The organism is Pectobacterium sp. HCp5_1 (genome assembly GCF_032905925.1).
GTDB lineage: Bacteria > Pseudomonadota > Gammaproteobacteria > Enterobacterales > Enterobacteriaceae > Pectobacterium > Pectobacterium brasiliense_A.
This window is the reverse complement of sequence record NZ_JAUMIO010000004.1, coordinates 1-230,686: the sequence shown is the minus strand read 5'-3', so window position 1 is coordinate 230,686 and position 230,686 is coordinate 1. Positions and strand designations below refer to the sequence as shown.

Sequence of the window (230,686 nt, the reverse complement as noted above, 5' to 3'; positions counted from 1 at the left end):
GCTATCTAAAATATCCGAAGCTTGTTGATAAATAGTCTCTTTCTCCTGCTTATCCTTCGCCGTCAGCGCCTTTTTCAACAGCGCATCATATTGTGCATGACTGAATTTACCGTTGTTGTTGCTGTCATTCGTTTCCAGCGTATTCAAGAATGTACTGGCTTCGTTGTAATCCCCAGTCCAGGACTGTCTGACCACCTCAAAGTTACCGGTACGTACGGTATCCAGCATCGTTTTCCATTCCTGATTTTGCAACGTCACTTCCGACCCAAGATTCTTCTTCCACATTGAACTGGCGGCAATTGCCACGCGTAAATGTGACTCGGAGGTGTTGTAAAGCAGATTGAATTTCAGCGGATGCTTGTCATCAAACCCAGCCTCTTTCAACAGTTTCTTTGCCTCGTCATTACGCTGCTGCTGCGTCCAGTTTGCCCACTCAGGATCCTTGCGCTGGAAGCCCCCTATATTTTTGGGAATCAGGCTGTAAGCAGGCGTCTGCCCCATACCTAGCACATTATTTGCGATGATATTTTTATCCAAACTGAGATCCAGTGCGCGACGGACGCGGGGATCGTCAAAAGGGGCTTTTTGCGTATTGAAGCGATAAAAATAAGTTCCGATCTGTGGTGATACCTTCACCTCCTGCGGATACTCTTTTTTCAGCGATGCAAATTGAACGGGCGACAGCAGCCCCGTGATGTCAATTTCGCCGGATTTATAGCGATTCAGCTCCGCCGCCTGCGAGCTGATCGGCAGATACGTCACTTTGTTAATGACGGTATGCGCGTTATCCCAATACTGGCTATTGCGCTTGCCGACGATACGTTCGTTAACCACCCATTCGCTGAGCGTATAGGGGCCGCTGCTGACGAAATTTCCGACCTGCGTCCAGTTATCAGGGTGTTTTTCGAGAACTGCTTTCGGCAGCGGGACCAGAATATGGTACGCCGACATTTCCAGGAAATACGACAGCGGGTGTTCCAGCGTGACTTCCACCGTGTGGCTATCCAAGGCTTTCACACCCAGCGAATCCGGTGCTTTCTTACCCGCCAGAATATCCGCCGCGTTCTTCACATACATACTGGCGACGTAGGTGCCGTAAGGCGACAGCGTTTTAGGGTCGCTAAGGCGTCGCCAGCTATACACCACATCATCTGCGGTAATCGGTGAACCATCGGACCATTTGGCATCAGGCCGCAGGTGGAACGTCCACACCGTGTTGTCTTTATTGTCCCAGCGCTCGGCCAGTCGCGGCTGAATAGTACCGTCATCGCCCACGCGAACCAGATTATCGAAGAAGTCATTAATAATGTGGCCTTCTACATCGCTTTCCACCTTATGCGGATCTAACGACGCAGGCTCTGAACCATTGCCTCGCACCAGCTCTTGTTTATCCGCCAGTTCCACACCAGCAGGAACCTGAGCAGCAAAAGTCGATGTCATCGCGCCTGTTGCACACAGCGTGAGAAACAGCAGCGAGTGTTTAAAACGTTTTTTGATCAACTCATCCATATAACCTCCTGTTATATCCCCGGCATTCTTCAAGCGGCGTTGGCGTCGTATCCGGGGCGTGGCTGGGCAATAGTTTTTACTTATTCCCCATGTAGTTAGCATCACAACAACCTAACCACAATTCGCCAGAGGATTCGAGTCTTTCATGTGGGAAAACGTGCGCTGGTACGTTAGGGTTACTATAGGCTTTCTAGCCGCAAGGAACGCGCGCTACACAGCTGGGATTAACGCTTCATTTTTAGTCGTTAATAGTCCAGGCTATAAACCTACCTGGCTATAACAAATGGAGCAGCAGGCACAGATAATCGCTGATTATTTCGTTTTAAAAACCTACGGCTATCAAGCGTGGAAAATGCTGAGAGCGCGGGGAGATGTCACCCTTGATGGCGATATTTCTGAGACAGAAATACGGCAACAATATCAAAAAGCCATGCAGTTCTTTCCCTGGAATTAACGATGACACTTACTGCAAAATTGTCTACGTTTCTGCTTATCGCGGCGAGCGTTCTTCTTGTTGGTTGCCCCGGTTCAGGCGATCGATTACAGCCGGACGAATTGACATCAGTCAGACAAGCGGAAAACGATCTCTGTTTTTTAGTTAGCGATGCTCAGGATTACCAACCTACTCTTATCGCTATCAGCACAAGAACCGCTCAGCCACAGGAATGGACGCTGTATGAAAATCCCAGCATCGTCGTTACACAAGGCGAACTGTGTATTCCTCCTTCTGTTTACCATTTTTTAGACGACAGGACATACGTCGTCAGGTATATCCTGCAATCGAAAAAACACAGCAATTCACGAAGAAGCATCGTCTCTGCGATAGCATTTACGAACGGCAGCGTTCGAAACGTACCGCTGAGGAAGGATGAAGCCGCTTATTATTGATGCACTCGTTCTTCTAGTTGAGCGAATCCACCGAGAGCAAGCCTCCTACCCTCGGTGATCGGTCATGAAATTACAGCATATTGCGGATAACGTAGTGCAGGATGCCGTCGTTCTGGTAGTAAGTCAGTTCATTACGGGTATCGATACGACAGCGGGTGCTGATGGTCTGCGTGTTACCGCTGGTATCCGTGATGTTGACCTCAACTGTCGCCCCTGGCGTCAGCTGATTTAGCCCCGTAATCGAGATTTGCTCGTCGCCAGTTAATTGCAGCGTCTTACGCGTCACACCGTCAGGAAACTCCAGCGGCAGAATCCCCATCCCGATCAGGTTAGAACGGTGAATACGTTCAAACGATTCAGCAATCACCACGCGGACGCCCAGCAAACGCGGGCCTTTCGCGGCCCAGTCTCGGCTGGAGCCGGAGCCATACTCTTTACCAGCAAACAGCGCCAGCGGGACATTTTCGTCCTTGTAGCGCATCGCCGCATCATAGATCGTCATCTCATTCTGCGACGGGATGTGGCGGGTATAGCCGCCCTCTTTACCGGGCACCATTTCATTACGGATACGAATGTTGGCAAACGTCCCACGCATCATCACTTCGTGGTTACCACGCCGTGAACCGTAAGAGTTGAACTCCGCAGTTTCGACGCCGCGCTCCAGCAAATATTTCCCTGCCGGGCTGTCGCGCTTGATGTTGCCTGCCGGAGAGATATGGTCGGTTGTCACCGAATCGCCCAGCATCGCCAGAATGCGCGCGTTGTGGATATCCTGAACCGGCTCAGGCTCTTTCCCCATATCCAGGAAGAAAGGCGTCTGGCGGATATAGGTCGATTCTTCCGGCCATTGATAGGTAGGGTTGTTGTCGACCTCAATATCTTGCCACTCCTGCGTGCCTTCAAACACGGCAGCATACTGTTTGTGGAACATGCCTGCGCTGACGTTCAATACCGCGTCCGCCACCGCTTTCGTCGACGGCCAGATATCTTTCAGGTAGACGGCTTTCCCGTCACGATCTTCACCCAGCGGTTCTTGCGTCAGATCGACGTTCATATTCCCCGCCAGCGCGTACGCGACCACCAGCGGCGGCGATGCCAGCCAGTTCGTCTTCACCAGCGGATGAATACGGCCTTCAAAGTTACGGTTGCCTGACAGCACTGCGCCGACAGTCAGATCGCCGGCTTTTATCGCCGCTTCGATCGCATCCGGCAGCGGGCCTGAGTTACCAATACAGGTGGTACAGCCGTAGCCCACCAGATTGAATCCCAGCTCGTCGAGGAACGGTGTCAATCCCGCTTTAGCATAGTAATCCGTTACGACCCGCGAGCCCGGTGCCAGCGAGGTCTTGACCCACGGCTTGGTTTTCAGACCGCGCTCTACGGCATTTTTTGCCAGCAGTCCGGCCGTCATCAGCACGCTCGGGTTAGAGGTATTGGTACAGGAGGTGATCGCGGCGATCACGACGGCCCCCTGCTGTAAACGGTGCGTTTCGCCTTCCAGCGTGAATTCTTCATAGTCAGAACGGTTCTTCACCGCGCTGACTTCCAGCTCCCGGCTGGCCTTAAAGGCTTCCGGCACGCCCGCTAAAGGCACGCGATCCTGCGGGCGTTTTGGCCCTGCCAGACTGGTTTCCACCGTCGACAAATCCAGCGCGAGCTGGCTCGTAAATACCGGCTCATCACCCGTATTGCGCCACAGCCCCTGCTGCTTACTGTAGGCTTCCACCAGCGCGATCTGTTCTTCCGCACGGTTGGTCAACCGCATGTAATCCAGCGTGATTTGATCGATAGGGAAAAAGCCGCAGGTCGCACCATATTCCGGTGCCATGTTGGCGATGGTTGCGCGATCCGCCAGCGGCAGCGAATCCAGTCCATCGCCGTAAAATTCCACAAATTTACCGACCACGCCGTGCTTACGCAGCATCTGCGTGACCGTCAGGACCAGATCGGTTGCTGTGATCCCTTCGCGCATCTTGCCGCTTAGCTTGACGCCGACCACGTCAGGGATCAGCATCGACACAGGCTGCCCCAGCATCGCGGCCTCGGCCTCTATCCCGCCGACGCCCCAGCCGAGCACACCTAAACCGTTAATCATCGTGGTATGCGAATCGGTTCCCACCAGCGTATCGGGATAGGCAAACTGTTTGTCGCCCTGCTTTTCGTACCAGATGGCCTTAGCGAGATACTCCAGATTCACCTGATGGCAAATTCCGGTTCCCGGCGGCACGACGCTGAAGTAACTAAAGGCATTTTGCCCCCAGCGCAAAAACTCATAACGCTCACGGTTACGCGCCATTTCCAACTGCGTGTTATCCACGAGTGCCTGACGATCGCCGAAGTGGTCAACCGTCACCGAGTGGTCAATCACCAGATCGACCGGCGACAGCGGGTTAACCTTATTCACATCGCCACCCAGCCGTTTCACCGCCGCTCGCATTGCCGCCAGATCGACCACGGCGGGCACGCCGGTAAAATCCTGCATCAATACACGCGCGGGGCGATAGGCAATTTCCCGATCAACATGGCCCGTCTTCAGCCAGTCTACGACCGCCTGAAGGTCAGCCTGCTCTACCGTGTCGCCGTCCTGATGCCGCAATAAATTCTCCAGCAGCACTTTGAGCGACTTCGGTAATTTATCGATGTTCCCAAGCGTTTTCGCCGCCTTCGGCAGGCTGTAGTAATGGTAAATCTGCTTCTGTACCGTCAGTGTGTCCAGACAAGTGTCGCGAAGGTGTGATGACATGCTTCCTCCCAAATTAACTTGCTATACCCGTCATACTTCAAGTTGCATGTGCGTTGGCTGCGTTCAGTCACCCGAATCACTTACTTGAGTAAGCTCATCGGGATGCCTTCTCTTGCCGCCTGCCTGAAACTCGAATTATTTAGGGGATATTCGTTATTCTGCATCGGGCGATTAATCAATAACCAGCCTGAGCTTGCGGTCTTATTTAAAGATAACACAAACAAAAAATAACGTTTTTGCAACAATGCGATATGAACGCAGCGATAGCCGTTAGCTATTAAAAAGAAGCAAATCAGAATAAACATCAATGGGAACATGAAGAGGATGGAAAACAGTCACGGCCGCGTATGGAGGAGAGCGAAGAGAGAAACGGCCCGAAGGCCGCTTGTCTCAGTGTATTAACCTGACGTTAATTTAGACATTCCCGGCTGCCATCACCGGTGCTTCTTCGTCGGCATGCTCATGATTGGGTTCTTCCAGATCGTGGTTTCGTTCGAGCTTGGCCACAACTGCGGTCGCCATGCCGTTACCAATCACATTGGTCGCCGTGCGGCCCATATCCAGGAACTGATCGATACCAATAATCAGCAAAATGCCCGCTTCGGGTAAGCTGAACATCGGCAAGGTGGCTGCTACTACCACGACCGCGGCGCGTGCCACGCCAGCCATGCCTTTACTGGTGATCATCAGCGTCAGCAGAATCAGGGTCTGCTCCGTAAAGCTTAAGTGGATATTGTAAGCCTGCGCGATGAACAGAATGGCAAAAGCCTGATAAATCATGGAGCCGACAAGGTTAAAGGAATACCCCAACGGGAGTACAAAGCTGGTGATTTTTTTGGGAACGCCGAATTCGCTCAGCGCTTCCATCGTTTTCGGATAGGCCGCTTCGCTGCTGGCAGTGGCAAACGCCAGCATACTGGGTTCGCGCAACAGTTTGATCAAGCCCCAGGTTGCTTTCTTGCCGAGGAACAGTGCACCAGCCCCGAACATAAGCCCCCATAGCAGCGCCAGACCAAGGTAGAACTCACCAATGACTTTGCCAAAATCGAGGAGAAGCCCCAGCCCTTCAGTCGTAATAGACGACGCCAGAGAGGAAAATACAGCCAGAGGCGCTAACCGCATGACATAATCCGTCACCCGGAACATCACTTTCGCCAGTTCCTCGATCATCGATTCCATCGTGACGGCATGCTTATTCTGGCCTTTCACAAAAGCCAGCGCGGAACCGAAGAACATCGAGAACACCAGAATCTGCAATATTTCGTTATTCGCCATCGCTTCGACGATACTGCGTGGAAATATATGGGCAATGAAGCTTTTCAGTGTAAATCCACCGGTATTCACGCCGGTCTCTACCGCTATTGGCGTACTTGGAATAGCGAGATTCATTCCGACGCCAGGCTCAAAGATGTTTGCTAACATCATGCCAATAAAAAGAGAAACCACGGAAGAACAAATAAACCACACCATCGCCTTCAGCCCTATTCGGCCAACGGAAGAAGAGTTCCCCATGCTAGCAAGACCAGAAACCAATGTGGCGAAGACCAATGGCGCAATAATCATTTTTATCAGGCGAAGAAAAACATCGGTCACTAAATTAAAGTAGGATACGACCTCTTTGGCCTCCTGCTCCGTTAATAAAGAATGACAGGCTCCGCCGACAATAATCCCGAGAAGAATAGCCAAGGCTATAAAAAACAATAACCTGTTCTTTTTCATAGTAACCTCATGATAATGAATAGAATCAGACAATACGTATTATTAGCAAACATGAGCCACCTAACGCATAGGCGTAAGCAACCTACGGCTTATCCGATTTTTATCGGCGTATTCTCTGTGTCTTGATGTGGTGATAATAGTTACTCGGGGAGTATGTTCATTTTTCCATCACTGATAGAAAAAATTTCGACAAGATGTAACGTATAATTGGAAACGTCGCTGCTCATTAATATTACACGCGCGCTACGAAAACCATTGGACATAACTACCCCTCCTTTATTACATGCGATAAATAAAGGGGTAGTTTAATCAACGTCACTTTGAAATAGCTCCCCTTCATACCTTTTCCTATTTATTTTTTGAATATCCATTAGACGCTCACCATGGGGAAATAACTTAAATCGACGGTATCATGAAAAATACGAAACTTGTCACTAATGAAATTTTTCTTATCAACAGATTTAGTAATGATTAATTAATCGCTATAAATCATGCGTCGAAAAATGCCGCCCAGACCTCCCCTTTCTCTCATCTGCCTATCGCGATCTTGCCAACCCGGAAGTCGCCCTCACAATCCGTAATACTGCGGTTTCTGTCCCAGACAAAAGTAGTCTCTGTCACACGCTATGTGGCTTTACCGATCGCGGCCGTTAGACCCCATAAGATCGCCCTGGAATAACCTATGAAAATTTGATTTTGCACCGCCAAAATCGCCCAAATTTCACGCAAAAATCATACATAAGGAGTATTTTGCAAGAGGCCTCACACTATCCCGTTACGTTTTGTTGTAAAAAAACAACATGTCGTTATTCAACACTCATCAGCGCATGTGTTGATGGAAAAATAATAATAGGAAGGGTTCCCATGAAACTGTTTTACAAAGCTGAAAGCAGTTCTCTTTTTACACACATTGTGTTGATCGAATCCAAATTGGAATTCAAGCTGGAGAAGGTCAATCTGCGTACGAAAAAGACAGAGCGTGGAACCGACTATACGTTCATCAACCCGAAAGGGATGGTGCCGGCGCTAGAGCTGGATGATGGGTCTATTCTGACTGAAGGTGTCGCTATCGCCGTATACATCGCCGATCTGGTTCCGCACTGTAACCTTATTGCTCCTACCGGGGGTATAGCTCGCTACCATACGGTTGAGTGGCTGAACTACATTTCTTCTGAGCTACACAAAACGTTTACACCACTTTTTCGCCCCGGCACACCGGAAACGTATAAAGAGCTGTTGATGGAATATCTGCAGGTTAAGTTCCGTTATATCAATATGATATTGAGTGAACAAAACTATCTGGTCGCCAACCGTTTCGGTATCGCCGATGCGTATCTGTTTACCGTAATGCGCTGGGCGCAGTCGCTAAAACTGGATATGTTCCGCTACCCTGCGCTGACCGCTTACCTCGACCATATTGCCGAACGCCCTTCCGTCGTTACCGCGCTTAAGGTTGAAAGGTTGAAAGGTTGACATGCAATAACGCCCCAATATTCGGGGCGTTATACGTTTTACGACAGGCGAGTTGCCTGAAAGTGATGACGCGGATTGGCAATCCCATCCTGAGCCGCAACCAGCTGTAGCTCATACTCATTCATCTCTTTCGTCACCAGCATGACTTCATAGACCGCCGCCGTAGTGTGCTCCAGCGCTTTATCCAACGCCACGCCCTTCAGCAAGTTCACCAGCAGTAATCCACTGGTCAAATCGCCCACGCCGACAGGTTGACGTTCAAACTCTACCAGCGGTCGGCTGATGTGCCAGGCATCCGTCGGCGTCACCAACAACATTTCAAAGCTGTCTTCACGCGTGGCTGCACGACTCAGGTGTTTTACCAGAACGATTTTTGGCCCTTTTGCACACAGGGCACGCGCGGTCTCTACAGCTTCGGCCACGTTATGCACGGTACGGCCACCCAGCAGTTCCAGTTCAGGCAGATTCGGCGCGATAATGTCGGCCGCGAGCAGCGACTGCTGGCAGTGGAAATCAGACACACCGGGCGCGACGATACAGCCTTTCTCCGGCGTCCCCATCACCGGATCGCAGAAGTACAGTGCATCAGGATTAGCCTCTTTCACCTGACGAACAATACCCAGAATATGTTCCCCTTGCTCGGCGGAGCCGATATAGCCGCTCAGCACCGCATTACAGGTCTTCAGTTTGTCGATGTTCGCAATTCCCTGCACCACCTCGGTCAGGTGGCTGGCGGGCATCACACACCCCGTCCAGTGACCGTATTGGGTATGATTGGAGAACTGCACCGTATTCAACGGCCAAACGTTTGCGCCCATCCGACGCATCGGAAACTCTGCCGCACTGTTACCGGCATGACCAAAAACGACATGTGACTGGATGGAAAGTATATTTTTCATTAGCTATGACTCAGATCCTTGCCAGCGCCTGTGCGCCTCAACTTACAAGAAGAAAGGGAGCTAACGCTCCCTTATCGGTAATGCTTATGCTTTCCAGCAGATCAGGCAGTAGTGCTTTTTGCCGCGACGCAGCAAAGTGTAGCGATCAAACAGACGGTCGGCATCGCTGAAGGTATATTCAGGGTCAGCCTGTTTTTCGCCGTTAATGGTGACCGCATTCGAAGCGATCATCGTACGGGCCTGACCGCGTGACGGCACGAGCTCAGCGCTGACCAGCGCCTGTTGCAAATCCGCACCGTTTTCCAGTTCGATAATCGGCATACCATCCTGCGCCAGCTGCGCAAAGTCGTCCTGCGTCATATCCTGCAATGCGCCAGAGAACAGGCTTTGTGTAATACGACGAGCCGCTTCCAGACCGGCTTCGCCGTGAACCATACGGGTCACTTCTTCCGCCAGCACGTACTGCGCGCGTGGAGCTTTGCCACTGTTTTTGTCTTCTTCTTCCAACGCATCGATGTCTTCGAGGCTCATGAACGTGAAGAATTTCAGGAAGCGATACACATCGGCATCCGCCGTGTTGATCCAGAACTGGTAGAATTTGTAAGGGCTGGTCTTGCTGGCATCCAGCCAGATCGCGCCGCCTTCCGTTTTACCGAATTTTGTCCCATCTGACTTGGTGATCAGCGGCACAGTCAAACCGTAGACCTGTTTCTGGTTCATGCGGCGCGTCAAATCGATACCTGACGTGATGTTGCCCCACTGGTCAGAACCACCGATTTGCAGCTCGACATCATGCTGCTTGTTCAGCGAGGCAAAGTCGTATCCCTGCAACAGGTTGTAGGAAAACTCGGTGAACGAAATACCGACGTCATCACGATTTAAACGCTGTTTGACGGCTTCTTTGCTAATCATCTGATTAACGGAGAAGTGCTTGCCGATATCACGCAGGAAATCCAGCACGTTCATACTGCCGAACCAATCGTAATTATTAGCCGCGATCGCGCTGTTTTTGCCGCAGTCAAAATCCAGGAATGGGGAAACCTGACGACGGATCTTCTCTACCCACTCACCCACGGTTTCAGCCGTGTTCAGCTTACGTTCTGTGGCTTTAAAGCTTGGGTCACCGATCAGCCCCGTGGCACCGCCAACCAGCGCCACCGGCTTGTGGCCAGACAGCTGGAAGCGTTTCAGGCAGAGCAGCGGCACCAGATGCCCCAAATGCAAGCTGTCGGCGGTGGGATCAAAGCCGCAATACAGTGCAATTGGCCCTTGCGCCAGCCGCTCTGCTAACGCTTCCTCATCCGTCACCTGGGCAATCAAGCCCCGCTCTTGCAATTGTTTAATCAGGTTACTACTCGCCATCGATAACTCCATTTTTATAAAAATAGGCCGTTGCGTTCCCGTTGGGTTTACGCACAACGCCGTGAGAGATGCGCAGCATACCTGTCTGCTGTCGCATGATAATTTCGCTGCTGCATGACTTTACGCAACAGGGTATGAACGCCACATCGCCGCGCAATGCCCAGTCAACGCGAAACTTCATAGGATAAAGTGCTGATGATAGGAGCGCCAGCGTTTAACACGGATATTTCGCGATTAGGGCGCTAAACGATCGATCTGCCAGCCCTCGTCCTGCCGCTGGTAGAAAAATCGGTCATGCAGACGGTGTTCACCGCCCTGCCAAAACTCGACAGAATCGATAACAACGCGGAAGCCACCCCAGAAGCTCGGCAAAGGCACCTCGCCATTCTGGAATTTTTGCTTCAATTCCAAAAATTTGCTTTCCAGCACGCCGCGCGCTGAAATCCGGCTGGACTGCCTGGATACCCACGCACCAATCTGGCTGTCTTTCGGGCGGCTGTGGAAATATTTCAGCACCTCAAGCGCCGGCAGCTTCTCTACACGCCCCAGCACGATGACCTGCCGCTCCAACATATGCCAAGGGAACAGCAGGCTGATACGTGGATTGTTTTCCAGATGATGGGCTTTGCGGCTGCCCATATTGGTATAAAACACCATGCCTTTCTCATCATAGTGTTTCAGCAGAACAATACGCTGGTAAGGCTGCCCGTGCTCATCCACGGTCGCAACGGACATCGCGGTGGGATCGGCCAATTTTGCGTCGCAGGCCTGCTTTAGCCAGCGTTCAAATAAATCCAGCGGGTTCGCGGGAAGATCGCTACGGCGAAGCCCGCCACGCGTGTATTCACGGCGGATGTCAGCAATATCGGCGGGTTGAATAAGAGGAGAACCGTCAGAAGGGGAGCGTTCCTGAGTCATAATATCCTGCTGTCGCAATGTCGGGCCAGAAGCGGGCGAAAATCCCATTTTGCTCCCGTACCCGAAAAATCGCAATCAGCAGCGACATCACCAGCGCACGGCGTCAGCTACATCGGTGCCAATACGCAGTCGTCTACGATAACCCGTTCACCCCGTTGGATAAATGCACGATCGCCTTTGCTCCAGAATGTGTAGGTGTCATTGCTGTATCTGACGCCAGAAGCAGACACCACTTGAGGGAGTGTGAGACGTTCACCGTCCAGCAGGAAACTCACCTGCGGAGTCGCCTCACCGCCCTGCTGTAGCGTCACGGTTAGCGGCATTGTCCCGCATTGATAATGCAGCGTTTCCACCGTCTGTTTATGACCAAAATAACTGCAGCCACTCAGCAGAATCAGCGCTGTCCCTGTCAGCAATCGTTTCATTCTTTTCTCCTGTCATTCTTGTCGATGACGGCAGCTGGCGCTGCCGCTCGTTTAAGTTTAACAAGAGGATAGCGATGAACCTCTCGGCAAAATCTGATTAATCCGCGTTGACCGGATAAATCGCGCCTAACACCGTTTCCTGGCTCGCTCCCGTGACAGACGGCAGATTGCCAGACAGCCCTGATAGCGTGCGTGACGCCAGCCAGGCAAATGCCAGCGCTTCCATATCATCGCCGCTCACACCGCACTCATCCGTCGTGCTGACTTCGATACCCGGCAGCAGCGCCGAAAGACGCGCCATAATGAGCGGATTACGCGCGCCACCGCCACAGACCAGTAGGCGTTCACACCCACCGACCAACAGCACCTGTTCAGCGATGCTCACCGCCGTTAACTCAACCAGCGTCGCCTGAACATCCTGCGGCGCTATCGGCGGCAGGCCAGCCAGCATTCTTTCCAGCCAGCCCAGATTGAAATACTCACGCCCGGTGCTTTTGGGCGCTCGCAACGCAAAATAAGGATCGGTCAGCATCCGGCGCAGCAATAGCGGATTTACCTGACCGCTCATCGCCCACGCGGCGTCTTTATCATACGGCTGCGCGCAGTGCCGCCAGATCCAGGCATCCAACAGCATATTTCCGAGACCGGTGTCGTAGCCACGCACGGGCGCACCCGGCACCAACAGCGACAGGTTGGCGATACCCCCGATGTTGAGCACAATACGTCGTTCGACAGGATGCAACAGCAACGCATGGTGGAACGCTGGCACCAGCGGCGCGCCCTGCCCGCCATAAGCCAAATCGCGGCGGCGAAAATCCCCTACGGTCGTGATGCCAGTCAAGGCGGCAACGCGGTTATTATCGCCGATCTGCAACGTACAAGGCGCATCGCCCGTGGGCTCATGCCAAACCGTCTGCCCGTGGCAGCCAATCGCGGTGATATCCTGCGCGCCCAGCTCCGTCTCTTTAAGCAGCGCCAGCACAGCGTCGGCAAACAAAATGCCCAGACGGGTATCCAGCTGTCCCAGCGCCGACAGCGTCACCGCCTGCCCCTGACACATCCCCAGGATGGCCATTTTGATGTCCTGCGGTATCGGGTGACAGTAGCTGGCCTGCTGCGCAACCGTATGTTCGTCAATCGCGGCTAGCACAACATCCACACCATCAAGGCTGGTGCCGGACATTACGCCAATATATCTGCCTGATCTCATTATATAGCCTTTGCCCCTGTGAAATAAAAAGAGAACACCGATAACAACCGTTACGTTGAGAGTAAAAGTAGCACGTTAACACGCTGAATTATTAAATTTTTTACGTTTTTGCCACACGGGTTAGGTTTTAACCAAATATCGGTTTTGGATAAAATTTGCTACAAAAAATGCCCTTTCTCGTACTATTTATTTCTCTGTTTATACGCAATTTAAGTGCACTATTATATTCTGAAAAAAAGAGTAAAAAGAGTGGCATGCTACACTGAGCCAGACCATAATTTATTGGTATAACACTGCGTCGGCCGAGGCTGAGCCAGCCCGACATATTCGCGATTAAGGAGTTTGTATTATGATGAAGCGTTTGCTTGTGGTTACCCTTGCTGGTATCACGCTGGCTGGTTGTGCTAATACCAGTACGCTTTCAGGTGATGTTTACAGCGCATCCGAAGCTAAACAGGTACAGACCGTGACCTACGGTACCATTGTTTCTATGCGGCCGGTTCAAATTCAGGCGGGAGAAGATTCTAACGTGATCGGTGCGCTCGGCGGTGCTGTTCTGGGGGGGTTCCTGGGTAATACTATCGGTGGCGGCTCCGGTCGTAGCCTGGCGACAGCAGCTGGCGCCGTAGCCGGTGGGGTAGCGGGTCAAAGCGCCACAGGTGCGCTAAACCGCACACAGGGCGTAGAACTGGAAATTCGTCGTGATGATGGCAGTACCATCATGGTGGTACAGAAACAAGGCGATACGAAATTCAGCGCAGGTCAACGCGTTGCTATGGCTAGCAATGGCCGCAGTATTACCGTTTCCCCACGGTAATGCTGTGTGACGATCGCCGCAGATGGCGGCGATCGTCACAACGAATAATCAACTCCCGGAATAAATAACCAATAATCGATACCGGTAATCTTGCCGGGATTTAATTCTCCCTCTGCGTAACCCAAATTTAGCTACGCTTGATTCTCATGTAATGCCAATATATTTTTCTCAAGACGCGAAACCAGCAACGCTAATTCATCAACCTGCTCCGGCGTAATACCAAATAAGACTTCACTACGTGTATGGCTAATTACACCATTGACTGCCTGTATGATTGGCTCTGCTGATTCGGTCAGCATAATACGTTTTGCCCGACGATCGTGCGCACAAACGTGGCGAGTGATTAACCCTTTTTCCTCAAGCTGATCCAGTGTTCGGACTAATGAGGGTTGCTCAATACCTATCGCTTTGGCGAGTTGAATCTGCGACTGCCCTGGGGGTAGATGGTATATGTTATGCAACGTGACCCAATGCGTCTGAGTCAGTTCAAGTGGTTTTAATCGATGATCGACCAGCGCACGCCATACGCGCACCAGACGGGCTAAATCAGATCCTAATGGCAATTCCATCACCTCTCCTTATTGTTAGCACGCTAAGTTATATCCCTGGATTGCAATCAACTCTGATTTATAAGAATAAAAAATGACTTTATTGTTGTAAAAATAGCTCCATATGAAATGGATTCTATCAAATAAAAGTCTTTTAAAAATGATCTCAGGCTTATTTTATTCAATCGAACGCTCCTGCGTTGCTTAAACAAAATTTCACGTAAATAGATCATCTAAGACAAGATAACTTAGAACAACGATGGCTGACGGGACTCTGCTGGTGTATCGGATTTCTCTGAACGCAGTGAACGTTTCATTCTCTGCCGACACAAACGCAGCACATCCTGTTTCTGCGCATCACTCATTTGGCCCCAACTAAAGCGCTCATTACGACTGCGAAAGCAACCGCGACAATATCCGCCTTCATCCGCCTGACAAATACCACGGCATGGATTAGGGACAACAAAGAGTTCAAGTTGCTCTGGCACAACACCTCCTGCTACAACTCTATTTATTGAAGCCCTGTTCTTTACCGCTGGCAAGCCCAAACGGACAGTCACAATGAAAATAATTAGGTAACCATTGTAATAACTGACGATTTTTTTACACGTCAGGCAGCCTAAAATTGCCCCAACGCGCTATTTATCCCTCCTGAGAGTACGTTTTAACACAAACCTCACTGTAGTGTCGCATTTTTAGCATCATCCCAACAACTTGGACTCGGTAGCGCCACAACGCTATACTTCCCTCTTTGTTGCACTTTTTAACGAGGACACTATGCGCTTACTTCACACCATGCTGCGTGTTGGCGATTTACAACGTTCTATCGATTTCTATACTCAAATCTTGGGCATGCGCGTGCTGCGCACCAGCGAGAATACCGAATACAAATACACGTTGGCTTTCGTCGGTTATACCGAAGAGAGCGAAGGCGCAGTTATCGAGCTGACCTACAACTGGGGCGTCGACAGCTATGATTTGGGCAACGCCTATGGTCATATCGCGCTGGGCGTTGACGATGTTGCCGCAACCTGCGAGCGTATCCGCAAAGCGGGTGGCAATGTAACGCGCGAAGCGGGCCCGGTCAAAGGCGGCACAACCGTGATCGCGTTCATCGAAGATCCGGACGGTTATAAAATCGAATTGATCGAAAACGCCCACGCCGGTAACGGCATCGGTCACTAATCTCCGTATTCTACAGGTGCTGCATCAGCACCTGTTCTCCCCCTTCTTCTGCTATCTCCGCCGTTTGAAACAGCAACGGGCATGCTGCATCTCCGGTCAAAATTTGCAATAATGCGCGCTGCGTTTTGCTAACAATTAAGAGAAAAATGGCTGATAAAAGTGATCTGAATGCCCTGAGCGGCCGTTTTCGTGGGTTTTACCCGGTAGTGATTGATGTTGAAACCGCCGGATTTAATGCGAAAACCGATGCCTTGCTGGAAGTTGCGGCGGTAACATTAAAAATGGATCAAGACGGTTGGTTACAGCCAGATGAAACGCTACATTTTCATGTCGAACCTTTTGAGGGCGCGATTCTGGAGCCCGCCGCACTGGCGTTTAACGGCATTGACCCCACCAACCCGCTGCGTGGTGCCGTGAGCGAATATGATGCGCTGCATGAAATTTTCAAAGTCGTGCGTAAAGGCATTAAAGATCAGGGCTGCAACCGCGCGATTATCGTGGCGCATAATGCCACATTCGATCATAGCTTTATGGCCGCAGCAGCCGAGCGCTGTAGCCTGAAACGTAATCCCTTCCACCCTTTTGCTACTTTCGATACCGCAGCACTCAGCGGGCTGGTGTTAGGCCAAACGGTCCTTGCTAAAGCCTGTATTACCGCCGGTATTGCGTTTGATTCCAGCCAGGCGCACTCCGCGCTGTATGACACCAACCAGACGGCATTGCTGTTCTGTGAGTTGGTTAACCGCTGGAAACGTCTGGGCGGATGGCCGATTGCACTGGAAGAAAATTCACTGGAAGACGCGTCAGCCGAAGACTGAAAAGGCTGAGATCAAAAAACGGGTGCCATAAAGGCACCCGTTGGCAGGATTTACGCTCGCAGCGTAACAACATTTGACATCGTCATCACGCCAGACGAAAGCATTACTCTTGATCGGCCTGCTGCGCTTTGTATTTGTCTGCAGTTTCTTTGATCAGCGGCTGCAGTTCACCGCGCTGAAACATTTCAACCACGATATCACAACCGCCAATCAGCTCACCATCAACCCACAGCTGTGGGAATGTCGGCCAGTTCGCGTATTTCGGCAGCTCAGCACGAATGTCTGGGTTCTGCAAAATATCAACATACGCAAAACGTTCGCCACAGGCAGACAACGCCTGAACAGTCTGTGCGGAAAAGCCGCAGCTTGGCAATTTCGGGGAGCCTTTCATGTACAGCAGAATCGGGTTTTCAGCAATTTGGCGCTGAATTTTTTCAATTGTCGGTGTCGTCATCTTCTTGCTTCCTTAATTCTATAGGATGGCTAACGTCCAAAACGCTAGCCATGAGCCGCCGTCAGAGGTGCTACGACAGCGACATTGACTCAGTGATATTGTACCGATGCCACTAGCCACAAAAAAACGCCATTTTTTGTAGGGTTATTTTTTCCTGAAGGTATTCATCATTGATGAAATCAACGCCAGAAAACGCTGATAAATCAATCGAAAAAATAACTATTAACGTTTTTTCACTATTCTGTATGAATAAAGCGACCATGCCCACTTTTTTATGACGCCGTTTTCAGGAATACTGTGCAGATTGAGCGAGTTAAGGATTATGTTCGGTCACTGTTATTATGCGCTTATTTATTACCCTTTTTATATTATTTTTCAGTAATCTATCCCTGAACATCGTTCAGGCTGCGCCGCATACCCCGCATTCTGCGCCAAAGAAAAGCGCCGTGGTAGAAACGAATAAGAAAAGCCGCCAAACAAAGGGTAATGCTAAGTCACCGACGCCGATCAAAAGCAAAAAACCAGAACCTACCGCCGTCAGCAATAAAACCAAATCCCGCACCCCGAGCAAAGTGACAGAAAAAAAGCTGTCACGGACGCAAAGCAGCACGCCCGCGCTCGTGAAAAAAAATCTTAAAAAGCTGAAGCCTGAAGAAGAGAAACAAACCACCGCACAAGCCAGAGTCAAAACCGGACTGAAGAAGAGCGCACTCAAGGGGAAAGCGGATAAAAATCCAGCGCCGACAGAAAAAGGAATGGCGCTAAGTGCAGCACATAAAAAACGCTATCAGCATGCCAAAACGACCGCAATGAATAAGTTGATGAGCCAGATAGGTAAGCCTTATCACTGGGGCGGTTCGTCTCCCTTTACCGGATTCGACTGTAGCGGACTGGTTTATTACGCCTACAAAGATGTCGTTAAGATCCAAATTCCACGCACCGCAAACGAAATGTATCACCTGCGTGACGCCGCTCCGATTAAAAAGAGCGAGCTGGAAAGTGGCGATCTGGTCTTCTTCCGCATCAATAATCGTGGCGCAGCCGATCACGTCGGGGTTTATCTGGGTGAAGGAAAATTTATTCAGTCGCCGCGTACAGGCTCAGATATTCGTATCAGCAAGCTGAGTGAAGATTATTGGCAGGAACACTACGTTGGCGCACGTCGCGTGGTGACACCGCAGACGATTCGTTAAGAGACAGGTTATATCTGGTATACCCTAAATAATTCGAGTTTCAGGAAGGCGGCAAGCGAAGGAATCCCGATGAACTTACTCAAGTAAGTGATTCGGGTGAGTGAACGAAGCCAACGCACATGCAACTTGAAATATGACGGGTATAAAGCGATTCAGACACGTTTTATGTAACATCAACGTGTCTGAATACCTAACCCGCCCAGAGGCACCGTTCGGTTAGTTCAGCACCGCAATAAAACTAAACGCGATGATCACAGCCAACGAGCCAACAGTTGTCAGCAAAGACATCTTCAGATCTGTATCCATGAATTACTCCTTATTAACGAACGAATTTTATCTGAAAGCTTCATCTGAAAAGACACCACCGTTCACAGCCAAACCCGTTTAGGTAGTAAAAGCCACAAATAATAGGGTTATTACGATTCTTTCATAATTGTAGCGAAAAATCTCGGACGAATGCATCACTAATAGTATAAATTAGCCCTTTCACTTTCATGATAAATCGGACACAATCCGCTGTTTATGAAAGCGCTGCGTATCAGTCGAAAAACGTCAACCCAGATCCCTTCGGTATAACATTCGGCATTCTCCTTCTGAAATCCTGTTTTTTAGCTTAGAAGAAGAACATTAAACGTAGGCAAACGATTAACAATATACTTACGTCTGTAACAGGTAAGTTCAGGAGTCATTTTTAGATGGCAACGATTAAAGATGTGGCAAAACGTGCTGGCGTTTCCACCACAACCGTATCGCACGTGATCAATAAAACACGTTTCGTCGCCGAAGAGACTAAGGCAGCCGTCAGGGCGGCAATTAAAGAATTGCACTATTCGCCCAGCGCCGTCGCCCGCAGCCTCAAAGTTAATCACACTAAATCTATCGGTTTGCTGGCCACATCCAGCGAAGCCCCCTATTTCGCCGAAATCATTGAAGCCGTTGAAAACAGCTGCTATGCCAAAGGCTACACGCTGGTGCTGTGTAATTCGCATAACGACATCGGCAAACAGCGCGCCTATCTTTCCATGCTGGCGCAAAAACGCGTCGATGGCCTGCTGGTAATGTGCGCTGAATACCCACCAGAGCTGTTGTCGATGTTGGAAGATTATCGCAGCATTCCGATGGTCGTGATGGACTGGGGACAGATGCACAGCGATTTTACCGATACGATTATCGATAACGCCTTTGAAGGCGGTTATATGGCAGGTCGCTACCTGATTGAACGCGGCCATCGGGATATCGGTGCCATCCCCGGCACTCAAGAACGCAACACCGGCAGCGGGCGCTACCTCGGCTTTTTGAAAGCATTGAAGGAAGCCGACATCACCGTACGCGACGAATGGGTAGTTCGGGGCGATTTCGAACCGGAATCCGGCTACAAAGCCATGCATCAGATCCTCGCACAGAAACAGCGTCCAACGGCCGTATTCTGCGGCGGCGATATTATGGCGATGGGGGCTATCTGTGCGGCTGACGAACTGGGTCTGCGTGTGCCGCAGGATATTTCGGTGATCGGTTATGACAACGTGCGCCACGCGCGTTTCTTTACGCCTGCGCTGACCACCATCCACCAGCCAAAGGAGCGTCTGGGTCAGTCCGCTTTCGCGATGCTGCTGGATCGCATTACCAGTAAGCGGGAAGATGCACACGTCATTGAAGTGCACCCGACGTTGATTGAACGCCGCTCGGTTGCAGACGGCCCTTACCTCGACTATCGCCGCTAGCCGCAGCCATTCTGTACAGACGATTTTCTTATTCCTACTGCTTCTCCTCTCTGCTTCAGCCAATTCTCTTGTATGCTGGTTGAAGCAGTTTTAAATTTAATACCGTGTTTCATTTTCTCTGGTGACAGCCGATACCTCGGCTGCGATAAGTGTTGTCCTGATGTGTTTTACGATACTTTTACATAAAGTTAAGGAGACATGATGGGTTTACCTTATACAGAAGAATGGGATCCTAATACCGCGCCCTGGTTCCACATCGTGCAAGACATGCTGGCCAGCGCGGATATCACCATCAACGGCACTCGCCCTTTTGACATCCGCGTGACCAACCCCAATTTCTTTAAACGCATCCTACGTGAGGGATCGCTGGGGCTGGGAGAAAGCTACATGGATGAATGGTGGGAGTGTGAACGGCTGGATATGTTTTCCCATCGCGTCCTGCGTGCGGGGTTGGATGCCAGGCTGCCCCGCCGTCTGCACGACCTGACGCGCGTCGCCCTCTCCCGCGTCACAAATTTACAATCCCGCCAACGTGCTCAGGTTGTCGGTAAAGCGCATTACGATTTAGGTAACGACCTCTTTACCCTGATGCTGGATCCCTATATGCAATACTCCTGCGCCTATTGGAAACAGGCACAGACGCTGGAACAGGCGCAGGAAGATAAACTCGCCATGATCTGCGAAAAGCTCCAGTTAACATCAGGGATGACGCTGCTGGATATCGGCTGTGGCTGGGGCGGACTGGCCGAATTCGCGGCACGCCACTACGGCGTTTCAGTGTACGGCATCACTATTTCCAGAGAACAACAGGTGCTGGCGCAGCGACGTTGTCAGGATCTGAACGTCACCATTGAACTACAGGATTACCGCGATCTCGATCGGCAATTCGATCGCGTGGTGTCAGTTGGTATGTTTGAACACGTCGGGCCACGCAACTATGACAATTATTTCCGCGTCGTGCGGCGTAATCTAAAACCCGATGGACTGTTTCTGCTACATACCATCGGGGCCAATAAGACCAATCCGCACATTGATCCCTGGATTCATAAATACATCTTCCCCAACGGCTGTATTCCCTCCATACAGCATATTGCGCAGGCAAGTGAGCCTTACATGGTGATGGAAGACTGGCATAATTTCGGTGCTGATTACGATCGTACCTTAATGGCCTGGCACGCTCGCTTTCAGCAGAACTGGCCACGACTTTCCACACGCTACACGGCCCGCTTCCGCCGGATGTTCAGCTACTATCTTAACTTTTGTGCAGGGGCTTTCAGAGCAAGGAAACTTCAGCTCTGGCAGGTCTTGTTCAGCACGGATGGGGTCGACGGTGGATTGCGCGTTGCGCGCTGACAGCATTGTGTGTTGACAGAAAGTCGTGTGCTGACTGAAAAGAGAAACCGGACGGTAGCAACGCCGTCCGGTTTACCAGAATGTGCAACGTAGGAATTACTCTTCCTTGCCGAGCTCGCTCGCCTGCTTGCTAGCTAAAACACGCTCGACCGTATCGACCACGGCCTGTGTCTGCGGGTCGATTTCGATATTAATCCGATTTCCCAGACGCTTCTGCCCCAGCGTGGTGCGGTTCAGCGTTTCTGGAATTAAATGCACGCAGAAACGTCCACGGGTCACTTCTCCTACCGTTAGGCTGATGCCATCAATCCCAACGAAGCCTTTATGCAGCACGTATTTCATCAGCGCTTCATCTGCCAGACGGAACCAAATTTGATGGTTATTCTCTGAAACCTGAATCTTAACCACTTCCGCCGTACACATGATGTGGCCCGACATGACGTGCCCACCGATCTCATCACCGAATTTCGCGGCTCGCTCAATATTCACGACATCACCTTCGTGAATATCGCCCAGATTCGTTAACCGCAGCGTTTCCTTCATGAGATCAAAACTGACACGATCGCCGTCAATGGCGGTTACCGTCAGGCAGCAACCATTGTGCGCCACCGAAGCGCCGGGCACGAGTCCTGGCAACAGGTCGGGCGGGAGTTGGACAACGTGCGTGCGAAAGTTGGATTTTTCTTCAATCGACACCACCGGCGCGGTGCCCTGAACAATACCGGTAAACATGCGGTTTGCCTCTTAAAAACAAAGAAATGACGTTGTGCAGTGTGCCCGATATTCCGCGGAAAACCAAACCGGAATACGGTACGTCAGACGTTATCGAAACCGCAGCGTAACAAAAAGAATATATTCTCTTTCAAGCTGGTTTACTTTTATTAAGTCGTTACAATAACGTTCTCGTTTTATTCTTGACGTTTTTCATATCCAGATTATTCATCCCGCTAGCAAAATTAAGTCATTCAAGGAAGGTATCCGTGCAACAGTATCTGACAGAAGCGCGTAAATTATCGGCGCTTGCTGTTCCTGTCATTATTGCGCAAGTGTCCCAAACGTCGATGGGTGTGGTTGACACCGTCATGGCCGGTGCTTATAGCGCCACCGATATGGCCGCCGTCGCCGTGGGAACCTCTATCTGGCTACCCGCCATTCTTTTTGGCCATGGCCTGCTGTTGGCGCTGACGCCCGTTGTCGCACAGCTCAACGGTTCCGGCCGACGCGATCGCATCTCTTATCAGGTGCGACAGTCCTTCTTCCTCGCCGCCATCATTTCGGTGCTTACAATGCTGGTGCTGTATCAGGGGGAATACGCCATTAACCTGATGAGCGACAGTTCGCCAGAGTTGGCTGCGAAAGCCATCGGCTATCTGCATGCGCTGCTGTGGGGCGTTCCCGGCTATCTGTTCTATCAGGTTTTACGCTGCCAGTGTGAAGGACTATCCAAAACCTACCCCGGCATGATGATTGGATTCATCGGGCTGTTAATCAACATCCCGATCAACTACATCTTTATCCACGGTAAATTTGGCATGCCCGAACTGGGCGGCGTTGGCTGCGGCGTGGCTACCGCCTCGGTTTACTGGATCATGATGCTATTGATGATGCTTTATACCCGACGCGCTTCCTGGCTACGCGATATCCGCCTGCACCGTCCCGCATTCCGCCCAGACATTGCCGTGCTGAAGCGCCTCTTTGGCCTCGGTTTACCTATCGCGCTGGCATTACTTTTTGAAGTGACACTGTTTGCCGTGGTGGCGCTGTTGGTGTTGCCGCTGGGTGTCGTCGACGTGGCGGGTCACCAGATTGCCCTGAACTTCAGCTCGCTGATGTTCGTTCTTCCGCTCTCGGTGGGGGTCGCCACGACCATTCGCGTCGGGCATCGCTTAGGGGAAGGTTCGGTTGAGAACGCCCGCATTGCCGCGCACACCGGTATCATGGCCGGCGTGGCGTTGGCCAGCTGTACGGCCATTTTCACCACACTGCTGCGTGAGCCTATCGCCCTGCTCTACAATCAGGATCCGCTGGTTGTGGCAATGGCTTCTCAGCTCATGCTGTTGGCTGCCGTTTATCAAATTTCCGACGCCGTTCAGGCGATCGGCAGTGGTGTTCTGCGCGGTTATAAAGATACCCGGTCAATTTTCTATATTACGTTCACGGCGTACTGGGTCTTGGGCCTACCGAGCGGCTATCTGCTGGCGTTGACGGATATTATCGTGCCGCGCATGGGGCCTGCGGGCTTCTGGTGTGGTTTCATCATTGGTCTGACGGCTGCGGCAGTGATGATGGTCACGCGAATTCGTTTTCTCCAGCGCCAACCCGCCGCACGGATTTTAGCGCGCGCCGCCCGCTAGATAACGTTTCATCCAGTTTTATACCCTAAATAATTCGAGTTGCGTGACAAAACGTTAGCGTTTTGAACAACGCAAAGCGTTGGCCCTTTAGGGCAAGGCCCATTTATGAGCCTTGTAACGCGGCAATCGAGCGAATCCCCAGGAGCTTACACAAGTAAGTGACTGGGGTGAGTAAGGGCAGCCAACGCACAAGCAGCTTGAAGAATGACGGGTATCGTCGAAAAAAACGACGGAATGGATACAACCCCAGCAATCGCACTGGCAAGAGCACAAAATTGCATTTTTCCTCTTGCCAGTTTTCCCCTCGCTCGCTACTATTCGCCTCGCTGTCAGACAGGCAGTTCGGTATCTCAATGCGTTCATAGCTCAGTTGGTTAGAGCACCACCTTGACATGGTGGGGGTCGTTGGTTCGAGTCCAATTGAACGCACCATTCCTTGTTTTTTCCTTTGATTCCGCCCTTTTTTTATTGTCTCTTATATTCGATTAGTGTTGCTATTATCAGGATAGCTACCCTCTATATCTACTCATTAACACAGCGTATGTATTAACAGGCCAGAAGCCATTTATGCCCCCCAGCCTGCGTTTTCAGAATTGCTGATTACCTAATTAGACTATTTGTGAATGAATACGACAGAGCGCCGCCGTTATTCCGCTTGTGATTCGATCACCACCACGCACTGCCCCGCGCGAACGGATGCGCCGGGCTGACAGCGGATCTCCCGCACCATGCCACGCTGCGGCGACACAATCGGGATTTCCATTTTCATGGACTCGAGAATCATCAGCGTTTCCCCCTCGGCTACCATTTTGCCGATCTCCGTCGTCACCTGCCAGAGATTACCGGAAATCGGGCTTTCTACGCCGACCTGTCCCGGCAGAATCGGTGCTTCACTCGCCTCTTCAATCACCACGTCCACGCTATCCGTCACCGATTGACCGGCAATACACCAGCGCTCGCGCTCTGCCTCAAACGCAGCCCGCTGACGCACGCGGAATGTTTCGATCGCTTCCGCTTCCCGCGACAGAAAATCCTGATAGGCGTTTAGCGCCAGTTCGCTTTGCTCGATCCGTAGCGGGTAGCGCCCTAGCGGGAAATCCCGTCGGATCGATAACAACTCATCGGCAGACACCGGATAAAAGCGAATTTGATCAAAGAAACGCAGCAGCCACGGTTTACCGTCAAATGCGCCAACGCCGCGATAGCGATCCCACATTTGCAACGTGCGTCCGACAAACTGGTAGCCGCCCGGCCCTTCCATGCCGTACACGCACAGGTACGCGCCGCCGATACCCACCGAGTTTTCCGCCGTCCAGGTACGCGCCGGGTTATATTTGGTGGTGACCAAACGGTGGCGCGGATCCAGCGGCGTTGCCACCGGTGCGCCGAGGTAAACATCGCCCAGCCCCATCACCAGATAACTGGCGTCAAAGACCGTTCGGTAAACCTCATCAAGATTATCCAATTCGTTAATACGGCGGATAAATTCAAGGTTGCTTGGGCACCAGGGCGCATCGCTGCGTACCGTGGTCATGTATTTTTGGATCGCCAACTGGCAGGCGGGATCGTCCCAGGACAGCGGCAGATAAACCACCCGTGACGGCACAGTCAGATTCTGCTGGGTGCAAACGTCCTGCCATAGCGTAGAAAGCACATCCAACAGGTGCTGTAACGACAGCATTTCGGGGCGATAGTGCACCTGCAACGAGCGAATCCCCGGCGTCACGTCAATGATGCCATCGAGCGTCTGTTGCTCCAGCGCCAGCATCAGCGCATGGACGCGAAAACGCAGCGCGACATCCAGTTCCGCCGCCCCCACTTCCAGCAGCAAATGAGTATCGCCGGACAGCCGTGCAACCAGCCGTTTATCCTCCTCACCGGTATCCAACACCACCGGAGAAATAAGCGCAGCAGGCGACCACTCGACAGCGCTCGGGGCAAGCTGTTCCACCTCCGCATGGCGTGCCTGAGCCAATGCGCGCGCCGTCGGGAGATCGACAGGAATAAAGCGCACACGGTCGCCCGCATTAAGCTGCCCTAGCGCCCACAGGTCGGCTTCGATTATCGTCACCGGACAGACGAATCCGCCCAGACTCGGGCCATCCGGCCCCAGAATAACCGGCATATCACCCGTGAAATCCACCGCGCCGATGGCATACGGGTTATCGTGAATATTCGAAGGATGCAGTCCGGCCTCTCCGCCGCTGTCGCGCACCCACTCCGGTTTTGGCCCAATCAGACGGACGCCCGTGCGGCTGGAGTTAAAGTGCACTTCCCATTCGGTGGTGAGAAACGTGTCCATATAGGCAGGCGTGAAATAGTCTGGTGCTGCATGTGGGCCATAAATCACGCGCAGTTCACGTACGGTAGACAACGTGGTGCGCAACGCATCCGGCAGGCTGTCTCCAATACGTCGGTCAGCCAGCGGTGCAAGGTGCAAGACGTCACCCGCCCGCAGCGCCCTGCCCGCATGACCGCCAAATTGCCCCAGCGTGAAGGTACTTTTACTGCCGAGATAGTCCGGCACATCAATACCGCCACGCAGGCAAAGATAGCTGCGAACCCCTTGCGCACTCGCCGCACCTAAACGCAGCGTGCCACCCGCCGGTATCGCAAATACGCGATCCATCGGCACAGGTTGACCGTCCAGCTCGATAGCGATAGTCGCACCAGTGACTGCGGCCACAGCGTCCGTATTAAAACGCAATATCGGCCCGTTCATCGTGACTTCCAGCGCCGCCATTCCCGCCGGATTCCCCACCAGACGGTTGCCTAAACGCAGCGCGCGATCGTCCATCGGCCCCGATGGCGGCACGCCGACCGCCCAGTAGCCGAGACGTCCGGGATAATCCTGTACGGTGGTCTGCGTACCGGCGCTTACCACTTCGCAGGTTGTCGCCTGGTAGACCAACGCATCCAGACAGCGCGTCCACGGCTGACCGCTGGCAAACGGATCTGCCGCTAAAATCTGGCGCAGATAGTCACGGTTGTGCTCCACACCGTAGAGTCGCGTGTCCGCCAGCGCCCGATCCAGCCCCGCCATCGCCTGTTCGCGGGTGGACGCACAGGCGATGATCTTAGCCAGCATCGGGTCGAAAAATGGGGGAATCTCGCACCCGGCCGTCACCCAGGTATCGATACGCAGGCTCTGTCCTTCTGCGGCGGGGAACGCAACTTCCGTCAGTAATCCCGGCGACGGCTGGAACTGTTTGCCCGGATCTTCCGCGTACAGACGTGCCTGAATCGCATGCCCCTGCGGCTTCAATCCGGCAGACAGCTCGCGCAGCGGTGGTAAATCCCCCGCAGCCAATTCGATCATCCAGCGCACCAGATCCACGCCCCAGACCTGTTCCGTTACGCCATGTTCCACCTGTAGGCGCGTATTGACTTCAAGAAAGTAAAAACGGTCCGTCGCGCTGTCATAAACGAATTCCACCGTTCCGGCACTGCGATAATTTACCGCCTGTGCCAGACTGATCGCCGCCGCACACAGCGCATCGGCGACCCCGTCCGGCAGGTTGGGCGCGGGTGTTTCTTCAATCACTTTCTGGTTACGACGCTGCACCGAGCAGTCCCGAACACCCAGCGCCAGCACGTCGCCCTGCCCATCGCCAAAAATCTGCACCTCCAGATGTCGGGCGCGTTCGATATATTTTTCGATGAATACGCCCGCATCGCTGAAGTTGTTCTGCCCCAGACGCTTTACTGTTTCAAACGCGTCGGACAGTTCCGTGGCGCTATAGCAGACGCGCATCCCGATCCCACCGCCTCCGGCCGTGCTTTTAAGCATGACCGGATAGCCGATTGCCGCCGCCGCACCGAGGGCCGCATCAATATTTTCCAGCAGCTCGGTGCCTTCCAGCAGCGGTACGTTGTGCTGCTTCGCCAGCGCGCGCGCGGTATGCTTTAAACCAAATACCCGTAACTGCTGCGGCGTCGGCCCGACAAAGGCAATTTGCGCCGCTTCGCAGGCTTCGGCAAACGCCGCATTCTCAGACAGAAAACCATAGCCGGGATGAATGGCCTGCGCGCCGCTGCGCTGCGCCGCAGAGAGAATTTTGTCTACATCCAGATAGGTGTGCGCCGCCGCGCCCTCGCCCAGGCTAATGGCTTCATCGGCATCCTGAATATGCAGGCTACTGATATCGGCATCAGAATAGACCGCGACGCCACGGACGTTCATCTCACGTAGCGAACGCAGAATACGGCACGCAATCGCGCCACGGTTGGCAATCAGAAGTTTGTCGAACATACGCTAGACTCATGCAAGGGCGGGTCGTCCCGCCAAAATGCGATCCGCATGATGGTCGTCCATCGCGGTAACGGTCAGGTGCTGCTGAAACAGATAATGCTGAAACGGGCTATCGCGCCGGAATCATAGGGTTTTATCCGACTGGGCACGATGCGGCGGCAGGTAATAGCGATTCGCCCTTGCCTCCAGCGCGCTCACCAGCCACGCTTTCACCCGCTGCCAGCGCGTGCGTTTTTCACTATCCAGCGGCATCAGTTCCATATCAGCACCTCCGCTGGCGTTGGATTCCAGCCGTTGCACGGGTTATTCAACTGCGGACAGTTGGAAATCAGCACGATGACGTCCGTTTCGGCGCGCAGTTCCACGTATTTACCCGGTGCGGAAATGCCGTCTTCAAAGGTCAGTCCGCCTTCTGCCGTCACCGGCACGTTCATGAAGAAGTTGATGTTCGCGCCGATGTCCTTTTTATTCAGGCGGCCATCGTGCAGACAGGCGCAGAGAAAGTTATCGCGACAGCTATGCATGTAGCGTCGATCAAGCGCATAACGCACGGTATTGCTCTCCTGCGCACAGGCGCCTCCTAGCGTGTCATGGCGGCCGCAGGTATCGGCGACAATCGTCAGCAGCGGGTTACCAAGGTTGGAATACAGCACGCTGCCCGTCGTCAGATAGACGCTATTTTGGCGACGCAGCGTGCGTTGCGGATCGTAGCGCTCGCGCGGATCAGCAACACGATAGAACAGCGTATCCACCGCCTGATTGCCTTCCAGATCCAGCAGCCGCAGCGTCTGCCCCTGCTTGACCTCAAACAGATAGGGTTCTCCGGCAGGGATCACATGGCGGAATACCGCGTCCTCGGCCATTTTATTGCTGGCAATTAACGTCATATCCGGCCTCCTTACAGGCAAAAGCGTTCGGTATTGTGAAACGCGCGTGCATTTTCCTCACGGAACGCACGGCAGTACGCAGCGACATCCTCGCCTTCCGCCCGGCTCCAGGTGAGCGCAATCGGGCGCGGTGCATACGCTGGGTTAGGATCCATCGGGTGTTGCAAGGCGGTCAGCACCACCAGCGTATCCATCGGCGCATACAGCTCGATGTAGTCTCCCGCCTGAGAATGATTGGCGTGAAAGTGAAACTGACCTTGCGCATCCACGGTGACCTTGCTGAACAGGTTGATCGTCATCAGCAGATCTTGCAGATTGAGGTTCCATTTCCCCATTTCGACCAGCAGGTTATCCATACCGTTACGGAAAAATCCGTTGCGTCGTTCCTGATAACGCCCCTGCCCGTATTTCTCCTGCACTTCCTGCGCATTGAGCACGCCACCGAAGCTGTCGTGCCAACCGCACGTATCAGCAATGATTGCTGCCAGCACCCGTCCCATATCAGAATAGAGGCAGTGTCCGACCGTCAGCCTGGCGGTATGTTGCCCTTTCAGGGTATCCGGCAGGTTCAGGCGTTCGCTGGTCTGGTGGGCGTTGAACAGCAGCAGGCCCACATTGCCGCCGCCTTCCACATCTTCGATACGCAGAATCTGTCCACGCTTGAGGATGAAAGAGGTATGTCCTCCGCCCGGCACGATTTCTTCATCAAACGTCGTTCGGCCTGTCGATGTGTTTGTCGATGTCTGTATCGCTGTCATAACCGAAAGTTCCTTAAATAGGGGATGTCGCCACGCTGACTACAGGAGGCACCAGCGTAAGCGCACGCTGGCGTGTGGCAAGACGCTCCTGATTAAGCGGGATGTCATAGGTAATGCGTGCGCCATAGGCTTCCGGCGCATGCGGGTCGATGCGCACTTTGTCGAACACCAGCAAGCGCGTGCCAAGGTGGAAACCTTCCGGCAAATCGTGGGTGACCATAAAGACCGTTAAGCGGGTTTCCTGCCACAGCTCCAGCAGCAGCGTGTGCATATCGCCGCGAATACCCGGATCCAGCGCCCCGAACGGTTCATCGAGCAGCAGGATGCGCGGCTGGACAATAAACGCCTGAGCAATGGCAAGCCGCTGCTGCATGCCGCCGGAAAGCTGGTTAGGGTATTTGTGCATGGCGTGTCCCAGCCCGACGCGCTCCAGCATCCGCGCGGCATCGTCTCGCGCCGCCTGTTTGCGCTGCCCAAACAGCCTGCCAAGCCAAGGGGAACGCGGTATCTCCAGCCCAATCACCACGTTTTCCAGCACGGTTAAATGTGGGAAAACCGAATAGCGTTGAAACACCACGCCGCGGCTGGCATCCGGTTCAGCGGGCAGCCGCTTCCCTTCGAGCCGTACTTCGCCACGGCTAGGCGTTTCCTGCCCCAGCAGCAGACGCAGAAAGGTGGATTTACCGCAGCCGGATGCCCCGACCATCGTGCAGAACTCCCCTTCCTCAACGTTCAGGTTGAGCCGTTCCAGCACAACGTGGTCGCCGTATTCCTGCCAGATGTTATCGATCTCAATAAAACTCATGCTTTGCCTTCCTCTGACCACGGGAACACGCGGCGATGCAGCCAGCGCAGCGCCATATCCATGAGCCATGCCAGCAGCGTGATCCACACGACGTAAGGCAGAATCACATCCATCGCCAGATAGCGGCGTACCAGAAAGATGCGGTAACCGAGCCCTGCCGTTGCCGAAATCGCTTCGGCAGAAATCAGGAATAGCCACGCCGCGCCCAGCAGCAGCCGTAGTGAAATCAGCAGTCGCGACAGCAGCTGTGGCAGGATGACGCGCAGCACCACAACCCAGCTGTTCGCTCCCAATGTCTGGGCTTTAATCAGCATTTCCTGCGGTATGCTACGGGCGCGCTGTTCGAGATCGCGCGCCAGCATCGGCGTAACGCCAATCACGATCAGCATCACTTTCGAGAGTTCATCCAGCCCAAAGACGATGAAGAGAATGGGCAAAATCGCCAGCGGCGGGATCATCGACAGCACGGTCATCAGCGGCGAGAGCGACGCGCGAAACAGCGGAAAAGCCCCAGCCGCAATCCCGAACAGCAGGCTCAACAGGCTGGCGATCCCCAGCCCCAGCGCGAGACGCACCAGACTGGCCTGCGTATCCAGCCAGAAGAGGTAATCACCGCTGCGTTTATCCTCGGTGAATGCCATGCGCTGAATCGCCTCGGCCATTTGCCCAAGACTCGGCAAGAGTTTGTCATTGGGGTTAGCCTCCAGCCGCAGCGCCGACCCGATGAGGTACAGCACCAGCAGCACGACAAACGGCAGCAGGACCAGCAACAGCCGTCCGCCCCGACTGGGGTAGCGATTGATCAAGCGCACGATAGTCTCTCCAGTTTGCGGGTCAGAGTTTATTCTCTGCGGCCAGACGCACGAAGGTGTCGTCAAAGCGCAGTTTCACATTGGCGCTGTCACCCTGTGTTACCTGTCCGGGGAACGTCATACCGATAAAATCCGCGCTCTGTGCGCCAGTGCCGAGCAGCCCTTTATCGAAGGAGAAATCAGCCACTCGCTTCATGGTGTTAGGGAGATCCGGGCTGGTCAGAAACGCCAGATTGTCCTGCGCGGAATAAAACAGGTGGGTGGTTTTTAACTGCGCCTGATAGCCGGCTAAATCGGTACCGGAAGCAGCCGCCATGGACTCCAGCGCCGGTTTGTCGCCCGCTTTCATCAGCGCCATCATTTCAAACCAGGCACCGGCCAGCGCTTTGCCCAACGCTGGGTTGTCTTGTAGCGTTTGCGTGTTCACGACCATCATGTCGATCAATTCGCCGGGAATCTGACCGGACTGGAAGACTTCCGTGGTGTCCGGCTGACTTTTGATGGCAGAGAGCTGGGGGTTCCAGGCGACGGCAGCCTGCACGCTGCGGGTGGAAAAGGCGGCGACAATATCGGCATCCGACGTGTTAACAACGGTGACATCCCGCTCCCGCAATCCGGCCGTCTCCAGACCGCGCACCAGCAGGTAATGGGAGACGGAGAGTTCAGGCAGGTTAACCTTCATCCCGCGCAAGTCGCTCAGCGTTTTCCCTTTGCCTTTGAGCACGATGCCATCGTTGCCTGCGGAGAAACTGCCGAGCAGCAGCGCCGTGGTATCCACACCGCCCGCCGCCGGAATAGTCAGCGCATCCATGTTGGTCATCGTGCAGCCGTCAAACTGTCCGGCGGTATATTGGTTGATCGACTCGACGTAGTCGTTGAGCTGTGTGACCTTAATCTTGATGCCGTACTTGTCGGCCCATTTATCGATGATGCCCTGCGTGCCGATGAACCCCCACGGCATCCATCCGGCATAGATCGTCCAGCACACGTTGAATTGCGTTTTAGGCGCAGCCTGAGAAGGGAAGCTCAGCAGCGCTGAGAGACTGAGGACGCAAACGCCCAGTAAACGAGATAGGTTCATGCCAGACCTCCGGTTGAGTAGGAAAAAAGCGGGAACAGCGCGACACCATGGGTGTTGCTGTCTCCCGGGCTTTTGTCCCGCCGTGTAACCTCAACTGGAGGTCGCCAGCTCTCGGACCAGACATCCATAGGATATGGATCGGAACCCTAGCCAGCTATTCAGGTTGTTCAGCGCCATGCGTGGTGCTGTCCCGAATAGAGAAAAGCAAAAGGCGTGCCAGCACAGAAAGTGCCAGTCCGGCTGTCGTTTATAGGGAAAATTATGCGGGGAAGCACGCCGCTATCGCGCTATCGCGGTGCAGTAGCACAGCGAGTACGCCTCACGGCAGTGCAGCGGGAGTTGGCGGAAGCGGGGCTTAGTGTGCAGAACGGCTGGCCGCTATTTTTTCCAGCAGCGCACTAAACGTGGCTTGTTCTTCAGGGGATAGCGCCTGAAGCATCTGCGCCTCAATCTGCTTTTCCTGATGCAGAAAAACCTGCGTAAACGCGACGCCTTTATCGGACAAACTGAGCCACACGCTGCGGCCGTCATCCGGATTATCGATCTTGCGGACATAATCGCGTTTGACCAGCTCCGCGACCATGCGGGTGATCTGCGCCTTATCCCGACAGACCCTTTTCGCTAGCGACTGGGGGGTAATGCGCCCTTCCATCGCGATGATCTTACATAACCGGACGTGCACCACATCCAGACTAATGTCGTGCGCTTTCATCTGTTCCTGCATCTGCGCCTTATAGCTTTCCAGTAAGGCAAAAAGAGCTTTCATCATGCTTTATTGACTCAGTCAATCAATGATCATATAGTTGATTTTATCAACTATCCATCACGAGTTCAATTTACCGAGGCCACAATGGGAAACGTCTATCAGATTACGGTGGAAGAAAAAGCCGAGCAGCAGCGCACGCTGTCGTTTGAATGCTCAATCCACGATGATTTGTTCAAGATTCTGGAAAAAGTCGATGGCAAGATGGACATGACGCCGGAACAGACTCAGGCCTTTATTGTGGGTTTGAAACTATTTAGTGAAGTGATGATGCAGAATAGAAAGCACCCACTGTTTAAGGAATTCGCCGCCCCGTTCAGAGAATTCATGCTTAATCTCAAGAAGCAGTGATAGAGAAGATCGCGCAGCAAAAATGATGCTCCCCGCGCCGTGAAAACACCGGCGCGGGGAGCGTGACGTCTTACTCTGCCAGATCGAAGCGATCCGCATTCATCACTTTCACCCAGGCAGCAACAAAGTCATTCACAAACTTCTCTTTGCTGTCGTCCTGTGCGTAAACCTCGGCGTAGGCGCGCAGAATGGAATTGGAGCCAAAGACCAGATCCAGGCGCGTCGCTGTCCATTTGACTTCGCCCGTTTTACGGTCGCGGATTTCATACAGGTCTTTACGGTATGGCTTCCACGTGTATTTCATATCGGTCAGGTTGACGAAGAAATCATTCGTCAGCACGCCTTCACGATTCGTCAATACGCCGTGTTTGGTGCCACCGTAGTTGGTCCCCAGTACACGCAGGCCGCCAACCAACACCGTCATCTCTTTCGCCGTCAGCCCCATCAACTGGGTACGATCGAGCATCAGCTCTTCCACGCTCACGGCATAGTCTTTCTTCAACCAGTTACGGTAGCCATCGTGGATAGGTTCAAGGACGTCAAAAGACTCGGCGTCGGTCAGGGCATCGGTGGTGTCGCCACGTCCCGGAGCAAACGGCACAGTCACCTGCACGCCAGCCGCTTTCGCCGCTTTCTCAATCCCCACATTACCCGCCAGCACGATGGTATCAGCCACGCTGGCCCCCGTTGCAGCGGCAATGCTTTCCAGCACGACTAACACACGCGCCAGACGCTCAGGTTCGTTCCCTACCCAGTCTTTCTGCGGGGCGAGACGAATACGCGCGCCGTTGGCACCGCCGCGCATATCGGAACCACGGAATGTACGGGCGCTGTCCCAGGCGGTTGCGACCAGTTCACTGATGGAAAGGCTACTTTCTGCAATGCGTGCTTTGACAACATCGACATCATAGTCAGTACGGCCAGCCGGAACCGGATCCTGCCACAGTAAGTCTTCCTGCGGCACATCTGGACCCACGTAGCGCGCTTTCGGCCCCATATCGCGGTGCGTCAGTTTGAACCATGCTCGGGCAAACACTTCGGAGAAGTACGCCTGATCCTGATAGAAACGCTCGGAAATCTTGCGATATTCCGGGTCAACTTTCAGCGCCATGTCGGCATCGGTCATCATTGGGTTGTAGCGAATAGACGGGTCTTCAACGTCAACCGGTTTGTCTTCTTCTTTAATGCTGACAGGCTCCCACTGCGATGCACCCGCCGGGCTCTTTCTCAGTTCCCATTCGTGATTCAACAGCATGTGGAAGAAGCCGTTATCCCATTTCGTCGGATGCGTTGTCCAGGCGCCTTCCAGCCCGCTGGTGACGGTATAGCGCCCCTTGCCCGATCCCGTCGGGTTATGCCAACCGAGACCTTGTTCCTCAACATCCGCACTTTCTGGTGCCGCACCCAGCAGGCTGGCATCGCCATTACCGTGGGTTTTACCCACCGTGTGTCCACCCGCCGTCAGGGCAACGGTTTCTTCATCATTCATCGCCATACGGGAGAACGTCACGCGCATATCCTGTGCGGTACGCAGCGGATCGGGATTGCCGTCGACACCTTCTGGGTTAACGTAAATCAGCCCCATTTGTACGGCCGCCAGCGGGTTTTCCAGCGAGGTACGATCGTCGCTGCCATAGCGACCGGTGCTCTTCGCCAGCCACTCTTTTTCCGAGCCCCAGTAGGTGTCTTTTTCCGGATGCCAGATGTCTTCACGGCCAAAGGCGAAGCCAAATGTTTTCAGCCCCATGGATTCATACGCGATATTACCCGCCAGAATAATCAGGTCAGCCCAGCTGAGTTTATTACCGTATTTTCTTTTGATGGGCCACAGTAAGCGGCGCGCTTTATCGAGACTAACGTTATCCGGCCAAGAGTTAAGCGGTGCAAAGCGCTGGTTACCGGTTCCGCCGCCGCCGCGACCATCGGTCGTACGGTAGGAGCCCGCCGAGTGCCAGGCCATACGAATCATCAGGCCGCCGTAGTGACCCCAGTCCGCTGGCCACCACTCCTGGCTATCGGTCATCAGTGCATGCAAATCTTTTTTGAGGGCATCGACATCGAGGGTTTTGAGGGCGTCGCGGTAGCTGAAATCGCTGCCTAACGGGTTGGTCTTGGTATCATGCTGATGAAGAATGTCGAGATTGAGGGCATTTGGCCACCAGTCGGTGTTTGATGAGCCAGTAGAAGTGTTTCCGCCGTGCATAACCGGACATTTGCCGGCTGGTTTCGTTTTATTCTCGTCCATCGTTATCTCCCAGTATGTTGCATTGCCTTAATCGCTGCGCAAGAAGGTGGGTCGTTCTCCGATAGCCTTGCCTTATGGCAACAGAGCGCTTCACCGATTCCTTCTTCTTGATGCAAGACAGTGCCAGAGTCTCCCTATAATTTATAATTGTATATGCTAACTTCTGCGATAGCTTAACCTGATGAAAAGCGGTTCAATCGCACATTTTTCCTATCTGCATCAATAATCTCGCCGATAGCACAGCTTGCGATAATGAGTCCGCTTGTCATCGCGGCCTCTTTCAAGAAGCCGCGGATTCTTTTGCTACCTTAAAAACTACAGCGACGGCGAACGGAGTATGAACTGAGTAATCTCAGCACGTTTCCCTAAGCGGATCGGAAAGCCGTTCCACAGACCCGCGCCATTGCTCACGTACAGATGCATGCCATCCACATCATAGCTGCCGGAGACATAGCCTTCATTCGCCATCTGCGTCACCCAATGCATGCCTAGCACCTGACCGCCATGCGTATGGCCGGAGAGCTGTAAATCCGCTCCAGCACGCGCATTCTCTTGCGCTCCCGTTGGCCGATGGCTGAGCAAAATGACAGCGGTTTCCGGCGCTATTCCGTTGAGCGCAGCACCCGTATCTGGCGGCAGCTGTTGAAAATCAGCCGCGGTGCGATCGGTGATCCCTGCCAGCACAAACGCGGCATTATCGCGACCAATCGATACATGTTCATTGAGCAACATGCGCAAACCCAACGCATTCAGCCGCTGCACCCATTGCGTATATTCCACGTAATATTCATGGTTGCCCACAATAGCAAACACGCCGTGTGGCGCGGTCAGGTTACGCAGCGGTTCCATGTCATCATGACGGGCATTCACAGTGCCGTCGGCCAGATCGCCCGTAATTACCGTCAGATCGGGTTTAAGCGCGTTGGTTTTTGCCACTACGGCTTCCATCCAGGGGCGCTGTAACAGGCGACTGGCATGTAAATCCGTGAGCTGCACCAGCCGGAAGCCATCCAGCGCAGGCGGCAGTTGTTTCAACTCGACTTCGACCGTACGTACTTCAGGAACGCGCACCGCTTCCCAAACGCCTATCGCCGCCAGCCCCATCGCCACCACGGCAATGCCACCAGGCAGCGTCATATTGTTCAGCAACATATTCCCAACCGAACGGGATAACAGACGCCCCACGACGCCGAACAGATCGATAGCCAACAGCAAGAATGCGGATATCAGCAGCGCGCCAAACGCCCATCCCAGAAGCATCAGGACAAATGCGGGCACTTCCGGCGACGCCATCGTGCCAAAAAAGGTGCGCGTAATCAGATGATGCTGCGAAGCCAGCAGCACTAACACCGCCAACATGCGCTTTACAGGCATACCGACACGCAAGCGCCAGACCAGACGCCAGATAACATAGAGGGCGATAAGCCCGGTAATGACATGAAACACGGCTATTTTTCTCTCTTTATCGGTGATGTCGGTATAGTAACGCGTAAATTTTACACCATGACTCACGCATTGCAGATCAACGCGGTAGAGGTGTTGTGTTGCCAGAAGGTGCAGATTAACATGGCGCAATTCCATGCTGTACACATCATTGACCAGAATGAAGCCTGCTCGCTGGCAGCAGGTTGTGCATCATTTTGATTAACCAAGGACATATATGTTCGATTACACCGATTTTCCCGAGCAGCGGCAATCCAAAATCAGGCAGATCCTCAGCGAGGAAGGCAAAGTCGTCTGCGCCCAGCTCTCACGTGAATTGAACGTATCCGAGCACACCATACGGCGTGACCTGAAAGAACTGGCGCAATCCGGTGCCTGCAAGCGCGTCTACGGCGGTGCGGTTAGTATGCCGCCAGAGGCCATCGATTTTGCCAGCCGAGCGAGTATTGATGCTGTTCAGAAAGACCGCATCGCTCAGGCCGTTATCCCGCTGATAAAGCCTAATGGCTGCGTCTTCTTTGACACTGGTACCACCAATCTGGCCGTGGCGAAGCAGCTCCCGCAGGGCCTGAAGTTTACTGCCGTGTGCAATTCGCCCATTATCGCAACAGAGCTGATGCAACATCAGGATGTAGAAGTGATTTTTCTTGGCGGAAGGATCCAGAGAGAGGTCGGCGGCGCGATTGGTATCGATACGCTCAGGCAGCTAGAGAAGATGTATTTCGATCAGTGCCTGTTAGGAGGCTGTGCCTTTGACGCCAATGAAGGTCTGACCGTTTTTGAATATGACGATGCAGAGTTCAAAAAGTGCCTGGTCACCCGCAGCAGCGAAGTGATCGTCGCACTGACCGCCAATAAGATCTCCGCTTTGGCTCGTTATAGCGTGGCTGCATGTGATGAAATCACCACGCTGGTGACCGATGATGAAATCTCACCTGCCTGCCAGAGCGCATTAAGCGAAAAAAATCTGGAGCTGATTGTTGCCCGATAATGCGACGGTAGCCCCAGCGGCTGCCGGTTTGCCTCATGCCGTTCACTTTATGAAAGCAGCAGCTTTATCGTTTTCAGTACCCCATCGTCATCATTGCTCTGGGCAATAAAATTCGCCGCCGCTTTGGTTTCCTCAAACGCATTGCGCATCGCAAAGCTGTAAGCCCCGCGGCTCATTAGCTCAATATCATTGAGCCCGTCGCCGAACACCATCGTTTCCTCTGGCGTAATCGCCAATTTCTCCTGAAGGATGTCTACGGTGTGCCCTTTGTGTACGCCGACATCAGCAATGTCGATCCAAGACGCTTCAGAGACCACGATATAGGCATGATCGTGAAACGCATCAAGGTACTTCGCCGTCTCGTGGCAGTGTCCTTCTGGGTCATAAACCGTGATTTTCACAAAATCATCGGTCACGGCAGCAAAGCTGGAGATCAGCGTCACATTGGTGTACGACTTTTTCACCTTTTCCAGTAAGGCAGAATCGATCGTTTCCTTCACCATCGCACCGTGTGGGGTACAACCGATGACTACGTGCCGATCGTCTACGCTTTCCAGCACGCCAATCAGGCTCAAGGCAAGACGGTTTTTTATAAGTGACTGGTAAACGTACTCTCCCTGATACTTGATGCGTGTCGCGCTGTCTCCCAGAATCCAGATGTCTTTCGCATCATCGCCAAAAAGCGCTTCGACCCGCTCACACTGCTTGCCTGTGCAGACAGCAAACCGCACGCCCTTCTCTTTCATTAGCGCATAAACGTCGGCAAACAAGGCTCTGTTGTAATCGCCATCGCTGTGAAGAAACGTGCCGTCCAGATCGGTAATTACCAACTTGATCATTCCACTCCCCTTTCAGATTGTACGTACACAGATAGCCGCGAGTCAGGCCGTAACCAACCTGAACCAAGAGATATCGCTTTTGTGCGGTGTGTTAGATGACTGACGTGATGATTAATCGCCAATGCTCGATTTAGCTCGATAAAGCAATAAACACACTAAAAAGAGCCTATGGCGCGCAATAAAAATCACTTTACGCCAAACTCATTGAGATATTACGCAGAAATTAGCATAGCATTTATTGACAATACGCAACAAGAAGCGAAATCAATCAATAGTGAGCAGTAAGGAAGTGAGAGGAAGTGGCAGAGTCAGGTGACAATGGCTCTGCCACACGCCAGATTTTCCCATAAAGATGAACCTGACGTTCAGACGCAATGTGTTACTTAGAAAGTAGATGCTATGAGGACAGCTTCATCAGAACCAAACCACTGACGATCAACAGCGCAGCGATAATCCTCATCGCATTTGCGGGTTCATTGAGGAAGACCAATCCCACCACAAACGCCCCTACCGCGCCAATTCCCGTCCAGATGGTGTAGGCCGTGCCCAGAGGAAGAGATTTCATCGCCATGGATAACAGCGCAAAGCTGATAATCATGGCGACAATTGTGACAACCGATGCGCCTACTTTCGTGAAGCCATCAGACAGTTTCATGCTGTAAGACCAGACAATTTCAAACAAACCGGCAAGCGCTAATAGAAACCAGGCCATACCCTGCTCTCCTTAAACATCGAATAGGGGTCGTCCCGTGAATCCTTTTCGCGTCAGGGGTCGTCCCCTGTCAGGATGCTATGCCGCGATACGATAGCGTTGTGCTATCAGGGAGTAAAGCCAGTATGTCCTCAACCGTCCCGGGTCTCGCGAGTTTTGCTTCAATGCAGTAAATAGTTAACCTCAGGACGCAAATCCGGCTAAACATTCGACACTTGGAAGAACATGATAAACAAAGCACTTGCCACCAGCCTCGGAGCCGTCCATAATAGCGCCCATTCCAAACGCTGGAATGAAGAAAAGCATTCTAATCAAAACGTTACTGATTAAGATGTTATCTACTGTACGACCGTAGCTCAGTTGGTTAGAGCACCACCTTGACATGGTGGGGGTCGGTGGTTCGAGTCCACTCGGTCGTACCAATTCATGTTCTATAGACGTATATTGATGTCTATAACACGCTGAAAAGAAGAAAAAATTCACCTTCTTCTGTTCCAGTAAAATCTATCGACATCCACTCAAATCCAATGGCTTTAAGTACATATTTAAGTCCATTTGAATGCGGATGACTTCGGTTCCAGATTGTTACTGTTAAGCAATACCACCGAGAACCAAAATCCAGCTCTGACCCTAATCAGGAGCGATGATAATGGTACTTTCTGCTATAGCTGTTCGCCAAGCAAAAGCAATTGGCAAAGCCTATACACTCCCAGATGATAATGGCCTTTCGCTTTCGGTCTCGCCAAGCGGTGGGAAATCTTGGCATTTCCGCTATTACTGGCTAGGTAAACAAAAGCGCCTATCTCTTGGCACCTATCCCAAAGTGTCACTACAAGAAGCTAGAAACCTGCGGGATGAAACGAGAGCTTTGTTAGACGCAGGAATAAACCCTCAGGCCGCTCGTCAACAAAAACGCTATGCTATCCAACTAGCCGTCGAAAATGATTTTGAATCCGTGTTCAAAAAATGGGCTGAATATAGATCCTTAGAACTAAAAGAAGATAAAAAGGGCACCCTTTCCCAAATTCAGCGTACATTTAATAATGATATCTTGCCCCAAATTGGCAAAATGCCAATTTATGATATCCGCCGTATAGATCTATTAAAAATCTTATCTAAGATTGAACAACGCAGAGCATTTACAACAGCAGAAAAAGCACGCAGTTGGCTTGGTCAATTATTTCGTTACGCCGTGGTGAAAATAGATGGTCTTGACGTTAACCCTGCCACCGATCTGAAGGAAGTCGCTCTACCAAAGCCACCAGAGATTCACAATCCATTCTTAAATATGTCAGAATTACCGTCATTTTTATGTAAATTGCGTAAATACTCAGGCCATGAAAATACACAACTTGGTATTCGTTTATTATTTCTCACCGGAGTTCGCACTGGCGAATTACGTCTCGCCATGCCAGAACAGTTCGACCTAGAGCGTGGGCTTTGGCTTATTCCTCCCGAAGAGGTTAAGCAACTACAAAAGAACATGCGAAAAAATAGAAAACGACCACAGGATATCCCGCCTTATATTGTACCGTTATCTGCACAGGCAATTGAAATAGTCAGATATTTGATAGATAAAATTAAGCCTGCTCAACGTTATCTACTGCCACATTACTATAATTTACAAGAACGTATCAGTGAAAACACTCTCAATAATGCTCTGAAGCGTATGGGATATAAAGATAAGCTAACAGGTCATGGTATACGTGGCACAATTTCAACAGCACTAAACGAAATTGGTTACCCCAAAGTTTGGGTAGATGCCCAACTTTCTCACGCCGATCCAAATAAAGTTAGCTCCGCATATAACCATGCTAGTTATGTAGAACCACGTAGACGCATGATGCAAGATTGGGCTGACAGGCTCGATTTATTAGAGCAAGGATTTGTTGAATTAGCAATGAAGCATTTGACTATCTATATCGCTGGCATTCCCACCATGCTGGATACAGATAGGAATTTACCAATATCACCACTGGTAACAACACTTCCAGCAATCACCTCTAATCCTGTAGTTACAACTGATGAAGAAGATAACAATAACCAAATATTTCAAAGACTTTCACCTATTCCATTAAAATATAATGGGGATGATTCATCCGAAATAGTCATCACAGAAATACAAAAAAAACGCATAGACATGCTTAATATATATGAAAAACCGCACAATCTATCAGTATCCCAGTTTGCCAAACTTGCTGGTAAATCTCGAGACCAAATTAATCGGGAGATAAAAGCAAATAAGTTATTAACAATAAATATTGGCAATCGTGGGCAACGAATTCCTGATTGGCAACTCGATCCCATAAAGCAAAAACTGATTCAGTCAGTACTTAAATTATCAGATAGAGCAGACTCATGGACAATTTATCAAGCTTTATCTAATAAAAATAAAAAACTAGATAACCAGTCTCCTGTTGACGTAGTCAATACTAATAATCTAGACGAGATCCTTACGATCATTAATAAAATCACAAGCACCCCTTTCTATTGAATGAATACCTCATAGAATTCATTGAGCTAAACACTTAATTAAAACCCGCAATACCATACGGGTTTTAATTAATCTTAAGGTATTAACCAGAGTGATTTCTCATAAATCTATAGTGCACGGCACTCGCACTATTGAAATTAACACCAGCAGTTCCAGAAAAAAGATCAACATCACACCCGCTATAATTGATTGTATCTTTACTTCTTCCTTCGCGTAGTATTCATCTGAAGTCTCATTAAGTTGCATAAGTGAAATCATCACAAAACAGGGAATGGATTATTAACATCAGATAGCCAAAACAAGTTAGTCCTTCTGTTGTTTCAGAAGCCCAAAGTTACTTGTAAAAAGGAGCAATAAAACATGAGGATCCGTCACTTGCATTATTTTTTGGTTGTTGCAGAAGAACAGAGCTTCGCAAGAGCCGCAGCCAGAGTTCATATAGAACCATCACCACTATCCCGTGCGATTAAAGAACTGGAGCAACAGCTTGGCGTTCAGTTGCTGCACCGTAACAAAGGCCGTATTCGGCTGACCTGGCCTGGGGAGGTATTCCGCGAGGAAGCTCAGCGCATTGTTAACTTTATCGAAAACGCCAAAACACGTGTACATTCTGCAGCAAAAGGTTACAGAGGCAGGCTCCGTATAGGCTTATGCGACAGCCTAGCTCAGCCCCGGTTGACACAATTATTTGCCCGATGCCGGGAAGAAGAACCACGTACAGAGATACGTATCACTGAAATGTCTGTCAACGAAATGCTTCAGGCTCTGGCTCATGACCAAATAGATGCCGGGTTCACTATCGACGATATCAGTCTCTCTGGATACACCAAACAATTGGTCTGGCGTGAACGTCCCGCAGTCGCTATTCCACGTAATCATCCTCTACTTTCTCTAGAGTTTATTTCTGTCGCCGAAGCGTTTCGCTATCCTCTAGTTCTCTGCCATCCAGAACGATGCACAGGGGGATATAACATCATTCGGCGCTGGTTCAATGATGCGTCCTTACCACAACCTAATATTGCTGAGTATATTTCTGGCCATGAGCCGATGCTCATGCTGGTGGCTGCCGGATACGGTATCGGCATAGGTCTTGAGTCACAACTCGCATTGTATAACCATCCGAATGTAATTATACGGGCAACGTCTTACGATATCCCAGACTCATCAACCAATATCATCACGACGGAAAAATATTATTCACCAGAGCTAGAACGCTTTATCAACCGTGCGCTTGAAATTGGCGAATTGCAGTCTGCTCACATGTCCACAGTCCCCACAGAACTACATTCGGATGGGTAAGTTGCATCAGCTAATGCCTTACTTTATTTGTCTGCCGTATGACAGACACAGTTAGTGTCTGTTACCTCCATTACCCCCTCAATTTTCTAATGCATTCCATTCAAACCCAACCAATCAAGCGAATAATAAGCAATCATATAATTCACATTAAACCTGACATTTTCAGTCTGGTGAACGACACAATAGAGCCAATTGAACTGGGTTCTATTTCATACGTAAAAACACCGACAACAGAAACACTGTACCGCCATTTATTCTTCATAAACATTGCCGGACGACAAACCGGATAAGCGCTGGCGAATATATCCAGTAATCCCTGTTTTTCAGTCAGCTAAAAAACCGTAACCAGCACATCCCTATTGTTTGATGAAACGGAATGATGAGGTCTTTTTAATAGTCATCACACCTCATGAACGCTACCAAGCACCAAGGAGTGACAGTAATGAAAGCTGAAGACACGACACAACTACCAGAGCGCCGTATTTTGCGTCGCCCCGAAGTTGAGGCTAAAACCGGATTCAAACGCGCCCATATCTATAACCTAATGAAAGAAGGTCGCTTTCCCAAGCCAATAAGTCTTGGTGTACGGGCCGTTGGCTGGGATTCAGTCGAGATTGATCAGTGGATCACTGACCGCCTAAAAGAACGCATCTGACTGCTCCAGTCATACGATAAGGAGCAACCAATGCAAACAATCTTTGTTAGTTCAACAAAAGATGGTGTCGGTAACCCCACGGCAACCAATACCGGTTTATCGGTCGTACTACCTGAAATCATCCGAATGATGGTCAGTAGATTATGGCATACAGAATTCCATCATATTACCGGAAAAAGCCATGGAGGGTTCAATCATGTCCCATCTCCATGAATTAGCACGGGGCCACAAGCAACTACTACCGCTGATCGAATACGCGCTGCAAGAAGGCTGGGAGGTTGTACGTACCTCTGGTGGACATCTGAAGTTCACCAAACCGGGTATGCCACCCATTTTCACCAGTTCTACGGCCAGCGACTACCGCGCCGGACGCAATGCACGCGCCTTGCTCCGACGCACGCAGAACCAGTTTGCCACTGACCAATCCTCTCCTGACAAGGGAGGCCTCCATGTCTGATATTTCCGTACAAGACCTGACCAACAAGCTACTGAGCGAAGGCTTCGCGAGCAAAGCACCTATTACCGGAGTGTTAAGCGCACCTATTGCGGAAACCGCGATGGTTATCACACTCGACGAATTGTCACCCTATGAACTCGATCCACGACTGACCCGCAACCCGCTCTACGACGATATCAAAGCCTCAATACGCGAGCGCGGACTCGACTCCCCGCCTTCCATCACTCAGCGACCAGGGGCAAAGGGCTATATCATTCGCAACGGGGGCAATACCAGACTGTCGATTCTGCGCGAGCTCTGGGCTGAGACCAGGGACGAACGCTTTTTCCGCATTCCATGCTTGTTCCGCCCATGGCCGGAACGCGGTGAAATCATCGCATTGACAGGGCATCTGGCTGAGAACGAGCTGCACGGTGGCCTGTCATTTATTGAACGTGCTCTGGGCGTCAATAAAGCACGGGAGCTTTATGAAGAAGAGACCGGGAAATCACTGTCACAGTCAGAGCTGGCCCGCCGCCTCAAGGCCGATGGCTACCCAGTACCCCAGCCCCATATCAGTCGCATGCAAGAGGCCATTCAATACTTGCTTCCGGCCATCCCTACCGTGCTTTATGCCGGGCTGGGAAGGCATCAGGTCGAGCAGTTGACCAGCCTGCGGCGTGCTGCTGAACGGGCCTGGTCCGCTCGCAGCACCAACACGCACCACCACATCGACTTCACCACCTTGTTCCAGGATGTGTTGGTGATGTTCGACAGCACACCGGGCAATTTCAGTGTCCAGCGCGTACAGGATGAGTTGATTGGACAAATGGCCGATCTGCTGGAGATGGAATACGACACGCTGGCATTCGAGATCACCGACACCGATCGGCGTTGGCAGTTACTCAGCAACGAAGCACCATCGGCTGAACCTGGGGCATCTACGCTGCAAGAGAAGACGCCATTACCCGTAACGCCGCCCGGAGTTACATCGGAATCCACGTCGCCCAGGAACATCGAACCATCAACGACCAACAAGGCGTCTGCACAACCGGGATCGCCCCCGTCTGAACCTGTTGGCCGCACCTCACAAGACAAATCTGCGGCAGGAAATGATGAGCATGCCGCGCTACTGCAACAGCATGTTGTTTCTCCTGCTGGCACAACCGAACGGCTGCAGTCGATTCAACGGCTGGTCGCCGGCCATACTGGCGAGACCCTGCCGGACTTCGAACGCAATGTCTTGCAATCCATCCCTATCCAGGCCGATAGCCTGTATCCGATCACCGATATCTGGCGCATTGAGGCATCGCTGGATGAACCTTCTCGACTACGCACCCATATTGCGCAGTTTGCCGCAGAAATCGCCCATGAAGTTGGTGCGCAAGATGCTATTGAGCCCTACGAAAATGGCATCGGATTCAGTTGCAAATGCGCCGATGACCGTGTCAACACAGATACGTCAGCATCCATGGTGCTGGCGCTGCTGCACGCCCTGAGCGCCCCCTATCTGCACACCACACATCCGCTTTCAGATACCGCGTCTTCGATCCGGTTTGGGCTACTCGGGCATTTATTACAGGGGATACTGGACGCAAGCAATGACGCAAACGATGCACCACAGCGGCTCAATGACAGCGCACTGGTGAAGCTGTTCCGATTGCTACGGCTGACCCGCAGGCTGATCGACATTGAGAACGGCACACAGGATGACGGCGACGTCATTCCCGGATCATGAGGAGCACAACCATGACCGGTCCACACCCTCTCAATCAGGCTGTCATCGCACAAGCACTGCATGATCTGCGCAATGGTCAATTGCGCAGAGCCAAGTCCATGGGATTTGATGACACTGACCTCGATGCACTGAAACATCCTGCCATGGCAAGTGTGCTGGCCAACGCCAACGTGTCCTGGTGCTCCGTCGTGGTCAACCACGATGTGCTGCGTCGGCTACTGCATCAGGTCGATGGTGTAACCGAAGAAGTCGCCAGAATTGACCGGCTTCTGCGCCTGGGGGCCAGTACCGAACTTATCAGCAAGTTCTTCGGGCTCACCCATCAGGAAATCGCGTTGCGCCGCAGTGTGATCGGATTGCCAAAAAGGAAAGGCCGCCATCCGGTTCTGACCGAAGAGCAGGATACCAATCTGTGGCACCGCTGGTCTGCTGCAGTTAAATCACAGAAAGTGGCACTCAATGACGATATGGATATGCTGGGTATCGCAGCAGATCTCGCCGAAGCTACAAATCTGCCTTTGTCCGTTATCTGGAGTGCCATACGCGGATGGATTGATGAAGGACAGACCTGATGGCAGGAGGCCAGCCACGCACGAACGGCTCCATCCGGCTGAATGAGCTGTTCGACCAGGCTTTCTCCCATCTGCAACCGCAATCTGCGAAGCCGGTTCAATCCGCCTCATCGCCTGCGGCAACGGATGGTTTCCTCTTCAGCGGCAATCACCACGACAGTGTGCCACGGGCACTACTGATGGACGGACGGCTGACCCCGCTTGAACGCAACGGCTGGCAAGTTTTCCGGCTGATGCTTGCAGAGGATGGTATTACCGCGATGCCCACGTACGATCAACTCGCCCCTTGGCTTGCCTCCATGCCGTGCGCGGCCAGAGCGTCTCACGAAACGGTCGCACGTACCCTGACGATGCTGCGCCTGACCCGATGGATCAGCCTGGTCAGGCGCAGACGTGATCCACGCACAGGCCGCATTCTGGGCAACCTCTATGTCCTGCACGATGAACCACTCACTCCCTATGAGGCCATCCAGCTTGACGCCGACTACCTGTCGTTGGTCAGCCAGTCTCTGGTACATGCCAGCAAGTCTGTCCAGCGTGTCAGTGTGTATACGCTACAGGAGATGTCCCAGGATTCGATGCTCAGCGGCCAGGTACTGCCAACCCGATTGCAGGTGCTGACACAGCGTCTGGCCGCACAGGGCTGGCGCATGGATTCACGTTACCCACAGGATATGAACGATCACGATTCCGAAGAAGGGGTAACACCCCCTCTTCGGAATAATGGCGACCTGACTTCGGATTCCAAATCAGGCCTGAGCGCCAGCAAAATCAACCCACTTCGGAATCCGAAGAACATCAGTACAGTACATATAAAAGAAAATAATAAAAAAGTACTTACAGTACCGCGTGCGCAAGAACTTGGGATGCTGCATTTCCCGGAGCGCTTTATGGCACTCAAGGCTGAGCAGCAATCCGGTGCGCTGGCCGCATTGCAGTCGGTTGAGCCCAGTTTGCACCAATCCGTCCTTGACGAATGGGATGCCCGCTGCACGACAACCACCATTCGCAACCCCGCAGGCTATCTGTTTGGCATCATCCAGAAAGCCCTGCGCGGTGATTTCCGAGCCTGGGCTGGGCAGAAGGACAACACACAAACAACGCCCGCCACCAAACCTCGTGAAGCCCCCTCCCCACCGCAACCGCCTGCGGCGAACAGAGATGTCGCACTGGCGCATCTGGCACGGCTGCGCAAATTGCTGGATGCCCCCTGAGTCGGCCTATCCATCACCATCCATGGTTGTCTATACCCTGGGTATAGCTGCACACACAGCCTTCCAGATGAGACGAACACGACTCACACAAAAATAGCCATATATCGTCCACTGACGTCCACCGTCGCCTATACCCCGGGTATAGCTGCACACACAACCTTCCCTCGCAGGCAGTCAGGCGCTTCGCAAAACAGGCTGACCAGCAGTGCGGTTTCATGACTGACGGCCTTCCTGTTACAGCCGAAGCTGGCGACTCGTTTCACTACAGAGAGTCACATCACCATGGCCAACGAAAACAATGCCACCGAATCCTTGCAATTGAACCTGGGGTCATTGCGCAGTGCGATGTCACTGACCCTGCATACCCACCACGCGTCGCGTATCTGGCACGGACGCGCAGCCGCAGAAGGAAAACCCGGCATCGTCGGCCTGAACGGATTTGTCTCCATCATGAACAAGCTCAAGCGCGGTGCCGAGCAGGACGATCCCTACTCCGACTGGTGGATGCTGCGCATTGAAGACAAACTGACCCTCACCAAAAAACAGCTCCAGAACTTGCGCCAACAAGTGGATCAAGCACTGGCTGACGTACCACCCGCGCTGAGTATTGGTGAAAACATGAATGTGCAACCCGTCAAGCTGCCGCTATTCGTCTCCTCGCAACTGGGCTTTATGGCGGTCTATTTACTGGCCGACTACGACGATCTTGCCCGCCGCCTGATCCTGGCCCACCACACCGCACTGATTGACCGCTCAACCCTTGAACGCTGGCTCAACGATGGAGCCCATGCCCTGCGCAGTCTCTTCAGTCTGGCGCAGCAATACCGCTACTCCGGCACCCAGCGTGACGACTTTGCCGCCAACAATGCCGCAGCCCGTGCCGCAGTGGAAAAGTTCGGAGAACTGCCGCAGGACGTACTCGAAGGCACGCGCCGTTCACGCTTCGCACCACCTTTGATCCGGTGTGGACAAACGCATATGGCGTACTCAGGCAGCACGAATCAAACATCCTCACACGAGGACGAGTCTGCGGATGCCCCTGCCAGCGCCAGCGAAAAGCCAACCGAAGGTGCACAAAATAGCGAGGATGACCACGCATGAGCGCATCGACACGTTTCACCATGCTGGAACAGACCGCCTTCCAGCAGTTGGAACATGCAGGCTACCTAAAAGGCCTTTTAAAACCTTTTAAAGGTAAAGGGGCACTCGAAGTCTGGGCCAGCCAATGCGAGGCACTGCGCGACGACCTGATCGTGCTGGCGCAGCGGCAGATTCTGGCGCAGGCACGCAGCCATCCCTTCAACCTGCTACCGACGCAACTGGCCCAGCAAACCACTGGCGCAGGCACCACTTTTCTGCGCTGGCGCAACCTCGACCGCAGCAGCATGGGCGTAGCCCTGTGGCAAGAGGTGATGGTCAACCCGGCCACGCCACTCGGACTCATCAGTGATTTACATGCAATGGAAGTCCAGCGAGCCGTGCTGAACATGCAGATTAGCCTGTTGCACACACTCACACGCCAGGCCAGAGACTGCGCCAGCAAACTGGTTCATGCCGACGAAGTTTATCTGCGCCGGACAGGCCATCAGGCAGATCTGAGCCAGCCACATCCAGGTGAAGACCGCATGAAATATCCGGCATCGGTACAACGCCGTTGACGGTTTCCGCCTGCATTGTCTTTCCAGTGCGGGCCTTTCACATCAAGCAGGAGTCATCAATATGAGTACACATTTCAGCGGCGAGGGAAATATCGGCTCTGCGCCAGAATTCCACGAATATCACAACGGTAACGAAGAACCACGTCGGGTGTTACGCCTATCCGCCCAATATCATATCTGGGCATTCATGATTGTAGGACAACATCCATTCTACCGCTACACGCTGGACCTTAGAGTCTCGTACATAGCCAGCCTTCAACTGCCCCGAATGTTCCCTACCAATTAAATTCCATCATATGGTTATTTCTCCCGTTTTCCTGTCTATGTGCAGGCACACATCAACCCATGCCGAGCTAGAAGTCAGCACACAATCACATAATGATAGGGAGTGAAAATGTACGCCAAGAGCGTCATCTGACGATGCACCTAGTTTGCTGAGGTAAAGAAATATCGCCCCACCTCTGATTTGAACATTTATGGCTTTCGCAGCATTTAAAAAAAAATGAAAAAACCCTAATAGTGCATTTGACGTAACTGATGCATTTAATGAACTATTGAATCGCCAGTTATCATTCATGGCTTGAAGTTTAAGGATGTGAACTTTAAAAAAATGGCGTACTGGGCCTTGTTGTCAGCGCATAGCGTATGTCCGTTAGGCGTCAGGCCAGTAGTAATAGGCTGTATGCCGAGAATGTCCCTGAATAACTTTATGTTTTTAGATACAAAGACCTGTTAATGGGTGTTATTTCTTCCTTTATTTGCTGAGGTAAACACAATGAGTATCAATCCTTACGGCACGGATCTTTTCACCGCTTTCTACAATTCAAATGATGCCGAAATTGCTTCACAACTGGTTGAACAACGGCTTTCCGGTTCATTTAAAGACCATTCACCCGTGTTTGGCGCCGACCCCAGTAAAGCCGGGTTTGAAGCAAGCGTGCGGTTCATCAACACTGCTTTTAAGCAGGTCTACCACGTTGATCGAATGATCGAGCAGGGGGACACCGTGGTCGCAATCTGGCATGCAGAAGTGGAGCATGTCGGACAATTCCTTCATGTGGCGGCGACGGGCAGACATTTTTCCCTGAACGGCATTACAGCCTATTCACTTTCGGACGGTAAAATAACCGGGCACTGGGAGCAATTCGATCAACTCGCTATGCTACAGGCTCTCGACATCATTCCGACTTTTGGAAAGTAAGAAAGTGATGTGATTAATGCCCAGGGGAGATTTAGCCCGCCAGACCCAGGCAGGCTACCTCAAAACAGAACAGCCATGTATTATGTGATGCACAACGTGTGTCGGCTTAACCAACTAAACTGGATATATATGGGCGGCTATGACCTGCCATCATGTGGCGTCGCGAGATTTCTTTTATTGCTAGATGGCCCCTGGGCAACATTGATTGTGAGGGAATTGCTGCGCGGCCCTCAACGCTTTAGTGAGCTTCGAAAATCGCTCCCTGGCATCAGCGCACATACACTGACGCATCGGTTACGACGCTTTGAAAAAAGCGGACTGGTCATGCGTACGGCGTTTGCGGAAACCCCGCCGAGGGTTATTTATGAACTGACAGCGTTAGGGGGATCTTTAGAGCCAATATTACTGACGATGAATACATGGGGACAAAAGTTACCGGATGAAATGCTTTTGTCAGCGCTCACTGATAACAACGAACCATGAAGAATAAATTTTATATTCTTCATGGCGAGCGAAGATGAAATTAATCAGTCTTTATTAAAAAGAGGCTGATAAAATAGCTGCAATTGTACTTTATGATTTATGTACTTTCCAGATGACTGAAACAGTCAGTACTGATATTAATTTTATATGAACACAGGTTTATAGACATAAGCTGTGTCTCAGAGATTTATCTGAAGCCAGTATGCCTTGTTGTTATCGTTCTGAATGCTATGTGCAACGGAAGCAACTGTATTGGTGAGTCACGATGAGTCTTATCAGATAGGATTTGTCATCTGTAAATAATTTACTATTCCGCGACCCAGTTAACTATAGAGAGCATGAAATGAAAATTGCCTTAATAGCACCAACAGGAAAAATTGGATTTGAAATTGCCAGGGAAGCTATCCGTAAAGGTTATACCGTCATCGGAATTGTCAGAACTGAACGCGCTGTTCCCAAAGGGCTCGAAGGAATTCAGCTCAAGGTCATCGATATTTCAGATACCGCTGAGTTTGCAAATGCTATCCGTGGTGTGGACGTTCTTGCTAGTGCATATGGGGTACATGGCGAATACATTGGTACTTTAGTTGAGGCCGCTCAGTCTATAATCAGTGCTGCCCACGCTGCAGAGGTTAAGCGTGTTATTGTTGTTGGTGGCGCGGCAAGCCTGGAAGTGGCTCCCGGTGAAAAGCTGCTTGATGCACCGTACTTTCCCTCCGATTATTATCCTTATGGTTTAGCCCATGATAAAGCATATAAAATTTATCAGGCTTCAACTGATTTAAAATGGACGTTCTTTTCTCCCCCGGCGGAAATTGGCCCCGGAGAAAAAATCGGTAATTATCAAACAGGAGGAAAAGAGCTTTTAAAAGGCGCTGATGGAAATAGTCATATATCTTATGCTGATTATGCGGAGGCGTTTGTAAATGAGATAGCTCAGGGGAATTATATCAACAGCATTACGACAGTAGCTTATAAATAACTTGACTCGGGAGCAGAGACGGTATTTTTCTCTGCCCCACTTTGTTTATAACACGATGCTGATTGTGATGAATAATGTTAACCGTCTTTATCTCCGCTGGAGCAGCGATGTGCATTATTTGGCGAACAGCAGACACAGACTTTTTTCAGCCAGCTTAGTTCCCGAAGCTGACGTTTACTAAAAAGCAACAGAACTGCACGACACAGGGTACATGGCGCTTACATGGCGGCAATAAAGCATGCTTACAGTTCCTGCAGAGACAGGATTAGCATCTCATTCATTTCATGCACAGCCTCTTTGCACCAGCGATAGTGGGTCCATTTAAGGTTGATACCTTTGACCAGACTCACCGAATGCTTCGGCATATCAGATTAGAAAATCAAATACGGTAGTTCGCAATCCATATTCTTTATAAGTTTATATTCTTGATACAGGAATACTCGACAGCATGATTCACGTGCCGAGAGAATTCCATGAAGCTATTTCTGTGCGAGAAGCCCTCCCAGGGCAAAGATATCGGACGTGTACTGGGTGCTACCCAACGAGGCAAGGGTTGCTTCACCGGTTCAGGTATCACCATAACCTGGTGCATCGGTCATCTCGTTGAAGCAGCACCGCCCGATGCCTATGGCGAGCAGTACAAACGCTGGTCTATCGAGCAATTGCCTATTATCCCCGAGCGCTGGCGCGTCGACGTCAAATCCAAGACCGCCTCGCAGTTCAACGTCGTCAAAGACCTTCTGAGCAAGGCCACCGAGCTGGTCATCGCAACGGATGCTGACCGGGAAGGCGAGTTGATTGCACGTGAGATCATCGAACTGTGCGGTTATCGCGGTCCCATCCAGCGGCTCTGGTTATCGGCGCTAAACGATGCGTCGATACGCAAAGCACTGGCAACGCTCAGGCCATCAAGCGAAACCCTGCCGATGTACTTCTCGGCCTTGGCCCGTTCCCGCGCAGACTGGCTGATTGGCATGAATCTCAGTCGCCTGTTCACCGTTATGGGGCGGCATGCCGGTTACGACGGCGTCCTCTCCGTGGGACGGGTACAAACCCCAACGCTGAAACTGGTTGTCGATCGCGACCGCGAGATCGCATGCTTTGTCTCTGTACCGTTCTGGGCAGTCGAGACTACACTATCGAGCGAAGGTCAATCTTTCACTGCAGCCTGGCTTGCACCAGATACAACAACAGACGATGCCGGCCGCTGCCTGCAGGAACCCATAGCCCGGCAGGCGGTGGAGCGCATGCGTTCGGCGGGTAGCGCACAGATCACGTCCGTCGAAACTGAACGCATGCGTGAAGGCCCGCCGTTACCCTTTGATCTGGGCACGCTGCAGGAAATCTGTTCAAAACAGTTGGGTCTGGACGTGCAGGAAACCCTGGAAATCGCTCAGGCACTGTACGAAACTCACAAAGCGACAACGTACCCGCGCTCAGACTCCGGCTATCTGCCCGACAGCATGTTCGCCGAGGTGCCCACCGTACTCGACAGTCTTCTCAAGACCGATCCTGGCCTGCGACCGCTCGTTGACCAGCTAGACCGCAACCAGCGCTCACGTGCCTGGAACGACAGCAAAGTCACGGCGCACCACGGCATCATTCCCACGCTCGAACCCACCAACCTTAAGGCAATGAGTGACAAGGAACGGGCAGTCTATATGCTGATCCGTGCCCACTATCTGGCGCAGTTTCTGCCGCAACATGAGTTTGACCGCACCACTGCACGCTTATCCTGTGCGGGTGAAACGCTACAGGCTGTCGGCAAGCAGGTCGTCGTCATCGGGTGGCGGCAGGTGCTCACTGAGCCCAGGCCAGACGATGATGGCGAGACCACTCCGCGCAGCCAGGTTCTGCCAGCGCTGCATGAAGGTTTGTCTTGCCAGATCACTGGAATCGACTGCAAAGCGCTCAAGACATCGCCGCCACGTCCTTATACCCAGGGCGAACTGGTCAAAGAGATGAAGGGCGTTGCTAAATTGGTTGCCGATCCACGCCTGAAGCAAAAGCTGAAGGACACCACGGGTATCGGCACTGAGGCGACTCGCGCCAATATCATCAAAGGATTGCTTGACCGTGGCTACCTGCAGAAGAAAGGCCGTTCGGTACGTGCCTCCGATGCGGCCTTCACACTCATCGACGCCGTTCCCGGTGCCATTGCCGATCCCGGCATGACCGCCATCTGGGAACAGGCGCTGGACATGATCGAAGCCGGTCAGCTCACTCTTGATGTCTTCATCGACAAGCAGTCAGCCTGGATCACGCAGTTGGTACAGCAGTATCGAGGAGCATCGCTGTCTATCAAGGTGCCACAGGGACCTGCATGCCCAGAATGCGGCACCGCTATGCATCAGCGTACTGGCAAAAGCGGGCCATTCTGGTCTTGCCCTCGCTATCCTGACTGCAAAGGCTCTCAGCCTATCGACAACGGCAAACACAAACGTGCTATGCCGCGCAAACGTAACAGCAGCACACGGGCATCCTGAACCGCCCTGAACCCAAAAGCCATGCCACATCTTCAGTGATGGCATGGCTCCACCCCGCGCCCATGCGGGAATCCCCGCGCACCAAGCCTTCTACTAAACAGTGCGCACTTCGCTATGCTCCGGCAGCGAGGCAGAGGGCAACTCGTCCACGGATCGCACCAGACGCTTTCCCTCTTCTCCAGTACTTCCGCCTTCCTTGAAGGGTTTCCTGATGCCTTGTTTGAGAGGCCAGACATCAGGAAACCCTTCGGGGATGACGGTATTCGTTGCCGCGCCCAACGGCGAAAAACTGGGCTCCCTTTGTGTGTGGATACATGCCAGAGGATTCCGGCCACAACCACGATAACGGCCGGGTGCGATTGCTGCGACAGTGAATGGTTTTGACGACGACCACATCCTGAAACAGCCCACAGGTGGTTTATTCCTACCAAGTCGGAGGCCAGCAGGTCCCCGACACTTTTTCTCCTGATTTACGACACACACGGTTGGGCCTGTGGCCCTGAACCAAAAAACAGGAGACCCCATGAACATGCAACCTACACCCCATGTACTGCAATTCGGCAGCGTCTGCAGTGGCATCGAGGCAGTCAGCCTCGCCTGGGAACCACTGGGTATGAAAGCCGCCTGGTTTTCGGAAATCGACCCTTTCCCGTGTGCCGTGCTCGCACACCGCTACCCCCATGTGCCCAACCTCGGCGACATGACGCACATCGCCAACCAAGTACACGCTGGCGAGGTCATCGCCCCAGATATTCTGGTTGGCGGGACACCTTGCCAGGCGTTCAGCATTGCCGGCGCACGACGGGGACTGAGCGACCCTCGCGGTGCCTTAACCCTCAGCTACGTGGAGCTTGCCAATGTCATCGACCAAATCCGTCTCAAAAATCATCAGTCCCCCACCACGATCGTCTGGGAAAACGTCCCTGGCGTGCTCAGTGACCGCTCCAACGCCTTTGGCTGCCTGCTGGGCGCACTGGCCGGAGAAAGCCATGCGCTCAACCCGCCAGGGGAAAAATGGGCGCACGCAGGTCACGTGTCTGGACCCCGCCGTCGCCTCGCGTGGCGGGTGCTCGACGCCCAACACTTCGGTGTCGCCCAGCGCCGCAAGCGTGTGTTTCTTGTGGCAAGTGGTCGAGACGACCTCGATCCCTGCGAAGTACTTTTTGAGCACGACAGCGTGCGCGGGCATTCTTATGCGAGCAGCTCGCCGTGGCAAGAAGCTGCCCGCGCTGCTGGAGCAGGCCCTGCGACAGCAAGCGACTATGTCGGACTGAGCCCCTATGACAAGGTGGTCACAACATTCAGTTTCGCTGGCGGTACAGGGCCAGTCAACGTGGCGGCCTGCCTGATGGCAGCCGGTTCCAAACATGACATCTGCACCGAGAACTTCCTGGTGCAGTCGATGGCAGGCTCCCTCAGCCATACACTGAACCCGGCAACGCATGGCAAAGACTACAGGGAAGATGGTGCCAACAAAGGTATCCCGATGATGGCCTTTACCGCTCAGGACTATGGCGCGGATGCCGTAAAAGACGTCACCCCGACATTGCGGACCAGGGCCTGGCCTGCCATCGCCTTTGCACAGAACGGGCGTGGCGAACTGCGCCTGGAATCGGGTCACGGCCAGATCGCTGGCACGCTGCTCGCCAGCGGCGGAAAGCCCGGTCAGGGCATGCCAACCGTGTTCGGCGTCACCCCGCCTGACGCGCACTTCCATTACACGCCTCTTGAGCATGATGGAAAAAACTGGCAGCAATGGAAGGTCAGGCGGCTCATGCCCGTCGAATGCGAACGCTTGCAGGGCATGCCGGATGGCTGGACGCTGGTGCCGTATCGCGGCGGCAAACCTGCTGCTGATACCCCCCGCTACAAAGCGATCGGCAACTCCATGGCCGTACCATGCGTGGCCTGGCTGGGTCAGCGTCTGCTCCAAGCATTGCAGACACCCAAGTGACATCACGCTAACCAATACGGGCACGTCCTGATGCGTGTTGTTCCACACGCACGCACCGTTGCCACGTCATGCTGAATACATGTTCGCCGGCGTAGCTGGCAACATCCCAGGCAGTCAAGGCCATCAAGACTGCGACACGCCGACGGTGTGTTGGCTTTCGTTATTTTCTCATTCCACCCATAGGGGCTCTCCTCCCTTGTGGCTGGGGAGCTCCTTTTTTTGGAGACTTTCCCATGGATCATCAAACCATTCGCAATCAGATGCAGTCATTGGTGCGTGACCACGTTCCTTCCAATGCCCGCAGTTTCAGGTTCAAAATTTTTGACGGCCAGCCCAAGGTGTCGACACTGGGCTTTCACATTGATCCCAAGCCTTTTGAAGGAAAGATCATCGCCAGGACGGAGGATGCCATTGTCGTCAAGACGGGTCGAATCGAGTTCGCCGTGCTTGACCGGACGCTCGTGACCGAAGATCCAGACGAAGGAGCCAAGGTGCAGGTCGAACCCTACGCACGGCATCGCTTCGACGGTCTTCGCGCAGACACCCCCGAAGAGCGTACCGAATACACCGCTGATGGCAAGCCCTACAAGCTCCAGACGTATGTCCTCGGCTCCGCCCCCGCCAAGCTTCCGATCCCGCAACCCCGCTGCCCGGAGTTACAGGAACTGATCAGGCAACTGGAGGAGCTGCCGGCACCGGATGGTTTTCGTCGGATTACGCACCTGCTGGTTGATGCGGGGGCGCGGGATTTCACCTGGGTTGATCCACTGCCCAAGGACATCATCGCTACACCACCGGCTATCAGCTTCAACACAAGCACGGCGAAATTCAATGGCCGCGTCACTGTGCAATACGAACGCGCCGACGACCTCTATGCCGTAGTGCTGAGCCACGATGGAGAGTTGGTTGAACAGGTTGACGGTGTGTTCTTCGATACCCTCGGAGACGTACTGTTCAGGCTGATCGACGATGACAGTTGGCGTCGCATACGTGTGCGCACCATTCAAAAGCCGCTGCGACGCAAGTCATGACGCGACAGACAACCCGTCTATACGGTGGTTATCTGACCAGCATCGTTTACTTATCGCACCTCGACTGGGATACGCACCAATCCCCCGCCCCAGACAACACTTCTTCACTGTGTTGCCCGGCATACCATCCTCTCAGGAGTAACGTGTATGACTTTACGCTTCAAAGGAGCCGAATTGCGGCCCGTCATCGCCGAGGCTGTTGCCAATCAGTGCCGCATCATCCTGGTCAAGGATCAGGGTGTTTACTGGCTCGCCGAGCATGGTGAACGCCATCCCGATGGGCGTCAAAAGCTGATCGCCTACGCAATTGGCTGCAACCCTGACGTTGCGCCCTTCGACGACTGGTGGGAGCGTTCACGCGCTGAGTTCGGTGGCGATGATTTTGGTGAGTTTTTCGAACCTGGCGACAGGGTGTTTACCGGCATCCTGGATGGTGCTGGTGATCTCGAAGTGTCCGCTACCGCAACACAGATTTTCCTGCAAGTTGTCGCGACAAGCCCCGATAGCAACTGACCTCCGTCTCCCATAGCCCCTTTATGGGGCTTCTTCCTCTCCAGTCCACTATGTACCATCCTGCCAGCTATCACCCAAAGATTTCCCTATTCCTCACATTTTCAGGAGCAACGCCCGCCAGTATCAGCGGTTTCGATAACGACTACCTTGGCTCACATCAGTAGCCCCATACAAGACTCCAGGAATGGGGAGTCCCCCAGTCCGCATTTCTTGTCGCCTCGCCATTGAGGCACAAGCAGTCTGTCGGCATGTTTTGCTGACGTTGTCAGCGACATGCCACGCAACCACGGTCTCCAAGGTTGCGGTGCGGCAAAAACCGCATGACCGAGCCAGTTCGCACAGCATCCTCGCGCGGACGACCACCGGCTTCTACCGGTAGTGGATGCATTCGCCTTATCAACCCATCGCGGGGTGACACACCCTCGCCATCGGGCCTGGTGTGTCTCCGCTTCATTTTCAATGGAGATTTCACCATGACTCATTCTACTTCAGGCGAAAAGGCCTATTTCGATCTGCACACCGAAGGTTACGGTCGTCTGCAACGCGTACGGGAAGTTCCCGTGCGGGGTGGCCGACGTGCTCAACCCTTCCTGGCCTGCACCATCGCAGCGCTGGTCGGCTCGGCCCAAGAACCGACCACCCGCTATTTTGATGTCAAAGTCACAGGTGCCGAGGCTAAAAAACTGGTCGAACACTATGTCGGCATTGATGATCCAAAGCAGCGTCCGATGATCAAGTTCCGGCTGGGGGATCTGTGGAGTGATGCATTCATTCGCCCCAGCGGTGAGCGCAAGGGTGAACCGGCAGCCAGTCTCAAGGGACGACTCCTGAAAGCTGAACTGATCGACCCTGCCGCACTGCAAATAATCGAACAGTACGAGCTGGTCACTCGGGGCATTGGCTACCTCAATCGGCCCAAAGACGTCACACCGAAGAAGGGTGATCCGTTCCTCGCATGCACCATTGGTGCGCTGGCCGGGCCTGTCGAAGAACCGGAATACCGGTACATCAACACCATCGTGACCACACCGGAGGCTCAACATCTGGTGCGCCGTTGCGTGCAGGCCGTCGAGGCTGAGCGCAAGGTACTGGTGGCCTTTCGTCTCAATGACATGAAAGCTGATCCGTACCTTCGCACGAAGGGCGAGCATGCCGGCGAGCCGGCTGCGAGTCTGGAGTCCAAACTGATCCATATTGGCCTGATCAAGATCGATGGCCAATTGGTCTATCCCACTGCCAATCAGGCTCCCTCTTCCGAGCATGCTACAGCGGTATCCACTGCGTCAGAAAGTTCTGATAACAGCGTGGATATGCAGTCTACGACGCCCAGTATAACCGAACCTGAAGCGCAATCCTCGGTAGAAGAAGAGCCCGCTCTCGTCACGTCACGCTAAGCCGATCGGCAAGACCTCACATTGGGGTCTTGTCTCTTTTCCCAAGGTTATCGGTAGTACAACGCATCCCAGGAGATTATCCATGGCTACAGCAGCCGTTCAATCCGCTCCCCCCATCATCGTTCGCGGCCAACTCGCAATCCGCACAATATCCGGTCGTAACGGTCGGTTCACCGTCGGTCGTCTCACCACTCACCTTGGGCTGTTCCATGTCAAAGATCCCGAATTGGAGCAGTATCCCGAAGGAAAGTATGAGGGTGAATTTGCGATTCGATATATTTATCCGAAAGCCTATCCTGTCGGCGACGGCATGCGATTCGAGATCCGGGCCAACCTGGATGGCATGACCTTGTCTGGTATCGACAAACTCAGCAAAGCAGAGGCTCGCGCCTTCGCCACGCAGGATGTCGATCCGCTTGATGAGGAATCGGGTACTCAACCCGTACCCACGCCAACCGCAACGTCCAAATCCAAGGCCAGGCCTGCCCCTGTACAAGCCACCCAGGACCCACTGGTCGACACCACGCCATTCAGCGTCGATGCACCCTCCGCGACTGTAGCGGCCTCGGACAATCCCGATAGCGATGATGCGGCATTGTTCGGCATCCTCTGGCCGCTGGGTGAATCGGTGAAGCTGGACGCAACCATTGACCGCCGCACGTTGCGCCTGCAAGTCGCGCGGTTGAGCCAGTTGAGCTATGCGTTCGACGCCACGGCCCAGCAGTGGAACCGCCAGTCTGAATCCCTGACGACCTGATTCATCCAGCCACCGCTGCGCGCTTTTCCCACCCGCCGGGGTCTTCCCCGCAGGGGAGGTTCCCGGTCTTTTCATTTCAGGAGCCTTACCATGAGTCGGCACTATTTCACTACCTCTCACCAGGGTCTTCCCACCACCCTCTACCTCGGCTGGGATCGTCCGATGCAGTACTTCTTTCTCGTCATTGAGAAACCGGAAGAACCGGTCGAGGAAGACACGTGTGACGAACACGACATCTATCTGTACAGCAACCTGCAAGAGCGTGATCCATTTGGCAATGGCCTGGATTACTACCGTGCCGTGTTGCTGCATTTTCAGATCACCGTGCCCGAGAGCATGTTCAGCGAAGTTCTGCGTGATGCCGAAAACAATGTCGGCAACCGTGTAGTCATTCATCAGGCTGACGGTTCGTTCGCCGAACGTGAAAGCTGAACGGCTCACGCGCTTTCATCCCCTTGGGGCAACACGGCCCCAAGGGCGGTGTTGCCCCTCAATTTTTTATTGAGGACACCACCATGCCCGAATCTTCATTACAGCAACCGTTGTTCCGCATCGACGAATGTACTGACCTGATGGTCGATGCCTGCGTCTGCCGCGAGAATGGCGATCTGGTCTTTGTCTCAATCTGGGCGCGGGATACTGCTATCCAGCAATTTATCGCCCGACTCACACTGGGCCGCGATGACGATGGACTGAACCAGTTTCACCTCATCACAGAGCACGGCGGCTCCGTACCTGTGTTCATCCCTTCGGTCGAGCGCCTTGAAAAGCGTCTGACCCGCAACTATCGCCGCACGCTGTTTGGATCGCTCACCAATCTGTGGCTGTTCGACCAGCGTTGCATCTGCCCTGACAAGAGCACAGCCAGCGCACTGGCGCTACTGCCGCGCTCTGCTGCTGAACCGACCGTTCGCTTGTGGCAACTCGTCAAAGATACATGTCCGCTGCCATTGCTCGACCACTGGCAAACGCCCGTGCTGGAGTTACTGCGCAGCCGCGACATGCTCCATGAGCTACCGATCGCTCTCGGGCCGCTGCAGGGCTTTCGCCTTGGACTGGACGTGCCAGCACTCACCGATGCGCTGGGCGAGCTTATTCGTAACGGCGTTCTCACGGCCTACCCCTATCCGTCACAGATCTGGACACCGCACGCGGTGGTCTGATCATTTCACGGCAGGCGCACCTTACCAGGCACCTGCACGTTCTTTCATCATCGCCAGACAGGAGATCCCTATGGCACTCATGTTTCCCCGGCTCGCCAGAAATTTTGCCAAAAATGGCTATTACCCTACCGATGAGTCCACGCTCGAACGGACACTCGCCGCACTGGCTCCCAGCGATGAGCCCATGTGCATTATGGACCCTTGTGCAGGCGAAGGCGTTGTGATTGCCGAAGCCGCCCATGCCCTCGGGCTTGATCACACCCGTTCGTACGCTGTCGAGTACGATCAGGAGCGCGCCAGCCATGCACGGTTGTTGGTCGATCACTGCATCCATGCCGACCTGATGGATACCCTCATCTCGCGTCAGGCATTCGGTTTGCTTTGGCTCAATCCACCGTACGGCGACTTATCCAGAGATGCCAACGGCAACATCGGCTACGACGGTAAGGGCCGGCCCCGACTGGAAAAGCTGTTCTACCAGCGGACACTGCCCTTGCTGCAGTACCACGGTATTCTCGTTTTCATCATTCCGTTCTATGTGCTCGACCAGGAAATGGTGGGCTGGCTCACACGCCACTTCGCCGACCTGCGTGTCTTCCGTGCGGTAGATACACAGTTCAAACAAGTGGTGCTATTTGGTCGTCGTGCTCGCCAGCGCGATCTGGCGAGTGAAGACGTGAAGTCCACCCGCGCCCGGTTGTTGCAAATCGGGCAGGGAGAACAGGACGCAGAGGAATTGCCGCCCGAGTGGACGTCGCTTCCCTATATCGTGCCAGGCACCCAGGCCGAACCCGAGCATTTTTATCGCATCAGCATGGAGCCGATGCAGTTCGCCGAAGAAGTACAGCGTCTGCGAGGTTTGTGGCCAGCGTTCGAGACTCACCTCGGTGCCGCGCAGCAGTCGCTGCGCGCGCCTGCTCGTGCTTTATCTGAATGGCACCTGGCATTGGCCCTGGCAGCGGGTGCGATCTCCGGCGTCGTGCAGTCCCAAAGCGGCCGCACACTTGCGGTCAAGGGTGACACCTACAAGCAGAAGGCGACAAGCACCGAGTATTGCGAACGCGATGACGGTTCAATCGCCGAAACGCGCATTCTCACCGATAAGTTCGTGCCCGTCATCAGAGCATGGGACCTGTCTCCCAACTCAGCCACGCTGGGACGGATTCTCACCATCCATTAATCCCCGCAAGGGGAAGCAGTACCACCTACACACTGCTGGCCACTGAACCCGAGTTCAACACCAGCTCATTTCTCTTACCCATCAGGGCATACATCGCCCCTGGGCGGTGCATGCCCCATTTTTTGGAGCATCACCATGAGCATACAAATCGAAGCGGCCCCTGCCGTCACGCAATCACCCGAAACCGGTGATCTGTTCGGCCCTGCGAACGACGAACTCTCCATCAGCATGCAGGATTTCGTCAGCGAGTTCGGGGATGAATTGCTCGACTCTCTCAACCGGGCCAATCCACCGGTCTACAACGGTGTGCCACGTGCAAACCGACAACGCATTCTTGCCAGTCTCAAGCGACAGTTATTCCCCGCCCAGGCTGAGGTCGTGCATGCAGCGGCCGAGTTGCTCGTCAATCAGGGCGAGCGCGCGGCCATCGTCAATGGTGAGATGGGGACAGGAAAAACCACTGTCGGCATCGCGCTGGCGGCGGTACTCAATGCGGAAGGCTATCGCCGCACACTCGTGCTCAGCCCACCGCACCTGGTCTACAAATGGCGACGGGAGATTCTCGAAACCGTCACGGGAGCCAAAGTCTGGGTGCTCAACGGCCCGGACACGCTGCTCAAACTGATCAAGCTGCGCGAGCAACTGAACGTGCCAGCCGATGGACAGGAATTTTTCATCATTGGCCGTGTGCGCATGCGAATGAGCTTCCACTGGAAGCCTGCATTCGTTCGCAAACGCACCCGTCACGGCACCGTTGGGCTTTGCCCACACTGCGGCACCATGGTTAACACCCTTGATGGTGAGCCCGTCAGCGCACTGGAACTCGACGCAGAGGAAGTGCGTCGCAAGTGTGGCGTTTGCAAAAGTGCCCTCTGGACACTGATGCGACCACGCAGTTTGTCAGGCAGCGATCAATCCGCAGCAGTACTGCGGGCGCTGAAACGCATTCCGACCATTGGTGAAGCCACAGCCGCCAAACTGATGAAGACCTTTGGCGATTCATTCCTGGCCTCGATGCTTGGGGACAACTTCCACCAGTTCATCAACCTGATGGACAATCGAGGGGAGTTGGTCTTTTCAGACCGGCAGGCTCAGCGCATGGAACGCGCCATGTCGAGTATGGAGTTCGGCTTCGGTGAGGGCGGCTATCAACCCAGCGAATTTGTGAAGCGGTATCTGCCGCAAAGCACATTCGATTTGCTCATCGCCGACGAAGCCCACGAGTACAAGACAGGCGGTTCCGCACAGGGTCAGGCCATGGGCGTTATTGCGGCCAAAACCCGCAAAACGTTGCTGCTCACCGGCACGCTGATGGGAGGCTACGCTTCCGATCTCTTCTATCTGCTGTTCCGAGCACTGCCCGGACGTATGATCGAAGACGGCTACCGACCCAGTACCAGTGGCAGCATGAACGCTGCGGCAATGGCATTCATGCGGGATCATGGCGTCCTCAAGGACATCTATTCCGAGAGCGACGGCCCGGCCCACAAGACCGCAAAAGGCTCGAAGGTCACCGTCAGAACCGTCAAAGCGCCAGGGTTCGGCCCCAAGGGCGTGCTGCGCTGCGTTCTGCCCTTCACGATTTTCCTCAAACTCCGAGACATTGGTGGCGTACTGCCCCCGTATGACGAAGAGTTCAGGGAAGTCGCGATGGACGCCGAGCAAAGCGATACCTACAGCAAGCTCGCTGCCAGCCTGACGGCTCAGCTTAAGGAAGCCCTGCGAAAGCGGGACACCACCTTGCTGGGCGTGGTGCTCAATGTGCTGTTGGCCTGGTCTGACTGCTGCTTTCGTACCGAAACCGTTCGCCATCCGCGTACGCGAGAGGTACTGGCATTTACCCCTGCCCAGTTCAACGAGCTGCAGGTAATGCCCAAGGAGCGGGAACTGATCGACATCTGCAAGCAGGAGAAGGCAGAGGGGCGCAAGATCCTGGCCTATTCTGTCTACACAGGCACGCGAGATACCACCAGCAGGCTGAAAATACTGTTGGAGCAAGAAGGTTTTCGGGTTGCGGTATTGCGCGCAAGCGTCGATGCCAGTCGCCGTGAAGACTGGATTGCAGAACAGCTCGACCGTGGCATCGATGTCCTCGTCACCAACCCGGAGCTTGTCAAAACAGGGCTGGATCTTCTGGAGTTCCCCACGATTGTGTTCATGCAATCAGGGTACAACGTGTACACACTGCAGCAGGCCGCACGACGCTCCTGGCGTATCGGTCAGAAGCAGCCGGTGAAGGTGATCTACCTGGGGTATGCGGCCACGTCGCAGATGACGTGCCTGGCCCTGATGGCGAAGAAGATTCTGGTCTCTCAGAGCACGTCAGGAGACGTTCCTGAGTCAGGACTGGATGTGCTTAATCAAGATGGCGACTCTATTGAAGTCGCCCTGGCCCGGCAACTTGTCGCGGCCTGATATTCCTGTTTGCCGGCGTTCCGCAAGGATGCCGGCTTTTTCACATGACACGTTGCGCTGCGGTGGTGAAAACTGCCCAGAGACAGCGAGCTTGTTCGTCATAGCAGCCCAATCCTTCGCGTACCATCTAAAACAAAGAAAGTACAACATCAGATACAAGGGAAGATGCTCCGCTTTGCAACTCATTGCGGATGTTCGAATGTGTAGGGTGGGGAGCTTTTATGCACGATATAGCGACTCTCACCCGAAGGTTTTGAGCGGGAGAACTTTATTGTTTGCCGCTTTACTTCCCCCCCTTGTATTCTGGCTTAGAGACCCCATAAGATCGTAAAGCACACGCACGCAATGATACGGATGTCTCAAGGAGATCAAGTGGGAAAACAAGAAAACGCTAAGGTTGCCACTGGCCGTTACAACACTGATGAGGTCACAAAACGTGTTGTTTGGATCCAATCTGCGGGTCATTGTGAGCTTTGCGGAGTGGATCTTATGCACGACTATCGTGCAGGAAAGCCAATGAGGTGGGGCGAAGTGGCCCATATTTTACCGGCTAGTCCCAAGGGCCCTAGGGGTCGCGATGATCATGACGAGACGAAGGCTGAGTCGCTTACCAGCGACACAGCAAACCTCATGCTGCTCTGCCCAACCTGTCACGACAAGATCGATCGCGATGCTGATGGATATCCAGAAAGCGACCTGAGCGGGCTTCATCAGGCTTATTTGGAGCGTGTCCGGCTGGCAGCAACCACTCCTGACGGAGGAAGAGCTATTCCAGTAATTGTACAAAGCCAGCATTTCGCGACAATTAACGATATCCCTGTTCGTGATCTATTGGTTGCAATGTCCTCAGAGGGACTGACTGCATTTGATCACCCCATCAAGATCACTTTTCCTGCCCCAAGCCATCGGGGCCGGGACGCCCATTACTGGCAGAGCATTCAGGATAGCGTTCAGCATCAATTAGAGCATCAGCTAACGCGTCGTGGCGGAACCTATGGTGATGCTCCTACGTTGGCAGTGGTGGGCTTAGCAGATATTCCTGCGTTGATAATGCTGGGACAATCCTTAGGTGATCGATCCAAGCGCCTGCTCTTCTCGTACAACCGAGAGCACCAGCTACGTTGGCCTAATCAGTCAGCTGAACCACCAAAATTTCTGTTTAGCCCCCCTATGGATGGAGAGGGGCCGATTGCTCTGGTACTGTCTATTTCCGCTCAGGTTCCACCTCGCGATGTCGAAGAGGCTCTGCCTGGTGCGCGTATCGCAGAGTTGACTATACCCGAACCCAGTTACGCGATGGTTCAGAATCGTCGCGTAATACACGCGTTTCGCGACGCGCTACAAACACATTTGAGCCAGCTAGAGGCCATGACTGCAGACACAATCCATGTGTTTGCGGCGATTCCCGCTGCTTTGGCAATTGAGTTCGGTGCCTTGCTCACAACGCAACACCAACACGCTTACCTGATTTTCGATCGAGATAAAGACAACCACAACAGGTTCACGCCAACACTACATTTGGGCCACCAAGCCCAGGAGGTTCGTTGATGTCCATAAGCAATGAACAAACCAAGCGCGGGAGCTGGGAGCACTTTCTGCTCCGCGCCGCGAGGGAGATCTCACTGTCGGAAGCACAGTACAAGAAGATCAACAACCGGTACTCTAAACTGGAGCGGATCCTCAACGCATCCGACAATCCACTACTGGCGGAAGCACATATTTTTGTCCAAGGCTCCATGCGCCTGAAGACGACGATTAAACCCGTTTCCGGAGCCCCCGAGGATCTGGACACCATCGATGCGGACGCCATTATTTGGCTCCCCCATGCCCAGGGAGCTGGGGCTCAAGAAGTTCTTGATGCTATTGAGGAGCGCTTCAAGGCTGGCAGCCGTGTCCAAGAAGAAATCAAACAGCTACGTCGGGGTATCCGGATCATCTATGCCGATGAGAATCCTGGCTTCCATATTGATGTCACACCGGCGCGTGCCATCAATGGGAATTCTCAGAGCAATGGCGAAGGTAAGCTGGAAGTGCCAGACCGGGTAACTGGCTGGAAGGCGAGCAGCCCGATCCCCTACTCCAACTGGCTGCAAGTGGCTTCAAAACAGACGATTTCGTTGGAGCATCTGGTCGTCGCAAAAAGTCAACGCACCTTTGATGCTGCAACTCAGGATCCGCTGCCACAGTATGAGGACTACCTCGATCAAGACCCACTTCGAGCAACGATTAAGCTGCTGAAGCGACATCGAGATGAGTGGGCTATCCGCACCAAAAATGCAGACCATCGCCCGATTTCAGCAGTCATCACCACGCTCGCTACCCACGCCTACCTTGACGTGGCGAAAGAATCTCAGTCGGCACCGTTAAGGCCACTGGACGCCATTCTCGAAATCGTCCGGAGGATGACGGATCATATTAAACACAGGGGGAACGAATGCTTTGTCTGCAATCCAGCAGACAGCGGCGAGAACTTTGCTGAGAAATGGAATAGACCGCTTGATGGGCAGCGCTACCGCCGGGCATTCCAAGAATGGCACGAGAATGCTAGCGCATCAGTGTCGCTGGGGCTTGAAAGCTTCGATTCTGCCGAGGCTTTTGCCAAAGCAGTGAAGGAAAACTTTGGCATGGGCCCCGCATTCATTTCGGCAGTGAACAGAGAAATTCCGTCCAACTGGACGATGCCTGGCCGCCCGGACGGAACCACCCGAAACTCCACGTCGATGGGCGCCCTGTTTGGTGGTCTCAGCGGAACAGCGAGTTCTCAAGAGGATGTGAAGCCAGTTGGGCGTCTTGGTTGATCACACCGATACGCTTCTGCAGCAGGGTATAGCCGCACTGCGAGGCGCTCTTGGCGAAGATGCCGCACTGGCTCTGCTTCAGCCTGTTGCTACACGGGCTGACGAAGCTGCGAGTTACATCTTTCCGTTGCCAGTAGACTATACGGGCGCAGAGAGACGTTTACGCATCGGCTTTCCGAGGAATTTCCCCCGCAGCGGGCTGAGGCTTACTGTCGAGCCTTCGCCATGGCTTATATGGCCCCACGCCATGGAAGTCGAGCTTTGCCTTCATGGCTTCCAGGAGCGCCCAGTGATGGGCACCCCCGAATATGTTGTATCGGATAGCCTGGCTCGATTACGCAAGATCGTTAACCTATCCCGAATGGGATCATGCGCAGCTACCCGGGACGCCGAATTTCAGCGTGAAATCACGTCCTACTGGTCTAGGCAGCAGGGACTGTCACTACAGAACCTCATTCTTCTTGATCGCCCCCAAGCCGCCTCGAAGCTGTTTGCTCTAAGCGACCCTAGGCAAACATTGCCTTCTGGCCAGGAGACAGTCTGGCTCGCAACGGATCTGTCATCACTCAAAAAACACTGCAGGCGCACGATTGGACGTTCTCCAAGAATGCGTGCCCCGGAGACCCCTGGATTTTACGCGAAGCTTCAGAGTTATCCGGACCTACGTCTTCCAGCCCCAGAGTTACTGCTCACATGGCTCATGCCACACCTTACCCCTGAGGACAGCACTCAGCTGTTAGCTTGGTTCAATGAGCGTGGCTCGCTACCCAATCGTTGGATTGCTTTGGAGCTTCCAGGAGATTCCAATGCTCCAATCTACTGCCTGAACATTCGCGCATACGGCCCGCAGTTGGATAGAGGATCGAAGTTTTACCTGCGATCAGCGCGGCGCCGACCTGCAGTTGCGGTCAATTACCCCCCAGTTCTGATCCGAGCAACGACGCTGGATGTGCTGGATCGAACAGAAATCTTGTCTCGTGACCTCAGTGGCGTAGCGCAGAAACTTGAAGGAGCTCACGTCGTTTGCGTTGGCGTAGGCTCATTGGGTAGCACCGTTGCCCTACAGTTGGCTCGCTCGGGGGTTGGCCATCTGACACTCATTGACCCGGACCATTTGGTCTCGGCAAATCTTGGCAGACATGTGCTCGGTGCTGATGACCTCAGTCTCTCCAAGGCCAAAGCGCTTCAGGAGCAAATTCGCAAAGACCTGCCTACTACGGAAGTCACGGCGTTTGCAACCTTCGCCGAAGTAGTGATGTACAAGAATCCCGAAGTTTTTGATAAGGCGGATCTTGTGGTGGTTACTACCGCGGACTGGCAGTCGGAGGTGGCGCTATGGGGGGCCAAGTCGAATGGTGTCTCCTGGGGTTTACTCCAGGCCTGGAGTGAGCCTCATACACAGGTGGGACATGCGCTCCTAGCGCCATCTGGTGCATTTGATGCTCGAGGACTGTTCACAGACAACGGTGATTTTAAGCACAAGTTCACTGAGTGGCCGGAAGGTGGAGTCGTCGCTCTTCCCGCCTGCGGGGAGAGCTTCATCCCAGGAGGTTCTCTTGGAATGGTGAACATTGCTTCGATGGTTTCTCAAACTGCATTACGAGTGTTGAGCGGAAACATCGATAGCCCGAGCTGGGTCAGCAGCATCAATAGGCCTAATGATGTGGTGACGCTGGGAGGTAAATACCTTGGACCTGATCTACCTGCCGGAATTCAGCAGGCTCAGTTGGAGCGCCATTGGCCGGAGACATTGGAGAGAGGTAAATGACGACGATCGCCTGGCAATGGAGTTGGCCTGGGCTGAACACTCCTCTGTTGGTATCGCAGGAGGTCGCGAGTCTCCTGGAAAGCTATAGGCAGAAGCGCTTTGAAGTAGAGCGTGGGGGACAGCTATTCGTCGCCCCCTCAAGCGCTACCGGACTGGTACTCGCCTTGGCGACGCCCCCTCATAAAGATGATCGAGCAGGCAGGACTTGGCTAGATTTGAATGCTCATCGCTGCCGAAAGGAAATTGAGCAGGCTAATGCTGTAGGTCTCCGCTTGGTGGGGTACTGGCATACGCACCCACAAAGCATTCCTATGATCTCCCCCACTGATATCGGGAGTTTTTCTCGGTTCGCCGCGCACTACACCCAAGAACTGCCGCACCCGATGGCAATCATTGTGGGCAACTCCAGTAGCAGTGATGGCATAAAGGCTTGGTCCTTCAGGGATGGGCGGTATGTTGAAGCCACCTGGGGGCTCGGTTCGGATTAACGGTTACGTGCTTCTGCCAACATAAGAGCGAAAAGCTCCCCCTGAAACCGTGCGTCGTCTAGCGCATTATGGCTGGGTACGCTTATGGGGTTGAACCGAGCAGTCATCTGGGAGGATTTGGTTTCCTTCCAGAGGCATCCGGTAAGCCCCATGTAATACGCCTTCATGTCGATTGCGGTGAACCCAAAGGGGTTCATCCCAGAATACTTATGGAAATAGTAATTGATGAAGGACCAGTCGAATGGAGCATTAAGCCCCACGAAAATGACTTTCTGCTCTGCAGGACACACCTGAGTCAACCATTGCTCAAGCTTGAGCATCGCCACCTGCGGGGGAAGTCCTTCACTTTCGAGCGTACAGAGGTCAAGGCCTGTTACTGCCATGGCTTCCGGATCGTGCTTTAGGCCGTCAGGCTGAAGCTCGAGATAGATTGACTGAACTGGATCCGAGACAAGGCAAGCTCCTATGGAAAGCAGGCTATAAATGCCCGGTACCGGCCCAGAAGTCTCGACATCGACAGAGACATAAAGCTCATTGCTCATCAGTTTTCCTCTTAAATTTCGGAGAGAATTTGGGGGGAACTCCCGAAGCGTCATAGCCACTCAATGGCCATTTCTGACTGATAACTGACATTATAGAATTCCGTTCAAGTTTCTGTTACTTCTGCCTAAATAACTTTGCATATTACCGCTCCACTTTAACCAGACCATGGTGATTACCAAAGAACTGTGAGGCTACCTTCATAAACTGTTTCCCGGGAGTGTCTGAAATTCCCTGTTCCAGTCAATTCCACATATACCAGAACCGATTTCAGGCGGATACATCAGAACATGACGGCACGGATTCGTGCCGTCCGAACGCAGTCCTCATACTGCGGCCAAGTTGAACATCTTGCGCAATACGCCAAAGGGTTCGGCTCACCTCGGCCCGCTTGTAGGCCAGCGTCTTCATCAACGTGCCCACACCCGGACGCCTCACGTCCTGCACCATGACGCAAAATAGGAAGGCACCCAATCCGCATTCTTTGCTGATCAAACCCACGCCTCAGACGAAGGTAGCAGCTCATCGCCATAGAGAGCTGAACCATGTCACCCACACACTCAACCCGGCGGCTGTTCGTCAGTCATCTGCTGATCATTGCAGCCTTGAGCAGCGGATGCACAACAACCACTGCCCCGCCCCTCTCACCACCCATTAAAGCGGTCTCCTCGGTTCCCGACGCGACGCCGAACTTCATCCCAATCGTGCGCTACGGGCGCTATACCCTTGTAGAACTGGCACCCAACGCGGCACAGCGCGACCTGCTGCTACAGGTCATTGACGTGGCAATCCCCGAAGACGCCCGTGCCACCGTCGGTGATGGCCTGCGGCATGTGCTCAAACGCAGCGGTTATCAGCTCTGTGAAACAGCACAACCCCTCATTGAACTGTATTCACTTCCGCTCCCCGCCGCTCACCTGCACATGGGGCCAATGACCCTACGTGACGCTCTGCTGACCCTGGCTGGCTCAGCGTGGGATATGCAGGTCGATGACTGGGTGCGGCAGGTGTGCTTTGTACGCGCCAGCACAGATAGCGAGGTCGGTGCAGTTTCCAGCGACCTCCCGGCCGCCAAGGCAGGTAAAGCGACCCTGTCCGCAGGAGGTCAACCATGAACAACGCACCTACGAGGCTGAAGCGCACGGCAACCGCAGTCTCCTGGTTCCTGATCTATGCGTGGTTGAGTGTGCTCACTGTTTTTATCAGCCAGAGCTATCGCGCGATAGCCAACCTTGCTGAACGTGAACAGGTGGATGCCAGCGTGCGGCAAGTTCACGTACTGGAAGCAGGCATGGCAGAGCTGGCTGACAGCATGCAGGTACTTCAAACGCACACTCTCCCTGCCAGCGCGACAACCCTACGGGAATTACAGCAGAATCTGGAAAATCGCCTCGTTCAAATCGAGCAGATGCAGGAAAACCAGGCTTCCACACAAGCCGTGCAAACCCTTCGTGACGAGCTTGAGCGGCTCAAGTCTCAACAGGACGTTGCCCGTCCAAGCCCGCCAACCACCCACAGCACTGCCAGCCCTGCAGCGACAGCGCCCAGGAACATGCCATTTCCGCTCCGCATCTTGGGTCTGGAGCTGCGTGCGGGACAACGCATGGTCTCGCTGGTACCTGCCAGCGGAAAGCTGTCATCCACACAAATCCAGCTTGTGTCGCTCGGCGAAACCGTGGGCCAGTGGCGACTGGATGCCATTGAGGGTGACACCGCAATTTTCAGCCGCGCTGGACAGACGCGCCGCCTGGCGATCCCCTGATGGAGAAGACCATGAAACGCCTGATGACGATCCTTATCGCTGCTGCGGTGACCGCCCTTCCACTCCCCACGATGGCACAGCAGCCCACCACTATGGAGTCTCGTATCGTACCGACTCGGGTCGAACAGCACCGAGACGCGCACCTGGCCCAGGACTGGGGCCTGAACGCCGAAGAATGGCAGCGTTACCGCGAACTCATGGAGGGGCCGCTCGGCACATATTCACCCAACCTCGACCCACTATCAGCATTGGGCATCGAGGCACGCAGCGACGACGAACGACAACGCTATGCCGAACTGCAAGTACAGGCAGAAGCACATCGTGTTGAAAAGCTGCTGGCCTATCAACGCGCTTACGATGAAGCCTGGCAAAGGCTGAACCCCGGCATGCAGCGAGTGAACCTGCCGGATGCCGCCCCCAACAGCAACGCAATGACCGGCAGCGGCCGCACGGCAGTGTTCGTCAAAGAAGACTGCCTTACGTGCGCCGAGCACGTACAACGCCTGCAAGCGTCGGGTACTGAATTCGATCTGTACATGGTCGGCTCGCGGCAAGACGATGCGCGTATCCGCGATTGGGCCAAGCGTGCCCGGATCGACCCGGTACGGGTGCGTAATGGAGCCATCACCCTGAACCACGATGCCGGCCGCTGGTTGTCTCTGGGCATGCCCGGAGAACTGCCTGCCAGTCTCAGACAGATCAATGGTCAATGGCAACGCCAGCCCTGAACGCCATGCAGCGCCTGAATTTACTACTGGTGTACCTGCTGCTGACCAACCTGGCGCAGGCGCAGGAAATCCCTCCTCCCGCCTACCAGTTGGCCGCTCAACGCGCAGGTATTCCCTCCGTCGTCCTGTATGCGGTGGCGTTGCAGGAAAGTGGCGTGTACCGGAGAGAACGCATCGTGCCGTGGCCGTGGTCTCTGAATGTCGCCGGCCAGTCACGCCGATATGCCAGCCAGGCGCAAGCCTGCGCAGGAGTGCATCAGGCGCTACAAGACGTACCACCTACCCGCATCGACGTGGGCCTGGGGCAGATCAATCTCGGTTGGCAGAAGCACCGCTACGGCCAACCCTGCGAATTACTCGATCCGTACAACAACCTGGCTGTCGCGGCACAGATCCTCAAAGAGCAGCACACACCCGGCGAAGACTGGCTGCTGGCGATTGGTCGCTACCACCGACCCGCTGGAGGTGCTCCGGCGGCACGCTACCGCCGCAGTGTGTCGCAGCACCTTCAGCGCGTATTAGGGCCACAACAGCAATTGTTCGCCACGACTATCAGCAAGGAGACCTCCCCATGATGCCTCATATCGCTGCCGTATACGGCCTGCTCCTGACCCTCACCACCGTACCGCCGTTGCTGCACGCGGCACAACCGCCCATCGTGGTGAAAGACCTGGGCGGGGCATCCGCCCTGCCGTACTACGAAGCGCTCAGCCTTCAGGCACGTTCACCTGGTACGCCACGCCCCCCTATTGCACTCCCCTCGGTGCAGGTCAATCCAGCCACCGAAGCGGACATGTTGCCAGTGCGTAGCCCGAAACTCACACCCGGCACCGTAGCACGTCGGATCATTGACGCTCCTGGCCTGCAGCCGTTCTTCCTGGTCGGCGACGATGAAGCATCGCATGTGTGGCTGCAACGCCAAGGCGTATCATTGCGCGAGCGTGGTGCCATCGGTCTGGTCGTCAACGTAGAGACTGAGGACGGTCTGGTACGCCTGCGCACAGCCGCGCCGGGCCTGCAGCTTGCGCCCGTTGCAGCCGATGACCTGGCCGAACGCCTTGACCTGCGACATTACCCCGTGCTCATCACCAGCACGGGTATTGAGCAATAACACGATGGCACAGACTCAGCCGGTCGAGGTACTGCTGCGCCCCCCTGTGGAGCTCTACACTGTTGCCGTTTGTGCCGGAGCCGCGCTGTTGTGCGTAGCTGCACCGTGGTCGCTCGCGCTGAGTCCGGATATCGGCATCGGTAGCGCACTGGCTTTCGGGATCTTTGGCGTACTGCGCTGGCGCGATGCGCAGGTGATCCTGCGCTACCGCCGCAATATCCGTCGCCTGCCACGTTACGTGATGACGAGCAGGAATGTGCCTGTCAGCCAACAACGCTTGTTCATTGGCAAAGGGTTTCGCTGGGAACAAAAGCACACCCACAGATTGATGCAGACCTACCGACCCGAGTTCAGACGCTATGTGGAGCCGACACCCGCCTACCAGTTGGCACGTCGCCTGGAGGAACGGCTGGAGTTCGCACCTTTTCCGCTGTCGCTACTGCCCTGCCTCACAACTTGGGATATCCCGCTCAATCCAGTACGGCCATTACCGCCTGTTGGCGGCTTGCCGCGCCTGCATGGCATCGAACCGGAGGAAGTTGATGTCAGCCTGCCGCTGGGCGAACGCGTTGGACACTCCCTCGTCCTGGGCACCACACGCGTGGGTAAAACGCGGCTGGCCGAATTGTTCATCACCCAGGACATTCGTCGAAAGAATCACCTCGGCGAGCATGAAGTGGTCATTGTTTTTGATCCTAAAGGAGACGCAGATCTGCTCAAGAGGATGTTCGTCGAGGCAAGACGCGCAGGCAGAGAGAACGCGTTCTATGTGTTCCATCTGGGGTGGCCGGAGATCAGCGCCCGTTACAACGCGGTAGGCCGATTCGGGCGAATTTCCGAGGTCGCGACGCGTATCTCGGGCCAGCTATCGGGAGAGGGAAACAGTGCGGCCTTTCGGGAATTTGCCTGGCGATTCGTCAACATCATCGCCAGGGCATTGATTGAACTGGGGCAACGACCAGACTACATGCTGATCCAGCGCCACGTCATCAATATCGACGCCTTGTTCATCGAATACGCCCAGCACTACTTCGCCAGAACGGAACCCAAGGCCTGGGAAGTCATCGTTCAGATTGAAGCCAAGCTAAACGAGAAGAATATTCCCCGAAACATGATCGGCCGCGAAAAGCGCGTGGTCGCCCTTGAACAATACCTCAGTCAGGCCCGTAACTACGACCCCGTACTGGATGGCTTGAGATCGGCGGTTCGCTACGACAAAACCTATTTCGACAAGATCGTCGCCAGCTTGCTGCCCCTGCTTGAAAAACTCACCAGCGGCAAAATCGCCCAATTGCTGGCACCGAACTATTCGGATCTGAGCGACCCCAGGCCGATTTTCGACTGGATGCAAATCATCAGGAAACGCGCGGTAGTCTACGTCGGACTCGATGCGCTGTCTGATGCCGAAGTCGCCGCCGCAGTGGGCAACTCGATGTTCAGCGATATGATCTCTGTGGCCGGCCACATCTACAAATTCGGTATCGACGACGGCCTGCCCGGTGCATCAGCAGACACCAAAGTACCAATCAACGTTCATGCCGATGAATTCAATGAGTTGATGGGTAACGAATTCATCCCGATGATCAATAAGGGTGGCGGTGCCGGCATCCAGGTTACCGCCTACACTCAAACCCTGAGCGATATCGAAGCACGCATTGGCAATCGCGCCAAAGCAGGTCAAGTCGTCGGAAATTTCAATAACCTGTTCATGCTGCGCGTGCGCGAGACAGCCACCGCCGAACTGCTCACCAAGCAATTGCCCAAGGTGGAGGTCTACACCACCACGGTGGTCAGCGGCGCAACCGACAGTTCAGATATCTACACCAAAACCGACTTCACCAGCAACACGCAGGATCGCATCAGCATGTCGAGCGTGCCGATGATTGAGCCGTCACACGTTGTTCAACTTCCAAAAGGGCAATGCTTTGCACTGCTGCAAGGTGGCAACCTGTGGAAAGTCCGCATGCCCCTGCCCGCCCCCGATTCAGATGAAATCATGCCAACCGATCTTCAGCAATTGGCAGGTTACATGCGTCAAAGCTACACCGATACCGGTCAATGGTGGCAGAACCAGGGCTCACCTACGCTACAGGAGCAAGCGCTACCGCCTGAACTGCTTGATGAGGATGCCGACCCTATTATCGACGAGAGTAAAGCGCCATGAGCGATCCAGCAGCTACGGCACAACATCAGCAGACACGCCGGAAAAGCCTGCTGGCCAGTGTCATCACCTTGCCATTCAGGTTAGTGGGTGTGCTGATTGGCTCATTGCTGATTTCAATCATCGTGGAATGCGCAGGCATGCACCTGTTCTGGAAAGACCAGGGCTGGCAACACTCGCAGGCGATGCTGCAGTACGAATTGGGACACCTGTCGAATAACTTTACCCGCAGCGTCATCGTGCAGGAGCCGGGCCGCACGGCACACCAGCTCATCGACGCTGGCTATGAATGGATGTTCATCAAGACCGGACTACTTGAGCGCATGCAGCAGACCGCCGAGCATGCACGTGCTACCAGCCAGATACCCAGCCGCGACTTACGCTACTTCGTAAGCCAAGCCTATGTGTGGTCAGAAAACTATCTGATCGCCGCAGTCTTCACCACACTGACGTTCATGGTGCGCTTGCTGGTGCTGGTACTGACATTGCCGCTCATTGTCATGGCTGTGTTTGTGGGCTTGGTTGATGGCCTGGTGCGGCGCGATGTACGCAAGTTTGGCGCGGGTCGGGAATCAGGATTCGTTTACCACAGGGCAAAAGCCGCGTTACTGCCGCTGGCTGTGCTGCCCTGGGTAGCCTATCTGGCACTGCCGGTATCGGTTCATCCGCTGATGATTCTGCTGCCTGGTGCTGGATTGCTGGGATTTGCAGTAAATCTCACTGTGGGTAGCTTTAAGAAATATTTGTGAGCCTAAATTACGTTCAATCTTATATGTTAGGTCACCGTTTTATCACTGGCCACAGAACAATTACCAACTTCAAAAATCATTCTTGCCCTATTTCTGAGTCGTCCATACTGCCTGATTTACTAGTCCTTCGTTGGCGTTCCAGAGTTCTACCAAGCAGATGCCGTGAATGCATCATCAACTCTTCAAGTTCAAACATTTGGTCTTTGGAGCGCGTACCCATTTCCCATAACAATGGTCCATGAGTTATACGTTCAAAAATTCTAATAAATTGGCTAAGATTTTCAAAGGCTCCTGGGTGACCGGACTCTAGTTTTCTATATGTCTCTAGCGCCAACTCATAAATCCAAGGAAAATCTTCTTTCAAAAAACTCGCTACAATTAGTATGGATATATTCCCCCCCGACTCCTTGCTAGACATGTGAATAATCTCATCTAGCATTCTAGGGTGAACCCTTCTGTTTCGTCTGCGTGCTATTGGGCTATTTGGATCAATTCGCTTCTCTATACGAGCAGGAAGATCCTGAAACATTACTTTTATCTCTTCAAATATTTTTGCAACAGATGAATCCTCGTTTTCTTCTTCCTTGACATCAATCTCATTTTTTCTCTCAAGAAATGCAGCAATTTTTTGCTTAAATGCTTCAACTTGCGTTTTCACCACTTCATGATCAGGTTCTGAATTAGGTATACGACGAACTAACTGAATTACAAGAGCAGTCAATGAATCAACATCATCATCCAAGTTCTGGAACTGTGCAAATGGTCCTGTTGCAGCAATATTAAGTCTAATACCAAGAGCAATCCCATGGACTGGAGTGTCTAGTTTTCCCTTAGCTACTCCTGCTTCGAATAGAATCCATGGTCTATTTATACTATTTGGAGTCAGTAAACAAACAACATCTGATGATGCCTCCAGCTTTTTCATTATCTCGGGATACCACTCAACACCATATTCTATTCCTTGATTTCCCTTTTTATCAGAAGAGCGGAATGATTTTAAAACACCAGCACTCACACTACTTAACAAACGACTAAATGCTTCTGCAATCTCAGCATCGCGTGTATCGTGGCTAATAAAAACCAGTGCATTTGTACGCCGATGAGGAGTTTCTTGATTCAAACTATTAATTTGTTTTTCCAAAGGAGATCTCCCTATAACAATAGGAAAATAAAGTGAAAAAATAAAACCAACCATTTATCATGGTTAATTATTGCATATAAATTTAAGACATGAATTTTTAATTAAATTAAAACTAGAGCAGTTTCATTCTCACACCTTTTTAATTTCATCAAAAACCAATGAGGTATAGATATAATAAAAATGTCATTAAAAATCTCATATCAACACTCAAGATAACCAATTACAATTAGCTAACAAAAAGCTACAGATGCAATCAATTTTTATGCTTTTTATGCCGTAAATTTTAGTATGGCGTTCTTCCCGGCTATAAACGTTTCTATCTCCCACTGAGCTAACCGTCCACTAGACCCAAAATCAAGAAACCTTTTCTCAAATGAATTTGCTCTATCAACCCTGCCTAAACTAAGTAGCACATTTGCCATTGAAGCCAACACCCATTTTTGATCAGAACGTTCTTCAAAACTGGAAGAGTTAATAATTGCATCAAGAATATTCTCAAGTTCCTCACGCACCTTACGAGCACTAACATTATAATAACTTTTTTCAACGGTATCAGACTCAATCTCTGCACGATAATTAAGACAAATAGCTTGGTTTTCACCAGTATAATAATCCCGCCTAATATCGAAGCCTCTTCCATAATATTTAATAGCAAGGTCAAGTTCAGCAACATCTTGAGTAACTTGCCAAAGACGCTTATGAATAGCGCCTGCAATACCCAAAGTCTCAGGATCATTAGAATCATCTGGAGATAGTTCGTTAATAATTTTGAGCGCGTTAACCAGAGCTGATATTTTAGATGGCAATTCACTTTTATAAGTGGCTAATGCAAGCCTTTGGATGATATAGGTATCGCCTTGTTTTATCTTCAAAGCCGCTGAATAATTATTAATAGCAGCGCTGAATTCGTCAGAACGTAATGCAGATTCTGCAGACTCAAGTACATATGCAAATTGTTCTTCACTGTGTTCACTCTGCTGAATCAATGCTTCAATTTGCTCATCAGACATCTTGGGTTGGATCAAGCGTGGAATGAAAGTATAAACTGGACTATCAGGTCTTTGAACATCCAGCACCTCATTGATTAGATTAGATAAATCTAGAATGGCACGCCTTGCTTCACTAGCTCCAATATCTTCCCCTAGATGATCGTAAGTAAAGGTACTTGTATGGTTTAGATCGAAATGCAATTTCCCTTTACTTTCTTTCATTATAACAGTGGAAAATGGTTTAAGCGCATGGCGTACACCTAGCTCGTACAAAGCATTAGGATTACCAGTCGAAATATCAGCAATCACTAAATCAGCGCGTAATAGCATTTCATACATTGGTAGATCAATATGCCCTGAATGCATAACTTCATCCGCGCGGATACAACGCAAACCTGCTGCAATTGCAGCAGGTTTGATTATTTCCCGATACGTTGCATTCAGATCAAGTGTTCTTCCAGTTTCATAATCTGTTTTTTTCCCAAATCCCATAACGACAAAGCATAACTTAGATTCTGCCCCTACCCCAACATTATCTCGCACGATAATTCTCTCTTTGTCCACAAACTGCTTGTTACATTGCATGTTTACGGATAGCTGTAACGATGCTGTTAGTATTCCAGCGAACCATTTCTTTCGCAACAGTTTGAACAACCTCAGGTATGCGTTGCTGTCCCCATGGCACTACACCAATAATGGGTTTCTGATATTTAGCCGCAATAGCTATTTCAGTGTTGATCCAGTCACTATGAGCTGCATACATACCACTAAGGATAATAACAACGTTAGCGATTCGAATTTGTTCATCTAAAGCAGCTTTCAGCTTCTCGTCTGTGATAGGTGTAGGTATAGGATCTGTTTTTGGTACAGAGGAATTCCTGAATAAAAAATTCGGAGCGCCTTTAAGCATTTCAGTCAATCGTTCGTATTCGCTATGGTATTTCCATGCATGGGAAATAAAACCAACATAAGTTTTCAGCGCTGGCATTTTCTCTTTGATTACCTTTACATTTGAAATATTAGATTTAACAAAAATATAAAATACATCTTTTCAATGAGAAATAAAATGCTTAATTAAATCTTTTCTTTCAAGAAAGAAAATTATCATGCTATTTATTTATTTTTTTATATTTATTCTGCTATCAATTAAATCAGGTTTCGTTAAAAACCTATTGTCTACAGCATAAGCCCTGAACTCTTGTCATGATCACAGCATTGTGTTCTTACGAGGGAAGATTCTATGGGGATTTCTATCTATGCTGGTGCTGTACGCTACAGTACTGCTCTACTTATCGCCATCTTCTGGATGGGGGCATCACTATCAGTTTCCGCAGACACATCAGCCCAGCGTCAAGAACTGGCGGCCGCACTGCGCCAGCTCGACGCACTGGAGCACTTCGTTGCGCAAAGCGCATCCAGAACCTCTACTGCACCAGGCGAACGCTATCACTTCGACTACCCCCGACTGCTCGATGATTTAGCGCGTGTACGCACAGGCATCCAGTTCCATCTGTCGCCGTCGCGCGCCCAGCCGCGCGACGCCACCGAGCTGAGCAGTCACTACCGCCAGGAATCGGTATCCGAGCGCAGCAACGTCTCCCCAGAAGGCCAGCCATGACTGCCGCACAGATCAGCGCCTTCCAGGCAAACAGCAGTATTACACCTGCAGCCATGTCCACTGTCCTGATCGGCATCGTGTTCGCTGTTCTGCTGCTATGGGGCGCATGGGCCATCCGCACCGCCTACGTCGGCTGGGCCGAGAACCAGCTCAACCAGCGTCAGTTCCTCGGTGTCATCGTGCGCTTTCTCGCGATGTACCTCGTACTGACGTTTTTCCTCCTCTCGTAACCAGAAAGGATCAACCCCATGAAATACCACCACTCTCCCACTCGCCTCGTTCAGCGCGTCGCGCTGGCTTTGAGCCTGACCACCTTGCCCTCACTGTCATTCTCACAGGGATTGCCGCAACTGGAAAATCCCTCGCGTGGCACAGGTGGCGGCATCATGGAAACCATCCGCAACTACGGCTACGACATCGTCCTGTTGGTCGCGCTTCTGGTAGTCGCCAGCATGTTCATCGGTGTGTGCTATCACGCGTACGGCACCTACGCCGAGATCCACAACGGCAAGAAAACCTGGGGCCAGTTCGGCCTGACGGTTGCGGTTGGGGCCGTACTGCTGGTGATCGGCATCTGGCTGCTGACCGAAGCTACCGGCATTTTGTGAGAGGGGCTGGACATGTCAGCGCATCCTCATATCCGCGCAGACGGCACCGTCACGTTCCTGCCGCATCGGCTCAATAGGCATCCGGTGGTGGTGCGCGGTCTGACAGCCGATGAGCTGTGGATCTGCTGTGGCCTGTCCGGTAGCGCCGGGTTGCTCATCGGCATCCCGCTGTCCTGGCTACTTTCGACCATCGCTCTGGCACCGACCTGCATTGTGCTGGGCATCGCCTGCGGCGTGTTCGTTGGTGGCGGCTTCCTGCGACGACAGAAGCGCGGTCGCCCCGACACCTGGTTGTACCGCCAGTTGCAATGGCACATCACGACCCGCTATCCGCTGCTTACAGGCTGGGTCGGCGGACACCGACTGATCACGCACTCAGGCTTCTGGTCGAATAGAAGGACAACGCGATGAGCCGATTCAAGAACGAAGTCACACATCTACAGGCACACATCAAGACCCTTCGTATCGGTGCCAGTGCATTACTTCTGGTATCACTGGTGATGGGGGCCGGTTGGTGGAGCGCACCGCGTGACCTGACCATTCACGTACCGCCCGACCTGCGCTCGGGGAGCGCACGTGCCTGGTGGGAGGTGCCTCCCGAGTCGGTCTACGCTTTCACCTTCTATGTATTCCAGCAACTCAATCGCTGGCCAACCAATGGGGAAGAGGACTACGCACGCAACCTGCATGCATTGTCGCCGTACCTCACCCCAGCATGCCGTGCCTTTCTGCAGGCGGATTACGACTATCGCCGCAGTACTGGAGAACTGCGGCAGCGCGTACGCGGTGTCTACGAAATCCCAGGGCGCGGCTATGGCGACAACCCCACAGCACGGGTGCGCACAATATCCAACCGCGACTGGGTGGTGACACTCGACCTCAGCGCCGACGAGTACCACGGCCCGGAACAGGTCAAACGCGCCCTGGTGCGTTACCCAGTGAAAGTCGCACGTGCCGATGTCGATCCGGCCCGTAATCCGTTTGGCCTCATGCTCGACTGCTACGACGGTGCCCCGCAACGCATCACAACCCCCACACCGGAGCCACCGAGTCGTGGCGGTCTGGGTACACAGGGAGAAACCCCATGAAGCATCACCCTCTCCGTCTCATCTGGTTGGGGCTGCTGTCCCTGATGCTGACTCCCGCAGCCCATGCTGTGGAGATCCTGCACTGGGAGCGACTGCCGCTTGCCGTTCCCCTTACGGTCGGACAGGAACGCATTGTGTTTGTGGATCGCAACATCCGTGTTGGCGTCCCGGCCAGCGTCGGCGATCGACTGCGCGTACAAAGTGCTGGAGGTGCAATTTACCTGCGAGCCAGTGAGCCCATCGAACCCACCCGATTGCAGTTGCAGGACGCTGACAGCGGCACGCTGATTCTGCTCGACATTGCGGCCTCCCCCGCCAAAGACGGTGAGCCGGCGCTTGAGCCGGTACGCATCGTTGAGGGCAATACCACGCCACCGCGCTATGGCCAGCAACAGGACAACCAAACCGATGCCCCCATCAAAGAACAGGACAGGCCGACACAACGTGAAACTCCCGTGGCCGTGGTACTGACGCGCTACGCCGCACAGAATCTGTACGCCCCACTGCGCACCGTTGAACCTGTATCCGGCATTGTGCGCGTGAACCTGCGCCGCGACCTGCCACTCGACACCTTACTGCCGACGCTGCCTGTTCAGGCGACCGCGCTGGCATCATGGCGGCTGGAAGATCAGTGGGTGACTGCCGTGCGGCTGACCCATATGGAGGGGGGCTGGGTCGAACTCGATCCGCGCACACTTCAGGGCGACTTCCTCACCGCCACTTTCCAGCATCCGGCGCTTGGCCCACACGGCATCCCCGAAGACACCACCGTGTTGTATCTGGTCACCCGCCAGCATGGGCTATCGCAGTCACTGCTACCCGCCATCCAACGCTTTGATCCCGCCAGGCACGTACAAACCACGACAAGCCCGACGACGGAGGTGCAGCATGCGCAGTAACGGTCTGCTGAAATGGCTGATGATCCCCGTCGCACTGCTGGTGCTGTTCGTTGGCATCCGCATGTTCTCTGGTGGCAGCACACAGTCCCCTGCCTCGACAGAGACAGCCAGCCAGCTCACCCCGGAGGAAATGAAGGCGCTGGGCATCGAAGGGGACACACCCCGTGATACCGTCGCGACCCTGGTGGCGCAGGTTCGACAACTGCGCACCGAGCTGCAAACTGCCACCACCGACAACCGGGCACAGCGAGAAGAAAACCAGCGTTTGCGTCAGCGCGAAAGCGCCATTGACCAGCGCATCAGCACCGCACTGGAGTCCGAGCGAACCAGCCTGCGCCGCGATCAGGCACAACTCAGCAGCGAGCGCCAGAAGACCGAAGGTCTGCTGGCAGATTTGCAACGGCGGCTGGACAGCATGGGCAGCGGCGGTCACGGCGACCTGCCCGTCGGTCTCGGCCTGCAAGACGGGGATGCGGAAGGATTCAGCGACGAGACCACGATCCGCTGGGTAGAGCCTGATGATGTCAGACAGACTGAGGGCCGTCATGGCAACGCTGCGCCGAGCTTTCCGACACGTTTCGGGCCAGCCCCAGCCCAGAAAACGCTGGAAACCACGGCCAGCCCTGTAACCGATGCGGGAGCCAGGGCTGCTGGCGTCAAAACTGCCAGGGCCGTCTACACCGTACCGACCAATTCGACGCTGATGGGCTCTGTCGCGATGACTGCGCTGATCGGTCGCGTGCCCATCGATGGCACCGTCAATGACCCCTACCCTTTCAAAGTTTTGGTCGGCCCCGACAACCTCACGGCCAACGGAATCGATATTCCTGATGTGGCTGGAGCGGTATTCAGCGGCACCGCCTCCGGCGACTGGACACTCTCATGCGTCAGGGGGCAAGTTCGCTCCATCACCTTCGTGTTTCATGACGGCACCATTCGCACTATCCCCGAAGACGGCGATGGCAATCAGCGCAACAACGATCAAGACGGCCTGGGCTGGATCAGCGACCCCTACGGTATCCCGTGCGTGTCCGGCGAGCGCCGCAGCAATGCCCAGCAGTATCTCGGCACACAGGCGCTGATCACCGCTGCAGGGGCTGGCGCGGCATCGCTCATCGATTCAGACAGCGGTCAAATGTCCTACGCCGGTGCCGACGGCTCCATCGGTACGGTGGGCATCAGCAGCAACGAGGCTGTGGGTCGTATTCTCGCCGGCGGTGTACGCGACATGTCGGACTGGGTCAACAAGCTCTATGGACAGGCATTCGCAGCGGTCTATGTGAAACCAGGCGCACACGTCGCTGTTCACCTCGAAAAACCCCTCGCCATCGACTATGAGCCCGAAGGTCGCAAAATCGACCATCGCACAGGAGAAAGCCATGCGCTCGAACTGGACTAAACCGCTGGCAATCATGCTATCCGTAACCGTATTGACCGGCTGCGCCACGAGCAAGGAAGACCTGTTACCCCATGGCGGCCAAACCATGCAGGACATCTGGCAGCAAGAGAGCGGCAATGGGGGCCGAGTGGGACAGATGGCCTATCGACAACTGCTCGATGCCCGCCAAAGCTTGCGCCGTCCACTCAGCCACGCGGATGTGCAAGCTGCTCCTGCAGAACAGGCACACTACACGCGTACCGCCGCCAATGAAGTACGCAGTCAGTTTCAGCGACTGCCGAATCCCGACCTGCTGATGTACGTATTCCCGCATCTGGCGGGGACGGACCCGATTCCCGTGCCGGGTTACACGACTATCTTCCCCCTCTACCAACGTGTGCAGTACGCAATGCCGGGCGAACGTACGGAGGATTACTGATGGTCTGGTCACGTCCCTGGCGCAAACCCTCTGTGCCTACCAAAGATAAACAACCGGACGGCTGGCAGCGCCACATCGATGCATTACGAAAATCGGGCATTCCCGAACCCGGAGCCACCGTGAGGGAGAGCCGTCCCGCCACGCAAGCGGATGAGCAGGCCTTGTACGACGTTGCGCCATCGTTCGTCGCGTTGCTGCCCTGGGTCGAATACCTGCCCGAATCACAAAGTATGCTGCTGGAAGATGGTATCTCGGTCGCCGCATTCTTCGAACTGACCCCGTTGGGCACCGAAGGCCGCGAGCCAGCCTGGCTGGCTCAGGCACGGGATGCGCTGGAAAACGCGTTGCAGGACAGCTTCGACGAGCTCGACGACAACCCCTGGGTGCTGCAACTCTACGCTCAGGACGAGACCAACTTTGACCCGTATCTGCAGACCCTTCGTGGCTACATCCAGCCGCGAGCGCAGCACTCACGCTTCACCGAGTTCTATCTACGTTCGATGGCCCATCACCTGCGCGCGGTAGCAAAACCGGGAGGCCTGTTCGAGGATGCCACAGTCACGCGACTGCCCTGGCGCGGACAAACACGACGGGTACGCATGGTGGTCTATCGCCGTACCGCTGGCAGCACGGCACGACGCGGCCAGACACCCGAGCAGGCTTTGAATGTGGTTTGTGACCGCCTGTGTGGTGGCCTGGCCAACGCAGGCATCCGCACCCAGCGCCTGGACGCGCCGCGCATCCATGACTGGCTACTGCGCTGGTTCAACCCACACCCCACGCTGCTGGGCACCAGCGCCGAAGACCGCGAACGTTTCTACCAACTGACCGCCTACCCGGACACCCACGAGGCCGATGAAATCGAGCTGGCCTCCGGGTGTGATTTCAGTCAGCGGCTGTTCTTCGGCCAGCCACGCTCAGATGCGGTCCGGGGCGTGTGGCATTTTGACGGCATGCCGCATCGGGTGATGATGACCGACCGCCTGCGCACACCACCCAGCGTGGGTCACATGACGGGCGAGAATCGCAAGGGCGATGCCATCAACACCCTGTTCGACCAGATGCCGGAAGACACGATGATGTGCCTGACACTGGTTGCCACACCGCAGGACGTACTCGAAGCACACCTGAATCACCTGGCAAAGAAAGCCGTTGGCGAGACGCTGGCGTCCGAACAAACCCTGGCAGACGTGCAAGAGGCACGCTCGCTGATCGGCAGTTCTCACAAGCTGTACCGCGCCAGCCTGGCGTTCTATTTACGCGGCCGGAATGAAGCGGAACTCGACAGACGGGGCCTTCAACTGGCAAACGTGATGCTGGGCGCAGGCCTGCAGCCAGTGCGCGAAGAGGACGAAGTCGCCCCGCTCAACACCTATCTGCGCTGGCTACCGTGTATGTACAACCCGGCCCAAGATCGCAAACAGTGGTACACGCAACTGATGTTCGCCCAGCATGTGGCCAACCTCTCGCCGTCCTGGGGACGTAGCCAGGGTACAGGCCATCCAGGCATCACCGTCTTCAATCGTGGAGGCGGCCTGATCACGTTCGACCCCTTCAACCGCCTGGATCGGCAGATGAACGCGCACCTTTTCCTGTTCGGCCCTACAGGTTCGGGCAAGAGCGCCACCCTCAACAACCTTCTCAATCAAGTTACTGCAATCTATCGTCCACGCATCTTCATTGTGGAGGCCGGCAACTCCTTCGGTCTGTTCTGCGAGTTCGCCCGGCGCTTGGGACTGACCGTCAACCGGGTCAAGCTCGCCCCCGGAGCTGGTGTGAGCCTTGCGCCGTTCGCCGATGCCCGCCGACTCATCGAAACACCCAGCGATGTACAGACACTCGATGCCGATGAACTGGATGATGAGCAGCAGAGCAAGGAAGCCGAAGCTGACGAACAGCGCGATGTGCTGGGCGAACTGGAGATCACGGCACGCCTGATGATCACGGGGGGTGAAGACAAGGAAGAAGCCCGCATGACCCGGGCTGACCGCTCGTTGATCCGCCAATGCATTCTGGACGCCGCTCAGCGCTACGTCACTGCCAACCGTACCGTGCTGACCCGTGATGTGCGCGATGCGCTGCGAGAGCGAGGTCATGACACCACGCTGCCGGAAATCCGGCGCGTTCGCCTGCTGGAGATGGCCGACGCGATGGATATGTTCTGCCAGGGCAGCGACGGAGAAATGTTTGACCGTGACGGAACGCCCTGGCCCGAGGCCGACATCACCCTGGTCGACCTGGCGACCTATGCACGTGAAGGCTACAACGCACAACTGTCGATCGCCTATATCTCGCTTATCAACACCGTCAACAACATCGCCGAGCGTGACCAGTTCCTGGGCCGCCCCATCCTCAACGTGACAGACGAAGGCCATATCATCACCAAAAACCCCTTGCTCTCGCCCTACGTCGTGAAGGTCACGAAAATGTGGCGCAAGTTGGGTGCGTGGTTTTGGCTCGCGACACAAAACATCGACGATCTACCGAAGGCGGCAGAACCCATGCTCAACATGATCGAGTGGTGGATTTGCCTGTCGATGCCACCCGACGAGGTGGAGAAAATCGCAAGGTTCAGGGAGCTGACACCCGCGCAGAAGGCGCTGATGCTGTCCGCGCGCAAAGAATCTGGCAAATTCACCGAAGGCGTCATCCTCTCCAAGAACCTGGAAGTGCTCTTCCGTGCCGTCCCGCCCAGCCTCTATCTCGCCCTGGCGCAGACCGAGCCCGAGGAAAAAGCCGAACGCTACCAACTGATGCAGCAGTTCGGCATTGGCGAGTTGGATGCCGCACTCAAAGTAGCCGAAATGATTGACCATGCGCGTGGCATCACCTCCCTGCCATATGGACACCCACTGGGTTGAAGTCAGGAATTTGACCTGCTCCAGTTAGGGATATACACGCGAGCGCAACTTGAAAGAGTAGTCGACTCACTCCTCTCATCAATACGGTGACCGTCAGCGTCCTTTTGTTTGTCGTGCCCCACTCGGCTTTGCAGTGGACTACCACCATTAGCAACTACATGGTGGCTCGACATGCTGACGTATCCCCTTCCATTCCTTTTGCCCAGGCTGAATCCACTCGCCATCACCGCCTGGTTGTACGCGCTGCTGTTCGCTACCGACGCCTTCGCCGCTGACATCATCGTCGTTACTGATCGACGCCATCCGGTGCAGGTCGAACACCCGTCTGTGCGGGTCATTGAGTTGGACGCCGCTCAACGCATCGAAGCCGAACTGGCCGCCAACCTCCCCCAAGACCCCGCCCGCGCCGCCATCATCGTGCAACAACGCCTGAGAGAAGGCGGCACAGCCCTGCAGCAACGCATCAACGAAGCCTATCAGGACGTTGTCGATGCCTGGAGCCTGGGCATAACCACCCTGCCCGCCGTTATCGTTGATCAACGGTATGTGGTTTATGGCGAACCCGACATCGCCAGAGCGGTTGAACTCATCAACACGCACAGGAGAACTCAGCCATGAAACGCTCACGCCACCTGCGCACCAGTATTGCCACCGTTTTGCTTACGGCGGCCAGTTCGTCGTTCGCCCTCAATACCGCCACCATCGTCGCCTCATCGCTATCCCCCGATTGCCTGGAATACCGGGTCACCGGGATCTGCTACTGGCTGCTTTGCACCAAGTTCGGCTGTTCGGTACGCACCTCCGTCAAAGTCAGGCACTACGTTCCCGACGCCGTGGTATCGAGTTATAGCAACACGGGCGACAACCCGTGGGTTGAAGTGCGCGCCATGAGTATGCCCAACACCACGGCGCAGAGCGGTGGTGACGGCACCAGCAACCATGGCAACGAGAACAATCTCTCCAGTTTCCGTAACGCAGACGTGATCGGCCACCCTGGCGGCCAGGCATTTAGTCAGTTTGCCTCGTCATCAGGCTACATCTGCGACGGTGCCGGCACCACCTTCATGCCGTACCTGCTGAGCACACTCGATACCATCGCATGGCGCTACAACATTCCCGAAGCGGTGTATCCCGAGGCGCTGATCCCCGGTATGCGCGAGATCGGTGCACGCACCACACTGAACCTGTGGGGCAACGTCTATCCACGTGGCGGTTTTCTGCATCAAGTGGACAGCTACAAGGCCAGCGCCGTGGTCGCCCAGCGGGCAGGCGATATCGTGACCCGCCGAGGACAACTGCACGTGTACCACCCCCTGCTCGCCAACGCACGCGACGGTTACTGGCCTGCAGGCGCACTGATGGAAAGCGATGCCTCGACCGGCAAATGGCAAGAACTGGCCCCTCGCCTGTCTGCCTCCTGCACGGTCTTCCCGCATAAAGAACCCCTGGTTCAGGCACAGCAAGGCGATTACGTCTGGGCACTCTGGCGACCCTATAGCTGCTGCCAACGACGCGGACAGACCTTTCTTGGCAGTGTGGACTTCAACTGAGGACATGATGATGAAACGGCTCGAACCGAAAGCGTTTTCCATTCCTGCGCCACGCCTGCGGCAACCCGCACTATTGGTTGCCGTACTGGCTCTGAACTGTGGCCTGGCGCAGGCACAGAACGGAGGCTTCCAGAACAGCGGTGCCGTCATTGGCGATGAGGTGATGTACTCCATCGGCGGCGGTAACGCCGTGTCGATGAGCGGTGCGGCCGGCATGCGCTCGATGGGTGTCGGTGTGGGTTGGAACAGCAACCTGATCTGCGGCGACATGAACATCAGTACCACAATCCAGAATCAGCTCAACGGGCTGACCAACGGCTTCCAGAACATCATGAGCAACGTGATCCAGAACGCCACCAGCGCGGTCGCCTCATTGCCCGCGCTCATCATCCAGCGGGCCGACCCGGGGCTCTACAACCTGCTGACCAATGGCGTTCTGCAGGCTCGACTCGACTTTGACCGCTCCAAACTCTCCTGCCAGGCGATGGCTGAGCGCATGGCAGACACCGCAGGTGGTCAGCTCGGCTGGAACCAGATTGCCCAAGGCATGGCGCTGCGTCAGGCGGTCTCCAGTACCGATGCCGTTTCGGCTATTGAACAGGCTGAAAAAAACCGGGGCAACGACGGGGTGCCGTGGGTCGGTGGCAGCAATGCCGGTGGAGCCGGTCAACGGTCAATCAAGGTCGTCAGCGATGTCACCCGTGCAGGTTACAACCTGGTCAATGGTCGCAATGTGGCAGACACCTCATCCATCGACACGGCAAATTGCCAAAGCCTGTCCTGCCAGACCTGGGCATCACCACAGCAGGCCATCGACTTTGCCACCCGCGTGTTGGGCGAGCAGGAACAGCGTACCTGCGAAGACTGCACCAAGACCGAGACCGTACCAGGCGTCGGGCTGACCCCAGTCATCCAGGACGAATACGACACCAAGCTGGAAGCCCTGCAGGCGCTGGTCAACGGAACCCGCAATACCACGTTCGAGAACCTTCGCGAAGCAGGCAGTGCCTCACTACCGATCACCCGCAGCGTCATCGAGGCACTGCGTGACGAGCCTGATCAAGACATTCTGGCCCGACGCCTGGCCTCCGAAGTCGCGCTGGCATCGGTACTGGAAAAAGCCCTGCTGCTGCAACGTACGCTACTGACCGGCAAGAAAGAGCCAAACGTCGCCGCCAACCAATTGGCAGTCGCCGCCATCGATCAGGAAAGCAACACGCTTGACCGCGAGATCCTCAATCTCAAAACCGAGCTTGAACTGCGCCGCGAACTTGCCAACAACTCGCCGATGGCCATCATCCAACGTCACAGCGCACGTACAGCCGGCTCACGTGGCATTTATGAAGGTGATCCCGTACCCAACCGTCTTGACCAGTTGCAGCGTCCCAGCCCCGGAGGCACGCCATGAGTCTTGCCAGGCTGCGATCACACCGTCTGTTCAGTTGGCGTACCGCCAGACTCCTTCTGTGGACGGTGGCGTTGCTGATCATCACCGTCACAGTCAACGTCCTGGGCATCTACTTTGCTGGAAGCATCGCTGGCTGGGAACACTGGCTGGCCGATACTGGCAGCTATTTCCTGTTGTGGCGCGTGTGCCTGTACGGTGCCACCGTTTATGGCTGGCTGTGGATGCGCCGCCGCCTGCTCCTACGCGATACCAGCCCCGATGCCCGGCGCAGGCTCATTCGTGCCGAAGTTTCCGGTATCGCCGCACTGCTGGTACTGGAATTCAGCCTGTTAGTGCAGGACGTATAGAGGATATGACCATGACGCTTTTCACCACCGATTATCTGGAGTATTACCTGACCCTGGTGAGCTGGGTCGTCCACAACGGCATTTGGGCAGTATTGGTTTCCAGCGGTGTGTTCGTCCTCCCCTTCGTGGCCATCATCATCGACGAGTGGCTGAGATCCCGTACCGAGGGTGCTGACGAAGGCAACAAGGGCGTCCTGTCTTCAATGCGCATTGAAAACCGGGTATGGGTAGCGATCGTGGTGGTGATGTTCGCCGGTATTCCGTTCATCGATGTTGACCTCAACACGATCAGGTACGATCAGGCGCGTTCGGCACAGTGCCAGATCAGCGTGCCACAGCCCGAAGACACAGGCTGGTCACAATCCTTCAGCACCCTCAACAACCAGAGCGCAAAAGTGCCAGTATGGTGGGCCTTCATGCATGCGCTCTCACGCGCGATCACGGGAGCCTCGGTGGCGGCTATCCCATGCGGCACCGACCTGAGACAAGTGCGGATGGAGATCAATGCCACCCGTATTGACGATCCCCTACTGGCTCAGGAAGTCGCAGACTTCACCCACGACTGCTACGGCCCTGCACGCGCCAAACTGTTCATGAATCGTCCTGATCTTGATGAAGCACAAATGCACGACGTGACCTGGATCGGCTCGACCTATTTTGTCAACACCGGAGGCTTCTACGACACCTACCGCGCCAAGACACCACGTGAGGGCTGGGCTTACGACAGCACTCGTGACGCTGGACTGGCTCAGGTGCCAAGCGGGGCGGGCTACCCCAGTTGCCGCCAGTGGTGGAGCGATGGTGGCAACGGCTTGCGTGCGCGCCTGCTGGCACAGATCGACCCCAGCCTACTTAGTCGCATCGCCAACTGGGCAGGATTCATCAGCCGTGCAGAGGTGGATGACTCGGTGATCAGGGCGCTTGCTTCCCCCCGCCAGCAGAAACTCAACCAAGGCAGTGTCTACACCGATTATGGCGGCCAAATCGACAAAACCTTACCGAATATCGTCACACGTGCTGCAGGCGACATCGGCATGACCATTGGAGGGATCGCCGCATTCCCGGCATTGGACGTCGTGCGCCAGGCACTGCCGATGGTGCTTGCACTACTGAAGATGGCGCTGGTGATCTGTATCCCTCTGGTGCTCCTGGTAAGTACTTACGACCTGAAGACCGTTGTCACGCTCAGCATCGTGCAGTTTGCGCTGTTCTTTGTGGATTTCTGGTTCCAGCTCGCACGCTGGCTCGACAGTACGATCCTCGATGCACTTTACGGATGGGGATGGGGTTGGAATCGGCCACACAACAATTTTGATCCACTTGTGGGCATGAACAATACCTTCGGTGACATGTTGCTGAACTTCGTTGTGGGCTCGATGTTCATCGTACTACCCACATTCTGGATCATGGCGTTAGCTTGGGCAGGCATCCGAACCGGCAATGTTCTTCAAGGGCTTGCGGGAGCGACCAGTGATGCCAAAGCAGCAGGAGCCAAAGGGGGTGACATGGCGCTTAAATCCATATCGAAAAAATAAGTTCTTTTAGTCGTCGTCAATATGCGGATCAATACGAAAGCCATCATAGGTATACAGCCCGAATCCTGCAGGGCCGTTACGCCACTCAGGCTTTGGAGGCTCATCGCCGAGCCCAGCGGCATTAGCCACCATAGCAGCAGCGACAACAAAAATAAGCAGGAGCGCCAACCAGAATGCCGCATAAAGCAATAGTCCCAAAAGAGCCAGTTTGACAATCCACAGCGGGGCAAACGCTACCCTAACGGGCATCCCCTGATCGACAAACCAGCAAGATATCTGTTGCTCGCAACGCACATAGCTACGCCAGCCTCTGCCAAGCCAACGGGCAAAGCGTTCTGCAATACTGTTATGGCTCGTGCTATTCATGGTCATCGTATACCTGCGTTACCCGTTTATACCGAAAGCCCACCTTACAGCGATTGATACGCGATTTTGTTACGGAAATCGCCTTATCTACTTAGATTAGAGCAGAAATACCATACATAAACCACCTAACCAAGCGGAGGTTTTATGCCCCATTTATTGCACTGACAGAGCCAAAAATTTTCAAACCTGTCAGGCATAGCAGCACGTGTCAATCAAAATCCCTTCGGAAACGTTTGTGCCAACCAGTAGTCGTATCGCATAGACATAATTTGGTAGAAAACACTTACCAAAACTTTAAAAAGGAGCGAAAAGTTGCCAAAAAAAGCGTTTTAAACAAGGGGGGTGACTTAAAGTCCGTAGACTTATAAGTATCAAAAATGGAGGATTTCTCGCTTGAACTAAGTGAGGAAAACTTATGGATGATGTAAGCGTCTTATTCCAGTTAGGACAAAACATATCAGTTTTAAGAAACGCTAAAGGTATAAGTCAAGAAAAATTAGGTGAGCTTACTGGACTTGATCGGACATACGTCAGTTCTGTCGAACGTGGAAAAAGGAACATAAGTCTTCTTAATTTGGTAAAATTAGCAACAGCTCTGAACACATCACCTGCCGAATTGCTGATTGGGATCGGAGGTGTTAATGAATAATATCGACAGAGCCTACGAATATTATAAAGCTTATATTCAACAAGAAGATCTAATGAATCTTCTCTCGGAGCACAATTTGAAAACCGCAGGTTCCGTACCATCTGTACTGTGGGAACTGTTTGGAGCTATGCTTACTGGTAGAAAAGGCACGGGAACAACAGGTGCTGACCTACTTGGCTGGGAAGTTAAATCAGCCACTGTAGGTTCCAGTTTTGAGTATCAGTATCACTTAAATACTGGAGCTCATAAGATACTGGAAGACTGCGAAGTTAATCACCTATTTTGTAGCTATTCAAAAGATTATAAATGCGTCGATGTACGAGTAATGACCGGTTCAGAACTAGCTGATAGTTATTTTAAAGCTTGGGAACCTCTATACTATAAAAATTACCAAAAAAATATCAGTTCAGACCTAAGACGGCAACGTTTTCGAAAAAGCATTTCTTATGGTTTCGTTGAAAAAAATGGCACGCTGATTTTACAAATTAATGATGGTAATATCACCTTGAGACAAGATGAGATTCTTGATTTTTTCAATAAGTCTACAGGCTGTTAAATGAAAAATTTTGCTGAGTTTTTTGCTGGTGTAGGTTTAGTCCGAGAAGGTCTTAGTCCAGATGGTTGGGATTGCGTCTGGTCTAATGACATATCTAAAGATAAGCAAATGACTTACATAGCAAATTTTGGTGATTCTGACTTTTGGTTGGGTGATATCTGGGATGCAGCAAGAAATCCAGAAACTATACCAGATGAAGTATTTCTATACACCGCATCTTTTCCTTGCACTGACCTTTCAGTTGCCGGTTCAAGAGCTGGTTTAGCAGGAAAAGAATCAGGAACCGTGAACGCTCTGTTTGAAATTTTATCTCACAAAAAAAATGCTAATAAATTACCTAAAGTAGTAATGTTAGAGAATGTGTCTGGTTTTCTAACATCTCATGGTGGTAGGGATGTCATTGATACTGTTCGGAACCTCTCTGAATTGGGTTATTTTGTTGACATAGTTGAACTTGATGCAGCAAATTTTTCAGCCCAAAGCCGTCCAAGAGTATTTGTAATAGCCGTTATCGCTGAGCTTGCAGAAATCGTGATGCACATAAAAAGCACAGATATCTTTTTTGATAACTGGTGGATGCTCTTTGATAAAAATTCAGATTTAAGATCTAACAAACTAAGAAAAATCATCCTACAGAGTAATGAATTAAATTGGGGACTTTTTGACATCGTTCTTCCTACCACAGAAAAAGTTGATTTGTCTACAATCGTAGAGACTAATCTGGATGCGAATGACAAACGCTGGTGGAATTCAGAGCGGAAAGAACACTTATACTCCCAAATGAGCGATAATCATAAGACCACACTGAGAAAAATGCAGCTCAACAAGGAATATTCATATGGCACAGTTTACCGGAGAATGCGAAATGGCAAGTCAATGGCAGAACTACGAACCGATGGTTATGCCGGCTGCTTGAGAACACCTCGTGGTGGTTCAAGTAAACAGATTCTGATAAGAGCAGGAAAAGGCGATTGGAGTGTAAGACTCCTAACACCAAGAGAATATGCCCGTCTACAAGGTGTACGGGATACCTTTATACTACCTGAAAATGATAATAAAGGGTACTTTGCTATGGGCGATGCTGTCTGTGTCCCTGTAATTAAATTCATAAGTTCTTCTATCTTAGAAAGAGTGTATTTAGCGTATCTTGAAAAAAATATTCAAATAAAATCATGCGCCTAGAGTGTAATGATTCTTACGTAACATATTCTGCCGGATAGTACTGATATCGCGTTCAATTTCCTTCGTTATTTTTATTTCCAGTTAACTCTGCCAAACCGTTCTACGTCTGAAGCAAATTACACTTTGGCTTCAGACCGAAAGAATTACATAGTGATATTCGTCCCTGCAACCCCGAGCCTTCATAGCGTTATCCATTTCCCAGCACAAAAAGGACTCCTCACTGCCGCATTGATACTCGATGGCACAGACAAACAACGCTATATCGAAAGGCTCCAACAAGGGTAAAACCGATAACAGGTAATGGAATGGGTTAAGGGGAAAGGCTCTACCCAGAAAAGGAAAAGGCCCGTTTACCCCGCACTTGAGGCATCACCATGTTTACTCTGTTCCAGCGAAAAAAGCCCACGCCACCCCAGCCAGATCCTGTCGTGCCAGAAAAGGGGCTGCTCCAGCCAGAACCCGCAGCGTCTTTGCTGGCCACACCTCGTCGGCAAAAGCTGCTGGAACACATCTGGCAGCGCACCTCACTCTCTCGCAAGCAATTCATCGCACTTTACCGCAGGCCTCTGGAGTGCTACGCAGAACTGGTACAGTTGTTTCCTGCCTCGGAAACGCATCATCATGCTTACCATGGCGGCATGCTCGATCACGGACTTGAAATCGTCGCCTTTGCATTAAAACTGCGGCAGTCCCACCTGCTGCCTGCAGGCGCGCCTCCCGAAGATCAAGCCGCGCAATCAGAAGCTTGGACAGCGGCCATCGCTTATGCCGCACTGCTCCACGACATCGGCAAGATTGCTGTTGATCTGCACATCGTGCACGAAGACGGTAGCCTCTGGCACCCCTGGTACGGGCCGCTGAAACAGCCCTACCGCTTTCGCTACCGGGATGACCGTGAATATCGTCTTCATGGCGCTGCCACTGGCCTACTCTACCGGCAAATTCTCGATAACCACATCCTCGACTGGCTCAGCAGCTACCCGGTTCTCTGGACTTCGCTGCTGTATGTGCTCGCGGGCCAATACGAACACGCCGGCATGCTGGGCGAACTCGTCATCCAGGCCGATCGCGCTTCGGTAGCTCAGGAACTGGGTGGAAATCCCAACCGCATCATCCTGGCGGCTCCCAAGCAGGCGCTACAGCGCAAGTTACTCGACGGGTTACGTTACCTGCTCAAGGAAGAATTGAAAATCAACCAGCCCCAGGCTTCGGATGGCTGGCTGACAGAGGACACGCTTTGGCTGGTCAGCAAGACCGTCTCTGACAAATTGCGAGCTCATCTGCTGGCACAGGGGATCGAAGGCATTCCATCCAATAACACGGCTGTGTTCAACGTGTTGCAGGAGCATGGCGTACTGCAGCCAACCCAGGATGGCAAGGCCATCTGGAAAGCCACCATCAGGAGCACATCCGGCTGGTTACACAGTTTCACGCTGTTGAAACTCTCTCCGGCATTGATCTGGGAAGCGTCCGAACGTCCAGATCCTTTCACAGGAACGGTGACGATCGATAGCAGTTCCCCCGATAGCAGCGACGCGATGTTTCCCGCACCTGAACCCGCCGTATCTGCCCCTCCCGCTCACCCCACACCCGTTCTTGCAACAGCACCGTCCCCCACTGCGCCACACGATGTCATGGAAGACATGCTAGAAATGCTGATACCAACCGAAGCCCCCGGCACCGCAGCATCTCCCAGCGCGTCGAACATTGCACAACCCGCCACCTCACCACCTGATGATACAGATGAGCCCATGCCTCCACAGACCTCGGATACGCCATCCCAACCTGAGCCTGTCAAACCGCTTTCGAGCGAACACTTCATCGCCTGGTTGAGGGAAGGAGTTCAATCACGCAAACTCATAATCAACGACGCCAAAGCGATGGTGCATACCGTGAACGATACGGTCTATCTTGTCAGTCCTGGGATTTTCCAGCGCTATGCACAGGAGCACCCCACAATTGCCACCTTGGCGAAACAAGAGGGATTACAGGATTGGCAGTGGATTCAAAAGCGCTTTGAGAAATTAAACCAGCATCGCAAACAGGCAAATGGCTTGAATATCTGGACCTGCACAGTCAGCGGGCCACGTAAATCCCGACGGTTAAATGGCTATTTACTTTCTAAGCCAGAGACAATTTTTAGCAAACAGCTACCAAACAATCCTTACTTGTCATTGGTATAGAAAAATTGGCCCCGTCCGTAGACACGACAGTGATACTGTAAGCACACCCGTTTTAGTTCCACACACTTTTTGAGATTTCCGGTTTTTCAGTCATCAGTTGGTATTCTTCCGGCGTCAGGTTATTCAGGGATTCGTGAGGCCGCTCGCTGTTGTATTCCGTCAGCCAGCGCTCTGTGATTTCCCTCGCTTCATTCAGGGTTCTGAACAGATAAAAATCCAGTATCTCTGTCCGGTACGTTCAGTTAAAACGTTCGATGAAAGCATTCTGCGTTGGTTTTCCCGGTTTGATAAATTCCAGCATCACGCCATGCTTTTCAGCCCACCGCGCCAAAGTCAGCGAGATTAGTTCCGGGCCATTGTCCATCCGCAGTTTCAGCAGATAACCACGATTTGCCACGATCCTGTCCAGTACTCTGACCACCCGCTGTGCCGGGATATTCAGATCGATTTCTATTGCGAGAGCCTCGCGGTTAAAGTCATCCACCACATTGAACGTGCGAAAGCGTCTGCCGCACACCAGCGCATCATGCATAAAATCTATCGACCAGCTCTGGTTAAGTGCTTCCAGCGTCGCCAGCGGAGCCTGATTGCGCACCGGTAGACGTTGCTTTCCTTTACGACGAAAATTCAGTTTAAGCAGGCAGTAAATCCTGTGAACGCGTTTATGATTCCAGGCATTACCTTGCCTGCGCAGCACCTGAAACAGCTTCTTAAAGCCGTAACGGGGATAGCGTTCAGCCACCTCCGCCAGAGCCCGGATCGCCGGTTCATCACGACGGGTATCCGGCTGATAAAAATACACTGTCCTGCTCAGCGACAATGTCCTGCATGCCTGGCGTATGCTCATCGCAAACTGCGCGGTCAGGTAACTGACGAGCTCACGCTTTATCGCTGGTTTTAAAGCTTTTTTTCGATGACATCTTTCAGAGCACGACACTCGAGACTCAGATCGGCAAACATCTGTTTCAGACGACGCTTTTCATTCTCCAGATCTTTCATCTTTTTGATATCAGAGGCTTCCATACCGCCAAATCTCACTTTCCAGTTGTAGTACGAGGCTTCGGAAATGCCGGCTTCTCGGCAGACATCCTTGACGGTACGTCCGGCTTCAACGGACTTCAACACGGCGATGATCTGGTATTCAGTGAATCGAGCTTTACGCATAGAGATCTCCTCAAAGGGACATAATCAGTATGTCGGAAGATCTCTAAAAGTGAGTGGTTGGGTTTACCAGGATACTTACATCCCCCCTTCTTTAAGGATAGCTTTGCATCGCCCCATTGAACTCACAGCCAAAAGCGGACATGAATACGAGTTTAATTGAGTGAAAATGAGTCAGGAAAATCTTATGAATAGTGAATTGTAAACCAGTCTCGAAATATTTTTGAGAAGTACACAGATTCTTCTCTTCCCATGTAGGGTTCGTGATTTTCGATGCGAAAATAACCATTCTTTAAATAAATTGTACGGCTTTCTGGTTTACTATAAGTCATTTTATTTTCTAGTTCGGTGAACACCAGAGCGATCACCTTGAACTATTGAGCATTTACATAGAATTACTGATAAGCACCAGTTAGAAATCTACTTGGTGTAAGGGGGTATTATTTCTATTGTTGACTTCTCAGGTCAATGCCTTTTTTTACTTCTAGTGTTTTTTTATCGATTAATGAAAACTCTTCTAACAAATCGTTTATAGATTCTAATGACTTGATTATTTCGGATTCATTTAATTTCACAAGTCCTACTTTGTGAACAACAATCTTCCTGATTTCATTCGCCTGATCTATCATATCAGCCATTTCTTTAGTTATGACCCCTTTATTGTTGCATAGGTATTTAGATTGCATCCTTATGTTTTTTATATTTGCATCACTCTTGTAGAATATATCATTACCACTAGACGATAACTTGCAAATCTCCAATACAATATTTGCAAGTTGATAGTACTTGCTGATGAAATCCGCTGAGTATTTACTTGCAGCTCCGCTGAAATTTTCAGCTAACTCCTCCCTCTCAATCTCTTCAATGTGTAGGTCACCAATGGAATCAAGTGCGACTTGAATTTTTTGACAAATATCGTCGCTAATAGTACTTAGATCATCTAGCTCTTGTTTTGTGATGCCTTTACAGTGCGCGATTTTGCAACGATATTCATAAAGCTTTTCCCATTTTGTTCTTAAATACTCAGATTCACACTGCACCTTTTTAGCGAAGTATTTTTCCCAGTTCGTAAAAGGTACATAGTGTTTCAAATCTTTAGAGGTGAAAGTGTCGGAGTCGTCCTTTCCTTTTATTGTTTCAAAAAATCTACCGGCATCTGATTTTGTGTATTTTTTGAATAGAAAATTGGACAACTGTATGAAGTCGATTTCATGTAAAAAGTTTGTTCTTTCTTTTTTAATTTCACTTCTAACTGAGTCGAGAACTTCCTTAGGGGTGTTTGATTCACTCCAATTATACCCAATGCTTATTGCCATAAACTTAGCAATAAGTTTACGCATCAGATTTTCAGTCTTATATATTTTAGGGTAACCTAATATACAGTACTCTTCACCAACACCATCATGCAGGATTATTATATCCCTCCCGCTAAATTTAGAACATATCGTTCTTATATCTTTTAGAAATGTTTTAAATTCATTGATTCCTTCGTTGCTCGTATCCTCTGTCTCTATTGTTAAGTCATAGTATGTAGAATCATCAGTTAATGAACCTTGTGCTAATTGGTATTTATATTGCCTTCCTGAATGTGAAATTTTATCGCCCTTTCCGAATGATATTGATTTATGTGTGGATAATAGGTTTTTGAATGCTGACACATCAGCACATACACAATCATTTGAATCAAATGTAATTAAATATTCTGTTTTCAATTTACAAGTCCATATATTTTTTATTTATGCCATTTTAGTTTTTGTTATTATTTATTCTATAACAAAAAAACTAGGAAATAGGATTATACATTAATTGTGAAGCTTTACTTATACATATCACTATGACTGCGATAAAATCCTTGCGACAAAAACCATCTCAGATAAGAGTGATGTCCTCCCCGTTTATAAACACACGGTAGTGTAGTACTACACCCTCATCGGTGAGAACAATTACTAACTTCAGCTTTTCACTCTCAGCAGACTGTTATATTTTCTAGCATCCTGACTAAAATCCGCCCATAAAATTTGAACTAATACAAATAATACATTTAACTATTATCATTATTTGAAAATATGATCAAGAAATTCACCCGTTGCACAGTGCTGAACATCTGAACGTGTGATTCCTTGACGTTTCCAATCAGAAGATACATACTCAAAATATCCGCATTCTAATTCATAATTACTTTTTGTGATTATAATATTTAATTCATTAATGAAACATCTTACTCTTACTTGCTTCGAGTAAAAATTGATATAATCCATAGTATTAATTGGAAGGTATGTTACTTCTGAATGCGACCAGTATTCTACAATACGTGCACAACGGACCCAAGAAGGCTCATTAAGTTGATTTTCTATTTCACCGTAAAGTTCTCTAATATCTTTTGCCGCTTTTGATTTATGTTTTTTTATCAACCTTCTTACGTAGCACATGTCTAGCATATATTCTCCTTTAGTGCTATTCGCCATGATATAATTACCTCGATTTATTATACGCTTAAGCGGATTTTTGTGTGTTGCTCTGGATTTAGCATTGAATGATTTTTTCAGACTCCATCTTACGCTCATTTTTCAACGCCTTCTACTGGTTCCATAGTTCCATGAAAAGCACTGCATAGATACTGCTCATAATGTCAGCGCAGGGGGCCTGATCTCTGTTGAACAAGACATCGCAATCTCAGTCATGCATACATCTCTGATCCTACCCACCTAATGTGGACACAGTCCTAAGCGAGGTTCTGGTTTTCAAATTGTTCCGGGCTGAGACCACCACAGGCACTGTGGCGACGCCAGCGATTGTAATCTCACTCAATATAATTAAATACCGTTAAGCGTATCGCTTCCCTGCTGGCAAAGCGTTCGCCGTGGATACATTCTACTTTTTTCAATGTGTGAAAGAAGCTTTCCACACAGGCGTTATCGTAACAGAAACCTTTGGCGCTCATACTGCCACGCAGTGTATGTCGTTTCAGCAACGCTTGATAATCCGCTGAACAATACTGCCCACCTCTGTCTGTGTGAACAATGACATTCTGTGGGCGTTTACGTATCCAGAGCGCCATCTGTAATGCATCACAGGCCAGTTGTGCCGTCGTCCGTGCGAAGATAGGTGATATCACCTGCCCACTTCTGGTTTGGGCCGCTGGCGATGAAGTTCTGCTTCAGCAGGTTTTCCGATACCGGCAGGCCATGTTCACGGTAGCTGACCGGACTGAGTTTACGACTGGCCTTCGCCCGTAACCCCTGACGACGCAGACTGGCAGCAATGGTTTTGATGCTGAACTCTGCCCGATGCTTTTCGATAAAGACATACTTCATTTCAGGCGCTTCGCGAAGTATGTCGCGGCCTTTTGGAGAATAGCCAGTTCCTCAGCCTGTTCAGCCAACTGTCGCTTTAGCCGGGCATTTTCAGCCGCGAGTTCACTTTCGCGTTCTGAGGCGGTCATTTGTTGCTGCTATTTACTGCGCTATGCATAAAGCTGTGACTCGTACAGGCTAAGTTCGCGTGCAGCGACAGCGACAGCGACAGCGACAGCGACAGCGACAGCGACAGCGACAGCGACAGCGACAGCGACAGCGACAGCGACAGCGACAGCGACAGCGACAGCGACAGCGACAGCGACAGCGACAGCGACACCAATACGCTCCGCCAGTTTCAGGGCTTCATCTAGGAATTCGGGCATATGCTGCTTACGGGGTTTCTTATTGGCTGATGCAGGTTTTGTCACGTGAGTCACCTTTGATTGAGAGTTTACTCACTTAGTCGCGTGTCCACTAATGGTGGATAGGATCAAACTTCCCCCACCCGTGTGCCGGTTTCGGCCTGCTTCAGGGCAAACGCAATCTGCTCTCCGGTATAACGTGTCTTTTTCATGCCGGATGACCTCTTTTGGACAGAGACGACGGGCCGAAAACCCTACTTTACGCAGGTACTGAACAAAGGGAAGAGATCACTTTCAGGTAGCCAAATAACTCACTCTTGATCAAATTTCAGGGATAGCATCATGTCTGCTGCTGCCACTCATAGACAGTCGCATTCTGCCTAGGCTTCGAACCTTGCAGGAATCCATTCTACATCAACTGGTGTTGAGCCTAACTGCTATAGCGTTTCGAGCAGCTTGGTCACCAACCGTGCCAAATGGCGGGAATCATCCAACGCTCTATGATACTGACCTTCCCAGGTGATTCCTAATGACTCCACGGCTTCCTTCAAATCTGGTGCCGGTGTATCGAAAAAACTACTGTAGAACAAATCAACAGAAAGATGCTTGAGGTCATTGAGAGATGATTTAACACCGAGCCTTGCACAGTCACGTTTCATTTGTTCAGCATCGTAAGTGCCCCAAGAGCACCAAACCACACCCTCTATTAAAAACGGTTGCAGCAGAGTATCCACTATCTGGCTAACCTTCGAAAACGGTTGGGCATTATCTACATCATGCTGTTTGATCCCAGTGAGTGCCTTACAAAATGGTGTCAAATTAGGGTGAAGAATTGGCTGGACAAACTGAGAGAAATTGGTCACCACCTGGTAATGCTGCAGTAAGTCCAGTGTAACAAGCCCAACCTCAATGATTTCCATTTCCTCGGGAGTGACCAGCAATGAACAGCCTGCTCTATCGGCAGCACTCATGCTTTTTGGGTAGTCGTCACAAGTCGCTTCAAGGTCTATACAGATCAGATAGCGCGATCCAGATAACTGATGTCGAAATATCTCAACTGCTTGTCGTTTTTTGAAGTTCATATCTAATCTCCTTTGGCTTGCCGCTGTCCCATCCGCAGTCCCCACACTACTTTATAGTCGACAAACAGCGCGTTGTAGAACCGATTCCTACCGTGATTTTCAGAGGTTGAAGTTTCATCGCTTGAATAGCGGAGACGAGCTATTTACACTTAATAGCCAGACAGTATGCTCTTACAAGTGCGCGATTTTCGTATATTTTGGTGCCCATATACCGCCACCTTATTATGAATGCAGAACTTAGATTATGGGCATGCCGATCTGCCCACGCCCACAATACATAAGGATTTGAAAATTGAGCATCTCTGAAAAATTCCAGACGTTTCTGGAAAATATAAAAGTTGATAACGGCGAACAGATAAGCGGAAAATACGGTGACATTACGTCTTGTCTAAATAAACGATTCAGGAACACAGATTCCTCCACTGCCAATAATCTGCAGGTAGGATCCTATGGCCGCTGGACAGCCATTCGAGGTATTTCAGACCTAGACATGATCTATATCATGCCAGCAAGCAAATGGGATGATTACAACATAGATGGTGGTCAATCAAAGCTGCTCACCGATGTCAAAGACGCCTTAAAGGCTAGATATCCCAGAACAGATATCTATGTGGATAGTCCTGTCGTAAGAGTGCTATATACCAGCTTCCATGTAGAGGTACAGCCCGCATTTGAGCAAGACGATGGAAGCTTCAAATTTCCTGATACGCGTAAAGGTGGAACCTGGAAGACAACCAAGCCCCGTGCCGAAATTAAGGCCATGGCGGATACAAATGCCGAAAAGAACCGGAATCTGCGCAGGCTGTGCAAAATGGCAAGAGCCTGGAAAAATAAACACGGCGTGGCAATGGGTGGTCTGCTGATCGATACACTAGCACACAACTTTTTGAATTCCACTACCGAATACGATTCCAGAAGCTATCATTATTACGATTGGCTAAGTCGAGACTTCTTCAAATATCTGGCGGATGAGCCAAAACAAGAACGTTATGTAGCCTTAGGTAGCGGGCAACATGTCAAGGTTAAGGAATCTTTCCAGAGCGCTGCCAGCAAGACTCACCAACTTTGCCTCAAGGCTATTGATGCCTCGGGAACCGACGGCGAAAACGCGAAATGGCAGAAAGTCTATGGTAACCGGTTCCCGGCACCAGAGAAACAGATTGCTAAATCATCGGCGCGCTCCTTCCGCGATACTGAAGAGTTTGTGGAGGATCGCTTCCCGGTCGATATTCGCTATAAGCTTAAAATCGATTGTGAAGTCACTCAGGCTGGATTTCAACCGGGCAAGTTGCGCTCTATGCTGCGGAGAAACTTCAAACTGAGTCCTAAAAAGTCCTTAAAATTTGAAGCAATCGATAACACCGTGCCTGGTAACAGCCAGATGTACTGGAAAGTTCTGAATCGTGGCGATGAAGCCGAGCGCCGGGACTGTTTGCGCGGACAAATCGTAAAGGATAGCGGCTACTCTACAATATCAGAGCACACCAATTTTGCTGGCGATCATATCGTGGAATGTTACGTTGTCCAAAATGGGGTCGTTGTTGCCAAAGACCGCATTCACGTTCCAATTGAGTAACACTGTATGAATAGAGAAGCATTTCTGAAGTCTACTGCTGAAATTGGCTACAATGTTGGCATAGGTTGTAAAAAGCACTGGGCCACTTTGGATATCGTAGATAAAGTTCCGGGCTTTATCGGATTTATTTCAATGGCCGTTGGTATATTTGCGTTAGTTATTGATGAGTTGAGCGCAAAAATTCCGTCTGCCATAATGCTGATATTCGGTATCTGTGCGATCTATATATCTTACTATGACCATAAGAAGCCTGATTATGAAAAGGCCGCCCAGTATTTGACAAAAACTCTCGAAAAACTGCGTGACTTGTATAGAGAGGTACAGAGTTCTAATGGCCCACCGACCACTGCTCAACTGAAACGACTAGATGATCTTCGTAACGAATACTATCGACGCTGCTTGAGCAAGCAGATACTGTTCAGTGACTGGTATGCTCATTATAAATTCTTCTGGCAACATCAGATTGGCTGGATGGATGAACAGCTAAAGTTCAAATTTTTCCGCGACAAGCTACCACTATCGCTCATGGTTTGGTGCGTTATCGGGTGTGTTGGCACAGCTTACTACCTGCAGGGAAAAACCATTCTTCTTGTAGATAAAGAAAGCAGCTTATCTGCAGTGCAACAGAACCAACCACCTGCTATGCCGAAAGATGTGACTGAAAAAAGGAAGCTACCGGCCTTGACTATACCAACAGGCCACTAGCACGTTGACGGTTCAGCACCTGTACAATACTGCCACAAGCGTGCTCACGACCCACAACTTAGTGAACATGATGAAAACATTTGCCATCTTTTTCCACCATATTAATTAACGGAATTTCAGTAGCGGTGAAGGAGACAATATACAGCGTAATTTAGAATGCCCTCAATGTGCTAGCACTATAGCACCAGTAGCTTGATTGATCTCCTACCAATATCGGTGCCAAGATAAATCAGAGATCCGGGCCTTTTTGCAGACTTCGAACAAATTCTGCCGGAGTCTGGTTATTTAACGAAGGGAAGAGATCACTTTAAACAAGAGGCGTAAAAAGGCCTCTATGCTGTATGTCATTTTTTGAATTTGTCGCTACACATATCATCGATAAAGTTTGCAGTGTAATTACTTGCATCACTTTTCAAGTAAGTAAGAACGCAATCTTCGTAGGTACCAGGGGCCGTAAGATATTTATAACTTAGGCAGAGTATGAAAATGAAAAGACAGAGAACGACTGCATATAGAAAACTCTTACCGGTGAAAGATACTGTCATAAAAAGCCCGCCTTCCAATTAATATCCAGAAATCGTGTACCCGCTAGCAGGCTAAAATATTTGATTTGTAAGCCGATGCGTTGAGATTTTTCAAAGGCCGTCAGTTTCTAGATCTCCCTGATAAGTCGCTGGACTGTATCACCGGCCTGACCAGGTGGCACGGCAAATTTACGGCCCATTCGACGAATTACCACCTCGGCTATATACCCTATGACCTTCGAATTAATCAACTCTCAGTATAGATGGATCAAAAACAACTATCTCATTAGAGTTTTTTTTCACGCCACAGGGTAAAACACCTGTTTTGAAAATATCAAAAAGTTCCTCGAGTTTATTTTTAACTTTCTCCCCCTTCAGATATCGCTGCACACTAACCATCATTAAAATATAATTACACTCATCATCTACTTCTTTAATAAATTTATCATATTCAGAATTATCAGCCAGCCCTGCCTTTTTCCTCAAAAGATACTCTTTCCTTTTTCTTATCGTTTCTTTTAGAGTATCATTGCCCTCAGCTCTGATAGCCTTGGTTATATCCTCTTGCGCCAGATTATAGTTTTTGTCCAGTATCAGATCAGATGCCTGACCGGAAAAAAAGTCACCCCAAATACAATAATCCGAAGGTACATCCTGGCTAAAAAACAACCTTAAAGCATCATCTTTTTCCGTAATCATACTATATTCAGACAAGGCTATTTTAGAGCCTGATAAAAACAAGGGGTTCTTAAAAAATCTAATAGGCTCCATATAAAATTCAGCTTTATCATTCATTTGATCACCTTAATATGTTTTGCCATAACTCAAATACCCTCTGTCTACCTACTTGACCTATGTCCTTACCAAAGATGTCAGCATTCCACATATCTTTAGACCGAATAGGCATACCATCCATCATTCCTTTTTTTGCTGCATTTTGGATCTGAGCCACTTGCTTTGAAATAGAACTCACAGATTGATTAAGATCTATTCTATCTAAAGCTCCGCGTATAGCATCTGTATATCATGATTCCTCGCTATATGACAGTCGCCACTCTCATTAGTCGTTTACTGCTGAACCGAGTTTTAGCGCGAGGTTGAAGTGCGCGAATAGGGTACTCCGATAGCCACAACCAACTGGAGGGCGTTAACTATAACTAAGACACATTCTAAGTCAGGCTCACCGTTAATAAAGCAGCTAAAACAGAACGTTACTACATTGTGGGATACGCACGCATAACGGTAGGCCGAACCCGCCCTCCACCATCAACCTCAAGGGCCGCTGGCTCGAAGAGTTTGGCTTTATTACAGGAATGCCATCACTATTACCGTTGAGCGGGGCAGGCTGATTATTGAGACAGAGATTAATCTCTGACGTCGCTCATGATAAACAGTAGGTAAAATAAAACCGGAAGGATCTTGGAGAGCGTTTCCGGCTTATTGTTTATATTTCATACATGAGTATTTGTAATCATTCATCTCCATATCTTTTTGAGAATAAATCATGTATCGCTTCACTATTTATGATTTTAGATGACATGTTTTCTATATATTCAGCATCATCATCGTCAGTAATAGATACAAACATAATCCCTCCCTCCCTCCCATCTTTTAATATCTCTTCATTGGTTCTTCTTAGTGCATTCGTTAGGGAGTTAATAAGGTTGTTCTTAAAATCAAAAAAACTCTCTCTTTCTGATGATAATCTCAACTCCTTACTGATTTCAGAAAATAAATCAGATCCATATCCTTCATACGCCCATTCAGATATTGCCCATCTGTAATAAGTCTGATTTTCTTCACTTTTATCACTGTCCGCATCAAGTATCGTTTTGAATTTTCCTTCGGAGTTTGCACTTAAAGACACAGTCATAGCACTGCTATCCGTGTATAAAGAAAAAGCATAGAAATTTTCATTAGGCTTTTCAGATAAAATTTTCTTTATCAATTTAACTGTGAGCTTAAAACAATTTTCTTCAAATTTATTCCAATCCATACAACCTCAAAAGGTTAACCACCACAGACCTCAAGTCCGATTTTCTGGAGTGCTGATTTCATTTCACCCGTAGCTTTTAGAGCTGACAATCCTTTATTAATTATAATTTCATGAGCAGCTTCAAGTTTATCAGCAACAAATTTAGCGTTAGCGATTGAGTACGTTCTCCATCAAGATAAATCCAAATCGTCCCATGCTGAATATTTATAATTATCATCTAATGGTTTAAAGCCCACCCCCTCCAAACCAAGTCTCTCACACTCTTCCTTAAACACCGCCGAACAAACTGGTAACATCAACTCATTACAAAAAAATAGATTTTCACTTACACTATCTTTCACCTTGAATAGCTCTATCGAGTCATAAAAAAACCTCTCATCTTCCCCCGAAACGTTAAAATTTTCATTTTTCAAATCAGTCGATTTAGAATATATAGATCTTTCTTCATCCAAGATAGAAAGATAGCTTTTCAAAAAAAACAAAAAATATTTCTTATTGGGAGTTCGCCCTCTATAAAGCTCAACCTCCACAGGGATACGAATGAATTTAACATTTAACTTATCGCATAAAACACACATATCCATTGAAGCCAAATCATCTTCAATAAAATAATCACCACTCAAATTACTCGTTTTGGCTTTAAGGCTATAATGGCTAGAGAATTTATCTCCACATGGTGGAAAATCATAAAAACTATAGTCCGGCAAATCAGGAATCCAGTCTTTATCGAAAAAATGTGGAACACCTTTTCCATCAGGAACAAACTCAACAATGAAAAAACAATTCTGATTAGGACTCATAATAACCTTCCCGTAACAGGATCAACTTTAAATATATTTTTATCCAAACCAGCTCTAGCCCAGTCTTGAATCTCTTTTACTTTTAGAGCCAAACTGGTATCGCTCAACCGACCAGCCTGCTTGGAAAGAGCCGAGAGCTTCGCTCTTATTTCTGCCGTATACTGACTATGGCTAGACCAATGGCCCGGCAAACCTAATTTACTAGACAAATCTTGCGAGCCTGGCAAAAATGTACCATTTGATGCACCATCTCCATCCCAGCCTATCTTTTTAAGGCGATTAAAAATATTCTCTTTAAGCTTAGGGTCTTTCATCAACTCTTCAGGTATGAGATGGTGATTAGCCATACCATCCCCAGTTCTAGCCCCCATATTTCGACCAAGAACACAGCTACTTAGTCCGAAAGGATCAATCCACCCAATAGGGTTATGAGTATACCCATAGTTATTTTCCCCACCCAAAATACTGATCGGGTCAGGCGAGATATAACAGCCACCACTTGGTTCATAATAACGAAATCTGTTATAGCACAAGCCACTTTCCGCGTCACGGTATTGACCGGCAAACGCCAGTTCCGGATCGAGATTTTCAGTATTATCTGTATAACGCTGGCCCCATAAATTGGTGCGTGGAGCCTGCCAGCGAAGTTCTCCTTGTGGAGTGAATGCGGCCTGCGGTTCGCCGTTATGGCCGCTGGTGACAAAGTCCGTTTCCCAACTACCGTCTGTATTTTGGCGTTGCTGAACCAGCAGTTCCCAGCCGTTATGCACCCAGTGGCGACGGCTGATAAGCTGGTCGTCACGATGGTGGCGCACTTCGGCAATCTGGTCACCGTCCCACAGGTAGCGGAGTTCGTCCTGCGTTTGCTCACAGCGCTTGCCAATGCGTCGTCCGAACGGGTCGTAACGGTAGGACCAGCGCTCTCCTGTCGGCGTGTCTACGACTCTAAGCTGGTTACGGCTGTCCCAGCGGTAGTGCCACACCTGCGGCCGATAGCCCGGCTGTACCACCTGTTTGCGTATCAGCCGCCCGGCTTTGTCGTACTGGTAGTGAGTGTTGTCCTGCTGGGTCAGACGTCCGGCCTGCCATTCGGTCAGTCTTGTCGTATCCTGCGGCAGGCCGTTGCGGGTGTAGCGGTATTGCTCCTCGGTGTTGACGCTGCGCCCTGCGCCACCGCTCAGTACCGACAGTACCCGTCCGCTGGCATCGAGTCGGTAACCTGCCGCCTCACGGTTGCGACGGGTGCCGGTCAGGTTGCCTGCACCATCATAGAGGTATTCACGGGTCTGCACTGGCTGCAGGCGACCGTCCACCGCCTGGCCGCTCATTTCCCGCGTCAGCCAGCCCATAGCATCGTATTCACGGTGCTGAGTAAAGCCACTATTGCTCTGGCGGATAGATTCACGACCAGCGGCATCATGAACCAGCGTCAGCTCCGCACCGTCCGGTAACATGACCTGGCGCAGTTCACCCGTTGCACGGTGATGGAAGGTACTGGTGAGCGCCGCGCTGTCTTCTTCACCTTCCCATGTCAGTGTCCGAGTCACCGTGCGTACAGTATCGTCAAACAGTCGGGTGATAAGTGTGCCGTTCAGCCACTCTCGCACTACTCGATCACGGAGGTCATATTCCAACTGGATATGGCTGGTAGCAGACGTCACGTCGATAAGCCTGCCTGCCGCATCGTAGCAGTAGTGCAGCATATCGTCTGGTGCCGTTTCTTTTATCAGTAATCCACGCCCATCGTGCAGGAAGTGACGGGTTTCCCCTTCGCCGTTACGAACGGTGATGCAGTGACCGTCTTCGTCATAGCCGTAGTGGGTCTCCGTACCCGCCATGTCCCGTTCGCGGATAACCCGCGCATCGGCATCCAGCCACCACTGCCACTGGTTACCGTCCGGTGCCGTGACGCACACCAACTGCTGGCTTTCCTTGTCGTACTCGTACTGCCAGGTGCGACCTGCTGCGTCAGTACGTGACGTTAATAAATCAAACGCGCCGTAGGTTTGTCGCCACACCGCGCCGTTGCCGTCGGTATAGTTCAGCAGGTTGTTGTGTTTGTCGTACTGGCGCTGCTCTTGCTTGTCGTCCGGGCGCAGCAGTTGCTCCGGTAGTTTCCAGCTTGCACGGCGATAGCCCAGCCGATAGGTTGAGCCATCCGGGCGCGTCCAGGTGGTCAGCCTGTCCTGCTGGTCGTAACGTAGTTGCTGGGTACGGGACTCCGCATCCGTGGCGCTCAGCAGGCGCTGACGGTGGTCGTAAAACAGGCTGGCCTGTACCTGACCGTTCGGGTCGCTGACTTCGGTCAGCAGGCCGTAGCGGTTCCACGCAAAGCGCACCTCGCTGTTGTCCGGTCCGGTCAGACTCTGCGGGTTGCCCTTGCTGTCGTAGAGCCATGCCCAGTTGCGCCCGAGTGGGTCAGTAATACCGATAAGCCGCTCATGGTCGTCGTAGGTGTACTGCCATTGGTGGCCGCTGCCGTCGGTGAAGGTGCTGACCAGCCCGGTATCATCCAGATAGGCAAATTCCACCACCCGGCCCGCCGGGGTGATTTCCCGCAGCAGGTTGCCCGCATCGTCATACTCATAACGGGTAACGTGCCCGAGCGGGGATTTTTCCCACGCCATCAGGTACAGGTCATTGAAGCCATATTCACTGCGTTGGCCTAATCCGTCAGTCATCACCACACGGTCTGCCAGGTACTCAAACTTCGCCGTCAGGTAGCCGTCGGCACAGGTGGTGTAGACGCACCGGCCCTGAAGGTCATACTCATAACGCGCCCAGGTCTTGTCGTTGTCGTGCCAGCGAGTCAGACGATGATGGTTGTCATACTCGTAAAACAGGTGATAGGCATGGGCGGCATCCGCCTCGACCAGTCGGCCCTGTGCATCCTGCCGGTACTCGGCCAGCACGGTTTTCTGGCCGCCATCGATACGCTGTATCTGACGCAGAAACTCACTCTGCCACACCAGCAACAGCTCGATGCCGTCGCTGTGCCGTATCTTGCGCAGATAGCCTTTGGGGTCGCGGAGAAAGTCGATTCGGTTCTGGTGGTTGTCGGTAATAGCCGACAACAGCAACTGTTCACCCTGTTTGACGGTAAAGGCACGCCAGGTCTGGCTGTCACGGTGCCACAGGTGAAAGCCGTTATGCCGCCGCAGCAGTTTGAATTCGGGGTATTCGGCGCAGTACACCACGGTGGCACCGAGCCCGAAGGTGAAATCAATGTCATAGCCCTGTGCCAGCGTAATAGTGACATGGGTGTCACCCTCATCCTGGCTGACGGTAGCGACTTCGCTCCAGCTATCCTGCCAGCCACGGCCTACTAATCCGGCATGTGAAGAGGCGGTACGGTAAGTGCGTTCAAACACCAGCGGGATGGTCTGTCCCAGCGCCAGGTCGATACGATTTTCAATCACTTCACCGCTGGCGATATACACCGGGTCTTTCTTGAAAGCTTTAGCCGCTTGTGTCACCCGCGCCCGGCCCTTGTTCGCCTTAAATGCACGAGTGGCACAGCGTGTCTTTTGCCTGAGGCGCTTACCCGCCCAGAGTGCCCCAGCGCCCAGCCCTTTCATCACCGCTTTGGGGCCGCGAAAGAATAGCTTCCCCAACCCGCGAAACAGGCCACGGGTCGGCGGCACCAGAAACTCCACCGCAATCAGCAGCGCTTTCTGCCAGCCGCTGAACTCGTCCTGTATCTCCAGTACGGTAGCCTGACCGGAGCCAAAGAACACCGTTGATGCCCCGTCCTTGATGGTGGCACCGCACACGGTTTTATCGCCAATCCGCGCCGCCGGATGACCGTTCACGAAGACGGTTTCGCTGCCCTGCGCAATCAGTTGCGGTCCGTTGTGTTTGGTGCAGAGAACGACATCAACTTCCGCACGGGAAACCGGATGCCCTTCCACCGACACATTCGGTGAGCCACTGTCCACGCTCCCCGCCGGCGGTGAGGCACTGTCCACCATGGCGGATACCCGACCACTGACCGCCGATATCAGGCTTCCCGCCCCCAGCACCGCCAGCCCACCGACCACGGCAATCGCCAGTCCACCGGTGACGCCCACCAGGGCAACGGCCACTGCCGCGACCGCTGCTGCTACCAGAGCCCCAGCCACGGCACCGAGCAGCGCCCCCAGAAAGCTGCTGTGTTTGATAGGCTTGCCCGGCGAGGTCGGCGGCGAGCCGCTACCGGGTGCCGGTAAGTCGGGTGGCAGCGTGGGCCGATTGCCCGCGTGCATAGCGCCGACACGCGCAATACGGGCCAGAATGTCATCACGCATCGCTGCCTGCCTTACCCTCCGGTGTGACAGGTTCAGCAGATTCAAAGGTCTCAATCACAGCCAGCAGTTCAGCTTTACGTGCATCGCTTAATACATCAGCGGCAGTGATGGTAAAGGTCAGCAGCAGGTTGCCACGTACCTGCATCACCACCACCTGATGCATCTGGCCTTCCGGTGACTGCCAGGTGTACTCCAGCGCCGGGGCGGGCGCGCCCGACAGTGTCAGCTCCCAGGATTGCACTTCCTTATAACCATTGAGATGGGTAGAGAACTGCTCCAGCGTTTTCTGATACACCCCGTCTGGCGTCTGACTGGGTTCGGTCGGGGTGCGGTTAACCACCAGGTTAGTGGTTTCATCCGGCAAGACAAAAACGTGCAGGGATTCATCACGCCACTGCGCCGGAATGGCGAGCGTGCCTTCGTTCATCTGATACATGTTCACGTGTCCTTGTTGTTCTAGTTATTCAGTTCAGGTCGATTTGCTGGCCGTTGATGACAATGTGGGTGCCCTTGATGTTGATGACCCCGTCCGCGCCGATACCAATAAACCCCTTGTCCGTGGCTATCAGGATGTCCCCCTTCTGCGACTGGATGGCGATATTGTTTTTCACCTGCAGGCTGTCGTTGTCATCCACGACTGTGTTGCGGTTTTTGGTGACGGCGAGAGTCTGCTGCCCCTGGATTTCAGTGGACTGGTCTTTCACTACCGATACCGCCTGATTGCCCCCGACGCTTTCAGTGTGGTCAGCGGTCACGCTGGTTGTGCGGTTATTCAGCACCACGGTGTTCATGTCTTTCTGAGCATGGATAAACACCTCTTCCTGACCGGCCTGATCCTCAAAGCGCAGTTCGTTGAACCCCGCGCCTTTGTGGGTTGATGTGCGGATTGAGGTGCGCGTCTTGTTGGCGGGCAGCGGATACGGTGCTGGATTGGTGGCATGAAAGGTTCTGCCGGTCACAATCGGCTGGTCTGGGTCACCTTCGAGGAAACTGACGATGACCTCATGGCCGATGCGCGGGATGGCTATCAGGCCATACTGACCGCCCGCCCAGCCCTGGCTGACCCGTACCCAGCAGGAGCTCTGGTCATCGCTGGAGCCGTAGCGATCCCACGGGAATTGCAGTTTTACCCGGCCATACTGGTCGCAGTAAATCTCTTCACCCGCCGGGCCGACGACGGTGGCGATTTGCGGGCCGTCCACCATCGGTTTGTAGGGCAGGTCAGCACGCCAGGTGCTTTTGGCACTGATGACCTCAAAGCTGTTGCTGTAGGTGGTCGGTTCGCCGCCGCTTTCTTCTTCCAGCGCCTGCGGCTGCTGCCCGCTGTGGGTAATGGCCACCAGTTGCCAGCCGGTATTGAGTGCCGGGTTGGGGTGTTCGGTTAAAGCAAAACTGCTGCCGGGCATCAGTTCAGCGGCATTGGATTCACCGGAACCGGTCATGGCACCCGCCCGCAGTGCGTCCAGTCGGTAGCCGGTAAAGGCCTTGCCGCTCGGGTCTTGTTTAAAGCGCCCGGGGTAATCATAGTGCTGATAACTTTCGCGCTGGTGCGCCAGCTCGCCACTCATCTTGCTGTGCAGCAGGCCATACGCCGGGGTTTTGAAGCTGTAATCCTTGAGCGCGACTTCGGCGGTGCTGACGGCTTCGGCGTAGCGGAAACGTCTGACATACTCGCCTTCACTCAGCCCCTGCGTGGCGAGGTTGAAGAACAGCTCCGGGCCTTTGCTAAGCGCTCCGGCATCATCGGCAAAGACGACGCGGTGCTTGCCTTCTTCAAACTCATGGAAGAAGTACATCCCTTCTTCCGCTGCCAGACGGGTGACAAACGCCAAATCACTTTCACGGTACTGTACGCAGTATTCGCGCGGGGCGTGCTCGTGACGCAGCGCAAAGGCATAATCGGTAATACCAGACTCTTCCAGCAACGTACCGATAATGACCTCCGGCTTTTGCGCCTGAAAGATACGGGCATTGGTACGCAGCCCCAATCGCCACAGTGCCGGGCGAACCTCTGCCTGATAGCGGGTTCGGCGAAAACCGGTGTCGCCCTGTGCGAAGGCACTGACAATGCCGCTGACACGGCGCTTGAGTTCGCCTTCGTACCACACCAGCAGTTCGCAAGGCTGGTCAAGTACCGTACCAAAATCGATCCCCGGTAATGCACTCGCCAGATTCAGCGACAGGGCAAACGGCTGGTTAAGTGCCTCGCTGAGTTGAAAATCCACCACGGCAAAGGTCGAGGTGGGCAATGCACCGACCTTTACCGTGAACTGTAATCCTGTACTGTTTGCCACGTTTATTCCCTCGTTTCCCGTGATGAAAACCGTGTTGTCTGCACTCAGGTCTGGGAGAATCAGACCTCAGGACAGTACACGCAGAAAACCCGGGACAAGCCCGGGTTGAATACAACAGAATTACGCTTCGACAGGTGCACGCCAGTCATCAGAGCCAGAGGTACCGGCAACGGTGTGTTCCCAGTCGATTTTGCGGTAAGCCAGCGACACTTCGATTAACTGGGTGTAGTCCAGTTTGGACGGGTCCTGGCAGTGTGGCATTTTGCAGTCGATATCTACGATGGTGGCATCGGTCAGCACGGTAGAGAAGAAGTGCTCCTGCTTACCTTCTACAGACGTGCGATACCACTTCAGCGTTACGCTCGGCAGCATTTCGCCAGACGCCAGGGCGTTGTACATCAGCGGAACCGCTTTGTTCAGCGCGACGGTGAATTTGAACGGTTTGTGGACACGCTGACCAGACGGCTGACCAGACTGTGGGTCGGTCGGTACGGTGACCACGTGCTTGAATTCCTGTACCAGCATTTCATCTTCGTGGCCTTCCACATAGATGTTGCCGACAGAATCGGACGTGAAAGCACCTGCGGTGATATTGCCCTGCGTTTTACCTTCGATGCTGATATAGCATGGAGTTGGCATAGTCTTGCTCCTTGTTGTTGAACGTGATGAGTAACTTCACGTCCCGTATAGCAATCCGTATGCCAATTTTTATCTAATTGTTTTTACTAAATAATCACTTAATCCAAATTTTCCCTAAGTCAAATTTGAGCAAGAAGTTGCGCAGACCTCGTGAAAAAACGGCATCCATTGCGCAAAAAGTGATTTCCACCAGAAAGTGAGCAAGAAGTTGCGCAGAATGCGCAGTTATGCTGAAAGTTTGAGTTAGTAATATGAGATGCCCATCTCTTTGAAGAAAATGATCGATTAATTTCTGTCTATCGACTTTATCAGGGCATTTATTGTCTGCGTCCTCATTGAAACTTGCAGATACAGAACCAGCCAATTCATCCACTATTTGATTTGAGAATGCTGCAAATTTCACTTATCTTAGTTATGCCTTTGGCAAAATCCATTGGCGGGGATTTGCAGCCCCAAACCATGTTTCCCATCAGCGTTCACGCGCTGGTGTGCTTGAGTTCGTCTGTTATGGCGGTTCAGGCAGGGGAGGATTCGTCCTCGCCGGAACTTGGAAACATGGCCGGTACTGCAAACCCTGTCTGAATCGCCACCAGCAGTAAGACTCAGGGTTAATTCTATGACGATGAATAAGCAGGACTGGCACAACGCCGATATCATTGCAGGCCTTCGTAAAAAACACACCACACTGGCTGCTCTATCCCGACAAGCAGGACTCAGTTCTTCTACTCTCGCTAACGCACTAACGCGACCCTGGCCAAAAGGTGAACAACTGATAGCAAATGCACTCGGTGTGGAACCTGCTGAGATCTGGCCCAGCCGGTATTTCGATGACGATGGCAATAAACTGGAAAGAAAGACCAGAAATCGTTAATTCATGATGCTATTGATAAAAATTTGCTGACGAACCAAAAATTATCCGCTTCGCTAGGGAAGCGGATAAAAAGCATAAATCTGCACACTATCAAGCAATATGCACTGGAAGTATCTGGCGCTATGTCATAGCCCCAGCCAAAACAATTGTTTCTACTACTACCATGATGCTTGAGAGCATCGTTCTGCATAGAACAACCTCTGAGTTGCTCTACCATCAACTTCCTGATGTACATATTCTCAACTAACTCAGTTATTCCCCTTCACTTTGACAACCATTGCCCTCTGTACTGGCAGGAGAATCTGAACGCACGACCTTACCAGAACCGTTGTTCTAGAAGCACTGACTGAAAACCTTGCCGTAGCTTTAAAATAAGGCCATAATCAAGTCCACTAGTTATGCTAGTGGTGAAATAAAACTTGTTAAATCAAAGATTCAGATACTGGATTCTAATCCACTCGGTCGTACCAATTCATGTTCTGTAAACATTATTCTACGCCCGTAGGTTAATGAATGTGAGTTGAAATTCTCCCTACTCGTATCTTGTTAATTTCATCGAAAAAATAAATTCAGAATTTATCTTTTTATTCATGATAAAAATTGAAATTGCACTACTGAACTAGTTAAAATCACTAAAAAATTAGTCTGGATAAAAATTTTCAGCGATGATATTTTCACTGATGTGACGATATAGAATCCCCAGGATAGTTCGAGCTAGATATAAAGGCTAATAGATAAATCTCCGCTATACCTTGAGTCGCTACTTTACTGAAATTATATTAATTAGGATACTCGATGATTAAAAACTTGGTAGATATTGTAAATTTAATTTTAAATTTACAAAAATCCTTCAAAAAAACAAATGAAGAAAAATTCAACGCAAGCATAATTGAACTGTATAACGCGCTAAAGAAATGCAATTCTGCATTCGCTGCTCTTGATAATGATCACACATCAAATGAAAAAAAATTTGCACATAAAGAATCATTGAAAAACTTAGTTGGTGCATTTTCTAAATTTTATGATTACTTTAAAATAAATGATAACATTGAAATGATTAGCGATATTGGCAGTTATATAGGTCTAGAAAGCCTTAGTGCTTCTAGTTATTATGAAAATCCAGCCAAATTAGATCCACATGTTATTGAAGACATTATAAAAAACACTGGTAATGGTAGCTTTGAGAAGGCAATTGAAACGCTACGTATTTTTTTAAAAGAAAATATAAAAAACAATCATGACTTATTTTCCATCCTAAACGATTAGCACTCCGCCTAGGGTTAAAATATTGTTATATCACGTCATTTTATGGTTCTGATAAGCTCCCCCCCAATGAAAGAAAAATTGATTATGAACACAATTAAATAATAGGATCATGACGCAAATGCAATATCGGCAGACAACTTCGATAGTGACTGTCATAAAGTGTTTCCTTAAGAGAGAATACCTTATCAAAATAACGCTTTTAAGTCATCACTAATAATAGATAGCAGGCAACAACACCGCGGCCCTACTGGCCGCGCGTTTCCAGATACAGCACCGTGGCGGCGACGCGGGAGCGTACGTTGAGTTTGCGCAGCATGTTACGGATATGCACTTTTACCGTCTCTTCTGAGATATACAGTACACTCGCGATTTGCTTGTTGGATAGCCCAGAGGCCACTTCCTGCAACACATCCAGTTCACGCTCCGTCAATACGGTAAAGGGCGACGGCGTATCCTGTATAGCGATACGGTGGCGCAGCACGTCCCGCACCTGTTCGCTGAAAGCATCACCGTTACGAATAGCATCCAGCAAATGTTCCGGGGCGCTGTCTTTAAGCAGATAACCATCGGCACCCGCATCCATCAGCGCATAAATATCGCTGGGCGCATCGGAGACCGTCAGCACAATGACGCGGGCGCAGATCCCATCGCGCCGCAGCGCGTGAAGCGTATCCAACCCGCTCAATCCTTTCATGTTGAGATCGAGCAAGATGATATCGGGCGAATCCCGATTCGCGAGGCTCAGCGCCTCCATGCCATTACTGGCTTCCCCGATCACATCAAAAATGGCATCGGTTGCCAGTAGCTGACGGATTCCCCGGCGCATAAGCGGATGATCGTCGACGATCAACACACGATAAGATGGTTTTTCTGACATGCCCAGCCCCAATGTAATATGGATCTTATTATTTTTATTTAGAATATATCCCCGTCATACTGCAAGCGGTCTGCTTCCCACTCAACTTATTCCGGGTAGAGATTGTTCGTTTTATCGCGTTCACGCGCGGTCGTCGGCGTCGAAAAACAGACGCTAACCTGCGTCCCCCCTTCGGGATGAAGGCCGATAGATAACTTTCCGCCTAACCGTTCGGCGCGTTCCTGCATAATATTTAAGCCGTAATGTCCCGCAGGTTCCTCCTGATTGATAATGCCGCAGCCGTCATCACGAATATCAACACAGTGACGACCATCGGGCTGCGTACGGCAGTTGACGGTAATCACCGTCGCCTGCGCATGTTTAATGGCGTTCAGCACCGCTTCACGGATGATTTGCAGCAGGTGAACCTGCTGTGATGCATCCAACGCCTGCGTAGGGATCCGGCAGTCAATTGTAATGGTCGCCGGGGTCTGCGCACGCAGTGGCTCAATCATTTCCTGCATCGCCGCCGGCAAATCGGCCTGTTGCAGCGTCAGTCGGAATGTGCCCAGCAGTTCACGCAGCTGACGATACGCATCGCTGAGCGCCTGCTCGAAATCGGTGATGATCTGCCGGGCCTGCGCATTTTCTTCCGCTACCGCACGCTTTAATAACGTCATCTGGATATTCAGATAAGAAAGCACCTGAGCCAGTGAGTCATGCAGTTCACGCGCGATGGTGGCGCGTTCTTCCATCAGTAACAGCTGCTGATAGTGCTTCTGTGCCTGATTGAAATAGAGGCCGCGACCCAGCATATTCGCGACGCTTTCCATCAGCTGCGCCGACGGCTGCTGCGTTGATGCCTGCCACCGTAATTGCCCAAACTCAACGTCTTGCAAACAGATGGGCAAGGCCTGCCACGCAGTCTGTCCATCTGGCTGGCCTTCACATAACCGCCAGTTCTCCCCGACCCGCATTTCCAGACAGCCGACCGTTTCATAGCGGCGAACAATTTGCAGAATCTGCTGAAAACAATGTCTGTCGATCGTACTGACGTTCATCGCCTGAGAACAGTTGTACAGCACCTTCAGCATGCGGTTCACTTCCTGCAAGCGCAGCGTTTTCTGCCGAACTTTGTCTTCCAGAGAACGATAGAGCTTTTGCAGTTCGTCCGTCATGCTACTGAAGGTTTGCGCCAGTAATCCCAATTCGTTAGGCAGATTGACGTCCAGCCGCGAATGGGTGAAACGCCCCTTCTCAATGGACGCACAGGCCGCCATCAGCTTATTCAACGGCACCACCACCTGGCGGCGAATGCGACGCAGCGTAAAGAAGATCAGTATATAGATAGTGATCGAGCCAATTATTGATGTCACAACGACTATCATCATCTTGCGTTCGGAATAATGCTGCAACGCCAGTACAAAGCGGTCGATCTGCGTGACGTAGCCGATAATATTGTCCTGATACCACACGCGATCCCCCGCGTTCAGACGCTCATCCATTGTTTTCCAGCTCTGCAATAGCGCCGCATAACGATCGCGCACATCGCGCGGCACATACCAGCGATCCAGCAGGTGAAAAACCGGGGAATCCAACGTTTGCGCATAGAGGCGGCGATGCGATGCTAATTCTGCACGATCGCTCTGTAGGTCATACCCCATGCGATAACTTTGCATACGCATGGAACCGGCAACGTTGATCGCTTCCGCATCGCGTAAACCGCTGGCTAGCGTCAGTAGCGCAATGCCCGTCGTCAGGAATGAAAGCAGCGCGATATAGAAAAACGCGCGCGCCAGGCTGGTAGAAACAGGGCGTTTGACCATCACAACGAATAATCCCCTTTAACGTTATACCTACTCTAAATAAGTAGATCAGCATTTCAGCGTACTATCACGATCCCCGCCCACGCAGGCAAGCCAATGAGACGCGAATCCCACATAAGCTTGATCCGGCACCACCATTTACCTCTAAAGGGTGATTATCGCATACAGCCTAAGAGGAATAGTGTAACCCCTACAAAAACAGCGTGTTTTTTATTGGATATTTCATTGCGTGCCAGAGCGAAAAACTGCCATGACTAACCTTTCTCGGCGTTCCCTACTGACTGGTGGCCTACAGCGGGCAGATAACGCGTTACGTCCGCCGTGGAGCGGTGCAGAAAGCCAGTTCCTGAGCCAGTGCACGCGCTGCAATGTCTGCGTAGATGCCTGCGGATCGGGGATTATCCAGCGCGGTTCGGGCGGTTTTCCCACCATCGACTTTCAGCGCGGCGAATGCACGTTCTGCTACGACTGCGCACGTGCCTGTCCACAAGCGCTGTTCGCGGAGAGCCACACCACGCCGTGGGAATACCACCTGACGATTCAGGATGCCTGTTTATCGCTGCATCAGGTGGAATGCCGCAGCTGTCAGGATGCATGTGAAACAGGCGCGATACGATTCCGGCACGCCATTGGGCACGTTGCCGCCCCGTCAATCGACTACGACGCCTGTACCACCTGTGGCGCATGCATTTCCGGGTGCCCTGTTGGCGCCATGTCGATGAAAAAAATCACCGCGGGATATCACACCGCGCCAGCGCGTCTCCCGACGCAACAGGAAAACCGATGAGCACAGTCTGGCATGTTTGCAGTGTAGTGGTTCACGTCAACACGGCGCAGATGGCAGCCGTTGGCGAGGCGTTAGCGACGCTGCCCGATGTAGAAGTGGGTGCCAGCGATAGCGATACCGGAAAGATGGTCGTGGTGCTGGAGTCAGATTCAGAAGACACGCTGTTAAAACAAATAGCGTCAATACGCGAGCTTACAGGCGTACTGGCGGTTTCGCTGGTTTATCACCAGCTTGATGAACCGTCTTGTGATGAACAATCTTTTGCTTTCGATGAACAACCTCTTGATCAACAAGCTCAGGGTGAGGAAATACCATGAAACTCAGTCGACGACACTTTATGAAGGCGAACGCGGTCGCAGCGGCAGCCGCGGTCGCAGGCATCACCATACCCACCGCGGTTCGTGCCGTGACCGAACAGTCCGATGCTATCCACTGGGATAAAGCGCCTTGCCGCTTTTGTGGCGTAGGGTGCGGTGTGCTGGTGGGAACGCAAAATGGCCGCATCGTCGCCAGTCAGGGCGATCCCGAAGCGCCGGTTAACCGCGGATTAAACTGTATCAAGGGCTATTTCCTGCCAAAAATCATGTACGGGCAGGATCGCGTGACCCAGCCTTTGCTGCGTATGCGTGACGGAAAATTCGATAAAGAAGGCGAATTTACTCCGATCTCCTGGGATCAGGCGTTTGACATCATGGCGGAGAAATTCAAAACCGCCCTGAAGGAAAAAGGCCCGAACGCGATAGGAATGTTTGGCTCTGGACAATCAACCATTTGGGAAGGCTATGCGGCCGCCAAACTGTTCAAAGCAGGTTTCCGTTCCAACAATATTGACCCCAACGCACGCCACTGTATGGCATCAGCGGTCGTCGGCTTTATGCGTACCTTCGGTATGGATGAGCCGATGGGCTGCTACGACGACATCGAGCAGACCGATGCGTTTGTGCTGTGGGGCTCCAACATGGCGGAGATGCACCCGATTCTCTGGTCACGCATCACCGACCGCCGCCTGTCGAACAGCAATGTTACGGTCGCCGTGCTGTCCACTTATCAGCACCGCAGTTTTGAGCTGGCGGATAACGGCATGGTGTTTACGCCACAAACCGATCTGGCCATTCTCAATTACATCGCCAACTACATTATCCAAAACAATGCGGTGAACGAGGCTTTCTTTACCCGCCACGTGAACCTGCGCCGAGGCGTGACCGATATTGGCTACGGACTGCGTCCGACGCACCCGCTGGAAAAAGCGGCGAAAAATCCGGGTTCCGATGCGTCTGAACCGATGAGTTTTGAAGAATACAAAGCCTTTGTCGCCGACTATACGCTGGAAAAAACGGTCGCGATCAGCGGTGTTCCCGCCGATCAGTTGGAAGCGCTGGCAAAACTCTACGCCGATCCGAAGAAGAAAGTGATCTCCTACTGGACGATGGGCTTTAACCAACACACGCGCGGCGTCTGGGCGAACAATCTGGTTTATAACATCCACCTGCTGACGGGCAAGATCTCTCAGCCGGGCTGCGGGCCGTTCTCATTAACCGGTCAACCTTCTGCCTGCGGCACCGCGCGTGAAGTCGGCACTTTCGCCCACCGCCTGCCTGCGGATATGGTGGTAACCAACGAGAAACACCGCGCGATTGCGGAAAAACTGTGGCAGCTACCGACAGGCACAATCCCTGAAAAGATCGGTTTGCACGCCGTCGCACAAGATCGGGCGCTGAAAGACGGCACGCTGAATGCCTATTGGGTGATGTGTAACAACAACATGCAGGCCGGCCCAAACATCAATCAGGAGCGTATGCCGGGCTGGCGCGATCCGCGTAACTTCATCGTCGTTTCTGACCCCTACCCGACGATCAGCGCATTGTCCGCTGACCTGATTTTGCCTACCGCTATGTGGGTGGAAAAAGAAGGTGCCTACGGCAACGCCGAGCGCCGAACGCAGTTTTGGCGTCAGCAGGTTAAAGCACCGGGCGAGTCAAAATCAGATCTGTGGCAGGTGGTGAGCTTTGCCAAGCGCTTCGCCGTAGAGGAAGTATGGCCGGAAGAACTTCTGGCGCAGAAACCCGCCTACCGTGGCAAAACGCTTTACGACGTGCTGTTTGCGAACGATGTCACCACGCGCTTCCCACTCAGTGAATTAGCGGAAAATCAGCTGAACGACGAATCTCGTGACTTCGGTTTTTACCTGCAAAAAGGCCTGTTTGAAGAATACGCCGCGTTTGGCCGTGGGCACGGTCACGACCTGGCACCGTTCGATGACTACCACAAAGTGCGTGGGCTACGCTGGCCGGTGGTTAATGGCAAGGAAACGCAGTGGCGCTACAGCGAAGGGCACGATCCTTACGTCAAAGCGGGAGAAGCCTACCGTTTTTACGGTAAACCGGATGGCAAAGCGGTGATTTTTGCGCTGCCGTACGAGCCTGCCGCCGAAGCACCGGACGAAGAATACGATCTCTGGCTCTCCACCGGTCGTGTTCTGGAGCACTGGCACACCGGCAGCATGACGCGTCGTGTACCGGAACTGCACCGCGCCTTCCCAGAAGCGGTACTGTTTATGCATCCGCAGGATGCCAAAGCGCGCGATCTGCGTCGCGGTGAAAAAGTCCGCATTATCTCGCGCCGTGGTGAAGTCGTCTCGATTGTTGAGACTCGCGGCCGCAATAAGCCACCGCGTGGGCTGGTATATATGCCGTTCTTCGATGCTGCGCAGATGACTAACGTCCTGACGCTGGATGCGACCGATCCGCTGTCGAAAGAAACGGACTTTAAGAAATGTGCCGTCAAGCTGGCTAAGGTGTAACGCGCATGGCACGCCCGGAGAATTCATTCCCCGCTCGCCGTCGCTTTCTGCGTGACGCCGTCCGCGCCGTTGCTGGCTTATCAGCAGCGGTGACGGTTCTCGGCATTCAGCAGCGGCGCGCTCAGGCCGACGAACTCCGGCTGCGGCCACCGGGTGCGCTGTCTGAGGCGGCGTTTTCCGGTGCCTGCATACGCTGTGGCCAATGTGTTCAGGCCTGTCCGTATGACACGCTGAAGCTGGCAACGCTGGTCTCCGGTTCCGCAGCCGGTAGCCCTTACTTTGTCGCGCGCGATATCCCGTGCGAGATGTGTGAGGACATTCCCTGCGTGGTCGCCTGCCCCAGCGGAGCGTTACAGCCGTTGGACGCTATTGATGACGCCCGCATGGGATTAGCGGTGCTGCTCGATCAGGAAAACTGCCTGAACTATCAGGGGCTGCGTTGCGATGTCTGCTATCGCGTCTGTCCTCTCATCGATAGCGCCATCACGCTGGAGCCAGAGCGCAATACCCGCACCGGAAAACATGCCCGTTTTCTGCCGACGGTGCATAGCGATGTCTGTACTGGCTGCGGCAAATGTGAAAAAGCCTGCGTGCTGGAACAGCCAGCGATCAAGGTCTTACCGCGCGCGCTGGCAAAAGGCGAACTCGGACATCACTACCGTTTCAGTTGGCTGGAGGCACGCGATGGCAAATCGTAAGCAGGACGCCGGACGAGAAGCCCGGGCGAAAAAAGGCTGGTGGCGCAGTCACCGCTGGCTGGTCTTACGCCGCCTGACCCAGTCTCTGGTGCTGCTCATGTTCCTCAGCGGTCCGCTCTTCGGATTTTGGATCCTGCACGGTAACTACAGCGCCAGCCGCTTGCTCGACACCGTGCCGCTCAGCGATCCGCTGATGGTGCTGCAAAGTCTGGCTAGCGGTCATCTGCCCGCCACGCTCGCGCTGGTCGGTGCGCTGATTATCGCACTGAGCTATGCACTGGCAGGCAAGCGCTTGTTCTGTAGCTGGGTCTGCCCGGTTAATCCTCTCACCGATTTAGCTGCCTGGCTACGTCGTCGTTTCGGCATCACTGCCTCGGCGACGATCCCCCGCAATCTGCGCTATCTGCTGCTGATCCTCATTCTGGCAGGAAGTGCGCTGACGGGCGGGCTGTTGTGGGAATGGGTCAACCCGGTTTCACTGATGGGTCGCGGGCTGATTTTCGGGTTTGGTGCAGGTATCTGGCTGCTGCTGGCGCTATTTCTGTTTGATTTGTGGGTCGTGGAACACGGCTGGTGCGGACACCTTTGTCCAACCGGCGCGCTGTATGGTGCGCTTGGCGGTAAAGGCGCGCTGGCTGTGGATGCCACTGAGCGTGAACGCTGTACGCGTTGTATGGACTGCTTTCATGTCTGTCCAGAGCCACAGGTGCTGCGCGCCCCCTTGCTTGATAAACACAGTCCGGCACAGGTTACTGACCGAGACTGCATAACATGCGGACGCTGTATTGATGTCTGCGCTGAAGACGTTTTTAAAATAACCCTTAGATGGAAATCGGGAGCAAAGTCATGAAAAGCCTGAGAATGGGATGGTTTCGCTGGATCACCGCCCTGGCGATAATGGGCAGTACAATAGTAGGTAGTGCAATCGCTACTGCACAGGTCGATTTAAGCCAATCGCCAGAAGTCGCCGCGACACAGCCGGGAAATAGCCGGATGCCGAAGCAGCAGGAGCGTATGGCGCTCAACTATGTCAACCAGCCACCGATGATCCCGCATAGCGTGGATGGCTATCAGGTCACCCCGACCTTTAACCGTTGCCTACAGTGTCACGGCGTCGAGAGCTATCGTTCCACCAGCGCCCCGCGCGTCAGCCCGACCCATTTTGTCGACAGAGACGGCAAGGTGCTGAGCAATGTCGCCCCTGCGCGCCATTTCTGTCTGCAGTGCCACGTGCCGCAGGCGGACAGCTCGCCGATTACCGGCAACACGTTCGCCCCTTCTAAAGGCTTTGGACAGTGAGGTTTGCTATGAAACAACCAGGAAAAGTGGGACGGTTGTTGCGCCAGTTGTGGCAATGGTGGCGTCGCCCGAGTCGGCTGGCGCTGGGAACGTTGCTTATTATCGGCTTCGCGGGCGGTATTTTCTTTCTGGCGACATCCCAGAAAGGCATGGAAATGAGCAACAGCGAGGCGTTCTGCATCAGCTGTCATGAAATGCGCAATACCGTTTATCAGGAATATATGGAAACCGCGCACTACAGCAACCGCAGCGGCGTGCGCGCCACCTGCCCGGATTGCCACGTTCCGCATGAGTTTGTGCCGAAAATGGTGCGTAAGATTCAGGCCAGTAAAGAGCTGTACGGCAAAATAATGGGCACGATTGATACGCCACAAAAATTTGAAGCACACCGGCTGACGATGGCGCAAAGCGAATGGCGGCGCATGAAAAATAACAATTCTCAGGAATGCCGCAACTGTCACAACTTTGACTACATGGACTTCTCAGGGCAAAAAACCGTCGCGGCGGAGAAACACAGCGAAGCGATAAAACTCGGTCAAACCTGCATCGACTGCCACAAAGGTATCGCCCACAAACTGCCGGACATGCACGGCGTCAAAAGCGGGTTATAACCCGCCCCTTCGTAACACTCGGGACGGCATATGCCGTCCTCGACACAAGCGGAAGTATCCGTTTCTCTCAAATATTTTTGTAATTACAGCGAAGGTTTCGTGCGCAGTAAGTAATGTGATTTTCTGCAACTCGCGTCGCACGCGCCCGACGCGGGGCGGCTCAATTGCCGTCGCCCCGCGTCCCCTGGCTTTTCGCGGGGAATTACGCCGCTTCGCGGTGCCTTCGGCGCTCGTATCCGCTGATCGGACCGCCTGCGACGTGCTCCCGGCACGGCGCAGACTTTCGCGGCGTCCATGCCGCTCATCCGGCGGCCACGCTCACCTCAGCGCAATTCTTTTACGCGAACCAATCCCATAAAATCCAAAGACTGCACTTCGTTCATTGTTATTTTGGGGCAGATGTTTCCGTCTGTGCTGAGAACGGCCTTAGCCGCCCCGTGTCGGGCACGTGCTGCAACGGTTACAGAAAAAACCGTGGGTAATGCGCACGAAACCTTCACCGTAACAACAGAAATGACAAAAGGGCGATATATCGCCCTTTCGGTATTTTATGAAGATAAAAAGAATTTACTTCCCCGTCGTTGCCTGCACCGACAGCGATGCTTTCGCCTGTCCGACGCTGCGCTCGATAACCGCACGACGTGTGTCGTTTTGCGGTAACAGTTTCAGCATCATTTGCCAGGCATCAATCGCATCCTGATAGCGCTGGGCTTCATAGGCATTGAAGGCCAGCAGGCTCAGCACGCGCACATTGGTCGAGCCGGAATTCATCAGTTCACGCAGCATCTCGCCACCACGCTGGCTATCACGCGGGTCGGTAGATCGCGACAGCAGATCGGCATAGTCAAGCGCCAGATCCGTATTTTTCGGATCGAGCTGGAACGCCTTGGCAAAGGCCTGTACGGACATGTCATAGTTATTCAGCAAGCCCGCAATGCGCCCCAGCATCCACCAGTCTTGTGGATTGTCAGACTGCGTCTCCAACTGGCTACGTAATCCCAGACCGAGACGCGCGACTTCTTCAATGGTCAGTGGTTCGGCGTCAGGATCCAACGCTCGCTTCATCAGGTCCGGCGTTAACGCCACAACCTGCTGCAACTCCTGTACCCGATTAACCGCCGAGGTCTTCCAAAACACACCGAGGCTGACAATAACCAGCAGCAGCACGCCCGGCAGCAAAACCCAGCGGTTTAGCGGGCGCTGTTGTGTCTTCGCACCGCCAGGAATATCCTGCAATAGCGTATGCTGGAGTTCTTCAACCAGTTGAGCATGCTCCTGCTCATTGGCAGCATCCGCTGTAAGTTCACGCAGACGGTCACGATACAGCGCCTGATTGATCGCATCGCGATCGTATTCGCCCCGTGACGACCACGGTGCAAGCAGCAACGCGGAAAGCGCAATCAGCGATAGCACAATGACGGTTGTCAGTAACATCATTCCGATTTCCCCTCACGCCCTAACAGCGTCTGCAAGCGCTTTTTATCCTGTTCGCTCATCGGTTCTTTGGCGCTTATGATGCGGCGTGCACGTCGGATAATCATCCACGCGCCCGCTGCCAGAAACAGCGCAGGCAGCAGCCATAATAGAATGGTAAACGGCGTGATCGGCGGTTCATACGTCACAAAGTAGCCGTAACGATCCACCATATAATCGACAACCTGCTCTTTCGTTTGCCCCTGCTGCATCAGCTCGTACACTTTTTGCCGCATATCCGACGCAATCATCGAATTGGAATCGGCAATACTGTTGTTCTGGCATTTCGGGCAGCGCAGCTGCATCGTCAACTCACGAAACTGCTGCTCCTGCGCGTCGTTATCAAAACGCAAGACTTCGGATGACGCCAGCACGCTGAACGACAGCAGCAGCGCACCAAGGAAACTCAGCACTCTCATGCGCCGCCCTCCTTGCTGTATTTTTCCCACAGCGGTTGCAGCGTTTCCTGCCATACCTGCAGGTTGAGATCGCCCGCATGGCGATAGCGAATGATGCCTTTCCCGTCGATCAGGAAGGTTTCCGGCGCACCGTACACGCCCAGATCCAGCCCCAGCATGCCGTCGCCATCAAATAAGCTCATTGCATAGGGGTTGCCCAGCGTCTTCAGCCATTCAACCGCTTTGGGGCGTTCATCTTTATAATTCATGCCCACGACGCGAATTCCCTGCGCCGCCAGCGTGTTGAGGAACTGGTGCTCCGCGCGGCACGTCGGGCACCAGGTCGCCCAGACGTTCAGCAGCAGCGGTTTGCCATCGCTCAGCTCAGATTGGCTATAAACCTTTCCCGGCTGATCCAGCGATTCCAGCCGAAACGCGGGAATCGGTTTACCGATCAGAGCCGACTCCAGCCGCATCGGATCGTCACCGTCGCTGTTGCGCACCAGTTGCCACAGCAAAGCCACGGCCAGCAGTAAAAACAGGACGAGCGGGATTAACAAGATTTTGCGACTCATGATGCTGTCTCCCGAACGGCGCGACGCAGGCGATAGCGCGGGTCAAACATGCACAGGATGCCGCCTAACGCCATCAGCCCCCCGCCGTACCAAATCCAGCGGATAAACGGTTTGTAATACAGCCGTACCGCCCAGCTACCGTCATCCAGCTTTTCACCCAAGGCCGCATAGAGATCGCGCGTCACACCCGCATCAATGGCGGCTTCCGTCATGATCGCCCCGCCGGTGGTGTAGAAGCGTTTTTCCGCTTTCAGCGTCGCTTCCGGTTTGCCGTTGCGCGTCACCTCAATCGTCCCTTTCGCGCTTTGCCAGTTAGGCCCCACGACATCACGCACGCCTTGAAACGTAAAACGGTAATCGTGGATTTGTATGCTGTCGCCCGCCCGCATCCGTACATCCCGCTCAACGCTATAATTCTGACTGAAGGCGATGCCCACCACCGTCACCGCCAGCCCAATATGACCGCACACCATGCCCCACTGGCTCAATGAGAGCTTGCTCAAACCGCGCAGCAGACCATGACGACGGGTGGAACTGGTATGCAGTTCGTACACCGTTAAGAAGAACACCCACAGCGCCATCGACAGGCCAACTACCGTCATGGCAACAACGGAATCCTGTAACAGCCACGGCAGCAGCAGCGACAGTGCGGCGGTCACGGCCAGCGCAATTAGCAGCAGCTTATGCAGCTTTTGCGGTTCGTCGCGCCGCCAGCGAACCAGCGGCCCCACGCCCAGCAGCAAGGCAAACGGAGCCATTAACAGGGTGAACATGGTGTTGAAGAACGGTGCGCCAATCGAGATGCTGCCTAAGCCCAGCTGTTTATGCACCAGCGGCAGCAGCGTTCCCAACAGCACGACGAGCGTCGCCGCCATCAGGATCAGGTTATTGCCGAGCAGGAACGTTTCACGCGACCAGAGCGAGTTCGTGACCCGCGCCCGTACCCGGTTGCCTTTGATGGCGAACAGCAGCAACGAGCCACCGATGACAATGACCAGAAACGCGAGAATAAACATGCCGCGCGCCGGATCGGAGGCAAACGCGTGCACCGACACCAATACGCCGGAACGCACCAGAAATGTCCCCAGCAGGCAGAGCGAGAACGCACCGATAGCCAGCAGTACCGTCCAGGCCTTGAAGCTGCCGCGCTTTTCGGTGACCGACAGCGAGTGCAGCAACGCCGTGCCCACCAGCCATGGCATCAATGACGCATTCTCCACCGGATCCCAGAACCACCAGCCGCCCCAGCCGAGCTCGTAATACGCCCAGCCCGAACCCAGCACGATACCCAGCGTCAGGAACGACCACGCCGCCTGCGTCCACGGTCGGGACCAGCGGGCCCACGCGCTGTCCAACCGTTCCGCCAGCAGCGAGGCGACCGCAAACGCAAACGCCACGGAGAACCCGACATAGCCCATGTAGAGCAATGGCGGGTGGAAGATTAACCCGACATCCTGCAACAGCGGATTGAGATCGCGCCCGTCAATCGGGTAGTCCGGCAGCGTACGCGTAAAGGGATTCGACGTCAGAATGATGAACAGCAGGAAGCCGACATTAATCATCCCCATGACGGCCAGCACGCGGGCGACCGCATCCAGCGACATCCCGCGGCTGAATACTGCCACCGCAAAGGTCCAGCCGCTCATCAACAGCACCCAGAGCAGCAGCGATCCTTCATGCGCACCCCACGCCGCCGCCACGCGATACCATACCGGCAGCGCGCGGTTCGAGTTGTTGGCTACGTAAAGGACGGTGAAATCATTGATCACCAGCGCATACACCAACACGAGGAAGGAAGCCAAAATGCATGCAAACAGCGCCCAGGCAAGCGGACGCGCCAGCGCCATCAGACGCGTATCCTGACGCGACGCGCCCCACAGCGGATACACGCTGAGCAACAGCGCGACGCCCAGCGCCAGACAGAGCAGATAATTGCCTACTTCAGGCATCATAACCGTTTACCCTCTGTGCCCGCTGCCGTTGCATGACCGTTTTGCCCTTCCATCGCCGCCTTAATTTCCGGTGGCGTGTAGTTTTCGTCATGTCGGGCAAGCACTTCTTTCGCCATGATGTGATCGTCGGTATCCAGAATGCCCTGCGCCACAACCCCTTGCCCCTCGCGGAACAAATCCGGCAGCATTCCGTTATAGGTCACCTCCACGGAGCCCTGCGCATCATAAACGGTGAAGCGAACTTCCAGACTTTGGCTATCGCGACGCACGCTGCCCGGCATCACCATGCCGCCGACGCGCAAACGCTGCCCGATCGCCGGCTTTTCCTGCGTTTCGTTCTTGCCGTAAAGAATTTCGCTGGGTGTATAAAAGAGATCGATATTTGAGCTCAACGCATAGAGCGTCAGCGCTACCGTTAACACCGCGCCGCAGACGACAGCCAGAATGGCATAGAGGCGAGTTTTACGCGGGGCACTCATTGCGCCACCTCCATCGTTTCCGACTGACGAGCCGTATTCTTGCGCTGCTCACGCGCCTGCTGGCGACGAATATCACTCAGCAATGCGCGACGATTCAAGAAGGTATGACCGACCAACGCACTCAGCGGTAACAGCGTTAACACCACGGCCAGCCAGACGTAAAAGGCATAGCCGCCCATCGCAAAGAAATCCTGCCAACTCGTGAAAGCGATGTTCATCGGGCTATTCCTCCTTTATTAAGCAGCGCAGCCACCCAGGGGGCGCGGCGCTGCTGTACCAGTATCAAGTTACGCAACCGCATCAGTGACAACGTCACGAATAAACTCATAAATCCTAACATCATGATTCGCAGCGGGAGACGCATGGCGGGATCGATCGTTTTCTGCATTTTTGTCGATGCTTGATGCAGGGTATTCCACCACTCGACCGAGAAATGGATGATGGGTAAATTCACCACACCCACCAGCACCAGAATCGCCGCCGCACGACCGGCAAGACGGCGATCGTCAAACGCGTTGTAGAGCGCGATGATGCCCACGTACAGAAACAGCAGAACGAGTTCCGACGTCAGACGTGCATCCCAGACCCACCAGGTTCCCCACATCGGTTTCCCCCAGGTGGCGCCCGTCGTTAACGCTATAAAGGTAAACACCGCGCCGACCGGTGCCATTGCCGCCACGGCAAGCTCCGCCGTTTTTGACTGTCGAATTATCCCGATCAGCGCAAATATCGCCATCACGGCATAGACGCCCATCGACCACACGGCCGCCGGCACGTGCAGGTACATGATGCGATATCCTTGCCCTTGCTGATAATCCGCGGGCGCAAATCCAAATCCCAGCAGGCAACCGCCGATCAACAACGCCGCGCTAAGCAGGGCAAACCAGGGGATAAGCCTGCCGCAAAGGCCATAGAGGCGATCCGGCTGCGTAAGCTGATAGTTCTTTTTCAACATAACGTGTGCTCACTCTGCGTAAAACTCATCCCAACGGGACGATGAAGGCGATCCTGAGATCGGAAAATTACTGTATGCTCACCCGCAACGCCGCCGCCGTAGCAAACGGGCTCAGGGTGGCGCTGCCCGCCAGAAAAGCACCGAGGATCGCCAGATACCCGCCCACCGGCAGTTGCATCATGGCGGCCTCGACCGCCGCCGTCGCAAAAATCAACAGCGGTATGGTGAGCGGCAAGACCAGCAGGCTTAACAACACGCCGCTGCGGCGCAGCCCGACCGTTAATCCCGCACCAATGGCACCCAGAAAACTGAGCGTTGGCGTGCAGAGCAACAGCGTGAGCGCCATCACCCGCCAGCCGTGGCTGTCCAGCCCAAACAGCAGCGCCGCCAGCGGCGAAAGCAGTAACAGCGGCAGTCCGCTGACCATCCAGTGCACCACCACTTTCGCCAGCACCACTAACGGCAGCGGCAACGGCAGCAGCGTCAACTGTTCCAGTGAACCGTCCTGATAGTCATCGCGGAAAAGACGATCCATCCCCAGCAGCGAAGCGAGCAACGCCGCCACCCACACCACGCCGGGGGCCACGCGCATCAATAGCTGCGGCTCTGGCCCAATAGCCAGAGGGAACAAAATGATGACGATCAGGAAGAACCACAGCGGGTTGAGAATTTCCGCGTTATTGCGCAACGCGACGCGCAATTCTCGGGCAATCAGACGCTGCATGATGGGGTTCCCTCACCTGGAGTCAGCGAGATACAGCGAATGCGCTGAGCGAACGGATGCAGCGGCTGATGGGTGGTTAAAATGATGATGCCGCCGCGCGCAGTATGATGTTCCATACGCTGCGTCAGCATGTCGACGCCCGCCACATCAAGCGCGGTCAGCGGCTCATCCAGAATCCACAGCGGGACGTCGGTGAGCCACAAACGCGCCAGCGCGACGCGACGCTGTTGCCCTGCCGAAAGACGCGCCACGGGCACGTCTTCATACCCAGCCAGTCCGACTGCGGCCAGCGCCTGCCAAAGTGCATCCTGTTGCTGGTGTGGATAGAAAAAGCGCAGGTTCTCTTCACCGGTCAGGGCGCTCTTGATGCCCGGCTGATGGCCTAGCCACAGAAGCTGCTGATTAAACTGCTCGCGCATACGGTTGATGCGTTGCCCTTGCCAGCAGATTTCCCCTGATTCAGGTGTCGCCAGACCGCTTAACATGCGCAACAGCGACGTTTTGCCCACCCCGTTGGCACCGGCAATCTGCACCATTTCTCCCGCGCTGGCCGTAAACGACAACGCGCTGAACAGCACATGCTCATCGCGTATGCAAACCACATCGCGCGCTTCTAACATCGGGGTGTACTCCTACTTTCTTAGTGGCTATAGAATAACATGGTGCCCTTACTCCCCCTCTCGGGGACCCTAACCATAAAGAGTTAATCTGTTTTATTGAGATCAATAAAACCGGTGATTCCGGTTATTCTCGTCATTATGACGGAGCAAAAAGCTGCGCTTGTCCCTCTGATTCAAGGGGTATCACGCACTATTTCTGGCTGTTCTTCAGCAGCGTTGCCGTGTTGATTGCTTCAATCAATTGAACGCGATTAACCCGCGGGCTGTACGTATCCAGCAAGCGCTGCCAAATCGTAATCGCGCGCGCATAGTCCGCTTTCAGGAACGCATCAGACGCCAGCAACATCAGCGCCGTCACTTCATTGGCATCCAGTGCCAGCGCTTTATCGACCATCTCTTGCATAGGTGGCGTGACTGCCTGACCCGCCTGGTAATACAACACCGTCGCCAGCGCCGAATACAGCTCAGCACTGTCGCCCTTCAGCGCAATCGCCTGCCGATAAGCACGCAGCGCGTTGTCGTAGGCGTTACGGTAAAGATAATATTCACCCAGCTCAGCCCAGAGGACGCTGTTTCCCGGCGTTTTACGAATGTTGTCCTGCAAGGCAACAAGCTGTTTTTCCTGCTGCTGTGCGGCGCTAAAATCATGTAGCGGATCGGCAAGCCGCTGGCGTTCCGTCTGAACCAGCGCTGCACGCGGACTTAGCATGTAGAACGTCGCACTGCCCAACAGGATAGCGACGATCGCGACCACAACGGCGATGACAGGCATCGAGCGCGATGCAGAAGAAGAGGATGACGTTAACGGCAGGTCGTGAGACAGTTCGCGCCCCAGCATCCTGGCTTCATGTTCAGAAAGGTACTTCCCTGCCTGCTCGCACTGAAAATGCCAGATGCGTTCGGCTAAACGCGGTAGCTTGTCATCCCCCTCCGGCTTGCGCAGGGGCAAAAGCGGCCATAACAGTCCGGTAGCCAGAACGACAACCGCGATGGCGACAAACACCATGCTTAATACGTTCAGGTCCAACAGGTTCACGCTTAACAGGCTCATAGGCGCGCCCCTCGGTTCTGCCGCCGTATCACCCGCCACGCGATAACCGCAATCGCTAATAGCAAAAGCAGTGGCGTAAGCCAGAGGATGCCGGTTTGCATTTTCATCGGCGGGTTGTACTGAACAAAGTCACCATAGCGCTGATTCATAAATGCCATAATGTCTGACTTGCTCTTGCCCTGCTCCACCATGGAAAAGACCTCATGGCGCATGCTGACCGCCACAGGCGAATTCGATTCCAGCAGGCTCTGGTTCTGGCATTGAGGACAGCGTAACTCACCGGCAATCGCCATAGCTTCCTGCCGCTGTGCCTGACTGGAGAACGCCCAGGTATCGACCACCTGAGCCGGCACAGAAAAAGCCAGCAGCATAAAAAGGAGCGCTATGTATTTAGTCATAGGCCCGTCTCCCCCTGAACCATCCCAGCAGTGCGCCCGCGACCATCAACATGCCGCCGCCCCACACCCAGCGAACACCGGTTTGTACATAAAAACGCATCGCATAGCGGTTCTCGCCCGTTTTCTCTCCCATCACGGCATACCATTCTCTGATCGGCCCCCAGGTAATGCCCGGCTCAACCATCTGCTGTTTGCGTGCGTTGTAGTAACGACGTTCCGGCATGACCTGAGCGATCGGTGAATCGCCGCGATAAATCGCAATCACGGCCTGCTCTGCGGTGTAGTTTTGTGCCGCCACTAACTCCAGCTGTAAAAACCGAAAATGGTAGTCGCCCAGCGTGACCTGTTCTCCCTGACCGACATTGGCGCTGATTTCCTGCTTGCTGCCCGCAGAGAACACAATCCCCAGGGCAAATAGCGCCACACCCGTATGCGCCAGCAGCGCAGGAAGTTGCTGGCGTATCGCCGACAGCGGTTGTAACCACTGCGCAGCCATAGCCCAACCGATCAAACCCGCAGCCAGTGCAACGGCATACCCATACGGCCATAAGACCAGAGCGGTAATAATGCCGACGGCCAGCGTCATTCCTAAACGCCGAACGGGCCATCGCGTGCTACGTTTCCAGTAGCCTCCCGCCGCTACCCCGATGAGCAGCAGCATCAGACCACCGAAGGGCAAAAGCACGCGGTTAAAATAAGGCGCGCCGACGGAGATTTTCCCCCAGCCCGCCAGCCCGTAAATCATCGGGTAAAGCGTGCCGAGCAGTACCACCAGTGCGACAGCGCTGAATAACAGCAGCACCAGCAGTATCGCCATTTCCCGCGACCAGCCGGAGAAGCGAGCTGCGGAGCGGACAAGCTGAGCACGCCAACCGTAAACCGCCAGCGCCGCCATACTTAAGCAGGCAAAAAGGATAAAGAGAGGCACTGCGCGGTCATGTTCGAGGGCGAAGGCATGGACGGAAACCAGTATCCCGGAGCGCACAATCAGCGTGCCCAGCAGGCATAAAATGAACGTCAGCAGCGCCAATATCAGCGACCAATGGCGGAAGATGCCGCGCATGCGGGTGACAGACAGGCTGTGCAGTAATGCGCTGGCCGTAAGCCACGGCAGCAGCGAGGCGTTCTCTACCGGATCCCAGAACCACCACCCTCCCCAGCCCAGCTCGTTATAAGCCCACCATGACCCGAGGATGATGCCCAGCGTTAACAGGCTCCAGGCGGGTAGCGTCCAGCGCCAGCAAATCCAGGCGGCTGGCGCAGTAAACTCACCGTGAATCAGGGCGGCTAGCGCCAGCGCCGCACTCACGGTTAACCCGCCATAGCCAAGATAGAGCAACGGCGGATGGAGGATGAGGCCAATGTGTTGCAACATGGGATTGAGATCCCTCCCCGCCACCGCTGGCGGGAAGAGACGCACAAAAGGATCGGAAAAGAACAGAATGAACACCAGCAGCGCGGTAGAAATCACGGCCAGCATCGCCAGCGTGAGTGGAAACAGATCGCTCGTCGCCTTGCGATAGCGGCAGGCAAACGCGGCACTCCAGCCGGTTAAACATAACAGCCACAGCAGCAGCGATCCTTCATGCCCGCCCCAGACCGCCGCAATTTTTAGCCCCAGCGGTAAATCACGATGGCTATGCTGGGCGACGTAGTTAACGGAGAAATCATCCTGCACCACGCTCAACGTCAGCGCGATAAACGCGAACAGCACAAGGCCAAACAGTACTAACGTCCAGCACCGCGCCAGCCGGTAAGTGCCCGACCAGCGCAGGGAGTGGCCTGAAAATGTCAGCAACGCCGTCGCCACACCGACGCAAACCGCCAGCGACAGCGCGACATACCCAAATTCTGGCAATAACAACATCAACGGGCCTTTTGCTGGGAATTAGACAACGGTTAACTGCCCCGCATAGAGAATAAAGAAGCGCAGTAACAAAACGCCCACCAGACTCAGGCCGCACACCGCCAACACGCCATACGGTGAATGCTGTCGGCTAGCCCATGACTTGAGCAGCAAGGGAATAACTAATCCAATCCCTACCACGCCCAGCCAGAACCACACGGCCCAGAATCCCCCGCCCACAGCGGCCACCAGCGCCCGCTGCTTCCCATCGTCCCCTAAAGCAAGGCCGATAAAGAACGCGAACAGTAAGAAGATCTCTAACCACACGACTGGCGTTTCGACACGGTGTACAAAGTGCGCTTCTTCACTATGCGGATTGCGGCGATAGCGGCAGGCCATGGCGATCAGCACCACAGCCGCACCGGAGGACACCCCCGAAAACAGGAATAAAGCCGGTAGGATCGGGTTATTCAGCAGCGGATAGGTTTTCAGCGCGGAGAGTAAAAATCCGGTGTAAGCCCCTAACATCACCGCCAGCAGCAACATCACGATATCCAGCGATTTCTGTAGCGGTGCCAGCCAGCCGAGCACCTTGGGAACGAGGGTCAGCTTCGGTAGCCAGCGCTGTTGCAGCACGATAACCTGCTCGCTGAAAATGTTGACCAGCCAGACTGCCAGCGCCGCCATATAGACCTGAAACAACATGACCCCAACGGACATCACCGAGGTAAAACTGTAGTGGAACATCAGCTTCCAGAACGTCCACGGGCGCGTCAGGTGGAAAACTAGAATCAGCAATCCAAAGATAATGGTGCACGGTGCAAGAATCAGCGTGGTGCGCATGAGCGTACTGTCGGCGGTTGCCTGCTCGGGGTGGTAGCGCCGCAGCAGGACTGCCAGCGTCACCAGCCCCGCAGAAATGCCCACCAAAAACAGGTAAATCGCAATCGGCCAGTCCCAGACTAACGAATCAAAATGGAATGCGCTTGAAGACACGGGCGTCATTGATGAACCTCCCCGTATTTAAACGGTACGCGATAAACCTTAGGACGAGTGCCGAGCGCGATTTTGTAGCGATACGTCGGCTGTTGACGAAGCAGGCGGAAAATCTCGCTGTCAGGATCGTCAAGGTTGCCGAACGTCAGCGCCTTCGTCGGACAAGACAACACACAGGCGGGCAGTTTTCCGGCTTTCAGGTTGGTCTTGCGGCAAAAATCGCACTTATCCGCCGTTTTCGTCTTCGGATGAATAAAGCGCACCCGATAAGGACAGGCAGCAAGACAGTATTGGCACCCTACGCACAGATCGGGATTCACATCTACAATGCCGCTTGCCGCATCGCGATACGACGCCCCAGTAGGACACACGTCAACACAAGGTGCATGATCGCAGTGCTGACAAGAGTGACGGAAAAAGCGGTATTTCACGTCAGGGAAGGTCCCGATTGGTTCGCTGCGAACGATCGTCAGGCGCGAAACGCCCTCCGGCACCTGATTGACTTCCCGGCAGGCATCCATGCACGCCGTACAGCCGATACAGAGCGATTCATCGTGGATCATGCCGTAGCGGACGCCGTTGATATTCAGCGTCTGTGCGACAACCTGCCCCGCCGTACTGGTGATGGCAATCAGCCCTCCCATACGGGCAAGAAATTGGCGACGAGAGCAACTCATGGCTGCCTCTTATTACCCAGATGAACTGAGGCTGGGTTGAAGTCTGGGTTATTACGCTGATCGCTATGGCAATCCACACACAGTTTGATGCGACTCTTATCGTTCAGCGTCTGCATACTATCCTGCGTGGGGTGCAGCTGATGGCAGCTGGCACAGGCCACTTTCGCGACGTGCACATCGTGTGGCCAAAACGATTTTTGCAGCTGTTCCGGCGTATGGCATGACATACAGACGCTGTTTTGCTCTTCCACCTTGTACATCGGAAAGTTAAAGCGCATGACATCTCTAACGCCTTCGCGGTGCATCGGCGATGGCTTGCCGTGACAGTTGGTGCAAGTCAGCTGTTTTTGATTATGCGGGTTGACGGCGGAGGCATGCTTGCCTTGCATGCCATCCTCTTCCGGTTTATGGCACTGTAGACAAGCCTCATCGGGATTGCGCTGCGGCATGACCTCCCAGCGCTCTCCTTTTTCCGCCTGAGGTGCGGGCTGCGTCAGCCCTGGCAATGCCCAAAGCATGCCTGATACCAGCACCCCGGCAGTCAATAACGAACGTAATACGCTCATATCCACTCCACTTTATGATCGCCCGCGTCCACGGGCGATGAGGGGTTATTAGTTCAGTCGTCCCGCTTTACGCGCTTGCTCATCCCACTGCGGCACTACCGTGTTCAGGAAATCCTGTTTTTCGGCTTTGATTTGCTGCATGTTGAGCCCAATTGCCTGCTGCGCTTTCTCTTTTGTCGAGATATCCGGCAGCTTGATTTCTCCTGTTATCCCTTTCTGGGCCAACAGACGCACCAGCTTGGTTCTCGCCTCGGCGGATTTACTCAGCGAAGTGCCAAGCATCCGTAAGCCTTCATCCGGCGCATGCATGTGAATACCGTGAGAGGCAACCGCCAGATCCCAGCGCCATTGCGCATGGCGGATATCCATCAGAATCGGCTGCATTTCTGCTTCGGTCGCACCGGCATCCCAGGCCGCTTTCGCCTCAAAGTGCGCGTGAACCAGTTGCGCTTCTGCTTTCAGTTTTAAGTCCTGAATGGCCGTTTTGCGTTCAGCAACAACCGCCTGCATCGCCGCTTTATCCTGCGTGTGGCAATTGGTACAGGTTTCGCCGTAATTGTCGAAAGGGTTACCTATCTTGTGATCGGTATACAATTTGCCGTCCGCGTTTTTCACTTTCGGCATATGGCAGTCGATACAGGTCACGTTGTTTTTACCGTGAATACCAATGCTCCAGGTTTCATATTCTGGATGTTGGGCTTTCAGCATCGGTGCGCGGGAAAGGGTGTTGGTCCAATCGGAGAAGGAAATGGCGTCATAGTATTTTTCCATGTCTTCGACTTTCGTGCCGTTATCCCATGGAAATTTCACCGCTTTGTCTTTACCGGAAAAATAATACTCAACGTGGCATTGTCCACAGACCATAGATTGCTGACCGAATCGACTAGCTTGATCAAATGGTTTGCCAATCGCTTCCATTGCGCGCTCAGCGTAAGGACGGGACAGCGTCAGCGCTGGTTTGCCCTGAGCGAAATCCGGGGACGCAGTATCATGGCAGTCCGCACAGCCGAGATCGTTAGTAATCTCCGGCCCGCCTCGCGCCCATTTGCCTTTGAAGTAACCGTCCTCACCTTCCTGTTGAATCAAGCGGGCAACATCCGGGCTTTTACAGCTCCAGCACGCCATCGGCAGAGGGCCATCTTCTGCCGTCTTTGGTGCGCCGGTACGCAGCGTTTCGCGCACATCCGTGATGGCATAGGCGTGGCCGCGCGGCTTGTTATAGTCTCTGGAGAAGGGATAACCCGCCCAGAGGACTACCATCATAGGGTCTTCTGCCAGCGCATCGTGACGCTCAGACTGCTCGCTGGTCGCTTTCCACGAGTTGAACTGATCGGGGTGTTGAGCGGTGAAGACTGAATTTCTTGCTTCTATTGGAGCGGGAGGGGGGGACGCCGGAGCATCAGCGGAATAGGCTAGCATCATTAGAAAGAGACTGGCTACCATGCCCCACAGATAGGAGACTGACATGCTTATCCTGACCATGCGTTTGTGTCCAATTTAAGCCGCCTACCGGCGGTCATTTTCGTTATCTATTTGACAGAAACCACAACAACTGTCGTGACATTACTCACCCTATGAATAACAAAAAGATGCATTCAAAATATTGTTTTTGATCAAAGGTAAAGAAAAGTAATGAATCGTATCGAAAGTTATATGAGGATTGTCTCAGTCACGGCAGGATGGCGCACACGGTGAAACGCGAACAGAGGTTGCCACGGATACTTTCAGACGCCCTATCTGATACCCCGTGGCAGAAACAGAAGCTTAGAATCGCCCACTGGGGGCCGAACAAGGGTCTGACGCTACTCGGGCATTCTGCCCTTGCGAAGGGGTAACATTCTGTCCAGCGTATTATCACGCACGATATAATGGTGAAATAACGCAGCCGCGGCATGAAGACCAATAATAAAATAGCCGGCATTGGCTATCAATTCATGCAGCGCTTTCAGATTGTGCTGAATATCTTTATTCAGTACGTCAGCAACGGGCATTTTTATTCCCAAAAAATACCACTCTACCTGCCCGTAATAAAGCGAAGCCATCCCAAAAAGTGGTAATAAAATAAACATGAGGTATAACACGCCGTGCGTTATTTTCGCCGCTATATGCTGCCAGCGTGGCAGCGGTGGGACAATAGCAGGATCGCCATGCCTCACTTTCAGCAACACTCTGATTAACATGATGAATAATACAAATAAACCCGCAGTATAATGCGTCAGCGCCATGGTTGCTCGCTCAGGACTGTTTTTTGGCGTAAATCCTTTAAGCTCCATCGCAGCATAGGTAATCACTATCATGATAAAAACAAGCCAATGAAAAATAATTTGGCTAGTCGCATAGGTTTTTTTCATTTTCAAATACCCGTCGATTAACAGTAAGTTATTTATAGAATCGAAACCTTAAGCGTACATTAATATAAAAATTTTCATTTCAGAAAAAACTCTTAAGGTTGACATAATAATTCACTGTCAGGATGACCTTATTTTCAGCAGAGGCTCATATTATGCGAATAATGTCACCCTACACATTAAAATGGTTACATGGCGGATACGAACAGAATGATATTTCAGCGTCAATACGTGAAAGCTATCATCAGATTTACGACGCCTCACTTTCCCGCTGTATGCCCTGGCTTCTCGGCATGTACGATGCCCGTGGTGAACTGAGAGCAGCCTGTGGCGTCCAGACAGCTTCACAAGGTGTATTTTATCTGGAGCACTATCTTGATGCTCCCGTTGAAACGCTATTGTCCTCGCGGCTTAACCTGCCCGTTTCACGGGAGCGGATTGTCGAAGTGGGAAACTTTGCCGCCAGTGACGGTGCCTCTGCTCGCGTCATGTATGCCGCCCTCTGCTTGTTGCTTAATCAATACCATTACTCGTGGATCGTGTTTACCGGCACCAGGAAAATCCGCAACATCTTTCATCGACTGAATCTGCAGCCGATCCTACTGACCCCTGCCAACGCGGAAAGACTGGGTGATGCCGCACAGGAATGGGGGAAATATTACCTGCACGATCCGCAGGTCATGGCCGGTGAACTCATAGGCGGGAAAACCACGTTAAGCCAGACAAGCATGCTGCTTAGCCTATTCACCGCGTTACCTGACGCCCCCTGGATAACGACAACGGGAGAACCTTATGTTTCTGGACAGGCTTGAACAGCAAGCACTACGTCATCCCGATGCTGTCGCCCTGCAAGGCGAAACCCGGGCATGGAGCTGGAAGCAATACCATGAGTCGGTCATGGATGTCGCCAGGCAATTAACGTCACTCGGCGTAAAACGGTTAGCTCTCGAGTCAGAAAATAGTCCTGAATGGGCCATCATCGACCTTGCCTGTCTCATTAGCGGGATTGTGATCGTACCGGTCCCCCCGTTCTTCACCGACGGACAAAAAGCCTGGGTGCTGTCGTCGGCATCGATTGATGCGCGAATCGGCGGCGATGCGTTGGAAGAGTGGCATACGTGCGATTTCTCACTAGGCAGACTGCAAACCAGAACGGTCGATGAACCCGTGCCCTTGCCTTCCGGTACGGCCAAAATCACCTATACCTCCGGCACTACGGGTGAGCCTAAAGGTGTGTGCCTGAGTCTGAGCGGCATGGTATGGACGGCACAAGCGCTTGCAACAGCGTTGCACCCCCTTCACTTACAAAAGCATTTGGTGACATTACCACTCAGTATTCTTCTTGAGAATCTGTGTGGCATTTACATCCCGCTGCTTCTGGGGGCTGAAACCGTTGTATTACCGCCTTCACGTACCGGTTTTGAAGGCTCTAGCCGCTTCAATGCTGCTCAGTTTTCACAGGCACTTGTGCGTTGGCGTCCAGAAAGTCTGGTGTTGGTGCCGGAGTTATTACGGGTGCTATTACATTTGCACCAGCACGCTCAGGAAAGCACACAGTCACTCCGTTTTATCGCGGCGGGGGGTGGCAAAATCTCTGCTCAGTTGCTTGAGCTTGCGGCTCGCAGCGGGCTCCCTATTTTTGAAGGTTATGGACTATCAGAATGCGGCTCCGTCGTGGCACTCAACCTACCCGGAGCCACAAGTCAGGGCAGCGTCGGCAGGCCATTACCGGGTATCCGAATCTCGGTTGATGATAATCAGCAACTGGTCGTCGTGAGTCCGGCCAACGCGCTGGGCTATCTGGGGGCACAGCCTCCCTCATTGACGGTAGCGACCGGCGATCTCGGCAGAATCGATGACGACGGATTCGTTCACATTCAGGGGCGCATAAAAAATGTGCAAATTAACGCCTTTGGCCGCAATTTTTCCCCGGAATGGCCAGAAGCGGAGGCCATGGCCTGCCCAGCCGTCCGCCGCATTGTGATTTTCGGTGAAGGATTAGTGCGTAATGTGGCACTGGTCGACGCGTTTGACGGGCAACAGGATCGGGCTCGGGAGCAGTTGATGGCACTTTCCGCCCGACTACCTGATTACGCACAGCTGCATCGGTTGTTGTTTACTCACGATATTTCATCACCCGATATGTTAACGGCCAATGGCCGCCCTCGCCGAAATACCATATGGCAAACCCTACAACATCAGATTCTCACCCGTAGTGAGGAGGAGCAACAATGAACTTCTATCACCAATTACAAAATAAAACGACGACTGAACGTCAACAGTTGCTTTCGTCTCCGGCTATCGCCCGTTGCCTTGATGGCAACATTTCACGCGAGATGTATATCGAGTTTTTGACCCAAGCGTACTATCACGTCAGCCATACCGTCCCGTTATTGATGTGTGCAGGTAGCCGCCTCCCTCCATCGCATGAATCTATGCGTGGTGCAATTGCTGAATATATCGAGGAAGAATACGGCCATCAGGAGTGGATTCTGAATGATATTCGCGCCTGTGGCGGAGATGCAGAAAAGGTCAGATTAGGGATGCCCGGCTTGCCCATTGAAATGATGCTTGCCTTTCTTTATTACCGCATTGAACGTGTCAATCCCATGAGCATCTTTGGCATGGTGTGGGTTCTGGAAGGCACCAGCGTGTCTATTGCGTCCGCCATTGCTACACGGGTGGAACAGGCTCTGGGGCTACCAAAAGAGGCAACCACCTATCTGCGTTCTCACGGCGAGCTAGATCAGGATCACCTGAAATTTTTTGCCTTGCTGATGAATACCGTCACTGATAAGCGAGATCAGGATGCCATTGTTCACACGGCTCACCGCGTTTATCACCTGTACACACAGATGCTCAACCAACTGGGGAATGGCTCAAGTGAACCTGCATAATAAGACAATCCTGCTGACAGGTGCGAGTGGCGGAATTGGTCAGGCGCTGGCACACGCATTAGCGGAAAAGGGGGCAAACCTCTACCTGGTGGGGCGTAACGAACAGGCGATGCAGAGCCTGCAACAACAGTTACCCCACCCAGAACGGCACTGTATCGCTCTGATGCAAACCTATTCAGAGATTGAAATCATTACCCTTGCTGCCAGGTTTAATGAAAACCGTAAGCTGGACATCCTCATTAATAATGCAGGATGCAGCCATTTTGCGTTGTTTGAACAGCAATCTTTCGATGATATTCGTGAACAAATCCGGACCAATATTGAAATTCCAACATTACTCACTCGCACATTATTAAGGAAATTGAGTCAACAAAGCATTGTCCTCAATATCGGTTCTATCTTTGGGGAAATTGGGCATCCCGCATGGAGCGTATACAGCGCAACAAAAGCCGCTATGCATCGTTTTTCCGAAGCCCTAAGCCGCGAGTTACGAGGCAGCGGGATTTCTGTACTGTATGTCGCCCCTCGTTCGACGGAAACCGCGCTCAACAGCGAAGCCGTCTATGCCCTGAACCGCAAACTCGGTAATGGTAGTGATACCCCCACCGTTGTGGCTACTCAGATTGTCCGACTACTCGAAACGGAACAAAAGCGATACCGCTTCGGCGTTATGGAACGCCTGTTTGTCAAAATTAATGCCTGGTTTCCCTCCGTCGTTGACGGCGCGTTAAACAAGAAATTACCGGTCATTCAGGCGTTCGCTCGACGCACGGTCAGAGGAGAAAATAAATGAGAACGCTCAAGACGCTTATCGCTGTATTGGCAGGTGTTGTACCGGTGTCCGTGCTGGCAAATACACCTCTGGCAGATTTACAACACGACTGGTCTGTCTGTCAGTACCAGACATTGGAAGCTAACAAGGAGAGTTGCTTTAGCACGTTAAGCCAGCGGGCACATGACGCGAGTCATGCCAGAAATGATGATGTAACATTATTGATCTGGTCAGGGATTATCGATAGCAGTTGGGCTGGAGCAAAAGGCGGTCTGGGAGCGCTCAGCCTGGTCAAACAGGCTCGCACCAGTTTTGAGAAATCGATAGCTATCGATCCCAACGCGCTTGAAGGATCGGCCTGGACCAGCCTCGGCGCTCTCTATTATCAGGTTCCCGGCTGGCCGATAGGTTTTGGTGATAAAGAAAAAGCCGCTGAGATGCTAAAAAAAGCACTGGCGATCAATCCCGATGGCATTGATGCCAACTATTTTTACGGTGACTTTCTGCTCAAAGAAGGAAAAGTCGATGAGGCGAAACGTTATCTGGAAAAAGCACTTCACGCCCCGGCTCGACCCGGTCGTGACATTGCCGATAGTGGCCGTCATCGCGATATAGCAAAAGCGCTGGCAACGATTCAATAATGACAGCTCGCGGGCAGATAGCGTTAAACCGCGAGCACGTACCAGCCATTTTCTGTCGTAAGGGGATCGGTTGGCTCTCTTCAGGGGCTGCCATCAGAGAAGCGGGCATGCGACAACGCTGCCCGCTTCCGAAGACGCTATTTAAAAAGCTTCTGAACAAATTTGGCATCGTTTCGAGGGTCACACCACCGTGTCATGTACGTCAGGTAATACACCTCGCCTGCTTGTCACTATCGCAAGGCAGGCCAACGCCCCTTCAGGATTCAGTGCTTATTTCCATAGGCCAACGACAGCTTGGCGTAGAAATCTTCCAGCGTAAATCGGGCATCAACGGCGTTATACACCCGAATCTGGCGCGCATTGTCCTGCGGTGCATAGGTCAGATCGTCGTTTAGCTGCGGTGCATTAACCAACGTGTAGTGATATTCGTGGTCATCCAACAGCAGCGAAACCGCGGGGTTATCGCCTAAGACCCAGACTTCACTTTTCGGCCAGGGAACGTCTTTGATGGTTTCGGAAATCGCACGGTTAAACTCGATCAGTTGCTGCCACAGGTACTCACCGACTTTCCCCTGCGGCTTAACGCGCACGGCAAGCTCAGACAGCGAGACGCGCACGGACATATAGACATTATGCGGAACCTGCCACAACGGTACCTGAGACTTGAATACGCTGTTCGCCGCAACCGGATCGTTGAACATATTATATTCCCAGCCGCCTTTCGGATAAGGCATGCCGCCAATCCACACCACCGTCATTTTGCTGGCAATCTTTGGTTCAGCCTGCAATGCAGCAGCGATATCCGTAATCGGCCCCATGACTAACACAAACAGCGGATGCGAATCGTCTTTTAACGCTTCCTTGATCAGCATTTGCGCCCCTTCACTCAACGCAGGTGCACCACCGTCGGCTTTCAGGGCGTGTGTCGCACCGCGATAAACAGGAATGTCCGTTTTTCCCATCACGTTCATCAGGCGCTGAAGCTCGTGGTAGCTTTCCATCATGCTGTTTTCGCCATCACGTTTCATCAACGGCGCGGTACGGGAGTAATGGGCAGCAATCAGCCCTTTCACCTGCATCGTCGGCGTCAGTACCGCATGGGCCACGGCAAAATCATCGTCAGCCTCGTTTTTAGCATCGGCGCTAATAATGACGCGAATCTGCTTATGGTCAGCAACGTCAAAAGGGGAAGTTTGAGCCTGTGCGCTGAACGCACTGAGGAAAGGCAATGCCACGATCAACAGGGCAAAACGGGAAAAGTATCTGCGAATATACATGATTATCCTTAACGCTAACGGTGCTTGGCCGTCGTTGATATGGCAGCTCAGCGATTCGGGCTGCCATCAGAGAAGCGGGCATGCGACGACGCTGCCCGCTTCCGAAGACGCTATTTAAAAAGCTTCTGAACAAACTCGCTGTAGGCTGGTCGCCAGACATCCATTTCATGACCGAGATTCGGATAATGGCGGTAGTCAAACCGGATATTTTTCTGCTCCAGTGTCGTTTTCAGACCCGCAATATCCTTACCCGTGATGTTGTCAGTTTCGCCAATTACCACCGTGAAGTTATTCAATTGCTGATTAATCTGCTCCGGTCGCTCAAGCTGTGCAGCAACGGCCGCGTTTGGCACCGTTTCGGTGGTCACGCCGCTGAACGTCGCCAGCCAGCCGAAATGATCCAAGTGACTCATGCCGGATACCAATGCCTGATAGCCGCCCTGCGACAGCCCGGCCAGCGCCCTGCCGTTTGCATCCTGACGGACGTTAAAGCGTTTGCCGATCTCGGGGATGATGTCATGAATGAGTTCCCTGTCCGCCGCTAACGCATTGCGCGGATAGAACACCTTGCGGCGCTCCTGCGGGGGATATTCTTCCGGGATAATGCCGGGAACGTCCGTTTCCGTATCAGGAATGACGACCAGCATCGGCTCAATCTTTTTCTCCGCCAGCAGGTTATCCATCATCTGCGGTATCCGCCCCTGCACCACGGCCGATGCGCCCGTATCGCCAAAGCCATGGTAGAAGTACAGCACCGGCAGCGGTTTTGACGATTCGCTATAGCCCGGCGGCGTCCAGACATACACCTGACGTTCTGATTTCAAGGCTTTCGAGTGGTAGGTCAGCGTTCTCAGCTCACCGTGTGGCACCTGACGCACGTCCAGAATACTTCCTGACACCAGAATCAGGCTGGTATTCACCTGACGCTGCGGTTTGGTAAACGCCGTACCGGTATCAATGGTGCGAAAACCATCCACGCTGAAAAAATATTCATACAGGTTCGGTGCTAGCGCTGGTGTTTTGAACGACCATACGCCAGATTCATCTTTCGTCATCGCATGGGACACGATGCTATCGGGCGTCGAACCGGTAAAAACACTGACCTGTTTCGCCGTTGGCGCAAACAGACGGAAAGTGATGCTGCTATCCGCGTTCACCGCCGTGACATACTGGCTCACAGGGACGGTTGCCGCAGGCATAACCGGAAAATCGGTAGGGAGTGCAGCGATAGTCGCTGATGAATACAGCGTCATACCGGCAATCAAACACGCTAGATAGTTTATATTCATACTTATTCCTTTTCGTTATGCTCAAATGATTATCAAAACGTAAACGAGATATTACCACCACACTTCAGCCTGAACGCCAACCGTAAATTGGTCTTTTTTACTATCTGGGAAAGTAAAGTTTGAAATTTCATTATCCAGAAGTTTCAAATACGTTCCATAGAACCGAATTTCTGGGCGAGAGTTAAACAAACTGGTATCGACCTTTAATGCATGATAAAGCGTCGTTTTATAAGCCGATTCCTTATAATTCACACCATTTTGATTTTTATTCTTTTGAGTAAACCATCCTAGCTCAACGCCTGTTTGGTTGTAGTTATCCCAAATCCAGGCGGGTCTTACTACGGTACGAATACTTTCATAATCGCTGTGAGCACCAGTTTCATAGCTGTAAATATCATTACCTCTTGAGTATACCAATGCATTCCCAACGATAATATGATCGCTTAAATACATCTCGCCCTGAGAAATCACCCGTATAGCAGTACCATTAGTATGATCGCCATAGTAATAACCGTTATATCCCATGAATGGGCTGGCACCGGAATATCTGGAAAAGCTGCTAGCAAATGAATTATTAGCGGCCTGCACGGTGAACTCATTAAATCCACCACGGTTCAGATTTTGACGCAAAATTGCAGCCGCTACATATGCATCTTTCAGTTGGAAATATGTATTATTATCTTCATTACTTTTCTGCGTGTCAGTCTTGTTTGCCATGGCATATTTGCCCATTAACGATAGTGACCCGCCATCCCACAGAGGAATTCCTTTATAGCGTAGATCAATAGAGTTGGTATTCATCTGCGTTTTGGACGACAGATTTCGTGAATATACATCCAGATCTTCACGCGTCAAAGAGATATCCATCTTACCAACACCCACATTCATATTTTCAATACCTACGCCGGAGCCTGCATCGGTACGAATACTTTTCCAATCGAGCATCTGGATTTCATACACGGGTAAAGCATGTTTTCCGACCCAAAAATCCGCTTCCGGCGCAAACGGTAAAAACCCTTTCGTTGTCAAATAAATATCTGAATATTGGAGTTTATTCTCATTCGCACTATCGTCACCAAACCAACCCGCACTGTATGACTGCCCGACATTACCATCCAACTTAATAACAGCTTGGGCAGTTTTCCCGTCTTTATTATATACACGCTGTTTGAGAAAAAGATCGAACCATCCTGTATGTTCATTACCAAAACGACCCAATGAACCAATTGCATAAGATTTGGGTGAACCATTTGTACCAGTCGCCCAGCCCGATCTTAAATATCCAGAATAGGTAAAGCCAATATCATCCTTAACGTATTTAGATAGCTCATTCAGGGTAAGCTCTTGTCGCTGTGGCATAGCAACAGTCTCATCTCCCGATGCTGTTACCTGCCCACTGGAAGACGTGGCCTTAGGCTGGGGTGTTGTCATTACGGTAATACTTTCTTTACCTGTCAGTGCCGTTGGGGTTTTTATTTCTGCTTTTTGGCGACTATCAATTATCGTTTTGTATTGCTTCAACTCTTTTTTTGTTGACTGCAATTCGGCTTTATTTGCCGCTAGTTCTTTCTCCAATAGTTCCAGTCTTTCTTCTACGGTCAATTTCGCGGCCATAGCACCATTAGACAAAAACGCTGCGGACATCAGTAATACCATCATCTTTACAGGGAATTTTTTACGCATATTTATTATCCGAGTAGGGTACATTATTAGATTTAAAACGAAACCATTCCGACGCCAGCCGATGGTTCGTCTATTTATAAAAAGCTTTTTGTAAAATCCATATAACCGTTTATACAATTTAATGGCTAGTCCATTTCCTCCTGCTTCATATTATTTCCTCGCCATCTTTCCCATGGGTAGTAAAAATAGAGTTCGCATTCATTCCAGAGCTTATTTTTCTGAGAATGAATGCGTAAATGACTCATCGATGCGAGAGTTTATTTCAACGTTTCACCATTAGAGGAAATGACCTCTTTATACCAGTAGAAACTTTTCTTACGCCGACGTTCTAATGTGCCGTTTCCTTCATCATCACGATCGACATAAATAAATCCGTAGCGTTTTGACATTTCGGCTTTTGATGCACTAACCAGATCGATAGGCCCCCAGCAGGTATAACCCATCACCTCAACGCCATCTTCCAGCGCTTCGCCAACTTGATACAGGTGATCGTTCAGGTATTTGATGCGATAGTCATCGTTAATGCTGCCATCACTCTCAAGTTTATCTTTGGCACCCAAACCATTTTCCACAATGAACAGCGGTTTTTGGTAACGGTCATACAGATAGTTCAGGATATAGCGCAGCCCTTCCGGGTCGATCTGCCAGCCCCACTCCGAGCTTTCCAGATGCGGGTTCGGCACCATATTCAGAATATTGCCACGGGCTTTCTGGTTCACTTCTTCATCGGTGGTTACGCAGCCCGTCATGTAGTAGCTGAAAGAAATGAAATCAATCGTTTCCTTCAGCGACTGGCGATCGTCTTCCGTTACCGTCAGCGTAATATCGTGCTGTACAAAGAAGCGCTTCATGTATGCTGGGTAGTATCCTCGGGCTTGGACATCACCGAAGAACAGCCAGTCGCGGTTCTGCTGCATTGTTTCCATGACATCCGCGGGCTTGCAGGTTAATGGATAAAACATGGAACCCAGCATCATATTGCCGATTTTGGCATCAGGGATGATGTCATGACACGCCTTCACCGCTTTCGCACTCGCAACGAGCTGGTGATGAATCGCCTGATAAATATCCTGCTTACTACTCTCGGTAGGTAAACCAATTCCGGTAAATGGTGCATGTAATGCGCAGTTGATTTCGTTGAACGTCAGCCAATATTTCACTTTGTCTTTATAGCGCTGGAATACCGTGCGAGCGTAACGTTCAAAGAAGGTGATCGTTTCACGGCTTCCCCAGCCACCGTAATTTTTCACCAGGCCATACGGCATTTCATAGTGGGACAGCGTCACCAGCGGCTGAATGCCGTACTTTGCCATTTCATCAAACAGGCGATCGTAAAATGCCAGCCCTGCCTCATTCGGCTGGGTTTCATCGCCCTGCGGGAAAATACGCGTCCAGGCAATCGAGGTTCTCAGGCATTTGAAACCCATTTCAGCAAAGAGCGCGATATCTTCGGGATAGCGGTGATAAAAATCGATCGCGGTGTCTTTGATTCCGCTGTCGCCCGGCGTGCGCGTGACGATCTCGCCAAAAATACCCTGTGGCTGTAAATCGGACGTCGATAGCCCTTTACCATCCGTTAAATACGCGCCTTCAACCTGATTGGCTGCGATCGCGCCGCCCCACAAGAATTCTTTCGGAAACTGATGACTCATCTTTTCTCCTCCCAATTGGGTCGTAAATTTCAATGTCAGCGAATTAACGTCAGCAACGCGCCCTGCTCTTGCACGGTGTCTCCGGCAGTAGGCAGAACATCAACGTAATCTTCGCTATTGGTGATAATGACGGGCGTTGTGGTGTCATAGCCGGCTTTTTCAATCGCCAGATAATCAAACTCCACCAGAAGATCGCCCTGCTTCACGACATCGCCGGTCTTAATGTGTGCAGTGAAATACTGGCCGTCCAATTTCACCGTATCGATACCGACGTGAATGAGCACCTCGGCTCCGTCTTCCGATTCGAGTCCAATCGCATGGTTAGTTTTAAACAGCGAAGCAACCGTACCGTTTACCGGGGAAACCACCCGCCCGGCCAGCGGTTTAATCGCAATCCCTTTTCCCATTAAGCCACTGGCAAACGTTTCATCGCCGACTTGTTCAAGTGGCAGAACCATACCGTCGATCGGGCTGTTTATCTCTTGCTTGCGCGTTGCATCATTCTGACGCGGTGTGGCTTGTGGTGCCGCCGCAGGTGCATTTGCGTCTGTCGCTTTTTCTTGCGCGGGAATCCCGAATGCCCAGCTTGCGGCAGCGGCAAAGGTAAATGAAATCACCGTACCAATAATGGCGGCCCAGACCGTGTTATCGACACCAGTCGGCGGGATAACCTGAGTAAAGGTAAAGATGCTCGGGAAGCCGAAGGAATAGATAGTGGTATGGAAGTACCCCAGAATGGCGGCGCCCATTGCGCCCCCCACACAACCAAAGATGAAAGGACGTTTCAGCGGCAGCGTGACGCCATACACCGCTGGCTCCGTAATACCAAAGATTGCCGCCGAGAACGCTGAACCGGAAATCCCTTTCAGCTTCATATCACGGGTACGCAGCAACACGCCCAGAACCGCACCCGCCTGCCCCAATACCGCAGGAACCAGTAGCGGCATCATGGTGTCATGCCCCAGTACGCTGAGATTGTTAATCATCAACGGAACAAGTCCCCAGTGCAGGCCAAAGATAACGCAGACCTGCCACAATGCGCCCATCAGAGCTCCGGCAACAGAAGCATTAAGTCCGTAAACCAACTGGTAACCGCCGGCCAGCATATGCCCAAGCCAGGTTGCCGCCGGACCAATCAGTAAGAACGTGACGGGAACGGTAATGCAGAGGCACAGCAACGGCGTGAAGAAATTGCGGATATTGATATGCAAAATGGCATTCAGCGGTTTTTCCAGACGTGAAGCAAGCCAGGCCGAGAAAATAATCGGAATAACGGAAGAGGCATAATTGATGAAGGTAATCGGAATGCCCAGGAAATACAGCTGTTGGTAACCTGCATTTTGCATGGCACCAAATTCAGCAATCATCGATGGATGCACCAGCGTGGCACCAATTACCATGGTAACAAATGGATTACCACCAAATTTCTTCCCTGCGGTATAGCCTAATACTACCGGGAAGAAAAAGAATAGTGCATCGCTTGCTGCAAAAAGAACTTTATAGGTTCCGCTGCTTTCAACCATCCAACCACACGTCAGACTGAGTGCCAGAAAACCTTTTAAAATGCCCGACGCCGCCATCACGCCAATTAGCGGCGTAAATATTCCAGAAATAATATCAATGAAACGAGAGAAGATATTTCCTTTTTTCTCATCGCCGTCTTCATTACCTGAGGAATCAGCCTGATCGGTCAATCCAGCAATATTCTGTAAACTACGATAGACGTCACTGACATGATTGCCGACGACGACCTGAAATTGTCCGCCACTTTCAACCACCATGATCACGCCTGAATTACTTTTCAGCGCCGCGGCATCCGCTTTTTTGTTGTCTTTTAATTTAAAGCGTAATCGGGTTGCGCAGTGCATCACGCTAATGATGTTGCCACGTCCGCCGACACCATCGAGTATCTCTGTTGCTAATGCTTTGTATTCCATCGTCTATCCTTAATACTAAACAGACTTAAATATCAATAATTTAAGATTGCCAGCTGTGTTTGAGACAAAAAAAAACCTAAATCGCTTTTCCCAATAAGCATTGAGAAAACGATTTAGGTTTTGCCTGCCCGCCTAGACTGACAGTAACAATCCTGCTTGGTTGTCAACACAGTAGTCGTGCTGACAATAAAACCAACTTCATCTGATAATTTACTTTCCACATACTCTATGCTTTCACTTTCACCGTATGCAAGGATATTTATCTTGTCATACTGTTATTTTGTGACGAAAAGCAAATTAGCAGAAATTATTCTCCATCACCTGGTTCTATTTTATCCTGACCTTCTGTCCGCACGCGTTCAATATGAATCGTCAAGAACATCAACTCTTCTTTCGTTAACGTGTACTGATACTTTTGAACAATATGAACCTGTATTTTCTCTGCACAGCGATAAGACAATTGATATCTTTCCTTCACGACATCGTGTAATGACTCATCATCACTAAATACCGTGCTTTTTCCTATTAACCGCTGCGCAAAAAATTTCAAATGCGTCACAAAACGATGATAACTTAATGCCTGCTCATTATAATCCAGACTCAGCTGATATTTTACAATGTTCAGTATTTCCTGCATGATTTTGGTAATCTGCAAGACCTCCGGCATTTCACTGTCAAGCTGTGCATTCACCAAATGCAGCGCAATAAACCCCGCTTCATCTTCCGGTAACCGCACGGCAAGACGCTGCTCAATAATATCCAGCGCTTCCAGACCAACAGCAAACTCCTTTGGATACAGGCGTTTTATTTCCCATAACAACACATTACGGATATCCACTCCTTGCTTATGGCGCTCTATCGCAAAGTGACAGTGATCCGTTAAGGAGATGTAGACGCTGTTTTGCAGTTTCCCAGGCAAACGCTCTTTTGCCAGCAGAATGATCTTGTCTGCCGTCGTGATGACATCCATCGGAATCTCTGACAGCAACTCCTGCAGGCGCGATGTCAACTCGCCGGATTTCATCACAAACACACGTTCAATCAGCATTTCGTCCAGCAGGTCGCCAGAGTGCTTTTTGAAGCCCAGCCCACGTCCCATCACAACCGACTCATTATTGTTTTCGTCGATTACGGTGACGACATTATTGTTGAGTATTTTGGCAATCTTCATTTTTCAAACCCTGGAAACAAAAAAACCAGACACCCGTAGCAAGAACGAGCATCTGGTTTTGCCTGCTTACGCAGTAACAATCCGCAATGGCAGGTAAACTACCATTTGCATTCCTCTTCTCAAGGAGAATGACACAAAAACGTGATACGGATCGACAGAAAAACGTGCCGCTTACACGCGTTTTCTTTATTTATTGTGTGCCGTTACAAGAATCAACCACTTGCAGCCAGTTGCCGTCATACTGTATTGATACGGTGGGTTTCTTAGGCAGTTGCGCAACAAAGTTAGGTAAAAACACCAAATCGATCAGTTTTTTGCGTAAACACGACAAAATATTCAATTTCATCCCTTTTACCACCTTGTTTCTCGTCGCTTAATAACTATAATACGGAACGTCGTTTCAATTGAATGGTTTCAGCTAAACAACGTGCCACTATCAATAACATTATTATCAACGGCATCGCCAACGCGACTCCCGCAGATCTTATGCGACGAGCAGTTGCGCACTTCATCACCCATTCACGACGACCATCTATACTTACCTCCTATACTGTTTCCTCATACATTCTTTCCAGCGGCCTGTCTCGCCTCGCCACTGGATCACTCGTTTTTTAATCCATCACAACTTGTAGAAACTATCGTATGAAAAAGACAAAAATTGTTTGTACCATCGGGCCGAAAACAGAATCGGAAGAAATGCTTGGCAACCTGCTGTCTGCTGGCATGAATGTTATGCGCCTGAATTTCTCTCACGGGGATTACGCAGAACACGGTCAGCGCATCAAGAACCTGCGTGCCGTCATGGAAAAAACTGGTAAGCAAGCCGCTATCCTGCTTGACACCAAAGGCCCAGAAATTCGTACCATGAAGCTGGAAAATGGCGCTGACGTTACGCTGACCGCAGGTCAAACGTTCACGTTCACCACCGATCAAAGCATCGTGGGTAACAAAGATCGCGTCGCAGTAACCTACGCTGGATTTACCGAAGACCTGAGCGTCGGTAACACCGTTCTGGTTGATGACGGCTTGATCGGTATGCAGGTTACCGCAATCAACGGTAACGACGTCGTTTGTAAAGTGCTGAACAATGGCGATCTGGGCGAGAATAAAGGTGTCAACCTGCCTGGCGTTTCCATCCAATTGCCTGCTCTGGCTGAAAAAGACAAACGTGACCTGATCTTCGGTTGCGAACAAGGCGTCGATTTCGTTGCGGCATCCTTTATTCGTAAACGTTCTGACGTTGAAGAAATCCGCGCTCACCTGAAAGCGCACGGTGGCGAGCACATCCAGATCATCTCCAAAATCGAAAACCAGGAAGGTCTGAACAATTTCGACGAAATCCTGGAAGCGTCCGACGGCATCATGGTTGCTCGTGGCGACCTGGGCGTTGAAATCCCGGTTGAAGAAGTGATCTTCGCACAGAAAATGATGATCGAAAAATGTAACCTGGCACGCAAAGTGGTGATCACCGCAACGCAAATGCTGGATTCCATGATCAAAAACCCACGCCCTACCCGCGCTGAAGCTGGCGACGTGGCGAACGCCATCATCGACGGTACCGATGCCGTGATGCTGTCTGGCGAAAGTGCAAAAGGTAAATACCCGCTGGAATCCGTTACCATTATGGCAACGATCTGTCAGCGTACCGACTCCGTAATGAAAAGCCGTCTGGATACCATCAAGACGCCTCCGGTTCTGCGTATCACTGAAGCGGTCTGCCGTGGTGCAGTCGAAACAGCAGAGAAACTGGATGCGCCGCTGATTGTGGTTGCGACCAGCGGCGGTAAGTCTGCCAAGTCTATCCGTAAATATTTCCCGAACGCCCGTATTCTGGCACTGACGACGAACGACGTGACTGCGCGTCAGCTGCTGCTGAGCAAAGGCATTGATACGCTGCTGGTGAAGGAAATTGCTTCTACTGATGATTTCTACCGTATCGGTAAAGAAGCTGCGCTGAACAGCGGTCATGCGCAAGCTGGCGATGTTGTGGTTATGGTATCTGGTGCACTGGTTTCCAGCGGCACAACCAACACCGCTTCCGTACACCGTCTCTAATCCCAACGATCAGATCGGTAAAAAGCGCCTTAATGGCGCTTTTTTTATATTCTGAAACGACTTTCTACAGTGCGATAACCTAATTAATGCGTCTGTGTAACACGTCATTTAATAGCCTAAAGCCTCAGAGTTATCCGATAAAAATAGCACTGTTTTCCTTACTTTTTTAATGAATATGTAAAACTCGCTGTTTCTTTGAGCGAACGATCAAAATTAAGCATGTTCTCATCAAAAATTTATTCTCATTAGAAAAAAGTTTGTGTAATACTTGTAACGCTACATGGAGATTAACTCAATCTAGAGGGTATTAATAATGAATCGTACTAAACTGGTACTGGGCGCGGTAATCCTGGGTTCTACTCTGCTTGCTGGTTGTTCAAGCAACGCTAAAATTGATCAGCTGTCTTCTGACGTTCAGACTCTGAACGCTAAAGTTGACCAACTGAGCAACGACGTGAACGCAATCCGCTCTGACGTACAAGCTGCTAAAGATGACGCAGCTCGTGCTAACCAGCGTCTGGACAACCAAGTTCGTACTTACAAAAAGTAATCGAACTGGTTAAGTAGTGAAAATGGCGCACATTGTGCGCCATTTTTTTGCCTGCGTTTTACCTTTTCTGCGTTCTCTTTCAATCCCTTTTTCGCTTTGTCAGGTATTTTCATCCTTCAGCCCTATCCCTGGGCCAACACAGATGCGCCTAAACGCATCTGGCCGATTTATTTCAGTATTACCGAGCGGTGGTACTGATCGCCGTGATCGGCGCAACCTGATGCGTTTGAGGCGCTTCTGGAGCAGACTCTACCGGTGGCTGGTAAGTATTGATGTCTTGCCCTACGCTAACCACAATTGGCATGCCTGAACGACGCACAATTGCATCAGCAACCGCTTTACTGTCCGTCTCCGCATCCTTAACAAACTTCTGCGTCTTCGCCGTCAGTGGAATCGGCATGGTTTGTGGGTCGTCCTTATCGGTTTTCGACAGAGGCTGATGCACTTCAACGTAGCGTTTGCCGTCTGGTTCAACGGACGTTTTAATCGCATCGTTAACAATCTGCACTCGCGTGCCGACTGGCACGTTGTCGAATAACGCCTTAATGTCATCCGGACGCAGACGGATACAGCCGGAACTGACGCGCATACCGATACCGAAGTCCGCGTTCGTACCGTGCAGCAGATAAACGCCGCCGTGCGCTGACAGACGCAACGCGTGTAACCCCATCGGGTTATCCGGGCCAGCCGGAACGACGGCAGGCAGTTTAATGCCCTGCTCTTCAAGATAATGCTTACGGATGTTCGCCGTTGGCGTCCAGGTCGGGTTCTCACGCTTCTCGCTAATGCTGGTCGTCATCAGTGGCGTATTACGCCCCAGTTGACCAATGCCGATCGGGTAAACGATGACGGTATTCTTCCCTTTCGGGTAGTAGTAGAGACGCAGCTCCGCCAGATTGACCACAATGCCTTCACGCGGGGTATCCGGCAGCAGCATTTGCGTTGGGACCGTGAGCGTGGAACCCGCTGTCGGCAGGTAAGGATCCACCCCTGGATTCGCTTCCATCATGCCCAACAGACCAATCTTGAAATCCGCAGCGATAGCCTCCAGCGGACGACCATCATTGGGGACCGTATAAGCGATATTTTCGCCAATAAGTCGGCTATTGGGTGGCGGTAGCGGGTATTCCGTCGCTTTAGCGGCGGTGCTGGCCAGATATGCCGCGAAGGCCATACCAAGTAAAGTTAACGCGCGTTTCATATTAGGTTCCCTACATCACAACTAACATAAGTAATTTATCAACAACATCCGGTTCTGTACCCAGAATGCAGTATCCGGCTGGCTATACCCTGTTTACCCCGCCATGCCCTCAAACTGCCTGCGCATTCGCGTTTCTGCAACCTGAATGGTTCGGGGATATCTGGTGTCAATGCGGCTATTGCTGCCCCTTTCCACCGAGCGTGGGTATATATTAGCATTGTTGTAACAAAAGAATATTTTATTTAAAAATCAAAGCATTGATATTCAATTCTTTACAAAGCAGAGCCAGCATAAAATTTAATGGGAAATAAATATACGGGACGAATTCTGAAATATCAGCGAGTTAATAAATCTGCCAAAAAACAATAACGTGCTGTTGGTAAAAATCAGTAAATGAAAAAACAAAAAAGCGCTGGACGTTTTTTCCGTCACAGCGCTTTTTTATACTTCAGGAAAGCAGAAAACAGGGAAGAAAATTAAAGCAGTGCCGCAGCATGTGCGCGAATCGCGCGCAGCATCGCCTCAAGCCCCTGAGAGCGGGATGGCGTCAGGTGTTGATTCAACGCCAGCGATTCGAAGAATGGCCGCACATCCAGCTCAACAATCTCCTGCGCTGTCAGCCCCTGATACAGGCTGAAAACCACGGCAATCAGCCCTTTCACGATGGCGGCATCGCTGTCACCGTGCAGGGTGATAATGCCCTGTTCATCGGGCTGTGTCACAATCCAAACCTGGCTTTGGCACCCCGAAATCAGGTTCTCTGGATTACGCCACTCGTCGGGCAGAGGGTCAAGACGCTCCCCTAACTCGATGACATAAAGATATTTTTCTTCCCAGTCATTACAGCGCGCAAAATTGCGCGCCAGTTTCTGCGGTTCTGGCAGACTCGCCATGTTTTCCTCCCCGAACAGATCCGCGCGCGGCGCTTAACTGCCCAGCAATCGATGGATACGTTGCAATCCGGCAACCAGCCGGTCAATTTCTTCGCGTGTAGTATAAACGGCCAGCGAGGCGCGGCACATACTAGGAACACCGTAGTGTTCCATCAGCGGCATCGCGCAATGGTGGCCGGTGCGAATCGCAATACCGTACCGATCGAGGAAACTTCCAACGTCATAGGCGTGGTGCTGCCCAAGATTAAACGCGATAACACCGTGGCGTTCAGCAGGCCCGTACAATGTCAGATCGGGCACCTGCGTGAGCGCTTCCAGCGCATACTGCATCAGAGAGGATTCATAACGTTGAATCTCTTCACGCCCCAGCGCCGTCACGTAGTCCAACGCAGCGCCTAAGCCCATGATACCGCCCGTGTTGGGCGAACCAGCCTCAAAGCGCCACGGTGAATCCGCATAGGTGGTGCCCGTACGCAGGCTCACCTGACGAATCATCGCCCCGCCACCTTCCCACGGCGGCATGGCCTGAAGCAGGTCACGTTTGCCGTACAGCACGCCAATACCCGATGGGCCGTAGATCTTATGTCCTGAAAAGACAAAGAAGTCACAGTCCAGATCCTGCACATCGACCGTCTGATGCATAATCGACTGCGCACCATCGACCAACGTAACCGCACCAGCCGCTTTTGCCTGTGCGATCATGGCCTTAACTGGGTTTAGGGCACCGAGTACGTTAGAGATTTGCGTTACTGCCAGCAGACGAGTACGTTCGTCCAGCAAGCTGGGAAGCTGCGCAACATCCAGTGAACCATCTTCGGCCAGCGGCAATACGCGAACCTCAACGCCACGCGCTTCTGCCAGCATTTGCCAGGGAACGATATTCGCGTGGTGTTCCATCTCGGTGATGATCAGGTTATCGCCCGGCTGGATAAAGGTGCGGCCATAGCTGTTAGCCACCAGATTGATGGCCTCCGTCGTCCCGCGAACAAAGACAATCTCTTCCACTGAAGCCGCATTGATAAAGGAGGCAACCTTCTCGCGCACGGCTTCCATCGCACTGGTCGCCTGCGCGCTCAGCGTGTGAATGCCGCGATGCACAGCAGCATATTCATGGCGATAGAATTCGGCTTCGCGATCGATAACCGCGTGCGGTTTTTGCGCACTCGCGGCGCTATCAAGATAGGCTAACGGTTGACCGTTAACCTCACTTGCAAGCAGCGGGAAATCGGCACGAACCCGTTCAATAGGATAACTCATCATACCGCCTTGCCGGCATTCGCCAGCGCGTTGGGCAAACGCTGCGCGATACGTTCCAGAACCACATCTCGCAGAGACTCGTTTTCAATCGCTTCTGTGACTTCCGCCGCAAAGGCGAAGATGATCATCTGTTGCGCATCCTGCTGCGTAATACCACGAGAACGCAGATAGAACAGCTGTTCTTCGTCCATACGGCCAATCGTGGCACCATGGCTGCATTTCACGTCGTCTGCGTAAATTTCCAACTGCGGCTTGGTATCAACCTCAGCCAGTCGACCCAGCAGCAGGTTGTTGTTAGTCATCTGCCCGTCAGTTTTCAGCGCATGTGGCGCAACTTTGATCATGCCGTTAAACACCGCTCTGGCGCGATCGTTGACGATGACTTTATGCAACTGGCGGCTTTCGCCATAGCCCTGATTATGCTCCAGATACGTTCGCGTATCGCACACTTCGCTGCCAACCGGCAGGATCAGGCTGTTCATGGACAGATTGGTGCCTTCGCCATTCAACTGGGCGCTGGTGTTATGACGCGTCAGACCCGCCCCCAGCAAGAAGCTGTGGCTACGAACCCGAGCATCACGCGCCAGAACCAGATCGTTATGCGCGAAGTGGTAGCCTGCCGCCGCTTCAAACGCCAGCTTATAATGGCTAACCTGGCTATTTTCTGCCGCATTCACCGTCAGACGTGCGCCAGTAAAGTGCGCATGCTCATCCAGACTGACGTAGTGCTCGATAATTTCCGCACTCGCGCCACGCTCAACGTTCAGATGATGACGATGGTGAACCGTGTTCAACGCGGCTTCCTGACTGCTGCTAATGTGCAACAGGTAAAGCGGTTTTTCCGCCTGCTGTCCGGCAGCCAGATGAATCAGCGTACTTGTGCTAGCCAGACTTTCGGTCAGGTGCAGGAACACTTCGGACTGGATGGCTGCAGGCAGCACGCCATGCGCACGCGACGCCTGTACGTCAACCTGATAAGGGCCCCAGGCGCTGTCGCTGAGTTCTGCGTTGAATACGCCATCGACAAACACCAGACGCCAGCTATCTACCGCTAAGGCCAGGGCGTCTACCGCTGTGCGATCGAGAGACGGTGCCTGTGGTGCGACAAATTCGTTGCTCAGCAAGCCATCCAGCGGCGTGTATTTCCAGTGCTCATGCTTACGGTGCGGTAAGCCAAGGCGCACCACGTCCTGCCAGTGCTGGTTCGCTTCTTCAGAGCGGCGCGATGCATCGCGTTCAAACAGACCATGCCATTGCTGCAGCGCCTGCTCTTGTTTCTGTGCGATGCTGGTTTTACCCGTCGCGTTATCGCTCGTCACCTTATTGCTCGTCGGTAAGCCAGCCATAGCCTTGCTCCTCCAACTGTTTCACCAGCGAGAAATCACCGGATTTCACAATGCGCCCTTGATACAGAACGTGGACGTGATCCGGTTTGATGTAATCAAGAATACGCTGGTAGTGCGTGACGATGATGAACGAACGTTTGCCGTCGCGCAGGGAGTTAACGCCGTTAGAGACGATTTTCAGTGCATCGATGTCCAGACCGGAGTCGGTTTCATCCAGAATGCACAGATCCGGCTCCAGCGCCGCCATCTGCAGAATATCGTTACGCTTCTTCTCACCGCCGGAGAAGCCCACGTTGACCGAACGGGTCAGCAAATCTTCCGGCATATTCAATAACTTGATCTTTTCTTCGATAAAGTCGGCGAAGTCAAAGCGATCCAGCGGTTCCTGCTCGCGGTATTTACGCACCGCGTTAACGGAGGTTTGCAGGAAGAACTGGTTACTCACGCCGGGGATCTCGACAGGGTACTGAAACGCCATGAAGACGCCTTCGCCCGCACGATCTTCTGGAGACAATTCCAGCAGATCTTTCCCTTTGAAGTTCACCGAACCGTCGGTCACTTCATATTCTTCGCGTCCAGCCAGCGTCGCGGAGAGCGTACTTTTTCCTGAGCCATTCGGGCCCATAATCGCGTGAACTTCACCCGGCTTAATGGTGAGATTAAGCCCTTTGATGATCTCTTTGCCTTCTACGCTGACTTTTAAATTTTCGATGCTTAACATGCTTATTCCTTCCAACGCCCAATGTGGCGAGCGCTTAATGAATTCCGGGACCGATGATTCTCATTATTCTCTGTGAAAATCCCGGTAACCGCCGAATTAACCCACGCTGTGTTCCAGGCTAATCGCCAGTAACTTTTGTGCTTCTACCGCAAATTCCAACGGCAATTCAGAGAAGACGTCCTTACAGAATCCGTTCACGATCATCGAGATGGCGTCATCTTCGCTGATACCGCGTTGCAGACAGTAGAACAGTTGGTCTTCGCCAATTTTCGAGGTCGTCGCTTCGTGCTCCAACTGCGCGGTATTGTTGCGCACTTCCACATACGGGAAGGTGTGCGCGCCGCACTCGCTACCGATCAACATGGAGTCACACTGGGTGAAGTTACGGGCGTTAGTCGCGCTCGGCATGATCTTCACCAGACCGCGGTAGGTGTTCTCACTACGTCCGGCGGAAATCCCTTTAGAGATAATGGTCGAACGGGTGTTTTTACCGATGTGAATCATCTTGGTGCCGGTATCGGCCTGCTGACGACCATTGGTCAACGCGACAGAGAAGAATTCACCGACGGAGTAGTCACCGCGCAGAATAACGCTCGGGTATTTCCAGGTGATCGCGGAGCCGGTTTCTGACTGCGTCCAGGACATTTTCGAATGCTCGCCTGCACACAGCGCGCGCTTGGTCACGAAGTTTAGAATCCCGCCTTCGGCGTCATCTTTACCGGAGAACCAGTTCTGCACCGTGGAATATTTCACTTCGGCATTCTTGTTGATGATGACTTCCACCACCGCGGCGTGCAGCTGGTAGGTGTCACGAACGGGCGCGGAGCAGCCTTCGATGTAGCTGACGTAGCTGTCATCATCGGCGATCAGGATCGTACGCTCGAACTGGCCGGTTTTTGCCGCGTTAATGCGGAAATACGTCGACAGTTCCATCGGGCAGCGCACGCCTTTCGGGATGTACACAAACGTGCCGTCGGAGGCGACCGCCGAGTTCAGCGCCGCAAAGAAGTTGTCGTTCGCTGGGACGACCGTACCGAGATACTGGCGCACCAGATCGGGATGCTCCTGAATCGCCTCGCTGAATGAGCAGAAGATAATGCCTTTTTCAGCCAGCTCATGCCGATACGTGGTCGCAACAGAGACGGAGTCAAAAATCGCATCGACCGCCACTTTCTTGCCTTCACGGACAGGAACGCCCAGCTGATTAAACGCGTTCTCTACTTCGCTGGTCAGGTAATTATTCACGTCCGCAATCCCGGATTGCTGCTTGGCGCCGGGCTCAGAGCCGCAGCTGTCGTCGCAGTTACCGCAGGAAGGCGCGGAATAATAGCTATAGTCCTGATAGTCCAGTTTCTCGTAATGGGCTTTCAGCCAATGCGGTTCTTCCATCTCCAGCCACGCGTTGTAGGCGTTGAGACGGAATTCCAGCATCCACTCAGGTTCGTTACGCTTCGCCGAGATCGCCCGTACGACATCTTCGTTAATGCCGTGCGCCAGCTCATCGGTTTCCAACTGCGTGAAGAAACCTTCTTTATAGCGTCCATCACCCATCCAGATCTGGACATCATCAGGTACATCTACCGTGCTACGTGCCATAATTTTTCATCACTTAAATGCCAAAGCTTTCGCCACATCCACAAGCATGCTGCGCTCTGGGATTATTAAACTTGAATATCTGATTCAGCCCTTCACGGACGAAATCAAGTTCTGTGCCGTCAATGAAAGGCATCGCTTTCAGTGGGACATACAGTTTTGCACCATCACGTTCGAATACCAGATCGTCGGTCTCGAACTCCTGTACCAGATCCAGCACATAGCCAAATCCCGCACAGCCTGATTGTTTAACGCCGAGCCGTAGTCCTTGCACGGCTTCATCCTGCTTCATCAGATTCTTAATCTGCTTCACGGCGCTGTCGGTCAGCGTCAATCCTTGCCAGACATTTTCATCCAGTGAAAACGTCCCTACATTTTCCGCTTGCATATGGAATACCTCATTGCGTGTGGTACCAGTTTTAGGCTGGTTTCCCCTAATGTTAGTGATAATGAAACTAGCTTCAACCTCTTGTTTCGCAGGGCTATTCGTAACATTTCGGTTTTTAGCGAGCCAATAGCGCTATTTTACACGTCTCTGACGCGCCAAACAATGCGGCAATAAATCAACTAACCAATTGATAATAAATGAATTAATAGTATCACCTCGGTCCCTTTCGGGAAGGCGAAAATTATCATTTCGTTATCATTATTATAACATTTATCGGCGATACCTATTTGTAAAACAGGGAAGGTATATGAAGATTTATGTGATTTCCGATCGGACTTTTGACGTTAAAGCACGTTTTGCCCATTGATCATGACCTTTTTTATCAATATGATAATGATTATCATTTCATATTCAGGATCGATAACCATGCTTTCCGTGAATGCCTGGCTGCACCATCAAATTGACGAATATAAATTTCAGATTCGCGATGCCACCGTTGATTTCTATATGGCGGAAGCTCGCTTAAACCGTCCGGGAAGCAATATTGACCATTTACGTCGCTATCATAACGCTTGCATGGACATGGTTGAACTCTGTCTGAGAAATGGCGATGACGAGAGCTATTTGCATGCGCTGGTCAAGCTGCACAATCGGTTGATTAAAGAGATTAATAATGAAGGGCGTTGCCACCTGTTTCGCGTGCAAAGCTACTACTTTGCCCGTAACACGCTGAAATCAATTTGCCATCAGTTAAGCATGCAGGGCTCGTGGGATAAAGCCACCGCGTTTCAGACCGACTTCGTTAAGCGCGTGCCGTTTCTCCCCTAAAGAACTATCGATTTACCAACAACGAAACCAGACCGGCCAGCAATCTGGTTTCGTGCTTCATGTTTACGGCGTAATGACGGATGTCGTCAGACGTGAAATGCAGCACAGGCGATTCTGATTATCAAAAATCTCAATCTGCCATACCTGGCTACGGCGGCCAACGTGAAGCGCCCGGCATACGCCCCGTACTTCCCCTTCACGCACGGCTCGCAGATGGTTGGCATTGATTTCAAGCCCCACCACCTGCTGATCGCCTTCAGAACACAGATAGCCCGCGACGGAACCCAGCGATTCCGCCAGCACAACGGAGGCACCGCCGTGCAATAAGCCAAATGGCTGACGCGTGCGAGAATCCACTGGCATCACCGCTTCCAGATAATCTTCCGCAATATGGGTATAGCGGATACCGACATGACCCACCATACACGTTTGGCTCGGTTCGTTAAGCTGCTCAAGCGTAACCTGTCGTTTCCATAGCATCAGATAATCTCCAGCAAGGCCTGTAGCGGATGGCGCAATGCGCTGCCTTCCATGCGTTTCACCTGACTGCGACACGAATAGCCGGTAGTCAGGCAGCGTTTCTGCGGTAACTTCTGCAACACCTGCTGCCAGGACAGCGCATAGATTCCCTGCGAGTTGGCAAGGTTCTTGGTTTCATGCCCGTAGGTTCCCGCCATGCCGCAGCAGCCGACGCTGACATTCTCCAGTTTGGCACCAAAGCGCGAGAAAATGTCGGACCACTGTTTCGTGCTGATCGGCAGCGCCGTGGTTTCCGTACAGTGCCCCAGCAGATACCAGGATTCGCCAGTGGCAGGCTGCGGCGTGCTGTCTGCCAATGCCGTCACCAGCCATTCATGCACCAGTTGCACCTGAAAATCACCACGCTTCTCGCCCAAAATTTCACGGTATTCGTCGCGATAGCACAACACCAGCGCCGGATCGACGCCCACCATCGGCATCCCTAATTTAGCGACGCGGTTCAGGAAATCTGCCGTCTTCGAGGCCGTTTTGGCAAAGCGTTGCAGGAAGCCTTTAATGTGTTGTGCCTTCCCGTTCGGCGAGAACGGCAACAGGACTGGCTTCAGCTTGAGTTTTTCGATCAGATGGACGAAATCAGCCACCACTTGCGCATCGTAATAGCTGGTAAACGGATCCTGCACGATTAACACATACTGCTGGCGCGCCGCTTCCGGCAACTGTTCCAGCTGTTCCAGCGTGGTGTTGACGACGCTATGTCCGGCAAACTGCTGGCGCAGCGACGGCGATGACAGCAGAGGCAAATCGACCATGCCGATCTGGCTGCGGCTCAGGTTATTCAGCAGCGGCATTTTCAGGAAGAAGTTAAACGTCTTCGGGCTGCGCGCCATCAGCGGCGCATAGCTTTCGACACCGGCGACCAGATAGTCACGCACCGGACGCAGATAGCGCGTGTGATAAAGTTGCAGGAAGCGAGAGCGGAAACCGGGCACGTCAATCTTGATAGGGCACTGCGTTGAGCACGCTTTACACGCCAGACAGCCAGACATCGCGTCTTTGACCTCGTGAGAGAAATCATAATCGCCTTGCTTCGCCTGCCAGGTATTGCGGGTCTTCTGGATAAAGGCGCGCAGGCTCAGCTTCTGCTGCGGCAACGCGTTCTCCAGCGCGACGGGATCGACGCCCTGCTCCGCCAGCAGGCGTAACCATTCACGCACCAGCGTCGCACGGCCTTTCGGGGAATGAATACGGTTGCCGCTGATTTTCATCGACGGGCACATTGGGCTACGGGCATCAAAGTTAAAGCACAGACCATTACCGTTACATTCCATCGCGCCACGGAACGCCGTACGCACCGTCAGCGGGATCGTCCGATCGTACGTGCCGCGCTTGACCGCATCGACTTTCATCATCGGCGCATCCACGTCCAGCGGCGCACAAATCTTCCCGGGATTAAGTCGGTTATCAGGGTCGAACGCGGCCTTAATGCGACGCAGCTCGGCATACAGTTCCGGCCCAAAGAATTCGGGGCTATACTCAGCGCGGAAGCCTTTCCCGTGCTCTCCCCACAGCAGACCGCCATATTTGGCCGTCAGCGCGACAATCTGGTCGGAAAGCTGTTTCATCAGCATTTCCTGTTGCGGGTCGCACATATCCAGCGCCGGACGAACGTGCAGCACTCCGGCGTCAACGTGGCCAAACATGCCGTACGTCAGGTTGTGGCTGTCTAACAGCGCACGGAACTCTTCGATGTAATCGGCCAGATGCTGTGGTGGCACGCAGGTATCTTCCGCAAACGGAATGGGCTTCGCCTGCCCTTTGCTGTTGCCCAGCAGCCCGACGGCTTTTTTCCGCATGGCATAAATACGCTCGATGCCGGACAGGTCGTTACAGGTTTGGTAACCAATTACTCCGCCTTCTCCGTTTGCCAGCAGCGTATCCAGCCGCTGACAAAGCGCGTCGACCTGCCCATTAATCAGTGCTTCATCATCACCTGCGAATTCAACGATATTCAGGCCGAGCATTTCCTGATTAGGCACATCGGTAATCAGTTCGCTAACGGAATGCCAGACGATATCTTCGCGGGCAAGGTTTAAGACTTTGGAATCCACGGTTTCAACGGACAACGCCTTCGCTTCCACCATGAACGGCGCATTGCGCAACGCGGAGTTGAAGGAGTCGTATTTGATATTGACCAGACGGCGGCTCTTCGGCAGCGGCGTGATATCAAGCTTCGCTTCGGTAATAAACGCCAGCGTGCCTTCCGCCCCGGTCAGAATACGCGTCAGGTCAAAGGTACGGAGATCGTCACTGAATACATGGCGCAGGTCATAACCCGTCAGAAAACGATTCAGCTTAGGGAACTTGTCGATAATCAACGCACGCTGTTCGCGACAGCGGTGCAGCACCGTATGGTAAATACGGCCAATGGCGGAATCTTCTAACGCCAGTTTCTCTGCCAGCTCTACCTGCATAGCCTGCGTATCCAGCATTTCGCCGCCCAGCAGGACCGCACGTAGCCCCAGCACATGGTCTGAGGTTTTGCCGTACACCAGCGAACCTTGCCCTGAGGCATCGGTATTGATCATGCCGCCCAGCGTCGCCCGGTTACTGGTCGAGAGCTCGGGTGCGAAGAAGTAACCATAAGACTTCAGGTACTGGTTAAGCTGATCTTTAATGACGCCCGCTTCGACGCGCACCCAGCCTTGCTCAGGATTGATCTCCAGAATGCGGTTCATATAACGCGACATATCGACCACGATGCCGCGATTCAGCGCCTGCCCGTTCGTTCCTGTCCCGCCACCGCGTGGAGTAAAGGTCAGCCCTGAAAAACGCGCCTCGCCCGCCAGCCGCGAGAGGATCGCGACATCGGCGGTTGAACGGGGGAAGACCACCGCATCCGGCAAAAGTTGATAGATGCTGTTATCCGTTGCCATCGTCAGACGATCGGCATAATTAGTCGCCGTATCGCCCGTGAATCCATTTTTCTTCAATGCTTCCAGAAAATTAAGCACCGGCTGGACCAGCCCGGGAGATTGCGTGATCTGTGGGATCATTATTTTTTGACCCTGTCCGTACATGATGTGTTTGCCAATATGTCGTGATATGCCTGTGAAGAGCCCGATATAGCCGCTCTGTCATCGGGGACATCACGTTTTATCACATTTCGCAATCGTGTGCGCTCCCGGATCGGCAAAAACATACAGCGTGTTGGCTAATGGCCGTTTCACCAACAAAATGTTCAATAGGCTGTCAAAACCCCCGGAAATATCTCATGATGACGGATGACTACATGGTTTCACCCAAGCGACCTCGCCTACGCCCTTTCTTTTGCTATTGAGGAATGATTCATTGAGCAAATATTCCCAGCCACCACGATTTGATCTGGCCAGAATCCTGTTCAGTCTGGTGTTTATTACCATCATGATTATTGCCTGTTTTTGGGTGGTACAGCCTTTTATTCTGGGATTCGCCTGGGCGTGTATGGTGGTTATTGCCACCTGGCCGATGCTGATTAAATTTCAGGTGCTATTATGGGGGAGACGTTCTCTGGCCGTGCTCGTGATGACGCTGCTGCTCATCCTGCTATTTATTGTCCCGATTGCCGTTCTTGTCAGTAGCGTTGTGGAGAACAGTTCGGCGCTAATGAGTTGGGGAGCCAGACAGGAAAACTTTTCGCCGCCAACGCTGGAGTGGCTGACGTCCATTCCTTTAGTCGGTGAGAAATTGTTCAACAGCTGGCAGGCGCTGTTACAAAGCGGCGGCAGCGGTTTGTTCGCCAAGGTGCAACCCTATTTTGGTAAAACCGCAACCTGGCTGGTTGCACAGGCGGCGCATGTTGGGCGTTTTCTGATGCACTGTTCCCTGATGCTTATTTTCAGCGCCCTGCTCTATTACAAGGGTGAAGCCGTCGCGAAGGCTGTGCGGCATTTCGCTATCCGGCTGGGACAGGAACGCGGCGACGCCGCGGTGATTCTGGCCGCGCAGTCAATTCGCGCCGTCGCGCTCGGCGTGGTGGTAACGGCCATCGTGCAATCGGTATTAGGCGGAGTGGGGCTGGGGCTGTCTGGGATTCCTTACACCACGCTATTAACCGTTCTGATGTTTCTGTGTTGCCTGGCACAGTTAGGGCCGCTTCCGGTACTGATTCCTGCCATTATTTGGCTGTATTGGACGGGCGATAACACCTGGGGCACCATTTTGCTGGTCTGGAGCTGCGTCGTTGGCACCATCGATAACGTTATCCGCCCGGTATTAATCAAAATGGGTGCCGATCTTCCTATGTTGCTGATTCTTTCCGGCGTGATTGGCGGCTTGCTGGCGTTTGGCATGATAGGGATATTTATTGGCCCGGTCGTTCTCGCCGTTTCCTATCGTTTGCTGTTTGCCTGGATGCGTGAAATCCCCGAACCGCAAAACATCCTCTCCGTTAATACATCTAATACGCCAGATAAAGAGTAAGACCGACAGTCACCGTTTTCTCTTCCCGTGGGCGGTACGCCGCCCACGCATTCCCTCTCTCGGCATCGCTTCTTCGGTATTATTTTTCGGCGCTATCATTCCCTTACTTTTTCAATAGGTAAAAATAGCTAATGATTAACCCTCTATTCTTAGGGATTAGTCCTAAAAATTTTGATATCATTTCTCTAATGCATCAATATTATTGACAATACAAAAACTCTGAGAGGCCAATCCTTAAAAGATAATTAACTATTAGGATGATTCTTAATGACTGAATAGGGCATAATCCATAGGATAAATACCGGAGCTAGTATTAACCTACTGTTTGTCAATGAGGTTTCCTCCTCGTCAGAGTTAGTAACGAATTGCTGTGTGTAGTCTTTGCCCATCCCCTGAGATGGGCCTTTTTTTTCCTTTCATTTGTCTTCCATTCAATTACGCTTCATCCCTTTTTTGTTACTCTCCTGTCTGCCTACCCTCAGTTCAGTTTTTCAGGAGTTTTTCATGATGCCTCTTGCCGCGAAGAGATTGCTACTCTGTGGCTTATTCAGCCTTCTGACAGCCTGCGATAATCCAACGCCGACGACACAGCGCCCTTTGTTGACCATTGAAGGCAAAACCATGGGGACGTTTTACAGCGTAAAAATTAGCGGCGACATCACCGAAGACAAACAGCAGTTACAACGGGAAATCGATGTTCTGCTCGAACAGGCCAATAACGAGATTTCCACCTACCGTGACGATTCAGTCCTGTCGCGTTTTAATCAGTACCGAGGGACGGATCCCCAGCCCATCAGCAATGGCATGGCGGATATCATTCTGGCCGCGCTGCGTATCGGTAAAGCCACACACGGTGCGATGGATATCACCGTCGGTCCGTTGGTGAATCTCTGGGGGTTCGGCCCGCAGAAGCAGCCTACGCGGGTTCCCAGCCAGCAGCAGATCGATGTAGCGCGGCAAAATGTCGGGCTGCGTCATCTGAAGCTGATCGGTGACGAAAAAGGGGAATGGATTCAGAAAGATCTCCCGGATTTGTATGTCGATCTCTCCACGCTGGGCGAAGGGTACGGCGCAGACGTTCTCGCGCAGTTAATGACGCGTAAAGGGATCACCAATTATCTGGTTTCCGTCGGTGGCGCGGTGTCCAGTCGTGGGGTGAACGCTGAAGGAACACCGTGGCGCGTGGCGATACAGAAACCCACCGATCAGGAAAATGCCGCACAGGCGGCGGTGAATTTGCAGGGGTATGCGATCAGTACTTCCGGCAGCTATCGGAATTATTTTGAAGAGGACAGCAAGCGCTATTCTCACGTTATCGATCCCGAGACGGGCAGACCCATTACTCATCAGCTGGTTTCTGCGACCGTGATTGCACCGACTGCGCTGGAAGCGGATGGCTGGGATACCGGTTTGATGGTGTTGGGAACAGAGAAGGCGTTGAAACTGGCAGAACAGCAGGGGCTAGCGGTTTATCTGATTACCAAAACGGATAAGGGCTTTAGCGCAGTGATGACGCCACAGTTTAAATCCTTCCTGATTGCGGCACCGTAAGAAACGCCAAGGCCAACGGCAACCCCATCGCGATGAGATCGAGATACACGGGGCGACCACGAAGTGAGGCATCCCTGCGGGAACCTCATCTCCGTGTTTCCCCTAAAATCTGACATCGTCGGTTACCATGACGCCCGGCAGTCACCGGGCGTCATAGCATTCACCGTACTAATTACTTGTGCTCAGCCAGATTCAACCAGGTTTGCACCACAGTATCTGGGTTAAGCGACAGGCTATCGATGCCCTGCTCCATCAGCCAGAGCGCGAAATCTTCGTGATCTGACGGGCCCTGACCGCAAATACCGACGTATTTACCCTGTTTCTTGGCGGCCTTGATCGCCATCGACAGCAGCGCCTTCACCGCATCGTTACGTTCATCAAACAGCGACGATACCACGCCAGAGTCGCGATCCAAGCCCAGCGCCAGCTGCGTCATGTCGTTTGAGCCGATAGAGAAGCCATCAAAGTGTTGCAGGAATTCATCGGCCAACAGCGCGTTGGACGGAATTTCGCACATCATGATGATTTTCAGGCCGTCTTCGCCACGGCGCAGACCTTGATTCGCCAGTTCAGCCACCACCGCTTCCGCTTGTGCCACGGTACGAACGAACGGGATCATGATCTCGACGTTCTTCAGCCCCATCACGTTACGCACGCGTTTGACTGCTTCACATTCCAGCGCAAAACAGGCTTTGAAGTCCGGCGACACGTAACGACCCGCACCGCGGAAGCCCAGCATCGGGTTCTCTTCTTCCGGCTCATAACGCTCGCCACCGACCAGATTGGCGTACTCGTTGGATTTAAAATCGGACAGGCGGACGATCACGCGCTTCGGCGAGAATGCGGCTGCCAGCGTCGCGATTCCTTCCGTCAGACGACCGACGTAGAACTCCACCGGATCGTCGAAGCCCTGCATCAGCGTCTTGATCTCACGTTGCACCTCAGGGGCTTGCTGGTCGAATTCCAGCAGCGCACGCGGGTGCACGCCAATCATGCGGTTGATGATGAATTCCAGACGCGCCAGACCGACGCCATCGTTTGGCAGGCAGGCAAAATCAAACGCGCGGTCAGGGTTGCCCACGTTCATCATGATTTTCAGCGGCAGTGTCGGCATTTCATCAATCTGTGAACTCTTCACGGAGAAGTCCAGCAGATCCTGATACACGTAGCCCGTGTCGCCTTCCGCACAGGAGACAGTCACTTTCTGCCCCTTGCGTAAATGCTCGGTCGCATCACCGCAGCCTACGACGGCCGGAATGCCCAGTTCGCGGGCGATAATCGCCGCGTGACAGGTACGACCGCCGCGATTGGTGACAATCGCCGCCGCTTTCTTCATGATCGGTTCCCAGTCCGGGTCGGTCATGTCGGTCACCAGCACATCGCCTGCATTGATCAGGTGCATCTCGCTGATGTCCTGAATCACTTTCACTTCGCCCGCGCCAATGCGGTGGCCGATCGCACGGCCTTCCACCAGCACCGTACCGCTGGCCGGCAGGTGGTAACGCTCCATCACCTGACCATTGGAACGAACCGTTTCCGGGCGCGCCTGCACAATATAAAGCTTGCCGGTGTGGCCATCTTTCGCCCACTCGATGTCCATCGGACGACCGTAGTGTTTCTCAATCAGTAGAGCCTGACTCGCCAGTGCCTGCACTTCATCATCCGTCAGGCTGAAACGCGTCGTTTGTTCTGCCGGCACATCTTCAATCCGCACCTGCTTGCCATGTTCCTGGCTCGCGGCATACACCATACGGATTTTTTTCGATCCCATATTACGGCGCACAATCGCAGGTTTGTTGTTCTGCAATGTCGGCTTGTGAACATAGAACTCGTCAGGGTTCACAGCCCCCTGCACCACCATTTCACCCAAACCGTAAGCCGACGTAATGAACACCACCTGATCAAAACCGGATTCGGTATCAATGGTAAACATCACGCCCGCAGAGGCCAGATCGGACCGCACCATGCGCTGCACGCCCGCTGACAGCGCCACGCCACGGTGGTCATACCCCTGATGTACGCGATAGGAGATCGCACGATCGTTAAACAGCGATGCAAATACGTGCTTCACAGCCACCATCACCGCATCAATGCCCTGCACATTCAGGAAGGTTTCCTGCTGACCGGCAAAGGACGCATCCGGCATATCTTCTGCCGTAGCGGAAGAACGCACGGCAAACGAGGCGTCTTTCTCACCGTCGGCCAGTTGCTGGTAGGCGTCACTGATTGCCTTCTCCAGCTCGGGCTGGAATGGCGTATCAATAATCCACTGGCGGATCTGCGTACCGGCGCTCGCCAGTTGACTCAGATCGTCAATGTCGGTGCGATCGAGCAGCTCATAAATGCGCTGGTTAATCCCGCTTTGATTAAGAAAATCATTAAACGCCTGCGCCGTTGTCGCAAAGCCGTTGGGAACGGCTACGCCCAATTCTGAAAGGTTGGTGATCATTTCACCCAGAGAGGCATTCTTGCCTCCCACCCTTTCAACGTCGTGCATACCGAGCTGGTTATACCAAAGGACATTACGCAAATCAGGGCCGTTATTGGACATCGAAAATAATCCTTTCTGCATACAATTAGGGTATGGAAGAGTTCGGTTGAGAATCGCCTCAACGCAATCAGGTTAGCATAGCGTTTTGATGAACATGGACAGGTGAATCGATCAACCTATGAAAAAAAACTGATTTCACGGCGAATGATTGCTTAACGCGGTAAAAATCCAATATCGTATAAGATTAGTATTCTTTATCATGAAGATAATGAAATAGCGTTTTAATAAAAGTATTCTTGAAAAGCAATTTTTGACGAGGTTAACGTGTTCGAGTTGTCGGAAATATCAACAGGGGGTTATGTGGAAAGAAGCGTATTTTATGTCTCGGACGGTACGGCCATTACGGCAGAAGTGCTGGGCCATGCGGTGCTGTCCCAGTTCCCCGTGAACACGGTTAGCTATACCTTACCTTTCGTGGAAAGTGAAGCGCGCGCCAAAGCCGTGTGCGAGCAAATCAATACGTTGTATCAGCAAACCGGTGTGCGTCCGCTGGTATTTTACTCCATCGTCACACCGACCGTACGTAACATTATTACCAGCAGCGAAGGGTTTTGCCAGGACATCGTACAGGCGCTGGTTGCCCCCTTGCAGGAAGAATTGAACACGCCGCCGACACCGATTGCCAATCGCACTCACGGTTTGACGGCCAATAACCTGAGCAAATACGACGCCCGTATCGCCGCCATCGACTATACGCTAGCGCACGATGACGGCATCTCGCTACGCAACCTCGATCAGGCACAGGTTATTCTGCTGGGCGTGTCGCGCTGCGGTAAAACGCCGACCAGCCTGTATCTGGCGATGCAATTCGGCATTCGCGCCGCCAACTATCCTTTTATTGCCGATGATATGGATAACCTGCGCCTGCCCGACGCGTTGAAACCTTTCCAACACAAGCTATTCGGGCTCACCATTGATGCCGAACGGCTGGCGGCCATTCGGGAAGAGCGCCGGGGCAACAGCCGCTATGCGTCGCTGCGCCAGTGCCGCATGGAACTCAGTGAAGTGGAAGCGCTATTTCGCAAACACCAGATTAAATATCTCAATACCACTAATTATTCCGTTGAGGAAATTTCCGCCAAAATCATCGACATTCTCGGCATGAGTCGAAGAATGTACTAGTACATGATAGATTTTTTATCCTGATGCGGTTGTAATGTGCGCCAGTTCGTTTATTGTGTGCTCCATCACTTCCCGGCATTTCGCCGCTGCGAAGCAACCTTTTAGTCGGAAACATAGCCTGAAAACGCTGCCTGAACACACAGTTATGTCCATACATCTCGGTGACGGCAGGTTTTCGGCTTGACCGTATTCAGAGATAAAACATGCTGCAAACAGATGAACTGCGGAGCGCGCGCATCGAGAGTCTGGTTACGCCTCAAACGTTACTTGCCAGACTCCCAATTACCCCTGCCGTTGCCGAAAATGTCACCTCGTCACGCCAAAAAATTGAAGCCATTCTAACTGGTCAAGATCCCCGCCTGCTCGTCGTGGTTGGCCCTTGTTCGATCCATGACACCGACAGCGCGTTAGATTATGCACGCCGTCTGGCTGCGCTACGCACGCAGTATCAGGATCGACTGGAAATCGTCATGCGCACCTATTTTGAAAAACCGCGCACGGTGGTGGGTTGGAAGGGACTCATCTCCGATCCCGCCCTCAATGGAACGTTTCAGGTGAATGAAGGGCTGGAAATTGCGCGCCGCCTGCTGCTGGACGTCAATCAGCTTGGCTTGCCGACCGCGACAGAATTCCTCGATATGGTCACCGGCCAATATATTGCCGATTTGATTAGCTGGGGGGCGATAGGTGCGAGAACCACCGAAAGCCAGATCCACCGGGAAATGGCTTCTGCGCTGTCCTGCCCTGTCGGCTTCAAGAACGGGACGGACGGTAATACACGCATCGCCGTCGATGCCATTCGTGCCGCTCGCGCCCAGCACATGTTTCTCTCGCCGGATAAGCAGGGCTTCATGTCGGTCTATAAAACGCAGGGCAACCCGTTCGGCCACATTATTATGCGTGGCGGGAAAAAACCGAACTACCACGCGGAAGATATCGCTGCGGCCTGCGCTCACCTGCGTGAATTCTCTCTGCCCGAACATCTGGTGATCGATTTCAGTCATGCCAACTGTCAGAAACAACATCGCCGCCAGCTCGACGTAGCCGATGATATCTGCCAGCAAATTCGCACCGGTTCACGCGCCATCGCGGGCATCATGGCGGAAAGTTTCTTAATCGAAGGCAATCAGCCGGCGATCAATCCTCTGGCATTGACGTATGGACAATCCATTACCGATCCTTGCCTGAGCTGGCAGGACACCGAAACGCTGCTGGCTCGTCTGGCGGACGCCGTCGACAGTCGTTTTTAATTCGATATACGCTGGCACACTCACCTTCTCCGGTCGTGTGCCAGCGGTTTTCCCGCCGCTTATCCCACACTCTCGCAGCACGTAAATACCTCTTACGATTCCTCTTATTCCACTTATTAAGAAAACTTCACTTGAGGTTGCGTTTTTGTTACATGAAAATGATTCTCATTCATTGCTATGATTAATACGACAACGATTAAGGGAACGAACGAGATGCAGACGTCCATTTACCAACAATACCTCCAGGCGAAAGTTGAACATCCGCGTAAATACGCCCGCGATTTGGCTGCGCAACTCGGCATCAGCGAAGCGGAACTGACCCACGCCCGTGTCGGACACGATGCGCAGCGCCTGCAAGGTGATGCCAAAGTTTGGTTAAGCGCACTGGAGCAGGTTGGTAATACCAAGTCGATCACACGTAACGAATACGCCGTGCATGAGCATACCGGTTACTATCAGAACCAGACGCTGGATGGACATGCCGGTCTTATCCTCAACCCGCGCGAGCTGGATCTGCGTTTGTTCCTTTCTCAGTGGGCCTCCGCCTTTGCGCTGCGTGAAAATACCGCACGCGGTGAGCGTCAGAGCATTCAATTTTTCGATCATCAGGGTGATGCCATTCTGAAGGTCTACACGACCGACACCACGGACATGGCCGCCTGGCAGCTATTTGTTGAGAAATTTACCAGCAGCGAAAATCCAGCCTTGGCACTTCGTCCAGCAAACAGCGCGCCAGTTGAGCAGGTCGTTGCCCATAATCCTCAGCTTGAAGCGGAATGGCGTGCGATGACGGACGTGCATGATTTCTTCATTCTGCTCAAGCGCCATAACCTGACGCGCCAGCAGGCGTTTAACTCGGTCGCTGACGATTTGGCTTACCGTGTAGAGAACGATGCGCTGTCGCAGATTCTGTTTGCCGCGCGTGAAGATCAGAACGAGATCATGGTATTCGTCGGTAACCGTGGCTGTGTGCAAATCTTCACCGGTACGCTTGAGCGTGTAGAGCGTATGGAGCAACATGCAGAGTGGATTAACATCTTTAATAAAGATTTCACCCTGCACCTGATCGAAGGCGCGATCGCTGAAAGCTGGATCACGCGTAAACCAACAGCCGACGGCATTGTGACCAGCCTCGAACTCTATGCAGCAGACGGCTCTCAAATTGCACAACTCTTTGGGCAACGTACCGAAGGCACGCCGGAACAGCAGCAGTGGCGCGACCAGATCGATGCCCTGAAACCGTACAAGGATCTCGCCGCATGAAAAACTGGCTATTCCCCCTGCTATTGACACTCCCGCTGGGTGTGTCTGCTGCCGAGCGTATCGTTTCTATCGGCGGCGACGTCACGGAAATCATCTATGCGCTGGGCGCGGAGAAAGATCTGGTTGCGCGTGATAGCACCAGTCTGCACCCGGAAGCCGTGAAGAAACTGCCTGACGTGGGCTACATGCGCCACCTCAATGCGGAAGGTATTCTGGCCATGAAACCGTCTCTGGTTCTCGCCAGCGATCTGTCACAGCCATCACTCATCCTGCAGCAGGTGGCGGACAGCGGCACAAAAGTGGTTCATGTCACCGCCGAGCCATCGCTGGATGCGGTGCCGAAGAAAATCGGGGCCATCGCTCAGACGCTAGGGAAAGACGCAGAAGGTAAAAAACTGACGGAAACCTATCAGCAGCAACTGGCGGCAGTCAAAACCTCACCGCTGCCGGTTAACGTGCTGTTCGTTCTCAGCCACGGCGGCATGACCGCACTGGCTGCGGGTAAAAATAGCCCGCCAGACACGATTATCCGCAGTGCCGGATTAAAAAATGCCATGCAAAACGTTGAGCGCTACCAGCCATTGTCACAGGAAGGCGTGATTGCCAGTGCGCCGGATCTGATTCTGATATCCAGTCAGGGGCTAAAAACGTTGGGTGGTGAAGCACAGGTCTGGAAATTACCCGGTTTGGCATTGACGCCTGCGGGTAAAAACAAGCGCCTGTTAGTGGTCGATGACATGGCGATACTGGGCTTCACGCTCGAAACGCCAGCGCTGATGGCAACGCTGCGTCAGACAGCCGAAGCGATCAAATGACGTCACGCTTTCACCCGCGCACGTGGTTGATCGCACTGCTGTTACTGATGGTGGCACTGATGGTCGGTGCCGCCAACATGGGCGCGCTGACCCTATCGCTCAAGATGTTATGGAAAACGCCGCTTGACGATCCAATCTGGCATATCTGGTTGAATATCCGCGTACCCCGTGTGCTGCTGGCGATCCTCGTCGGCGGCGCGTTGGCTTGCTCTGGCGCGATTATGCAGGGGTTATTTCGCAATCCGCTCGCTGATCCCGGCCTGCTTGGGATCAGCAGCGGTGCCGCACTCTGCGTCGCGCTAACCATTGTGCTGCCGCTTGGCCTTCCTCCACTGCTGGCGCTTTACAGCCCGATGTTTGCCGCTTTCGCGGGTAGCCTGGCAATTACGGCGATTATTTTCATCCTCAGCCGCTCCGAACAGGGTGGATTAACGCGATTATTGCTGGCAGGCATCGCGCTCAATGCACTGTGCCTTGCCCTCATCGGCGTGTTGACCTACATCAGTACCGATCAGCAACTGCGCCAGTTCTCACTGTGGGGAATGGGGAGCCTTGGACAGGCACAGTGGCCCATGCTGCTGGTTGCCAGCACGTTGGTCATCCCTGCCACAATCGCCACGTTATACTACGCGCACCGTCTGAACGTGTTGCAATTAGGGGACGAAGAGGCGCACTACCTTGGTGTTAATGTGAAACGCACCAAGTACACGCTACTGCTGCTCAGTTCGCTGTTGGTTGGCGTAGCAGTGGCGGTCAGCGGCGTGATCGGATTTATCGGGCTTATCATTCCACACCTGATGCGCATGCATCTGGGTGCCGACCATCGCTGGCTCATTCCCGGTTCTATCCTCGGTGGTGCCTGTCTGCTGTTGTTTGCCGATACGCTGGCGCGTACGCTGCTTTCTCCGGCAGAAATGCCCGTTGGGTTGTTAAGCAGCCTGATTGGCGGACCGTATTTCTTATGGCTGATCGTTCAGCATAAAGGGCGGGGCAATGACTGACTCAGCACACGATCGGACGTTAGTCGCACGCCATCTGCGCTTTCAGGCCAACGGCCGTTATCTGACGGACGACGTTTCTCTGGAACTCCACAGTGGGGAAATCGTCGCAATCATCGGCCCTAACGGCGCAGGGAAGTCTACCCTGCTCCGCTTATTGACCGGTTATTTAACGCCAGATGAAGGCGAGTGCCTGTTAGCCGGACAGCCTTTCTCACACTGGCAACCCGGCGCGCTCGCCAAAACGCGTGCGGTGATGCGCCAGCATAGCGGCATGGCGTTTGCGTTTAGCGTGCGGGATGTTGTTGCGATGGGGCGTTCCCCCCACGGTCGCTACCCGAAAAATGACGATGTGATTCAGCAGGTCATGGCGCAAACGGGCTGTCTGGAACTGGCGACGCGCGACTATCGTCAGCTTTCCGGCGGGGAACAGCAGCGCGTGCAACTGGCTCGTGTGCTGGCACAGCTGTGGCATCCAGAACCGACGCCGGGCTGGTTGTTCCTTGATGAACCCACGTCGGCGCTGGATCTGTATCATCAACAGCACCTCTTGCGGCTGCTCAAGCAGCTTACGCGCGAACAGCCGTTATCCGTATGCTGCGTTCTGCACGACCTGAATCTGGCGGCGTTGTATGCCGACCGCATTCTGCTCTTGCACGAAGGGAAGCTGGTCGCACAAGGCACGCCTGCACAGGTGTTACAGGCAGACACATTGACCCACTGGTATCGCGCCGATCTCAGCGTCGGTTCACACCCTGACTACACCATTCCGCAGGTTTATCTGCGGCAATAGCCAAGTCCCCTGCTCCGGCTCAGCTGGAGCAGGAAATTTCCAGATGTTTGCCCCACTCTGGCGGTAACGCCGCCAAGTCGTTCTTCTCCGGCTGTTCGTCAAACGGTTGGCACAGCGTCTGATGCAGACGCGCCAGCACGCTGATGTCGTCGTTTTCCGCCCGTTCAATCGCCATTTGCGCCAGATAATTACGCAGAATATATTTCGGGTTCGTCGCATTCATCAGCCGACGGCGTTCCTCATCGCCCTGTTCTTCCTGCATCAGCCTCTGGCGGTAGGTCGCAAACCAGCTATCGAACGCTGTCCTGTCGATGAACTCATCACGGAGTGGCGAGCGCGATGCCTGCTTTTCGCTATCGGCCAGCAGGCGGAACGTGCGGGTGTAATCGCTGCCTTCCTGCTGCATCAGGCGCAACAGCCCGACCAGCACGTCATTATCTTCCGCGCTCGCGGTAAACAAGCCCAGCTTGGCGCGCATCAGCGTGCCATAGTGCTGCATCAGCGCCGGTTCATAGCGGGCAAGCGCGCGCTCCAGCGTGTCAGTGTCCATCAGCCCCGACAGCGCCTGCGCCAGACGATGTAGATTCCACAGTCCCACGGCGGGCTGATTGTCAAACGCGTAGCGCCCGCGATGGTCGGAGTGATTGCAAATGAAACCGGGTTGATACGCATCTAAAAAACCATAAGGGCCGTAATCGATGGTCAGTCCCAGAATCGACATGTTGTCCGTATTCATTACACCGTGCGCAAACCCGACAGCCTGCCAATGTGTAATCAGTCGAGCGGTGCGTTCTACTACATCGCCGAACCACAGTTCATAGCGCCGCTCGTCGTTCTCCCACTGCGGCCAGTGGCGAGCGATCACATACTCCGCCAGCTGACGTACTTTTTCCGGCTCACGGCGATAGTAGAAATGCTCAAAATGACCGAAGCGCACATGGCTTTCCGCCACGCGCAGCAGCATTGCGCCCTTTTCTTCCTGCTCACGCTGCACCGGATGTGTGCTGGTGACAATCGTCAGCGCCCGCGTGGAGGGAATCCCCAGATGATGCATGGCTTCCGAGGCCAGAAATTCACGTATCGCCGAGCGCAGCACGGCGCGACCGTCTCCCATGCGCGAATACGGCGTCAGCCCCGCACCTTTGAGATGCCAGTCCATACTGCGGCCATCCGGCAGCTGTTGTTCTCCCAGCAGGATGCCGCGCCCGTCCCCCAGTTGACCAGCCCACATGCCAAACTGATGGCCGCTATAAACCTGCGCCAGCGGCTCCATTCCCGGCAGCAAACGTTCGCCGCTCCAGACAGCATTATGTTCTGGCGTAAACCAGTCGGAAGACAGCCCAAGCTCCGCGGCCAATCCCTCGCTGTGATAAAGCAGGCGAGCGCCATGCAGCGGCGTAGGCTGCAGCGCGGTGTAGAACCCCGGCAACTGGTGAAAATAGTGATTATTGAATAACGGTGTTTGCTGCATCCTGTCTCCCTAATACCACTCTGTTCAAGTGAAGAGAGCCACGCGCTCATCACACAACGACTCATGGGTAAGCAGAAAGTGTAGAGGGATGGTAATGAAATTAACACGGAGGAAACGCAGGGGTATTATTTCCCTTACGTTTCCTTGTCATCGATGCGTTGAGAAAAACAGGACGTCTAACGCAAACTCTGCGCCAGCCAAGCGGCCAGTTCCTGCAATTCATTTTGCTGTTCGGGGAAAGCGGTAGTCAGTGCCTGACACGCTGCCGCCAAGGCTTCTGGACGATATGCCGTTCCCTGCAAGGCGGAGGCAAGTGCTTCTAACGGTGCGGGGTTCAGGCTATCGGTATAAATCTGCGCGCGGACGATCACGCCGCGTTCCACATCAAAATGTAATTCAACCCCGCCCCAGGTAAAGCGGTTATCAAGTAAATGCGAGAAATCCGGAGCCTGACCGAAGTTCCATTCCCAGCTACTTTGACGCGCAAACTGTTCGCTGAATCCCGGCAAATCTGGGTAGGCGGAAGGCGAGATGATTTCTGGTTCGCACTGTTCGCCAAAATAATCAAAGAAGGCCTGCGTCACCGCCTGACTAATAACCTGATGATCGACAGAAGGTAGCAATTCCACCAGATTGGCGACACGGGAACGCACGGACGTAATCCCTTTTGCCTGTAGCTTCTTAACATCCGGGTTCAAATAGTCCGCTAAGCGGCTGAGATCGGCGTTCAGCAGCAGCGTGCCGTGATGGAACCCACGATCTTTGGTTTCGCGATAGGCAGAACCGGACACCTTGCGCACGCCGTCCACGGTTTCGACCACCAGATCGTTACGGCCCGAGGCGCTAGCCTTTAACCCCAGCGAACTAAGCGCATCCAGAACAATCTGCGTTGAAACACTTTTATCGTATTCCGGCTTACCCGCCATGAAGGTAAAGCAGGTATTGCCAAGATCGTGGAACACCGCCCCACCGCCGCTGCTGCGCCGTGCCAGCTTGATGCCATCCTCTTCCATCCGCCGCGTATTGCACTCTTTCCACGGGTTTTGGGCTCGACCAATAACCACGGTTTCCGCATTGCGCCACAAAAATAGCACTCGCTGCGTGGTGGGCATCTGGCGAAAGATGCACTCCTCAACGGCCAGATTAAACCAGGGATCGTAAGAGTCAGAGATGAGTAAACGCAGAGAGGACATAAGCGGATAGCTCCATGCTGTCAACAAAACACAATAAGGGAGGAAAATTAGATGCGGCGGGCCTGCCAGTACGCCCGTTTCCAGTACACGTTATCCAGCGACGAGCGGATTACGCCCTGACTGGTGGAGGCATGAATAAACTGGTCGTCTTTATCATAAATGCCGACGTGCAACCCACTGCTACCGCTGCCGGTTTTGAAAAAGACCAAATCACCGGGTAACAGGTTTTCACGGTCAACGCGTTCACCCAGTTCGGTTTGTGCTTCCGTGGTGCGCGGCAACTGCATGCCAAACCTATCGCGGAACGTCAGGTAGACGAAGCCGGAACAATCGACACCGTTACGATCCAGCCCGCCATAGCGATACGGCGTTCTGTACCATTGCCCCAGTTGATCGTTTAGCTGCACCATCACCATAATCGAATCGCTCAGACGGGCATTCGGCGGCGGATTATTATGCCGACTACTGCTACAGCCGACCAAAATCAGGCTGGCGAGGATCAAAGCGTGTCGTAAACGTATCATGCGCGATTACCATAAAACCGCCGAGGCCATAGTCCTCTAGCGTTTGAAAATGCTAGGTATTGGATTAATTTAGCGTTTAATCGGGGTAGCTGGCAAGTAAAGGCGATTTTTCCTATTTTCTGACGACGCCATTTTCTCACAGCGCTAGGCGCTGCGCGTGATTATCCAGTTTCTGCCATCAACCACGTGCCGCTGAAACGCGACACCAAATACAGGAGACAGAACCTCCGGCAGCATGACCTCCGCCGTCTCGCCTTGCGCCACCAGAGTGCCTTCTGACAACAGCCACACGCGATCCGCATGATGGGCGCTGTGGTTCAGATCGTGTGCGCAAACCATGACGGCGATACCCAAACGACAGAGTTCATTCAGTAACGCATCCAGTGCCACCTGCTGAGCCACATCTAAGCTGTTGGTCGGTTCGTCCAGCAGCAGCAAACGCGCATGCGGATTGATCGTCGGCCAAATCTGCAACAGTGCCGCCACCAGCCGAACGCGCTGCCACTCGCCTCCCGACAGCTGAGTGAGCGGGCGCGCCAGCTTATCGGTTAACATCAGACGTTCCGCCAGAAAATGCACTACCTTTTCGACCGCGTCTTCCTGAGCCAGCGGCGGTTGATGCCGTTGCCAGTACTGAAATACCGGCATCAGCGCCAGCGGCGGTTGTTGCTGTGCCAGATAGGCGCGTCGCACAGCCAGATCCGCTGCCGTATACTGCGACAGCGGCGTGCCGGCCAGATAGACCTCGCCTTCTCCCACCAGCAAACCCGCGGCTCTTGCCAGCAACGTGCTCTTTCCGGCCCCGTTCGGGCCGATGATATGCAGCAGCTCACCGCGACGGCACTCCGCATTCGTCGGCGACAAACGCGGCGAGGCACCTGCCTGCCGCAGCTGCAATACCGGGGAAGTCTGCTGCGTCACTTATTTTGCCAGCGCCTCTTCGATCGCTTTCACGATGGTGTCATGGTCAGGTGCCATATCCGGCGCAAAACGATCAATCACACGTCCTTCACGATCCACCAGGAATTTTTCGAAATTCCACAGAATATCTTCCGGATTTTTAGGCTTACGGCCTTTATTGACCAAACGCGCAAAAAAGTCACTTTTCCAGGTCCCGTTGGCTTCCGGCTGCTCGCGAATCAACCGTTGGTACAGCGGGTGACGGTTCTCGCCATTGACTTCAATCTTGCTGAACATCGGGAACTGCACGCCAAACGTCCCACGGCAGAATTCCTGAATTTCTGCTTCCGAGCCCGGCTCCTGTCCTGCAAATTCATTGGAGGGGAATCCCAGCACGACCAGACCTTTGTCGCGATAAGTTTCGTAGAGCTTTTCCAACGCATCGTATTGTTTAGTCAGGCCGCATTGAGAGGCGACGTTAACGACTAAAGCCACCTGCCCTTTAAACGCCTCAAACGTTGTCGCTTTCCCATCAATGGTGGTCAGCGGAATAGCATAGATTTCAGTGCTCATCGTTTTGCTCCCTTCAGTGATAAAACAAGAATTGATAAACAAAAGTGGATAGAACAAGACATATCGCTACAGTCGATTACGTAACAGTAGCCAGATAAACCATGGCGATCCCAGCGTAGCGGTAACCACGCCTATCGGCAACTCGGCTGAACTCAGCGCAACACGCGCAACGGTATCCGCCAGCAGCAGAACACCGCCACCAGCTAGCGCACATCCCGTCAATAAATAGCGCTGATCGGTCAGCCCGCACAGCCGCAACATGTGTGGGATCACCAAACCAATAAACGCGATGATGCCGGCCAGCGCTACGCTCAACCCGACCTGTACGCCCATCACCAGCACAAGAATCGTGCGCCAGCGATAGACCGGAATGCCCAACTGACGCGCCTGAATCTCACCGAGCGTCAACCCGTTCAGTACCGCGCCCTGGCGACTCAGCCACAGCAGCAGCGGCAAGAGCGTCAGCATCAGCCAGCCGTGTCGCCAGTCAATGCCGCTGAAACCGCCCATCATCCAGTACATCAGTTGGCGTAAGTCGAGGCTGGTACTGAAATAGACGGCCCAGGTCATCACCGCGCTACAGATAATCCCGAGCGCAATGCCGATGAGTAATAAGCGGGTGTTGGAAATATGACGACGGGCAAAATGGAGTAACAGAAAGGTAATCAGCAGCGCGCCAGCAATGGCACTCAGGCTTAACATCCAGACAGGCAGCAATCCCTGTCCCAGCAGTACTGCCAGCACTAAGGCCACGCCTGCGCCGTTGGCGACGCCCAGCAGCCCCGGTTCTGCCAGCGGATTATCAAAGACGGCCTGCATCACGGTGCCCGACATCGCCAGACTCGCCCCCACCAGCATCACGGCCAGCGTTCTGGGCAAACGCAACTGCCAGACAAAGAGCTGCTGAGCGTCATCCAACCAGGCCGTCGGCCAAATCCAGCGCTCCCCCGCGCACAGGCTGACCACCAGCGTAAGCACGAGAAACGCCAACAGCAGTATCAGACTCCGGCGATCGCGTCTGCACTGCTGTTGTTTTAGCTGGCTGTAATGGGGTAACTGCGTCGCATGCTTTAGCGGGATATCACCCGGCGATAATGGCTGCATTGTTCACCGTAACAAGGAATCCAGCGCGATAAAAAAGCGCAGTTAAGATAACGTATTGTCACGTATGTTAAACGATTTCGCCTGCCTTACACGCTTTTTCCTTGTTACCGCGACGCAATCAAAATGAATGCGCCATTACTTGGTACTGCATACCGCAATATAGTTAAGCTGGTTTCGATTACGGCGGAAGGTATGAAACATGTTGAAGAACATGCTGCGATTTTCTTTTTTCAGCGCATTTTTTACGATGCGTGCCGCTCCCGCTACGCCTTCATCATAAATCAGCCCTTGTGGCGTCAGCAGCGTCATTGCGCCGTTATCGTAGCTGACCTTGCTAAAACCACATTCCTGAAACAGCGTCACCCAGCGCTCACGCAGCATCGGCTGAGCATGCACATTGATCGTTTTGTGCATCTGTTCCACCGCCTGCAAGGCCCCGGTATCCTTCTCGGAAAGCAGCATGATGTCATGGGTAATCAGGCGGCCACCCGGTTTCAGCACGCGATAATATTCGGCAATAATGCGGCTCTTGGCCTTGTCGGCATACATCGTCAGCATGGCCTCATTAATCACCACGTCGAAGTGATTATCGGGAAACGGCAGCTCCAGCGCATTCGCCTGCATAATCGTGACCTGCGATGCCAGGCCGTTCGCTGCAACATTCTCCTGCGCCTTCTGTAGCGCCACTTTATCCATATCCGCGCCAATGACCTGACAGCCAAAACGACGCGCAATCTCCATCGCCGTAGTCCCCATATTGCAGGCAACTTCCAATACGACGCTGTCCTGCCGGAACCCAGCCTGACTGAGCAGCCATTCAGTTGCCTTTCTGCCGCCGGGGCGCAGACGTTTTTTCCCCAATCGGGCTAAAAATTTATGTCCTGCTTCATGATCGCTCATACTCTGTTCCCTCCGATTCAGCTCGCCGTGATTTTGCTTGCTGAATTCATGCAAGTGATTATTATTTTCATTTACTGGCTCGATGGTAATACCAGCCTCTGGGAGGGCAAATGACATTTGTCAAAAAAGCGCTATCGCCCGATGAATACGGTGACGTGCTGTTTCAGCATGACTGGATGCGCGGTGAACCCAGCGACGTGGTGTGTGAACTATTGGCAAAAAGCGAGCGTCTGTTTTTCCGGCAGGATGACGTTCTGTTTCGCGAAGGCGACAAAATGCAGCACTGTTTGCTGGTTGAAACGGGAAAATTGCAGGCTTTTCGCCATACCTATGGCGGAGATGAAAAGATTTTCGGGCAATTTGAACGCGGTGAATTTGTCGCCATCGCCGCGGTATTTATGGATCATGGCCGCTTCCCGATGAATATCCGCGCGCAGAGCGATGGCCACACGCTGATGATCCCACGGCAGGATATTCATCAGTTTTGTTTGCAGCGCCCAGAACTGGCACTGCGTTTGCTGAATTATCTGGGCAAGAAACTCTACTCGACGATCAACCAAATCGACTGGCTGACGTCCAGTTCCGCACCGCAGCGTCTGGCAGATTACCTGCTGCGCCAGCACCACATTCAGCAAACTCAGCAGCTGACATTACCGGTGAGCCGAGGCCAGCTCGCGACGTCATTAGGGATGCGCGGTGAAACATTGAGTCGATTGATGTCCGACTGGAAACGGCAAGGCCACATTACCTATCGGGGTCATCAAGTGGAATTGTGCGATCTGAATTATCTGAAAGTACTCGCGGCCGAAGCCCGACGGACATTCTGATCGTTCTAAGCCTTTGTCGATTCAGGCATGACGGGTGGATAGAACAATTTTGGATATACTTTTTGACAATTGTCATTCCCCCATCATCACATTATCAACTACGCTTAGCTTACATTGATGAGAATCACTCTCATTAACATAATTATCTCATGCCTATCGTGATGAGATACCGTGAGGGTAACGCTATGCTGGGCTTTTTCCGACGAACCTTATCTTTTCATGGAACACGGTCTCTTCATGGAACCCTGTCACACCATGACAGCCAACAGCCGCCACATCCGCAGGCGGACTCGCCGACAGAAACCGCTGCGCATGCTCGCTGTAGCGAGAGTGAATATTGTTTCTTTAATCACGCCGCGATGTTGCCGTTCGATCAGCTTGACGAATGTTGCTGCGGCAACGACCGGAAAGAGAAAACGCCGTCCTCATACGATTCATGACGTTTTCTCTTTTTGCGGACGCTTAAAACTTTTTGCGTGCGTTTAAAACTTAATGCTTTGACCGCGCGTCAGCCAGGCAGCGACAAACTCTGGCACTACGGTGCTGGCGGGGCCGTAAATTTTCTCATCAAATTGGCTTTCTACCTGGCTGGGCTCCAGATTCAGCTCCAGCGTGTAGGCACCGTGCGAATGGGCCTCATGAACAAAACCAGCAGCGGGATAGACATGCCCCGACGTGCCAATCGCAATAAAGTAATCGGCCTGCGACAGCGCATGGTAAATCTTGTCCATGTGCAACGGCATTTCACCAAACCACACCACATGTGGGCGTAACGGCGCGGGAAATTGACAGCAGTGGCAGCGTTCGCCAGTGGCAAGATCGTCTTTCCATTCAACGATCTGTCCACTTTGGCTACAGCGTGCTTTCAGTAACTCACCGTGCATATGAATGACGCGCTTGCTACCGGCACGTTCATGCAGGTTATCGATATTTTGCGTAATCAGCAGGAAGTTATCTTCCAGCATCGCTTCCAGATTCGCTAATGCCAGATGCGCGGCATTCGGTACAATTTCCGACTGCTGTAGCTGACGGCGACGGGCGTTATAAAATTCCTGTACCAGCTCAGGATTACGCTGAAAGCCTTCGGGCGTCGCGACATCCTCGACGCGGTGCTCTTCCCACAGGCCATCGGCTGCACGAAAGGTACGAATGCCCGATTCCGCTGAAATACCTGCGCCCGTCAGCACTACCACGCGCGGTTTTTTCACTTCGCTTGCTGCCAGATAATCACGATGGAAAATACGCGCACGAAGACGCTGCTGCCGCATACGCTTTCCCTTATGAAACCGCCCTAATCGTTGACGCGTATACATACCTTCTCCAGCTAGTTATCCATTAAGTGTAGCAACGCCGCACCACGTACACCGCCCGCATCGCCATGACGCGCTTTCTCTATACGTGGCAGTTTCGCAATCGGTAAAAGTCGTGGAGGAAGGCGCGTCGGCAGAATTTGATAAATTTCATCAAAATTCGACAGGCCGCCGCCCAACACCAGCAGGTGTGGATCGAACAGGGTCAGCAGATTGCCCAGACAGGCCGCCAGCAAATCCATAAAACGATCGACAAACTCCAGCGCTTTTTCTTCTCCGCCGCGATAGTGCCGGATGATGGTCACAGCAGGCAGCGCTTCACCATACAGATGCTCGTACAGCCATTCAAAACCGCGACCAGAAATATAGTTCTCAATGCAGCCTAATTGACCGCAGCCGCACTTCACGCGTGGAATATCCACGCCGATGATATCCAGCGCGTCGGACGGCAGGCGAAGATGGCCGAACTCACCTGCGATGCCGTTACGCCCGTCGACCGGACGTCCGTTAATCACCAGACCGCCGCCCAGCCCCGTGCCTAAAATCATACCCAGCACGACAGGATAGGAACGAAAATCCGCGTCCCAGGCTTCCGACAGCACAAAGCAGTTAGCATCGTTACTGATGCGAATCTCTCGCTGCAAACGCTGCGACAAATCCGTACGCAGCGGTTTTCCCATCGTCGCGGGCAGGTTAGCGGCGAATAGCGCACCGTCGTTACCTGTCTCCATGCCCGGTACGCCGAGACCGACTTTCCCCTGCATGCCAACCTGCGCATCGGCTTCATGCACCAGATCGACCAGCGTCGTGAGCAGGTCATCATAATTACTGTGCGGCGTCGGCACCCGCTTTTGCCACACCTTGTTCAACTCTGCGTCGAACACGCCCAGCTCAATTTTCGTGCCGCCCATGTCAAAACCGTAGTACATGACTGCTCCTTAGGGTGTGATCGCTTTCCCACACGATAGGGACTATCCCCGTCATCTCTCAAGCCGCATGTGCGTTGGCTTGGCTTACTGTCCGCTCAACACGCGGGCAGGATCAATCCGGCTGGCGCGTCGCGCCGGATACCAGCTGGCAATCAGGCTCAGCACCAGTGATGTTCCTAGTACGATCAAGACATCCGTTACATGCAGTTCAGATGGCAGGAAATCGATGAAATAGATATCGCCGGACAGCAGTTTATGGCCGATGAGGGATTCAATGCCGTGAATAATCGGCGTCAATTGCAAGGTCGCGATCACGCCAATCACAACGCCTATCACGCTACCCAGCAGCCCAGCCAATAGCCCGTACCAAATAAAGATAGCCCGAATCAGCCCGTCTGGGGCTCCCAGCGTACGCAAGACCGCGATGTCACTACTTTTGTCTTTCACCGCCATCACCAGCGTTGAAACAATATTAAAACAGGCCACGCCAATCACCAGGATCATCGCCAGATACATGATGGTTCTCACCATCTGGATGTCTCGGTACATATAACCATAGGTGCCAATCCAACTGCGAATAGTGACATAAGCCTTCGTGACTTCGCCCGCATCGCGCACCAGTTTATTGGCGGAGAACACATCGTTAGCCTTGATGGCGATCCCCGTAACGCTCTGCCCCATGTCCAGATATTGCTGGGCATCCGCCAGCGGAATCAGCGCTAAGCCGTGATCGAGCTGACCGCTTAGCTGTAAAATACCGCTGACGTGCAGCCGGATGCGTTTCGGCTGCATCAGCTTCATTTCCGGGTCGCTGTTCGGGATCATCACCGTGACCCAGTCGCCTTCCACCACATTCAGCGCCTTTGCCACGCCCTGACCAATGATGACCTGCTGTTCGCCCGCGCGGAACCGCTGCCAGGCATCATTCAGTACATATTTTGGCAGTGCACTGAGGCGTGTTTCCTGCTGTGGATCGACGCCTTTTACCTGAATCGCCTGAAGTTTGGCACCGTTTTCCAGCAAACCAGTGAAATTGATGTAAGGTGCCGCGGCAGCAACACCAGGCACCTGTTCGATTTTCGGAAGAATGTCCTGCCAGCCGTCGAAAGGCTGATTAACCGGGGCGATCTCGCCGTGCGGAACCACGGCCAAAATGCGGTTGTTCAGCTCGCGCTCAAAGCCATTCATCGCGCTCAGGCCGAGAATCAACACCGCTACGCCGAGGGCAATCCCGAGCGTCGAAATGACCGAAATCAGCGAAACCATGCCGCCACGCCGACGGCCGCGGCTAAAGCGCAGGCCAATCAGCAACGAGAGCGGAGGAAATCTCATTGCCGCGCTCCCATCAGGGTCAGTTCCTTCTGCAACTGACCGTCACGCATTTCCAGTTGACGGTTCAGTCGGCTAGCCAGTTGCAGGTCATGTGTCACCACCAGAAAGGCGGTACCCTGCCGGACGTTCAGCTCTCCCAGCAGTTCAAAAATGGTGTCTGTCGTACGCTGATCGAGGTTACCGGTTGGCTCATCCGCCAGCACCAGCGACGGACTGTTAACCAGCGCTCTGGCAATGGCGACACGCTGCCGTTCACCACCGGACAGCTCCGATGAACGGTGGTGGCTGCGTGCTTCCAGCCCAACAGCCGCCAGCATCTCACGAGCTTTATCCTGAGCCTGTGACGTCGGTACTTTGCCAATCAGCAACGGCATTGCGACGTTTTCCAACGCGGTAAAATCCGGCAGCAGATGATGGAACTGATAAATAAAGCCCAGCTCGCGATTGCGTAAATCCGATTTTGCCGCCGCTGAGAGCGTATTCAGCGGCTGACCTTTAAAGATAACCTCACCTGACGTCGGCGTATCCAATCCGCCCAGCACATGCAGCAATGTACTTTTGCCCGAACCAGAACTCCCAACGATGGCCATCATCTCGCCGCTGTTCATTTCAAATGAGACATCGCGTAACACGTCGGTAGACAGCTTGCCGTCCTGATAGCGCTTCGACAGGTTAGTACACTGCAATAACGGTAAATCACTCATAACGTAAAGCCTCAGCGGGTTGAACGGCGGCAGCGCGCCATGACGGGTAAAGTGTTGATAAGAGGGCAATGACCATCGCAGAAATGGCGATTGTCACGACCTGCATGGGATCAATATCTACAGGCAACGCGGCACCATCCAGCAATACGCCCAGTATCGGCATCAGCGTATTCAGTTGGCTGGCCAATAGCGTCCCCAGCACTGCCCCTAACAGCGCGCCAATAACGCCAGCGCTCCCCCCTTGCACCATAAACACCGCCATAATCTGGCGTTGAGTCAGCCCCTGCGTTTGCAGAATGGCGACTTCTCCCTGTTTTTCCATCACCAGTAAACCCAGCGAGGTAATAATATTGAACGCGGCCACCGCGACGATCAGGCTGAGCAACAGCCCCATCATATTTTTTTCCATGCGCACGGCCTGAAACAGCTCGCCTTTACGCTCACGCCAGTCTTTCCAGACCGTGCCTTCCGGCAGCGTTTGCGTACTCAGCGTATCGACCGACAGCGGCTTTTCCAGCCACAAACGCCAGCCGGTAATGTGGTTCGCCGGATAGCGCATCAGCCGTGAAGCATCCTGCTGGTTAACTAACAACTGGTAGCTATCGACTTCGCTGTTCGCGGCAAAGGTGCCGGCAACGGTAAAGATACGCTGGCTGGGGATACGCCCCATCGGCGTCAGTTGGCTGGCACTCGTGACCATCATACGAATTTGATCGCCGGCTTTAACGCCCAGCTGTGCGGCCAGTGTCTCGCCCAAAATGGCCTGATACTGACCGGATTGCAGTTGCTGCTGTTTGACGTTAACCAAATAGCGTGACAGCGGCTCCTGTTCGTCAGGATCAATACCTAACATCACGCCCACGGCGACGCTGCGGGCGCTTTGCAGCACCACATCGCCCGTCGTCAGCGGCGCAACGCGCGTTACGCCTTCCAGCGAGTTTAAGGAGGAAGCGGGAATCAACGCCGGGTTCAGCGAACCTTGCGGCGTAGAGATGATAGCCTGGGGCATCACGCCCAAAATATTGCCTTCCAGTTCGCGCTCGAAGCCATTCATCACGGAAAGCACGGTGACCAGCGCCATCACGCCCAGCGTGATGCCAATGGCGGATAACCAGGAGACAAACCGGCCGAAGCGGTCTGATGCACGCCCGCGCATGTAACGCAGGCCAATAAATAAAGCGACAGGTTGATACATGAAATCCGTCTGGATAAGGTTGCCAAAGCAAAGTGATCAAGGATAATAAAGGGTAGTACTGCTTTATGGAACCCTAACACCCTCACTCTACGGCTTTTTCTTATTCCTGGCCGGATGCAGGGAGGCGAGACCCGATAATCAGATGATGCCTGAAAATTACCGTTATTCGCTGCCGCCCAAAGCGGGTGAGCAGCGCCTGCTGGGCCAGTTAACCGGTGCTGCCTGCGCCGTTGAATGTGCAGAAATCATTGAACGCCACGCCGGGCTGGTGGTGCTTATCGCGCCGGATATGCAAAACGCTCTGCGATTGCGTGATGAGATTCAGCAATTTACCGACCAGCACGTCACCACCCTGCCTGACTGGGAAACGCTGCCCTACGATAGTTTTTCTCCGCATCAGGAAATCATTTCGACCCGCCTTTCCACGCTCTATCAATTGCCCAATATGACGCGCGGCGTCCTGATTCTGCCGGTCAACACGCTGATGCAGCGCGTTTGTCCGCACAGTTTCCTGCACGGCCATGCGCTGGTGTTGAAAAAAGGCCAGCGTCTATCGCGTGATAAGCTCCGTTCGCAGTTGGAGCAGGCGGGCTACCGCAGCGTCGATCAGGTCATGGAACATGGTGAATATGCCACGCGCGGCGCGCTGCTGGATCTGTTCCCGATGGGGAGCGAAGAGCCCTACCGTATCGATTTCTTTGACGACGAGATCGATAGCCTGCGTCTGTTTGATGTGGATACACAGCGCACGCTGAACGAAGTGCCGCACATTAATCTGCTGCCCGCCCACGAGTTCCCGACTGACAAAACCGCCATCGAACTTTTCCGCAGCCAGTGGCGCGAGCAGTTTGAGGTGCGACGCGATGCCGAGCACATTTATCAGCAGGTCAGCAAAGGCGTCTGGCCCACCGGGATCGAATACTGGCAGCCGTTATTCTTCAACGAACCGCTGCCGTCGCTGTTCAGCTATTTCCCGAACAACACGCTGATCGTCAACACCGGTAATATCGAACAGAGCGCCGAGCGCTTCTGGCAGGATATTCAGCAACGCTTTGAAAGCCGCCGTGTCGATCCGATGCGTCCACTGCTGCCATCAGATTCACTCTGGCTGCGTGTAGACGGTCTGTTCACGGAGCTGAAAGCGTGGCCGCGCGTGCAGTTGAGAACCGATACGCTGCCGGAAAAAGCCGCCAACGTGAATCTGGCCTATCTGCCGCTGCCGGAGTTGGCGATTCAGCATCAGCAGAAATCCCCGCTGGATGCGCTGCGCCGTTTTATCGAACAGTTTGAAGGCCAGATCATTTTCTCCGTCGAGAGCGAAGGCCGTCGTGAAACGCTGCAAGAGCTGCTGGCGCGTATCAAACTGAACCCGACGCTCATCAGCACGCTGGAGCAGGCTCAGGATCGTGGCACTTATCTGATCATCGGTGCCAGCGAACACGGTTTTATCGACACGCTGCGTCAGCGCGCGTTGATCTGCGAAAGCGATTTACTGGGTGAGCGCGTCAGTCGCCGCCGTCAGGATAATCGCCGCACGATCAATACCGATACGCTGATCCGCAATCTGGCAGAACTGCGGCCAGGACAGCCCGTCGTTCATCTCGAACACGGCGTTGGCCGCTATGCCGGGCTGACTACGCTAGAAGCCGGTGGCATCAAGGCCGAATACCTGATTTTAACCTATGCAGGCGAAGACAAGCTGTACGTTCCCGTTTCCTCGCTGCATTTGATCAGCCGCTATGCGGGCGGTGCCGATGAGAATGCGCCGCTGCATAAACTGGGTGGTGATGCCTGGTCACGCGCGCGACAAAAAGCGGCAGAAAGGGTGCGCGATGTCGCCGCCGAGCTGCTGGATATTTATGCCCAGCGCGCGGCGAAAAGCGGTTTTGCGTTTAAGCATGATAAAACGCAGTACCAGCTTTTCTGCGAAAGTTTCCCCTTCGAAACGACGCCCGATCAGGCGCAGGCCATCAACGCCGTGCTGAGCGACATGTGCCGACCGCTGGCGATGGATCGTCTGGTGTGTGGCGATGTCGGCTTTGGGAAAACCGAAGTGGCGATGCGCGCCGCGTTTCTGGCAGTTGAAAACCATAAGCAGGTTGCCGTTCTGGTGCCAACAACGCTGTTGGCACAGCAGCATTTTGACAACTTCCGCGATCGCTTTGCTAACTGGCCGGTGAAGATCGAAATGATCTCCCGCTTCCGCAGCGCCCGTGAGCAAACTCAGGTGCTGGAGGAAACGCAGGAAGGCAAAGTCGATATTCTGATCGGTACCCATAAGCTGTTACAGAGCGACGTACGCTGGCGCGACTTAGGGTTGCTGATTGTGGACGAAGAACACCGTTTCGGCGTGCGCCATAAAGAGCGCATCAAAGCGATGCGGGCGGATGTCGATATCCTGACGCTGACCGCTACGCCGATTCCACGTACGCTCAACATGGCGATGAGCGGGATGCGCGATCTGTCGATCATCGCTACCCCACCTGCTCGCCGTCTGGCGGTAAAAACGTTCGTGCGTGAATATGACAATCTGGTGGTGCGCGAAGCGATTCTGCGTGAAATTCTGCGCGGCGGACAGGTGTATTACCTCTATAACGACGTCGAAAATATCGAGAAAGCCACCCAGCGGCTGGCAGAGCTGGTGCCGGAAGCGCGCATCGCGATCGGCCACGGCCAGATGCGCGAACGCGAACTGGAACGGGTCATGAACGACTTCCATCACCAGCGTTTTAACGTGCTGGTGTGTACCACGATCATCGAAACGGGGATCGATATTCCAAGCGCCAATACCATTATCATTGAGCGTGCCGATCATTTCGGGCTGGCACAGCTGCACCAGTTACGGGGTCGCGTGGGGCGTTCCCACCATCAGGCTTACGCTTACCTGCTGACGCCGAATCCTAAAGCGATGAGCACCGATGCGCAGAAGCGTCTGGAAGCCATCGCCTCATTGGAAGACCTCGGTGCTGGTTTTGCGTTGGCAACGCACGATTTGGAAATCCGTGGCGCAGGCGAACTGCTCGGGGACGATCAGAGTGGACAGATGACCAGCGTCGGTTTCTCGCTGTATATGGAACTGTTGGAAAGCGCCGTCGATGCCTTGAAAGCAGGTCGGGAGCCATCGCTGGAAGATCTGATCAACAGCCAGACTGACGTCGAACTGCGTTTGCCTGCCCTGCTGCCCGATGATTTCATCCCTGACGTCAATACGCGCCTGTCGCTATACAAACGTATTGCCAGCGCGAAAACCACTGCCGAGCTGGATGAGCTGAAGGTCGAACTGATCGATCGCTTCGGTCTCCTTCCTGATGCAAGCCGCTATCTGTTGCAGATTGCTGCTCTGCGTCAGCAGGCACAGGCGCTGGGTATTCGCCGTATAGAAGGGAATGAAAAAGGGGGATTTATCGAATTCAGCGAGCAAAACCGCGTCGATCCGTCCCACCTTATCGGCCTGTTACAGCGCGATCCGGGCACCTACCGTCTTGATGGCCCAACCCGCCTGAAATTCATGAAGGATTTGAGCGACCGTCCGCAACGCATCGAGTTTATCGGCTCACTGCTGGGGAACATGGCGCAACATACGCTGGCGGCGTAACTCGTTTTCACCACAGTAAACGGGAACCTTCGGGTTCCCGTGAGGTTGCTAACAAAATCCGTAGAGCGGGAGTAACGGATAGATCGTAAAGACGCTGCAAGTACGTCCATGTAGCCATCCATGACGCAAACGCTTTACTCTTCTATTCCGTTACTCCCGTTTTCATTCGGTAAATAGGTTTGTCAACAGTCTGACAGGAATCTGCGGGTTCCAACCTCGTCAGCAAACATGCCTCTTTCACTTCATCCGCCTTTACAAGCACTGCCGTAACGCAGTAAAGTCGCCACCTTTTTTTATGGCATGGGGCACGACGATGTTTATCGGTTTTGACTACGGTACAGCCAACTGTTCAGTCGCGGTTATGGATGAAGGTACGCCACGGCTCCTGTCGCTGGAAAATGGCTCGCCTTATCTTTCTTCCCTGCTGTGCGCGCCCGTGCGCGAAGCGGTTAGCGAGTGGTTATGGCGACACCATCAGGTCAATGCCGAGGGTGAGAATGCACTGCTGCTAAAGCGCGCCATCAGCTACAACCGCGAGGAAGATATTCGCGTGCAGGCGGATAGCGTGAAATTCGGACGTGATGCGTTGCGCCACTATATGGATGACCCGGAAGAGACGTGGTTCGTTAAATCACCAAAGTCCTTCCTCGGTGCCGTCGGGCTGAAAGCGCAGCAAATTGCGATGTTTGAAGATCTGGTCTGCTCCATGATGCTGCATATCCGCACGCAGGCGGAAAGTCAGCTTGACCAGTCTATTCGTCAGGCCGTCATCGGCCGCCCGATTAACTTTCAAAGCATCGGCGGCGAAGAAGCCAACCAGCAGGCGCAAGGCATTTTAGACCGTGCGGCACATCGTGCCGGGTTTGAAGATGTCGTCTTCCAGTTTGAACCTGTCGCCGCCGGGCTGGATTTCGAATCCACGCTGACGAAAGAAACGCGCGTGCTGGTCGTGGATATCGGCGGCGGCACCACCGACTGCTCCATGCTACTGATGGGCCCAGAGTGGCATAAGCAGCAAGAACGTTCGCAAAGCCTGTTAGGGCACAGCGGCTGTCGCGTTGGCGGTAATGATCTGGACATCATGCTCGCATTCAAACAACTGATGCCGCTGCTTGGTATGAATAGCGAGACAGAAAAAGGCATCGCCCTGCCGATCATGACCTGGTGGAATGCGGTCGCGATTAACGATATTCCGGCGCAAAAAGAGTTTTATAGCACCGCCAGCCGCGCGTTAATCAACGAAATGATCCGCGATGCCCGTCAGCCCGAGCTGGTGAAAAGACTGCTGACCGTCTGGCAACAGCGCCTGAGCTACCGTCTGATTCAACTGGCGGAAGAGAGCAAAATTGCGCTGTCCAATCAATCGGAAACGGCAGCTGATTTGCACTTTATCGAATCGGGTCTGGCAACGCGCATTCATGCTGATGAACTCAATGTCGCCATCGATAATCCGCTCATGCGTATTCAGCAGCAGGTGACGCTGGCGCTAGAAACCAGTCAAACCCGGCCGGAAGTGATCTACCTGACTGGCGGTAGCGCACGTTCTCCCCTGCTACGTCAGGCTATTCAGCAGTTGCTTCCTGACATTCCTATCGCCAGCGGCAACGATTTTGGTTCTGTTACCGCCGGACTGGCGCGCTGGGCAGAGATTATTTTCCGCCGTTAAGCCAAAGACGGGACGCCAACCACATGTCTCGTCAGGCTGTTCTTTTGATCGCTACAGTGGCTTGACTAACAACCCACGCAACAGCAATTCCAGCGCGGCAACGCCTTGTGCTAGCCGCGCATTTCCATCCTCTCCGTCCGCAATCCAGAACGCCGCTTCGGCCAAACTGCCGTAGATTAGCGATGCCAGCGCCTGTGGATCGGCGTCAGCGACCACGCCCTGTCGGATCAGATTGTCGATCAGCCGCTGCATCGACTCAACGCAATGGCGTTGTGAATCCGGCGATGCGCCCCCCAAAACCGCCCGCGCATCACGCAGCACGATGCGCTGAATCTCCGGCTCCAGCGCCATTTCCAGATAGGCGCGGCAGCGGCGACGAAAACCGTCCCAGGCATCCTCGGCGGTGTCGGAGATGACTCGCAGTCTTTCATCCATCTCGGCGTCGATTTGTTCCACCACCGCCGCCAACAGCCCTTTTTTGTCACCGAAATGGTGATAAAGCGCCCCACGAGTCAGGCTCGCCTGTGCGGTGAGATCGTCCATTGAGGTGTCGGCATAGCCGCGCTCGCTAAAGACCTTACGAGCAGTCGCCAGCAGCGTAGCGCGGGTTTCTTCCATTTCAGCACGGGTACGACGAACCATCGGCACATCCTTACATACACATCGTATGATTATTTACATTCACTCCGTATGAATATATGTTTTTATTCATACGCTATGTATGTATTGTCGCTGTGCCGCCACGTGGTGGCAAGTGGATTCACTTTGGAGAATGAGATGGTTAACCCTTATCGAGAACTTTTCGCCGCGCCCGGCACCAGAGGCTTCGCGCTGGCTGGCGTGTTGGCGCGGATCCCGCTGCCCATGACGGGCATTGGCATTATCACTATGCTGTCGCAACTGCGCGGCAGCTATGCACTGGCGGGGGCTGTCTCCGCCACTTTTGTGTTGACCTACGCACTGCTGTCACCGCAGACCTCCCGTCTGGTCGATCGCCACGGGCAAGGCCGCGTACTGCCGATAGCAACCACTGTCAGCACGATCGGCATGCTGCTTCTGCTCGCCAGCACCTGGTGGCAAGCCCCTGACTGGAGCTTATTCATCGGTGCCTTGCTAGCCGGTTTCATGCCCAGCATGTCCGCGATGGTTAGAGCACGCTGGACGGCAATCTATCGCGGCCAGCCTCGTTTGCAGACCGCCTACTCACTGGAAACCGTGCTCGATGAAGTCACGTTTATCGCCGGGCCACCACTGGCTGTCGGGCTGTCGGTCGCGGTGTTTCCTCAGGCTGGCCCACTAGCCGCGGCGCTCTTGCTGATTATTGGCGTGTTTGCGCTGGTGACACAACGCGGCACCGAACCACCAGTAGAAATGCGGGATGTCCGCACGGATCGTTCAGGGTCGGTGATCAAACAAGCAAACGTGCGTTTGCTGGCGCTGCTGATGGTCGCGATGGGCGTTATCGTCGGCACCGTGGATATCGTCAGCGTCGCCTTCGCTGAACAACGTGGTCAGCCGGCCGCGGCCAGTCTGGTGTTGTCGGCTTATGCAGTCGGTTCATGCCTGGCCGGGCTGGTGTTCGGCGCTCTCAAACTGCGAACCGCATTGCACCTGTTGTTATTGCTGGGCGGTTTAGCAACGGCAGCAACCACGTTGCCTCTGCTGCTGGTTGGCAGCATTCCGGCGCTGGCTACGGCCGTGCTGATCGCCGGGCTGTTCTTCGCCCCCACCATGATCGTGGCGATGTCGCTAGTGGAACGTCTGGTTCCTGAGCATCGCCTGACCGAGGGCATGACCTGGCTGCTGGCGGGGCTGAATGTCGGCGTGGCGCTGGGCGCAGCGGTATCAGGCTACGTTGTTGATGGCAGCGGTGCCCGAGCCGGATTTGCCGTTGCGCTATGCGCTGGCGTATTAGTGCTGCTGGTTGCGCTGTGGGGATACCAACGCCTACGGAGGACGCCTTCTCCTCTTCCCCATACCGTTTGACGGTTACACATCGCCTGCTTTCCCCTGTTAAGGACTGAACCATGAACACGTCTTCCTCTATCCCTATCGGTGCTGCTGCACAGCATTCCTGGCTGGCCGTTGTCGCCGTCGGCCTTGCAACCTTCTCTGTCGTCACGACGGAAATGCTTCCGGTCGGCTTGCTAACACCGATTGCCGATACGCTACATACTTCTACCGGAACCGCCGGCCTGATGATTTCACTCCCCGCGCTGCTGGCTGCGCTATTCGCCCCGCTGGTGGAGATCGCCTCCGCGCTGTATGTCAGTGTTTTTAATATTGGCATCGCGCTCGGATCGTGGGTCGGTGGTCAAGCCGTAGATAGTTCAGGCCCGATCGCGACACTTTGGCTGGCGGGGGGATTCGCTGCGACCGCCTTGCTGCTATCCCTTAGCATGAAGCTAACCGAAAGCAGGGAGAGCCTATAAGCAGAAAGAACAGAGAATGAAAAAACCGCGAGCACCTTCTTCAGGTGTCTCGCGGTTTTTAGAGAGGTGTCAGCGCAAACCGTAGACGTTAGAAGTCAGTTAACTCTGCTGATTCAGGATTAATTGCCCGTTTCGGTCTACTGGAATTTGTGAACCAGGATCGCGATCCATGCGGATTTTACCCTGCTGGTCGCCGATTTTATAGGTGACATCATAACCCAAAACTTTCTGTGATTTGTCGTACACCGTCTGACAGCGCTGTTGCTGCGTCGTGTACGTATCATTTTCCTGCATACCGCTTTGTACACGGTTGCCGGCATAACCACCTGCCAACGCGCCCGCTACCGTCGCGATATCTTTACCGCGTCCGCCACCAATCTGGTGACCCAGAACACCACCCGCGACAGCACCCAGCACCGATCCAGCAATCTGGTTTTCATCCTGTACCGGACGACGATGCGTCACACTCACGTTACGGCACTCCTGACGAGGCGTTTTAACCGTTTCTTTAATTGGTGTTGCTGTTAGCACCTGTGCAAACTGAGGTTTAGAGGAAAATACATCCATACTCGCCACCGCCGCCACACCCAATGCAGCAGCCACACCAATACCTACACCCGCTAACATTGATTTGTTCACAGGATACCTCCCGAATCTATTCTCACGCATTCCCCACCTGCAATCCTGCCGTAAATCTTGTTTTACGCCAGCTCGCGTTTAACGCGATGAATCCGGTGGTTCCTTCTGAATATCAGCATTCAGAATTTTTGGCGTGCGTGCTACGCCATCTGTAAACAGTGGAAAGTCTGCACAATGTTTCGCACTCTCGCAATAAGACTAATTGACCAAAAGTGTCAGATTCGTAACATAAAAGCGTCATTTGGGAATTATCTTAACTGGAATTGGTAATAGGACGATATTTTATACTGCCATATCAGCAAAGTAGCCTATCGCGCTACGGCTCAGAAACAGGCGATTGTGAGTAGATTGACGGAAAAAGAGGGCTACTGAGTAAGAATAAGATGACCGCTGGCAGAAAAGAATACGGGCATGAAATTGCGTTCATGCCCGTATCAGAAAGAGGTCAGCAAAGATCGATTAATGCAGCTTCAGACGCGGGCGAATCACCCGGTTGATCCCACCGACCAGCATCATCAGGCCTGTTTTAACATAGCCATGCAGAGCAACCTGGTGCATGCGGTACAGGGAGATATACACGAAACGTGCAATCCGTCCTTCTACCATTACGGAGCCCCGCATCAGGTTCCCCATCAGGCTGCCAACCGTACTGAATTTAGACAGCGAAACCAGCGAACCGTGATCTTTATAGACGTAAGGCTTCAGCGTTTGCCCGTTCAGCAATGCGATGATATTGCTGTGGCAACGTGATGCCATCTGGTGAGCGGCCTGCGCGCGCGGTGGTACAAAACCGCCGCCTTCCTGCGGGCAGGAGGCGCAGTCGCCAATGGCGAAAATGTTGGGATCGCGCGTCGTCTGCAACGTCGGCTCAACCACTAACTGGTTAATCCGGTTCGTTTCCAGACCCGCAATCTCTTTCATCGCATCCGGTGCCTTGATACCCGCCGCCCAAACCATCAGATCGGCTTCGATAAATTCACCGTCCTTGGTATTCAGACCGCCACTTTCTGCGCTGGTCACCATGGTTTTCGTCAGCACACGGACGCCAATATTGTTCAGTTCCTGATGTGCAGCCGCTGAAATACGTGGCGGCAGCGCAGGCAGAATACGTTCGCCCGCTTCCACCAGCGTCACATTCAGCGTTTGGTTATCCAGTCCGTCAAAGCCGTAGCTGTGCAGCTGTTTCACCGCGTTATGCAGCTCCGCAGACAGTTCGACTCCTGTCGCGCCGCCGCCCACAATCGCGATGTTCACGCGCTCTTTTTCTTCCTGATTTGCTGTGAATTTCAGGAACAAATTCAGCATTTCATTATGGAAACGGCGGGCTTGTTTCGGGTTATCCAGAAAAATACAGTGATCTTTCACGCCCGGCGTACCGAAGTCATTTGAGGTACTGCCTAATGCCACCACCAAAATGTCATACGGGATACGACGCGCGGCAACCAGCACATCGCCTTGCTCGTCACACACTTCAGCCAGTTGAATCTGCTGCGCTTCACGATCGATATCCGTCAGCATGCCCAGTTGGAACTGGAAATAGTGATTGCGGGCGTGCGCCAGATAGCTCAGCGCATCCATATCGTCGTCCAGCGAGCCTGTCGCCACTTCATGCAGCAGCGGTTTCCACAGGTGGCTATGGTTACGATCCACCAGCGTAATCTCCGCTTTTTTCTTGCGTCCTAACTTGTGGCCCAAACTCGTTGCGAGTTCAAGCCCGCCAGCTCCCCCGCCGACAATGACAATTTTTTTGGTTGGTGATGTCAAAATGACCCCCTAAAATGTGAACCAATCGTTAATAAAGAGTAAAAAATAATATCCTTATATAACATAGGGTTCGCGTAAGTTAAGCCTGATATCTGCTGCAAGAATAGCACGCTAGGTTATTTGGTCATACCAAAATTGATATATATCAATTTATTTTGTCAGGCAGGTTTTTAGCGAGAAAATTCCATCTTTATTTCAGTGAATTAGCAGAAATCCGCGCGAAGAGAAAATGCTGAATCGTGCGCATCTGCGCCGCTGGATGAACTAAGGAAAGTAAATAAATTGCGTCATTCCTCCTGTTCCCCCTCAAATAAGGGTATCAGAAGGAACGACAGCCGCGATGAACAGGTCATCGCTAACGCAGGGTTAACCGAGCGTTTTGAAGGCTTTTATTCGCTGCAAATGGGGGGAGATGCTTTTGAATTTATGCGTCTGAATATCATCCCAGACGATCTCGTAATACGCTCCCAACGTCTGCGCGCTACGCTGACTATCGAGCATTTCATCCTGACGGGAAAGCATCACCATGCAGCGATCGCGGTTCTTTTCACGAAAGTTCGCCACGCACTTCGTGGCGATATCCAGATACTCTTCTGGGCGATCGATTTTCCCGCTCATATTTTCCTGCGGGAAAAGGTTAGGATTAACGATGACTTGTCGTATATCACACAGGAAACCGACGCGTTCGGCCCAGAAGCCCCCCAACCCCACGCCACAGATCAGCGGACGATCGTCATCAGACTGCTGAATCGTCTTATCCACCTGCTTTAGCAGATGTTGCATATCATGACGCGGATGCAACGTGCTGTAGCTAATCAATCGTACATCTTCATCAATAAACTGAAGCTGCAAGACCTTTTCATGGTTGCCGGGGCTGGTCGAGTCAAAACCGTGTAAATAGATAATCATCTTTCATCCTCACCGCAGACTAAGTTGCCTATTTCTCGCCATTTTTATACCCGTCATACTTCAAGCTGCTTGTGCGTTGGCTTCCCTTACTCACCCCAGTCACTTACCTAAGTAAGCTCCTGGGGATTCGCGCAGTTGCCGCCTTCACGCAACTCGAATTATTTAGTGTATATGCGCCTGCCAGCGCTCGCTGAGCAATGTGAGCGCCTGATTCGCCTGCTTCCAGCGTGGCGAATCCAGCAGTTCCCGACGAGAAAACGAACCCTGATGATATAAGCGCATCAGTTGATCCGCTTTGACCGGGGACAGGTTATCCAGCACGCTGACCGCCCCTTCACGATGATTGCAAACCAGAATCATGTCACATCCTGCCTGCAACGCCGCCTGCGCCCGCTCGGGATAACTGCCCATCACAGCGGCACCTTCCATCGAGAGATCGTCGGAGAAAATGATGCCATCAAAACCCAGCTCTTCACGCAACACCGTTTTGAGCCAATAGGGCGAACCACTGGCTGGATGCGGATCGGCCTCCGTATAAATCACGTGGGCAGGCATGATGGCATCCAACTGCTGGCGCTGGATCAGTTCTTTAAAAATTAGCATGTCGTGTGCGCGAATTTCTGCAAGCGGACGCGGATCGCGCGGGGTTTCTTTATGTGAATCGGCGCTGACCGCACCGTGGCCGGGGAAGTGCTTACCCGTGACCTTCATACCCGCGCTATGCATACCGCGAATAAAACTCTGCGCTACGGCCAGCGCCGTCTCTGGATTGGCATGGAATGAACGCTCACCAATCGCCGCGCTCTGGTGGCCGATATCCAGCACTGGCGCAAAGCTAATATCGATATCCATGGCGATCATTTCTGCCGCCATCAGCCAGCCACCCTCTTCCGCCAAACGCAGGGCTTCTGACTCGCTGTTTAATGCCGCGAACGCCTGCGCGGCAGGCAGACGAGTAAACCCGTCACGAAAACGCTGAACCCGTCCGCCTTCCTGATCCACGGACACTACAAGGCGTTCGCGCGACGCCGCGCGGATTTGACGCACCAATTCACGTAACTGCGCCGCATCATGAAAATTACGGGTAAACAGAATCACGCCGCCAACCAGCGGATGTTCCAGCACTTCACGATCTTCTGCATCCAGCTCATAGCTGGCAACGTCTAACATTACCGGACCCACAAAAACCTCATTCTTTAGAGTGTACTGCTTAATGAAATGATCTTTACCACACAAGTCATACCGTCAGCCTGGCTATAGCCGATGGCACGACTATAGCCAATGATATTGTTGTAACCGATGATAGAGCGCGGGAATTTCCGCTAAAAATTCAGGGTTCTTCGTTTGCTGCCAGCGAACCTCAAACCACATCAATACCAGATAATCGACCCAGGGGAACCACTGCATCATCTGTTGCTGGAGGCGGCTCACGGAAAACCCTCGCCGATGTCGCTGGTAGCTCTGTAGAAAATGCGTTTGCGCCATGCTTTCCATCTGACTGGCTCGCACAATGAACGCCAGTTCAAAGGCAATATCACCATCTGAGGCATATTCCCAGTCAATCAGCATCGTTTCTTGTGGGGTAATCAGCAGATTTTCAGCATGCACATCGAGGTGGAGAGGAGCGAGCGCCAAAGGCGTGGGTAGCGCCGCACGCTGAAAATAATGGTGGGCACGCAATAACGCGGGCGAACGGCGGCGCGGATCCATCAACTGCCAGTGCTGCGCGAAGAGCACTTTGAGATCGAGAGGATGACCGCTACGCGGCTGGCGATGAAGCTGAGACAACAGGCGGGCCACTTCGCCATTAGCCAGCATCATCAGGAACTCATCAGCGGTGGCAATCCGCCCCGGTACCCACTCGACGATCAGCCAGCCGTCACGCCACAGTCGCGGCCGTGGCGCAAGACCTATCGCCGACATCTGCCGCAGCAAGGCGAATTCGCGCTGGCGATCGACGCCCATTTTCCGCTCGATTGGCGACTGTCGACGCGCAAGCCATTCGATGTCCGGCCCACGGATACGCCAGCTTTTACTACTCAGTCCACCAACCAGTTCAAAGCGAATATCCGCCATCTCCACAGCTGGGAAATGTTTCTGGATCGTCGCAGTCAGCTGCTGCTGGATGCCTGCCTGCTTAATGCTGAACGGCGCCATTACCTGACCACACAATTTCACCGGTCTGCACCAGCATCAGTTGCATGTCGAGCTGCGGCGATTTCACATCACCACTGACGTCGCTGTACAGCACATACTGCGCGCTGACATAACGTGCCAGACCAATCGCTTTGCTACGCGATCCTAAACTGTCATCAACCGACAGACCCAGCGTTTGTTTCGCGGCAGCCAACTGCTCGCGCGGCACCAGCGTAAATGCTTTACCGGAGGATAACGCGCTGTACAACGCCCCTGTTGCTTTCGCTATCGGCAGTGAGCCGTTGGTGTTATTTTTCACGCTATCCACCAGCAGGATGCTGCCCGGCGTGACGCCATCGGCTTTCAGCATTTGCGCCACCAGCGGATTAATGCTGGCTTCCCAGTTCAACGTCTGGATTTTTGGCGGTTGCGGTACAGATTCCCCCGGCGGCGGCGTTGGCGTAGTCGGCACTTGCGGCTCAACGGGCTCAATCGTCGCAGGCGGTTCGGTCGGTTCCGGCGGATGGCTGGGGCACCCTGTTAGTACCAATGTCGCCAGCATCACCCCTAGATACTTTTTCATATATTCTCTCTCTGCACACCATTACAAAAACAGATGAAGACGAACCTGACGCGCATTGGGACTGCTGCGCGTGGAAAAAACCGTCATTTCCGTCTGTGGCGGGATTTCAATGGACTGCACCTCTTCAAAAGGCAGCACATCCAGCCCGTTTTCATCATACCAATAGAAACGGTAATGCACGGTCACCGCGTGTGAAGCGTCGTTGCTGACGGCGGAAGACGCGCGCAGCCGGCCATTTTCTGAATCCAGCGACGGGTTCCCCGCGGTAATACCGGCCGATAACACAGGTGCATCTAGTACCAGCGTTTGCCGTTCATTGATGGTCAGTACTTTTGGCGCGCTACAGCCAGCCAGCAGCCCAACCATCAAACACGCGGACAGAAAAAGCATCGGGTTACGCATGATGTTCTCGCATGATGGTTTTCTCGCACGACAGTCGACCCATGACTATCGAACCTGGTTCTATAGGGTCTGGTTTTATAAGATCTAGTTCGCCAGCAAAGGCCCTAATGCGCGACCACCCAGCAAATGCATATGGATGTGATAAACCTCCTGCCCGCCGTGTCGGTTGCAGTTAATGATCAGGCGATAGCCGTCTTCTGCAATACCTTCCTGCTGCGCAATTTTACCCGCGACCGTCACCATACGTCCCAGTGCCGCCTCATGCTCGGGAGCCGTGTCGTTAACGGTCGGGATCAAGACGTTCGGGATGATCAGGATATGGGTTGGCGTGCGAGGCGCGATGTCACGGAAGGCGGTGACCAGTTCATCCTGATACACGATATCGGCAGGAATTTCCCGGCGGATGATTTTACTAAAAATGGTTTCTTCAGCCATGATTGATTTCCTTGTTAAAGCTGGCGTTGAACGACGTTATGTAGGCAGTATGAGTGACATATTCCATTTCTTTCAACCTTCTTCGTCTATTTCTGGTGCGGGTGGTCAAAATACGACTCCCAGTAAAAACCAGAAATACGCCCGCCTTCTCCCGAAAACAGCGACGCTACCGCCGCTACGATAAGGATTTCGCATCATCCATCGAAAATTCGTGTGTGCGCCTTCCCATCAACCGAATGACCGCTGCGTTCTCACCAGCATCAGCAACAGGATGCAGACCAACAGAGCCGCAACCAGGTTGTAGAGCATTCCCGCCACAAAGGCTGAAACGTATTGGCCCGCTTGTGCAACTGCGTCATCGCCTGTCGCCAGTGCAGTACCAAACAGAATACCCACCACGGCCACACCCAGCGCCGCCCCAACCTGCTGAACCGTCGAGATCACGCCCGATGCCATACCCGCCTGAACCTCATCCACAAACCCTAACACCAGATTCAACAGCGGCGTCATGATGAAGCCCTGGCCTGCCCCGACCACCACCAGCACAGGGATCAGCCGAACGGCCACCAGATCGGCCCCCGCTAGCTGCACCTGCATAATCAACAGGCCGATCGAGACAGCATAAACCAGCGCCCCCGCGACGATAGCAACCGTGCCCCAGCGGGCAACCAGACGTGGTGCAGCCAGCGATGCCAGAACGAAACCCACGCTGCACGGCGCGAAAATACTTCCTGCAAGGAAAGGATCAAGCCCCAGCCCTGTTTGCACCAGCAAAGCAAAGCACAGGAAAAATGAGCTGGATGTGGAATACACCAGTAGCACCAGCAACACACCCAGCAGGAAACGGCGCTGTAGGAGCAGACGCATATCCACCAGCGGAAGATGCCCCGACCGCTGTCGACGTTCCTGCTGACGGTAAAACAGCGCTAACAAGAGCGTTGCGGTGGCCAACATCCACAGGCTCCATGCTGGCCACCCTTGTCCCGGTCCTTCAATCAGCGGCACCAGCAGCAGCGTCAGCCCAACGCTGACCAACGCCACACCCATCCAGTCCAGCGAAGGGCGCTGCGGCGTCCGGGACTCAGGAATAAATCGTGCAGCCGCGATAGCCAACAGGCCAATGGGTACATTGATAAGAAAGATACTGCGCCAGCCCAACCCGAACAGATTGGCATGCACCAGCCATCCCCCCAGTATCTGACCCGCGATAGCGGCGAGCCCCAGCGTCATGCCCAGAAGACCGAAGGCACGGCGACTATCGTCACCGTCGAAATTGACGCGGATAGAGGCATAAACCTGTGGAAACAGTAAAGCGGCCGCCAGTCCCTGCAAAATGCGAGCACCGATCAGAAACCCCGCACTGGGCGCTAAACCACACAGCGCAGAGGCGAGCGTAAACCCGGCCATGCCCACCACAAACAGCCGGCGTCGGCCAAATACATCCCCCAGCCGCCCGCCCGTAATCAGCAGTACGCCGAAAGCCAGTTCATAACCCGCTACGATGAAACCAATTTGCGCGAAGCTAGCGCCCAGATCGGCCTGCATGCTGGGAATCGCGACATTGACCACGAACAGGTCGAAGATAGTGACAAAACCGGCCATCAGCAGCACAGAGAGGCCAAGCCATGGCGGGCTGTTGACGGCTGGCGCAGGCAATGCCGACGCGCGATAATTTGAGTTCATCTTGTGTCTCCTTGCATATCGAGAAGTTGCGTATCGAAAATAATGACGCCGCCATTCTCAAATCCTTTTTAAACAATTACAATTTAACCACTTATGCTATTACTAAAAGCAATGCGGTAAACGATGCGAACATTGGAAAGAACTCGCCACGATCTGGCTGCATTTTTGCGCGCGCGCCGTGAACGGGTGTCACCCGCCGACGTGGGCTTGCCTAGCGGAGGAAGACGGCGCACGCCGGGTTTAAGACGCGAAGAAGTGGCGGCATTGGCTGGCGTTGGCCTGACGTGGTACACCTGGCTCGAACAGGGACGTGATATCGGTGTGTCGGCAGCATTTCTGGACAGCCTGGCACGGGTGCTAAAACTCGATGCCGCTGAACGCCGCCATCTGTTCCTGCTGGCACATGAGCGACCGCCTGCCGAACCGGGTAAGACGTGGTGCGTCGTGCCGCCGCTGGTACGGCGTCTAATGCACGATCTGGCTCCGCATCCGGCCTATATCCTCAACCTGCGCTGGGATGTGTTGACCTTCAATGAACCGGCGAATCAGCTTTTCAGCTTCGACGCCCATCCTCCAGAAAGACGTAATCTACTCTGGCTCTTGTTCACCGACCCGTTACTGCATGAGCGATTCATCGGCTGGGAGCAACAGGCTCCACAGATGCTGTCGAGTTTTCGCCGCGATTTCGCACGCGCGACGCAGGAAGCAGACATTCATGAACTGGTGGACGAGCTGGAACGGGTATCGCCAGATTTCAAAACGTGGTGGCGGCAGCATGAGGTACACGCTCCGTGCAGCGGCGTGCGGCAACTGATGATCGACGGCAAGGCTGAAGCTTTCGAACATACTTCGCTAACCATCGATGAAGATCGCCATCTGCGTCTGGTGGTTTACGCCCGGCAGTCTCAGGAAGAGGGATAAGGCGGTTCTGACCATAAAAAAAGGGGCCTTCGCCCCTTTTTACCACTCCCCAACAACACATCAGTGGTTACGGATGTAGTCGTCCATGTCGGTTTTCAGATTATCGGATTTGGTACCGAAAATGGCCTGAACACCGGAACCTGCCACAACCACACCTGCTGCACCCAGTTTTTTCAGGCCTGCCTGATCAACTTTAGCCACATCGCCTACGCTAACACGCAGACGGGTGATGCACGCATCCAGGTTAGTGATGTTTTCTTTACCACCAAATGCGCTAACCAGTGCGGCAGCCATTTCAGTGCTGTCCTGTGAGGTTTGCTCAGAGGCGCTATCTTCACGGCCCGGCGTTTTCAGATTCAGTTTGGCAATCAGAACGCGGAAAATGGTGTAGTAAATCAGCGCATAGCACAGACCCACAATCGGGAACAGCCACAGGTTGCTACCGTTGCCGCTCAGTACCACGAAGTCGATCAGACCGTGAGAGAAGCTTGTGCCATCACGCATACCCAACAGGATACAGATTGGGAATGCCAGACCTGCCAGAATCGCATGGATCACATACAGAATCGGCGCAACGAACATGAAGGAGAACTCAATCGGCTCAGTGATACCCGTCAGGAACGAGGTCAGCGCCGCAGAGATCATGATGCCGCCCACTTTCGCGCGGTTCTCTGGCTTCGCTGAATGCCAGATAGCAATAGCAGCAGCTGGCAAGCCGTACATTTTAAACAAGAAACCGCCGGACAGTTTACCCGCAGTCGGGTCACCCGCGATGTAACGTGGGATATCACCGTGGAAAACCTGACCCGCCGCATTGGTGAATTCACCCACCTGCATTTGGAAAGGTACGTTCCAGATATGGTGCAGACCAAACGGTACCAGAGAACGTTCAACGACCCCATAGATACCGAATGCCAACATCGGGTTCTCATTCGCAGCCCAATGTGAAAACGTTTGGATAGCGCTACCGACCGGTGGCCATATGAAAGACAGCACAGCACCAGTAATGATCGCCGTCAGGCCAGAAATAATCGGCACAAAACGTTTACCGGCAAAGAAGCCCAGATACTCAGGCAGTTGAATGCGGTAGAAACGGTTAAACATATACGCGGCAATCGCACCGGCAATGATCCCGCCCAGAACACCGGTATCCGCCAGATGCTTCGCCGTAATCTCGGCAGCCGGCAGATTAAGAACCAGCGGCGCAATCGCGGCCATGGTTTTGACCATGATGCCATAAGCCACCACCGCCGCCAGTGCGGAAACACCGTCGTTATTAGTGAAGCCCAGGGCAACACCAATAGCAAAAATCAACGGCATGTTGGCAAACACCGAGTCACCGGCCTGTGCCATGACGCTGGAGACAATTTCAGGCAACCAGCTAAAATTGGCCGAACCGACACCCAGCAGGATACCTGCGATAGGGAGTACGGATACGGGCAGCATTAGCGACTTACCTACTTTTTGCAGGTTTGCGAATGCATTCTTGAACATAATTGAGTGTGCTCCTGAGTAATAGTGCTTTTACTTCTGATACTTCATATATGCAAAGACGGGGAGGATGGCCTTTGCGAGTTGGGGTGTCTTAGCCCCCTTTAATTTTTACGCAGAGTAAAATAAATAGCGTTCACAATGTTTGATTGCTATCACGTTTCCACAAGCCAACAGGCTGAGATCGAACAGATATTGCACTTTTCTGTGATATATCGCTAAAAAACACGTCCCCCTGAAGAGGAAAAACCTAATCAAGGGGATGATGAAGCGCTATTAATTACACGGATAAAAAAAACTCGGCTATTTTCAGCCACTATTGCGCGGCGGTCAACCGAGCCGGATCGATGTGAAACAGGCGGGAGAAGTTTTCTGTCGTGGCGGCAGCGAGGGTTTCCAACGATGTGCCTTTCAGTACAGCGAGATATTCTGCTACATCGCGTACATACGCGGGCTGGTTTTCCTGACCTCGGAACGGAACCGGCGCGAGCCAAGGGGAATCGGTCTCAATCAGCATCCGATCCAGCGGTACGTAACGCGCGACGTCACGCAGTTCTTCTGCATTGCGGAACGTGACGATCCCAGAAAACGAGATATAGAACCCCATGTCCAGCAGCGCTTTTGCCGTGATCAAATCTTCCGTAAAACAGTGCAGAACGCCGCTGCATTTCTCCGCCTGCTCGTCACGTAGAATTGCCAACGTATCTTCACGGGCAGCACGCGTATGCACGATGACCGGTTTGTTCAGGTCATTGCCTATACGAATGTGTTCGCGAAACGACGCTTGCTGCTGGGCCTTCGTCTCCTGCTGATAGAAATAGTCCAGACCCGTTTCCCCCATTGCCACCACACGGCTGGCGCTGGCTAGTTCACGCAGCTCGGCATAATCATAAGGGGCTTCCTGATTGAGCGGATGAACGCCGCAGGAAAAGGCCACGTTATCGCGCTCGCCAATTAACTCAACCATGGCACGATAGCCGGGCAGCGTTGTCGCCACCGCCAGAAGGAAGCCGACATCACGGCTTTTCGCTTTATCCAGCACATCGGAGACATCTTTATGCAATGACTCATAATCCAAACCGTCAAGATGACAGTGGGAATCCACTAACAACATGATATTTACTCAATAGTAATTAAACAGAAAAAGGGGGGATGTCGCGCTTAACCGATGAAGCAAGTGTGCGCTCTCCATCAAGCAGGCGTTCCGTCAGCAGCAGTTCCCGGTTCACGCCCGTGACGGTCAGCAATTTTTGCCGACAAGCCAGCCACTGCTGCAGCTCATACTGCAAATGTGCGGAAGGTTCGCGTGCCAGACGCTCAACCAGTTCGATCTGATCCTGATTCACTAAATGCTCATTCGCACCCTGCTGCCATTTCATGGCGTCCAGCAGTAGCGCAGCCAACCAATGAATACGAATATCCGCATCGTCATGATTTAGCTGTGATATCAATGAGAGCTGATCTCGCGAAGTCAGCGCGGCAGAAAACGCCTGACACAGCGCGCTACGCTGTTTCCAACGCTCTGGCTGCAATAACGCCTCGGCGGCTAGCGGCGCACCCGATTGTAATCTCAATGCCGTGCGCAATGCCTTGCTGTCATGGCGATGGCGAGCATTCAGCCACAGCACGCTCTGCGTCTCATTTGGGACATCAAGATAATGATACAAACAACGGCTGCGCAAAGTAGCCAATAACCGGGCTGGTTCACGGCAGCCAAATAAAAAGAAGGTATTCTGCGGCGGTTCTTCCAGCGTTTTCAGCAGTGCATTGGCGGCAGCCTCTGTCAGTTGCTCAGCGGCAGCCAGCCAGATCACTTTTGCTCCGCCTTGTCGGGAGTGTTGATACACTTTTTCCACGACGTCACGCACGGGATCGACGCCCAGGCTTTGCTTGCCTTTCTCTGGGCTCAGCACATGCCAGTCTGGATGCGTTCCTGCGGTCATCAGGTTACAAGAGTGACACTTGCCGCAGCTTTTCATCCCATCAGGCTGCTGGCAGATCAGCCAACGGCTCAGCGCATAAATCAGCGACTCATCGCCCATGCCCGGCAGCGCATGCAGCAACACCGCATGATGCCCCCTGCCCGCCTGATATTGGCCGATAAGTTGCCGATAGGATGCATTCAGCCACGGATACCAATCCATCAGCTCTGCCCCCGCGCAACAGGCTGCAACCCTTGTTGCTGCAACCATTGCTGTAACGTCGCCTGAATATCCGCACTAACGGCATCAATAGGCTGTGAGGCATCGATCGTCAGGATGCTGTCATCCTCCGCCGCCAGTTCCTGATAGCGGGAACGGGTGCGATCAAAGAAAGCCAGCGACTCCTGCTCAATCCGATCCAGCTCGCCGCGCTGGCGCGCACGTTGTAAGCCAATGGCTGGCGGCAGATCAAGATAGAGCGTCAGGTCAGGCCGAAAATCGCCCAGCACGGTATCGCGCAGTGAGCGGAGAAGTTGCTGATCGATCCCACGTCCACCGCCCTGATAAGCTTGTGAAGAGAGATCGTGACGATCGCCGATGACCCAGTTTCCATTCGCCAGCGCCGGTTTGATGACGTTGTCCACCAGCTGTACTCTGGCCGCGTATAACATCAGGACTTCTGCTTTGTCAGTGACCTTCTCATCGGCTATACCTTGCTTGATAAGCTCACGCAGTTTCTCTGCCAGCGGCGTACCACCTGGCTCTCGCGTGAACACTACGTCTTTCACACCATGTGACCGCAGCGTTTCCACGACGATATTGCGTGCGGTGGTCTTCCCTGCGCCTTCCAATCCTTCAATGACGATAAATTTACTGTTCATCCCGTTCCTTTAACGCTGAGCGGTATACCCTCACAGCACGATTATGGTCTGCAAGGTTAGTGGTAAAACTGTGTCCGCCTTTTCCATCTGCCACAAAATACAGGTATGACGTTTTGGCAGGATGCGCAGCCGCATCCAATGAGGCTTTCCCCGGCATCGCAATTGGCGTCGGCGGCAAGCCGGAGATGACATATGTATTGTAAGGCGTCGGCGTGTCTAATGCTTTACGGGTTATCACACCTTTATAGTCATCACCCATGCCATAAATCACTGTAGGGTCAGTCTGCAAACGCATACCAAGCCGTAGGCGATTGACAAAAACGGAGGCGACCTGAGTACGTTCTTCATTGATCGCCGTTTCTTTTTCAATGATTGACGCCATCGTCAGTAATTCGTCCGGTGTCTTATACGGTAATCCTTCTTCGCGCCCTTTCCAGACCTCATCCACCGTTTTTTTCATGCGCTGATGCGCACGCTGCAACAGGGCGATATCGCTTGTACCTGCCGTGTATAAATACGTATCAGGATAAAACCAGCCTTCCGGGTTAGGCTTATCTTTGATTTCCAACTGGGTGGCGACGTCCTGTTCGGTTTTATCGGCCAGTGAATGCTTGATATAAGGTGCTTGTTGCAGCGTGACCAGCCACTCTTTCAAGCGTGAGCCTTCGACAAAACGGATGGAAAATTGCGCTTCTCTTCCGCTGGACAGCAGCGCCAGCATCTCGCGCACGGTCATGCCCGAAGTCAGGCGATACGTACCTGCTTTGAATTTTGCCAATTCAGGTTCAAAACGCAGCAGCCACGGAAAAAATGTGTCATCAGTGATAATTTTCTGATCGAGAAGCAACGTTTCCAGCCCTTCTCTTCCCGTACCAGCCGGAAGCGTAAAGATAGTTTCCTTTTCGATAGCCAATGGAGAATCAGCAAAACGCTGCATTTTCTGCCATGCGACTAGTAATATCAGCACAACGGCAGTGATAATCAGCAAACCAATTTTCTTTTTCTTCATAAATCAACCATCTACTAGCAGTCAGGACTTAGAAATTGATAAAGCTCTCGGGAGTGATAACGCCAGAGGTGCGCCTGATTTACAGGGACGATCGGCATTAATGCATTGCAAACCAGCACTTCGTCCGCATCGGACAGTGCAATTAAGGGTTCGCTGACGATCTGTAGCTCGAAATCAGACTCTGCCAGCGAGGCAATAATATGCTGTCGAGCAACACCATCCACTCCTGACTCGGATAAATCCGGCGTATAGACCCAGTGCCCTTTACGCCAGAATAAATTCGCGGCACAGCATTCCACTAGCGTACCAGAGGTGTCAAGCACGAGGGTCTCATCGGCTGAGGTCTGGTCAAGATGCGCGCGGATCAGCACTTGTTCGAGCCGATTCAGATGCTTTATGCCCGCCAGCAGCGGATTTTTAGCTAGCGCCACAGGGCTGAGATTCAGGCTAATGCCCTGCTCACGCCAGTCGGCATAGTGCGCAGGATAGCTAACCTGCATGACGACTCGGGTCGGCTGCGTGCAGCCTTGGGCACTATAGCCACGCCCACCGGCACCCCGCGTGAGCATCACTTTCACTACGCCGTCCGCTCGTCCCAGTGCTGCCTGTTTCATTTCAGCGATCAGACTTTCCCAATCCAGCGTCGGAAATAATAAGCGCGTCGCGGCCTGTTGCAGACGCGCGACGTGTCGATCAAGCCAGACAATCTCGCCATCGCATACTCTGGCTGTCGTAAAACAGCCGTCGCCGTACTGTGTACCCCGATCGAGTACCGAAAGCTGTTCCTGTAACTGACCATTAATCCACAGCATAATAAGCTCCGCATCATTCATCGTCGCCAGCTTGCCAGCAAAGCAGCGTTGCAGACAAGCAGGCGTGTCTGATTTTACGCAGGCAAAAAAAAACCCGGAGACCGGGTTTTTTAAAACGCTATCGCAATCAAACTTTACGGAAGATCAGAGAACCGTTGGTTCCACCGAAGCCGAAAGAGTTGCAGAGTACGTATTCTAGATTGCTGACCTGACGCGCCTCATGCGGCACGAAATCCAGATCGCAGCCTTCATCTGGATTGTCCAGATTGAGCGTTGGCGGAACAGCCTGATCGCGCAGAGCAAGAATACTGAAAATAGACTCTACCGCGCCTGCCGCACCGAGCAAGTGACCCGTCATGGATTTTGTGGAGCTCACCAGCACACGGCTGGCGTCTGCACCAAATACGGATTTCACGGCCTGCGTTTCAGCTTTATCACCCGCAGGCGTAGAGGTGCCATGCGCGTTGATATAACCGATCTGGCTCGTTGACAGATCCGCGTCACGGAGCGCATTTTCCATCGCCAGCGCAGCACCAGAACCGTTCTCCGGCGGAGACGTCATATGATACGCATCGCTGCTCATGCCAAATCCAACAATTTCTGCATAGATTTTCGCACCGCGCTTTTTCGCGTGTTCATACTCTTCCAGCACCATGAGGCCAGCACCGTCACCCAGTACAAAACCGTCACGATCTTTATCCCACGGACGGCTTGCCGCCTGAGGATTGTCATTGCGCGTAGACAACGCACGGGCGGCACCGAATCCACCGACGCCCAATGGCGTACTGGCTTTTTCTGCACCACCGGCCAACATCACATCCGCATCGTTGTAAGCAATAATGCGAGCAGCCTGACCAATATTGTGCACGCCAGACGTACAGGCCGTAGCGATAGAGATGCTCGGGCCACGCAGTCCGTACATAATAGTAAGATGCCCAGCCACCATATTGACGATGGTTGACGGCACGAAGAACGGACTGATTTTACGCGGGCCACCGTTCACCAGCGCAGTATGGTTCTCTTCAATAAGACCCAGACCGCCGATGCCGGAACCAATCGCCGCACCGATACGCGGGGCGTTCTCTTCCGTTACTTCCAAACCGGAGTCCTGCATAGCCTGAACGCCAGCAGCAACACCGTATTGAATAAAGGCATCCATTTTGCGAGCTTCTTTACGCGAAATGAATTCTTCAGAATTAAAATCCTTTACTAAGCCAGCAAAACGCGTTGCGTAGGCACTAGTATCGAAATGGTCGATCAGGCTGATACCACTCTGACCGGCAAGAAGAGCACTCCAGGTAGACTCAACTGTATTGCCGACAGGAGATAACATGCCCAGTCCGGTCACAACTACTCGACGCTTAGACACGCTTATCCTCCAGGGAGGGAAAGAAAAAAGACACTGCGGGACAAAAAAACTTAGGCGGTCGAGTGACCGCCTAGATATGTTCGCTTACTGCTGGTTAGCCTGAATGAAATCAATGGCTGCTTGAACAGTCGTGATTTTTTCAGCTTCTTCGTCTGGAATCTCAGTATCAAATTCTTCTTCCAGAGCCATTACCAGCTCAACAGTGTCAAGAGAATCAGCGCCGAGGTCATCAACGAAAGAAGCATTGTTTACGACTTCTTCCTGCTTAACACCAAGCTGTTCAACGATGATTTTCTTAACGCGTTCTTCGATAGTGCTCATACTCTTAAATTTCCTATCAAAACTCGCTTTCGCGATGGTTTTCGTAGTGTATAAAATGTTTGAAAAGATGCAACAAAATCTCGGCTGGTCGAACCACGATTTTGTGCTATTTTGCGGTTATCACCGCAAATAATGCAAATAGTTTTCGAGCTTTTTAGATCATATACATGCCGCCATTGACATGCAATGTTTCGCCAGTAATGTAAGCAGCTTCATCAGAGGCTAAAAATACAACAGCACTGGCGATTTCTTTAGCATCACCGAGTCGGTTAGCTGGAACCGACGTCAAAATGCCTGCTCGCTGTTCTTCTGTCAATGCCTGAGTCATATCTGTTTCGATAAAACCAGGCGCGACAACGTTGACCGTAATACCACGAGAAGCCACTTCACGCGCGAGGGATTTACTGAATCCAATCAGTCCCGCCTTCGCTGCCGCGTAGTTAGCTTGTCCTGCATTGCCCATCGTTCCCACAACAGAACCGATGGTAATGATCCGGCCAAAACGTTTCTTCATCATGGCACGCATCACTGCTTTAGACATGCGGAATACCGACGTTAAATTGGTATCCAGAATATCGTGCCATTCATCATCTTTCATACGCATCAGCAGGTTATCACGGGTGATGCCCGCGTTATTGATAAGAATATCAATTTCCCCGAATTCTGCGCGAATTTCTGCTAATACGCTTTCTACTGATGCTGCATCAGCAACATTCAGCATATAACCTTTACCGTTCTCACCCAGCCAGCCGCTAATAGCTTCAGCACCTTTTTCGCTGGTTGCGGTACCAATGACTTTTGCCCCGCGGGCAACCAACGTCTCGGCGATGGCACGCCCAATACCACGGCTTGCACCGGTAACCAGTGCAATTTTCCCCTCAAAACTCATTGTCTTCTCCGTTCTTATTTCTCAATCGCCGCTGATAGAGAAGCAGGATCGTTCACCGCAGCTGCTGTCAGGGTATCGACGATTCGTTTGGTTAAGCCAGTCAATACTTTACCCGGCCCGACTTCTAACAGCGACTCAATGCCCTGAGAAGCCATAAATTCAACACAGTCAGTCCAGCGTACCGGGCAATGAAGCTGGCGCACCAGCGCATCGCGAATGGCTTCCGGTGTGGTTTCGATGCGTGCATCAACATTATTGACAACGGGAATGGCCGGAGAATTAAACGTCACGGATTCCAGCGCAACAGCGAGTTTCTTCGCTGCTGGCTCCATCAGCGCACAGTGTGACGGTACGCTGACAGGCAGCGGCAGCGCACGCTTCGCCCCCGCAGCTTTACACGCAGCACCAGCACGCTCAACGGCGTCTTTATTGCCAGCAATCACCACCTGACCCGGTGAATTGAAGTTTACCGGAGATACCACCTGCCCCTGCGCGGATTCTTCACACGCCTTGGCAATGGCCTCGTTATCAAGCCCGATAATGGCATACATCGCGCCCGTGCCTTCTGGCACGGCTTCCTGCATCAGTTTGCCACGCAGTTCAACCAGACGGACGGCATGTTGGAAATCCAACACACCTGCGCAAACCAGTGCGGAATATTCACCGAGGCTATGACCAGACATCAAAGCAGGTGTTTTTCCTCCCTGCTGCTGCCAGACACGCCAGATAGCAACAGAAGCGGTCAGTAATGCAGGCTGCGTCTGCCAGGTTTTATTCAACTCTTCAGCCGGCCCTTGCTGGGTAAGCTGCCACAAGTCATAACCTAACGCTTCAGAAGCCTGAGCAAACGTTTCGGTGACGATCGGGTATTCTACTGCAAGTTCAGCTAACATCCCTACCGTCTGCGATCCCTGACCGGGAAACACCATTGCAAATTGCGTCATATCACAATCCTGTTTAATTAAAAACGAACCAGCGCGGAACCCCAGGTAAAACCGCCACCGAAGGCTTCAAGCAGCACCAGTTGCCCTGGTTTAATACGCCCATCACGCACCGCTTCATCAAGCGCTGAAGGCACAGAGGCTGCGGAGGTATTACCATGACGATCTAGCGTCACAACCACCTTGTCCATCCCCATACCCAACTTTTTCGCTGTGGCGCTAATGATACGCAGGTTAGCCTGATGAGGCACCAGCCAATCTAATTCACTTTTATCCAGTTGAGCCGCTTGCAGCGTTTCTTCAACAATATGTGCCAGTTCAGTCACTGCCACTTTAAAGACTTCATTACCCGCCATCGTCAGGTAAGCAGGCGTATCCGCATGGTTACGATCCTGATGCGGCAGCGCCAGCAGTTCGCCATAACGGCCATCGGCATGCAGATGGGTAGAAAGAATCCCCGGTTGCTCTGACGGCGTTAACAGCACGGCACCCGCACCATCACCGAACAGAATCAGCGTGCCGCGATCTTCAGGATCCAATGTACGTGACAACGTATCAGAACCGATCACCAGTGCATATTTCACCGCACCACTTTTAACATATTGATCGGCAACGCTCAGCGCGTAGGTAAAACCTGCACACGCAGCGGCCAGATCGAAGGCAATCGTATCTTTGATCCCTAGCAGTTGCTGAACCTGACAGGCGGAGCTAGGGAAAGCATGGCTTGATGATGTTGTAGCAACAATCAGAAGACCGACTTCAGAAGGATCGACATTCGCCATTTCCAGCGCTTTCTGCGCGGCACGGTATCCCATGGTTGCCACGTTTTCATCCGGCGCAGCAATACGGCGCTCACGGATTCCAGTACGTGTGACGATCCATTCGTCCGTCGTTTCCACTATCTTTTCTAAATCAGCGTTCGTCCTGATTTCTTCAGGCAGGTAGCTGCCCGTTCCGATTATTTTTGTATACATGTACGCTTAGTCACTCTTGGGTAATACCGCTTCTAGACGAGCGGCAATCCGCTCGGGAAGCTGCCGCCGTACCGTCTGCATTGCCTGTTCAATAGCAACCGCAAACGCTCTCTGGTTTGCTGCACCATGGCTTTTGATTACAGTTCCCCGTAATCCTAGCAGGCATGCGCCATTATATTGATCGGGATTCAAATGACCGAAACGCTTTGATAAGCGTTTTTGTAACAAACGCCCTAGCCATTTCAACCACCAGGATCGCTTTTGTTTTTGCCCAGGGCCTGAAGCTGGAGATTTCAGCAGTGACAGGAACATCCTTACCACGCCTTCCACCGTTTTCAGTGTGACATTACCCACGAAGCCGTCACAGACCATCACATCCGTTTTACCAGTCAGCAGATCGTTGCCTTCCAGATAACCGATGTAATTGATTGATGGTGCCTCTTTTAGCTGTGCCGCTGCTTCACGGATAGTGCTTAGCCCTTTGCTTTCTTCTTCACCGATATTCAACAACGCGACCCGAGGATTTGTCAGTTCCAGCACTTCTTCTGCCATCACTGAGCCCATCACGGCAAACTGAACCAGCATCGTGCTGTCACAGTTAACATTCGCCCCCAGATCCAACACAACTGTTTTTCCGTGTTGCTGGTGAGGTAATACTGACACTAACGCAGGTCGCTCAATTCCTTCCAGTGGCTTAATCAGGAGCTTGGCTAGCCCCATAAGCGCCCCCGTGTTGCCAGCGCTCACACAGGCCTGTGCCCTACCGTCTTTAATCAACTCAAGCGCTATACGCATTGAGGTACCACGGCTCGCACGAATAGCCTGCGATGGCCTCGCATCACTAGCAATAACCGACTCCGCCGGAACAATCTCTAAGCGGGAAAGTAAATCAGAATCGACTTTGGCAAGTAATGGCGTTATTGCAGCAGGATCGCCGACTAATAACAAATTGAGAGCTGGATTAGAAGCCAGTGCCTGCAATGCAGCAGGCACTGTTACGCAGGGACCAAAATCCCCGCCCATCGCATCTAACGCCAGAGTTAGGCGTGTCAAGGTATTGCCTTGCAAATAATTCGCAAGAATTACTTAGCAATGACCTTGCGACCGCGGTAGTAACCATCCGCAGTGATGTGGTGACGCAGGTGAGTTTCGCCAGAAACTTTATCTACGGATACAGAAGCGGTAGTCAGCGCATCATGTGAACGACGCATACCACGTTTGGAACGGCTAGGTTTGTTTTGTTGTACGGCCATGGACCTTACTCCTTAATTACTTACGCTTTAAACTGGCTAATACGGCAAACGGATTTGGTTTTTCCGCCTCTGCAGGCAGTTGACCAAATACCATATCCGCTTCGGACACTTCACAGTGTTCAGAATCATGCACCGGGGCGATAGGCAACATCAGAATTATTTCATCTTCAATCATTGCCAGCAGATCGACTTCGCCAAATTCATCAACGCCGATCGGTTCATACGCTTCCGGTAACGCTTCGGCCTGCTCATCATTGACGACCGGGCTGAAACAGAATGTCGCATGGACTTGATGTTCAAACGGCTTGCTGCAACGCTGACACATCAGTGTGACCGTAACGTCAGCGTTACCGTCAATCACCGCCAGACGCTGATTATCAATATTGAAAGATAAAGAGGCCTGAACATCACTATCCACACTCACCACTGATTCGGCAACACGCTCTACTTGTTCAGCTGAATAGATACCAACGTAATCTAAACGCTTCTGAGCAGTGCGGACCGCATCAAGGGTTAAGGGTAATTTTACCTTTTGCATAGGGCGCGCATATTAACGTCGTAACGACATAGAGTCAAAGAAAAAGGCAGTGATGCACCACCTTTCACCAATATTCGCTTCCAGAGCGGCGCACAGTTTAAAATGCCTTTCATCATTACGCTACGGTTTATCAAAAAATTATGCAGCAGATTATTCTCGCCTCAACCTCACCTTATCGCCGGGCCTTGTTGGAAAAGCTGGCGATCCCCTTTATTTGCGCATCGCCAGACATCGATGAAACTCCTCATCCCGGCGAAAGCGCCGTCGATCTCGTGATCCGTCTTGCTGAAAGCAAAGCGCAAACACTGGCCGCGCACTACCCCAATCACCTGATTATCGGTTCCGATCAGGTTTGCGTTCTGGAGAACGCCATAACAGGAAAACCACATAATAAGGGTAACGCAACACGCCAGTTACAGCAGGCCAGCGGAAAGTGTGTTTCCTTCTTTACGGGTTTAGCGCTCTTCAATAGTGCAACTCAGGAAATGCAGAGCATTGCTGAGCCATTTGACGTGCATTTCCGTACGCTAACGGAAGCAGAAATTGACGGTTATCTGGAGAAAGAACAGCCGTGGAACTGCGCGGGCAGCTTTAAAAGCGAAGGATTGGGTATTACCCTCTTTGAACGACTATCCGGGCGCGATCCTAATACGCTCATTGGATTGCCATTGATCGCGCTAACGCAAATGCTACAAAAGGAAGGCGTGAATCCGCTGACGATGTAAAGTAAATCGGGATAGCCCGATGAAGCGGCTATCCCGACAGATAAAAGTATGTAGATATATGTAGTTATGCTTTTGTCTTGCGCAGCACCTGCAGACAGCGACGCAGCCCACTATCCAATGGGGCTTCTACTCTCAGTGTCTCACCCGTGTTCGGGTGTTCAAAACGTAGCGCCTGCGCATGCAGGAAGAGACGTTTTAAGCCCGTGACCGCCAGTTGCTGATCGAATTCGCGATCGCCGTAACGGTCATCGAAGGCTATCGGATGCCCAGCATGTTGGGCGTGTACACGAATTTGATGCGTACGTCCGGTAACAGGGCTCGCCCGCACCAGCGTCGCGTGTTCAAAACGTTCTTCTATTTTAAAGCGCGTTTCTGACGGTTTACCGTCGCTGTTTACCCGTACGATGCGCTCACCGCTTTGCAGGATATTTTTCAACAGCGGTGCCTGAACAACCTTGCAGTGAGACTGCCACTGGCCACGAACCAGCGCCAGATAGTCTTTTTGCATACCTTTCAGCCGCAACTGTTCGTGCAGAGAACGTAAGGCCGAGCGTTTTTTTGCGACCAGCAAAACGCCAGAGGTATCGCGATCGAGGCGGTGTACTAACTCCAGAAAACGCGCTTCCGGGCGTAAAGCACGCAGCCCTTCAATCACGCCGAAACTTAGACCACTGCCGCCATGCACGGCAGTACCCGAGGGCTTATTTAGCACCAACAGGTAGTCGTCTTCATAAATAATGCACTCGGCCAACGCCGCCACTTTACCAAGACTGGCAGAAACAGGGGTTTCATCGCGTTCTGCCTGTCGAACGGGCGGAATACGGATGACATCACCATCGAGCAATTTATACTCAGGTTTGACCCGTTTCTTATTTATCCTTACCTCACCTTTTCGCAAGATACGGTAAACCATGCTTTTAGGCACACCCTTTAAGTGGGTATGCAAAAAATTATCGATGCGCTGCCCCGCTTCATCTGCGGAGATCGTCACAAATTGTACTGAAGGATTATCTGTTTTCATGATGCGCGATTCTAAATAGAGCAACCCGATAGCGCCACTTCTTTTTCTGTGCTTAACTGTGTATCTGACTTATGAAGATATTGTTGCATTGTCGAGTAAGTGGACGGGTGAGTTGGGCTATAGCATCAAACCCTGTCCGTTTTGGTGATAACAATAGAACTATCTTTATACAGACAGGCAAAGTCACCTTGCTATAACGGTATCAGCAGTGGAATAATGCTTTTGCGTTTCCCACGCGGATTTCCGATAAAACAAGGGGAAATTGCGGAATTATTAAATTTGCCTGATGACGCACACACGCAGCAATGGCGTAAGACGTAATGTGAAATCAAGCAGTTAGCGGGCTGCGGATTGCAGCTTGGCCGGCAAATGGAATCAGATCTGGCGACATAATTCAGAAGCTGTTCCCTCAGTAAATGCGCTGTTTTCCATCAGGAAACACAGGCTACCGAAACATGCGTCTCTATGCAGGCGACAACCGGGAGGTTGACGTCCCTGCGATAAGCCACGAGACCATCGGTTCACTCCGGTCATGCGGTTCTTTTGTCCGCAGCTCTATCAATAATGCAAGTAAAAATAACGAGTAAGTTGAAGATGAAAAGAATGTTAATTAACGCAACTCAGCAGGAAGAGTTACGTGTTGCCTTGGTTGATGGTCAACGGCTGTATGACTTGGATATCGAAAGTCCGGGTCATGAGCAGAAGAAAGCAAATATCTACAAAGGTAAAATCACTCGTATCGAACCTAGTCTTGAAGCGGCTTTTGTTGATTACGGCGCTGAAAGACACGGTTTCCTCCCTCTTAAAGAAATCGCCCGCGAATACTTCCCTAGCAACTATTCTTCCCACGGTCGTCCTAACATCAAAGACGTGTTACGTGAAGGTCAGGAAGTCATTGTTCAGGTAGACAAAGAAGAGCGTGGCAACAAAGGCGCTGCACTGACCACCTTTATCAGTCTGGCAGGCAGCTATCTGGTCTTAATGCCAAACAACCCTCGTGCGGGCGGTATTTCACGCCGTATCGAAGGTGACGATCGTACCGAGCTCAAAGAAGCGTTGGGATCGTTGCAACTGCCCGATGGCATGGGGCTCATTGTTCGTACCGCTGGTGTGGGCAAATCCGCTGAAGCACTGCAATGGGATCTGGCTTTCCGTCTGAAACACTGGGACGCGATCAAAAAAGCCGCAGAAGGCCGCCCTGCACCGTTCCTGATCCATCAGGAAAGTAACGTGATCGTCCGCGCATTCCGCGACTATCTTCGCCCGGACATTGGCGAAATCCTGATCGACAACCCAAAAATTCTCGATCTGGCGAAAGAACATATTTCTGCGCTGGGTCGCCCTGATTTCAGCAGCAAAATCAAATTGTACAGTGGTGAAATCCCACTTTTCAGCCACTATCAGATCGAATCGCAGATCGAATCGGCTTTCCAGCGTGAAGTTCGCCTGCCGTCCGGTGGTTCTATCGTTATCGATACGACCGAAGCGCTGACAGCAATCGATATCAACTCCGCCCGTGCGACGCGCGGTGGTGATATTGAAGAAACCGCGTTCAATACCAACCTTGAAGCCGCAGACGAAATTGCCCGCCAGTTGCGCCTGCGTGACCTCGGTGGCCTGATCGTTATCGACTTCATCGATATGACTCCGGTTCGTCACCAGCGTGAAGTTGAAAACCGCCTGCGTGACTCTGTACGTCAGGATCGTGCACGTATTCAGATCGGCCGGATTTCCCGCTTTGGCCTGCTGGAAATGTCGCGTCAGCGTCTGAGCCCTTCACTGGGTGAATCCAGCCACCACGTCTGCCCGCGCTGTAGCGGTACCGGTACGATTCGTGACAATGAATCACTTTCACTGTCTATTCTTCGTCTGATCGAAGAAGAAGCGCTGAAAGAAAACACCAAAGAAGTCCACGCGATTGTTCCAGTCCAGATTGCGTCTTATCTGCTGAACGAGAAGCGTGATGCCGTTAACGCCATTGAGAAACGTCAAGGCGGCGTGCGCGCGATCATCGTGCCACACGACGGTATGCAAACGCCGCACTACTCCGTTGTTCGCGTCCGTAAAGGCGAAGAAAAACCGACGCTCAGCTATTTGCTGCCTCAGCGTTTGGAAACGGAAACGCAGCAGTTGCAAGACGAACAGACTATCGAGCGTAAACAGCCTGAACAACCTGCGTTAGCAACGTTTAGCATGGCTGAAATGCCAGAGGAAACTGCACCATCGATTGCCAAAGCAGCGCCTGCGGCGGCGAAACCGGCGGAAGTCGCTCAGCCAGGCTTCGTTAGCCGCTTGTTCAGCGCCTTAAAAAGCGTCTTTGCTTCCGAGCCTGCGGTAAAAGCAGCGGATAGCGTTGACGATAAGAAGGCCGAAGAAGAGAAATCCACTGAAGGTCAGCGCCCTGAACGCCGGAACTCACGCCGTCAGGGTAATAATCGCCGCGATCGTGGCTCTCGTGACAATCGTGACAATCGTGACAATCGTGAACAGCGTGATGAGCAGCGCCGTAATAAGCGACAAAACGAGGAAGCGGTTACTGACACCCGCGCAGCGGAAAATGCGGAGAAGTCCAATTCGGAAGAGCAGCCGCGTCGTGAACCACGTGCTGAACGTCAGCGTCGTCGTCAAGATGATCGCCGTCAGGCTCCGGCTGAGGCAAAAGCACAGCCAGTTATTGATGATTCTGATGACAATGCCGCCGAGCAGGATAAACCGACTCAGGTTATGCCGCGTCGCCAACGCCGTCAGTTGACGCAGAAAGTACGCGTTCAGTCCGATGCTCAACAAGATACCCTCTCCGATAGCACCGCACCTGTCGCTGCACCATCTGAGCAGGTTCAAGCTTACGTCAAGCCAAGCGATGCAGCGGTAGACAATAACGAGGTCGATAACGAGCAGAACGATGCAAATCGTGCCAATGGCGAGAATGGCGGTATGCCACGTCGTTCACGTCGTTCTCCGCGTCACCTGCGTGTTAGCGGCCAGCGCCGTCGTCGCTATCGTGACGAGCGTTACCCGTCTCAGTCACCAATGCAGTTGGAGTTTGCCGCCGCATCACCAGAAATGGCATCAGGAAAAGTGTGGGTTAGCTATCCTCTTGCACAGCCACAGCAGGCTGAAAGCCAACAGCAGGACGAGAACGTTGCAGCAATTGAAACACCGCTGTTACCTGCCGTTGTCGAAGCCGCAGTGACTGCACAAGCTGACACTGCGGAATCCAATACGGTTGAAAACGTTGCGATTACTGAAGCCGTGGTTCAGGAAGAAGCCGCTGTAACCGCTACAGCACAATCTGCCGACGTTATCCAGGATAGCAATGTAGTGGATGTCGAGGTGAGTACTGCAGGCGAAGAAACCGTCGCCGAGCCAGTTACCGAGAACACCGCTATCGATGATGCTATCGCTGCAGTTGCTGTGAATGCCGTTGAGGAAGCACAACCTGCTGATACTGTGGCGACTCAGGTTGCTGAAGAAACCGTTGACGCTGTTGCCTCTGAAAATACAGTGGCTGAAAACGTACCTACCGAAGCGGTCGCAGAAGAGCAGCAAGCAGATAGCATCGCTGATTCAACTGAGAAAGCCGATCTGGCAGAACCGGTTTCTACCCCTGCAGTTTCCGCAGTTCAGGAAGTCAGCTCGCCACAACACATTCAGGATGAGCCAGTATCTGCTATCAGCGCACAACCGATTGTGGAAGCGTCTGTACCGAGCGTAGCAAAAGCAGCAAGCGTTGCTGAGCAACCTCGTTATAAGCTCCATGCGACAGCGCCAATGACTAAAGCGCCAGCGCCAGCATACCAGGTGGAGCCTGCTCGACACAGTGATTGGGTTCGTCCTGCCTATCCGTTCTCAGGAAAAGGTTCGGCAGGTGGTCATGCCGCAGTTAACCAGTCAACTGCGCCAGCAACCAAGCCTACACCGGCCAGCGAGTAATTCTGGTTTCTATAGACAAAAACCCGCCAATTGGCTAACACCGTTCACTTAAGATGTTTTGAGTGAACGGGATACTGGGTTTTTGAGATCCGAACGGTCCTTTCTTTGGGCCGTCTTCTCTTTTCTGGCAGGATAAATTGCTTCACATTCTCCCGCATTTTCTTCAGCTTCGTCGGGATTGTCCCTGGTTTCCCCAGTGA

Annotated in this window: 213 protein-coding genes, 2 tRNA genes, 1 other RNA gene, 5 pseudogenes and 1 riboswitch (1 of these 222 cut by a window edge); of the genes and pseudogenes, 104 read left to right on the top strand and 117 right to left on the bottom strand. The window is 52.8% G+C overall.

Annotated features, from left to right (window positions below; genetic code table 11):
- Nucleotides 1-1,509: the 5' portion of an ABC transporter substrate-binding protein gene (locus Q3A88_RS05205; RefSeq protein WP_317177531.1), read on the bottom strand. The gene continues 126 nt to the left of window position 1, outside the view; the window shows 1,509 of its 1,635 coding nt (coding positions 1-1,509); it begins with the start codon at nucleotides 1,507-1,509; its stop codon lies beyond the left edge, outside the window.
- Nucleotides 1,510-1,792: 283 nt separating this feature from the next.
- Between Q3A88_RS05205 and Q3A88_RS05200 the strand changes: the two genes are divergently transcribed.
- Together Q3A88_RS05200 and Q3A88_RS05195 are read left to right on the top strand one after the other, a co-directional pair.
- Complete coding sequence (locus tag Q3A88_RS05200) at nucleotides 1,793-1,963, top strand: hypothetical protein (RefSeq protein WP_181393605.1); 171 nt, start codon at nucleotides 1,793-1,795, stop codon at nucleotides 1,961-1,963.
- A gap of 2 nt (nucleotides 1,964-1,965) precedes the next feature.
- Complete coding sequence (locus Q3A88_RS05195) at nucleotides 1,966-2,397, top strand: putative T6SS immunity periplasmic lipoprotein (RefSeq protein WP_233991226.1); 432 nt, start codon at nucleotides 1,966-1,968, stop codon at nucleotides 2,395-2,397.
- 70 nt (nucleotides 2,398-2,467) lie between these two features.
- Here Q3A88_RS05195 and acnA read toward each other — a convergent pair whose 3' ends face one another.
- Both acnA and Q3A88_RS05185 read right to left on the bottom strand, forming a co-directional pair.
- Nucleotides 2,468-5,140, bottom strand: a complete 2,673-nt coding sequence (gene acnA, locus Q3A88_RS05190; protein ID WP_040031602.1) for an aconitate hydratase AcnA — start codon at nucleotides 5,138-5,140, stop codon at nucleotides 2,468-2,470.
- A 414-nt stretch (nucleotides 5,141-5,554) separates the two neighbouring features.
- Nucleotides 5,555-6,859 (bottom strand): dicarboxylate/amino acid:cation symporter, encoded by a 1,305-nt coding sequence (locus Q3A88_RS05185; protein WP_110163965.1) that lies wholly within the window; start codon nucleotides 6,857-6,859, stop codon nucleotides 5,555-5,557.
- Nucleotides 6,860-7,723: 864 nt separating this feature from the next.
- Between Q3A88_RS05185 and gstA the strand changes: the two genes are divergently transcribed.
- Entirely contained in the window at nucleotides 7,724-8,332 is a 609-nt protein-coding gene (gene gstA, locus Q3A88_RS05180; protein ID WP_075278189.1) for a glutathione transferase GstA, read from the top strand.
- 38 nt (nucleotides 8,333-8,370) lie between these two features.
- Here gstA and pdxY read toward each other — a convergent pair whose 3' ends face one another.
- The 5 genes from pdxY to anmK form a co-directional block, all read right to left on the bottom strand.
- Nucleotides 8,371-9,231 (bottom strand): pyridoxal kinase PdxY, encoded by an 861-nt coding sequence (pdxY, locus tag Q3A88_RS05175; protein WP_317177530.1) that lies wholly within the window; start codon nucleotides 9,229-9,231, stop codon nucleotides 8,371-8,373.
- 84 nt (nucleotides 9,232-9,315) lie between these two features.
- The gene (tyrS, locus tag Q3A88_RS05170) at nucleotides 9,316-10,593 is read right to left on the bottom strand and encodes a tyrosine--tRNA ligase (protein ID WP_075278191.1); all 1,278 of its coding nucleotides are present in this window, start codon (nucleotides 10,591-10,593) and stop codon (nucleotides 9,316-9,318) included.
- Nucleotides 10,594-10,827: 234 nt separating this feature from the next.
- Nucleotides 10,828-11,511: a pyridoxamine 5'-phosphate oxidase gene (pdxH, locus tag Q3A88_RS05165; protein WP_039468073.1), complete on the bottom strand. Its 684-nt coding sequence runs from the start codon at nucleotides 11,509-11,511 to the stop codon at nucleotides 10,828-10,830.
- Between the two features lie 107 nt (nucleotides 11,512-11,618).
- Nucleotides 11,619-11,936, bottom strand: coding sequence for an MliC family protein (locus Q3A88_RS05160; RefSeq protein ID WP_039359311.1), 318 nt, complete (start codon nucleotides 11,934-11,936; stop codon nucleotides 11,619-11,621).
- A 97-nt stretch (nucleotides 11,937-12,033) separates the two neighbouring features.
- Complete coding sequence (anmK, locus tag Q3A88_RS05155; protein ID WP_317177529.1) at nucleotides 12,034-13,146, bottom strand: anhydro-N-acetylmuramic acid kinase; 1,113 nt, start codon at nucleotides 13,144-13,146, stop codon at nucleotides 12,034-12,036.
- A gap of 349 nt (nucleotides 13,147-13,495) precedes the next feature.
- Here anmK and Q3A88_RS05150 point away from each other — a divergent pair, with 349 nt between their 5' ends.
- Nucleotides 13,496-13,963: a glycine zipper 2TM domain-containing protein gene (locus tag Q3A88_RS05150; RefSeq protein ID WP_005972534.1), complete on the top strand. Its 468-nt coding sequence runs from the start codon at nucleotides 13,496-13,498 to the stop codon at nucleotides 13,961-13,963.
- Nucleotides 13,964-14,094: 131 nt separating this feature from the next.
- On the opposite strand, the gene slyA is transcribed toward Q3A88_RS05150, so the two are convergent.
- The gene (gene slyA, locus Q3A88_RS05145; RefSeq protein WP_010276609.1) at nucleotides 14,095-14,532 is read right to left on the bottom strand and encodes a transcriptional regulator SlyA; all 438 of its coding nucleotides are present in this window, start codon (nucleotides 14,530-14,532) and stop codon (nucleotides 14,095-14,097) included.
- A gap of 227 nt (nucleotides 14,533-14,759) precedes the next feature.
- Nucleotides 14,760-14,999 carry a DUF1289 domain-containing protein gene (locus Q3A88_RS05140; RefSeq protein ID WP_071822592.1) on the bottom strand — a complete coding sequence of 80 codons (240 nt, stop codon included), beginning with the start codon at nucleotides 14,997-14,999 and terminating at the stop codon, nucleotides 14,760-14,762.
- A gap of 289 nt (nucleotides 15,000-15,288) precedes the next feature.
- On the opposite strand from Q3A88_RS05140, the gene gloA reads away from it, so the two are divergent.
- Both gloA and rnt read left to right on the top strand, forming a co-directional pair.
- On the top strand, nucleotides 15,289-15,696 hold the full coding sequence (gene gloA / locus Q3A88_RS05135; RefSeq protein ID WP_010276601.1) for a lactoylglutathione lyase: 408 nt from the start codon (nucleotides 15,289-15,291) through the stop codon (nucleotides 15,694-15,696).
- 146 nt (nucleotides 15,697-15,842) lie between these two features.
- Nucleotides 15,843-16,514 carry a ribonuclease T gene (rnt, locus tag Q3A88_RS05130; RefSeq protein WP_039279581.1) on the top strand — a complete coding sequence of 224 codons (672 nt, stop codon included), beginning with the start codon at nucleotides 15,843-15,845 and terminating at the stop codon, nucleotides 16,512-16,514.
- 103 nt (nucleotides 16,515-16,617) lie between these two features.
- Here rnt and Q3A88_RS05125 read toward each other — a convergent pair whose 3' ends face one another.
- On the bottom strand, nucleotides 16,618-16,968 hold the full coding sequence (locus tag Q3A88_RS05125; RefSeq protein WP_010276591.1) for a Grx4 family monothiol glutaredoxin: 351 nt from the start codon (nucleotides 16,966-16,968) through the stop codon (nucleotides 16,618-16,620).
- A gap of 341 nt (nucleotides 16,969-17,309) precedes the next feature.
- On the opposite strand from Q3A88_RS05125, the gene Q3A88_RS05120 reads away from it, so the two are divergent.
- Nucleotides 17,310-18,161 (top strand): C40 family peptidase, encoded by an 852-nt coding sequence (locus tag Q3A88_RS05120; protein ID WP_110163970.1) that lies wholly within the window; start codon nucleotides 17,310-17,312, stop codon nucleotides 18,159-18,161.
- Nucleotides 18,162-18,377: 216 nt separating this feature from the next.
- Here Q3A88_RS05120 and Q3A88_RS05115 read toward each other — a convergent pair whose 3' ends face one another.
- Complete coding sequence (locus Q3A88_RS05115; RefSeq protein ID WP_014915740.1) at nucleotides 18,378-18,467, bottom strand: YnhF family membrane protein; 90 nt, start codon at nucleotides 18,465-18,467, stop codon at nucleotides 18,378-18,380.
- 389 nt (nucleotides 18,468-18,856) lie between these two features.
- Here Q3A88_RS05115 and purR point away from each other — a divergent pair, with 389 nt between their 5' ends.
- Nucleotides 18,857-19,882: an HTH-type transcriptional repressor PurR gene (gene purR / locus Q3A88_RS05110; RefSeq protein WP_010276588.1), complete on the top strand. Its 1,026-nt coding sequence runs from the start codon at nucleotides 18,857-18,859 to the stop codon at nucleotides 19,880-19,882.
- 201 nt (nucleotides 19,883-20,083) lie between these two features.
- Complete coding sequence (cfa, locus tag Q3A88_RS05105) at nucleotides 20,084-21,235, top strand: cyclopropane fatty acyl phospholipid synthase (protein WP_317177544.1); 1,152 nt, start codon at nucleotides 20,084-20,086, stop codon at nucleotides 21,233-21,235.
- 96 nt (nucleotides 21,236-21,331) lie between these two features.
- On the opposite strand, the gene Q3A88_RS05100 is transcribed toward cfa, so the two are convergent.
- Nucleotides 21,332-21,967, bottom strand: coding sequence for a riboflavin synthase (locus Q3A88_RS05100; RefSeq protein WP_014915742.1), 636 nt, complete (start codon nucleotides 21,965-21,967; stop codon nucleotides 21,332-21,334).
- 248 nt (nucleotides 21,968-22,215) lie between these two features.
- On the opposite strand from Q3A88_RS05100, the gene Q3A88_RS05095 reads away from it, so the two are divergent.
- Together Q3A88_RS05095 and Q3A88_RS05090 are read left to right on the top strand one after the other, a co-directional pair.
- Nucleotides 22,216-23,589 (top strand): MATE family efflux transporter, encoded by a 1,374-nt coding sequence (locus tag Q3A88_RS05095; protein WP_317177528.1) that lies wholly within the window; start codon nucleotides 22,216-22,218, stop codon nucleotides 23,587-23,589.
- Between the two features lie 355 nt (nucleotides 23,590-23,944).
- Nucleotides 23,945-24,021: transfer RNA gene (locus Q3A88_RS05090), tRNA-Val, on the top strand.
- 214 nt (nucleotides 24,022-24,235) lie between these two features.
- Here Q3A88_RS05090 and uca read toward each other — a convergent pair.
- The 8 genes from uca to Q3A88_RS05050 all read right to left on the bottom strand — a co-directional run bounded on the left by uca (nucleotide 24,236) and on the right by Q3A88_RS05050 (nucleotide 32,953).
- Complete coding sequence (gene uca / locus Q3A88_RS05085) at nucleotides 24,236-27,841, bottom strand: urea carboxylase (protein WP_317177527.1); 3,606 nt, start codon at nucleotides 27,839-27,841, stop codon at nucleotides 24,236-24,238.
- A 123-nt stretch (nucleotides 27,842-27,964) separates the two neighbouring features.
- The gene (locus Q3A88_RS05080; RefSeq protein WP_014915747.1) at nucleotides 27,965-28,102 is read right to left on the bottom strand and encodes a hypothetical protein; all 138 of its coding nucleotides are present in this window, start codon (nucleotides 28,100-28,102) and stop codon (nucleotides 27,965-27,967) included.
- Nucleotides 28,093-28,728 carry an urea amidolyase associated protein UAAP2 gene (locus Q3A88_RS05075; RefSeq protein WP_110163974.1) on the bottom strand — a complete coding sequence of 212 codons (636 nt, stop codon included), beginning with the start codon at nucleotides 28,726-28,728 and terminating at the stop codon, nucleotides 28,093-28,095. Before Q3A88_RS05075 ends, Q3A88_RS05080 begins: the two co-directional genes overlap by 10 nt.
- Before the next feature lie 11 nt (nucleotides 28,729-28,739).
- Nucleotides 28,740-29,486 (bottom strand): urea amidolyase associated protein UAAP1, encoded by a 747-nt coding sequence (locus tag Q3A88_RS05070; protein WP_317177526.1) that lies wholly within the window; start codon nucleotides 29,484-29,486, stop codon nucleotides 28,740-28,742.
- Nucleotides 29,487-29,499: 13 nt separating this feature from the next.
- Nucleotides 29,500-30,291 (bottom strand): ABC transporter ATP-binding protein, encoded by a 792-nt coding sequence (locus tag Q3A88_RS05065; protein ID WP_317177525.1) that lies wholly within the window; start codon nucleotides 30,289-30,291, stop codon nucleotides 29,500-29,502.
- On the bottom strand, nucleotides 30,288-31,103 hold the full coding sequence (locus tag Q3A88_RS05060; RefSeq protein WP_205594103.1) for an ABC transporter permease: 816 nt from the start codon (nucleotides 31,101-31,103) through the stop codon (nucleotides 30,288-30,290). Before Q3A88_RS05060 ends, Q3A88_RS05065 begins: the two co-directional genes overlap by 4 nt.
- A 22-nt stretch (nucleotides 31,104-31,125) precedes the next feature.
- Nucleotides 31,126-32,184, bottom strand: a complete 1,059-nt coding sequence (locus tag Q3A88_RS05055) for a putative urea ABC transporter substrate-binding protein (protein WP_110163977.1) — start codon at nucleotides 32,182-32,184, stop codon at nucleotides 31,126-31,128.
- A 59-nt stretch (nucleotides 32,185-32,243) separates the two neighbouring features.
- Nucleotides 32,244-32,345: riboswitch (guanidine-I (ykkC/yxkD leader) on the bottom strand.
- Between the two features lie 194 nt (nucleotides 32,346-32,539).
- Complete coding sequence (locus Q3A88_RS05050; RefSeq protein WP_014915753.1) at nucleotides 32,540-32,953, bottom strand: MarR family winged helix-turn-helix transcriptional regulator; 414 nt, start codon at nucleotides 32,951-32,953, stop codon at nucleotides 32,540-32,542.
- An 81-nt stretch (nucleotides 32,954-33,034) separates the two neighbouring features.
- On the opposite strand from Q3A88_RS05050, the gene Q3A88_RS05045 reads away from it, so the two are divergent.
- Nucleotides 33,035-33,298 (top strand): DUF3861 domain-containing protein, encoded by a 264-nt coding sequence (locus Q3A88_RS05045; protein WP_010276554.1) that lies wholly within the window; start codon nucleotides 33,035-33,037, stop codon nucleotides 33,296-33,298.
- 70 nt (nucleotides 33,299-33,368) lie between these two features.
- Here Q3A88_RS05045 and katG read toward each other — a convergent pair whose 3' ends face one another.
- Together katG and Q3A88_RS05035 are read right to left on the bottom strand one after the other, a co-directional pair.
- Nucleotides 33,369-35,543 (bottom strand): catalase/peroxidase HPI, encoded by a 2,175-nt coding sequence (gene katG, locus Q3A88_RS05040; protein WP_110163981.1) that lies wholly within the window; start codon nucleotides 35,541-35,543, stop codon nucleotides 33,369-33,371.
- A 315-nt stretch (nucleotides 35,544-35,858) separates the two neighbouring features.
- The gene (locus tag Q3A88_RS05035; RefSeq protein ID WP_317177524.1) at nucleotides 35,859-37,124 is read right to left on the bottom strand and encodes a metallophosphoesterase; all 1,266 of its coding nucleotides are present in this window, start codon (nucleotides 37,122-37,124) and stop codon (nucleotides 35,859-35,861) included.
- Nucleotides 37,125-37,203: 79 nt separating this feature from the next.
- Here Q3A88_RS05035 and Q3A88_RS05030 point away from each other — a divergent pair, with 79 nt between their 5' ends.
- On the top strand, nucleotides 37,204-37,977 hold the full coding sequence (locus Q3A88_RS05030; protein WP_014915756.1) for a DeoR/GlpR family DNA-binding transcription regulator: 774 nt from the start codon (nucleotides 37,204-37,206) through the stop codon (nucleotides 37,975-37,977).
- Between the two features lie 47 nt (nucleotides 37,978-38,024).
- Here the strand turns inward: Q3A88_RS05030 and Q3A88_RS05025 are convergent, their stop codons facing one another.
- A complete protein-coding gene (locus tag Q3A88_RS05025; protein ID WP_233991217.1) occupies nucleotides 38,025-38,816 on the bottom strand; it encodes an HAD-IIB family hydrolase in 792 nt (263 codons plus the stop codon).
- Between the two features lie 397 nt (nucleotides 38,817-39,213).
- Entirely contained in the window at nucleotides 39,214-39,528 is a 315-nt protein-coding gene (locus Q3A88_RS05020; protein WP_039279590.1) for a DMT family transporter, read from the bottom strand.
- Nucleotides 39,529-39,873: 345 nt separating this feature from the next.
- Between Q3A88_RS05020 and Q3A88_RS05015 the strand changes: the two genes are divergently transcribed.
- The 29 genes and pseudogenes from Q3A88_RS05015 (at nucleotide 39,874) to Q3A88_RS04875 (ending at nucleotide 70,207) form a co-directional block, all read left to right on the top strand.
- Nucleotides 39,874-39,950 (top strand) — tRNA-Val (locus Q3A88_RS05015).
- Nucleotides 39,951-40,177: 227 nt separating this feature from the next.
- Nucleotides 40,178-42,022, top strand: coding sequence for a tyrosine-type recombinase/integrase (locus tag Q3A88_RS05010; protein WP_317177523.1), 1,845 nt, complete (start codon nucleotides 40,178-40,180; stop codon nucleotides 42,020-42,022).
- A gap of 360 nt (nucleotides 42,023-42,382) precedes the next feature.
- Nucleotides 42,383-43,321, top strand: a complete 939-nt coding sequence (locus Q3A88_RS05005) for a LysR family transcriptional regulator (protein WP_040031616.1) — start codon at nucleotides 42,383-42,385, stop codon at nucleotides 43,319-43,321.
- A 442-nt stretch (nucleotides 43,322-43,763) separates the two neighbouring features.
- Complete coding sequence (locus Q3A88_RS05000; RefSeq protein WP_040031617.1) at nucleotides 43,764-43,976, top strand: AlpA family transcriptional regulator; 213 nt, start codon at nucleotides 43,764-43,766, stop codon at nucleotides 43,974-43,976.
- A 30-nt stretch (nucleotides 43,977-44,006) separates the two neighbouring features.
- Nucleotides 44,007-44,189 (top strand): hypothetical protein, encoded by a 183-nt coding sequence (locus tag Q3A88_RS04995; RefSeq protein ID WP_125460677.1) that lies wholly within the window; start codon nucleotides 44,007-44,009, stop codon nucleotides 44,187-44,189.
- A complete protein-coding gene (locus Q3A88_RS04990) occupies nucleotides 44,173-44,433 on the top strand; it encodes a type II toxin-antitoxin system HicA family toxin (protein WP_040031804.1) in 261 nt (86 codons plus the stop codon). Before Q3A88_RS04995 ends, Q3A88_RS04990 begins: the two co-directional genes overlap by 17 nt.
- Complete coding sequence (locus Q3A88_RS04985; protein WP_040031618.1) at nucleotides 44,426-46,150, top strand: ParB family protein; 1,725 nt, start codon at nucleotides 44,426-44,428, stop codon at nucleotides 46,148-46,150. Before Q3A88_RS04990 ends, Q3A88_RS04985 begins: the two co-directional genes overlap by 8 nt.
- Before the next feature lie 11 nt (nucleotides 46,151-46,161).
- The gene (locus tag Q3A88_RS04980; protein ID WP_040031619.1) at nucleotides 46,162-46,722 is read left to right on the top strand and encodes a DUF2857 domain-containing protein; all 561 of its coding nucleotides are present in this window, start codon (nucleotides 46,162-46,164) and stop codon (nucleotides 46,720-46,722) included.
- Entirely contained in the window at nucleotides 46,722-47,936 is a 1,215-nt protein-coding gene (locus tag Q3A88_RS04975) for an STY4528 family pathogenicity island replication protein (RefSeq protein ID WP_317177522.1), read from the top strand. The genes Q3A88_RS04980 and Q3A88_RS04975 overlap by 1 nt, the downstream gene beginning before the upstream one ends.
- 282 nt (nucleotides 47,937-48,218) lie before the next feature.
- Nucleotides 48,219-49,037 carry a PFL_4669 family integrating conjugative element protein gene (locus Q3A88_RS04970; protein WP_317177521.1) on the top strand — a complete coding sequence of 273 codons (819 nt, stop codon included), beginning with the start codon at nucleotides 48,219-48,221 and terminating at the stop codon, nucleotides 49,035-49,037.
- Nucleotides 49,034-49,594, top strand: coding sequence for a DUF3158 family protein (locus Q3A88_RS04965; RefSeq protein ID WP_205566910.1), 561 nt, complete (start codon nucleotides 49,034-49,036; stop codon nucleotides 49,592-49,594). The genes Q3A88_RS04970 and Q3A88_RS04965 overlap by 4 nt, the downstream gene beginning before the upstream one ends.
- A gap of 61 nt (nucleotides 49,595-49,655) precedes the next feature.
- A pseudogene (locus Q3A88_RS04960) lies at nucleotides 49,656-49,766 on the top strand (single-stranded DNA-binding protein); the annotation flags it as partial.
- A 603-nt stretch (nucleotides 49,767-50,369) separates the two neighbouring features.
- The gene (locus tag Q3A88_RS04955; RefSeq protein ID WP_040031622.1) at nucleotides 50,370-50,795 is read left to right on the top strand and encodes an ester cyclase; all 426 of its coding nucleotides are present in this window, start codon (nucleotides 50,370-50,372) and stop codon (nucleotides 50,793-50,795) included.
- Between the two features lie 129 nt (nucleotides 50,796-50,924).
- The gene (locus Q3A88_RS04950) at nucleotides 50,925-51,278 is read left to right on the top strand and encodes a winged helix-turn-helix transcriptional regulator (RefSeq protein WP_014699281.1); all 354 of its coding nucleotides are present in this window, start codon (nucleotides 50,925-50,927) and stop codon (nucleotides 51,276-51,278) included.
- A gap of 343 nt (nucleotides 51,279-51,621) precedes the next feature.
- The gene (locus Q3A88_RS04945; protein WP_014699280.1) at nucleotides 51,622-52,260 is read left to right on the top strand and encodes an NAD(P)-dependent oxidoreductase; all 639 of its coding nucleotides are present in this window, start codon (nucleotides 51,622-51,624) and stop codon (nucleotides 52,258-52,260) included.
- 473 nt (nucleotides 52,261-52,733) lie between these two features.
- Nucleotides 52,734-54,746: a DNA topoisomerase III gene (locus Q3A88_RS04940; RefSeq protein WP_317177520.1), complete on the top strand. Its 2,013-nt coding sequence runs from the start codon at nucleotides 52,734-52,736 to the stop codon at nucleotides 54,744-54,746.
- A 523-nt stretch (nucleotides 54,747-55,269) separates the two neighbouring features.
- Entirely contained in the window at nucleotides 55,270-56,700 is a 1,431-nt protein-coding gene (locus Q3A88_RS04935) for a DNA cytosine methyltransferase (protein WP_317177519.1), read from the top strand.
- A gap of 233 nt (nucleotides 56,701-56,933) precedes the next feature.
- Nucleotides 56,934-57,731, top strand: coding sequence for a GTPase (locus tag Q3A88_RS04930; protein WP_317177518.1), 798 nt, complete (start codon nucleotides 56,934-56,936; stop codon nucleotides 57,729-57,731).
- A 147-nt stretch (nucleotides 57,732-57,878) separates the two neighbouring features.
- The gene (locus Q3A88_RS04925) at nucleotides 57,879-58,244 is read left to right on the top strand and encodes a DUF3085 domain-containing protein (protein WP_005966940.1); all 366 of its coding nucleotides are present in this window, start codon (nucleotides 57,879-57,881) and stop codon (nucleotides 58,242-58,244) included.
- Nucleotides 58,245-58,717: 473 nt separating this feature from the next.
- The gene (locus Q3A88_RS04920) at nucleotides 58,718-59,638 is read left to right on the top strand and encodes a DUF3577 domain-containing protein (protein WP_317177517.1); all 921 of its coding nucleotides are present in this window, start codon (nucleotides 58,718-58,720) and stop codon (nucleotides 59,636-59,638) included.
- Nucleotides 59,639-59,720: 82 nt separating this feature from the next.
- Entirely contained in the window at nucleotides 59,721-60,395 is a 675-nt protein-coding gene (locus Q3A88_RS04915; RefSeq protein WP_249651841.1) for a DUF3275 family protein, read from the top strand.
- A 90-nt stretch (nucleotides 60,396-60,485) separates the two neighbouring features.
- On the top strand, nucleotides 60,486-60,827 hold the full coding sequence (locus tag Q3A88_RS04910) for a hypothetical protein (protein ID WP_317177516.1): 342 nt from the start codon (nucleotides 60,486-60,488) through the stop codon (nucleotides 60,825-60,827).
- Between the two features lie 83 nt (nucleotides 60,828-60,910).
- Nucleotides 60,911-61,558, top strand: a complete 648-nt coding sequence (locus tag Q3A88_RS04905) for a hypothetical protein (RefSeq protein WP_317177515.1) — start codon at nucleotides 60,911-60,913, stop codon at nucleotides 61,556-61,558.
- 70 nt (nucleotides 61,559-61,628) lie between these two features.
- Nucleotides 61,629-62,738 (top strand): DUF6094 domain-containing protein, encoded by a 1,110-nt coding sequence (locus Q3A88_RS04900; RefSeq protein ID WP_317177514.1) that lies wholly within the window; start codon nucleotides 61,629-61,631, stop codon nucleotides 62,736-62,738.
- A 135-nt stretch (nucleotides 62,739-62,873) separates the two neighbouring features.
- Nucleotides 62,874-65,153, top strand: coding sequence for a DEAD/DEAH box helicase family protein (locus tag Q3A88_RS04895; RefSeq protein WP_317177513.1), 2,280 nt, complete (start codon nucleotides 62,874-62,876; stop codon nucleotides 65,151-65,153).
- A 372-nt stretch (nucleotides 65,154-65,525) separates the two neighbouring features.
- Nucleotides 65,526-66,701 (top strand): HNH endonuclease, encoded by a 1,176-nt coding sequence (locus tag Q3A88_RS04890; protein ID WP_025920338.1) that lies wholly within the window; start codon nucleotides 65,526-65,528, stop codon nucleotides 66,699-66,701.
- Nucleotides 66,701-67,951 (top strand): nucleotidyltransferase, encoded by a 1,251-nt coding sequence (locus tag Q3A88_RS04885; protein WP_249651835.1) that lies wholly within the window; start codon nucleotides 66,701-66,703, stop codon nucleotides 67,949-67,951. Before Q3A88_RS04890 ends, Q3A88_RS04885 begins: the two co-directional genes overlap by 1 nt.
- Nucleotides 67,952-68,243: 292 nt before the next feature.
- Complete coding sequence (locus Q3A88_RS04880; protein ID WP_249651877.1) at nucleotides 68,244-69,719, top strand: ThiF family adenylyltransferase; 1,476 nt, start codon at nucleotides 68,244-68,246, stop codon at nucleotides 69,717-69,719.
- A complete protein-coding gene (locus Q3A88_RS04875) occupies nucleotides 69,716-70,207 on the top strand; it encodes a Mov34/MPN/PAD-1 family protein (protein WP_249651834.1) in 492 nt (163 codons plus the stop codon). Before Q3A88_RS04880 ends, Q3A88_RS04875 begins: the two co-directional genes overlap by 4 nt.
- Here the strand turns inward: Q3A88_RS04875 and Q3A88_RS04870 are convergent.
- Complete coding sequence (locus Q3A88_RS04870) at nucleotides 70,204-70,749, bottom strand: 3'-5' exonuclease (protein ID WP_049825635.1); 546 nt, start codon at nucleotides 70,747-70,749, stop codon at nucleotides 70,204-70,206. The genes Q3A88_RS04875 and Q3A88_RS04870 overlap by 4 nt on opposite strands.
- Before the next feature lie 543 nt (nucleotides 70,750-71,292).
- On the opposite strand from Q3A88_RS04870, the gene Q3A88_RS04865 reads away from it, so the two are divergent.
- The 7 genes from Q3A88_RS04865 to Q3A88_RS04835 are packed head-to-tail and all read left to right on the top strand — an operon-like array spanning nucleotide 71,293 to nucleotide 77,258.
- On the top strand, nucleotides 71,293-71,862 hold the full coding sequence (locus Q3A88_RS04865; protein WP_317177512.1) for a PilL N-terminal domain-containing protein: 570 nt from the start codon (nucleotides 71,293-71,295) through the stop codon (nucleotides 71,860-71,862).
- Nucleotides 71,859-72,509: a hypothetical protein gene (locus Q3A88_RS04860; RefSeq protein WP_317177511.1), complete on the top strand. Its 651-nt coding sequence runs from the start codon at nucleotides 71,859-71,861 to the stop codon at nucleotides 72,507-72,509. Before Q3A88_RS04865 ends, Q3A88_RS04860 begins: the two co-directional genes overlap by 4 nt.
- 11 nt (nucleotides 72,510-72,520) lie before the next feature.
- Nucleotides 72,521-73,237 (top strand): TIGR03759 family integrating conjugative element protein, encoded by a 717-nt coding sequence (locus tag Q3A88_RS04855; protein ID WP_317177510.1) that lies wholly within the window; start codon nucleotides 72,521-72,523, stop codon nucleotides 73,235-73,237.
- Nucleotides 73,219-73,812 (top strand): transglycosylase SLT domain-containing protein, encoded by a 594-nt coding sequence (locus Q3A88_RS04850; RefSeq protein WP_103182602.1) that lies wholly within the window; start codon nucleotides 73,219-73,221, stop codon nucleotides 73,810-73,812. Before Q3A88_RS04855 ends, Q3A88_RS04850 begins: the two co-directional genes overlap by 19 nt.
- Complete coding sequence (locus Q3A88_RS04845) at nucleotides 73,809-74,348, top strand: integrating conjugative element protein (protein WP_317177509.1); 540 nt, start codon at nucleotides 73,809-73,811, stop codon at nucleotides 74,346-74,348. Before Q3A88_RS04850 ends, Q3A88_RS04845 begins: the two co-directional genes overlap by 4 nt.
- A gap of 4 nt (nucleotides 74,349-74,352) precedes the next feature.
- Nucleotides 74,353-76,512, top strand: a complete 2,160-nt coding sequence (traD, locus tag Q3A88_RS04840) for a type IV conjugative transfer system coupling protein TraD (protein ID WP_317177508.1) — start codon at nucleotides 74,353-74,355, stop codon at nucleotides 76,510-76,512.
- Entirely contained in the window at nucleotides 76,509-77,258 is a 750-nt protein-coding gene (locus tag Q3A88_RS04835; RefSeq protein WP_249651828.1) for a TIGR03747 family integrating conjugative element membrane protein, read from the top strand. Before traD ends, Q3A88_RS04835 begins: the two co-directional genes overlap by 4 nt.
- 76 nt (nucleotides 77,259-77,334) lie before the next feature.
- Here the strand turns inward: Q3A88_RS04835 and Q3A88_RS04830 are convergent, their stop codons facing one another.
- The 3 genes from Q3A88_RS04830 to Q3A88_RS04820 all read right to left on the bottom strand — a co-directional run bounded on the left by Q3A88_RS04830 (nucleotide 77,335) and on the right by Q3A88_RS04820 (nucleotide 80,376).
- Nucleotides 77,335-78,399 (bottom strand): toll/interleukin-1 receptor domain-containing protein, encoded by a 1,065-nt coding sequence (locus tag Q3A88_RS04830; protein ID WP_249651827.1) that lies wholly within the window; start codon nucleotides 78,397-78,399, stop codon nucleotides 77,335-77,337.
- A 269-nt stretch (nucleotides 78,400-78,668) separates the two neighbouring features.
- Entirely contained in the window at nucleotides 78,669-79,931 is a 1,263-nt protein-coding gene (locus Q3A88_RS04825) for a tetratricopeptide repeat-containing protein (protein WP_249665173.1), read from the bottom strand.
- A 31-nt stretch (nucleotides 79,932-79,962) separates the two neighbouring features.
- Complete coding sequence (locus Q3A88_RS04820) at nucleotides 79,963-80,376, bottom strand: TIR domain-containing protein (RefSeq protein ID WP_249651825.1); 414 nt, start codon at nucleotides 80,374-80,376, stop codon at nucleotides 79,963-79,965.
- Between the two features lie 252 nt (nucleotides 80,377-80,628).
- Here Q3A88_RS04820 and Q3A88_RS04815 point away from each other — a divergent pair, with 252 nt between their 5' ends.
- The 14 genes from Q3A88_RS04815 to Q3A88_RS04750 all read left to right on the top strand — a co-directional run bounded on the left by Q3A88_RS04815 (nucleotide 80,629) and on the right by Q3A88_RS04750 (nucleotide 93,119).
- On the top strand, nucleotides 80,629-81,006 hold the full coding sequence (locus tag Q3A88_RS04815) for an RAQPRD family integrative conjugative element protein (RefSeq protein ID WP_306798051.1): 378 nt from the start codon (nucleotides 80,629-80,631) through the stop codon (nucleotides 81,004-81,006).
- On the top strand, nucleotides 81,003-81,236 hold the full coding sequence (locus Q3A88_RS04810) for a TIGR03758 family integrating conjugative element protein (protein WP_137742619.1): 234 nt from the start codon (nucleotides 81,003-81,005) through the stop codon (nucleotides 81,234-81,236). Before Q3A88_RS04815 ends, Q3A88_RS04810 begins: the two co-directional genes overlap by 4 nt.
- A gap of 18 nt (nucleotides 81,237-81,254) precedes the next feature.
- Nucleotides 81,255-81,614, top strand: coding sequence for a TIGR03745 family integrating conjugative element membrane protein (locus tag Q3A88_RS04805; RefSeq protein ID WP_025920322.1), 360 nt, complete (start codon nucleotides 81,255-81,257; stop codon nucleotides 81,612-81,614).
- A 12-nt stretch (nucleotides 81,615-81,626) separates the two neighbouring features.
- On the top strand, nucleotides 81,627-82,025 hold the full coding sequence (locus tag Q3A88_RS04800) for a TIGR03750 family conjugal transfer protein (protein ID WP_129712328.1): 399 nt from the start codon (nucleotides 81,627-81,629) through the stop codon (nucleotides 82,023-82,025).
- Nucleotides 82,022-82,702, top strand: a complete 681-nt coding sequence (locus Q3A88_RS04795) for a PFL_4703 family integrating conjugative element protein (protein WP_249651823.1) — start codon at nucleotides 82,022-82,024, stop codon at nucleotides 82,700-82,702. Before Q3A88_RS04800 ends, Q3A88_RS04795 begins: the two co-directional genes overlap by 4 nt.
- A complete protein-coding gene (locus tag Q3A88_RS04790) occupies nucleotides 82,699-83,601 on the top strand; it encodes a TIGR03749 family integrating conjugative element protein (RefSeq protein WP_161128642.1) in 903 nt (300 codons plus the stop codon). The genes Q3A88_RS04795 and Q3A88_RS04790 overlap by 4 nt, the downstream gene beginning before the upstream one ends.
- Nucleotides 83,591-85,000 (top strand): TIGR03752 family integrating conjugative element protein, encoded by a 1,410-nt coding sequence (locus Q3A88_RS04785; protein ID WP_317177507.1) that lies wholly within the window; start codon nucleotides 83,591-83,593, stop codon nucleotides 84,998-85,000. The genes Q3A88_RS04790 and Q3A88_RS04785 overlap by 11 nt, the downstream gene beginning before the upstream one ends.
- Entirely contained in the window at nucleotides 84,981-85,418 is a 438-nt protein-coding gene (locus tag Q3A88_RS04780; protein WP_161128640.1) for a TIGR03751 family conjugal transfer lipoprotein, read from the top strand. Before Q3A88_RS04785 ends, Q3A88_RS04780 begins: the two co-directional genes overlap by 20 nt.
- Nucleotides 85,418-88,279 carry a conjugative transfer ATPase gene (locus Q3A88_RS04775; RefSeq protein WP_317177506.1) on the top strand — a complete coding sequence of 954 codons (2,862 nt, stop codon included), beginning with the start codon at nucleotides 85,418-85,420 and terminating at the stop codon, nucleotides 88,277-88,279. The genes Q3A88_RS04780 and Q3A88_RS04775 overlap by 1 nt, the downstream gene beginning before the upstream one ends.
- A 171-nt stretch (nucleotides 88,280-88,450) precedes the next feature.
- Nucleotides 88,451-88,897, top strand: a complete 447-nt coding sequence (locus Q3A88_RS04770; protein ID WP_317177505.1) for a TIGR03757 family integrating conjugative element protein — start codon at nucleotides 88,451-88,453, stop codon at nucleotides 88,895-88,897.
- On the top strand, nucleotides 88,894-89,829 hold the full coding sequence (locus Q3A88_RS04765) for a TIGR03756 family integrating conjugative element protein (protein WP_317177504.1): 936 nt from the start codon (nucleotides 88,894-88,896) through the stop codon (nucleotides 89,827-89,829). Before Q3A88_RS04770 ends, Q3A88_RS04765 begins: the two co-directional genes overlap by 4 nt.
- A 10-nt stretch (nucleotides 89,830-89,839) precedes the next feature.
- Nucleotides 89,840-91,237: an integrating conjugative element protein gene (locus Q3A88_RS04760; protein ID WP_317177543.1), complete on the top strand. Its 1,398-nt coding sequence runs from the start codon at nucleotides 89,840-89,842 to the stop codon at nucleotides 91,235-91,237.
- Nucleotides 91,234-91,584: a hypothetical protein gene (locus tag Q3A88_RS04755; RefSeq protein WP_198338707.1), complete on the top strand. Its 351-nt coding sequence runs from the start codon at nucleotides 91,234-91,236 to the stop codon at nucleotides 91,582-91,584. Before Q3A88_RS04760 ends, Q3A88_RS04755 begins: the two co-directional genes overlap by 4 nt.
- Before the next feature lie 11 nt (nucleotides 91,585-91,595).
- A complete protein-coding gene (locus tag Q3A88_RS04750; RefSeq protein ID WP_317177503.1) occupies nucleotides 91,596-93,119 on the top strand; it encodes a conjugal transfer protein TraG N-terminal domain-containing protein in 1,524 nt (507 codons plus the stop codon).
- Nucleotides 93,120-93,125: 6 nt separating this feature from the next.
- On the opposite strand, the gene Q3A88_RS04745 is transcribed toward Q3A88_RS04750, so the two are convergent.
- A complete protein-coding gene (locus tag Q3A88_RS04745; RefSeq protein WP_317177502.1) occupies nucleotides 93,126-93,485 on the bottom strand; it encodes a DUF3742 family protein in 360 nt (119 codons plus the stop codon).
- A gap of 415 nt (nucleotides 93,486-93,900) precedes the next feature.
- Between Q3A88_RS04745 and Q3A88_RS04740 the strand changes: the two genes are divergently transcribed.
- The 4 genes from Q3A88_RS04740 to mobH all read left to right on the top strand — a co-directional run bounded on the left by Q3A88_RS04740 (nucleotide 93,901) and on the right by mobH (nucleotide 98,055).
- Complete coding sequence (locus Q3A88_RS04740; protein WP_039525837.1) at nucleotides 93,901-94,134, top strand: helix-turn-helix domain-containing protein; 234 nt, start codon at nucleotides 93,901-93,903, stop codon at nucleotides 94,132-94,134.
- Nucleotides 94,127-94,690: a hypothetical protein gene (locus tag Q3A88_RS04735; protein WP_317177501.1), complete on the top strand. Its 564-nt coding sequence runs from the start codon at nucleotides 94,127-94,129 to the stop codon at nucleotides 94,688-94,690. Before Q3A88_RS04740 ends, Q3A88_RS04735 begins: the two co-directional genes overlap by 8 nt.
- Entirely contained in the window at nucleotides 94,691-95,872 is a 1,182-nt protein-coding gene (locus Q3A88_RS04730) for a DNA (cytosine-5-)-methyltransferase (protein ID WP_317177500.1), read from the top strand.
- 374 nt (nucleotides 95,873-96,246) lie between these two features.
- Entirely contained in the window at nucleotides 96,247-98,055 is a 1,809-nt protein-coding gene (gene mobH / locus Q3A88_RS04725) for a MobH family relaxase (protein WP_317177499.1), read from the top strand.
- 52 nt (nucleotides 98,056-98,107) lie between these two features.
- On the opposite strand, the pseudogene Q3A88_RS04720 reads toward mobH, so the two are convergent.
- The 6 genes and pseudogenes from Q3A88_RS04720 to Q3A88_RS04700 form a co-directional block, all read right to left on the bottom strand.
- Nucleotides 98,108-99,219, bottom strand: a pseudogene (locus Q3A88_RS04720) (IS3 family transposase).
- 443 nt (nucleotides 99,220-99,662) lie between these two features.
- Complete coding sequence (locus Q3A88_RS04715) at nucleotides 99,663-100,928, bottom strand: HEPN domain-containing protein (RefSeq protein WP_211005911.1); 1,266 nt, start codon at nucleotides 100,926-100,928, stop codon at nucleotides 99,663-99,665.
- Between the two features lie 342 nt (nucleotides 100,929-101,270).
- Nucleotides 101,271-101,780 carry a hypothetical protein gene (locus tag Q3A88_RS04710; RefSeq protein WP_211005910.1) on the bottom strand — a complete coding sequence of 170 codons (510 nt, stop codon included), beginning with the start codon at nucleotides 101,778-101,780 and terminating at the stop codon, nucleotides 101,271-101,273.
- A gap of 158 nt (nucleotides 101,781-101,938) precedes the next feature.
- Nucleotides 101,939-102,733 (bottom strand): annotated as a pseudogene (locus Q3A88_RS04705) (IS3 family transposase); the annotation flags it as partial.
- Nucleotides 102,655-102,849 (bottom strand): hypothetical protein, encoded by a 195-nt coding sequence (locus tag Q3A88_RS21880; RefSeq protein WP_410522756.1) that lies wholly within the window; start codon nucleotides 102,847-102,849, stop codon nucleotides 102,655-102,657. The pseudogene Q3A88_RS04705 and the gene Q3A88_RS21880, both read right to left, overlap by 79 nt.
- A 462-nt stretch (nucleotides 102,850-103,311) precedes the next feature.
- Complete coding sequence (locus Q3A88_RS04700; RefSeq protein ID WP_211005909.1) at nucleotides 103,312-103,956, bottom strand: 3'-5' exonuclease; 645 nt, start codon at nucleotides 103,954-103,956, stop codon at nucleotides 103,312-103,314.
- A gap of 292 nt (nucleotides 103,957-104,248) precedes the next feature.
- Here Q3A88_RS04700 and Q3A88_RS04695 point away from each other — a divergent pair, with 292 nt between their 5' ends.
- Together Q3A88_RS04695 and Q3A88_RS04690 are read left to right on the top strand one after the other, a co-directional pair.
- Nucleotides 104,249-105,532, top strand: a complete 1,284-nt coding sequence (locus tag Q3A88_RS04695; RefSeq protein WP_211005908.1) for a nucleotide-binding domain-containing protein — start codon at nucleotides 104,249-104,251, stop codon at nucleotides 105,530-105,532.
- Nucleotides 105,533-105,538: 6 nt separating this feature from the next.
- Complete coding sequence (locus tag Q3A88_RS04690; protein ID WP_211005907.1) at nucleotides 105,539-106,237, top strand: SLATT domain-containing protein; 699 nt, start codon at nucleotides 105,539-105,541, stop codon at nucleotides 106,235-106,237.
- Between the two features lie 767 nt (nucleotides 106,238-107,004).
- Here Q3A88_RS04690 and Q3A88_RS04685 read toward each other — a convergent pair.
- Nucleotides 107,005-107,556, bottom strand: coding sequence for a hypothetical protein (locus Q3A88_RS04685; RefSeq protein ID WP_211005906.1), 552 nt, complete (start codon nucleotides 107,554-107,556; stop codon nucleotides 107,005-107,007).
- Between the two features lie 431 nt (nucleotides 107,557-107,987).
- Between Q3A88_RS04685 and Q3A88_RS04680 the strand changes: the two genes are divergently transcribed.
- A complete protein-coding gene (locus Q3A88_RS04680) occupies nucleotides 107,988-108,110 on the top strand; it encodes a SymE family type I addiction module toxin (RefSeq protein WP_312038215.1) in 123 nt (40 codons plus the stop codon).
- A 122-nt stretch (nucleotides 108,111-108,232) separates the two neighbouring features.
- On the opposite strand, the gene Q3A88_RS04675 is transcribed toward Q3A88_RS04680, so the two are convergent.
- The 7 genes from Q3A88_RS04675 to Q3A88_RS04645 form a co-directional block, all read right to left on the bottom strand.
- On the bottom strand, nucleotides 108,233-108,757 hold the full coding sequence (locus Q3A88_RS04675) for a DUF4303 domain-containing protein (protein WP_211005905.1): 525 nt from the start codon (nucleotides 108,755-108,757) through the stop codon (nucleotides 108,233-108,235).
- Between the two features lie 170 nt (nucleotides 108,758-108,927).
- Complete coding sequence (locus tag Q3A88_RS04670; RefSeq protein ID WP_211005904.1) at nucleotides 108,928-109,557, bottom strand: hypothetical protein; 630 nt, start codon at nucleotides 109,555-109,557, stop codon at nucleotides 108,928-108,930.
- On the bottom strand, nucleotides 109,554-113,843 hold the full coding sequence (locus Q3A88_RS04665; protein ID WP_317177498.1) for an RHS repeat-associated core domain-containing protein: 4,290 nt from the start codon (nucleotides 113,841-113,843) through the stop codon (nucleotides 109,554-109,556). Before Q3A88_RS04665 ends, Q3A88_RS04670 begins: the two co-directional genes overlap by 4 nt.
- On the bottom strand, nucleotides 113,836-114,279 hold the full coding sequence (locus Q3A88_RS04660; protein WP_116156651.1) for a DUF1795 domain-containing protein: 444 nt from the start codon (nucleotides 114,277-114,279) through the stop codon (nucleotides 113,836-113,838). Before Q3A88_RS04660 ends, Q3A88_RS04665 begins: the two co-directional genes overlap by 8 nt.
- Nucleotides 114,280-114,307: 28 nt before the next feature.
- Nucleotides 114,308-116,137 carry a type VI secretion system tip protein VgrG gene (locus Q3A88_RS04655; protein WP_233961472.1) on the bottom strand — a complete coding sequence of 610 codons (1,830 nt, stop codon included), beginning with the start codon at nucleotides 116,135-116,137 and terminating at the stop codon, nucleotides 114,308-114,310.
- A 120-nt stretch (nucleotides 116,138-116,257) separates the two neighbouring features.
- Nucleotides 116,258-116,776, bottom strand: coding sequence for an Hcp family type VI secretion system effector (locus tag Q3A88_RS04650; protein ID WP_039503589.1), 519 nt, complete (start codon nucleotides 116,774-116,776; stop codon nucleotides 116,258-116,260).
- A 94-nt stretch (nucleotides 116,777-116,870) separates the two neighbouring features.
- Nucleotides 116,871-117,179, bottom strand: coding sequence for a hypothetical protein (locus Q3A88_RS04645; protein ID WP_317177497.1), 309 nt, complete (start codon nucleotides 117,177-117,179; stop codon nucleotides 116,871-116,873).
- A 219-nt stretch (nucleotides 117,180-117,398) separates the two neighbouring features.
- Here Q3A88_RS04645 and Q3A88_RS04640 point away from each other — a divergent pair, with 219 nt between their 5' ends.
- Both Q3A88_RS04640 and Q3A88_RS04635 read left to right on the top strand, forming a co-directional pair.
- The gene (locus Q3A88_RS04640; protein ID WP_040031809.1) at nucleotides 117,399-117,647 is read left to right on the top strand and encodes a helix-turn-helix domain-containing protein; all 249 of its coding nucleotides are present in this window, start codon (nucleotides 117,399-117,401) and stop codon (nucleotides 117,645-117,647) included.
- A 795-nt stretch (nucleotides 117,648-118,442) separates the two neighbouring features.
- The gene (locus Q3A88_RS04635; protein WP_104210154.1) at nucleotides 118,443-118,913 is read left to right on the top strand and encodes a hypothetical protein; all 471 of its coding nucleotides are present in this window, start codon (nucleotides 118,443-118,445) and stop codon (nucleotides 118,911-118,913) included.
- 244 nt (nucleotides 118,914-119,157) lie between these two features.
- Here Q3A88_RS04635 and narP read toward each other — a convergent pair whose 3' ends face one another.
- Nucleotides 119,158-119,790, bottom strand: a complete 633-nt coding sequence (gene narP / locus Q3A88_RS04630; protein ID WP_010307767.1) for a nitrate/nitrite response regulator protein NarP — start codon at nucleotides 119,788-119,790, stop codon at nucleotides 119,158-119,160.
- Between the two features lie 86 nt (nucleotides 119,791-119,876).
- Nucleotides 119,877-121,595, bottom strand: coding sequence for a nitrate/nitrite two-component system sensor histidine kinase NarQ (narQ, locus tag Q3A88_RS04625; RefSeq protein WP_317177542.1), 1,719 nt, complete (start codon nucleotides 121,593-121,595; stop codon nucleotides 119,877-119,879).
- Nucleotides 121,596-121,845: 250 nt separating this feature from the next.
- On the opposite strand from narQ, the gene napF reads away from it, so the two are divergent.
- Genes napF through napC form a run of 7 tightly spaced genes read left to right on the top strand, consistent with a single transcriptional unit; the run spans nucleotide 121,846 to nucleotide 127,790 of the window.
- Complete coding sequence (gene napF / locus Q3A88_RS04620; protein WP_317177496.1) at nucleotides 121,846-122,382, top strand: ferredoxin-type protein NapF; 537 nt, start codon at nucleotides 121,846-121,848, stop codon at nucleotides 122,380-122,382.
- Complete coding sequence (gene napD, locus Q3A88_RS04615) at nucleotides 122,379-122,699, top strand: chaperone NapD (protein ID WP_180773553.1); 321 nt, start codon at nucleotides 122,379-122,381, stop codon at nucleotides 122,697-122,699. Before napF ends, napD begins: the two co-directional genes overlap by 4 nt.
- Nucleotides 122,696-125,182, top strand: coding sequence for a nitrate reductase catalytic subunit NapA (napA, locus tag Q3A88_RS04610; RefSeq protein ID WP_104210157.1), 2,487 nt, complete (start codon nucleotides 122,696-122,698; stop codon nucleotides 125,180-125,182). The genes napD and napA overlap by 4 nt, the downstream gene beginning before the upstream one ends.
- Nucleotides 125,183-125,187: 5 nt before the next feature.
- Nucleotides 125,188-125,880: a ferredoxin-type protein NapG gene (gene napG, locus Q3A88_RS04605; RefSeq protein ID WP_317177495.1), complete on the top strand. Its 693-nt coding sequence runs from the start codon at nucleotides 125,188-125,190 to the stop codon at nucleotides 125,878-125,880.
- Complete coding sequence (gene napH, locus Q3A88_RS04600; protein WP_010276509.1) at nucleotides 125,867-126,730, top strand: quinol dehydrogenase ferredoxin subunit NapH; 864 nt, start codon at nucleotides 125,867-125,869, stop codon at nucleotides 126,728-126,730. The genes napG and napH overlap by 14 nt, the downstream gene beginning before the upstream one ends.
- Nucleotides 126,727-127,179, top strand: a complete 453-nt coding sequence (gene napB / locus Q3A88_RS04595) for a nitrate reductase cytochrome c-type subunit (protein WP_039289043.1) — start codon at nucleotides 126,727-126,729, stop codon at nucleotides 127,177-127,179. The genes napH and napB overlap by 4 nt, the downstream gene beginning before the upstream one ends.
- Nucleotides 127,180-127,187: 8 nt before the next feature.
- Nucleotides 127,188-127,790, top strand: a complete 603-nt coding sequence (napC, locus tag Q3A88_RS04590; RefSeq protein ID WP_010276503.1) for a cytochrome c-type protein NapC — start codon at nucleotides 127,188-127,190, stop codon at nucleotides 127,788-127,790.
- A 567-nt stretch (nucleotides 127,791-128,357) separates the two neighbouring features.
- On the opposite strand, the gene ccmI is transcribed toward napC, so the two are convergent.
- The 17 genes from ccmI to Q3A88_RS04505 form a co-directional block, all read right to left on the bottom strand.
- Complete coding sequence (gene ccmI, locus Q3A88_RS04585; RefSeq protein WP_317177494.1) at nucleotides 128,358-129,227, bottom strand: c-type cytochrome biogenesis protein CcmI; 870 nt, start codon at nucleotides 129,225-129,227, stop codon at nucleotides 128,358-128,360.
- Nucleotides 129,224-129,682 carry a cytochrome c-type biogenesis protein gene (locus Q3A88_RS04580; RefSeq protein ID WP_317177493.1) on the bottom strand — a complete coding sequence of 153 codons (459 nt, stop codon included), beginning with the start codon at nucleotides 129,680-129,682 and terminating at the stop codon, nucleotides 129,224-129,226. Before Q3A88_RS04580 ends, ccmI begins: the two co-directional genes overlap by 4 nt.
- Nucleotides 129,679-130,236: a DsbE family thiol:disulfide interchange protein gene (locus tag Q3A88_RS04575; protein WP_039515867.1), complete on the bottom strand. Its 558-nt coding sequence runs from the start codon at nucleotides 130,234-130,236 to the stop codon at nucleotides 129,679-129,681. Before Q3A88_RS04575 ends, Q3A88_RS04580 begins: the two co-directional genes overlap by 4 nt.
- Entirely contained in the window at nucleotides 130,233-132,188 is a 1,956-nt protein-coding gene (locus tag Q3A88_RS04570; protein ID WP_317177492.1) for a heme lyase CcmF/NrfE family subunit, read from the bottom strand. Before Q3A88_RS04570 ends, Q3A88_RS04575 begins: the two co-directional genes overlap by 4 nt.
- Entirely contained in the window at nucleotides 132,185-132,667 is a 483-nt protein-coding gene (ccmE, locus tag Q3A88_RS04565; RefSeq protein WP_039467850.1) for a cytochrome c maturation protein CcmE, read from the bottom strand. Before ccmE ends, Q3A88_RS04570 begins: the two co-directional genes overlap by 4 nt.
- Nucleotides 132,664-132,885 (bottom strand): heme exporter protein CcmD, encoded by a 222-nt coding sequence (ccmD, locus tag Q3A88_RS04560; RefSeq protein ID WP_039519962.1) that lies wholly within the window; start codon nucleotides 132,883-132,885, stop codon nucleotides 132,664-132,666. Before ccmD ends, ccmE begins: the two co-directional genes overlap by 4 nt.
- Entirely contained in the window at nucleotides 132,882-133,622 is a 741-nt protein-coding gene (locus tag Q3A88_RS04555; protein ID WP_010276478.1) for a heme ABC transporter permease, read from the bottom strand. Before Q3A88_RS04555 ends, ccmD begins: the two co-directional genes overlap by 4 nt.
- A gap of 67 nt (nucleotides 133,623-133,689) precedes the next feature.
- The gene (gene ccmB, locus Q3A88_RS04550; protein WP_014915774.1) at nucleotides 133,690-134,346 is read right to left on the bottom strand and encodes a heme exporter protein CcmB; all 657 of its coding nucleotides are present in this window, start codon (nucleotides 134,344-134,346) and stop codon (nucleotides 133,690-133,692) included.
- Complete coding sequence (ccmA, locus tag Q3A88_RS04545; protein WP_110164307.1) at nucleotides 134,334-134,966, bottom strand: cytochrome c biogenesis heme-transporting ATPase CcmA; 633 nt, start codon at nucleotides 134,964-134,966, stop codon at nucleotides 134,334-134,336. Before ccmA ends, ccmB begins: the two co-directional genes overlap by 13 nt.
- A gap of 190 nt (nucleotides 134,967-135,156) precedes the next feature.
- Nucleotides 135,157-136,017, bottom strand: coding sequence for a heme lyase NrfEFG subunit NrfG (nrfG, locus tag Q3A88_RS04540; protein ID WP_039276561.1), 861 nt, complete (start codon nucleotides 136,015-136,017; stop codon nucleotides 135,157-135,159).
- On the bottom strand, nucleotides 136,014-136,415 hold the full coding sequence (gene nrfF / locus Q3A88_RS04535; protein ID WP_110164306.1) for a heme lyase NrfEFG subunit NrfF: 402 nt from the start codon (nucleotides 136,413-136,415) through the stop codon (nucleotides 136,014-136,016). The genes nrfG and nrfF overlap by 4 nt, the downstream gene beginning before the upstream one ends.
- On the bottom strand, nucleotides 136,408-138,282 hold the full coding sequence (locus Q3A88_RS04530) for a heme lyase CcmF/NrfE family subunit (protein WP_317177491.1): 1,875 nt from the start codon (nucleotides 138,280-138,282) through the stop codon (nucleotides 136,408-136,410). The genes nrfF and Q3A88_RS04530 overlap by 8 nt, the downstream gene beginning before the upstream one ends.
- A gap of 21 nt (nucleotides 138,283-138,303) precedes the next feature.
- A complete protein-coding gene (nrfD, locus tag Q3A88_RS04525) occupies nucleotides 138,304-139,266 on the bottom strand; it encodes a cytochrome c nitrite reductase subunit NrfD (protein WP_317177490.1) in 963 nt (320 codons plus the stop codon).
- Entirely contained in the window at nucleotides 139,263-139,934 is a 672-nt protein-coding gene (gene nrfC / locus Q3A88_RS04520) for a cytochrome c nitrite reductase Fe-S protein (protein WP_110164303.1), read from the bottom strand. Before nrfC ends, nrfD begins: the two co-directional genes overlap by 4 nt.
- Nucleotides 139,931-140,500: a cytochrome c nitrite reductase pentaheme subunit gene (gene nrfB, locus Q3A88_RS04515; protein ID WP_010305738.1), complete on the bottom strand. Its 570-nt coding sequence runs from the start codon at nucleotides 140,498-140,500 to the stop codon at nucleotides 139,931-139,933. The genes nrfC and nrfB overlap by 4 nt, the downstream gene beginning before the upstream one ends.
- A 48-nt stretch (nucleotides 140,501-140,548) precedes the next feature.
- Nucleotides 140,549-141,967 (bottom strand): ammonia-forming nitrite reductase cytochrome c552 subunit, encoded by a 1,419-nt coding sequence (gene nrfA, locus Q3A88_RS04510; protein ID WP_410522755.1) that lies wholly within the window; start codon nucleotides 141,965-141,967, stop codon nucleotides 140,549-140,551.
- Between the two features lie 335 nt (nucleotides 141,968-142,302).
- Nucleotides 142,303-142,851, bottom strand: a complete 549-nt coding sequence (locus Q3A88_RS04505; RefSeq protein ID WP_317177488.1) for a cytochrome b — start codon at nucleotides 142,849-142,851, stop codon at nucleotides 142,303-142,305.
- 152 nt (nucleotides 142,852-143,003) lie between these two features.
- On the opposite strand from Q3A88_RS04505, the gene Q3A88_RS04500 reads away from it, so the two are divergent.
- Genes Q3A88_RS04500 through Q3A88_RS04480 form a run of 5 tightly spaced genes read left to right on the top strand, consistent with a single transcriptional unit; the run spans nucleotide 143,004 to nucleotide 147,158 of the window.
- The gene (locus Q3A88_RS04500) at nucleotides 143,004-143,660 is read left to right on the top strand and encodes a thermostable hemolysin (protein ID WP_317177487.1); all 657 of its coding nucleotides are present in this window, start codon (nucleotides 143,004-143,006) and stop codon (nucleotides 143,658-143,660) included.
- The gene (locus tag Q3A88_RS04495) at nucleotides 143,641-145,083 is read left to right on the top strand and encodes an AMP-dependent synthetase/ligase (protein WP_317177486.1); all 1,443 of its coding nucleotides are present in this window, start codon (nucleotides 143,641-143,643) and stop codon (nucleotides 145,081-145,083) included. Before Q3A88_RS04500 ends, Q3A88_RS04495 begins: the two co-directional genes overlap by 20 nt.
- Nucleotides 145,080-145,745, top strand: coding sequence for a TenA family transcriptional regulator (locus Q3A88_RS04490; protein WP_110163994.1), 666 nt, complete (start codon nucleotides 145,080-145,082; stop codon nucleotides 145,743-145,745). The genes Q3A88_RS04495 and Q3A88_RS04490 overlap by 4 nt, the downstream gene beginning before the upstream one ends.
- Nucleotides 145,732-146,538, top strand: coding sequence for an SDR family oxidoreductase (locus Q3A88_RS04485; protein WP_233990729.1), 807 nt, complete (start codon nucleotides 145,732-145,734; stop codon nucleotides 146,536-146,538). Before Q3A88_RS04490 ends, Q3A88_RS04485 begins: the two co-directional genes overlap by 14 nt.
- Nucleotides 146,535-147,158, top strand: coding sequence for a tetratricopeptide repeat protein (locus Q3A88_RS04480; RefSeq protein WP_317177485.1), 624 nt, complete (start codon nucleotides 146,535-146,537; stop codon nucleotides 147,156-147,158). Before Q3A88_RS04485 ends, Q3A88_RS04480 begins: the two co-directional genes overlap by 4 nt.
- Nucleotides 147,159-147,421: 263 nt before the next feature.
- Here Q3A88_RS04480 and Q3A88_RS04475 read toward each other — a convergent pair whose 3' ends face one another.
- From Q3A88_RS04475 to licT, 6 genes are all read right to left on the bottom strand, one after another.
- On the bottom strand, nucleotides 147,422-148,435 hold the full coding sequence (locus tag Q3A88_RS04475) for a nucleoside hydrolase (RefSeq protein ID WP_317177484.1): 1,014 nt from the start codon (nucleotides 148,433-148,435) through the stop codon (nucleotides 147,422-147,424).
- A 110-nt stretch (nucleotides 148,436-148,545) separates the two neighbouring features.
- A complete protein-coding gene (locus tag Q3A88_RS04470; RefSeq protein WP_317177483.1) occupies nucleotides 148,546-149,724 on the bottom strand; it encodes an alpha/beta hydrolase in 1,179 nt (392 codons plus the stop codon).
- A gap of 51 nt (nucleotides 149,725-149,775) precedes the next feature.
- Complete coding sequence (locus Q3A88_RS04465; RefSeq protein ID WP_110163998.1) at nucleotides 149,776-151,407, bottom strand: carbohydrate porin; 1,632 nt, start codon at nucleotides 151,405-151,407, stop codon at nucleotides 149,776-149,778.
- A gap of 257 nt (nucleotides 151,408-151,664) precedes the next feature.
- The gene (locus Q3A88_RS04460) at nucleotides 151,665-153,059 is read right to left on the bottom strand and encodes a glycoside hydrolase family 1 protein (RefSeq protein ID WP_110163999.1); all 1,395 of its coding nucleotides are present in this window, start codon (nucleotides 153,057-153,059) and stop codon (nucleotides 151,665-151,667) included.
- Nucleotides 153,060-153,094: 35 nt separating this feature from the next.
- The gene (bglF, locus tag Q3A88_RS04455) at nucleotides 153,095-154,996 is read right to left on the bottom strand and encodes a PTS beta-glucoside transporter subunit IIABC (protein ID WP_317177482.1); all 1,902 of its coding nucleotides are present in this window, start codon (nucleotides 154,994-154,996) and stop codon (nucleotides 153,095-153,097) included.
- A 307-nt stretch (nucleotides 154,997-155,303) separates the two neighbouring features.
- Nucleotides 155,304-156,167: a BglG family transcription antiterminator LicT gene (gene licT / locus Q3A88_RS04450; RefSeq protein WP_317177481.1), complete on the bottom strand. Its 864-nt coding sequence runs from the start codon at nucleotides 156,165-156,167 to the stop codon at nucleotides 155,304-155,306.
- A 642-nt stretch (nucleotides 156,168-156,809) separates the two neighbouring features.
- Here licT and pykF point away from each other — a divergent pair.
- On the top strand, nucleotides 156,810-158,222 hold the full coding sequence (pykF, locus tag Q3A88_RS04445) for a pyruvate kinase PykF (protein WP_100016683.1): 1,413 nt from the start codon (nucleotides 156,810-156,812) through the stop codon (nucleotides 158,220-158,222).
- 313 nt (nucleotides 158,223-158,535) lie between these two features.
- Nucleotides 158,536-158,772 (top strand): major outer membrane lipoprotein, encoded by a 237-nt coding sequence (locus tag Q3A88_RS04440; protein WP_005970385.1) that lies wholly within the window; start codon nucleotides 158,536-158,538, stop codon nucleotides 158,770-158,772.
- Nucleotides 158,773-158,950: 178 nt separating this feature from the next.
- Here Q3A88_RS04440 and Q3A88_RS04435 read toward each other — a convergent pair whose 3' ends face one another.
- The 7 genes from Q3A88_RS04435 to sufA form a co-directional block, all read right to left on the bottom strand.
- A complete protein-coding gene (locus Q3A88_RS04435; RefSeq protein WP_039504808.1) occupies nucleotides 158,951-159,973 on the bottom strand; it encodes a L,D-transpeptidase family protein in 1,023 nt (340 codons plus the stop codon).
- A gap of 476 nt (nucleotides 159,974-160,449) precedes the next feature.
- On the bottom strand, nucleotides 160,450-160,866 hold the full coding sequence (sufE, locus tag Q3A88_RS04430) for a cysteine desulfuration protein SufE (protein ID WP_010276404.1): 417 nt from the start codon (nucleotides 160,864-160,866) through the stop codon (nucleotides 160,450-160,452).
- Nucleotides 160,867-160,899: 33 nt separating this feature from the next.
- Nucleotides 160,900-162,123 carry a cysteine desulfurase SufS gene (sufS, locus tag Q3A88_RS04425; protein WP_039515894.1) on the bottom strand — a complete coding sequence of 408 codons (1,224 nt, stop codon included), beginning with the start codon at nucleotides 162,121-162,123 and terminating at the stop codon, nucleotides 160,900-160,902.
- A complete protein-coding gene (gene sufD, locus Q3A88_RS04420; protein WP_233990717.1) occupies nucleotides 162,123-163,469 on the bottom strand; it encodes a Fe-S cluster assembly protein SufD in 1,347 nt (448 codons plus the stop codon). Before sufD ends, sufS begins: the two co-directional genes overlap by 1 nt.
- Nucleotides 163,444-164,190, bottom strand: coding sequence for a Fe-S cluster assembly ATPase SufC (gene sufC / locus Q3A88_RS04415; protein WP_014915795.1), 747 nt, complete (start codon nucleotides 164,188-164,190; stop codon nucleotides 163,444-163,446). The genes sufD and sufC overlap by 26 nt, the downstream gene beginning before the upstream one ends.
- Before the next feature lie 96 nt (nucleotides 164,191-164,286).
- Nucleotides 164,287-165,786, bottom strand: a complete 1,500-nt coding sequence (gene sufB, locus Q3A88_RS04410; protein WP_110164002.1) for a Fe-S cluster assembly protein SufB — start codon at nucleotides 165,784-165,786, stop codon at nucleotides 164,287-164,289.
- 13 nt (nucleotides 165,787-165,799) lie between these two features.
- Nucleotides 165,800-166,171: a Fe-S cluster assembly scaffold SufA gene (gene sufA / locus Q3A88_RS04405; RefSeq protein WP_005970398.1), complete on the bottom strand. Its 372-nt coding sequence runs from the start codon at nucleotides 166,169-166,171 to the stop codon at nucleotides 165,800-165,802.
- A 426-nt stretch (nucleotides 166,172-166,597) separates the two neighbouring features.
- On the opposite strand from sufA, the gene Q3A88_RS04400 reads away from it, so the two are divergent.
- Complete coding sequence (locus Q3A88_RS04400) at nucleotides 166,598-166,999, top strand: hypothetical protein (protein ID WP_039286032.1); 402 nt, start codon at nucleotides 166,598-166,600, stop codon at nucleotides 166,997-166,999.
- A gap of 63 nt (nucleotides 167,000-167,062) precedes the next feature.
- Here the strand turns inward: Q3A88_RS04400 and menI are convergent, their stop codons facing one another.
- The gene (menI, locus tag Q3A88_RS04395; RefSeq protein ID WP_010276356.1) at nucleotides 167,063-167,479 is read right to left on the bottom strand and encodes a 1,4-dihydroxy-2-naphthoyl-CoA hydrolase; all 417 of its coding nucleotides are present in this window, start codon (nucleotides 167,477-167,479) and stop codon (nucleotides 167,063-167,065) included.
- Nucleotides 167,479-170,532: an FAD-binding and (Fe-S)-binding domain-containing protein gene (locus Q3A88_RS04390; RefSeq protein WP_317177480.1), complete on the bottom strand. Its 3,054-nt coding sequence runs from the start codon at nucleotides 170,530-170,532 to the stop codon at nucleotides 167,479-167,481. The genes menI and Q3A88_RS04390 overlap by 1 nt, the downstream gene beginning before the upstream one ends.
- A 295-nt stretch (nucleotides 170,533-170,827) precedes the next feature.
- Between Q3A88_RS04390 and ydiK the strand changes: the two genes are divergently transcribed.
- The 3 genes from ydiK to apbE all read left to right on the top strand — a co-directional run bounded on the left by ydiK (nucleotide 170,828) and on the right by apbE (nucleotide 173,488).
- A complete protein-coding gene (gene ydiK / locus Q3A88_RS04385; protein WP_317177479.1) occupies nucleotides 170,828-171,937 on the top strand; it encodes an AI-2E family transporter YdiK in 1,110 nt (369 codons plus the stop codon).
- Between the two features lie 301 nt (nucleotides 171,938-172,238).
- Nucleotides 172,239-172,350, top strand: an RNA gene (gene rprA / locus Q3A88_RS04380) — antisense sRNA RprA.
- A 91-nt stretch (nucleotides 172,351-172,441) separates the two neighbouring features.
- On the top strand, nucleotides 172,442-173,488 hold the full coding sequence (apbE, locus tag Q3A88_RS04375; RefSeq protein ID WP_039467903.1) for an FAD:protein FMN transferase ApbE: 1,047 nt from the start codon (nucleotides 172,442-172,444) through the stop codon (nucleotides 173,486-173,488).
- Nucleotides 173,489-173,660: 172 nt separating this feature from the next.
- Here the strand turns inward: apbE and ppsA are convergent, their stop codons facing one another.
- Nucleotides 173,661-176,039 carry a phosphoenolpyruvate synthase gene (gene ppsA / locus Q3A88_RS04370; protein WP_110164004.1) on the bottom strand — a complete coding sequence of 793 codons (2,379 nt, stop codon included), beginning with the start codon at nucleotides 176,037-176,039 and terminating at the stop codon, nucleotides 173,661-173,663.
- A 300-nt stretch (nucleotides 176,040-176,339) separates the two neighbouring features.
- Between ppsA and Q3A88_RS04365 the strand changes: the two genes are divergently transcribed.
- The 6 genes from Q3A88_RS04365 to Q3A88_RS04340 all read left to right on the top strand — a co-directional run bounded on the left by Q3A88_RS04365 (nucleotide 176,340) and on the right by Q3A88_RS04340 (nucleotide 182,280).
- A complete protein-coding gene (locus Q3A88_RS04365; RefSeq protein ID WP_010276338.1) occupies nucleotides 176,340-177,161 on the top strand; it encodes a pyruvate, water dikinase regulatory protein in 822 nt (273 codons plus the stop codon).
- Nucleotides 177,162-177,364: 203 nt separating this feature from the next.
- A complete protein-coding gene (locus Q3A88_RS04360) occupies nucleotides 177,365-178,411 on the top strand; it encodes a 3-deoxy-7-phosphoheptulonate synthase (RefSeq protein WP_014915803.1) in 1,047 nt (348 codons plus the stop codon).
- Nucleotides 178,412-178,624: 213 nt separating this feature from the next.
- Nucleotides 178,625-179,674: a hemin-degrading factor gene (locus tag Q3A88_RS04355; RefSeq protein ID WP_039314327.1), complete on the top strand. Its 1,050-nt coding sequence runs from the start codon at nucleotides 178,625-178,627 to the stop codon at nucleotides 179,672-179,674.
- On the top strand, nucleotides 179,671-180,489 hold the full coding sequence (locus Q3A88_RS04350; RefSeq protein WP_317177478.1) for a hemin ABC transporter substrate-binding protein: 819 nt from the start codon (nucleotides 179,671-179,673) through the stop codon (nucleotides 180,487-180,489). Before Q3A88_RS04355 ends, Q3A88_RS04350 begins: the two co-directional genes overlap by 4 nt.
- Nucleotides 180,486-181,490: an iron ABC transporter permease gene (locus Q3A88_RS04345; RefSeq protein ID WP_317177477.1), complete on the top strand. Its 1,005-nt coding sequence runs from the start codon at nucleotides 180,486-180,488 to the stop codon at nucleotides 181,488-181,490. Before Q3A88_RS04350 ends, Q3A88_RS04345 begins: the two co-directional genes overlap by 4 nt.
- Entirely contained in the window at nucleotides 181,483-182,280 is a 798-nt protein-coding gene (locus Q3A88_RS04340) for a heme ABC transporter ATP-binding protein (protein WP_010276313.1), read from the top strand. The genes Q3A88_RS04345 and Q3A88_RS04340 overlap by 8 nt, the downstream gene beginning before the upstream one ends.
- Before the next feature lie 19 nt (nucleotides 182,281-182,299).
- Here the strand turns inward: Q3A88_RS04340 and Q3A88_RS04335 are convergent, their stop codons facing one another.
- The 7 genes from Q3A88_RS04335 to Q3A88_RS04305 form a co-directional block, all read right to left on the bottom strand.
- Entirely contained in the window at nucleotides 182,300-183,751 is a 1,452-nt protein-coding gene (locus tag Q3A88_RS04335) for a protein adenylyltransferase SelO (RefSeq protein ID WP_317177476.1), read from the bottom strand.
- Between the two features lie 176 nt (nucleotides 183,752-183,927).
- A complete protein-coding gene (locus tag Q3A88_RS04330) occupies nucleotides 183,928-184,944 on the bottom strand; it encodes a lipoate--protein ligase A (protein WP_317177475.1) in 1,017 nt (338 codons plus the stop codon).
- A 47-nt stretch (nucleotides 184,945-184,991) separates the two neighbouring features.
- Nucleotides 184,992-185,468 carry a C40 family peptidase gene (locus Q3A88_RS04325; RefSeq protein WP_219605997.1) on the bottom strand — a complete coding sequence of 159 codons (477 nt, stop codon included), beginning with the start codon at nucleotides 185,466-185,468 and terminating at the stop codon, nucleotides 184,992-184,994.
- Nucleotides 185,469-185,612: 144 nt separating this feature from the next.
- Nucleotides 185,613-186,389 carry a vitamin B12 ABC transporter ATP-binding protein BtuD gene (btuD, locus tag Q3A88_RS04320; protein ID WP_317177474.1) on the bottom strand — a complete coding sequence of 259 codons (777 nt, stop codon included), beginning with the start codon at nucleotides 186,387-186,389 and terminating at the stop codon, nucleotides 185,613-185,615.
- Complete coding sequence (locus Q3A88_RS04315; protein WP_110164010.1) at nucleotides 186,390-186,941, bottom strand: glutathione peroxidase; 552 nt, start codon at nucleotides 186,939-186,941, stop codon at nucleotides 186,390-186,392.
- A gap of 66 nt (nucleotides 186,942-187,007) precedes the next feature.
- Nucleotides 187,008-188,045: a vitamin B12 ABC transporter permease BtuC gene (btuC, locus tag Q3A88_RS04310; RefSeq protein WP_180787034.1), complete on the bottom strand. Its 1,038-nt coding sequence runs from the start codon at nucleotides 188,043-188,045 to the stop codon at nucleotides 187,008-187,010.
- Between the two features lie 135 nt (nucleotides 188,046-188,180).
- Complete coding sequence (locus tag Q3A88_RS04305; RefSeq protein WP_317177473.1) at nucleotides 188,181-188,945, bottom strand: class I SAM-dependent methyltransferase; 765 nt, start codon at nucleotides 188,943-188,945, stop codon at nucleotides 188,181-188,183.
- A gap of 110 nt (nucleotides 188,946-189,055) precedes the next feature.
- On the opposite strand from Q3A88_RS04305, the gene Q3A88_RS04300 reads away from it, so the two are divergent.
- Nucleotides 189,056-189,772, top strand: coding sequence for a Crp/Fnr family transcriptional regulator (locus Q3A88_RS04300; RefSeq protein WP_317177472.1), 717 nt, complete (start codon nucleotides 189,056-189,058; stop codon nucleotides 189,770-189,772).
- A gap of 482 nt (nucleotides 189,773-190,254) precedes the next feature.
- Here the strand turns inward: Q3A88_RS04300 and cobB are convergent, their stop codons facing one another.
- The 5 genes from cobB to lolC form a co-directional block, all read right to left on the bottom strand.
- Nucleotides 190,255-191,085, bottom strand: a complete 831-nt coding sequence (cobB, locus tag Q3A88_RS04295; protein ID WP_317177471.1) for a Sir2 family NAD+-dependent deacetylase — start codon at nucleotides 191,083-191,085, stop codon at nucleotides 190,255-190,257.
- A gap of 11 nt (nucleotides 191,086-191,096) precedes the next feature.
- A complete protein-coding gene (nagK, locus tag Q3A88_RS04290; RefSeq protein WP_317177470.1) occupies nucleotides 191,097-192,011 on the bottom strand; it encodes an N-acetylglucosamine kinase in 915 nt (304 codons plus the stop codon).
- 84 nt (nucleotides 192,012-192,095) lie between these two features.
- Nucleotides 192,096-193,343, bottom strand: a complete 1,248-nt coding sequence (gene lolE / locus Q3A88_RS04285; RefSeq protein WP_317177469.1) for a lipoprotein-releasing ABC transporter permease subunit LolE — start codon at nucleotides 193,341-193,343, stop codon at nucleotides 192,096-192,098.
- Nucleotides 193,340-194,047 (bottom strand): lipoprotein-releasing ABC transporter ATP-binding protein LolD, encoded by a 708-nt coding sequence (gene lolD / locus Q3A88_RS04280; RefSeq protein ID WP_014915821.1) that lies wholly within the window; start codon nucleotides 194,045-194,047, stop codon nucleotides 193,340-193,342. The genes lolE and lolD overlap by 4 nt, the downstream gene beginning before the upstream one ends.
- A complete protein-coding gene (gene lolC, locus Q3A88_RS04275) occupies nucleotides 194,040-195,242 on the bottom strand; it encodes a lipoprotein-releasing ABC transporter permease subunit LolC (RefSeq protein WP_039498998.1) in 1,203 nt (400 codons plus the stop codon). Before lolC ends, lolD begins: the two co-directional genes overlap by 8 nt.
- A 142-nt stretch (nucleotides 195,243-195,384) precedes the next feature.
- On the opposite strand from lolC, the gene mfd reads away from it, so the two are divergent.
- Complete coding sequence (gene mfd, locus Q3A88_RS04270; protein ID WP_317177468.1) at nucleotides 195,385-198,837, top strand: transcription-repair coupling factor; 3,453 nt, start codon at nucleotides 195,385-195,387, stop codon at nucleotides 198,835-198,837.
- A gap of 313 nt (nucleotides 198,838-199,150) precedes the next feature.
- On the top strand, nucleotides 199,151-200,503 hold the full coding sequence (gene yegD, locus Q3A88_RS04265) for a molecular chaperone (protein WP_233990708.1): 1,353 nt from the start codon (nucleotides 199,151-199,153) through the stop codon (nucleotides 200,501-200,503).
- 51 nt (nucleotides 200,504-200,554) lie between these two features.
- On the opposite strand, the gene Q3A88_RS04260 is transcribed toward yegD, so the two are convergent.
- Nucleotides 200,555-201,145 carry a TetR/AcrR family transcriptional regulator gene (locus Q3A88_RS04260; RefSeq protein WP_317177467.1) on the bottom strand — a complete coding sequence of 197 codons (591 nt, stop codon included), beginning with the start codon at nucleotides 201,143-201,145 and terminating at the stop codon, nucleotides 200,555-200,557.
- A gap of 135 nt (nucleotides 201,146-201,280) precedes the next feature.
- Between Q3A88_RS04260 and Q3A88_RS04255 the strand changes: the two genes are divergently transcribed.
- Both Q3A88_RS04255 and Q3A88_RS04250 read left to right on the top strand, forming a co-directional pair.
- Nucleotides 201,281-202,489 (top strand): MFS transporter, encoded by a 1,209-nt coding sequence (locus tag Q3A88_RS04255; protein ID WP_317177466.1) that lies wholly within the window; start codon nucleotides 201,281-201,283, stop codon nucleotides 202,487-202,489.
- Between the two features lie 41 nt (nucleotides 202,490-202,530).
- Nucleotides 202,531-202,761, top strand: a pseudogene (locus tag Q3A88_RS04250) (MFS transporter); the annotation flags it as partial.
- 273 nt (nucleotides 202,762-203,034) lie between these two features.
- Here the strand turns inward: Q3A88_RS04250 and Q3A88_RS04245 are convergent.
- The 9 genes from Q3A88_RS04245 to Q3A88_RS04205 all read right to left on the bottom strand — a co-directional run bounded on the left by Q3A88_RS04245 (nucleotide 203,035) and on the right by Q3A88_RS04205 (nucleotide 211,486).
- Nucleotides 203,035-203,574, bottom strand: a complete 540-nt coding sequence (locus tag Q3A88_RS04245) for a glycine zipper 2TM domain-containing protein (protein WP_014915828.1) — start codon at nucleotides 203,572-203,574, stop codon at nucleotides 203,035-203,037.
- A 459-nt stretch (nucleotides 203,575-204,033) separates the two neighbouring features.
- Entirely contained in the window at nucleotides 204,034-205,338 is a 1,305-nt protein-coding gene (locus Q3A88_RS04240; protein WP_039499002.1) for an NAD(P)/FAD-dependent oxidoreductase, read from the bottom strand.
- A gap of 366 nt (nucleotides 205,339-205,704) precedes the next feature.
- Nucleotides 205,705-206,247, bottom strand: a complete 543-nt coding sequence (gene ycfP / locus Q3A88_RS04235; RefSeq protein ID WP_039285958.1) for an alpha/beta hydrolase YcfP — start codon at nucleotides 206,245-206,247, stop codon at nucleotides 205,705-205,707.
- A 162-nt stretch (nucleotides 206,248-206,409) separates the two neighbouring features.
- Nucleotides 206,410-207,429 carry a beta-N-acetylhexosaminidase gene (nagZ, locus tag Q3A88_RS04230; RefSeq protein WP_110164021.1) on the bottom strand — a complete coding sequence of 340 codons (1,020 nt, stop codon included), beginning with the start codon at nucleotides 207,427-207,429 and terminating at the stop codon, nucleotides 206,410-206,412.
- 90 nt (nucleotides 207,430-207,519) lie between these two features.
- On the bottom strand, nucleotides 207,520-208,404 hold the full coding sequence (gene thiK / locus Q3A88_RS04225) for a thiamine kinase (RefSeq protein ID WP_110164022.1): 885 nt from the start codon (nucleotides 208,402-208,404) through the stop codon (nucleotides 207,520-207,522).
- Nucleotides 208,385-208,966, bottom strand: a complete 582-nt coding sequence (lpoB, locus tag Q3A88_RS04220) for a penicillin-binding protein activator LpoB (RefSeq protein WP_014915832.1) — start codon at nucleotides 208,964-208,966, stop codon at nucleotides 208,385-208,387. The genes thiK and lpoB overlap by 20 nt, the downstream gene beginning before the upstream one ends.
- A gap of 21 nt (nucleotides 208,967-208,987) precedes the next feature.
- Nucleotides 208,988-209,368, bottom strand: a complete 381-nt coding sequence (locus tag Q3A88_RS04215; protein WP_039467971.1) for a YcfL family protein — start codon at nucleotides 209,366-209,368, stop codon at nucleotides 208,988-208,990.
- An 84-nt stretch (nucleotides 209,369-209,452) separates the two neighbouring features.
- Nucleotides 209,453-209,803, bottom strand: a complete 351-nt coding sequence (gene hinT / locus Q3A88_RS04210; RefSeq protein ID WP_010276226.1) for a purine nucleoside phosphoramidase — start codon at nucleotides 209,801-209,803, stop codon at nucleotides 209,453-209,455.
- A gap of 228 nt (nucleotides 209,804-210,031) precedes the next feature.
- Nucleotides 210,032-211,486, bottom strand: coding sequence for an MFS transporter (locus Q3A88_RS04205; protein ID WP_317177465.1), 1,455 nt, complete (start codon nucleotides 211,484-211,486; stop codon nucleotides 210,032-210,034).
- Between the two features lie 123 nt (nucleotides 211,487-211,609).
- Between Q3A88_RS04205 and Q3A88_RS04200 the strand changes: the two genes are divergently transcribed.
- Complete coding sequence (locus Q3A88_RS04200; protein ID WP_317177464.1) at nucleotides 211,610-212,407, top strand: helix-turn-helix transcriptional regulator; 798 nt, start codon at nucleotides 211,610-211,612, stop codon at nucleotides 212,405-212,407.
- A gap of 60 nt (nucleotides 212,408-212,467) precedes the next feature.
- On the opposite strand, the gene ptsG is transcribed toward Q3A88_RS04200, so the two are convergent.
- The 14 genes from ptsG to yceD all read right to left on the bottom strand — a co-directional run bounded on the left by ptsG (nucleotide 212,468) and on the right by yceD (nucleotide 224,807).
- Nucleotides 212,468-213,901, bottom strand: a complete 1,434-nt coding sequence (gene ptsG / locus Q3A88_RS04195; RefSeq protein ID WP_039279798.1) for a PTS glucose transporter subunit IIBC — start codon at nucleotides 213,899-213,901, stop codon at nucleotides 212,468-212,470.
- Between the two features lie 313 nt (nucleotides 213,902-214,214).
- The gene (locus Q3A88_RS04190) at nucleotides 214,215-215,012 is read right to left on the bottom strand and encodes a metal-dependent hydrolase (protein WP_317177463.1); all 798 of its coding nucleotides are present in this window, start codon (nucleotides 215,010-215,012) and stop codon (nucleotides 214,215-214,217) included.
- Nucleotides 215,013-215,031: 19 nt separating this feature from the next.
- Complete coding sequence (gene holB / locus Q3A88_RS04185) at nucleotides 215,032-216,042, bottom strand: DNA polymerase III subunit delta' (protein WP_233990694.1); 1,011 nt, start codon at nucleotides 216,040-216,042, stop codon at nucleotides 215,032-215,034.
- Complete coding sequence (gene tmk / locus Q3A88_RS04180; protein WP_317177462.1) at nucleotides 216,042-216,701, bottom strand: dTMP kinase; 660 nt, start codon at nucleotides 216,699-216,701, stop codon at nucleotides 216,042-216,044. The genes holB and tmk overlap by 1 nt, the downstream gene beginning before the upstream one ends.
- Nucleotides 216,691-217,710 carry an endolytic transglycosylase MltG gene (gene mltG / locus Q3A88_RS04175; protein WP_317177461.1) on the bottom strand — a complete coding sequence of 340 codons (1,020 nt, stop codon included), beginning with the start codon at nucleotides 217,708-217,710 and terminating at the stop codon, nucleotides 216,691-216,693. The genes tmk and mltG overlap by 11 nt, the downstream gene beginning before the upstream one ends.
- Before the next feature lie 14 nt (nucleotides 217,711-217,724).
- Nucleotides 217,725-218,522 (bottom strand): aminodeoxychorismate lyase, encoded by a 798-nt coding sequence (pabC, locus tag Q3A88_RS04170; RefSeq protein ID WP_180786819.1) that lies wholly within the window; start codon nucleotides 218,520-218,522, stop codon nucleotides 217,725-217,727.
- Between the two features lie 127 nt (nucleotides 218,523-218,649).
- The gene (gene fabF / locus Q3A88_RS04165) at nucleotides 218,650-219,891 is read right to left on the bottom strand and encodes a beta-ketoacyl-ACP synthase II (RefSeq protein ID WP_110164030.1); all 1,242 of its coding nucleotides are present in this window, start codon (nucleotides 219,889-219,891) and stop codon (nucleotides 218,650-218,652) included.
- A gap of 84 nt (nucleotides 219,892-219,975) precedes the next feature.
- Entirely contained in the window at nucleotides 219,976-220,212 is a 237-nt protein-coding gene (gene acpP, locus Q3A88_RS04160) for an acyl carrier protein (RefSeq protein ID WP_005970506.1), read from the bottom strand.
- Nucleotides 220,213-220,366: 154 nt separating this feature from the next.
- Nucleotides 220,367-221,101, bottom strand: a complete 735-nt coding sequence (fabG, locus tag Q3A88_RS04155; protein WP_010276180.1) for a 3-oxoacyl-ACP reductase FabG — start codon at nucleotides 221,099-221,101, stop codon at nucleotides 220,367-220,369.
- A 14-nt stretch (nucleotides 221,102-221,115) separates the two neighbouring features.
- Complete coding sequence (gene fabD, locus Q3A88_RS04150) at nucleotides 221,116-222,045, bottom strand: ACP S-malonyltransferase (protein WP_317177460.1); 930 nt, start codon at nucleotides 222,043-222,045, stop codon at nucleotides 221,116-221,118.
- Between the two features lie 17 nt (nucleotides 222,046-222,062).
- Nucleotides 222,063-223,016, bottom strand: a complete 954-nt coding sequence (locus Q3A88_RS04145; protein ID WP_317177459.1) for a beta-ketoacyl-ACP synthase III — start codon at nucleotides 223,014-223,016, stop codon at nucleotides 222,063-222,065.
- Between the two features lie 6 nt (nucleotides 223,017-223,022).
- Complete coding sequence (gene plsX, locus Q3A88_RS04140; protein WP_110164032.1) at nucleotides 223,023-224,069, bottom strand: phosphate acyltransferase PlsX; 1,047 nt, start codon at nucleotides 224,067-224,069, stop codon at nucleotides 223,023-223,025.
- A gap of 29 nt (nucleotides 224,070-224,098) precedes the next feature.
- The gene (rpmF, locus tag Q3A88_RS04135) at nucleotides 224,099-224,269 is read right to left on the bottom strand and encodes a 50S ribosomal protein L32 (protein ID WP_005970518.1); all 171 of its coding nucleotides are present in this window, start codon (nucleotides 224,267-224,269) and stop codon (nucleotides 224,099-224,101) included.
- A gap of 16 nt (nucleotides 224,270-224,285) precedes the next feature.
- The gene (yceD, locus tag Q3A88_RS04130; protein WP_039275632.1) at nucleotides 224,286-224,807 is read right to left on the bottom strand and encodes a 23S rRNA accumulation protein YceD; all 522 of its coding nucleotides are present in this window, start codon (nucleotides 224,805-224,807) and stop codon (nucleotides 224,286-224,288) included.
- Nucleotides 224,808-224,947: 140 nt separating this feature from the next.
- On the opposite strand from yceD, the gene Q3A88_RS04125 reads away from it, so the two are divergent.
- A complete protein-coding gene (locus tag Q3A88_RS04125; protein WP_110164033.1) occupies nucleotides 224,948-225,532 on the top strand; it encodes a Maf family protein in 585 nt (194 codons plus the stop codon).
- A 64-nt stretch (nucleotides 225,533-225,596) separates the two neighbouring features.
- On the opposite strand, the gene rluC is transcribed toward Q3A88_RS04125, so the two are convergent.
- Nucleotides 225,597-226,553, bottom strand: coding sequence for a 23S rRNA pseudouridine(955/2504/2580) synthase RluC (gene rluC, locus Q3A88_RS04120; RefSeq protein WP_317177458.1), 957 nt, complete (start codon nucleotides 226,551-226,553; stop codon nucleotides 225,597-225,599).
- A 594-nt stretch (nucleotides 226,554-227,147) separates the two neighbouring features.
- Here rluC and rne point away from each other — a divergent pair.
- Nucleotides 227,148-230,486 carry a ribonuclease E gene (gene rne / locus Q3A88_RS04115; protein ID WP_317177457.1) on the top strand — a complete coding sequence of 1,113 codons (3,339 nt, stop codon included), beginning with the start codon at nucleotides 227,148-227,150 and terminating at the stop codon, nucleotides 230,484-230,486.
- A gap of 44 nt (nucleotides 230,487-230,530) precedes the next feature.
- Here rne and Q3A88_RS04110 read toward each other — a convergent pair.
- Nucleotides 230,531-230,686, bottom strand: a pseudogene (locus Q3A88_RS04110) (IS4 family transposase); the annotation flags it as partial.

Coding starts and splice junctions, on each gene's coding strand:
- Q3A88_RS05200 (WP_181393605.1), top strand. CDS start 1,793: ATGGAGCAGCAGGCACAGATAATCGCTGATTATTTCGTTTTAAAAACC.
- Q3A88_RS05195 (WP_233991226.1), top strand. CDS start 1,966: ATGACACTTACTGCAAAATTGTCTACGTTTCTGCTTATCGCGGCGAGC.
- acnA (WP_040031602.1), bottom strand. CDS start 5,140: ATGTCATCACACCTTCGCGACACTTGTCTGGACACACTGACGGTACAG.
- Q3A88_RS05185 (WP_110163965.1), bottom strand. CDS start 6,859: ATGAAAAAGAACAGGTTATTGTTTTTTATAGCCTTGGCTATTCTTCTC.
- gstA (WP_075278189.1), top strand. CDS start 7,724: ATGAAACTGTTTTACAAAGCTGAAAGCAGTTCTCTTTTTACACACATT.
- pdxY (WP_317177530.1), bottom strand. CDS start 9,231: ATGAAAAATATACTTTCCATCCAGTCACATGTCGTTTTTGGTCATGCC.
- tyrS (WP_075278191.1), bottom strand. CDS start 10,593: ATGGCGAGTAGTAACCTGATTAAACAATTGCAAGAGCGGGGCTTGATT.
- pdxH (WP_039468073.1), bottom strand. CDS start 11,511: ATGACTCAGGAACGCTCCCCTTCTGACGGTTCTCCTCTTATTCAACCC.
- Q3A88_RS05160 (WP_039359311.1), bottom strand. CDS start 11,936: ATGAAACGATTGCTGACAGGGACAGCGCTGATTCTGCTGAGTGGCTGC.
- anmK (WP_317177529.1), bottom strand. CDS start 13,146: ATGAGATCAGGCAGATATATTGGCGTAATGTCCGGCACCAGCCTTGAT.
- Q3A88_RS05150 (WP_005972534.1), top strand. CDS start 13,496: ATGATGAAGCGTTTGCTTGTGGTTACCCTTGCTGGTATCACGCTGGCT.
- slyA (WP_010276609.1), bottom strand. CDS start 14,532: ATGGAATTGCCATTAGGATCTGATTTAGCCCGTCTGGTGCGCGTATGG.
- gloA (WP_010276601.1), top strand. CDS start 15,289: ATGCGCTTACTTCACACCATGCTGCGTGTTGGCGATTTACAACGTTCT.
- rnt (WP_039279581.1), top strand. CDS start 15,843: ATGGCTGATAAAAGTGATCTGAATGCCCTGAGCGGCCGTTTTCGTGGG.
- Q3A88_RS05125 (WP_010276591.1), bottom strand. CDS start 16,968: ATGACGACACCGACAATTGAAAAAATTCAGCGCCAAATTGCTGAAAAC.
- Q3A88_RS05120 (WP_110163970.1), top strand. CDS start 17,310: ATGCGCTTATTTATTACCCTTTTTATATTATTTTTCAGTAATCTATCC.
- Q3A88_RS05115 (WP_014915740.1), bottom strand. CDS start 18,467: ATGGATACAGATCTGAAGATGTCTTTGCTGACAACTGTTGGCTCGTTG.
- purR (WP_010276588.1), top strand. CDS start 18,857: ATGGCAACGATTAAAGATGTGGCAAAACGTGCTGGCGTTTCCACCACA.
- cfa (WP_317177544.1), top strand. CDS start 20,084: ATGGGTTTACCTTATACAGAAGAATGGGATCCTAATACCGCGCCCTGG.
- Q3A88_RS05100 (WP_014915742.1), bottom strand. CDS start 21,967: ATGTTTACCGGTATTGTTCAGGGCACCGCGCCGGTGGTGTCGATTGAA.
- uca (WP_317177527.1), bottom strand. CDS start 27,841: ATGTTCGACAAACTTCTGATTGCCAACCGTGGCGCGATTGCGTGCCGT.
- Q3A88_RS05080 (WP_014915747.1), bottom strand. CDS start 28,102: ATGGAACTGATGCCGCTGGATAGTGAAAAACGCACGCGCTGGCAGCGG.
- Q3A88_RS05075 (WP_110163974.1), bottom strand. CDS start 28,728: ATGACGTTAATTGCCAGCAATAAAATGGCCGAGGACGCGGTATTCCGC.
- Q3A88_RS05070 (WP_317177526.1), bottom strand. CDS start 29,486: ATGACAGCGATACAGACATCGACAAACACATCGACAGGCCGAACGACG.
- Q3A88_RS05065 (WP_317177525.1), bottom strand. CDS start 30,291: ATGAGTTTTATTGAGATCGATAACATCTGGCAGGAATACGGCGACCAC.
- Q3A88_RS05055 (WP_110163977.1), bottom strand. CDS start 32,184: ATGAACCTATCTCGTTTACTGGGCGTTTGCGTCCTCAGTCTCTCAGCG.
- Q3A88_RS05050 (WP_014915753.1), bottom strand. CDS start 32,953: ATGATGAAAGCTCTTTTTGCCTTACTGGAAAGCTATAAGGCGCAGATG.
- Q3A88_RS05045 (WP_010276554.1), top strand. CDS start 33,035: ATGGGAAACGTCTATCAGATTACGGTGGAAGAAAAAGCCGAGCAGCAG.
- katG (WP_110163981.1), bottom strand. CDS start 35,543: ATGGACGAGAATAAAACGAAACCAGCCGGCAAATGTCCGGTTATGCAC.
- Q3A88_RS05035 (WP_317177524.1), bottom strand. CDS start 37,124: ATGGAATTGCGCCATGTTAATCTGCACCTTCTGGCAACACAACACCTC.
- Q3A88_RS05030 (WP_014915756.1), top strand. CDS start 37,204: ATGTTCGATTACACCGATTTTCCCGAGCAGCGGCAATCCAAAATCAGG.
- Q3A88_RS05025 (WP_233991217.1), bottom strand. CDS start 38,816: ATGATCAAGTTGGTAATTACCGATCTGGACGGCACGTTTCTTCACAGC.
- Q3A88_RS05020 (WP_039279590.1), bottom strand. CDS start 39,528: ATGGCCTGGTTTCTATTAGCGCTTGCCGGTTTGTTTGAAATTGTCTGG.
- Q3A88_RS05010 (WP_317177523.1), top strand. CDS start 40,178: ATGGTACTTTCTGCTATAGCTGTTCGCCAAGCAAAAGCAATTGGCAAA.
- Q3A88_RS05005 (WP_040031616.1), top strand. CDS start 42,383: ATGAGGATCCGTCACTTGCATTATTTTTTGGTTGTTGCAGAAGAACAG.
- Q3A88_RS05000 (WP_040031617.1), top strand. CDS start 43,764: ATGAAAGCTGAAGACACGACACAACTACCAGAGCGCCGTATTTTGCGT.
- Q3A88_RS04995 (WP_125460677.1), top strand. CDS start 44,007: ATGCAAACAATCTTTGTTAGTTCAACAAAAGATGGTGTCGGTAACCCC.
- Q3A88_RS04990 (WP_040031804.1), top strand. CDS start 44,173: ATGTCCCATCTCCATGAATTAGCACGGGGCCACAAGCAACTACTACCG.
- Q3A88_RS04985 (WP_040031618.1), top strand. CDS start 44,426: ATGTCTGATATTTCCGTACAAGACCTGACCAACAAGCTACTGAGCGAA.
- Q3A88_RS04980 (WP_040031619.1), top strand. CDS start 46,162: ATGACCGGTCCACACCCTCTCAATCAGGCTGTCATCGCACAAGCACTG.
- Q3A88_RS04975 (WP_317177522.1), top strand. CDS start 46,722: ATGGCAGGAGGCCAGCCACGCACGAACGGCTCCATCCGGCTGAATGAG.
- Q3A88_RS04970 (WP_317177521.1), top strand. CDS start 48,219: ATGGCCAACGAAAACAATGCCACCGAATCCTTGCAATTGAACCTGGGG.
- Q3A88_RS04965 (WP_205566910.1), top strand. CDS start 49,034: ATGAGCGCATCGACACGTTTCACCATGCTGGAACAGACCGCCTTCCAG.
- Q3A88_RS04955 (WP_040031622.1), top strand. CDS start 50,370: ATGAGTATCAATCCTTACGGCACGGATCTTTTCACCGCTTTCTACAAT.
- Q3A88_RS04950 (WP_014699281.1), top strand. CDS start 50,925: ATGGGCGGCTATGACCTGCCATCATGTGGCGTCGCGAGATTTCTTTTA.
- Q3A88_RS04945 (WP_014699280.1), top strand. CDS start 51,622: ATGAAAATTGCCTTAATAGCACCAACAGGAAAAATTGGATTTGAAATT.
- Q3A88_RS04940 (WP_317177520.1), top strand. CDS start 52,734: ATGAAGCTATTTCTGTGCGAGAAGCCCTCCCAGGGCAAAGATATCGGA.
- Q3A88_RS04935 (WP_317177519.1), top strand. CDS start 55,270: ATGAACATGCAACCTACACCCCATGTACTGCAATTCGGCAGCGTCTGC.
- Q3A88_RS04930 (WP_317177518.1), top strand. CDS start 56,934: ATGGATCATCAAACCATTCGCAATCAGATGCAGTCATTGGTGCGTGAC.
- Q3A88_RS04925 (WP_005966940.1), top strand. CDS start 57,879: ATGACTTTACGCTTCAAAGGAGCCGAATTGCGGCCCGTCATCGCCGAG.
- Q3A88_RS04920 (WP_317177517.1), top strand. CDS start 58,718: ATGACTCATTCTACTTCAGGCGAAAAGGCCTATTTCGATCTGCACACC.
- Q3A88_RS04915 (WP_249651841.1), top strand. CDS start 59,721: ATGGCTACAGCAGCCGTTCAATCCGCTCCCCCCATCATCGTTCGCGGC.
- Q3A88_RS04910 (WP_317177516.1), top strand. CDS start 60,486: ATGAGTCGGCACTATTTCACTACCTCTCACCAGGGTCTTCCCACCACC.
- Q3A88_RS04905 (WP_317177515.1), top strand. CDS start 60,911: ATGCCCGAATCTTCATTACAGCAACCGTTGTTCCGCATCGACGAATGT.
- Q3A88_RS04900 (WP_317177514.1), top strand. CDS start 61,629: ATGGCACTCATGTTTCCCCGGCTCGCCAGAAATTTTGCCAAAAATGGC.
- Q3A88_RS04895 (WP_317177513.1), top strand. CDS start 62,874: ATGAGCATACAAATCGAAGCGGCCCCTGCCGTCACGCAATCACCCGAA.
- Q3A88_RS04885 (WP_249651835.1), top strand. CDS start 66,701: ATGTCCATAAGCAATGAACAAACCAAGCGCGGGAGCTGGGAGCACTTT.
- Q3A88_RS04880 (WP_249651877.1), top strand. CDS start 68,244: ATGGGCACCCCCGAATATGTTGTATCGGATAGCCTGGCTCGATTACGC.
- Q3A88_RS04875 (WP_249651834.1), top strand. CDS start 69,716: ATGACGACGATCGCCTGGCAATGGAGTTGGCCTGGGCTGAACACTCCT.
- Q3A88_RS04870 (WP_049825635.1), bottom strand. CDS start 70,749: ATGAGCAATGAGCTTTATGTCTCTGTCGATGTCGAGACTTCTGGGCCG.
- Q3A88_RS04865 (WP_317177512.1), top strand. CDS start 71,293: ATGTCACCCACACACTCAACCCGGCGGCTGTTCGTCAGTCATCTGCTG.
- Q3A88_RS04860 (WP_317177511.1), top strand. CDS start 71,859: ATGAACAACGCACCTACGAGGCTGAAGCGCACGGCAACCGCAGTCTCC.
- Q3A88_RS04855 (WP_317177510.1), top strand. CDS start 72,521: ATGAAACGCCTGATGACGATCCTTATCGCTGCTGCGGTGACCGCCCTT.
- Q3A88_RS04850 (WP_103182602.1), top strand. CDS start 73,219: ATGGCAACGCCAGCCCTGAACGCCATGCAGCGCCTGAATTTACTACTG.
- Q3A88_RS04845 (WP_317177509.1), top strand. CDS start 73,809: ATGATGCCTCATATCGCTGCCGTATACGGCCTGCTCCTGACCCTCACC.
- traD (WP_317177508.1), top strand. CDS start 74,353: ATGGCACAGACTCAGCCGGTCGAGGTACTGCTGCGCCCCCCTGTGGAG.
- Q3A88_RS04835 (WP_249651828.1), top strand. CDS start 76,509: ATGAGCGATCCAGCAGCTACGGCACAACATCAGCAGACACGCCGGAAA.
- Q3A88_RS04820 (WP_249651825.1), bottom strand. CDS start 80,376: ATGCCAGCGCTGAAAACTTATGTTGGTTTTATTTCCCATGCATGGAAA.
- Q3A88_RS04815 (WP_306798051.1), top strand. CDS start 80,629: ATGGGGATTTCTATCTATGCTGGTGCTGTACGCTACAGTACTGCTCTA.
- Q3A88_RS04810 (WP_137742619.1), top strand. CDS start 81,003: ATGACTGCCGCACAGATCAGCGCCTTCCAGGCAAACAGCAGTATTACA.
- Q3A88_RS04805 (WP_025920322.1), top strand. CDS start 81,255: ATGAAATACCACCACTCTCCCACTCGCCTCGTTCAGCGCGTCGCGCTG.
- Q3A88_RS04800 (WP_129712328.1), top strand. CDS start 81,627: ATGTCAGCGCATCCTCATATCCGCGCAGACGGCACCGTCACGTTCCTG.
- Q3A88_RS04795 (WP_249651823.1), top strand. CDS start 82,022: ATGAGCCGATTCAAGAACGAAGTCACACATCTACAGGCACACATCAAG.
- Q3A88_RS04790 (WP_161128642.1), top strand. CDS start 82,699: ATGAAGCATCACCCTCTCCGTCTCATCTGGTTGGGGCTGCTGTCCCTG.
- Q3A88_RS04785 (WP_317177507.1), top strand. CDS start 83,591: ATGCGCAGTAACGGTCTGCTGAAATGGCTGATGATCCCCGTCGCACTG.
- Q3A88_RS04780 (WP_161128640.1), top strand. CDS start 84,981: ATGCGCTCGAACTGGACTAAACCGCTGGCAATCATGCTATCCGTAACC.
- Q3A88_RS04775 (WP_317177506.1), top strand. CDS start 85,418: ATGGTCTGGTCACGTCCCTGGCGCAAACCCTCTGTGCCTACCAAAGAT.
- Q3A88_RS04770 (WP_317177505.1), top strand. CDS start 88,451: ATGCTGACGTATCCCCTTCCATTCCTTTTGCCCAGGCTGAATCCACTC.
- Q3A88_RS04765 (WP_317177504.1), top strand. CDS start 88,894: ATGAAACGCTCACGCCACCTGCGCACCAGTATTGCCACCGTTTTGCTT.
- Q3A88_RS04760 (WP_317177543.1), top strand. CDS start 89,840: ATGAAACGGCTCGAACCGAAAGCGTTTTCCATTCCTGCGCCACGCCTG.
- Q3A88_RS04755 (WP_198338707.1), top strand. CDS start 91,234: ATGAGTCTTGCCAGGCTGCGATCACACCGTCTGTTCAGTTGGCGTACC.
- Q3A88_RS04750 (WP_317177503.1), top strand. CDS start 91,596: ATGACGCTTTTCACCACCGATTATCTGGAGTATTACCTGACCCTGGTG.
- Q3A88_RS04745 (WP_317177502.1), bottom strand. CDS start 93,485: ATGAATAGCACGAGCCATAACAGTATTGCAGAACGCTTTGCCCGTTGG.
- Q3A88_RS04740 (WP_039525837.1), top strand. CDS start 93,901: ATGGATGATGTAAGCGTCTTATTCCAGTTAGGACAAAACATATCAGTT.
- Q3A88_RS04735 (WP_317177501.1), top strand. CDS start 94,127: ATGAATAATATCGACAGAGCCTACGAATATTATAAAGCTTATATTCAA.
- Q3A88_RS04730 (WP_317177500.1), top strand. CDS start 94,691: ATGAAAAATTTTGCTGAGTTTTTTGCTGGTGTAGGTTTAGTCCGAGAA.
- mobH (WP_317177499.1), top strand. CDS start 96,247: ATGTTTACTCTGTTCCAGCGAAAAAAGCCCACGCCACCCCAGCCAGAT.
- Q3A88_RS04710 (WP_211005910.1), bottom strand. CDS start 101,780: ATGAGCGTAAGATGGAGTCTGAAAAAATCATTCAATGCTAAATCCAGA.
- Q3A88_RS04700 (WP_211005909.1), bottom strand. CDS start 103,956: ATGAACTTCAAAAAACGACAAGCAGTTGAGATATTTCGACATCAGTTA.
- Q3A88_RS04690 (WP_211005907.1), top strand. CDS start 105,539: ATGAATAGAGAAGCATTTCTGAAGTCTACTGCTGAAATTGGCTACAAT.
- Q3A88_RS04685 (WP_211005906.1), bottom strand. CDS start 107,556: ATGAATGATAAAGCTGAATTTTATATGGAGCCTATTAGATTTTTTAAG.
- Q3A88_RS04675 (WP_211005905.1), bottom strand. CDS start 108,757: ATGGATTGGAATAAATTTGAAGAAAATTGTTTTAAGCTCACAGTTAAA.
- Q3A88_RS04670 (WP_211005904.1), bottom strand. CDS start 109,557: ATGAGTCCTAATCAGAATTGTTTTTTCATTGTTGAGTTTGTTCCTGAT.
- Q3A88_RS04665 (WP_317177498.1), bottom strand. CDS start 113,843: ATGCGTGATGACATTCTGGCCCGTATTGCGCGTGTCGGCGCTATGCAC.
- Q3A88_RS04660 (WP_116156651.1), bottom strand. CDS start 114,279: ATGTATCAGATGAACGAAGGCACGCTCGCCATTCCGGCGCAGTGGCGT.
- Q3A88_RS04650 (WP_039503589.1), bottom strand. CDS start 116,776: ATGCCAACTCCATGCTATATCAGCATCGAAGGTAAAACGCAGGGCAAT.
- Q3A88_RS04640 (WP_040031809.1), top strand. CDS start 117,399: ATGAATAAGCAGGACTGGCACAACGCCGATATCATTGCAGGCCTTCGT.
- Q3A88_RS04635 (WP_104210154.1), top strand. CDS start 118,443: ATGATTAAAAACTTGGTAGATATTGTAAATTTAATTTTAAATTTACAA.
- narP (WP_010307767.1), bottom strand. CDS start 119,790: ATGTCAGAAAAACCATCTTATCGTGTGTTGATCGTCGACGATCATCCG.
- narQ (WP_317177542.1), bottom strand. CDS start 121,595: ATGGTCAAACGCCCTGTTTCTACCAGCCTGGCGCGCGCGTTTTTCTAT.
- napF (WP_317177496.1), top strand. CDS start 121,846: ATGACTAACCTTTCTCGGCGTTCCCTACTGACTGGTGGCCTACAGCGG.
- napD (WP_180773553.1), top strand. CDS start 122,379: ATGAGCACAGTCTGGCATGTTTGCAGTGTAGTGGTTCACGTCAACACG.
- napA (WP_104210157.1), top strand. CDS start 122,696: ATGAAACTCAGTCGACGACACTTTATGAAGGCGAACGCGGTCGCAGCG.
- napG (WP_317177495.1), top strand. CDS start 125,188: ATGGCACGCCCGGAGAATTCATTCCCCGCTCGCCGTCGCTTTCTGCGT.
- napH (WP_010276509.1), top strand. CDS start 125,867: ATGGCAAATCGTAAGCAGGACGCCGGACGAGAAGCCCGGGCGAAAAAA.
- napB (WP_039289043.1), top strand. CDS start 126,727: ATGAAAAGCCTGAGAATGGGATGGTTTCGCTGGATCACCGCCCTGGCG.
- napC (WP_010276503.1), top strand. CDS start 127,188: ATGAAACAACCAGGAAAAGTGGGACGGTTGTTGCGCCAGTTGTGGCAA.
- ccmI (WP_317177494.1), bottom strand. CDS start 129,227: ATGATGTTACTGACAACCGTCATTGTGCTATCGCTGATTGCGCTTTCC.
- Q3A88_RS04580 (WP_317177493.1), bottom strand. CDS start 129,682: ATGAGAGTGCTGAGTTTCCTTGGTGCGCTGCTGCTGTCGTTCAGCGTG.
- Q3A88_RS04575 (WP_039515867.1), bottom strand. CDS start 130,236: ATGAGTCGCAAAATCTTGTTAATCCCGCTCGTCCTGTTTTTACTGCTG.
- Q3A88_RS04570 (WP_317177492.1), bottom strand. CDS start 132,188: ATGATGCCTGAAGTAGGCAATTATCTGCTCTGTCTGGCGCTGGGCGTC.
- ccmE (WP_039467850.1), bottom strand. CDS start 132,667: ATGAGTGCCCCGCGTAAAACTCGCCTCTATGCCATTCTGGCTGTCGTC.
- ccmD (WP_039519962.1), bottom strand. CDS start 132,885: ATGAACATCGCTTTCACGAGTTGGCAGGATTTCTTTGCGATGGGCGGC.
- Q3A88_RS04555 (WP_010276478.1), bottom strand. CDS start 133,622: ATGTTGAAAAAGAACTATCAGCTTACGCAGCCGGATCGCCTCTATGGC.
- ccmB (WP_014915774.1), bottom strand. CDS start 134,346: ATGCAGCGTCTGATTGCCCGAGAATTGCGCGTCGCGTTGCGCAATAAC.
- ccmA (WP_110164307.1), bottom strand. CDS start 134,966: ATGTTAGAAGCGCGCGATGTGGTTTGCATACGCGATGAGCATGTGCTG.
- nrfG (WP_039276561.1), bottom strand. CDS start 136,017: ATGAGCCTGTTAAGCGTGAACCTGTTGGACCTGAACGTATTAAGCATG.
- nrfF (WP_110164306.1), bottom strand. CDS start 136,415: ATGACTAAATACATAGCGCTCCTTTTTATGCTGCTGGCTTTTTCTGTG.
- Q3A88_RS04530 (WP_317177491.1), bottom strand. CDS start 138,282: ATGTTGTTATTGCCAGAATTTGGGTATGTCGCGCTGTCGCTGGCGGTT.
- nrfD (WP_317177490.1), bottom strand. CDS start 139,266: ATGACGCCCGTGTCTTCAAGCGCATTCCATTTTGATTCGTTAGTCTGG.
- nrfC (WP_110164303.1), bottom strand. CDS start 139,934: ATGAGTTGCTCTCGTCGCCAATTTCTTGCCCGTATGGGAGGGCTGATT.
- nrfB (WP_010305738.1), bottom strand. CDS start 140,500: ATGAGCGTATTACGTTCGTTATTGACTGCCGGGGTGCTGGTATCAGGC.
- nrfA (WP_410522755.1), bottom strand. CDS start 141,967: ATGTCAGTCTCCTATCTGTGGGGCATGGTAGCCAGTCTCTTTCTAATG.
- Q3A88_RS04505 (WP_317177488.1), bottom strand. CDS start 142,851: ATGAAAAAAACCTATGCGACTAGCCAAATTATTTTTCATTGGCTTGTT.
- Q3A88_RS04500 (WP_317177487.1), top strand. CDS start 143,004: ATGCGAATAATGTCACCCTACACATTAAAATGGTTACATGGCGGATAC.
- Q3A88_RS04495 (WP_317177486.1), top strand. CDS start 143,641: ATGTTTCTGGACAGGCTTGAACAGCAAGCACTACGTCATCCCGATGCT.
- Q3A88_RS04490 (WP_110163994.1), top strand. CDS start 145,080: ATGAACTTCTATCACCAATTACAAAATAAAACGACGACTGAACGTCAA.
- Q3A88_RS04480 (WP_317177485.1), top strand. CDS start 146,535: ATGAGAACGCTCAAGACGCTTATCGCTGTATTGGCAGGTGTTGTACCG.
- Q3A88_RS04475 (WP_317177484.1), bottom strand. CDS start 148,435: ATGTATATTCGCAGATACTTTTCCCGTTTTGCCCTGTTGATCGTGGCA.
- Q3A88_RS04470 (WP_317177483.1), bottom strand. CDS start 149,724: ATGAATATAAACTATCTAGCGTGTTTGATTGCCGGTATGACGCTGTAT.
- Q3A88_RS04465 (WP_110163998.1), bottom strand. CDS start 151,407: ATGCGTAAAAAATTCCCTGTAAAGATGATGGTATTACTGATGTCCGCA.
- Q3A88_RS04460 (WP_110163999.1), bottom strand. CDS start 153,059: ATGAGTCATCAGTTTCCGAAAGAATTCTTGTGGGGCGGCGCGATCGCA.
- bglF (WP_317177482.1), bottom strand. CDS start 154,996: ATGGAATACAAAGCATTAGCAACAGAGATACTCGATGGTGTCGGCGGA.
- licT (WP_317177481.1), bottom strand. CDS start 156,167: ATGAAGATTGCCAAAATACTCAACAATAATGTCGTCACCGTAATCGAC.
- pykF (WP_100016683.1), top strand. CDS start 156,810: ATGAAAAAGACAAAAATTGTTTGTACCATCGGGCCGAAAACAGAATCG.
- Q3A88_RS04440 (WP_005970385.1), top strand. CDS start 158,536: ATGAATCGTACTAAACTGGTACTGGGCGCGGTAATCCTGGGTTCTACT.
- Q3A88_RS04435 (WP_039504808.1), bottom strand. CDS start 159,973: ATGAAACGCGCGTTAACTTTACTTGGTATGGCCTTCGCGGCATATCTG.
- sufE (WP_010276404.1), bottom strand. CDS start 160,866: ATGGCGAGTCTGCCAGAACCGCAGAAACTGGCGCGCAATTTTGCGCGC.
- sufS (WP_039515894.1), bottom strand. CDS start 162,123: ATGAGTTATCCTATTGAACGGGTTCGTGCCGATTTCCCGCTGCTTGCA.
- sufD (WP_233990717.1), bottom strand. CDS start 163,469: ATGGCTGGCTTACCGACGAGCAATAAGGTGACGAGCGATAACGCGACG.
- sufC (WP_014915795.1), bottom strand. CDS start 164,190: ATGTTAAGCATCGAAAATTTAAAAGTCAGCGTAGAAGGCAAAGAGATC.
- sufB (WP_110164002.1), bottom strand. CDS start 165,786: ATGGCACGTAGCACGGTAGATGTACCTGATGATGTCCAGATCTGGATG.
- sufA (WP_005970398.1), bottom strand. CDS start 166,171: ATGCAAGCGGAAAATGTAGGGACGTTTTCACTGGATGAAAATGTCTGG.
- Q3A88_RS04400 (WP_039286032.1), top strand. CDS start 166,598: ATGCTTTCCGTGAATGCCTGGCTGCACCATCAAATTGACGAATATAAA.
- menI (WP_010276356.1), bottom strand. CDS start 167,479: ATGCTATGGAAACGACAGGTTACGCTTGAGCAGCTTAACGAACCGAGC.
- Q3A88_RS04390 (WP_317177480.1), bottom strand. CDS start 170,532: ATGATCCCACAGATCACGCAATCTCCCGGGCTGGTCCAGCCGGTGCTT.
- apbE (WP_039467903.1), top strand. CDS start 172,442: ATGATGCCTCTTGCCGCGAAGAGATTGCTACTCTGTGGCTTATTCAGC.
- ppsA (WP_110164004.1), bottom strand. CDS start 176,039: ATGTCCAATAACGGCCCTGATTTGCGTAATGTCCTTTGGTATAACCAG.
- Q3A88_RS04360 (WP_014915803.1), top strand. CDS start 177,365: ATGCTGCAAACAGATGAACTGCGGAGCGCGCGCATCGAGAGTCTGGTT.
- Q3A88_RS04355 (WP_039314327.1), top strand. CDS start 178,625: ATGCAGACGTCCATTTACCAACAATACCTCCAGGCGAAAGTTGAACAT.
- Q3A88_RS04350 (WP_317177478.1), top strand. CDS start 179,671: ATGAAAAACTGGCTATTCCCCCTGCTATTGACACTCCCGCTGGGTGTG.
- Q3A88_RS04345 (WP_317177477.1), top strand. CDS start 180,486: ATGACGTCACGCTTTCACCCGCGCACGTGGTTGATCGCACTGCTGTTA.
- Q3A88_RS04340 (WP_010276313.1), top strand. CDS start 181,483: ATGACTGACTCAGCACACGATCGGACGTTAGTCGCACGCCATCTGCGC.
- Q3A88_RS04335 (WP_317177476.1), bottom strand. CDS start 183,751: ATGCAGCAAACACCGTTATTCAATAATCACTATTTTCACCAGTTGCCG.
- Q3A88_RS04330 (WP_317177475.1), bottom strand. CDS start 184,944: ATGTCCTCTCTGCGTTTACTCATCTCTGACTCTTACGATCCCTGGTTT.
- Q3A88_RS04325 (WP_219605997.1), bottom strand. CDS start 185,468: ATGATACGTTTACGACACGCTTTGATCCTCGCCAGCCTGATTTTGGTC.
- Q3A88_RS04315 (WP_110164010.1), bottom strand. CDS start 186,941: ATGAGCACTGAAATCTATGCTATTCCGCTGACCACCATTGATGGGAAA.
- btuC (WP_180787034.1), bottom strand. CDS start 188,045: ATGCAGCCATTATCGCCGGGTGATATCCCGCTAAAGCATGCGACGCAG.
- Q3A88_RS04305 (WP_317177473.1), bottom strand. CDS start 188,945: ATGAGCGATCATGAAGCAGGACATAAATTTTTAGCCCGATTGGGGAAA.
- Q3A88_RS04300 (WP_317177472.1), top strand. CDS start 189,056: ATGACATTTGTCAAAAAAGCGCTATCGCCCGATGAATACGGTGACGTG.
- cobB (WP_317177471.1), bottom strand. CDS start 191,085: ATGTATACGCGTCAACGATTAGGGCGGTTTCATAAGGGAAAGCGTATG.
- nagK (WP_317177470.1), bottom strand. CDS start 192,011: ATGTACTACGGTTTTGACATGGGCGGCACGAAAATTGAGCTGGGCGTG.
- lolE (WP_317177469.1), bottom strand. CDS start 193,343: ATGAGATTTCCTCCGCTCTCGTTGCTGATTGGCCTGCGCTTTAGCCGC.
- lolD (WP_014915821.1), bottom strand. CDS start 194,047: ATGAGTGATTTACCGTTATTGCAGTGTACTAACCTGTCGAAGCGCTAT.
- lolC (WP_039498998.1), bottom strand. CDS start 195,242: ATGTATCAACCTGTCGCTTTATTTATTGGCCTGCGTTACATGCGCGGG.
- mfd (WP_317177468.1), top strand. CDS start 195,385: ATGATGCCTGAAAATTACCGTTATTCGCTGCCGCCCAAAGCGGGTGAG.
- yegD (WP_233990708.1), top strand. CDS start 199,151: ATGTTTATCGGTTTTGACTACGGTACAGCCAACTGTTCAGTCGCGGTT.
- Q3A88_RS04260 (WP_317177467.1), bottom strand. CDS start 201,145: ATGGTTCGTCGTACCCGTGCTGAAATGGAAGAAACCCGCGCTACGCTG.
- Q3A88_RS04255 (WP_317177466.1), top strand. CDS start 201,281: ATGGTTAACCCTTATCGAGAACTTTTCGCCGCGCCCGGCACCAGAGGC.
- ycfP (WP_039285958.1), bottom strand. CDS start 206,247: ATGATTATCTATTTACACGGTTTTGACTCGACCAGCCCCGGCAACCAT.
- thiK (WP_110164022.1), bottom strand. CDS start 208,404: ATGGCGCCGTTCAGCATTAAGCAGGCAGGCATCCAGCAGCAGCTGACT.
- lpoB (WP_014915832.1), bottom strand. CDS start 208,966: ATGAAAAAGTATCTAGGGGTGATGCTGGCGACATTGGTACTAACAGGG.
- Q3A88_RS04215 (WP_039467971.1), bottom strand. CDS start 209,368: ATGCGTAACCCGATGCTTTTTCTGTCCGCGTGTTTGATGGTTGGGCTG.
- hinT (WP_010276226.1), bottom strand. CDS start 209,803: ATGGCTGAAGAAACCATTTTTAGTAAAATCATCCGCCGGGAAATTCCT.
- Q3A88_RS04205 (WP_317177465.1), bottom strand. CDS start 211,486: ATGAACTCAAATTATCGCGCGTCGGCATTGCCTGCGCCAGCCGTCAAC.
- Q3A88_RS04200 (WP_317177464.1), top strand. CDS start 211,610: ATGCGAACATTGGAAAGAACTCGCCACGATCTGGCTGCATTTTTGCGC.
- ptsG (WP_039279798.1), bottom strand. CDS start 213,901: ATGTTCAAGAATGCATTCGCAAACCTGCAAAAAGTAGGTAAGTCGCTA.
- Q3A88_RS04190 (WP_317177463.1), bottom strand. CDS start 215,012: ATGTTGTTAGTGGATTCCCACTGTCATCTTGACGGTTTGGATTATGAG.
- holB (WP_233990694.1), bottom strand. CDS start 216,042: ATGGATTGGTATCCGTGGCTGAATGCATCCTATCGGCAACTTATCGGC.
- tmk (WP_317177462.1), bottom strand. CDS start 216,701: ATGAACAGTAAATTTATCGTCATTGAAGGATTGGAAGGCGCAGGGAAG.
- mltG (WP_317177461.1), bottom strand. CDS start 217,710: ATGAAGAAAAAGAAAATTGGTTTGCTGATTATCACTGCCGTTGTGCTG.
- pabC (WP_180786819.1), bottom strand. CDS start 218,522: ATGCTGTGGATTAATGGTCAGTTACAGGAACAGCTTTCGGTACTCGAT.
- acpP (WP_005970506.1), bottom strand. CDS start 220,212: ATGAGCACTATCGAAGAACGCGTTAAGAAAATCATCGTTGAACAGCTT.
- fabG (WP_010276180.1), bottom strand. CDS start 221,101: ATGAGTTTTGAGGGGAAAATTGCACTGGTTACCGGTGCAAGCCGTGGT.
- fabD (WP_317177460.1), bottom strand. CDS start 222,045: ATGACGCAATTTGCAATGGTGTTTCCCGGTCAGGGATCGCAGACGGTA.
- Q3A88_RS04145 (WP_317177459.1), bottom strand. CDS start 223,016: ATGTATACAAAAATAATCGGAACGGGCAGCTACCTGCCTGAAGAAATC.
- rpmF (WP_005970518.1), bottom strand. CDS start 224,269: ATGGCCGTACAACAAAACAAACCTAGCCGTTCCAAACGTGGTATGCGT.
- yceD (WP_039275632.1), bottom strand. CDS start 224,807: ATGCAAAAGGTAAAATTACCCTTAACCCTTGATGCGGTCCGCACTGCT.
- Q3A88_RS04125 (WP_110164033.1), top strand. CDS start 224,948: ATGCAGCAGATTATTCTCGCCTCAACCTCACCTTATCGCCGGGCCTTG.
- rluC (WP_317177458.1), bottom strand. CDS start 226,553: ATGAAAACAGATAATCCTTCAGTACAATTTGTGACGATCTCCGCAGAT.
- rne (WP_317177457.1), top strand. CDS start 227,148: ATGAAAAGAATGTTAATTAACGCAACTCAGCAGGAAGAGTTACGTGTT.